Consider the following 164,060-nt stretch of genomic DNA (forward strand, 5'->3'; position numbering starts at 1 on the left):
GAACAACGCCATAAAACAACTCACCAGCCTCGGCTACAACGTCACCATCACACCCGTCACCGCAGCCTGACCCACCCCTACTTTCGTATTAGTTGGGCGGGCCACGATCACAGATGGCGTGCTGCCCCACGTAGGCTTGTGGGCATGAGGTTTTGCAGCTAATGGGTCACGGCCATTCACACGGACACACTGAGCATTTCGAGCCAAGCCCGCAGGCGATCGCGGCACGCAAGCGGGCCAACTGGCTCCTCGTAGCCGTGTTGGCTCCGATTGCCGTGCTCACGATCGTTGCCATGCTGCTCATGTGGCCGTCAGGGAGCAAGGAAGGCATCACCTTCGCGAGCCCGTACGCGGCCGCTCCCGGGGTAACGTTCGATACCGGCAAGATCCAAGCTGTCACCCAAGAGAGCTGCACGCAAGGGACCCAGGCTCCGGGTGCGAACGGAACGAACCAAAGCGGCGGCACACAGCCCCAGGGATCCCAATGCACCTTCGCGTCCACGCAACCGGATAACGGTGGCAGCCCCGTGAAAGTGGTCATCAACCCGGATGTCGCCAAGTCCCACGGCGTCAAAGTGGGGGACAGCATCCGCTACCTGAACCTCTCCCGGGTGCAGGGGGTCGCGGCAGGCAACGGCTCGCCGTCGTACGTCTTCCTGGATTTCGTGCGGAACGTTCCCATGGCCCTTTTGGCGATCCTGTACGCGGTGGTGGTCATTGCCGTCGCGCGCTGGCGCGGCTTCAGGGCGTTGCTTGGACTGGCCGGGGCTTACGTGGTGATGGTCAGCTTCATGCTTCCGGGATTGGTGGAAGGCAAGCCGCCTCTGCTCCTGGCCTTGGTCGGCTCCACGGCCATCATGATGGGGGTGCTCTATTTCGCCCACGGATTCTCGGCCAAGACCTCCACCGCGCTGCTGGGCACGATCTTCGGCCTCGGCATTACGGCGCTGCTGGCGGCGTGGGCCACGGATGCGGCTAATCTGACCGGGATCGGAAGCAGCGAGGGCGCCACGCTGGTGAACATGTCGGACAAGATCTCCCTCTCCGGGATCATCCTCTGCGGGCTGATCATCTCCGGGCTCGGAGTCCTCAACGACGTGACAATCACCCAGTCCGCGGCGGTGTGGGAACTCTACGAACTGGCGCCGGAGACTGGCGCGCGCAAACTGTTCACCTCGGCCATGAGGATCGGCCGGGACCACATCGCCTCCACGGTCTACACCATCGCCTTCGCCTACGCCGGTGCCGCCCTGCCCATCCTGATCATCGTCATGCTGTACGACCGCCCATTGGTTGATGCCCTCACCAGTGCCGAGTTGTCCGAGGAAGTCATCCGCACGCTGGTGGGCTCCATTGGCCTGGTGCTGGCCATCCCGGTGACCACCTTGATCGCCGTGCTGGTGGTCAAGGCGACCGGTCCGAGGCGGCTGGCGGCCGCCGACGCCGCGGAATCGGAAACAGCCCACGACGACGGCGACGTCCGTGAGCTTGAAACCGCCGAGTCCGCCGACGCCTTCGAATCGTTCGACACCGGCGAGCTTGCCGCCGTCGTCATGACCAGGCGGGCACGCAGGGAAGCCGAGCGCGGGCAGTAGCTTGCACGTGACATTTGTCATCCCTCATTGGTGACACACGCTCCCGGCGCAAGGCGCCGATCAACGCTTTGATGGGTAGTGGAGTAAACCAAAGCCAAGGAGAGTCATGACAACAGCGAGTGTGCCGGCCGTCCACGCCGCCGGACTGCACAAGAGCTTCGGGAAGGTCCACGCCGTCCGCGGCCTGGACCTGACCGTGCAGCCGGGGGAGGTGGTGGCGTTCCTCGGCCCCAACGGGGCGGGCAAGACCACCACTATCGACATGATCCTCGGATTGAGCACCCCGGACCAGGGAAGCGTTTCCATCTTCGGCCACACCCCCCGGGGAGCCATCGCCCGCGGCCAGGTGGCAGCCGTGATGCAGACCGGCGGCTTGCTGCGGGACATCACCGTCCGCGAGACCGTGCAGCTCAACGCGGCCATGTTCGATTCCTCCCGCCCCGTGGACGAAGTCCTGGCGCGGGCGGGCATCCTGGAGATCGCCGACCGCAAGGTGGAGAAGTGCTCCGGCGGCCAGCAGCAGCGGCTGCGCTTCGCCATGGCTCTCGTCTCCGATCCTGGATTGCTCATCCTGGACGAGCCCACCACCGGCATGGATGTCGCGGGACGACGCGACTTCTGGACCGCCATCCGGACCGACGCCCAGCGCGGACGGACCGTCATCTTCGCCACCCACTACCTCGAGGAAGCCGACGCCTACGCGGACAGGATTGTCCTGGTCCGGCAAGGAAGCATCGTCGCGGACGGCACCGCCGCCCAGATCAAGAACCTTGCCTCGGGCCGCACCGTCAAGGCATCGCTTCCGGCAACAGAGCGCGGGCTGCTGGCCGGGATGCCGCCGGCGGAAAGCGTCGAGTACGACGGCGGTCGCCTCACCGTCCGCACGGGCGACTCGGACGCGGTCGTGCGCTACTTGCTCAACAACACCGGCGCCCACGACGTCGAGGTGGCGGCCAACAACCTCGAGGAGGCGTTCGTCGCCCTCACCGGAGACGATGCCGTGCCGGAATCCACGAGCATCACTTTTGAAGGAGACCTCGTATGAGCACGGCAACAGTCGTCCAGGACCGGAAACCGTCCGCTGGCGGGGTCAACCGCACGTTCCTCTGGATCGAGATCAAGAGGATGCTCCGGAACCGCCGGACCATCATTTTCACGGTATTCATGCCGGCAGTTTTCTTTTTCATTTTCGGCCTGTCGAACAAGGACAAGCTCCTGCCCAACGGGCACAGCTACGGCCAGTACATCCTCATCAGCCTCACGGTCTATGCCGCGATGACCGCCGCTACGGGTGCTGGCAGCCAAGTGGCAGTGGAACGTGCCCAAGGTTGGAGCCGCCAGCTTCGGCTCACGCCCCTCCTGCCCGGTGCGTATATCGCGGTGAAAGCCATGGCCGCGCTGACGCTGTCCCTCGTTGCCGTCGTGGCCCAGTTCGTCATCGGTGCCTTGGCAGGTGTCACCATGGATGCCCAGACCTGGCTGACGGCGGGGTTGGTCGCTTGGCTGGGCTCCCTCGTCTTCGCGGCTCTCGGCTTGTTCGTCGGATACCTCATGCCGAGCCAGAACGTCATGCAGATCCTCGGCCCGGCCCTGGCCATCCTTGCCATGCTCGGTGGACTGTTCATGCCGATCGAGATCATGGGGGAGACCTTCGGGAACATCGCCAAGTTCACGCCCGCATACGGGATCGGGCAATTGGCCCGGAGCCCCATCACCGGCGAGTTCGACTGGGCATGGATCGTCAACGTGGTCATCTGGCTCGTGATCTTCGTGGCAGGGGCAGCAATGGCGTTCCGCCGCGACACGAAACGTGTCTGAACCGGCCGCTAGGGTAAGCACCATGACCAGCAACCCAGGCGGAACCTCCTTCAGGGATGTGCTCACCGGAAACGTGTTCAGCGGCAATGTGTTAACCCGCAGCATGTTCCGCGGTTCGATGTTCCGCGGTCCCGGGCCACGAGGCTGGTTCATCGGTGCGGGACTCTCCATCCTGCTCTGGGCTTGGCCAACGTGGAACATCGTGTGGTCCGTGGACGAGCCGCTGGCCTGGAAAGTGGCGGCTTCGGCGGCCCTGATCGTGTTCTTCGCTGCCTACGCCCTCCTGCCCCAGATCAGTTGGCGCCTGGGCGTCCGGGCGGGCATCGTGTCCGTCTGTATCCTGCTGGCGCTGAACGGGGTGATCATCCTCCTCATCGGAAGGGAAGCCTTGTGGACCTGGACGTTCCTCGCCTGCGCCATCGCGATGACGTCCCTGCCGCCGCGCACGGATTTCTTCCTTATCGTCACTCTGTCCCTCGCCTCCTTTTCCACCCAGCTGGTGACGGGCAACGGGGAGCAGGCCTTGCTCCAGGCAGGGATCATCTTGTCCCTCGGCCTCATGATGTCCGCCTTCGCGCGGCTGATCCGGCAGACCGCACGCCTCCGGGAAGCGCAGACTGAACTGGCCGACGCAGCCGTCGCCGCCGAGCGCAGCCGCGTGGCCCGGGACATGCACGACATCCTGGGGCACTCCCTGACGGTCATCGCCGTGAAAGCCGAGTTGGCCGGCAGGATGCTCGACACCGTCCCCGGCGACTACCCTGCCCGGGACCGGGCAGCCGCCGAGATCTCCGCGGTGCAGGACCTGGCCCGAGGTGCGCTCGCCGACGTCCGGGCCACGGTGGCCGGTTACCGCGGCGTCAACGTCCTGGCGGAGCTCGCAGTCGCTAGGACGGCATTGGAATCGGCCGGGATCGACGCCGAGTTGCCGGGAACCGTGGAGCAGGTTCCGGCGCGGCACCGGGAGCTCTTCGGCTGGGTGCTGCGCGAAGGCGTCACCAACGTGGTTCGGCACTCCGGTGCCGCGCGCTGCCGCGTCCGGTTGACGGCGTCGAGCGTTTTGGTGGAGGACGACGGCGTCGGCCCGGCCTCCGGGGGCCGCTCCGGGAACGGGCTGGCCGGGATCCGCGAACGCGTGGGTGCCGCCGGGGGAACGGTCAGCATTGGCCCGAGTGACCTGGGAGGGTTCAGATTGGCGGTTGAGGTATGAGCATTCGATTGGTGATCGCAGACGACCAGGCGCTGGTGCGCGGAGCACTCGCGGCTTTGCTGGGGCTGGAGCCGGACATCGAGGTGGTCGCCGAACTGGGCGACGGGACAGGGGTGGCGGCCGCCGTCGTCGAGCACTCCGCCGATGTGGCAATGCTCGACGTCGAGATGCCCGGCCTGGACGGGATCAGCGCGGCAGCGGCCGTGCGGCGGGCCGCGCCGTCGTGCAGGGTCCTCATGGTGACCACTTTCGGGCGGCCCGGCTACCTCAAGCGCGCCATGCTGGCAGGAGCCTCCGGATTCGTCGTCAAGGACACTCCGGCGCGGCAATTGGCCGAAGCGGTGCGTCGCGTCCACCAGGGGCTCAGGGTGGTGGACCCCGTGCTCGCCGCGGAATCCTTGACCGCGGGAGACAGCCCGTTGACCGAACGCGAAGGGGAGGTGCTCAAGGCAGCGTCCGACGGCGGGACGGTGGCCGACATCGCGAAGTCGGCAATGCTTTCCGAAGGGACCGTGCGGAACTACCTGTCCGCCGCGATGGCCAAGACCGGCGGCCGGACCCGTGCCGAGGCTGTGCGGATCGCCGAAGACAACGGCTGGCTGCTCTGAGCCCTTGCGCGAGATCGTGGCGTCCAGTCGATTTGCCCCGCTTTGAGACAATGGACGGGTGACTGTAGTAGCAACACCCCCTTCGCCCAAGCTCGAACTGCCCCCGCTGCGGCTCGGCCGGATCACCGTGGACACCCCCGTGATCCTTGCCCCGATGGCCGGCATCACCAACTCGGCCTTCCGTCGGCTGTGCCGTGAATATGGCGGCGGTCTGTACGTCGCGGAGATGGTGACCTCCCGTGCCCTGGTGGAGCGGACCCCGGAATCGTTGCGCATCATCTCCCACGACGACGACGAAAAGGTCCGTTCCGTGCAGTTGTACGGCGTGGACCCTGTCACGGTGGGCCAGGCCGTGCGCATGCTCGTCGAAGAAGACCGGGCGGACCACATCGACCTCAACTTCGGCTGTCCCGTGCCCAAGGTCACCCGGCGCGGCGGCGGCTCCGCCCTCCCCTGGAAGATCGACCTCTTCACCTCCATCGTCCATACCGCTGTCAAGGAAGCCTCCAAGGGCGATATCCCGCTGACCATCAAGATGCGCAAGGGCATTGACGAGGACCACCTCACGTACCTCGACGCCGGCCGCATCGCCCGCGATTCCGGCGTTGCCGCCGTCGCGCTCCACGGCCGCACGGCCGCGCAGTTCTACTCCGGCCAGGCCGACTGGTCCGCCATCGCGCGCCTGCGTGAGGCCCTCCCGGACATTCCCGTCCTGGGCAACGGCGATATCTGGTCCGCCGAAGACGCAGTCCGCATGGTGCGCGAAACCGGGATCGACGGCGTCGTGGTGGGCCGCGGCTGCCAAGGCCGCCCGTGGCTCTTCGGTGACCTCCAGGCAGCCTTTGAAGGAAGCGATCAGCGCCACCGTCCGGGCCTGCGCGAAGTAGCCGAGGGCGTCTACCGCCACGCCGAGCTCATGATCGAAACCTTCGGCAACGACGAGTACAAGGCGCTGCGCGAGATCCGCAAGCACATGGCTTGGTACTTCAAGGGCTACGTGGTGGGTGGGGACCTGCGCGCCAAACTGGCCACCGTGCCCACCCTCGAGGTCCTGCGCGAGCTGTTGGACCAGCTGGACATGGACCTGCCGTACCCGGGCATCGACTCGGAGGGCCCGCGCGGACGTGCAGGTTCCCCCAAGAAGCCGGCCTTGCCTAAGGACTGGCTGCTCAGCCGGCAGATGGACGCGGACCAGACGCGCGATATCGCCGCAGCCGAACTCGACGTCTCGGGCGGCTAAAGCGGGGCCTGGGTCGTCGCGTGCACGCGCACGGCCCGAGTCGTGGAAAACTGGCTGCATAGGCACCGGCTGAAGAGACGCCGGTGCACGGCAAGCGGAGGAGGCAGATACCCATGGGAACTGAAGCGATGTCTGCAGCACGCCCGGCCGAAAACGCAACGGGGATTCCAGGCTATGTGGAGGCCGACTCGGCACGCTGGGTCCAGGAACCCCGGAAGAATACCTACCGCTCGGACTTCGAGAGGGACCGGGCAAGGGTGCTGCATTCGTCAGCCCTCCGGCGGCTCGGAGCCAAGACCCAAGTGGTGGCCCCGGACACTGACGACTTTGTCCGTACCCGCCTCACGCACAGCCTTGAAGTCGCGCAGGTTGGCCGCGAATTGGGCCGGGCGCTCGGCTGCGATCCGGATGTCGTGGACACGGCGTGCCTGAGCCACGATCTTGGCCACCCGCCTTTCGGCCACAACGGGGAATCCGCGCTCAACGAGGTAGCCCACGGAATCGGTGGTTTCGAAGGCAACGCCCAGACCCTGCGCCTGCTGACCCGGCTTGAACCCAAGGTCCTGACTGCCGACGGCCGGCCCGCGGGCCTGAACCTGACCCGCGCCAGCCTTGACGCGGCGTCCAAATACCCGTGGTCCGCCGTCGACGCCCCCGTCATCCACGGACAGCGGAGCAGTAAATTCGGTGCTTATGAGGACGATCTGCCCGTGTTTGCCTGGCTTCGTGACGGCGCACCGGGCAACCGCTCCTGCATAGAGGCCCAGGTGATGGACCTGGCCGACGATATTTCGTACTCTGTCCACGACGTGGAGGACGCCATTGTTGCCGGCCATTTCCAGCTGAAGTGGCTGGACAATCCTGATCACCGGGCCCGCGTGGTGGGGTACACCAAGCAGTGGTACCTGCCCCACAATGATCCCGCTGAAATCGATGCCGCCCTGGCACGCCTGGAAGCCACGAGCGTGTGGGTCCGCGAGGCCGATGGAAGCCGCAAGTCGATGGCTGCGCTCAAGGACATGACCAGCCAGTTGATCGGCCGGTTCTGCCAGAGCGCCTTGGAGACCACGCGCGCCCGCTTCGGCCCGGACCACCTCACCCGCTACGGCGCTGAACTGATGGTCCCGGAGGAAACGGTCACTGAGATTGCCGCCATGAAGGGCCTTGCCACGACGTTCGTGATCTCCACCGACCATCGGCAGCCCGTCTATGAACGCCAGCGCGAAGTCCTGCACGCCCTGGTTGGCGTGCTCAACGCGAGCGGGGACCGGCATCTGGAACCGATGTTCGCTGCGGACTGGCGGGACGCCCCCGACGACGGTGCCCGGCTTCGCGTCGTCATCGACCAGGTGGCGTCCCTGACGGACGCTTCGGCGCTCGCGATGTACGAACGGCTAGTGGGTAGCCTGCCGTCGCTCTGGTAGACCCCCGTCGAGTTGCCGGCCCGCTCAGGGGCTGCCCGCGCGGAGCGACTAGGATGGTGACGTGGCTGGCCTGATCAAACGTGAAGATATCGACGAAGTACGCCAGCGCACCGATATCAAGGAAGTGGTGGACGGCTACGTCACCCTCAAGGGCGCAGGCCTGGGCACCTTCAAAGGCCTCTGCCCCTTCCACGACGAGCGCTCGCCGTCGTTCACTGTCCGTCCCCAAGTAGGCCGGTACCACTGCTTCGGCTGCGGTGAAGACGGCGATGCCATCTCCTTCGTCCAGAAGATGGACCACAGCTCCTTCCACGAAGCCGTGGAAAAACTTGCAGCCCGGATCGGCTACGAGCTGCGCTATGAGGACGGCGGGACCGGCCCTAACCGCGAGGAAGTCGGCAAGCGCCAACGGCTGCTGGATGCCCACAAGATCGCCGACGAGTTCTTCCGTGCCCAACTACTCACGGCAGGTGCCGCCGAGGGCCGCAACTTCCTGCATGGCCGCGGTTTCGATCGGACCGCAGCCGAACAGTTCGGCGTCGGCTACGCGCCGCAAGGTTGGGACTCACTCCTGAAACACCTGCGCGGACGTGGGTTCACGGACGCTGAGCTTAAGCTCACGGGAATGTTTTCTGAAGGCAATAGGGGTATTTACGACCGCTTCCGCGGCCGGCTCATCTGGCCCATCCGGGACATCGCCGGCGACACTATCGGCTTCGGCGCGCGCAAGCTCTACGAGGACGATCAAGGTCCGAAATACCTGAACACCCCTGAGACCGTGCTCTACAAGAAGTCCCAGGTCCTCTACGGCATCGACCTCGCCAAACGGAACATCGCCAAGGATCGGCAACTCGTGGTGGTGGAGGGGTACACGGACGTCATGGCCTGCCATCTTGCCGGAGTCGGCACCGCTGTGGCCACGTGCGGTACGGCCTTCGGTACGGACCACATCAAGATCGCCCGCCGTTTGCTGTCCGACGACGGCACCGGGGGAGAGGTCATCTTCACTTTCGACGGCGACGCCGCGGGGCAGAAAGCGGCATTGCGCGCCTTTGAAGAAGACCAGCGCTTCGTCGCCCAGACCTACGTGGCCGTGGAACCCACCGGGGCCGACCCCTGCGATTTGCGCCAACTCAAGGGGGACGCGGCCGTCCGGGACTTGATCGGCACCCGCCGGCCCCTCTTCGAATTCGCCATCCGGGCATCCCTCAAACGCCACAACCTGGACACCGTGGAAGGCCGGGTCGCCGCCCTGCGGGAGTCGGCCCCTGTGGTGGCGCAGATCCGTGATTCCGGCATCCGCCCGGCGTATGTCCGGGAGTTGGCAGGCTGGCTCGGCATGCCCATTGAGGAGGTCAGCCGGGCAGTGGGGGTGGCCGCCAAGCGCGCTGCTTCCGGCGCGCCCGCGGCGGGCACGCCAGGAGCTGCCGGATCCGCAGGAGCCCCTGGGGCAGGAAACGGCGCATCGCCGGGCCAGGCCGGACAGCCGGCGGCAGCACCGCCGTCGGACGCTCCCATCGCCTTCATGCGCCCGGATCCCCGGGATCCCATTGCGGCCATGGAGCGGCAGGCCCTTGAAGTGGTCATCCAGAACCCCGCTGTCCTTGGCGGCGAAGCTGCGCTTAGCGGTGGGGCATGGGAACGGTTTGAGGCCTGTCACTTCGTCACTCCGGCCTACTCCGCGGTACACACGGCTGTCAGGGCTGCCGGGCTGGCCCACGCGGGGGACCCTGTTGCCTGGGTGGAAGGGATTCGCCAGGAGGTTCCGGAACCGCTCCAAGGCCTGGTCTCCGAGCTTGCTGTGGTTCCGCTGCCAGCCAGCACGCCCGAAGCGCTTCAGCGGTATTGCCGCGACATATTGGCCCGGCTGTTCGAACTGCAGATCACCAGGGTCAAGGCGGACAAGATGGGCCAGTTGCAGCGCTTGGATGCGTCAGCCCAGCCGGAGGAGTTCCAACGCCTCAACCGCGAACTTATGGAGCTGGAAATGCAGCGCCGCGCTCTCCGCATGGATAGCTGAGGGCCTTCCCCGGCGTCGATTTCGTTTCCCGCCGGGCCTTTGTTAGGCTGGTACACGCTTCATTCCTCCGTAGCTCAATTGGCAGAGCATTCGACTGTTAATCGAAGGGTTACTGGTTCAAGTCCAGTCGGAGGAGCGCTACTCAAAAATCCCCGTCCTCAGTAGAGGGCGGGGATTTTTGGCGTCTGATTCATTTACCCGGTGGTGAGGGTGACGTCGTCGAGGTACATCCAGGTGTCGTCGGCGGGGGTGGAGCCGTCGAGGTGGACGTTGAACCAGAGGGTGATGGTCTGGCCTTTGTAGGCGGTGAGGTCGGCGGTGAGCTGGGTCCAGGTGCCGTTGTCGTTGCAGAGCTTGAACAGGCTGGCCAGGGTGGTGCCGCTGGTGGAGCGCACTTGTGCTTCCATCCAGTCGTACTGGCAGGCAGCGCCGGTGCAGGGGTCTTCTGCGCTGTGGGGTTGGTACCAGAAGGACAGCGTGGTGGTTCCGGTGGCGGGGACGGTGATGGTCTGGGACAGGCTGCTGTCTCCCAGGGGCTCGGCCCCGGAGGCCAGGCCGAGGAGCGCGGAGCCGGTGCCGGTGTGGGCCGTGGTGGAAGCTACGGGTGCCCTGACGCCGCCGGTTGTCCATGCAGTGAGCCCGGATTCGAAGCCGCCGTTGGTGATGGCCGGGGGTGCTGTCGCCGTGGGCGTGACGGGCGCCGAGGCGGCCGACGCCGGTGAGGTGCCGACGGCGTTCGTGGCCGTGACCGTGAAGGTGTAGGCGGTGCCGTTGCTCAGCCCCGTGATGCTCGCCGACGTGGCGGGAGGGTTCCCGGTGACGGTTACCGGGGCCAGGGTGGTGGTGCCGGCGTGCGGTGTGACAGCGTACGAGCTGATCGCCGATCCGCCATTATTTGGCGCGGTCCAGGACACGTTGGCGGAGGCGTTGCCCGCCGTCGCGGTGACACCTGTGGGAGCGGCAGGCGCCGTCGTGGCCGCCGTCGGGGTGACGGGTGCCGACGCCGCCGAGGCCGGTGAAGCGCCGATGGCGTTGGTGGCGGTGACGGTGAAGGTGTAGGCCGTGCCGTTCGTCAGTCCCGTGACGCTCGCCGACGTCGCGGGCGGATTTCCGGTGACGGTGACCGGGGCTAGCGTGGTAGTGCCGGCGTGCGGGGTGACGGCGTAGGAGGTGATCGCCGAGCCGCCGTTATTCGGCGCGGTCCAGGACACGGTTGCGGTGGCGTTGCCCGCCGTCGCGGTCACTCCGGTAGGGGCGGCGGGTGCGGTCGGGGTTGTCTGGCTGTTGGTGAGCACGACGTCGTCGAGGTACATCCAGGTGTCATCCGCCGGGCTGGAGCCGTCGAGGTGGACGTTGAACCATAGGGTGATGGTCTGGCCGTTGTAGGCGGAGAGATTGGCGCTGAGCTGGGTCCAGGTGCCGGAGTTGCTGCTGAGTTTGAACAGGCTGGCCAGTGTGGTGCCGCTGGTGTTGCGGACCTGTGCCTCCATCCAGTCGTAGCGGCAGGTGGTTCCGTTGCAGGTGTCGTCTGCGGTGTGGGGCTGGTACCAGAAGGACAGCGTGGACGTCCCTGTAGCAGGAACAGTAACGGTCTGGGCCAGGCTACTGTCCCCGAGCGGCTCAGCCCCCGAGGCCAGGCCGAGGAGCGCCGAGCCGGTGCCGGTGTGCGCGATGGTGGAGGCCACGGGTGCCCTGACGCCGCCGGTGGTCCAGGAGGTGAGTCCGGATTCGAAGCCGCCGTTGGTGATGCCGGGAACGGGCGCCGTCGGGGTGACGGGTGGTGATGCGGCAGACGGCACGGACGTTCCGACGGCGTTCGTCGCCGTCACGGTGAACGTGTAGGCCGTGCCGTTGTTCAGCCCGGTGACGGTCGCCGTCGTTGAGGGCGGACTTCCGGAAACCGTCACCGGAGCCAAGGCCGTTCCGCCGGACGAAGGCGTCACGGCATACGAAGTAATCGGAGAACCGCCGTTGGCGGGCGCCGTCCACGACACCACCGCGGAAGCATTCCCCGCCGTTGCGGTCACCCCTGTCGGAGCGGCCGGTGCGTTCGTCGCCGTCGGGGTGACGGGTGGTGATGCGGCAGACGGCACGGACGTCCCGACGGCGTTCGTCGCCGTCACGGTGAAGGTGTAGGCCGTGCCGTTGTTCAGCCCGGTGACGGTCGCCGTCGTCGAGGGCGGACTTCCGGAAACCGTCACCGGAGCCAAGGCCGTGCCGCCGGACGAAGGCGTCACGGCATACGAAGTAATCGGAGAACCGCCGTTGGCCGGCGCCGTCCACGACACCACCGCTGAGCCGTTGCCCGCCGTCGCGGTCACCCCTGTTGGAGCGGCCGGGGCCGTCGCCGCGGCAGCCACAGTTACCGCGTGCGTGACTGTCCCCGTGAGGCCGGAGTTATCCGTCACGGTCAGCTTCACTTGGTAAGTTCCCCCCGCGGCGTAGGTGTGCGAAGGCTTCACGCCGGTGCCTGCCGGGGAGCCGTCGCCGAAGTCCCAGCTGTAGGAGGTCACAGTCCCGTTTGGATCGGTCGAGGTTGAACCGTCAAACGTCGCTGTCAGGCCCGCCGTCGAGGACGTGAAGGCGGCTACCGGGGGCTGGGTGGGCACATTGCCCAGGGCCTGGGCGACCGTTTGAACGGACGTGGTTCCGTTGGCCGTTCTCGCTGCCAGCCATGTGACAAAAGTCTTGAAGAGATTGGGATCGATGGTCAACGTGGGATCTGTCCCGACGGCGATGTGGTGGAAGGTCAGCTGGACCCAGCCCCCTCCCGGTTCCGCGTTGGTCACCAGGTCCTCGAGGTTCTGCAGCGTCCAAGTGCTGTCGACTTCATCCGGTGCCGCTGTGTTGTATGGATTGGCCGGGGGGAGGGTTTCCGCGAAGGGGCAGCCGGAGCAACTGGCGGGCGAACGGATGTCCCCCAAATTGCGCGCACTGGCAAAACCGCAATTCTTCACGATTTGCTCGACCGAAGAGTTCTCGGCGGCGAAGGGATAGGCGAAATCGGTGGCGTTGAACCCCCAGCTGGCAAGGGTGGTCCGTCCGCCGCAAACTTCGTTGGTGGCGGCCGAGGTGGACAACGTGGTGAGGTCCGGGTGGGTGATGGTGTGGCCACCGATCTCATTGCCATCCGCAGCGATGCTGTTCAGGTTGGCTCGGGTGAGCCATGACGGATTATCGATCCAGCTGGTCGTAATGAAGAATGTGCCGTGCAATCCGAGCGACTTCAGTAGCTGTTCGGCCGGGAGCTGATCGGCATTGCCGTCGTCGAAGGTCAGGCTGATGATTGTTTTCGGCACTGCCGCCCGCGCAGGGGTCACCAAGTAGACAACGGAGTAGCCAAGCAACAACAGCGCGGACGCGGCCGTGACCCAGCGGAACCACGCGTTGCGGATCCCAGGCGATTTCCCCCGCCCGGCGGAGGAGCGCCAAGGGGAGAAACGCCAAGCGGAAGAGCGCCCCGGGTGCCGCCGGAACAGTATGGTCAGGAGCCGCATCGGCTTCCCCTTTTTCTGAACAGACCGGGTCAGAATCCCCAGGTCCGGAGCCTATTGGCTATGCACGGCACGGGTTAAGAGTGGGGGATACCCGTTTTGGACCGGTTTCCCGCCCTTTCACTCAGGCTCCGATACGCGTACTCGGCCGGAAGGCCGGCCACTCAACCGAAGCCTGGCGACTCAAGCGAAGGGGGAGTACCTGCCGTTAGAGACGAGCTCGATTGTCCCGGTGGGTACGCTCACCACCGGCCCATGGCCCGGCAGGATGGTTTCGGCGCCCAACTGACTGAGTACCCCTACGCTGGCCAAGGTCTCCGCCGGGCGGTGATGGAAGACTGCGGGCAACAACTGCGGCCCGCAGACCGGACTGACCGCGTGGCCGGTGACGAGCGCGTCCCCGGTGACCACGGCCTTGGCTGAAGGGATGAAGAAGGACACATGGCCGCTTGTGTGCCCGCCAGTGGCAATGATCCGGGGAGATCCAGGGAGCACGTCAAGAATGTCCTGGGTCATCGCAGCGACGCCCGGGACCGCGACGTCGGACAAGCCCCCGGATCGGATGGCGTGCAGGGCCCACGCGCCGACCCTGGGGCGGATGATGCGCAAACCGAGATCCTTGACGGTGACCTGTTCGAGGACCTCCCGGCGAATGTTTGGCAACTCCGCATAGGACGCAAATACCGGAATGCCCATTGCGGATATTCTCGCGGCATTGCCGATGTGATCCGAGTGACCATGCGTCAGGAGAACTCCGGCGGCATTTTCCATAGCCAGTCCCAAGAAATTCATGCTCGATTGGAGCAATGGCCAGTTCCCGGGATAGCCCGTGTCGATGAGGGTGAATTCTTTGTCCCGCCTGAGGATCGTCCAGTTGACTGCAGGGCCTTGGACGAAAAAGACGTCCTCGGCAACTTCCTTCACGTTGGCCTCGGCTGACCAGTTCTTCGACATGCTTCCTTCTGTTCCTATGCGCCACGTATGCGGCTCGCACGCGCTTCGTACGCCCCGGATCATCCTATCTTCGGGCAGGGCGTCAGCTCCGTGCCATTCGCGATACCCGGGAGGGGTATTTTGCGGCCCTTCCCACAGTGTCCGAGGCTCGATTTCACTTGAGGCAAAACCTTTGCTAAAGTCATAACCGCTTCATTCCTCCGTAGCTCAATTGGCAGAGCATTCGACTGTTAATCGAAGGGTTACTGGTTCAAGTCCAGTCGGAGGAGCGCGAAGGCCCCGCACCGGTTTTTATCGGTGCGGGGCCTGCTTTTTTGCTGCGGTTTGCCTGATTTTTCGTGCTCATTCGAATGGGCGGAATCCCACCGCAAAGTCTTCAGACGAAGTCCATCTCCACTTGCAGGAACCTCGCTGCTTCGGCCACGGCGGACTGGAAGGCGTCATCCTCGGTGGGCGGCGTCCTCGGCTCCCGGGGGTGCCATTCGTGGGCAGCGGAGTGGACTCGGGTGAATCCGCCGCCAGGGGGTGCGTAGAAGATTCCGAAGCGTTGCACGGGCCATTCAGGAGAGGTCTCCGGAGCCACGAGCAGGGCCGAGCCATTTGTCGGATTGAACCATTGCGCAATCGGCCGGCGTCGGTCCTCCGTGAAGAGTCCGGCCGCGTAGAGGGCCGCGGATTGCGGGCTTGTCACCGTGCATAGACGATCCCACCACAGCGGCAGGATGCCATCATCCCTGCGCTGCCATGGGGCTGGAATGGGTTGCAGTTCCTGCCAACGGGGCACACCTCAACTTTATCGCCGGGCCATGACCGGCAACAGGCCTCGAACCCACGGAAGGCCCGCTTAGTCCCGTTTCCAAGGCCCGGGATTGATCCGGTAGAGGATTGCGGAACCGACGACGGCGCCCAGCAAGGCTCCGAACACGGGGTTTCCGGCGCCGCGGCCCAGCAAGAAGCCGACGACGGCGCCAAGCATCGCTCCGAGGAAAAGGCCCCTCCCGTTGCGGTGCGGTTTGCGCGTCATGGCTTGAGCCTACTTCCCCACGCCGAGGTCCGGACCTCGCGCGTCTGTGGATGGGGCGCATGAGTGGATGGGCGCGTCAGTGGATAGAGGGGACGGATCGAGGCCGCACGACGAGCCAGAGGGCCGCCACGGCTCCTGCGAGACACACGGCCTGGACGGCTCCCATGGGAACGGCAGAGCCGACGCCCAGCCAGCCAACCACGGGCGGGATGATGCCCGCCATCAGGAAGTTCGAGGCCCCCAGCAAGGAAGCCGCTGTTCCGGCCTGTGCGCCATGGTTGGCCAGGGCGATCACCTGGACGCAGGGGAACATGAACCCGGTGGCGAGGATGTAGAACCACAGCGGGACCATGACGCCCCATAGGCCGAAGTGGAGCAGATCGAACACCACGATCAACACCGCCATCAGTAGCATCCAGACCGTGGCAAACGCCATGATCCATTGGGGTGCCACTCGCCTGATGACCCGGGAGCTGATTTGGACGCCGGCGACGATGCCCAGGGAGTTGACACCGAACAGCAGGCCGTATTCCTGCGGGGAGAAGTTGTAGACCTGTTGGAACAGGAAAGTGGACGCGGAAAGGTAAGCGAACAGTCCGCCGAAGTTGAACCCGCCTACGAGCAGCATCCCGACGAAAATCCGGTCGGCGAAGACGGCCTTGTAGCGTTGGCCTGCCGTCGACGTCGTCTGCCGGCGGAGCTCGGCAGGGTACGTTTCCCGGATGAGGAACACGGCGGCAATGATCACGAGGATTCCGTAGCTCGCCAGGAAGTAGAAGATCCCGGGCCAAGGCATCACCAAAAGCAGTTGTGAACCGATGATCGGAGCCAGAATGGGCGCCAGGCCATTCACCAGTGACATACGGGAGAACATCCGCACCATGGCGTAGCCCGCGAAGAGGTCCCGGACCATGGCCATGGCCACCACGCCACCGCCGGCTGCACCGACGCCCATGAGGACGCGGAACAGGGCAAGTGTGCTGATGTCCGTGGACAGTGCGGCGCCCAGGGAGGAACCGATGTGCAAGGCCGTTGCCAGGATCAAGGGCATGCGGCGTCCGAACTTGTCGCTGAAAGGTCCCACCACCAATTGGCCGATGGCGAAGCCCACTGTTGTGCCGGTCAGTGTGAGTTGGATCGCAGCCGCTGAAACGTCGAAATGATGCTCCAGCGCGGGAAACGCCGGCAGATAGAGATCAACCGTAAATGGACCCAAGGCGGTCAATGCGCCGAGTAGCAGGATATAGAGGAGTTTTTCGCGTCGACTGAGGGAATCGCCCGGTACAGGGGGAGTGTTCACGATTATCAATCCTATGTGCGACAGATCATATTTATCAGCGATGGCGGGGGCGCGCCGCGGGACCGTCCGGAAGTTGAGGCTGAAGCTGAATGGTAGTTTTGTGGACAGGTGCGCGTGGACGGTTGTATTCGCCACCGTGCCGGAGCCGGGTAAGAGCAAGAAGGAAGCAGTGAGGCGGAACCTATGAGTGGACGTCACAGCGGCCGGGCTGGCGAACGCCCGGGCATTTCGGCGTTGCCGAACACCCTGAAACTTGCAGCCCGGCTCGCGCCGCGGCAGCTCAACGACGAAATCAGCCTGGCCAAGCTTGAACTTAAGGGCAAAGGCAAACAGTTGGGTATTGCCGGCGCTTTCGTTGGCGTTGCGCTGGTCTTTTTCTCTTTGCTTATCATCGCCTTGGTTGTGGCGGCCATCTTGGGCTTGGCCACTGTCATGCCCCCGTGGCTGGCTGCGCTTGTGGTTGCGGCGGCGTTCCTTTTGATCATTCTCATCGGAGCCCTCGTCGCCTTCCGCGCGTTCAAGGGGGCCATGCCGTTTGTACCTGAGAAGACCGTCCGCGGCATCAAGCACGATCTCGGCATAGTCAAGGAAGGCACGTCCTTCGACGCCAGCGTCCTTGACCCCTCGTCGGAAGCCTACAAGGAAGCGGAAGCAGCGAAAGCCGCCGCAGCTGAGAAGGCCAAAGCCGAAAAAGCCGCCAAGGCAGAAGCACACAAAGCCGAGCAACCCCCCGCCCCGAGCGAAGCCGAGCTGCTCCGCCGTCTGGAGCAGCGCCGCGAGCACCTCGCCGACGTTCGCGATCAGCTCGGCGTCGAGCTCGACGTCAAGACCCAAGGAAAGGTGCTCCTCGACGTTGCCGGGCACAAGCTTGACGACGGACGCCAATTTGCTGCCGACAAGCTCGCAGATTTCAGTGAGAAGGTTCCCGCCGGACTGCCGGAGCGGCTCGCCGCGCGCTGGAAAGAGCTATTGCTCTTCGCCGCTTCCGCCACAGTGGCTGCGGTGGGACTTCGGAAGCTGTTCAAGAAGTAATCGGGACGGCAAGCACCAGCGTCAGCTGCGGACTACGGAAAGGGGGACAGGTGAGGTTCATCGGTGCAGGCGCACGCCCGGGCCAGCCACAGATCGACCACGATCTCATCTTCACCGTCCCCAATTTCCTGACTGTGTTGCGCTTCATGGGCGTCCCGCTGTTCGTGTGGCTGGTTCTGTGGCAAAGGGAATACGGTTTCGCCGTGCTGGTTCTTGCCATCATGGGCGGCACTGACTGGGTGGATGGCTACGTCGCGCGGCGTTTCAACCAAACCTCCAAGCTGGGCCGCATCCTCGATCCCGTCGCGGACCGCCTGGCACTCATCACCGTCGCTGTCACGCTCGCTATCGCCGGGGTGGTGGATTGGTGGTACCTGGCCGCCCTGGTGGTGCCCGACGTCGTCCTTGCCACGGCCTCGTTGTTCTATTTCCATAGCCACCCCGACCTCCCGGTGAGCCGGATCGGCAAGATCCGGACGGCGTTCCTGCTCCTGGGCACGCCTCTTCTGGTCCTCTCCAAGCTCGCGATTCCCTTCACCGGTGTATACTTCGTGATCGCCTGGGTCTGCCTGGGCTTCGGTCTGGTGGGGCACTGGGTAGCGGCATACAACTATTTCTGGGCAATCCTCCGCAAGGGCAAAGAACTCAAAGCCAACGACGGCGGTCGCAGCTGATGTCCTGGTTTGCAGTCCTTCTTGCGGTGCTTGGCGCCTTCTGCCTCGCCATTGGCGCCCAGCGCCAGGGCAGCGCGGTCAAGGCCGATACCGGTGGCCTCGCCCTGAGTTCACAGGGCTTCTTGAGGCTTCTCCGAAATCCGCGGTGGGTGCTCGGCCTGCTGTTGCTTGCCTTGGGCATGTGCATGAACGCCATTGCCTTGGTTTCTGCACCCCTGACGGTGGTGCAGCCCATCGGAGCCATCGCCTTGGTCATCACCACGGTGGTCAACGCCAAGGACCAGGGACTCAGTATCAATCGCGGCACGGTGGTGGCGATCTCTGCTTGCGTGACCGGCTCAGCGATGTTCGTCCTGCTGGCCGTCAATGCCACTCAGGAGAACCATCACGTCAGCGCCGAGGACGAAATAACCATCGTGCTCCTGCTGGCACTCGCAGTCGGGCTTTTTGGAACGTTGGCGGTCATGTTCCGGCACCGCATGAGCGCTTTTGTGTACATCCTGGGTGCCGGGGTGTTGTTCGGGTTTGTCGCGGTCCTGACGCGCATCATCGGCCGGCACCTGCTGGACCCCAACGGGCACTTTCTGCTCAACGTGCAGTGGTACACCGTGGTCGCCATAGCCGCCGCCGGCGGTCTCGGTTCCTGGTTCGTGCAGAGTGCCTATTCGGGCGGGCCGCCGGATCTGGTGATCGCTGGGTTGACTGTGATCGACCCCATTGTCGGCATTGCGATCGGGATCGCAATTTTGGGTGAGCTTCGTCCCGATGTGCACGCCGTGCTGGCAATCGCCATGGCTGTGGCCGCTTCCCTTGCTATCGTGGGGGTTATTGCCCTGAGCCGGCACCATCCCGAGGTCACCAAGCGAAAACGTGACGCGAAGGCGGCAGCAAGCCGGAAGGCCTAGGGCAAAGTTCGACAACCGTGCCCCGCACACCCGCGGCAGGCAACCGGCGAAGACACCGCAGGGCCAGACGTTTTGCGATGTTCGCACCGTGACCATCAGGAGTTCTCCACGTGACCGTTCCCGAAACCAACAAACCCCTCACCATCCTGATTGCGGCGGAGACTTACCGCCCGCAGGTCAACGGTGCTGCTCAGTTCGGGTACCGGCTTGCCAAAGGCATGAAGGCCCGGGGGCACGACGTCCACGTGCTGGCCTGCCGGGCGGACAACGGCAAGAGCTTCACCGAGTTCGGGGATGAAGGCACGGTGCACCGCTTGAAGTCCCACGGAGTCTTTACGCACGAGTACTTTCGCATCTGCTACCCCTGGGAAATCAAGAACGACATTCGGCTGCTCTTCGACAAGGTGCAGCCCGACGTCGTTCATATCCAAAGCCACTACATGATCGGCGAACACGTTCTGTACGAGGCCAAGAAGCGGGGCATCCGGATCATAGCCACCAACCACTTCATGCCTGAGAACCTGAACCCGTTCCTGCCGTTCCCGCAGTGGTTCAAGGACATCATCGGGCGGGTCTCGTGGAAAGACATGGGCAAGGTCATGGGCCTGGCCGACGTCGTCACCACTCCCACGCCGCTTGCCGCGAAGGCCATGCACCAGCACGCTTTCCTTCGCAAGGTCCTGCCTCTGTCCAACGGTATTGACGCGGCCGCTTATGAACTGGGGCCGGGCGAAGAGATCGAGCCGCATGCCAACCCCACCGTTCTCTTTGTCGGCCGCCTTGCTGAAGAAAAGCATGTGGACGTCCTGATCGACGCCGTCTCGAAGACACCGGCCGAACTCAATGTGCATCTTGAAATTGTCGGCGGCGGCGAGGTCCGCGCCGCATTGGAGGCCCAAGCCAAGCGCCTGGGCCTGGGCCTGGGCGAGCGGGTCAGGTTCCTGGGCCTGGCGAGCGATGAGGACCTGAGGACGGCGTACATTCGCGCTGACCTGTTCTGCATGCCCGGAACCGCCGAACTGCAGTCCCTCGTGACGCTCGAGGCGATGTCGGCGTCGACGCCGGTTCTTCTCGCCAATGCGATGGCCCTGCCGCACCTTGTGCGCGAAGGCGAGAACGGGCATCTGTTCACGCCCGGGGACAGCAACGAGCTGGCAGCCCGGATCACCGAGCTCTTCCGTCTGCCGGATGGCGAACTCGAAGCCATGGGCAAGGCGAGCCGCGCCATGGTGGAGCCGCACAGCATCCAAGGCACACTGCAGACGTTCGAGGACCTCTATCGCGGGGCGAGCTATGAGGACAAGGTCATCTAGTCACGTAGACACGGCGTAGTCTCGCGGTTGGCATCGGGAGCCGAATTGTTTTGCTAGAGTGTTTTGGCTGGGAGGACGCTGACAAAGCGGCCGCCTGGCCGACTCGGGGCTATAGCTCAGCTGGTTAGAGCGCGGGACTCATAATCCTAAGGTCCTCGGTTCAAGTCCGAGTAGCCCTACCCGAAAGGCCCCAGCAACCAAGCGGTTGCTGGGGCCTTTGGCGTTTGCCTGGTTCTCGGCTTGGTGGCCTATTTGGTGGCCTGTGCCGGTGCTTCCGGCACAGGCCACGCCGCTCGGCTTCACCACTGCCCTCATGTCCTCGATCGCGGACACCACCATAGACGACCTCATCCGGCATCCAGACCCAACCGGCATTCGGAGCTCGACCGCGTTCGCCGCGATGTGGCGAGCACTCGCCGGCCCCTCGCCAACTGAAACAGGAGCAACCCCATGACTACATCCGCGCCCGCTTGGGTCATCACCGGCCCCGCTTCGGGATTCGGTCACGCGACGGCGTTGGAGCTCGCCCGCCACGGCACCGTCGTGCTCGTCGGTCGAAGCCCCGAAAAGCTCGCCACGGTCGCGGCCGAAATCGCTGGCCGGGGAGGCGCCGCCGTCGTCGTCGTTGCCGACCTTTCCGACGTCGTGAGCTCTCGTCGAGCTGCCGCGGAAATCACCGCTCTCGACCTGCCGATCCGCGGCGTGCTCAACAACGCCGGCGTCATGCTGTCGACGCCCGCGACCAGCAAGCAGGGTTGGGAGCTGTCCTTTGCGACGAACCACTTGGGACCGCTTGCATTCACGGAGGCACTCATTCCCTCCCTCGCGGACGGCACCAACGTCATCTTCATCACATCCGCGGTGGAGGACCCCGCGAGAATTCCGGCGGTGCGAGCCGGGTTCCGCGGCAGCCGCTTCATCTCGGCTCAAGCCGCTGCGCGGGGCGAGTACACACCCGGCGGCTCAAGCCGCCCGGGAATGGACGCATACGCCACCTCGAAGCAGGGCAACCTCGCCGCCGTGTTCAGCCTCGCCCGCGAATTCCCGCGCCTGCGGTTCCGGGCAATCGAACCAGGGGTCAACCCCGGCTCCAACCTCGGCGAACTCCCTGCTGCCGTTCGTCTCATAGCGAAGGCTCTCGCGCCGCTCCTCACGGTCTTCCCGCACTTCACAACCTCGAAGCGCGCGGCGCACGTCATCTCCCGGATCCTCACAGACTCATCCGCTGCGACTGGGACCTACTATGACGAGCAAGGCAAGCCGCTGGCCGCCTCCGCGCAGGTGAGCGACGCCGCTTTCAGCGACCGCTACATCGAGGAGAGCCGAGCGCTGCTGGCCACCGTCACGTCATAACTTTGATCAGTTTGGTGGATCGTTCCCCACGAACGTTCCGGGCGGCATCCAGGCGCCAAACACCGGGCCCGGATCGGGCCGCTTTGCGTGCCGCCCGTCGTCGGAAATTCCTTGTTTGAGACGTTGCAGGACCCATGGGAACAAGTGCTCGCGTGCCCAGATAATGTCGTCGGCCCTTGCTTCGCGCGAAGTGCGCTCGGGTAGGTCTTTCGGCGTCATCGGTTCCAAGGTGTGGGGGACGTTGAGGGTATCGAGCACCATGATGGCGATGGTGTGCTGGCCCAAGGGAGAGAAATGCAGCCGGTCCGGATCCCACATTCGTGGGTGGGTGAGCTGACGCAGAGCCCACAGATCGGCGATTACCGCATCGTGGCGTGCGGCAATGGTGCGCAGGTTCTCGTTGAAGATGGCTACCTGGGCGCGGGTCCGTCCCAGCACGGGCGTAGCGCCCCAGTCCGGGCCGGCAAACAGCACAACCGTTGCGCCGGTAGAGGCCAGGAGTCGCACGCCGGCGTCCATCCGGATGGCGAGTTTGTCGGGATCACTTCTGCGGAAGATCAGGTCATTGCCCCCGGCATTGAGGGTGATCAGATCCGGTTGAAGGGCCATCGCAGGGCCCACCTGCTCATCCAGGATCTGATGGAGCAATCGTCCACGGACCGCCAGGTTCGCGTAAGCGAAATCCTCGTGTCCGGCGCTCAGTTCTTCCGCGACCCGGTCCGCCCAGCCTCGCAGGCCCCCTGGGCTGCGGGGTTCTGGATCTCCTACCCCTTCGGTGAAGGAGTCACCCAAGGCCACATAGCGGCTCCACGGGTGCAGGCCGGCCCCGGAACCAACAGAGCCACCCTGCGCCGGACTATCGGCGCTGGGAGCGTTCATCCCTCCATACTGCCCCTACCGGGCCGAACGCGCCACGGCGGGCTGCGGGCAATACCTACTGAACTCACGAGCCGGATGCGCATCTTAGAGTTATCTTGTGAGCTTCGAATTGCCGTCGCCGATCGATCCTGAATTGTGGTCATTCGTCGATGAGTCCAACGCCTTCTACGCCCGGCGGCCGGCCGGCCGTGGTCCGAGCAGTCGGGAGGAGCTGCACACACTCCGAGCGGGAGCGGCAGCACCTGCAACGTGTGATCCACAGCCAATCGCAGAGCTGGTAAGCGCACTTGGCCGAAGCGTTCCGGTGCGGATCCACGTGCCGGTCAGCAGGCCGGTGGCCGGCGTGTTCCTGGAAATCCACGGCGGCGGCTTCTACATGGGCTCGGCTGCCGGAAGCGACGTTCGCAACAGACGGCTTGCGGACGCGTTGGGTATTGCAGTGGTCAGTGTGGATTACCGGCTCGCTCCCGAGCACCCTTGGCCTTCCGCACCCGACGACTGCGAGACAGTAGCGCTGTGGCTGGTGGAGCACGCTGAAGGCCGCTTTGGCACAGCGAAACTCGCTATCGGTGGCTTCTCTGCCGGTTCGACGTTGGCGGTATCTACGCTTGTGCGCTTGCGCGACCGCGGGGTCACGGCATTCAACGGCGGCGTGCTGCAGTTCGGCACCTACGACCTCGCCGCGAAAACGACAGCCGGACGCCTGATCGCCGACGAGTATTTTCTTGACGCCTATGCGGGGACCGCTCCGGATCGCACCCACCCCGACCTCTCACCCCTCTTCTCCGAGCTCGCGGGCCTACCGCCGATCATGATGGTGATCGGCAGCGAGGACATCCTCCTGGAAGACAATCTCGCCATGGCCGCACGGCTGTCGGACGCCGGCGTCGAGGTCGACCTGCGAATCTACCCTGCCTCCCCTCACGGCTTCACCGGACACTCGACGCCGATGGCACGGGCCGCTCTCGAACACATCGATGCATGGCTTCGAGCTCAGTTGGGCCCGGCAGGCTGAATCGCTCGGCCGGGACGGCTAGCCCTGCACGAAAGGAGCCCCTGACGCGCGGAAGCGCAGTCAGGGGCTCCTTCGAAGGTGACCGTTACTCGGAGCGCTGGCCGTCCTGCGAGTTGTCCTCGGCGCCGCCGGTGAACATCAGGCCCTTGGGCTGGATGGAGGCAAGTTCCTTGATCGGGGCGAGAGCACCCGTGCCCAGGTCCAGGTTTGCCAAGTACGCGGGGCCTGCGTCGGGTACGACGGTGGAGACGGCTTCGCCGGCCCTGAACGGGCCGGTGATGGAGAAGACCTTGTTGTCCTTCGGGTCCGTGACCAGAAGGGTCTGGTTGGAGTGGGCCGCGAACACAGTGTCATCCAGGGGCTGGGAAACCGACAGTACCTGGAGAGCTTGCTCGCCGCTGCCCGGGTTGGAGGCGAAGATCAACTGCTTGTCCGCCTGCGCGTCAAGCATGAAGGATTTCTTGAACCGCGGAGCGGCGGCCGGAACCTGGGTGTTGGAGTCCGGGTCTGTGAGGCCAAGCGTGGTTGACTTTCCAGCCTGGGGACCATTGGCTGCGGTAGCCGTAGCACTGTCGCCGAAGAGAGGCGTCAGTTTGGCAGTGGTGCCTTCCAATGCGACGGAATAGGCGGCGGGACCCGAACTATCGACTGGCGCTGAGGCGCTGACGAGGATCTTGCCGTTCACGACAGATACGGCGTCGGTTCCACCACCGTGGGTGAGGCCCGAATAGGTGTACGTGGTCAGCGGCTTCGCATGGTCCGGGCTGAGGGTTGAGAAGCTCGAGTTGCCGTCCTCGTTGGCGGTGAGGAGGAGGCGGTGGTGTTCCGGATCGGCCGTAAGCCCATCAACCTTGCCCGTGACTTGCCAGGACTTACCGGGCTTTCCGTCGAGGCTGAACTGCTGAACGGTGCTGGCTGTGGCGCCGTTTGCTGAAGCCTCGCCCAAGGGGCCAACGCCATTCTGGAACGATACGTACACGGAATCGCCCATCCGGGTGATGTCGTCGGGCGCTGACTCGGTGCCGACCGGGGAAAAGGTCTTCACGGTGAATCCGGCGGCCGAGGCGTGTGCTTCTCCCTCGTCAGCAGCGGATGCCGGCAGGGCAACGGAGGCAAGAGTGGAAGCAGCAACTGCGGCGCCCACCAATACCATCGAAGTCCGCTTGAGCTTGTTGGGTGTAACAGCCATTGAAAATCGTCCTTAGATTGGGGAAACGATGTCACTGCCAACCTAGGGAAGCGGTCTGGGAGCGAGCCGTGCAAAGGGCAAACACCCGGAGGCCCGGAGGTTAACGGCAACTGTTTCTGCCTCGGACGATGACGCCACGCAAGCAGCCGTCGGCCATTCGTGAGTGCGCCTGGTTGCTTGTGTGGAGGACTGCCATTGCTGTAAGTTACTCATCAGTAACTTATGCGAAGGAGCGCCATGTCCAAGGCAGCAATCGACCTCGAGAATCTTCCATACGCCGACGGCGATTTCTATGGCTTTGAGCAATTGCTCACGGGCAAGGAGCAAGACCGGCTGGCTGAGATCCGGGCCTTCCTTTCCCGTGAGGTCAAGCCGATTGCCGTCGATTGCTGGAACCGTGGGGAGTTCCCCATGGACCTGATTCCCAAGCTGGCTGAGATTGACCTGGTCAGCCCGGTAAGGCGTCAAGGCTATTCCAACGTGTTCGCTGGCCTTGTCCATGCAGAGGCAACCCGCGCCGATGCCTCAATTGCCACGTTCATGGGCGTTCATGACGGCTTGTTCACCGGTTCCATCGAAGCGTTGGCATCTCAAGAACAACAGGATGCCTGGCTGCCGGACATCTACTCCCTCAAGAAGATCGGCGCCTTTGGACTCACTGAGCCCTTGGGCGGCTCGGACGTCGCAGGCGGCACCCGGACCACTGCGCTTCGCGACGGCAACAACTGGATCCTCAACGGGGCCAAGCGCTGGATCGGCAACGCCACCTTCTCGGACTGGGTTGTGGTCTTCGCCCGCGACCTCGGCGACAATCAGGTCAAGGGTTTCCTGGTGGACACCAGCCTCCCCGGATTCAAGGCCAGCAAGATCGAGAACAAGATTTCGCTGCGGACCGTTCAGAATGCCGATATCACCCTCGAAAACGTGGTGGTTCCGGACTTCTTCAAACTGGCGAATGCCAACAGCTTCAGGGACACCAACAAGGTCCTCAAAGTCACACGGCTTTCGGTCGCGTGGCAGGCTGTGGGCCAGCAGCTTGCGGCGTTCGACGTTGCCCGCCGCTACGCGGTCGAACGGATGCAGTTCGGGAGGCCCCTGGCTTCATTCCAATTGGTTCAGCAACAACTCGTGCAGATCCTGGGCAACACGGTCAGCTCCATGGGCATGATGGTCCGTCTCGCGCAGCTTGAGGATGCCGGTGTGGCCAAGGACGAGCAATCCGCGCTGGCGAAAGCCTTCACCACGGCACGCATGCGCGAAAGCGTTGCCCTCGGCCGGGGCATCCTTGGCGGCAACGGCATTGTCACGGACTATGAGATGGCCAAGATCTTCGCCGACGCCGAGGCGATCTACTCCTACGAGGGCACCCACGAAATCAACACCCTTGTCACGGGGCGGGCCATCACGGGGATTTCCGCCATCGTCTAGCGGCAGCAGCACGGAAGGCCGGAGATCCGTGACCAAGGCAAGCGGGTTGACATAGTCCTCCCCGGACCGCAATCCCCAGTGAAGGCACGGGGATCCCGCGCAGTGGCCGGCCACCACGGCGCCGATTGGCTGACCCTTGCCGACCAAGGCGCCCTGTTCGAGTTCGCTGTCTACGGGCTCAAAGCTGCTTCGTAGCCCGCCCCCGTGGTCGATGGTGATCACCGGCCGGTCCACCACGACGCCCACGAAGCTCACCGTGCCGTCGGCGGGGGCGGCGACCGGCGCGCCGTCGTCGGCTGCTTGCAAATCCACGCCGCGGTGCCCGCTCAACCACGGTTTGTCCGGAGGGTCGAAACCGCGCACGACGGCGGGCTTGGGGGAGAGTGGCCACGCCCAGTCCGGGCGGGTGCCGGACGGGGTGGTTGCGCCCGGCGGTGGCGACGCAACGGCCGGCGCCGCGCCCAGGGCAAGGACCAAAAGAACGTAGGCCAGAAGATGTTCAGTTCTCATGGAACAAGCCTTGGTTGGCGGTGTACGTCCCGAAAGCCGCCAGTTCGGCTATGTGGAAAAAGGGGCGGGAAATCTGCCGACGGACGGAGCCTGAACCGGGAGGGTTTACGGTCATGAGGCTGAAGGCGCTGTAGTACACTTGGTGGAGCAGTTTGCTGTGCCCTCAAGCTTGTTCAGAAGCGCTTCTCATTCAGTTGCGCGGGGGTCCCAGGCTGACTACGCGTATCCAACCCTCCAACTGCGAATCCCCGCGGATTCAATGCTGCGGAGGATTGTGCCTCTTGCGGTCCGGCGAGTCATTGGCCGGATGAGAAGCGCAATGGATGCCAGGAGCCAAAGCCCGTTCGGGTCCGGCTAAACAACCGTCAACTATTGGCAGGGTAAGAGCGGCCCGTGTGGCTCTCTCATGAATGACCTGCCGGAAGGAGCGTCGGCATGCCCGTCGTAACTATGCGCCAGCTGCTTGACAGCGGCGTCCACTTTGGACACCAGACCCGTCGTTGGAACCCGAAGATGAAGCGATTTATCTTCACGGAGCGCAACGGCATTTACATCATTGACCTTCAGCAGTCGCTGTCCTACATCGACCGCGCTTTCGAGTTCGTCAAGGCCACTGTCGCCCACGGCGGCACCGTCCTGTTCGTCGGCACCAAGAAGCAGGCTCAGGAAGCAATTGCTGAGCAGGCTACCCGTGTTGGCCAGCCGTACGTCAACCAGCGTTGGTTGGGCGGTATGCTCACCAACTTCCAGACCGTCGCCAAGCGCATCCAGCGCATGAAGGAACTCGAAGAGATCAACTTCGAGGACGTCGCAGGCTCCGGTTACACCAAGAAGGAGCTCCTGCTCCTCAAGCGTGAACTCACCAAGCTGGAAACCAACCTCGGTGGTATCCGCAACCTGACCAAGGCTCCTTCCGTTCTGTGGGTTGTTGACACGAAGAAGGAACACCTGGCTGTTGACGAAGCCAAGAAGCTGAACATCCCGGTTGTTGCCATCCTGGACACCAACTGCGACCCCGACGAAGTTGACTTCCCGATCCCGGGTAACGACGACGCCATCCGCTCCGTAAACCTGCTGACCCGCGTGGTTGCCGACGCCGTTGCTGAGGGCCTCATCGCCCGTAACCAGCGCGCAACCGGTGCTGCAGAGGCCCCGGAAGAGCCGCTGGCTGAGTGGGAGCGCGAGCTCCTCGAAGGCAGCAAGGCCGAAGCGGCTGAAGCTCCGGCAGCCGAAGCCGCTGAAGCTCCGGTTGCGGAAGCTGTCGAAGCCCCGGCCGCCGAGGCCACCGAAGCTGCTGCTGGCGAAGCCGAAGCAGACAAGTAAATCCGGACCTTTCCTGCGCCGGATTTCGGTGCGGGGAGCTACTGACAGGATGGCGGCCCACTTGGTGGGCTGCCGTCCTGTCAGTCCGTAAACACATAAATTTCTAGACAGAGGGGTTCACATGGCGAACTACACTGCTGCTGACATCAAGGCCCTGCGCGAGCGCACCGGCGCCGGCATGATGGACGTCAAGAAGGCTCTTGACGAGGCCAACGGCGACGCCGAGAAGGCCATCGAGATCATCCGCATCAAGGGCCTCAAGGGCGCTACCAAGCGTGAAGGCCGCTCCACCGCCGAAGGCCTGGTTGCAGCCAAGGTCACCGGCGGCGTTGGAGTAATGATCGAGGTCAACTGCGAGACCGACTTCGTCGCCAAGGCTGACAAGTTCATCCAGCTGGCCGACAAGGTCCTGACAGTCGCCGTCGAGTCCGGCGCTGCCGACCTCGAGACCCTGCTGGCCATCGACGTCGACGGCAAGCCCCTTTCCGAGGTTGTCGTCGAAGAAGGCGCCGTTCTCGGCGAAAAGGTTGTTGTCCGCCGTATTGCCCGCATTGAAGGCGGCACGGTTGACGCTTACCTGCACAAGACCTCCAAGGACCTCCCGGCCCAGGTCGGCGTCCTCTTCGCCGTTGAGGGCGAGGGCGACGCCGCTGCTACCGCAGCCCACGACGTCGCTGTCCACGTTGCAGCCATGGCCCCGAACTACCTGAGCCGCGAAGACGTCCCGGCCGAACTGGTCGAGTCCGAGCGCCGCATCGCCGAAGAGACCGCCAAGGCCGAAGGCAAGCCGGAAGCCGCTCTCACCAAGATCGTTGAAGGCCGCGTCACGGGCTTCTACAAGGGCGAAGTTCTCTTGGACCAGGCATTCGCCAAGGACTCCAAGAAGACCGTTGCACAGGTTCTCGAAGAGGCCGGCGTCAAGGCAACTGCAGTTGCCCGTTTCCGCGTCGGAAACTAGTTAGACATACAAAAGGGGTGGTCACTTCGGTGGCCGCCCCTTTTGCATGCAACGGCAGGCCCACACCGGGTGCATCTACAGCCGGCAGCTTTCTGCCCGGCCCCCAGCAAGATAATCTAGCCAGAGTCCACAAACGGGAAGGCACCATGGAAACCGAGAACACTGCAATCCATCCGGAGAAGACCCGTCGTCGTGTGCTGCTGAAGCTGTCCGGCGAGGTCATCGGCGGCGGAAAGCTGGGTGTGGACCCGGAAACCGTCCGCGCTATCGCCAAGCAAATCGCCGCAGCTGTTTCCGAGGTCGAGGTGGCAATCGTCGTCGGCGGCGGTAACTTCTTCCGCGGCGCCGAACTGTCCCAGAGCGGCATGGACCGCTCCCGCGCCGACTACATGGGCATGCTCGGCACAGTCATGAACTGCCTCGCGCTGCAGGACTTCCTGGAGCAAGCGGGCGTCGAGACCCGCGTCCAGAGCGCCATCACCATGGGACAGGTAGCCGAGGCCTACATTCCGCGCCGTGCCATCCGCCACATGGAGAAGGGGCGCGTGGTCATCTTCGGTGCAGGCGCAGGTCTTCCGTACTTCTCCACCGACACCGTGGCCGCCCAGCGGGCGCTCGAAGTGCACGCCGACGTCGTTCTCATGGCAAAGAGCGGTGTGGACGGCGTGTACACCGCGGACCCCAAGAAGGATCCCACAGCCGAGAAGCTCGAAAGGCTCAGCTACGACGAGGCCCTGCGCCGTGACATCCGCGTCATGGACCAGACCGCCATGACCATGTGCAAGGACAACGATTTGTCCATGGTTGTCTTCGGCATGGAAGGCGAAGGGAACGTCACCCGGGCCATCCTCGGCGAAAAGCTGGGCACCCTGGTCACTCCCTAGCAAGGGCTAGGATATTTCTAGGACTCTTCCGCCCGCAGGGGCGGAAATTTATTGTGCATTGCGGCCCGTGGACCGGGGCGCGACTATTTCTGAGGAGAAACCGTGATCGAAGAAACCTTGCTCGAAGCCGGGGAAAAGATGGACAAGGCGGTCGAGGTAGCCAAGGAGGATTTCGCGTCGATCCGTACCGGTCGCGCGAACCCCGGACTCTACAACAAGGTGATCGTGGAATACTACGGCACCCCCACACCGCTGCAGCAGCTGGCTTCCTTCGCTATTCCGGACGCCAGGACCATCCTGATCACGCCCTTTGACAAGACCTCAATGCGCGACATCGAAAGGGCCCTGAGCGATTCCGAGGTAGGCGCCAATCCGTCCAACGACGGCAACGTCATCCGGATCACCATCCCGGAACTCACCCAGGAACGGCGCAAGGAATACGTCAAGATCGTCAAAGGCAAGGGTGAGGACGCCAAGGTCAGCATCCGAAGCATCCGGCGCAAGGCCAAGGACTCCCTGGACAAGCTCGTCAAAGACGGCGAAGCCGGCGAAGACGAGGGTGCCCGCGGCGAAAAGGAACTCGACGCCATCACCAAGGCACACGTCGATGGTATCGACGAGCTCCTCAAGCGCAAGGAAGCCGAGCTGCTCGAGGTCTGATGAGCGAGGCTGAGCCGGCGCCCGCGCAGGGAATTCCCACCCGCGCCAGGCGCCAACGAGGCAACCCGACGCCCAAGGCCGGCCGGAATCTTCCGGCCGCCATCGGCGTCGGGCTCGCCATGCTCTTTGCCGTTCTCGGCGGGCTGCTGTTCCTGCCGCTGGGGTTCGTCCTCCTGACCACCGCGTTCGCGGTTCTCGGTGTATGGGAAATTTTCCGTGCGCTCGAAGGCCAGGGCACCCGGATGCCGATCATCCCTGTGCTGACCGGTACCGTGGCGATGCCGCTGGCCGCCTATTTCGGTGGCACCGAAAGCCTGCTCTTCGCGATGGTGCTTAGCAGCACGGCCGTCCTGCTCTGGCGTTCCCTTGAAAGCGCCGCCGGAGCTCCCCGCAGCGTCTTCTCCGGAATCTTCACCCTTGCCTGGGTGCCTTTCCTGATCAGCTTTGCCATCTTGCCCCTCCATGCCAGCGGGGGCGCGACGACGGCGGGTCCCTGGCCCGCCGGGCAGGTTCCGGCGGGTGCCTGGCAGATCGCCGTGATGCTGTTGCTGGTGGTGTCCAACGATACTTTCGGGTACCTCGTAGGGGCACTGTTCGGCAAGCATCCGATGGCTCCCAAGATCAGCCCCAAAAAGACCTGGGAAGGGTTCGCTGGCTCGGTGGCAGGTGCCATGGTCATCGGGATCCTCGCCAGCATCTTCGTCCTGGATAGGCCGTGGTGGGTCGGCGTGGTGCTTGCCGTAGGCATGGTGGCCGCGGCTACCGCCGGTGACCTTGCGGAGTCCATGGTCAAACGGGAACTTGGCGTCAAGGACATGAGCAGCATCCTGCCCGGACACGGCGGGGTCATGGACCGCCTCGACTCGATCGTCTTCGCGGCTCCGGCAGCATTTATTCTTTTCGCGCTGTTGAGCGGCGCCTGACAACCACCCAGAAGGAAAGCAGTGGCAGTGGACATTCGTCGCCAGATCCCCGCAGCATTTGAGCGCGTGGCGCACAGCAAGTACGGCTACAACGCAAAGCAAGTCGACCAGTTTTTCCAGCGCGCCCGGTTGTCGTTTGAAAACAGGGCCGAATCATCGGAGAAAATCGGCAGCAGCGATGTCCGTGCGGTTTCGTTTGATCCTGTCAAGGGCGGCTACGACGCCACCGCTGTGGACGCCGCATTGGACCGCCTCGAAGATGCCTTCGCCCGACGCGAACGTGACGAGCTGATAGCAGCCGAAGGGGAGGAAGCCTGGTTGCTGAAGATAGGCAAACTTTCCGGAGTGCTGCGCGGCCGTTTGCACCGACCTGATGGCGAACGTTTCCGCCGGCCGGACAAGAACCGTGCGCGCAGCTACAACATCGCCGAGGTAGATGCCTTGTGCGTCTCCCTGATCGGTTATCTGGAAAACGACAAACCGTTGAGCGTCGACAACGTCCGCCGAGCCGCTTTCTCCGAGGCCCGCGGGCACGACGGCTACGAAGAGGCGCAGGTTGATGCCTTCCTGGACCGGGTGGTCGAACTCATGGCGGCCATCGACTAGCAAACTCCCTCAGCGGAGCCGCCGTTCCGTGGCCACCGGCCGTTCCGGGACGTGAAGCCTGGTCATCAGCCGGGTCACGGTCCCGGGGACCCGGTGTTTCGTGGCCCGGGAGACCAGCACCATCACGCCAAACGCGGTTGGCACTGTCCAAGCCGCGGGCTGGGCAAGCCATCCGGGCGCAGCGGAACCGATGATCGTGCTTGATACCAGGGCACCCCCGCAGAGTACGGCACCCGTCAGCATGCCGGCAATCGCGCCTGTGTCGCTCAGGCCACGCCACCAAATGCCCAGCAGCAGGACGGGACAAATGGTGGACGCCGTGAAAGCGAACACCAGCCCTACACTGCCGGCCAGGGCCATCGAATCCGTGGTGAACGCAAAAGCCAAGGGGACGACGGCGGCCAGGAGGGCGGCCGCCCGGAATCCCCGCACGCTCCCGCCAAGAAGGTCCTGGCTGATGACGCCGGCCAGCGAAACCACCAATCCCGACGTCGTCGAGAGGAAAGCAGCAAAGGCACCGGCAACGACCAACGCCGACAGCAGATCGCCGGGCACCCCGCCCAGCAGCTTTCCAGGCAGCAGAAGGACCAGGGCGTCGGGCCGTCCGTTGCGTGCAAGCTCAGGTGCGAAGACCCGACCTAGCAGGCCGGACGCCGTCGGGAATAAATAGAAGACTGATAACAGGCCCAGCACGATAAGGGTGGTCCGGCGTGCCGATTGGCCGTCCGGGTTGGTGTAGAAGCGGACAAGGACGTGGGGGAGTCCCAGCGTTCCGAAAAGCAGCGCCACCAAGAGCGAGACAGTCTGGTAAAGCCCGGCTGCGGGAAGGCCCGTGGGATTGCTGGATGCCTCCGCCAGGACCGGTGAGCCGCCGCCCGTCTGGTTCAGCAGGAGGAACACGACAGGCACGGCCAAAGCCGTTAACTTGAGCCAGTATTGGAAAGCCTGGACGAAGGTGATGGAACGCATCCCGCCGGCCACTACCGTCACGCAGACCACCGCGACCACCGCGATGGAGCCCACCCACGAAGGCAATCCTGTGCTGATCCGGATGGTGAGCCCGGCACCTTGAAGCTGCGGCACGATATAGAGCCACCCGACAGCAACCACCACGAGGCTCGTGACGCGGCGCACGGCTTTCGACTCGAGCCTGGCCTCCGTGAAATCCGGGATCGTGTAGGCACCCGATCGGCGCAAGGGGGCAGCCACGAACAGCAATAGCATCAAGTAGCCGGCCGTGTAGCCCACGGGGAACCAGAGGGCGTCCGTTCCGGTCAGCAGGATCAGCCCCGCGACACCCAGGAAACTCGCTGCTGACAGGTATTCGCCGCCGATCGCCGAGGCATTCCACCACGGCCGGACAGTGCGCGATGCCACATAAAAGTCGCCCGTGGTGCGCGAAATGCGCACGCCGTAGAAGCCGATCGCCGCCGTCGCGAGCGCCACACCCAGGAAAGCCGCGAGCCCTACGGCGGGATTCATTTATCCTCCACAAGATCACGGTAACGGGCTTCGTTCCTTGCCGCCGAGCGGTTGTACAGCCATGCGCTCAGACCGATCACCGGGTATAGCGCCGCTCCGAGGATGATCCAATTTACCGGGATGCCGAATATCCGCATCTTCGCGAGCTCAGGGACCAGCGCCACCATGGAACCGTAGGCGGCCAGCACCAGCAGGAATCCGGAAGCCACCACCACAGCTAGGCGCAATTGCGAACGGATGAGTGACCGGACGAAGACCTGCCCGACGTCGGAGTCCTCGGCAGCCTCGCGCGAATGGTATGGACGCTTCGGAGCTATCCTGGCAGCCGGCTGCGGGGCCGTGACCCTGACCCGGGTCATCCTTGTGGCCGGATCCGGGTGGCCTCGAGCTTGTCCCGCACGGACGGAAGGTGCCTGCGGCTGATCGGCAGTTCGGCTCCGGCCACAGTGACGCTTGGACGTGCCGCGGCGAGCTTCATGTGCCCTACGTGGTTGAGGGACATCAGATAGGAGCGGTGGATGCGGATGAATCCGGCATCTGCCCACTGCTGTTCGAGGTCGCTCAGGGGTACCCGGATCAAGTAGCTAGCCTCCGCGGTGTGGAGCCGGGCGTAGTCTCCCTGGGCCTGGACGTAGCTGACGTCGTCCCTGCGGATCATCCGGGTTGTTCCGCCCAGGTCAACCGTGATCATCTCGGGCACCTTGCTGCCGTCCTTGATGAGCTCACTGATGCGGCTGATGGACCGCGCCAGTCGCTCGGCACGCACCGGCTTGAGCAGATAGTCGACGGCGGCCAGTTCGAACGCCTCGAGCGCACAGTCTTCGTCGGCGGTCACGAAGACGACGGCGGGAGGGCGGGCGCTGCACGAAATGGCACGCGCGATGTCCAGGCCGGAAAGCGCGGGCATGTGGATGTCCAGGAAGACAGCATCCACGGACTCCATTTCGAGGGCGCGGAGGGCTTCGGCGCCCGAGGCTGCGCGGTGGATGGTACCGATACGCTCGTCCCGGCCCAGCAGGAAGGCGAGCTCTTCAACGGCGGGGAGCTCGTCGTCGGCGACGAGTACGTTGATCATGGTTATAGATTAGCCTCAGGCGTCATGGCGTGGCTGGGACTTTGGCACGCGGATGGTGATCAAGGTGCCCTCGCCCGGCGCGGTCTCGATGACCAGGCCGTGTTCATCTCCATAGACTTGCCGGAGGCGGGCATCGACGTTCCGCAGTCCGACATGGTCGCCGTCTGCGTGCCCGGCCAGGACCGACCGCAGGTGTTCAGGATCAATGCCCACGCCGTCGTCCTCAATGGTCACCTCCGCGAAGGCCCCGGAGTCGTTGGCACAAATGCTGATGTGCCCCGGCCCTTCCTTCGCCTCAAGCCCATGGCGCACGGCGTTCTCCACCAGCGGTTGCAGGCTCAGGAAGGGAATCACTGTGCTCAGGACTTCGGGCGCGATCCTGAGGCTCACTTGTACCCGGTCTCCGAAGCGGGCCTTCTCCAACAGCAAGTAGCGGTCGATGCTCCGAAGTTCCTCCGCCAGGGTGGTGAAATCGCCGTGGCGCCGAAAGGAATACCGGGTGAAATCCGCGAACTCGACCACCAACTCCCTGGCCCTGGCGGGATCAGTGTTGATGAACGCGGCAATGGCGTTGAGCGAGTTGTAGATGAAGTGGGGGCTGATTTGCGCGCGCAGGGCCCGGACTTCGGCCTCCATGAGCAAGGTGCGGGAAGCGTCGAGTTCGGCCAATTCCACTTGCACGGCCACCCAGTCGGCCAGCTCGCTTGTCGCCCGGACCAACCCCGCACCGGCGTGCGGCGCGAAGGCCGCCACCGCTCCCACCACGCGGTTTCCGGCCCGGATCGGCGCGACGACGGCGTTCAGTTCGTGCGAAGCCGAGACCACCACGGTCCGTCCGTCGGAGAGAACCCCCGAGGCGAGCTCCATCAGGGCGGCCTTGAGTTCTTCAGCTGCGCCATCCCACGCCAGGACGCACTCGGTGTCCGTGATCGCCAAGGCGTCGCAGCCAAGCAGGGAACGCAACTGCCTGCTCGCCTTGCCCGCTCCCGCCGCGTGGAGCCCGGTGCGCAGGTGCTGTCCCGCGCGCGACGCCGCGTGCAGGGTCTGGTAGGTGGCCCTCTCGGCGTCGGTTCCCAGCTCGCGGAAGGAACGGATCACCTTGAGGCCCACCCCGACGACGACCGCCACGGCGAGCACGATGACCGCAATGGCGGCGGCGGTGACGAGCGGGGAATCCGGCATGGAGCAAGACTAGCGAACCCGCCGTTCGGCGCAGCAACGTGTCCGCTGGGCGACGCCTGTGCCTATTGATCTGGAAGTGGCGCAGCTGCCCGGCGGATAGTGATTCCAGTCACATTGGCCAGGAGTGTGGGGTCGATGTAGACGTCCACAACCAGGAGGAAGCCATGGGTAACGAGGCCCAGACACCGGACGCAGCGGCGTCCGTGGATTTCCAGGAAGTCCAGCAGACGGGGCAGTTTCAGGAGCTCCGCAAGCGCCACCGTAGTTTTGTCTTTCCAATGGCCATCGCGTTCCTGCTTTGGTACTTCGCTTATGTCCTGCTGGCTGACTACGCGGTGGGCTTCATGTCCACCAAGCTGTGGGGCAACATCAACGTCGGCCTGGTCCTGGGCCTGCTGCAGTTCGTCTCAACTTTCGGAATTACGGCCTGGTACGTTCACTACTCCAACCGGAGACTGGACCCGATCGCCGCGGAAATCCGGAATGAGATCGAGGGCCACGAGTTCGACAAGGGCAGCGCCGTGAGAGGGGCAGCAAAATGAGCGCCATGGTCCCGATGGTCAACGTTGCCGCGCTGAAAGACACCACGCTGTTGAACATGGGCATCTTCGCCCTGTTCGTCCTGGTCACCATGGTGATCGTTTTCCGGGCCAGCCGGAACAACAAAACGGCTGCTGACTACTATGCCGCCGGGCGCTCGTTCACCGGCTCGCAGAACGGCACCGCCATCGCCGGCGACTACCTTTCCGCCGCCTCCTTCCTCGGGATCACCGGGGCAATCGCCGTCAACGGCTACGACGGCTTCCTGTACTCCATCGGGTTCCTTGTCGCGTGGCTTGTGGCGTTGCTGCTTGTCGCCGAACTGCTGCGAAACACGGGCAAGTTCACCATGGCCGACGTGCTTTCCTTCCGGCTGCGCCAGCGCCCGGTGCGGATCGCCGCGGCCCTCTCCACTTTGGCCGTCTGCTTCTTCTACCTGCTGGCACAAATGGCCGGCGCCGGAAGCCTCATCTCCTTGCTCCTGGGCATCAGCGACTGGGGCGGACAGGCCCTGGTGATCGTCGTCGTCGGCGCCCTCATGATCATGTATGTGCTGATCGGCGGAATGAAGGGCACCACCTGGGTCCAGATCATCAAAGCCGTGCTGCTCATCTGCGGTGCGGCAGTCATGACGCTCTGGGTGCTGTCCATCTACGGCTTCAACCTGTCGAACCTGTTGGGTGCAGCAGCGGATACCGCAAAGAATCCGAACGTGCTGAATCCCGGCCTGCAGTACGGCAAGACGGAGACTTCCAAGCTCGATTTCCTGTCCCTCGGGATGGCCCTGGTCCTGGGCACGGCCGCCCTGCCGCACGTGCTGATGCGCTTCTACACCGTGCCCACGGCCAAGGAAGCCCGCAAATCGGTGGTCTGGTCCATCTGGCTGATCGGGTTGTTCTACCTGTTTACCCTGGTCCTCGGCTACGGCGCGGCAGCACTGGTCGGAGCCGATACCATCAAGTCGGCCCCCGGCGGGGTGAACTCCGCGGCACCGCTCCTCGCGTTCCACCTAGGCGGACCGTTGCTGCTGGGCTTCATCTCCGCCGTCGCGTTCGCTACCATCCTCGCGGTGGTGGCTGGCTTGACCATCACGGCAGCGGCGTCGTTCGCCCACGATATCTATGCGAACGTTATTTCCAAGGGCAAGGCCGACGCCGGGACGGAGGTCAAAGTGGCCCGGCGGACTGTGGTGGTCATCGGGGTCCTTGCGATCCTTGGCGGTATTTTCGCCAATGGCCAGAACGTAGCCTTCCTCGTGGCGCTCGCCTTCGCGGTGGCGGCGTCAGCCAATTTGCCGACCATCGTCTACTCCTTGTTCTGGAAGAAGTTCACCACCCAGGGCGCCACTTGGAGCATGTACGGCGGCCTCTCGGCGGCCATCATCCTGATTGCCTTGTCGCCGGTTGTTTCCGGGGCCAAGACGTCCATGATCCAGGGTGCCAACTTCGCCGTCTTCCCGTTGAGCAACCCCGGAATCGTGTCGATTCCGCTCGCTTTCCTGCTTGGCTGGCTCGGAACCGTGCTGGACAAGCGGCGCGAAGACACGGCGAAACAGGCCGAGATGGAAGTCCGTTCCCTGACCGGAGTCGGAGCCGAGAAATCCGTGAATCACTAGGCGTTTCCTCCCGGTCCGACGCTCGCTCACATATCGGGCCGTTTGGCCCAACGCTCGCTCACAAACAAGCCCGTTTGGCCCAACGCTCGCTCACAAACAAGGCCGTTTGGCCCAACGCTCGCTCACAAACAAGGCCAAAAAGCGGATCCCTCCTGCAGAAGTTCTGCAGGAGGGATCCGTATTTTTCACCAAAGGGGAGCGAGCATCCGGGCTTAGTGGTTATGGCTACCCGGCAGCGAGTGCTCTCCATGCGGGACGGCGTGCGCTCCGGCCACCGAGGCGGCGAGCCCCGGCGTCGTAATTGCTGCGACGACGACGGCGGCGGCGAAGGCAGCCCCCAAAAGCGCACCGGCCCGCGGGGGACCCGAGGCGGCTCCGCCGTCTTCGTCGCGGAACCTGCGGGCGAGCCAGGCAGAGGATCCCAGCGCCATAAGGACCAGGAAAAGAGCCGCCAGATGCCCGCCGTCGAGCACTCTTTGGGCCATGCCGCCAACCAGGAATCCAACGTGGACAAGCACGGCCGCGAGGAGGCCCATGCTTGTTGGCTTACGGAACCGGAGCCGCCCCCGTTGGAGGCTGGCAATCGAGCTGGCGAGCAGCGCCAGGCCCCAGACCGCGAAGACACCGCCCGCCCACACAAGCGGTCCCCGGCTCGAAATGTAGCTCGATGCGATGGAAAGTTCCACGAGGCCGGCCCCCATTCCCGCGAAACACGAAAACAAGGTGAGGGAGGCCCCAACGGTGGGTCCCACGGACGTCGCTGCTTGAGCTGACACGGACGGCTCCTTCCGGGTTTCGAGGTCTTCTAGGCGTGGGCCCTGGCGGTGTTGGCCGGAACCTTGTCCTGCGAGAGACCGATGCCGAGAAGCACCACTGCGCTGGCCAGGTGCAGGACGTTGTCTGCGCCATTGAGGGCAATGATGTTCAGGGCGGAGCCCACGAGGAACAGGCCGAGGATGCCGACAAGCAGGTAGACGGCGCCGACTGTGGTGTTGACGGTCTTGGACAGCACAGTGCTGTTCATGCCCGAGTAGAGCAGGGCTGCACCGATGGCAAGGTGAATGATGTTGTGCAGGGGGTTTACCGCAAAGATGATCAGATTGGCACCCTCGGTTGCGAAGAATCCAATTCCCGAGGTGACGAAGAATCCAACGACACCCACGAGCAGGTAGACGGCTCCAAAGATGGTGGCGATCAGGCGGTTGGGCGAAGTGCGCATGGTCCAAACCTTCCGGTATGGCCGGGTTTGTATCCGGCCTGTGTTCGAAACCCCGGACGGGGCTCTCAACCAGATATTCGGACCACCCGGCGCTATGGATGGGTGGGATGGGACGAATTTTTTCGATGCTATCCCTGCGGCTGGAGACGGATGGCGTCCATCTTCAAATCATTGCCTTCGAAGCTGTACCTGAGATCAAGGATTTTGCCTTGGCACTGCAGGGTTCCAACAACGTCGGCCGTGTTGGTGCCGTTGACTGAACTGACGTTCACGGAGTCGTAGTGGGGCTTGCAGGTGTTGTCCAGTCCGAGCCCCGCGACGCCGGCGACGAACTCCTCTTTCGTCAAGCTTTGGGTGAGGGAAGGGTGCATGTACTGGTCGTAGGCTTGCGAGCTTTGGCCATTCACGATCAGGCGGGTGAAATCGTCCGAGACCGCCCGGGCCCTGTTCGTGGCACTTCCCACCACGTTCACCAGCACGACGACGCCCACGATGATCATCACCAGGACCGCGCCCGCCGCTGCGAGAATGATCCAGAGGAGTTTTCGGTTCTTCGCGGGCGGAGGGACGGGCATTCCGTAGGGGCCGGGAGGGTACGGCACTTGGCCCGGCGGGCCGTATGGTCCGGAATAGGGGCCGGGATACTGGCCCGGCGGAGGGTACTGGCCCGGCGGGGGATACGCCCCTTGGCCCGGCGCGCCGTAGGGCGGGCGATATTGGGGTGGACCGTCCGGCGGCGTGCTGCCGTACTGCGGCGCTCCAACTCCCGACGCCGGCGGGACGGCCTGGGGGTCCTGGTTCGGCTGTGGCGGTACTTGCGGGGTGCTCACGATGGTTCCCCTTCCCGGGATGGAAATCAGTTGGTGCCGAGTGCTTTCTTTGTGGTCCGATTCAACAACGGCTGCACCCGGAAGGGAATCAATTCGCCCATGGACATGGCGGTGTCGGTTCGTTCCACTCCGTCACACGCAAGGATCTTGCCGTTGATCCGGAACAGATCCTCGGCGTCGAGCGCAACCACGCGCAGCAGCAGGTCAGCCGATCCGGTCAGGCCGTACCCCTCCAGGATTTCCGGTATTTCGGCGAGGTCCAAGGCAAGCTGTCCAAGCTTTTGCTGCTGCACGTGCACCGAGATGAATGCCATGAGGGGGTAGCCAAGGGCGGCCGGGTTGATGCGCCGTTCGAAGGAGAGAAACGCATGCTTCTTTTCCAGCTGGGCCATCCGTGCCTGAACCGTATTCCGCGATAGTCCCAGCTTCTGCGCCAAGGCAACTACGGTGCCGCGGGGGTCTTTCGCCATGGCCGAAAGCAGGCGGGTGTCGGTGCCATCTAAAGCTTGCATAATGCGCAACGTTAGCACGGTGGCAACGGTCCAGATAGGGCAGAATGCGCAGAATTTTCAACGGTGGTTGTACCCAATGAGCATTGTGAGTATGGTCACAATTAATCCAGGCGACGGCGCCCGGATGCTGGCCCGCGGGCGGATCACAAGTCCCTCCAAAGGCCTGCGAGCACGAGCTGAAAGGTGCGATCAACTGTGTTGACGGACGAACCCGGCCAGGACGCCTACAAGTCTTCGAATCCCGGAATCAGTGCAGCAAGCCCGCGTCGGACCGGCGGGGATCTGGTCCAACTGATTTCCCCTGAGGGGGAACGCATCAGCCACCCGGAGTTCGATCTCTGGGTCAGCGATGTCACGGACGAGCAGCTTTGCTCGCTGTATGAGGACATGACGGCCATCCGCCGCATCGACACCGAGGCCACCGCGTTGCAGCGTCAGGGCGAGTTGGCCCTGTGGCCACCACTGCTAGGCCAGGAAGCATCGCAGATCGGTTCGGGCCGGGCCCTCCGGGACGACGACTTTGTCTTCCCCAGCTACCGGGACAACGGCGTTGCCTACTGCCGCGGTGTGGAGCCAACGGACTTGGTCCGTGCGTGGCGCGGCAACGCGTCGTCCGGTTGGGACCCGTACCGCCACAACATTGCCACCCAGCAGATCATCATCGGCTCGCAATCGCTGCACGCAACCGGCTACGCGATGGGCATCCAGCACGACGGAGCAGACTCCGTCGCGGTTGCCTACTTCGGCGATGGCGCCACGAGCGAGGGCGATGTCAACGAGGCAATGGTCTTTGCGGCGAGTTTCCAAGCGCCCGTGGTCTTTATCTGCCAGAACAACCACTGGGCCATCTCCGAACCCGTCCGGATTCAGTCCCATATCCAGATCGCCGACCGCGCCTCGGGCTTCGGAATCCCCAGCATGCGGGTGGACGGGAACGATGTCCTGGCTGTTTTGGCCGTCACGCGCATTGCGTTGGACCGGGCCCGCAAGGGTGGTGGACCTACGTTCATCGAAGCGGTGACGTATCGCATGGGCCCGCACACGACGGCGGATGATCCCACCCGTTACCGCGACGCCAATGAGCTTGAGGACTGGGCGGCCAAGGACCCGATTGCCCGACTCAAGGCGCTGCTTCGCACCAAGGGCCTCCTGACGGAAGAGGTCGAAGCCAGGACCCAGGCCAAAGCGGACGAGGTGGCAAGGAACCTGCGGGCAGGCGTCATCAACATGCCCGATCCCGCGCCGCTTGACCTCTTCAAGAACGTTTACAGCACGCCCAACTCCTGGATCGAACGCCAGAAGGACCACTACTCCCGCTATCTGGAAAGCTTCAGCGGATCAACCCAGGAAGGTGCACTCTGATGAGCAAGCTGACCTTCGCCCGCGCCATCAACGCCGGCCTGCGCAAGTCCCTCGAAAACGATCCCAAAGTTGTCCTCATGGGTGAGGACATCGGGGCGCTCGGTGGCGTTTTCCGGGTCACCGATGGCCTCCAGAAAGACTTCGGCAAACACCGGGTGGTTGACACTCCGTTGGCCGAATCCGCGATTATCGGCACCGCCGTCGGCCTGGCCTACCGCGGCTACCGTCCGGTCTGCGAAATCCAATTCGATGGCTTCATTTACCCGGCATTCGACCAGATCGTCAGCCAGGTAGCCAAGATGCACTACCGGACACAGGGCCGGGTCAAGATGCCCATCACCATCCGCGTTCCTTTCGGCGGCGGAATCGGTTCACCAGAGCATCACTCCGAATCCCCGGAAGCCTACTTCACCCACACCTCGGGCCTCCGTGTCATCAGCGTCTCCAACCCGCAGGATGCCTACACCATGATCCAGCAGGCCATCGCCTCGGACGATCCGGTGCTGTACTTCGAGCCCAAGCGCCGCTACCACGACAAGGGCGAAGTGGATGAGACCGCAGATCTTTCCACCGCGCTGTCCATGGAGAAGGCCAGGGTGGTCACCCCAGGCAGCGACGTCACCTTGGTGACGTACGGCCCGCTCGTGAAAACCGCGAATGACGCCGCAATGGCAGCCGCAGACGAAGGAGTCTCCGTAGAGGTTATCGACCTGCGCTCGCTGGCTCCGATCGACTTCCCTCTAGTTGAGGCGTCCGTCCGCAAGACCGGCAGGCTTGTCATCACCCATGAGGCTGCGCAATCCGGCGGGCTCGGCGCCGAAATCGCCGCCAGCATCACGGAGCGCTGCTTCAACTACCTTGAATCGGCGCCGGTCCGGATCACGGGATTCGACATCCCATACCCGTACTCAAAGCTCGAGATGCACCACCTGCCGGATCTGGACAGGATTCTTGACGGTGTGGACCGCGCACTTGGCCGCGGCAACTCCCTGAGCGGGCTGGAAGGATGAGCGCCACCATGATTAAGGAATTCAGGCTGCCTGACCTGGGCGAGGGACTCACTGAGTCGGAAATTCTTAGCTGGAAGGTTGCGGTGGGAGACACCGTGACCTTGAACCAGGTCATCGCCGAGGTGGAGACGGCCAAAGCCGTGGTTGAGTTGCCTTCGCCCTTCGCCGGAACCGTCGCCGCCTTGCACGAACAGGCCGGTTCGGTTGTGGAGGTCGGCAAGCCGATCGTTTCTTTTGAAGTCGACGACGCCGGGGCCTCACCTTCCGGTGTTGCAGGTTCCGATGCGGGCATTTCCGGCGAGGCGGCCTCCACGGGGAGCCAGGCGGAGGTGGCGGGAAAACGCGAGCCGAACCTCGTAGGCTATGGCGCCGTCGTCGAAAAATCCGGCCGCCCGGCCCGCCGCCAGCGAGCCTTTGACGGGGGCGCCGCTGAGCGCGAGCCCGTCCGGGAACCGGTTCCCGGCGTCGAACCCGTTTCCGCCGTTGGACAGCCGGCACCGCTCGCGGTTCCAAGCGAGACGACGGCGGAACGCGAGCCGACGGCGGAGCAAGAGCGTCCGCGGTCCACCCCTCCGGTCCGCAAGTTCGCGAGGGATCTTGGAATTGACCTTGAGCTGGTCAAGGGAACCGGGCCGGCAGGCCTGATCACCCGTTCGGACGTCCAGAACTTCGCGGCCGGGCCGCAGGTTCAGATTTTGGGCCGCGTCGGCGCTCCGGCCGCCGCGCCCGCCGTCGGGATCTCCGCTGAACGCGAGACACGCACCCCTATTAAGGGAGTCCGGAAGTTCACGGCCGCTGCAATGGTGCAAAGCGCGTTCACGGCGCCGCATGTCACGGAGTTCCTGACCGTTGACGTCACGCCCACCATGGAACTGCTGACGCGGCTCAAGGCCAGTCGCGAATTTGCCGGGTACAAGCTCACACCCTTGACCATCGCGGCCAAGGCAGTGCTGATTGCCCTGCGCAGGAACCCGAGCCTGAACTCCCGCTGGGACGAAGGCGCACAGGAGATCGTGCAGTTCAATTACGTGAACCTGGGCATCGCAGCAGCCACGCCGCGGGGACTGACTGTTCCCAACATCAAAGACGCGGACAAGATGACGCTGCTGGAACTGTCCACGGCTTTGTCCGAACTCACGGACACGGCACGTTCAGGCAAGACCTCCCCGGCGGATCTGACGGGCGGGACCATCTCGATCACGAACATCGGCGTCTTCGGGATCGACGCTGGGACCCCCATCTTGAACCCGGGGGAGGCCGCAATAGTCGCGCTGGGATCGGTGCGCAAAGCTCCGTGGGTGCACAACGACGAACTCGCGGTGCGCCAGGTGATGTCATTGAGCCTGTCCTTCGACCATCGGCTGGTGGACGGCGAACAGGGCTCGAAATTCCTGGCCGACCTGGGCGCGATCCTGTCCGATCCTGCAACAGTCATGACCATGATCTAGCAGCGCGTTCCGGCCCAACTAACTCGCAGTTGTTGTCGTTTTGAGGGCTCATAACGACAACAACTGCGAGTCAGTTGGGGTGCCGGGGCGGGAAGTTAGCGCACCGTCAGAGCGGCCAGGGCCATGCGCTCGAGGATGGGCCGGGCGCTTTTGACCGCCATGCGTCGTCCGTGGTGCCGGACCGAATGGGGAGTCGAGTTGATAAGGCCGAAGGCTGCGTGGGCGCGGACTCGCAGCTCGGCAGGATCCGTGTCGGGATGCAGTTCGCCGAGCACCCCCACCCACAGCTCCACGTAGCTGCGCTGCAGGGTCCGGACTTCGGCTTGGTCGGAGTCGCTGAGGTTGCTGAAGTCGCGGTCCTGGACCCGGATGACATCGGGATTGCTGAGGGCGAAGTCCACATGGAACTCCACCAGTCCGCGCAGTGCAGCTTCGGCGTCGGAGGCTTCGGACGCCACGGTTCGGCCGCCGTCGAGCAGATTCCGGCTCACGCTCAACAGCAGCTCGGCCAGCACGGCCTGTTTTCCTGGGAAATGCCGGTACACCGCCGGGCCGCTGACTCCTGCCGCGGCCCCCAGGTCCTCAAGCGACACGCGGTTGAAACCATTCGCGGCGAACAATCCGGCTGCGGCGGTGAGGAGGGCCTTGCGCCGTGTTTCTTTGGCTTGGCTTCTCTGGGTCGGGCTTTCTTGCCTGGGGCTCCGCTGGGTTGGGCCGTCCTGTTGGGAGCTCCGCTGGAAGGTGACCACAATTCCTCCTTTTGCACGCGTCCAATTCAGCGCCGATACCAGGGCTGGCCCAGTGCGGAGGTGATGGACAACACAGTTAATAGAGACTAACCTAAATTCCAGTTATGCGGTACTAACTGAGATGGCCATTGGCCGGGATGGGACGCAGTCGATGGAGACACTCGCCAGTCAGCTGGATACCAGCAGCGATCAGTTCGCGGCCAACGCGGAAGCGCAGCTCTCCCTGGTGCACGAGCTGAAGAAACGCCTTGCCGTGGCCGCCCTCGGTGGCCCGGAGAAATCGCGCGAGCGGCATATCTCCCGGGGGAAGCTGTTGCCGCGCGAGCGAATCAATTACTTGCTGGACGAGGGAAGCCCGTTCCTGGAGATCGCCCCGTTGGCGGCCAACGGGATGTACAACGATGATTCGCCGGGCGCCGGCGTGATTGCGGGGATCGGCTTGGTCCATGGCCGCCAGGTGATGGTGGTTTCCAACGACGCCACGGTCAAGGGCGGTACCTATTACCCGATGACCGTGAAGAAGCACCTCCGGGCCCAGGAAATCGCCTTGGAGAACAAGCTGCCTTGCGTCTACTTGGTGGATTCCGGGGGAGCGTTCCTGCCCAAGCAGGACGAAGTGTTCCCGGACAAGGAACACTTCGGCCGGATCTTCTTCAACCAGGCGAAGATGTCCGCGGCGAAGATCCCGCAGATTGCCTCGGTCATGGGGTCCTGCACGGCCGGCGGCGCTTACGTCCCCGCCATGAGCGACGAAACCGTCATCGTGCGCAACCAAGGCACCATCTTCCTGGGCGGCCCGCCCCTCGTGAAGGCCGCCATCGGTGAGATTGTCACGGCCGAGGAACTCGGTGGCGGCGACGTCCACTCGCGGATCTCCGGTGTGACGGACCATCTGGCTGAGAACGATGAGCATGCCCTGCAGATCGTCCGCGATATCGTCGCAACCCTGCCCGGGCCCGCAGCCCCGGCGTGGGACGTGGACGCCGTCGTCGAGCCCGTGGTGGATCAGGGCGGGATCTATGGTGCCGTTCCCACGGACGTCAATGCGCAATACGACGTCCGCGAAGTCATCGCCCGTCTGGTGGATGGCTCGAGGTTCCATGAGTTCAAGAAGAATTACGGCTCCACCCTGGTGACGGGTTTCGCGAAGCTGCATGGCCACCCTGTGGGCATCGTGGCGAACAACGGGGTGCTGTTCAGCGAGTCTGCGCTCAAGGGCGCGCACTTCATCGAACTGTGCGACCAGCGCGGCATCCCCTTGGTCTTCCTGCAGAACCTCTCCGGCTTCATGGTGGGCAAGGACTACGAACACGGCGGCATCGCCAAGAACGGCGCGAAGATGGTCACCGCCGTGGCCACTGCCCGCGTGCCGAAGCTGACCGTGGTAATCGGCGGGTCCTTCGGTGCCGGGAACTACTCGATGTGCGGCCGGGCCTACTCGCCGCGCTTCCTGTGGATGTGGCCGGCAAGCAGGATTTCGGTGATGGGCGGCAACCAGGCCTCCAGCGTGCTGGCCACCGTCAAACGGGACCAATACGAGGCCCGCGGCGAGGAATGGTCCGCCGAGGACGAGGAAGCATTCAAGGCCCCCATCAAGCAGCAATACGAGGACCAAGGCAGCCCCTACTACTCCACCGCCCGGCTCTGGGACGACGGCATCATCGACCCCGCCGACACCCGGCGCGTCCTGGGCATGGCCCTCGATACCGTGTCCCGCCAACCCCTGCCGGAAACCTCCTTCGGCCTCTTCCGGATGTGACCCCATGACAATCAACTCCCTAGACACCGTCCTTGTCGCCAACCGCGGCGAGATCGCCTGCCGCGTCATCCGCACCCTCAAAGCCATGGGCATCCGCTCGGTGGCGGTCTACTCAGACGCCGACGCCGGCGCGCGCCACGTGCTCGAAGCAGACACAGCCGTCCGGATCGGCACAGCCGCGGCAGCGGACAGCTACCTGCGGATCGACGCCATCATCGAGGCTTGCCTGCAAAGCGGCGCCCAAGCCGTCCACCCGGGCTACGGGTTCCTGGCCGAAAACGTGGAATTCGCCAAGGCCCTGGACGCGGCAGGCATCGCGTTCATCGGCCCCGGCATTGACGCCATCGAAATCATGGGCGACAAGATCCGCTCCAAGAACCACGTCATGTCCTACGGAGTCCCGTGCGTTCCGGGGATCGCCGAACCAGGCTTGAGCGACGAGGCGCTGATCGAGGCGGCGCCCGGCGTCGGCTTCCCTTTGCTGATCAAACCGTCGGCCGGCGGTGGCGGCAAAGGCATGCACATTGTGGAGCGGCTGGAGGATATGGCGGCCACGCTGCTGACTGCCCGCCGCGTGGCCGCGAGCGCCTTCGGTGACGACACCCTGTTCTTGGAGCGGCTCATCCAGTCGCCCCGGCACATCGAAGTCCAGGTCCTCGCGGACAACCACGGCAACGTGATTCATCTCGGCGAGCGCGAATGTTCGCTCCAGCGCCGCCACCAGAAAGTCATCGAGGAAGCACCGTCCCCCTTGCTGGAGTCCCTGGCGAATGGTGCCGAGGTCCGGGCGCGGATCGGTGAGGCCGCCTGCCAGGCTGCCCGAAGCGTCAGGTACAGCGGTGCGGGCACGGTCGAGTTCCTCGTCTCCGATCAGGATCCGGAGCACTTCTTCTTCATGGAGATGAACACCCGCCTCCAGGTGGAGCACCCCGTCACGGAAATGGTGACGGGCGTCGACCTCGTCGAATGGCAAGTGCGCATCGCCGCCGGTGAGGTCCTCACGGTGGCGCAGTCCGACGTCGTGCTTAACGGCCACGCGGTAGAGGCGCGCGTCTACGCGGAGGTGCCTGAACGCGGCTTCATGCCATCCATCGGCGAGATCGTGACGCTCCGGGAACGGGCAAGCAACGATCCGCACATCCGCGTCGACTCCGCCATGCTCCCGGGACTGTCCGTCACCGGCGACTACGATCCCATGCTCGCAAAGGTCATAGCTTGGGGTCCGGACCGCAAAGCGGCGTTGGACGCCCTTGACCACGCACTGGGGGACTACACGCTGCTGGGTGTCCACACGAACGTTGAGTACCTGCGGCTCCTGATCAACGACGACGACGTCCGCGCCGGCCGCCTCGACACCGGCTTGATCGGGCGCAAGCTGGAGGGGATGGAATTCCGCCAGGTGACCGACGTCGAGTTGATCGCCGCAGCGGTTCTGAGCCGCTCGGAACTGCTGGGCCGCCAGGCCGCGGCTCCGATCGGGGCGGCAGCACCCTGGAACACCGCCGATGGCTGGCGCGTCGGCGCCCCTGCGCCGTGGAAGACCACCATTGGGCTTCCCGACGCCGGCCTGGCCACCGTGGGGCTGACGGTGAACGGGCCGGGCTTCACCGCGCGCGTGGACAACGGCGTCGAGTACTCTGCCGCAATACGGCCCGTTTCCGCGCGAGAAGGACATGCGGTGCTGGTGCTCGACGGCGCCGAGCACCATTTCGCGCACGGGTCACCATCTCCGGGGCGTGAGGCACGCGAATTGTGGCTGGGCAGCGACGGCTGGTCCTGCCGGCTGGAGATCCTGGACCGCGAGGCCCGGCTCCAACGCATCCTCGCGGGCATCCAGCGCGAAGAAGGCGCCGCGGATCCGGAAGTCCGGTCTCCCATGCCGGGGACCGTCGTCTCGGTTTCGGTCCACAACGGCGATCATGTGGAAGCGGGCGACGTCCTCCTTGCCGTGGAGGCAATGAAGATGGAGCACCAATTGGTGGCCTCGGTGTCCGGCACCGTGCACCTCAGCAGCAAGACCGGGGACCTCGTCAAGGCTGACCAAGTCCTCGCCACCATCCACGTGGAAGCAGAACCCACCCCCGAACCCACCCCTGAAGTCACAGCGGAACCGACAGAAAACCAGAAAGACGAGGAAGTCTAGCCATGGCAAGTTTTGAACTCACCGAGGAATACCAGGACCTGAGCGACTCCGTCCGGGAATTCGCCGACGAGGTAGTGGCCCCGGTGTCCACCAAGCACGACGAGGAACACAGCTTCCCGTACGAGGTGGTCAAGCAGATGGGTGAGATGGGTCTTTTCGGCCTGCCTTTCCCTGAAGAATTCGGCGGCATGGGCGGAGACTACTTCGCGCTCGCCCTCGCGCTGGAACAGCTGGGCCGGGTGGACCAGTCCGTGGCCATCACCCTTGAGGCGGGCGTCTCCCTTGGCGCCATGCCGGTGTACCGCTTCGGCACCCAAGAGCAAAAGGAACACTGGCTGCCCCAGCTGACCTCGGCCGAAGCGCTCGCAGGCTTCGGGCTGACTGAGCCGGAAGCCGGTTCGGACGCCGGTGGCACCAAAACGAACGCACACCTCGAGGACGGCCGCTGGGTCATCAACGGCAACAAGGAGTTCATCACCAACTCCGGGACCGACATCACCCGGCTCGTCACCGTCACCGCCGTCACCGGGCAGCACGAACGCAAGGACGGGAGCATCAAGAAGGAAATCTCCACCATCCTGGTTCCCACCGACACTCCCGGTTTCACAGCGGAAAAGGCCTACAACAAGGTGGGTTGGAACGCCTCCGACACCCACCCGCTGACACTGAACAACGTCCGGGTGCCCGAAGAGAACCTGCTCGGTGTGCGGGGACGGGGTTACGCCAACTTCCTGTCCATCCTCGACGAAGGCCGCATCGCCATCGCCGCGCTCGCCACCGGCGCGGCACAGGGCTGCGTTGACTTGTCCGTGAAATACGCCAAGGAACGCGTGGCCTTCGGGCAGAACATCGGCAAGTACCAGGCCATCCAGTTCAAGATCGCCCGCATGCAGGCACGGGCCCACACGGCACGCCTGGCCTACTACGATGCGGCCGCCAGGATGCTTGCCGGCAAGCCGTTCAAGACCGAAGCGGCCATCGCTAAGATGGTCGCAGGCGAGGCAGCCATGGACAACGCGCGGGACGCCACCCAGGTCTTCGGTGGCTATGGCTTCATCAACGAATTCACGGTGGCACGGCACTACCGCGACTCCAAGATCCTTGAAGTCGGGGAAGGCACCACCGAGGTCCAGTTGATGCTCATCGCCCGCGAGCTGGGCCTTTAACCGTCAGGGAAGGTAAACGATGATTGACAAAGTTGTTGCCAGCGCCGCGGAAGCGGTGAAGGACATCCACGACGGCGCCTCTCTCGCCGTCGGCGGGTTCGGCTTGTGCGGTATCCCGGTGGCGCTGATCGATGCGCTGCACGATCAAGGCACCAAGGACCTTGAAACAGTCAGCAACAACTGCGGCGTGGACGACTGGGGCCTGGGCATCCTGCTGAGGGACGGCCGTATCCGCCGGACCATTAGTTCCTATGTGGGTGAGAACAAGGAGTTCGCACGGCAGTACCTTGCCGGCGAGCTTGAGGTGGTTCTCACCCCGCAGGGCACCCTGGCCGAGAAACTGCGCGCCGGCGGCGCCGGCATCCCCGCGTTCTTCACGGCGGCCGGCGTCGGGACACAGGTCTCGGAAGGCGGGCTTCCGCAAAAGTACGACGCCGACGGCAATGTTGCGATCGCGTCCTCACCTAAGGAAGTGCGCACCTTCAACGGGGCGGACTATGTCCTGGAGGAATCCCTGACACCCGACTTCGGACTGGTCCACGCCTGGAAGGGCGACCGACACGGGAACCTCGTCTTCCATGCGACGGCCATGAACTTCAATCCGCTGTGTGCCATGGCGGCCCGGATCACCATTGCCGAGGTCGAGGAACTTGTGGAACCCGGCGAGCTCGATCCGCAGAACATCCACACGCCGGGCATCTTCGTCCAGCGGGTCGTGGTTGCACCGGACACGGAGAAGCGCATCGAAAAGCGGACCGTCGCGTTGACCCCGGCGACCACAGCAGGCACGACCCAGCAGGCAGGAGCGTAGCCATGGAATCGAACATCACCCAGGATGTGCCGCCGCGTCCCGAGACGGTCAGGCACGAGTACCGCCGCGCCAACATTGAGCACCACGAGGGCAAAGGCTGGACGCGGAACGAACTTGCCGCCCGCGTAGCCCGCGAACTCAGCAACGGGCAATACGTCAACCTCGGGATCGGCATGCCCACCCTGATTCCCAACTACATCCCTGACGGGGTCGAGGTGATCCTGCATTCCGAGAACGGGATCCTGGGCGTCGGCCCTTACCCGGCCGAGGACGCTGTGGACCCCGATCTGATCAATGCCGGCAAGGAAACGGTCACCGTCAACGCGGGCGCCGCGTTCTTTGACTCGGCTACCTCGTTCGGCATGATCCGTGGCGGCCATGTGGATGTCGCAGTGCTGGGTGCCATGGAGGTCGCGGCCAATGGGGACCTGGCCAACTGGATGATTCCGGGCAAGATGGTCAAGGGAATGGGAGGCGCCATGGATCTGGTCTTCGGCGCCAAGCGGGTGATCGTGATGATGGAGCACGTGGACCGCAACGGCAAGCCCAAAATCGTCAAGGAATGCTCGTTGCCCGTCACGGGGAAAGGCTGCGTGGACCGGATCATCACCGACCTCGCCGTGATCGACGTCGTCTCCGAGGGCGGGGCATCGAGGCTCGTCCTGCGTGAGTTGGCACCGAACGTCTCCGCCGAGGACGTTGCGGCCGCGACCGGCGTCGAACTTTTCGAAGAAGACCAGGAGCTGACTGTATGACCGCGGAACCCCGCATCCCTGAACCCCGCATCCCTGAACCCCGCATCCCTGAACCCCGAGTGATCGAACAGCGGGGGCTTTACTTCGAGGAACTTGAGGAAGGCGTTGTTTACGCCCACAGGCCCGGGCGGACCGTCACGGAAACGGACAACGTCCTGTTCACCACGCTGACCATGAACACACAGGCCCTCCACCTGGACGCGGCCTGGAGCGCCACGCAGCCCTTCGGGCAGAGGCTCATGAACTCGATGTTCACGTTGTCCACCATGGTGGGGCAGTCCGTCACGCAACTGACCCAGGGCACCATCATTGCCCAGCTAGGCCTTACGGACGTCTCTTTTCCGCACCCGCTCTACCACGGGGACACCCTCTACACGGAGACTGTCGTCACCGGGAAACGGGAGTCGTCGTCGCGTCCCGGGCAGGGCGTGGTGACCATGCAGCACACCGGCCGCAACCAGGACGGCACGGTTGTCGCGCTTGCCACGCGAGCCTGCCTCATGTGGACCCGGACCGCGCATCTGGAGGCGCAACAGGGGACAATCAATACATGACCTTCACCATGGGCCCCGCTTTGCTTTTCTGCCCCGCCGACCGCCCGGAACGGTACCAAAAGGCCGCTGAGCGTTCCGACGCCGTCATCCTGGACCTCGAGGACGCCGTCGCGCCCGCCGACAAAAAGCGGGCCCGGGGCGCCATCCTGGCCCAGCTCGGCTCCCGTGGAGAGACCGCGGAGCTCGACCCCAGCCGCACGATTGTGCGCGTCAATCCAGTGGGCACCCCGGACTTCGAGAAGGACCTGCACTGCCTCGCACACACCCCTTACCGCACCGTCATGCTCGCCAAGGCCGAGACCGGCGAACAGCTGAAAGCCCTCGAGGGTTACCACGTCATCGCACTGTGCGAGACGGCCAAGGGGATCATCAACGCGAGTGAAATCGCCCAGGCTCCCAACGTCGTCGGGCTCATGTGGGGCGCAGAGGATCTGATCGCCTCCATGGGCGGCACCTCAAGCCGCAACGACGACGGCGGCTACCGCGCCGTCGCAACGCACTCCCGGTCTACTGTGCTGCTGGCCGCCAAAGCCGCAGGCAAGGAAGCCATCGATTCGGTCTACGTCGACATTCCCGATCTTGCCGGGCTGGCCGTGGAATCCGCAGATGCCGTGGCCAGCGGATTCGGTGCCAAGGCCTGCATCCACCCGGGCCAGGTTGCCGTTGTCCGCGAAGCCTACGCGCCGTCGCCCGAGGCCGTCGCAGGGGCCCGGGAACTGCTTGAAGCTGCGGCCGCGGCGGGAACCGGTGTGTTCCAGTACAAAGGCAAAATGGTGGACGGCCCCATCCTGAAACACGCCGAATCCACGCTGCGCAGGGCCAGTCTTTCCTGAAGGGTTGCTCCGGCGAGGCCTATTGGCCAGTCCGGGTCTATTGACCGCGCCGTCGTGACTTCGGCAGCGACAACGGGGCGATGACCTCGTAGAGCTCCATCCGGATCCAACGCTGACCCGTTTCGCGGAACTCGGCCCTCGTGGCGAAGCGGTAAAGGAAGCTGCGGGCCCGTACCCAACGGGGCCGTGCGCCGTCGAACGGGTCCTGGCGCAACAAGCGCAAGGTGGGCCGGTCGGCGTCGAGCAGTTTGCCCAAAAACGCGTAGAACCATTCCTCGTGCACCGTGCGCAAGGGCAGGAACCACATCAGCCAGTCGAGGCGCAGGTGGTACGGCGCCCATTGCCGGGGCAGCCGGCGGACATCGCCCGGCTTGCCCTTGAAGCCGTATTCTCGCCAATCGGCCTCATCGACGGGAACGTCGGCCCGGGTGCCTTCCACCACGATTTCCACCCGGTGCCGCGTCACCGTACCGAACGCACCGTAGGTGTTGACCAACTGCCATCGGTTGAAGCTGGCGTTCATGAGCTGCTCCCGCGAGAGCAGGTTGCGGATGGGCCAATAGCTGAGCACCAAGAGGAGCACCGTCACTGCGAGTACGACGGCGAGCCACCACACCGGGGTCTGCGGAACCGCCGCCGCCGGGTTCGGCCGTCGCGGGATGAAAGGCAGCACAGCGTGGGCGACGGGGTCACTCACCGCGGCGAAGGCAAGCACGATCGCGGACCAATTGAGCCACGCGAAGTTTCCGCTCCCCACAAGCCAAAGCTGCGTGAAGACGACAATTCCCGCGGCAATGGTGGCCAGCGGCTGCGGGGCGAACAGGAAGAACGGCACCACCAGCTGGGCGAAGTGGTTTCCGAGCACCTCCATGCGGTGAAGTGGTTTGGGCAAGAGATGTGCCTGGCGGCTGAGCGGTCCAGGCATGGGCTGCGTCTCGTGGTGGTAGTACAGGGCGGTTAAATCACGCCACTCGCTTCCGCCGTGGATCTTGATCATGCCCGCGCCGAATTCCAGCCTGAACAGCAGCCACACGAGCAGGACGAGGATGGTCCTGGGCGGGGGAGTCTGTTCCGAACCGAGGAAGCCGACAGTGAAGCCCATTTCCAGCAGCAGCATCTCCCAGCCGAAGCCGTAGAAGGTCTGGCCGACGTTGACGATCGACATGTAGAGCAACCACAAAACCAGGAACGCGGCCAAGGGAAGCCACGGCGGGCCTAGCTGCGGCAGCCCGCCCACGAGCGCCAAGGAAACGGCAAGTCCGGCGGCGCACACGGCGCGGAGCAACGTGTCCGAATATTTCCAGCGGAACAGGCTGGGCCTGCGCAAGATCCTGTGGCCATCAACGTACTTCGGGACAGGCAGGAGCCCGTGTTCACCAAGGAGCGCGGGAAACTGGTTGAGGCTGGACAAGAACGCGATGAAATAGAGCGCGGCCGTGCCACGCTGGAGCACCTGCCGGGCGAATTCATAGTCCGGCGCCTCGAACCACGAGACCCAGTCCACAAACCAACGCTACGCCTGGGGTGCGGGATACTTAAGCAATGCAGCCGCGCAAGATCATCCTCCTCGGGTCCACTGGTTCCATCGGCACACAAGCGATTGACGTCGTCGACGCCGCCCCCCATCTTTTCGAGGTCGTGGCGCTGAGCGCGGGCGGCGGGAACTTGGAACTCATCGCGCAGCAGGCCGTCCACACCAAGGCCCAGGCAGTCGGCATAGCCTACGGCGATCCACATGAACTCCAGAGACTCATTGGCGCTGCCGCCTCCGCCGCCGGACTCCGGAACTATGACCCCGCGATCATCACGGGGCCGGATGCGTCCACCAAGATTGCTGCGATTGAAGCGGACGTCGTGCTCAATGGCATCACGGGGTCCATCGGTCTGGCGCCGACGCTGGCGGCCCTCAAGTCCGGCGCTATCTTGGCCTTGGCGAACAAGGAATCCCTGATCGTGGGCGGTGCACTGGTGAAGGCCGCGGCCGCCGTTGACCAGATAGTGCCCGTGGACTCCGAGCATTCGGCCATCGCCCAATGCCTCCGCGCGGGAACCGACAAGGAGGTTGAGAAGCTCATCCTGACAGCTTCCGGCGGACCCTTCCGGGGCCGCAGCCGCGAACAACTCCGCGACGTCACCCCGGCTGAGGCCCTTGCCCACCCCACGTGGGATATGGGCCTGATGGTCACCACCAACTCGGCCAGCCTGGTCAACAAAGGCCTGGAGGTCATCGAAGCGCACCTGCTGTTCGACGTCCCCCTGGACAGGATCGACGTCGTGGTCCACCCGCAATCCGTGGTGCACTCCATGGTGGAGTTCGTGGACGGGTCCATCATTGCCCAGGCCTCTCCGCCGGATATGCGGCTGCCCATCGCCCTCGGACTCGGGTGGCCAGACCGCGTGCCCCGCGCTGCCAAGGCCTGCGACTGGAGCCAGGCCACCAGTTGGACGTTCGAGCCGCTTGACTCGGTAGCCTTCCCGGCCGTGGAACTGGCCAAGGACGCCGCGAAGCAGGGAAGTACCTTTCCAGCCGTCTTCAACGCGGCCAATGAGGAAGCGGTGGAAGCCTTCCATGCCGGCAGGATCCGGTTCACCGACATCGTAGACACGGTGGAGTCCGTCCTCAGCGAACATTCAGGATCCTTGGAGCTGACGGTGGACTCGGTGTTGGATGCTGAGAGATGGGCACGCACGCGCACCCACGATCGTTTAGCCAACAGCACCCTTTAGGAAGCAGTACTTAAGGCATGAATCCCGTCATTCTGTTCATTCTCGGAGTCGTCTTCGTCGCGATCGGCGTGGCCGTCTCCATTGCGCTGCACGAGGTGGGGCACTTGCTTCCCGCCAAGCTGTTTAAAGTGCGCGTCACGAAATACATGATCGGTTTCGGCCCTACCCTTTGGTCCACGCGGAAAGGCGAGACCGAATACGGCGTCAAGGCCATCCCGCTGGGCGGCTACGTCGCCATGATCGGCATGTACCCGCCCAACAAGGAAGACGGCAGCGTCAGGCCGTCCAGCACCGGGATGTTCCAGACCCTTGCCACCGAGGCCCGGTCCGCGGCGCATGAGGAAGTTGGCCCCGGCGACGAGAACAGGGTCTTCTACAGGCTGCCGGTCTGGAAAAAGGTCATCATCATGCTGGGTGGGCCTGCCATGAACCTGCTCATCGGCCTGGTGCTGACCGCCGTGCTGCTCATGGGTTTCGGAGTGTCCACCGCCACCACCACCATTGCCGATGTGTCCAAGTGCCAGGTCAAAGCCGGCGAGACCGTCGATCCAAACTCGCCGAACTGCCAACTGACGCCTGCCGCAGTGGCCAAGCTCCAGCCCAACGACGTTGTAACCAGCTTCGACGGCAAGCCCGTGACGAGCTGGGCTGAAATGAGCAGCTGGATCCGGGCATCCGCCGGCAAGGCCGTCCAAATCACGGTGGACCGTGGCGGCAAGAGCGTCACCACGCAAGTAACTCCCGTGCTGTCCGCACGCCCCGTCATTGGGGACAACGGCCAGCAGGCCAAGGGTGCGGATGGAAAACCGCTGTACGAGGAAGTCGGGTTCCTCGGCATCGGTGCCCAGACCGCCATGGTGCTCCAACCGGCGTCGACCGTTCTTCCGATGGCCGGCGAGAACATCAAGCAAATCGCCGGAGTCATCCTCAACCTCCCCGCCAGGGTGGTCGGCGTAGCGCAAGCCGCTTTCGGCTCCGAACCGCGCGATCCCAACGGTCCGATCAGCGTGGTGGGCGTCGGCCGGGTGGCCGGTGAAGTAGCTGCCATGGATCAGGTTCCGCTGCAATCCCGCATCGGCGCCCTCGTGGGACTCCTCGCGGGTCTGAACTTCGCCCTCGCCATCTTCAACCTGGTTCCGCTCTTGCCGCTCGACGGCGGACACGTGGCGGGCGCACTCTACGAGGGAGCCCGGCGTCGAATCGCCAAGCTGTTCGGCAAACCGGATCCAGGCGCTTTCGACATCGCCAAGCTCCTGCCGCTCACCTACGTCGTGGCCAGTGTCCTCATGGCCATGAGCGCATTGCTGATCTATGCGGACATCGTCAAGCCTGTCAACCTCTTCGGCTGATTCGGGTGCGCATGAAGCGGCGGTGGACACCCCTGATTGGGCTTGGGGGATAGGCTATCCACATGACTGTTTTCGCTGTTGAGTACGTGTACGACGCCGAGTCCGCCGAGGTGCGCGACGCGAACCGCCCTGCCCACCGTGCCTGGCTCGCCGGCCTCGCCGAGCAGGGAACCCTGCTGGCGAGTGGCCCTTACACCGACGGCGCGGGCGCCCTGCTGCTGCTCAAGGCCGCCGACGAGTCCGAGTTGAACGCCACGCTGAAGGAGGACCCGTACGCCGCCGCACGAGGGATTGCAGGCATTCGGACGACGGAGTGGAACCCCATTATCGGAGTGCTCTCCGCCCACGCTTCCTAGCAGCATGACCGGCCTGGGTTCGGACCCCGGCCCTACGATCCACCCATTTCAACCCAAGGAGTCCACGTGACCTCGGTCAGCCTGGGAATGCCGTCAGCCCCGCCCCCCGTTCTCGCGCCGCGCCGCAAGACCCGCCAGATCAAGGTGGGTTCGGTCGGCGTCGGCTCCGATTCGCCCATCAGCGTGCAATCGATGACCACCACCCCCACCACGGACATCAATGCCACGCTGCAGCAGATTGCGGAACTGACGGCGTCCGGCTGCGACATCGTCCGTGTCGCTTGCCCTTCGGCTGATGACGCCGAGGCATTGCCGATCATCGCCCGCAAATCCCAGATCCCCGTGATCGCGGACATCCACTTCCAGCCCAAGTATGTTTTCGCCGCGATCGAGGCCGGTTGCGCCGCAGTCCGCGTCAATCCGGGCAACATCCGCAAGTTCGATGACCAGGTGAAGGAAATCGCCAAGGCAGCCAAGGACCACGGCACCTCCATTCGGATCGGCGTCAACGCCGGATCCTTGGAGCCCGGCATCCTGAAGAAGTACGGCAAGGCCACCCCGGAAGCCCTCGTGGAGTCGGCCGTGTGGGAAGCTTCGTTGTTCGAGGAGCACGGCTTCCACGATTTCAAGATCTCGGTCAAGCACAACGACCCCGTCATCATGGTGGCGGCCTACGAAATGCTTGCCGAAAAGGGCGACTGGCCCCTGCACCTTGGCGTGACCGAGGCCGGGCCCGCTTTCCAGGGCACCATCAAGTCCGCTACGGCCTTCGGTGCGCTTCTGTCCCGGGGTATTGGCGACACCATCCGCGTGTCCCTGTCCGCGCCGCCTGTTGAGGAAATCAAGGTCGGCAACCAGATCCTGCAGTCCCTCAACCTGCGCCCCCGCAAGCTCGAAATCGTCTCCTGCCCTTCATGTGGGCGCGCCCAGGTGGACGTCTACACGCTGGCCGAGCAGGTCACCGCCGGGCTTGAAGGAATGGAGATTCCGCTGCGCGTTGCCGTCATGGGTTGCGTGGTGAACGGCCCGGGTGAGGCACGTGAAGCCGATCTCGGTGTGGCCTCCGGAAACGGCAAGGGCCAGATCTTCGTGAAGGGTGAAGTCATCAAGACTGTTCCCGAGAGCCAGATTGTTGAGACACTGATCGAAGAGGCCATGCGTATCGCTGAAGAGATGGGTGAGGCCGATGGCGAAGATGCTGTCAAGGGTAGCCCCGTGGTTAGCGTCTCGTAACGAGACCGTCGCCGATGGGATTTCTGTCCGGGTGCTCGGCGCTGCCGACACCCGGGCCCTTCGCGTGCTCGCGATGGAAGACCCGGTAGCGAACGTCTTCATTCTGGCGCACCTCGATTCGTCGGGGAGCGCCGCGCCCACTTCCGGTGGTGCGAGCGTCTTTGGAGTGTTCGACGGCGACGCCCTGGTGGGTGCCTGCTGGGCCGGCGCCAATCTGGTTCCCGTGCAGCTGGCCCCGGAACTGGCTTCCCGCGTCGCGGCGGCTGCACACCGGGCGGGCCGTCGCTACGCCTCGATCTTCGGGCCCGCGGAGACTGTGCTGGCGCTCCATTCCCGCTTGGAGCAACTGGGTCATTTCGCCCACGAGGTACGCGCCGACCAGCCGCTTCTGGCCATGTCGGGTCCACCCGCCGTCCAGGCCAATCCGCAGCTCGGCTTCGGAAACATCGCGGATTTCGATCGGATCCTGCCCGCATGCGCAGCCATGTTCGAAGAGGAAGTGGGTTACTCGCCCTTTCTCGGGAGCGAGGACTTCTACAGCCGCAGGGTGGCTGGACTGATCCGGCAAGGTCATTCCCTCGTGCACATCGACGCGGACGGGGCCGTGAAGTTCAAGGCCGAGCTCGGGGCGGTCACGGCGCAGGCCACCCAGGTGCAGGGCGTCTGGATGAACCCGGAATTCCGCGGCCAAGGACTCAGCGCCGGATACATGGCGGGAGTGGTTGTCCTGGCCCAGCAGTTCGCGCCGATCACGAGCCTCTACGTCAACGAATACAACACGAGGGCACGCGCCACCTACGAGCGGGTCGGTTTCCAACGCCTCGGAACCTTCGCCACTGTGTTGTACTAGTCCCACCCAACTGACTCGCAGTTGTTGTCGTTTTGAGGGCTCATAACGACATCTAATGCGAGCTACTTGGGAGGAGTGAGCTCGCCGGTGAGGTAGTGCTGGACGTTCGGGGCCACGAGCCGGACCACCTCGTCTTGGGAAGCCGAAGCCAGGGGCTCGAGCCGGACCACATAGCGCATCAGCATGAGCCCCACCACTTGCGTCGCAACAAGGTTGCCGCGCATTCGAGCTTCCTCGGGGGAGCCGGGAAGCCCAGCCGTGATCCTGGAGAGGATGGTCCGGGCCACCATCTCGCGCAGCAAGGCGGTCTTGGCCTTGGACCCGATCGTTCCCCTGACAAACGCGACAAGTCCGTGTTGCGCCGGGCCTTCCCACAGGCGCAACACGGCACGGACGATTGCTTCCGAGCGTTGTTTCGGATCCAGGGATTCGACGCCGGCAAGGACCTCGTCGGGATCCGCCGGGAGTTCGATGCTCTGGGCGAAGAGTTCGTCCTTGCCCTTGAAGAAGTGGTGGACCATGGCCGGGTCCACCTCGGCTTCGCGGGCCACTTGCCGCAGGCTGGTGCCGTCGAAACCGTGTTCGGCGAAGAGCCGGCGGGCTGTGGCCAGGATCAGTTCGCGGGAGTCGCTCCCTCCGCTCCGGCGTCCCCGCCGCAGGGGAGGCAACGCGCCGCTCATGAGGTCCGCCGTCGGAGGGTGAACGAGGCCAGGACCAAAACTCCCACCACGATCGCCGCCATGATCCCGGCATCCTGCCACATGGCCTGGGTCGCCTCGGCGTTGCCGGCGATCTGCTGGAGCGCATCGACCGAAAACGTCAGCGGAAGCACATTGGAAATGCCCTCCAGCAGGCCGTTCATGTGGTCCCGGGCCACGAAGAGTCCGCACAACAGTATCTGCGGTATCACCACTACTGGCATGAACTGCACCGCTTGGAACTCGGTCCGGGCAAAGGCCGAGCACAAAAGGCCAAGCGCGACACCCAGCACTGCGTTGATGACGGCGATCATCACGACGTAACCCGGACCGCCCTTGATGTCCAGATTGAAGATCCAGTAGGCCACGGCCGTTGCGACAAGCGATTGCAGTGCCGCCATGATGGAGAACGCCAACGCGTAGCCGAACAGGAGATCGGCTTTGTGGATGGGCGTCGTCAGGAGCCGTTCCAACGTCCCCGAGGTCCTTTCGCGCAACATCGTGATCGACGTGACCAGGAACATCACCACAAACGGGAAGATGGCCAGCATCATGAGTCCCACACGGTCAAAGGTCCGGGGGAATCCAGGCGGCAGTGTTTCGTTTTCGAAGAGATAGTAGACACCAGTGAGCAGGAGTGCGGGAACCACCATGATGAGCGCGACGCTGCGGTGGTCATGCCGCAGTTGTTCCAAAACCCGTCTGGTGGTGGCAAACATCATCCGCGGATTCATGACGCCACCTGGCTTTCATTGGCACTCCGGCGGTTCGAGGTGGCGCTCGTTTCCTGGATGATGTGCAGGAAGGCCTTCTCCAGGTCGTTGCTGTGTCCCCGCTCGCTGAGTTCCGCCGGACTGAGTTGCGCCAGCAGCAAGCCGTCGCGGAGCAGGAGCAGCGAGGAACAGTGCGAGGCCTCCTCCATGACATGGCTGGACACCAAAAGGGTGGTGCCCGATTCGGCCATGGCGGCGAACCGTTCCCACAGCTCGGCACGCAGTACCGGATCCAAGCCAACCGTCGGTTCGTCGAGGATCAGCAGCTTCGGATGCGAGACGAGCGCACACGCCAGCGAGACCCGGCTGAATTCACCACCGGAAAGGTCTGCGGTCTTTTGCCGTGCCAGTGCTTCGAGCCCGACGGCGGCAATCGCCTCCGCGGTGTCGGCCGCCGAGACGCCGTGCATGGCTCCGAAATACCTGACGTTCGCCTCGACGCTGAGGTCGGTGTAGACGCTCGGTGCCTGGGTCACGTATCCGACGTCGTGCCGCAATGACGGCGTACCGGCTGGACGGCCCAATACTTCGATCGTGCCGTCGGTGAGTCGCTGGACCCCTACGATGCAGCGCATGAGGGTTGTCTTGCCGCTCCCGGAGGGTCCGAGCAGCCCGGTGATACGCCCGGGCTCCATGGCGAAGTCCAAGCCGCGCAGGATCTTCTTGTGGCCGCGCGTGACGTGCAGGCCCACGGCCTTTACCGCCGGAGGTGCAGGGGACATGCCTGGTGCGGGATTTCCCGCTGGACTGTGGGACATCGCGGCCTCCGATTTATTCATCAGGTGATGAATAAAAGGTAAGTCCGACATACCGGCGCGTCAACTGTGAGCCTCGAGGATGGATCTGGCCCTTGGTTCTGCAAACGCGGGGTCACTTACGGCCCATGTCGGACCTCCGGATGGGCGCTAAGTGACCCCGCGTTGTTCGTTGCCAGGGCCAGGGCCAGGGCCAGGGCCTACAAATATTGATAAGTCCAAGCCCTTGTAAAAGGTGTTCATCGTCACATATGTTCGGACCAGCCGTGTCAATGAGGCGCGGATGGTTTCAGAGATGAAACGCAGGCTGGTTGCCCTGGGGAAGGTTGACTGAAGCCTTCAGGACAGCGCGTGCGGCCCGTCGGCCGCTGAGCCACGCCATGGCAGGATGACCAGCCGCTTGCGGCCAGGGGCTTCCAATAACCATGGCGTGGCTCATCTGCGTTTCGGTTCCGCGTTAACGAAGGTTGTCGGGCGAGGGGTCTGGCTGTAAGCCGGTAGATTGGTACACAGTAGTTTTTGCCAGCTCTTGCCATAGAAACGGATTCTGACCCGTGGTCCTTCGCCTCTCCCAGCTGTTCCTGCGCACCTTGCGTGAAGATCCCGTCGACGCCGAAGTCGCCAGCCACAGACTCCTGGTCCGCGCGGGCTACATCCGCCGTGCCGCACCGGGCATTTATACGTGGCTGCCTTTGGGATTGAGCGTCCTGCGCAAGGTCGAGCAGATCATCCGCGAGGAAATGGCCGCCATCGGCGCCCAGGAAGTCCATTTCCCGGCACTGCTGCCCAGAGAACCCTACGAGGCCACCAACCGCTGGACCGAATACGGCGAGGGGCTGTTCCGCCTCCAGGACCGCAAGGGCGCCGATTACCTTCTTGCCCCCACGCACGAGGAAATGTTCACCCTCCTGGTCAAGGACCTGTACTCCTCGTATAAGGACCTGCCGCTGAGCCTGTACCAGATCCAGAACAAGTACCGCGACGAAGCACGCCCCCGGGCAGGCCTCCTCCGCGGCCGCGAATTCATCATGAAGGATTCCTACTCCTTCGACGTTGACGATGCCGGCTTGGACGCGAGCTATGCGGCCCACCGCGCCGCGTACCTGAAAATCTTCGAGCGACTTGGCCTTGAGGTCATCCCCGTGGCCGCCACGGCAGGTGCCATGGGTGGATCTAAGAGCGAGGAATTCCTGCACCCCACCGAGATCGGCGAGGACACCTTCGTCCGCTCAGCCGGCGGCTACGCGGCCAACGTCGAAGCCGTGACCACGGTGGCCCCGGCCGAGATCGACTTCAGCAACGCGCCTCCTGCACGCGTCCTGGACACCCCGGACACGCCCACCATCGAAACCCTCGTGACGGCTGCCAACCAGCTCGCCCCGCGCAGCGATTCCGACGGCGGCGCCTGGACTGGCGCCGATACCCTCAAGAATGTGGTCCTCGCCGTCACGCTGCCCACTGGCGAGCGTCAGATTGTGGTCATCGGCGTGCCCGGTGACCGCGCAGTGGACCTCAAGCGCGTTGAAGCCAACATCGGTTCATTCCTGCCCATCGCCGGGGAGATTGGCTTGGAAGCGGCCAACGAGGACGACCTCAAGAAGATCCCGGAACTCGTCAAGGGCTACATCGGTCCGGGACTGGTCCTCGGCGAGGCCGTTCTCGGGCTCGAAGGCACGTCCAAGTTGCTTTTCCTTGTTGACCCCCGGGTTGTCTCGGGTACCAGCTGGGTCACCGGAGCGAACGAAGACGGCAAGCACGTTTTCGGTCTCGTAGCCGGGCGCGACTTCGCCTGGGATGGCGTCATTGAATGCACCGAGGTCCGCGCGGGAGACGAAGCCCCGGATGGCTCCGGTCCCTTGGAGACTGCCCGCGGCATCGAAATGGGCCACATCTTCCAGCTCGGCCGCAAGTATGCCGAGGCCCTCGACCTGAAGGTCCTTGACCAGAACGGCAAGCAGGTTGTGGTCACTATGGGCTCGTACGGTGTCGGCGTGACCCGTGCCGTGGCCGCCCTGGCCGAGGCCAACAACGACGACCGTGGCTTGATATGGCCGCGCTCCGTGGCCCCCGCGGACGTCCACGTGGTCGCCGTCGGACGTGGCGAGGAAATCTTCGCGGCGGCCGAGAAGCTCTCGGCCGATCTCGAGGCCGCCGGCCTCGACGTGATTTACGACGACCGCCCCAAGGTTTCCCCGGGCGTGAAGTTCGGTGACGCCGAGCTCTTGGGCGTTCCCACCATCGTGGCGGTCGGCCGTGGCTTGGTAGACGGTGTTGTGGAGATCAAGGACCGTCGTACCGGCGAGGCCGAAAACGTGGCAGTCGAGAAGGCTGCCGACTACGTGGTCAACGCCGTACGCCAGAAGTGATCTCCGGCTTCGAGTCGGTCCAGCTCACCACGCTCATCATGATCGTGGTGGCTGGATTCGCAGCCGGTTGGATAGATGCAGTGGTGGGCGGCGGGGGACTGATCCAGCTCCCTGCCTTGCTCCTGGTTCCGGGGATCACCCCGGTCCAGGCGCTGGCCACCAACAAAATGGGCTCCATCTTCGGGACAACAACCAGTGCCGTTACCTACTACCGTCGGGTTGGCCCTGACCTCAAGACGGCCATACCCATGGCGGTGATTGCCCTCGCCGGCAGTTTCGGCGGAGCCGTGTTGGCCGCCAACCTTCCCGCCAGCGTCTTCAAACCCATCATCGTAGTGGCGCTGATCGCCGTCGCGCTCTTCACCGCGTTGCGGCCCAACGCGGGAGAGCTGACCGCGCTGCGTCACGACGGCCACACGCACTACGTCGTGGCCTGCGCCATAGGTGCCGTGATCGGTTTCTACGACGGCCTGATAGGTCCCGGAACAGGCTCGTTCCTGGTGATCGCCCTCGTCTCCGCCATGGGCTATGCCTTCCTTGAGGCCAGCGCCAAGGCCAAGATCGTCAACATGGCCACGAACGCCGGTGCCTTGTTGTTCTTCCTGCCGCATGGATCACTGCTGTGGGGCGTCGGCGCGGTGCTGGGCCTGTCCAACATGGCCGGCGGCTACCTGGGCGCGCGGACAGCCGTGAAACAGGGCAGCGGCTTTGTGCGGATTGTGTTCCTGATCGTGGTTGGCGCGTTGATCATCAAACTCGGCATGGACGTTTGGAACGACTACTTCGCCAAGTAGCGTTCTGGATTCCACCAGCGAGCGATAGCCGGAGGGAAGCCGCGGGCGTAGCATGCACTCATGTGGGTCGATTCCGGCGACTATGAGCAGGCACTCGAACGTGCGTGGGAACATACCCGGGAGTGGCTGAGGGCCTTGCCTGGGCGACCGGTACGGCCAAGCACCGCGGCTGATGACGTCACTGCGGTCTTCGGCGGACCCTTGCCGGCCAGCGGACTGGAACCGGCCGCGGTCATTGATTTCCTCGCCGAACACGCCGAGCCCGGGCTGATGGCCATGCAATCAGGGCGCTTCTTCGGTTGGGTCATCGGCGGTACGGTGCCGGCCGGCATGGCCGCGGACTGGATGGTTTCCGCATGGGACCAGAACTCCGGGCTGCGTTTCGCCACACCCGCCACTGCCGGGATCGAAGAGGCGGCCGGGCAATGGCTCCTTGAACTGCTCGGCCTTCCCGAAGGCTCCGACGTCGGGTTCGCGACCGGTGCCAGCATGGCCAACTTCACGGCCCTGGCGGCGGCCCGATGGCGCCAGCTGGCCGGCATCGGCTGGGACGTCAACGCCGAGGGACTCCAAGGCGCACCGAAACTGCGTGTCCTCGTGGGAGCCGAGCGGCATGAGAGCCTGGACATGGCACTGCGTTTCCTGGGGTTCGGGGCACCCGAAGTTGTCGGGGCGGACAAACAGGGCAGGATCGATCCCGCCGAGCTTCGGGCCGCGTTGGAAGCCGGTTCCGGTCCGGCAATCGTGTGTCTGCAGGCCGGGAACCTGCATTCCGGAGCCTTCGATCCTTTCCTCGAGGCGATTTCGGCTGCCAAGGACCACGGCGCGTGGGTCCACGTTGACGGGGCTTTCGGCCTATGGGCAGCAGCTGTGCCGGGACTTCGACATCTGGTCGAGGGCGTCGAGTTGGCCGATTCGTGGGGAACCGATGCCCACAAGACCCTCAACGTGCCTTACGACGCCGGAATCGTGGTGGTACGTGACGTTGTTGCCCTGCGGTCCGCCATCGGCATGCACGCCGAATACCTTATGCAGGATGACCACGGACCTGGCGACCCGATGGAGAAAGTGCCCGAGTTGTCCCGACGGGCCAGGGGAGTGCCCGTGTGGGCGGCCTTGCGCTCCTTGGGTGGCGACGGCGTGCGGCAGCTTGTCGCGGGACGTGCGGAGTGTGCCGCGGAATTGGCCCGGCGGCTTGCCGAAGTGCCCGGCGTCGAAGTCCTCAACGATGTGGTGTTCACTCAGTTGTCCCTGGCCTTTGGTTCAGACGAGAGGACCCGTGCCGTGACGGACTACATCATGGCCGACGGGCGGGTCTGGATGTCCGGTTCACGCTGGCAGGGTAGGGATATCCTGCGTGTTTCGGTGACGAACTGGTCAACGGATTCGGCAGACCTGGATATCGCGGTGCAGGCTATCAGAGATGCGCTGGAGGCCACCGCCTGAACAGGGCGTCCGGACGACAGGGCGTCCGGACGACAGGGCGTCCGCACGTCTTGAAGCTAATTCGATGCGGCCAGTCCCGGTTCGGGCAGATCGTGCGCGGCCGGCAGCCCGTCCAGGGGCCGTCCCGCGAGGGTGCTGGCCACCCACAACGAGCGCGCCAGATCGCCTTCATGACGTGGTTTTCCTGCATACCACAGGGCGTTTTCAACCTCGCGGACCAGGCTCCATTCCCGGGCCGCTTCGCCGTCCAGGCCAGCCGCGCTGCTGAAATCCGCGCAGCGCTCCAGGAGCGCAAGTTCCGGTGCCGTGGTGGAGAGATCGCGGATACGGTTCCACAAAATCGGGGCGACGGCGAATTCTGCCTCCCCGATCTTCGGCTGCGGATCGATCGCCACGTATGCGCGTTTTTCGATGGCCCCGGCGCCGTCGAGATGGGGGAGGATGTTCATGAAATGCAGATCGCAATGCACCAGGACGTCCCTGCCCGCCCGGCGTCCAACAGCGCCCCGCGTTTGGCACACCTCCAATGCGGCTTCGAGGAGCCACCGGGGGAAGGGCTGGCCAAGTTGCTCCCAGTCCGCGGGCAACTCATCGCTCCAGCGCTCGGCACTTGCCGCAATGTGCTCAAACGCTTTCCACTCGGGCCGGTCGTCCGGTTCGATGCTGAGTTCCCTCACGAGTGTTCCCCAGACGTCGCGGGCTTCGTCCATCGGGGCGCCCTGCAGCCAACTGACGGCGTCGAGCCGCTCCAGGAGCATCGCGCAGGAGCCGGCGTCGGCGTCGAGCAGCCTTACGGCTCCGGTTCCGCCCCACAGGGCCAGCGCGTGCCGTTCAACGAGGGCTTCCTCGTGCGGGAAGGCTATCTTGAGCACCGAACGGGCGCCGTTGTAGAGGACCGGAATGACGATGCCGCCGTGGCCGTTCCATGGTTCCACGCCGGGTTCCAGGTCAACGGACAGCTGCCAGCGTTCCAAGCTGGAATTGATCAGTCCGGGCAGCCCTGAGAGCCACGCCCGCCCCTCCGCTGTGCGGGAGTAGCGTGCCTGGAGATCGCCAGGGATGGAAACGAAGGTAGTCATCACTGTCAGCCTACCCAAGCCGGTCCGGGAGCGGCTTAGACCACTCCGGTGGAGCCCAGGAGGCTTCCGATGAGGAACGTCGCGGCAAGCGCAAGGGCTCCGCCGATGACAACGCGCACCGCGGCGCGGGTCTTCGAGCTGCCGCCGATCCACGCTCCTATCGCTCCGGTGATTGCCAGCGCGAGCAGCACGGAAATGAAGGTCAGCGGTACGCGCAGCCCCGGGGGCGGGAGCAGAATCGCGAGCATGGGCAGCACCGCGCCGAGGGTGAAGGCAATGGCGGAGGCGAAGGCCGCATGCCACGGGCTGACGATGTCGTCCTCGTCGATGTTCAATTCGGCGGAAAGGTGAGCGGCCAAGGCGTCGTGTTCCGTCAATTCCGCGGCCACTTTCCGCGCGGTTTCAGGCCGCAGGCCCTTGGCCTCGTAGATCGCAGTCAGTTCGGCCAGCTCTTCTTCGGGTTGCTCGGCCAGCTCCCGGCGTTCCTTCTCGATGAGTGCCTTCTGGCTGTCGCTTTGACTGCTGACGGATACGTACTCGCCGAGTGCCATGGACACCGCGCCACCCACGAGTCCGGCTGCTCCAGCGGTGAGGATGGCGCCGGTGCTCGTGGTGGCGCCGGCGACGCCCACCACGATGGCGGCGACGGAGACGATTCCGTCGTTGGCGCCAAGGACACCGGCCCGAAGCCAGTTGAGCCGGTGGGCGAGGTCGTTGGCGTGGGGTTCGTTCTCGTGCAGGGCTGCAGTTTCGATGGAAGCCATGGTACAAGCCAAGCACTCGTGGACCGCTGTCGCCAGCAAAGAAAGGCTTTCCTATCCAGACGGAGTGGCGGAAGGCAGCGGCGGCAGTGCGGCGTTGTCGATCGAAAGTCCGGCGAAGGGGCCAAGCGGAGTTCCCCAGGCTTGGCTGCGTTTGGCTGCGTCGACAAGCCCGTCGATGGCCCATTGGCGCGTCTCGCCCTCAGACAAAGCCACGAGGTCGGCGTAGGCAGTCAGCGAGCTGGCCTCCATGCTTCCCAGAGCTAGTCCGGGCTTGGCGGCGAAAGTGGCAGGCAGGCGATAGCCGGCTTCCCGCGGAGGGGTGGCGATGCAGTGCAGCCGACCCTGGGCCTCCGCTCCCCGGAGCAGCTCCTGATGGCGGGCCAACCAGGTGGCCGCCGTCGCGGATGCCTTCGCGTCCAGCTTGGTCAGGGCCACCTGGTACGCATAGATCGCCTCCTGTTCGGAGCTGACGACGGCGGCAAGGGCTGCGGGCAGATCGGCCTTGGTGGGCGTCGTTCCGGGTGTCGGTGCCGTCGTCGACGTACTCGGCGAGGCAGGGCAGCTAGGCGGCGGCGTCGGGGCGGTACTCGCCTCGGCCTGGGTTGCCGGTACCGGCAACCCCCACATTGCGGCCAGCCGTGATGACTCAAGCAGCTGGGCGGTCCCGACGGCGGCAAGCAGCCGAGCCATGCCGCCGTCGGCATTCGCGGCGTCCGCCAAGCGACGGGAACCGCTCGAGGAGAGCCCGGAGACAAAGCCGGCCCGCGTTGGGCGGTCCTGGGTGGCACTGGGGCTTGGGGAAGCCGTCGACGTTTTCGATGCCCAAGAGCTGGAAGGCGAGAGCAGCGCCTGCGCCTGGCTTGTCAGCAACATCACAGTGTCCGAGACGCCGTTGTCGCCGGACGTTTCGCCCGCTGCGGCGCCGCCCGGCCTCGAGCTCTCCAATTGCGATGCGCTGCCCAAGAGCGTCTCGGTCGAAGAGAGGGCTTCGGAACGGGCAGTTTCGGAAAAAGGCACCGCTTGCGGCCTTCCGGCGTCTCGCGGGACAAGCACGGCGCCGACTCCGAGGACGAGGACTGCGAGGAAAGCCAGAAGAAGGGCCTTCATCCAGCCAGGGCTCCGTGGTTTCTCAACAGTCTCGTGGTTCACAACAGACTATGGTGTCACGCCCACGGGCAACTTGCGTCTCCCGCGGAGGAGCCCCGTGCACCACGCCGCCGTAAATGTCGTTAAGCTAGTAGTCACAACATCATCTATCGGGAGGCGGCTGGCCAGTGAGTCATTCGGAAGCCACGACTTCAACAGACCAGGCTGGAACGGATCCGACGAGTCCAGCACAACACGAGGTCCGCAACCCCGAGGAGAGCAGGCTGAAGGCGCTCCTGGAGCCTGCCGTCCTGGCGAGCCGGCTCTATCTTGAGGATGTTGCCATCCAGGTTGCCGGTTCGCACCGGGTAGTCCACGTGGTCATCGATCTGCCCCAGGAGGAAACCGGCGGCGTCAGCCTGGACGTCATCGCGGAAATCTCCAGGGCCCTTTCGGACATCCTGGACAACGATCCCCGCACTGACGGCCGCCCCTACGACCTCGAGGTCTCCTCGCCCGGCGTCGGCCGGCCCCTCACGGAGCCGCGCCACTGGCACCGGGCCCGCGGACGCATGGTCAAGGTCAACGTGATCCAGGGAGAGAACCTGACGGGCCGCATCCAGTCCGTCGACGACGCCGGCGTCACACTGGTTCCCGAACAAGAGGTCAAGAAGGGCATGAAGCCCAAGCAGGGCGAACCCGTGAAGATTCCTTTCGACAGGATCCGCCAAGGAAAAGTCGAGATAGAGTTCAGCCACCTCAACGAGGCCGTGCTGGAAGACGAGTACAACGGACCTTCCGAGGAGGCCTAATGGATATTGACATGAGTGCGCTGAGACTCCTGGAGCGTGAGCGTGAAATCCCGCTGGACCTCCTGATTCCCACCATCGAGCAGGCGCTCCTGGTGGCATACCACAAGACGCCGGGCGCCTTCGAAAAGGCCCGCGCGGAGCTGGACCGCAAGAGCGGTCACGTGACCATTTGGGCCACGGAGATCGACGACGACGGCGAAGCCATCGGCGAGTTCGAGGACACTCCTGCGGGATTCGGCCGCATTGCAGCGAGCACCGCGCGGCAGATCATCCTGCAGCGGCTGCGCGACGTTGAGGACGACAATGTCCTCGGCGAATTCAAGGGCCGGGAAGGTGAACTCGTCGCTGGCCTGATCCAGCAGGGCAACAACCCGCACATGATCCAGGTGAACCTCGGTTCTGTGGAAGCCCTGCTGCCGCCGCCCGAGCAGGTGCCGGGGGAGAAGTACACCCACGGCAACCGCCTGCGCGCATTCGTGGTGGACGTCCACCGCGGCGCCAAGGGACCCTCCATCACGCTTTCGCGTTCGCACCCGGGCCTCGTCCGGAAGCTTTTCGAACTGGAGGTCCCGGAGATCGCGGACCGTTCCGTCGAGATCGTGGCACTGGCACGCGAGGCCGGACACCGGACCAAGATGGCCGTCAAAGCCAACACCCCCGGCATCAATGCCAAGGGTGCCTGCATTGGTGAAATGGGCTCGCGCGTGCGCGCCGTCATGACCGAACTCAACGACGAAAAGATCGACATTGTCGACTTCAGCGAAGATCCTGCGACCTTCATCGCCAACTCCCTTTCGCCGTCGCGCGTGAATTCCGTCACTATCACCGACGAAGCGACGCGGTCCGCCCGAGTAGTTGTTCCCGACTACCAGCTGTCCCTCGCCATCGGCAAGGAAGGCCAGAACGCCCGCCTTGCAGCCAAGCTGACCGGCTGGCGGATCGACATCGTCTCTGACGCCATTCCGGCCAAGGGCAACTAAACACGCCAAATGGTGCCCAGCCCCGGATCCCCGCACCTTGTGGATTCGGTGGCCGGGCCCTCGGGGGCTTAGAATAGATGGAACCGGGCCTATGCCCGGTATCCGTGCGCTTTGGCGTGCTCGCGACTTGTGGGGAAACAATCTCAACAAGGCAAGGGCGGGCGCCGAGGAAAGCAGAACCGCAGAGACAGGTAAAGACACTGAGGCAGGTTGATACACCCAGTGACTGAACTGCTTCACACCAGGCACCAGCCTGTGCGCACCTGCATCGGATGCCGGAAACAAGGCAAGCGGAGCGAGTTGATCCGGCTTGTCGCCGAAGGCGGCGGGTCACCCGTCGTCCTGGTGGATGAACGACGCCGGATGGCTGGCCGGGGTGCGTGGCTGCACCCCAGCAACACATGCCTGACGCTGGCAAGCAAACGGCGTGCTTTCGCAAGGGCCCTCGCGGGCGCAAGTGAAGTCACCGCCGTCGAAAGCTACCTGGCGGCAGTCATACTCCCTGCGGACACCCCGTGAAAGCAGGAAAACCGTCCAAACCTGAAAGCGGGTCAGAAAACTGATGGAAACCCGATGAGTTCCCAGCGATGAGTGCGCAACGATGACAACTTTGTTGCGCTCTGCACAGGGCCTATCCGCCGCGTTCGCGGCAGGGGCCCGCAGTAAGAAGTAGACGGTTCGTACCTGGCTCGGTGCGGACCGAGACAGGAGAAATGTGGCCAAGGTCCGCGTACATGAGCTCGCCAAAGAGCTCGGTATTACTTCCAAAGATGCAGTGACAAAACTGCAGGAATTGGGCGAATTCGTTCGCTCCGCCTCGTCAACAATTGAGGCCCCCGTCGTGAAGAAGCTTCGCGACGCCTACCCGGGTGCCGGCGCTGCAAAGGCCGCTGCCCCGGCAGCACCTCGCGTTGCAGCCCCCGCGGCACCCGCTGCCCCTGCTGCGCCCGCAGCATCCCGCCCGGCTCCGGGCCCCGCAGCGCCCAAGGCTCCGGTTCCCGCCCCCAAGGCTGAGACCCCCGCCCCGGCAGCGCCTGCGGCTCCCGCAGCTACCGCAAGTCCTTTTTCCGCCAAGCCGGGCGCCCGTCCGGCGCCCAAGGCCGAGGCGCCTGCCCCGGCACGTCCGGGCAGCCAGGCACCGCGTCCCGGCGGCCCCCGTCCGGGCAACAACCCGTTCGCGACCTCGCAGGGCATGCCCCGCGGCCGTGGCGACGGCGAGCGTCCTCCGCGTCCGGGTAACAACCCCTTTGCAACATCCCAGGGCATGCCCCGTTCCGGTGGCCGCACTGACGGTGAACGTCCCGGCGGTCCGCGTCCCGCGGCCGGTGCAGGCGGTCCCCGCCCCGCAGCCGGTTCCGGTGGACCCCGTCCGGGTGCACCGCGCCCCGGGGCTCCCCGTCCGGGCGCTCCGCGTCCCGCAGGTGGCCCCGCAGGAAACCGTCCTAGCCCGGGCATGATGCCAAACCGCACCGAGCGTCCCGCTCCCGGTGGCGCAGGCCGTCCGGGTGGCGCAGGCCGTCCCGGTGGTGGCGGCCCCGGCCGTCCGGGTGGCGCTCCTGGCGCAGGCACCGGTGGCGGAGCTCCCGCCGGCGGTGGCTTCGGCAAGGGCGGCCGCGGACGCGGCGGTACCCAGGGTGCCTTCGGCAAGGGTGGCGCAGGACGCGGCAAGCAGCGCAAGTCGAAGCGTGCAAAGCGTCAGGAACTGGAGCAGATGAGTGCTCCGTCGCTGGGTGGCGTATCCGTACCCCGCGGCGACGGCAACACCGTGGTCCGGCTCCGTCGTGGCTCGTCCATCACGGACTTCGCCGACAAGATCGAGGCGAACCCCGCCGCGCTGGTGACCGTGCTGTTCCACCTTGGTGAAATGGCAACGGCTACGCAGTCGCTGGACGAAGACACCTTCGGCCTGCTCGGCGCTGAACTCGGCTACAAGGTACAGGTTGTCTCTCCGGAAGACGAAGAGCGCGAGCTCCTCGACTCCTTCGACATCGATCTCGATGCCGAACTGGAAGCCGAAGGCGACGACGTCCTCGAACCGCGTCCCCCGGTTGTCACCGTCATGGGTCACGTTGACCACGGTAAGACCCGACTGCTCGACGCCATCCGGAAGACCAACGTGGTTGCCGGTGAACACGGCGGCATCACCCAGCACATCGGTGCCTACCAGATCAGCCACCTCCACGAAGGCACTCCGCGCGACATCACCTTCATTGACACCCCGGGTCACGAGGCGTTCACCGCCATGCGTGCACGTGGTGCCAAGGTCACCGACATCGCCATCCTGGTTGTCGCAGCCGACGACGGCGTCATGCCGCAGACGGTGGAAGCACTCAACCACGCACAAGCGGCCAACGTGCCGATCGTCGTCGCGGTGAACAAGATCGACAAGGAAGGGGCGAACCCGGACAAGGTCAAGGGCCAGCTCACCGAGTACGGTCTGGTTCCCGAAGAATACGGTGGCGACACCATGTTCGTTGAGGTCTCTGCCCGCCAGAACATCAACATCGATGAACTGATCGACGCCGTCCTGCTGACCGCAGACGCCGCCCTGGACCTGCGCGCCAACCCGGACAAGGACGCTCGAGGCATTGCCATCGAAGCGAACCTGGACAAGGGCCGCGGTTCCGTTGCCACCGTCCTGGTCCAGTCCGGTACCCTGGCCGTCGGTGACACGATCGTGGCCGGTACGGCCCACGGCCGCGTCCGTGCCATGTTCGACGAAGACGGCAACGCCCTCGACATCGCGCTTCCGTCCCGTCCGGTCCAGGTCCTGGGCCTGTCCAACGTACCGCGTGCAGGTGACACCTTCCTGGTGACCTCCGACGAGCGTACGGCCCGCCAGATCGCTGAAAAGCGTGAAGCAGCCGACCGCAACGCGGCACTGGCCAAGCGCCGCAAGCGCATCAGCCTCGAGGACTTCGACAAGGCTGTGGCCGAAGGCAAGATCGACACCCTCAACCTCATCCTCAAGGGTGACGTGTCCGGTGCCGTCGAAGCCCTCGAAGACGCCCTGCTCAAGATCGACGTCGGCGACGACGACGTTCAGCTGCGCGTCATCCACCGCGGTGTGGGTGCCATCACGCAGAACGACGTCAACCTCGCCACGGTGGACAACGCCATCATCATCGGCTTCAACGTCAAGCCCGCCGAGCGCGTGGCCGACCTCGCCGATCGTGAAGGCGTGGACATGCGCTTCTACTCCGTCATCTACTCGGCAATCGATGACATCGAGCTGGCCCTCAAGGGCATGCTCAAGCCGGAGTACGAGGAAGTCCAGCTCGGTACCGCCGAGGTCCGCGAAGTCTTCCGTTCTTCCAAGTTCGGAAACATCGCCGGTTCCATCGTCCGCTCGGGCATCATCCGCCGTAACACGAAGGCACGCGTCAGCCGCGACGGCAAGGTCATCGGCGACAACCTCACCGTTGAGACGCTCAAGCGCTTCAAGGACGACGCCACCGAGGTCCGCACGGACTTCGAGTGTGGTATCGGTCTTGGCTCGTACAATGACATCAACGAAGGTGACATCATCGAGACCTTCGAGATGCGCGAAAAGCCGCGCGTCTAAGCGTTCGGTTTGGGTGGGGCCGTTGGATTTTTCCGGCGGCCCCGGCCCGTTCCGCCGATATGGGGGCCGTCCGGCCCGTTCCGCCGACATGGGGGCCCCGCCCCTTCGCTGGGCGGCTGACGTCTGACGACGTCAGCCGTCCAGCTTCGGCAGGCCCGATGCCACTCCCGGGCCCCCATATCGGCTCCACGGGCCTCAGCGGGAAGCTCGCGGTCTGCTTCTTCTCGCCGCGTCGCACGATACAGAACTTAAGTACGCAAGTTGCTAACGCGCCGTCGTACGCAAAATTTAGGAGTTGAAATGGCTGATCCGGCACGCGCTGCCAAGTTGGCGCAGCGGATTAAGGTTGTTGTTGCTGAGGCTTTGGGCCGGCGGATCAAGGATCCTCGGGTTGAGGGCATCACTATTACCGATGCCCGCGTCACCAACGATCTTCAGCACGCCACCGTGTACTACACCGTCTTCGGTGACGAGGTTGCCCAGGCCGATGCTGCCAGGGCCTTGGAGAAGGCCAAGGGTGTTTTGCGCCAGGAAGTGGGCCGCAACATCACCGTTCGGTTGACTCCTACCTTGGAATTCGTTGCCGACCTTATTCCGGTCAACGCCTCGAACCTTGAGGAGCTCTTGCGCACCGCCAAGCAGCGCGACGCCGAGGTAGCCGCGTTGGCCGCCGGCGCCAAGCACGCAGGCGACGCAGACCCGTACAAGAGCGATGCCCCGCAAGATGCGGACATCGACGAAGACGATTTTGATGAAGAAGACATCGACGTCCGCGCCGATGAAGACATCGACGAAGACGACGGCAAATAGTCCAGCGCTTCCCCGGATAGGGCCGGATCCGCAGTTCTTACGACTGCTGGATCCGGTCCTGCTTGTTTAAGCGTGAAAAGCCGGGCCAAATTGATGGGCCGTCGCTAAGATCGGAGCATGGCGGCGCACGATGCAGCTCAGAGTCCCGAAGACTACCTTGAACACGCCCTGCGGCTCGCGGTGCAAAACGTGGCCGACGGCGGCGGCCCTTTCGGCGCCGTCGTGGTCACCCCGGACGGGCGGCTCCACGACGGCGTCAACCGGGTCACTCGCGACAACGACCCCACAGCGCATGCCGAAGTGGTGGCGATCAGGCGGGCTGCGTCGGAACTGGGCAGCTTCGATCTCAGCGGCTCGGTCCTCTATTCAAGCTGCGAACCGTGCCCTTTGTGCCTCTCGGCTGCCCTATGGGGCCGGGTGAGCCGCGTCTACTTTGCCGCGGATCGGCACGGGGCCGCAGCCGCTGGCTTTGACGATGCGGTGTTCTACGAATATTTCGACGGCAACAGGCCTGAACTGCTGCCCGTCCAACATACGGAGGTCGCCGCATCGGAGGCTCCTTTCGATGCTTGGCGTGGGCACAAAAACCGGACCGCATACTGACTCTAAACTCCGCCAAGAGCCGGGCCGCCGCCAAGCAAACACCTGGCCTCAAACACGCTCCGGAAGCCGCCCGACGCCGTCGAGCAGCTGCTGGTGATCACCGCACAAAGCGATCCTGATCCACCCCTCGCCGATGGAACCGAACGCGGTGCCCGGCGCCACGGCCACTCCAGAGTCCGCCAAGAAGGTGCGCACCCAAGCGCGCACGTTCCCGCCGCTCACATGCGAGACGTCCGCCCAAAGATAAAAAGCCCCCTGGGCGCCCAGGTAGGGAATGCCCTTCTCGGCAAGCACTGCTGAGGCGGCGTCGCGGTTGGAACGGTAATGCTCCCGCGCGGTATCTACATAGTCTTGCAGGCCAGTCAGCGCCGCGACGGCAGCGTACTGGGAAGGCGAAGCCACGCAGGAAACGATCGCTTCCATGACGTTGTTCATCTTCCGTTCCAGGCCCGGCGGGCAAATGAGCGCGCCGATCCGCAGTCCGGTCAGCCCGTAGGTTTTGGACAAGGTCAGGGACGTGAAGACCCGCGCCTCCCCGGGAACAGTGCTGTCGAAGCGGGCGGGACTCGTGTGCGGAACGTCGAAGGTGAAGGCTTCGTAGCATTCATCCGAAATGATCCACAGATCGTGTTTGACGGCCAATTCCACGAGCTGGCGCGTCGTTTCCCCGCCGATCACCGCACCCAGGGGATTGGACGGCGAATTCAGGACCAACACCTTGGTGCGGGGCGTGATCAGCGCCTCGATGTCCTCGATGCGGGGTTGGAACTCGTGCTCCGGGTAGAGCGGATACTGCACCGGGATGGCGTGCAGTAGATGGCTCGTCATGGCAAAAGTGGGATAGCCCGGATTGGGAATCAGGATCTCGTCGCCGGGGGAGAGGAGCAGGCTCATGGCGAAATGCAGCCCCTGCTGGGCTCCGTCCACGACGTACACGCGCTCTGCCCCGACGTCCACCTTGTTGTGGGCACGGAACCGATCGGCAAAGGCCTCACGCAGGGCCGGGATCCCGGCATTGGGGGTGTAGTTGGTCTCGTCCCTGTCCAGGCACGCGATCCCCGCGTCCAGGATGTGCCGGGGCAGCGCGAAGCCGGGCTCGCCGATGCTGAGGACAATCGCCCCCGGGGTGCTCCAAGCTGCCTCGGTGATCTCGCGGATCTGGTTCACGGGCACTTCGCGGACGTGTGCGGCAAGCTCAGGCATGGGAGCCATCTTAGCCGCGGTGGCCGGACGGTCCGCCGGGAGGGGCCGCCGCGGGCCGCAGGATGCATGCCCCGGCGCGGATATACTGGGAGGCGTGCTTTCTGGACTGGTAATCGTTGACAAGCCGCAAGGATGGACCAGCCACGATGTGGTTGGACGGATGCGGCGACTGGCCGGTACCCGGAAAGTGGGCCATGCAGGGACCCTGGACCCCATGGCAACCGGGGTGCTTGTGCTTGGCATCAACAAGGCCACGCGACTATTGACGTACATCGTTGGCACCTCCAAGACGTACTCCGCCACCATCCGGCTCGGCGAATCAACCATCACGGACGATGCCGAAGGCGACATCACCGAAAGCCGCAGCGCCGCCGGAGTCACTGAGGAAGCCATCCGTGCAGGCGTCGCGCAGCTCAGCGGCGAGATCCAGCAGGTTCCCAGCAGCGTCAGCGCCATCAAGGTCAACGGCGAACGGTCTTACGCCCGCGTCCGTTCGGGGCAAGAGGTCAAGCTCGCCGCCCGGCCGGTGACCATCCACCGTTTCGAGATCCACGCCATCCGCAGGGTCGACGACGGCAGGGTAGTAGACATCGATGTGACCGTCGAATGCTCCTCGGGCACCTACATCCGTGCGCTGGCGCGCGACCTTGGCGAGGCTCTCGGCGTCGGCGGCCACCTCACTGCGTTGCGCCGCACCCAGGTGGGGCCATACTCCCTGGAGCAAGCCCGCACCCTCGAACAGCTTGCCGAGGAACTGGAAATCCTCGACATGTCCGCCGCCGCCCGCGCGCTCATGCCCAACCGGGAGTTGAGCGACGCCGAAACCACCGAAATCTCCTTTGGCCGCAGGATCGCCGCGGGACCCGCTGCCGGCACGGCCGAAGCGGCCACCGCCGAGAACCCGGCTGCCGCGTTCTCTCCGTCAGGGGAGCTGGTGGCGTTGTTGGCCGATGCGGGGAGTTTCGCCAAGCCCGTCCTGGTGTTCGCACCTGACAACGAAAAGCAGGCACACTAGCCATGGACGGATACTTTTACGCTGTCTTGGTAGTGGGCCTGCTGTCCACCATCATTTGCGTCGTGGCGGGGATCATGAAGAAGGTCCCCAACGACGTCACCATACTGTCCGTTGCCGCCGTCGAACTCGTCTTGCTGGTCTATCTGGTGGGATCGATCATCCGCGTCGCGATGGGCGAAAAGATCGCAGGGGAGCCCTGGGAATTCTGGGGCTACATCATCACGGCACTCATACTCCCCGTTGTCGCGGTGTACTGGTCCATCCTGGAACGGACCCGTTGGAGCAATTTCGTCATGGGCGCCGTGGGCGTCACCGCATTGGTCATGGCGGCCCGCATGAACCAGATCTGGTACTGACATTGGAAGAAGCACACGAAGTGACTGTTGAAACCACCGAGAAGAAGAACCGGGACACCCGCAATACCGGGCCCGGGAGGCTGTTGATTGCGGTCTACGCGGTTTTCGCGATCTCGGCCACTGCCCGTGCCGGCTACCAGATCCTGACCAAGTTCTCGGATGCTCCCTTGGCCCACATCCTCTCGGCCTTCGCCGCCGTGGTGTACATCGTGGCCACGGTCTCCCTCGCGAAGCCGGGCCGCACGTGGTTCAAGGTATCGCTGGCGGCCGTCCTCGTGGAGATGGTCGGAGTGGTGGTGGTTGGTGCCATCAGCCTTTTCGATCCAGTGGCTTTCCCGCACGACACCGTGTGGTCCTTGTTCGGACGCGGATACGGCTTTGTGCCGTTGATCCTGCCGGTCCTGGGCCTGCTGTGGCTCTACCGTAGACGCCCGGCACGGCTCCCGCAGTAGGAATCGGGGCTCCGCCACCCGGGCATGCTAGCCCTGGGATAGCGGGTAACCTTAGAGAATTCCGGCGCCGGACCAGGCGCCGGGCATAGTGAATATCAGCAGTAAAAGGCGAGGTTGATGGTCCACATCTGGAACGATCCCACCGAGGTCCCCGAGGATTTCGGTCCCAGCGTCGTTACCATCGGCAACTTTGACGGCGTCCATCGCGGACACCAGCAGGTGCTGACGCAGCTGTTGCACACAGCAGGGCAGCATGGTGCGCGCTCCGTCGTCGTGACTTTCGATCCCCACCCGGCCCTGGTCCACCGGCCCGACTCCGCACCGGAGCTCCTCATGGGCTTGCAGGACAAACTCGATGCCCTCGCCGACACGGGCGTGGACGCTGTCCTCGTCATGAAATACAACCTCACGCTTGCCGCCATGACGCCCGAAGAATTCGTCGTCAACGTCCTGCTGGACGGGCTTCACGCGGCTCACGTTGTTGTGGGCCACGATCTTCGTTTCGGTGTGGGAAATTCCGGCGACGTCGGCACCATGCAGGAATTGGGCAAGGACCTGGGATTCGGCGTCCACGTGGTCAATGAATTCGGCGCGGAAGGCTTTCCAGTGCACGACGACGGCGGCACGGACCGCCGCTGTTCGTCCACTTGGGTGCGCGAGGCCCTTGCCGAGGGCGACGTCGAGACCGCGGCCGCCGTCCTCGGCCGGCCGCACAGGATGCGCGGCGAAGTGGTCCACGGTGCTGCGCGCGGACGCGCCTTGGGCTTTCCCACGGCAAACCTGGACCACGGCGCTACGGGCTACGTCCCCGCAGATGGAATCTACGCCGGCTGGCTGGTGGACCAGTCCGGAACCCGTTGGCCCGCCGCGATTTCGGTGGGTTCCAACCCCACGTTCGACGGCGTGAGCCGCCAGGTGGAAGCCCACGTAATCGACCGCCCGGAGGAGGCGGTGGAGGACTTCAACCTCTACGGCCAGACCGTCGTGGTGGAATTTACCGCGCGGCTGCGAGGCATGGTGGCCTACCGTGGACCGGAAGCGCTTGTAGAGCAGATGCGGTTGGACGTCATCCAGGCACACGATCTCCTGCTGGACAAGTAGCCCCGCACCGTGAGCGTTGAAAAGAACACCCGGCCACTCGACGAAGGCATCGTCAAGGATTTCAGCTCACGCATGAGCTACGGCTCCTACCTGCAGCTGCCCTTGCTGCTCAGCGCCCAGCAACCTGTCAGCCAGCCGGAGCACCATGATGAGCTCTTGTTCATCATCCAGCACCAAACCACCGAGCTTTGGCTGAAGCTGGTCCTGCACGAGCTCCGCAGCGCGGCCGCGTGGCTGCGCCAGGACGACCTTGGCTCCGCGCTCAAGGGCATCGCACGGGTCAAGCACATCCAGAAGACGCTCACCGAGCAATGGTCGGTGCTCGCCACCCTCACCCCCACCGAGTACTCCCAGTTCCGCGGCTTCCTGGGCAATGCCTCCGGATTCCAGTCGAGCCAGTACCGCGCCGTGGAGTTCATCCTCGGCAACAAGAACGCCAAGATGTTGCCGGTGTTTGACTCCGATCCGGAGTCCAGGACTGTGTTGGAGGAGCTCTTGCAGGCTCCGAGCATCTACGACGAATTCCTGGCCTACCTGGACCGGCACGGCTATGACGTCCCGCAGTCCGTCCTAGACCGGGACGTCACCCGGGCCCACGAGTTCGCCCCTGAGCTCTTGCCCCTTTTCAAGCACATCTACGAACACGCCGCAGACAACTGGGCCGCCTACGAAGCCTGCGAGGAACTGGTGGACCTGGAAGACAACTTCCAATTGTGGCGCTTCCGGCACCTGCGCACGGTGCAGCGGACCATCGGCATGAAGACGGGAACCGGAGGCTCGAGCGGTGTTTCCTTCCTGAAGAAGGCGCTTGACTTGACGTTCTTCCCGGAGCTTTTCGCCGTCCGGACCGAGATCGGGCAGTGAGCGGCGCCCGGCTTTGATGAGGGTCACACGGCAGCTTTCGACAACATTGCCGGGCTGCCGGTAAACTGAGAGATGGATCCGGCTGCAGTCCGTGGCGGCTGGACCTGTTTTGTGTGCGGTCATCGGCACTAACAACCCGGCAGCGAGGCGCTGAATCGGGACGCACGGCACAACTCTAGGAGTTCACGTGGCACTTGAAGCCGCTGTTAAGCAGTCCATCATCGAGGCCTACGCAACGTCCAAGGGCGACACTGGTTCGCCGGAGGTCCAGATTGCAGTCCTGACTCAGCGGATCAAGGATCTGACTGAGCACATGAAGGAGCACAAGCACGACTTCCACACCCAGCGCGGTCTGCTGGGCATGGTTGGTCGTCGTAAGCGCATGCTGGGCTACCTCAAGAAGACTGACATTGCCCGCTACCGTGCGCTCATCGAGCGCCTCGGCCTGCGCCGCTAGTTTGACTTCGGGCGGCCCGATCCTCCGCGGACCGGGCCGCCTTTTCTCCATAACTAAATCCAACACTTATCAGGAGTTCAACCGCATCGCGCATTCGCGGTCCTCGGTAGTGATCCCCGGGAGCAGCCTTCTGTGATGAAGGCGCAGCCCGTGGGTCTCGATCGATGACCGGGTGTCGTACAGGCCAGGAACAGACGCTGGCCTGGGTCGATGCGGAAGGACTTCCGCTAAACAAGAAACGGAGGTGACTCTCAATGGAGGGTCCCGAAATCCAGTTCTCAGAAGCCATCATCGACAACGGCCGCTTCGGCAAGCGTGTTATCCGCTTCGAAACCGGCCGCCTCGCCAAGCAGGCAGCCGGCGCCGCGATGGTTTACATCGACGAAGACACCGCATTGCTGTCCGCAACCACCGCAGGCAAGTCCCCGCGTGAAGGCTTCGACTTCTTCCCGCTGACCGTCGACGTCGAAGAGCGCATGTACGCCGCCGGCCGCATCCCGGGCTCGTTCTTCCGCCGTGAAGGCCGCCCGTCCACCGAAGCCATCCTGGCTTGCCGCCTCATGGACCGCCCCCTGCGCCCCGCGTTCGTCAAGGGCCTGCGCAACGAGGTCCAGATCGTCGTCACCGTACTCGCGATCAACCCGGACGAGCTCTACGACGTCGTGGCCATCAACGCCTCGTCCATGTCCACCCAGCTCTCCGGACTCCCGTTCTCCGGCCCGATCGGTGGCGTCCGCGTTGCCCTCATCGCCGACGAACAGGGCACCGAATGGGTTGCTTTCCCGAAGCACTCCCAGCTCGAGAACGCCGTCTTCAACATGGTTGTCGCCGGCCGCATCGCCGGTGACGACGTCGCCATCATGATGGTTGAAGCCGAAGCCACGGACAACTCCTGGAACCTCATCAAGGAACAGGGCGCCACCGCTCCCACCGAAGAGGTTGTTTCCGAGGGCCTCGAGGCCGCCAAGCCGTTCATCAAGGCCCTGTGCGAGGCCCAGGCTGACCTGGCCGCCCGCGCTGCCAAGCCGACGGTCGAGTTCCCGGTCTTCCTGGACTACCAGGATGACGCCTACGCCGCTGTTGAAGCTGCCGCTGCCGAGAAGCTTGCTGCTGTCTTCCAGATCGCCGACAAGCAGGACCGTGACAACGCCTCCGACGAACTCAAGGACGAAGTCCTTGGCGCCCTCGCCGGCGAGTTCGAGGGCCGCGAGAAGGAACTCTCCGCAGCCTTCCGCTCCTTGACCAAGCAGGTTGTCCGCCAGCGCATCCTCAAGGACCAGATCCGCATCGACGGCCGCGGCCTGACGGACATCCGCCAGCTGACTGCCGAGGTAGAGGTCCTGCCGCGCGTTCACGGCTCCGCCATCTTCGAACGCGGCGAAACCCAGATCATGGGTGTCACCACGCTGAACATGCTCAAGATGGAACAGCAGATCGACTCGCTGTCTCCCGTCACGCGCAAGCGCTACATGCACAACTACAACTTCCCGCCGTACTCCACCGGCGAGACCGGCCGCGTCGGTTCCCCGAAGCGTCGCGAAATCGGCCACGGTGCACTCGCCGAGCGCGCCTTGGTTCCGGTTCTGCCGTCCCGCGAGGAATTCCCGTACGCCATCCGCCAGGTGTCCGAGGCCCTCAGCTCCAACGGTTCGACGTCGATGGGTTCCGTTTGTGCCTCCACGCTGTCCCTGCTCAACGCAGGTGTGCCGCTGAAGGCCGCTGTTGCCGGTATCGCCATGGGCCTGGTTTCCGACCAGGTTGATGGTCAGACCCGCTACGCTGCCCTGACCGACATTCTCGGCGCCGAAGACGCTTTCGGCGACATGGACTTCAAGGTTGCCGGTACTTCCGAGTTCGTCACGGCCATCCAGCTGGACACCAAGCTCGACGGCATCCCGGCATCGGTCTTGGCTGCAGCCCTGAAGCAGGCCCGCGAAGCCCGCCTGCACATCCTGGACGTCATCAACGCCGCCATCGACACTCCGGACGAGCTCTCCGAGTTCGCACCGCGCGTGATCGCCGTCAACATCCCCGTTGACAAGATCGGTGAGGTCATTGGCCCCAAGGGCAAGATGATCAACCAGATCCAGGAAGACACCGGCGCCGACATCTCCATCGAGGACGACGGCACGGTCTACATCGGCGCTACCAACGGTCCGTCTGCAGAAGCAGCCCGCGCCGCGATCAACGCCATCGCCAACCCGCAGATCCCGGAAATCGGTGAGCGTTACCTGGGCACGGTCGTCAAGACCACCACCTTCGGCGCGTTCGTTTCCCTGACCCCGGGCAAGGATGGCCTGCTGCACATCTCCGAGCTGCGCAAGCTGGCCAGCGGCAAGCGCGTGGACAACGTCGACGACGTCGTCTCCGTGGGCCAGAAGATCCAGGTCGAGATCACCAAGATCGACGACCGCGGCAAGCTCTCCCTCTCCCCGGTTGTGGCCGAGGAAGAAGGCGCCTCCTCTGAAGAAGCTCCCGCCGAAGAGGCTGAAGTTTCCGCCGAGTAGCCTGAACCGGCAAACACGCGGCAGGACCGGTGGACATGTCCACCGGTCCTGCCCGGCTTTAACAACGAATTCCAATCCCAAGGGCGGTGTGCCCGCTGGTACGATTGCAGCCAGATTTGGCACCCATGATTTCCCGCAGAACTGAAAGGTCTTGATGACTGTCGTACCCCTCCCATTGGCGCAGACCGTGCCCGGCGGCGAATTGATCCATGGCGCCGAAGGCGGCTCCATTGTCCGGCGTTCAGTGCTTCCGGGAGGCGTCCGGGTGCTCACCGAGGCGATGCCCGGGCAGCGTTCGGCGACCATCGGATTCTGGGTGGGGGTCGGCTCCCGGGACGAGGCGGACGGCCAGCACGGCTCCACCCACTTCCTGGAGCACCTCCTGTTCAAAGGCACCAGGAAGCGCACCGCCCTCGAGATCGCTTCTGCTTTCGACGAGGTCGGCGGTGAGTCGAATGCCGCCACCGCGAAGGAAAGTACGTGCTACTTTGCGCGCGTGCTGGACACGGACCTGCCCATGGCCATCGACGTCATTGCCGACATGATCACCGGCGCCGTGCTGGATCCTTCGGAACTTGAACAGGAACGCGACGTCATCCTTGAGGAAATCGCCATGGACAGCGATGACCCCACCGACGTCGCACATGAAAACTTCGTGGCCGCCGTACTCGGCGTGCATCCGCTGGGACGCCCGATCGGGGGCACCCCTGCCGCCATCAAGGCCGTGTCCCGCGATTCCGTGTGGGCGCATTACCAGCGCTACTACCGGCCGGACGAAATCGTCATCACCGCCGCCGGCGGCCTGGACCACGACGTCGTTTGCCGCCTCGTGCTCGATGCCTTGCGGACGGCCGGTTGGGAGCTCAAGGACACCGCGGCCCCCGTTGAGCGCCGCTCCACCGAGCGGGCGGACATCACGGGTACCGCAGGCCTCCACGTGATCAAGCGCCCCGTGGAGCAGGCCAACATCATCATGGGCTGCCCTTCGATCGTGGCTACTGACGACCGGCGCTTCGTGATGAGCGTTCTGAACGCAGTCCTTGGCGGTGGCATGTCTTCCCGGCTCTTCCAGGAGATCCGCGAAAAGCGCGGCCTCGTCTATTCCACCTATTCCTTTGCCTCCGCCTATGCGGACGCAGGCTACTTCGGCATGTACGCCGGCTGCACGCCGTCGAAGGTGAAGCAGGTTCTGGAACTCCTGGGCGCCGAACTGGACAAGCTGGCTTCCGACGGAATCACGGACGAGGAGTTGCGCAAGGCCGTAGGCCAATTGTGCGGCGGAATCGTCCTGGCCCTTGAAGACACTGGTTCCCGGATGTCCCGCCTTGGCCGCGCCGAACTCGTCTCCGGCGAATTCCAGGACATCGACGAAACGCTGGACCGCATCAAGGCCGTCACAGCCGAGCAAGTCCAGGAACTCGCCCGGGTGCTCGCCGAAGCCCCCCGCACGGTGACCGTCGTCGGGCCGTTCGACGAAACTGAGACGTTCGGCCTCTAAGGGACATGCCCTCCGTTGGAGCTTAGGAGTGGACATAACCCTGATATGTCCATTCTTGGTTTCGAACAGGGGGCATGTCCGGTGGGGAAGGCTGGACGCGCCTGCTCGATCGGGAACATGATGGTGACGTATCCATCGTCTTGCGCAGGAGTCGCCATGAACGAGCCGTTGAAGAGTCATGCAAACACTGCGCTGGAGGCGTTCCTGGGGCATTGGCGGGGGAGTACCGAGCTTGCCGCGTCGCCGTGGGGACCTGCCCGGACCGCCGACGCCGAGGTGACTTTCTCGCGCGCGGCAGGTGGTTACGCCTTGGTGCAGAGCTACCGGCACATCGAGCCCGACGGCACCCATTTCGAGGGGCACGGTGTCTTTACCGTTGACCCGGACCACGGGGACACCCTGTGGTACTACGTGGACAGCATGGGCCGGCCACCGGAAGCTCCGGCTCGGGGGCATTGGCAAGACGGCACACTCAGGCTTGAGCGGCGTAGCCCTCGGGGGACCGCGCGTCACACTTTCAATGTGGACGGCGGCGTGCTGACCCACATGGCGGAACTGAGGCTCGGAGATGCCGCGACGTTCAGCCCGTTCATGGTCTCTGTCTGCAGGCGCGTCTAAGGTTCACGTCCAGCAGGCACAACATTCAGAAGATCCTGGCCTCGACCGACTCAACGATCCGCGCATCCGGCGAGCCGTCGAGCGAGGCCGGCCTTCCCGGTCCGCTCCACACCCTTGTCCGCAAGGTGTCCAGCATTGATTCAGCTTGCTCCCGCTCGGCGAAATCAAGCTCGATCAAGACGCGCTGCGAATCGTCCACGGGCCGAAAGACCCTGTAGGAAACAACGCCGGAGCCGGCGCGATCCGCAGGGTCCGAGTCGAACGACCGCTTCCATGCGCCGAAGTCGTTCACAGCGTGTTCGATCAGGAGGGTGTACATGGCTGTTCCTTTGCTGTCGCGCGGATAGGCACAGCGTAGGCTCCTTGGACCTGGGGAACCACCCTTCGCGCTGGGTGCTGACGTCGACTCAGCCCCCGGCAAACGGCGGGAGGACGTCGACGACGTCGTCCGCACCGAGGGCGGCCGAACGGTCGCGAACTGCTACCTCATTGCGCAGGAAGCTGCTGCGCGAAACGATCCGGGCGAGGGGTGGCGTGCCAGCCGGTGGTTCCGGACGTTCGACGGCGAGCACAGCCGCGATCAGCCCGTCTAGGCTGGTTCCTTTCGGAAGGTTGTGGTGTTCCTCTTCGACGCCTGCCGCGGCGCGCGCGGCAGCGAAGTATCTTACGAGCAAAGCCTCAGCCTCCGATTGCGCTCATGCTGCGGTCCGGCTGGACAAAGTCGGGTGCGCCGAGGCCGGTGTGGTCCATGCCGTGCGCCTTGGGTTTGATCCACATCGCGTCCTGCCAGCGTTGGGCGAGCTCCTCGTCGCTGGCGCCTTGCCGGAGCAAGCCGAGGAGGTCGAACTCCTCGCGGGAGAACAAGCAGCTCATGATCTTGCCTTCGGCGGTAATCCTGGTGCGCCGGCAATCGGAACAGAACGGTTCGGTGACGGAGGCGATGATGCCGACGGTGCCCAGAACCGGACCGGTGGCTTCAGCGGACGAGGAGTTCCGGCGTCGTACTTCGAATCGTTCAGCCGGTGCCCCGTCGCGTTCACGCGGATCCGGGCTCAGCGCGAAGTCGCGCGAAAGCAGTTCGCGGATCTCGGCTGCGGTGATCATGTCCCGCCGGGTCCAACCGTGATCTGCGTCCAGCGGCATTTGCTCGATGAAGCGCAGTTCATAGCCGCGGTCCAAAGCCCAGGCCAGGAGGTCTGGGGACTCGGCGTCGTTGATTCCCCGCATGAGGACGGCATTGATCTTGACCGGACCCAAGCCTGCAGCCCAGGCGGCATCGACGCCGGCAAGCACTTTGTCGAGGAAGGGTCGCCTGGTCAGTTTGGCGAACGTTTCTTCGTGGAGGGAGTCAAGGGACACGTTGATGCGCGTGAGTCCGGCTTCCTTGAGCGCCGCCGCTTTCTTGTCGAGTCCGACGCCGTTGGTGGTCATGGAGATCGGCAGATCGGGGTGCGCCTCGCGGAGGGCCGAGATGATATCCACCAGGTCGGCGCGGACCAAGGGCTCGCCCCCTGTGAGGCGCAGCTCGCGGACCTCGAGTTGCTCGACGCCGATCCGCACCAACCGGACAATCTCGGCGGCGGTCATGACGGCCTGTTTGGACAACCATTCAAGGCCCTCGGCGGGCATGCAATAAGTGCACCGGAGATTGCATTTGTCCGTCAGGGACAAGCGCATATCGGTGGCCCTGCGTCCGTAACGGTCGAACAGGCCAGGGGGAGTTCCTGCAGGGCGCTGCGGGGGCGCAGACACGCTGCTTCCCGTCCCATCGCCCGTAGGGGGCAACGGCATGCCTAGCTGAACACTCATGGGTTCAGGCTACGCCAGGCTGGGCCCGAGCGTGATATCGCCCACTGGTCATGTTCGTCGTCCGCTCCCGTGGAAGGCAAGGCAAGGCCTGACTTCTTACGGAATACATACAGTTGCCCCGGGGTCGCCTGGAACACGTACCGCGGGCACCATGCGAATCTATGCTGAAGGTGTGAACATGCAGCCCGCCCCGCACGCTGCCGAACTCGGCAATCGCCGCATTCTTCTGGTCGAAGACGAGCAGACCATCGCCGACGTCGTCCGGGACTACCTGGTCCAAGCAGGCTTCCAGGTCGATCTCGCGGGCGACGGCTTCACCGCGCTGAGCGTCGCGGCCGCCAGGCGGCCAGACCTCGTCATCCTGGACCGGATGCTGCCCGGACTCGACGGCGTGGAAGTGTGCCGCAGGCTGCGCCTGGCCATGAGCGTTCCCATCATCATGGTCACTGCCCTTGGCACGGAAGACGACCGGATCCTGGGCCTGGAAACCGGTGCGGACGACTATGTCACCAAGCCCTTCTCACCCCGCGAGCTGGTCCTCCGGGTGAAGTCCGTGTTGCGCCGGAGCATCCGGGAATTCAGCCCGGAACCTCCCGTGGAGCTCGCCGGCTTCGCACTGGATCCGGCCTCGCGCACTGTGCTCCGTGACGGCAAACCCCTGATGCTTACGGTGCGTGAGTTCGATCTGCTGGCGTTCCTGCTCCGTCGGCCCAACCAAGTATTCAGCCGCGAGGATCTCATCAAGGCAGTGTGGGGTTGGGACTTCGGGGATTTGTCCACAGTGACGGTCCACGTCCGTCGCTTGCGAGAAAAGATCGAGGACAATCCCACCACACCGGTGCTGCTCAAGACGGTCTGGGGAGTCGGCTACCGCTTTGACGCGAAGGAAGGTGGACATGCAGCCAGCTGAAATGTTCACTATCCTGGGCTGGATGCTGCTGTGGGCTGTCCTCATCGGCGCCTTGACCCTTGCCTTGCTGCGTTTCCTGCGGGGCGCTTCGATCCTGGTGCAGATATGCCTCGTGGTGGTGGCCACCGTTGCGGTTCTCGTGGCCGGGATGGTGAGCGCCTTCAACGCCATGTTTATTTCCGCCCTGGACCTCGAAGTCATGTGGTACATCCTCGGGGTGGCCTCGGCCGTGGCCATTGCGATTTCCATGGTCCTCGGCGCCGGGGTGTCCCGCAACGCCATCCGGCTCGTGGCAGCGACGCGACGCCTCGGCAGCGGAGAAGCCCTCGACGGCTCGTTCCTGCCACAATCAGCATCGCGGCGAACCGGACCGGCCATGAACTCCGAGCTTGCCCAGCTCGCCCAGGAACTCGAAGCGAGCAGCATCAAACTGGAGGAATCCCGGCGACGGGAAGCCGCCGTCGAAACCGCCCGCCGCGAACTGGTCTCCTGGATCTCGCACGACCTCCGGACCCCTTTGGCCAGCATGCGGGCCATGGCCGAAGCGCTGGAAGACGGCATGGCGTCCGACGTCCCCGCGTACTATCGCAAGATCATCGCCCAGACGGACCAGATGGCAGTAATGGTCAACGACCTCCTGGAACTGTCCAAAATCCAGGCGGGAACCCTAAGGCTGAGCGCAGAATCCTTGGACCTCTACGACCTGGTGAGCGACGCCATCGCCGATCTCGCGCCGCTCGCCGCCCAGCGCGGCATCCGGCTCGACGGCGGCGGCGACCGCGAGTGCATGGCCGTCGCGGACGGGCCAAGCCTGGGAAGGGCCGTCCGGAACGTGCTGCTCAACGCAATTATCTACAGCCGGCCCGACGGCGGGGTCTTGGTCCGTGTCGGACGTGACGGAAGCGACGCCGTCGTCGACGTCGTGGACAGCTGCGGCGGGATCGACGACGAGGACCTCGCCCACGTTTTCGAGACCGGCTGGCAAAAGGACCGTTCCCGGGGAGCAGGAACGCCGGTCGGAGGGGGTCCACCGCGATATAGCGGGGCCGGAGTAGGGCTCAGCATGGTGGCGGGCATTGTGAAGGCGCATGGCGGCACTGTCATGGTGGCGAACACGGGGGAGGGCTGCCGCTTCACGCTCCGCCTTCCATCGGGCGCACAGGCAAGCGCGTCCCGCACCGAGGCTTTTCCGATACAGACAGTTCCCGCGGACACCATTCCGGCAGAGGGCACCAAACAGGCAGGCACATCATGAGCAGGACCACTTCGAAGAAAGCCAGTATCAGGACGGCTGCCCGATGGGCGGCGGCGTGCGGCGTGGTGGCCATCGGGCTCGGCGTGGCGGCCGGCGAGTTGCTGGCCGGGTTCCTGAGCCCGTCCGTCTCGCCGGTCACCGCACTGGGCGGTGTGGTGATCGACGCCGTACCGGGTTGGGCCAAGGAACTGGCCGTCAACCTTTTCGGCACCAATGACAAAATTGCCCTGATCGTCAGCATCGCCCTGGTGACCTTGGTCCTCGCCGCGGTCGCTGGCCTCCTGGAGTACCGGCGAAAAGGAGCGGGGCTGGCGCTTGCCTTGCTCGCAGGAGCGGCGGGGCTGGCTGCCGTGCTGACCCGTGCCCAAGCGGCACCTTCCGCGGCCGTAGCCCCCGTCGTGGCCACAGTGGTCACCATGCTTTTCCTCAGGCTCCTGATCCAGAGGCTCGAAACCTGGCGTCCCGTGCCCGAAGCGGCCGACATGCCATTGGCCCGCCGAAGCTTTATGCAATTGCTGGGTGGAAGCGCGATCGCAGCCGTCGCCGTAGGGATCGTGACGACGGTGGTGCGCAGGGCAGGAACGGTGGCATCGGATTTCCGCAGTGGGTTGGCCCTTCCCACCCCGGTGACGCCTCCGCAGAAGGTTCCCGACGGCGCCGCACTCACCTTGGCGGGTCTGCAGCCGCTCGTCACGCCGAACCCCGACTTTTACCGGATCGACACTGCGCTGATCCCCCCAGCCGTGAATCCGCCGGACTGGACCCTCAAGGTGACCGGCTTGGTGGAACGCGAAGTCCAATTGGATTTCGCCACGCTGCTGGCCAAGCCGATGATCGAGCGCTACGTGACCATCGCTTGCGTGTCCAACGAAGTCGGTGGAGACCTTATCGGCAACGCCCTCTGGCTGGGCTGGCCGGTCCGCGAACTCCTGGCCATGGCTGGGCCCAAGTCCGGGGCGGACATGGTGCTGTCCCGCAGCACTGACGGCTGGACTGCCGGGACCCCCCTCGAAGCGCTCACCGACAGTCGCGACGCGATCCTTGCCGTCGGAATGAACGGCGAACCCTTGCCGCTGGAGCACGGCTTCCCCGTCCGGATGATCGTCCCGGGCCTCTATGGATATGTTTCGGCCACCAAATGGCTGACGGAACTGAAGGTCACGCGTTTCGCTGACGACCAGGGTTACTGGGTTCCGCGCGGTTGGAGCGACCACGGCCCCATCAAGACGCAGTCCCGCATCGATGTGCCCCGGGACGGCCGCTCGGTCAAGGCCGGAACAGTCCAGTTCGGCGGTGTCGCCTGGGCTCAACACCGCGGGGTTTCCCGGGTGGAGGTGCGCGTCGACCGGGGCAATTGGCAGGAAGCCAAGCTCGCACCGGGGATCTCCTCGGACACGTGGTACCAATGGCAGCTGGGCCTTGAGTTGGGCCCCGGGAACCATGAAGTCCAGGTCCGGGCCACCGATACCACCGGTACGGCGCAGACCGAAGCCCAAACTCCCGTAGCCCCGGACGGCGCCACGGGATTCCACACCATCCACGTCACCGCCAACTGACATTAGGCTGTGTAGGTCTGAGCGAAACAACCCGGGAGGAACACTCGTGGCAAGATCCGTCGCTGCCCACCGCCAAGCCGTCCAGGAGCTGCTGTCCGGCCTTGCACACAAGGAGGGCACCGAAGAGCTGCCATTGATGGCGGCGCTCGGCCGGGTGCTTGCCGCCGATGTCCTTGCCCCGCTCAGCCTGCCGCCGTTTGCCAACTCCCAGATGGACGGTTTTGCCGTCCGCTCAGCGGATCTGGCCCCCCATGCAGCGAGCGACGCCGGTGCGGAGCTGACTGTAGTGGATCCCGTCCCGGCAGGCGCGGCACCGGTGCGACTCATGCCCGGCACCGCAGCCCCGATCATGACCGGCGCCATGATGCCTGAGGGTGCCGACGCCGTCGTGCCTATCGAACAGGCGGTGCCTGATGTCTTTCCCGCCCCAGGTGTGGCAACAACCGTCCGTCTTCCCACAACCGAGCCGGGGACATTCGTCCGCGACGCCGGGAGCGACATCACCGCGGGCACCGTTGCGTTGCGCGCCGGAACGGCTCTCGGGCCCGGGCAACTGGGTCTGCTTGCCGCCTTGGGGATGACCGCCGTCGAGGTCCGCACGCCGGTGCGCGTGCTTCTGGTGACCACCGGCGATGAAGTCGTGGAACCCGGTATGTCGCTGCCGGAAGGCAAGATCTACGATTCCAACGGAACCCTGCTTGAAGCCGCCATGCTGCAGTCCGGCCTCCACGTCACGCGGACGGGAATCAGCGGCGACGATCCCACCGAGCTGCTGGCGCTCCTCCGCAGCCGGAGTGGAACCATCGATCTCATCGTCAGCACCGGGGGCGTCAGCAAGGGCGCCTACGAAGTGGTCCGGCAGGCCATGGAGGGCCAGCCGGTCGAGTTCGTGTCGGTGGCCATGCAACCCGGCGGCCCCCAAGGGATCGGGACGTTCGACGGCGTTCCCTTCCTCGGTTTTCCCGGCAATCCGGTGAGCTGTCTCGTGTCCTTCGAAATGTTCCTTCGACCGGCGCTCGCCGCCGTCGTGGGAAGCCCCGCATTGCGTCCGAGCCTCCAGGCCCGCCTTACGGAGTCTTTGACCTCGCCCGCCGGTAAGCACCAGGTCCGCAGAGGCACGCTGCTTCCGGGTGGAACGGTAAGGCTTGAGGGAGGCGCCGGCTCCCATCTCATCCATGCGCTCGCCAACTCGAACGCCCTGGTCCAGGTGCCTGCAGCCGTCACGGAACTCGACGCCGGAGCGGAAGTGGAAGTATGGATGTTGTGAATGACACTTCAGACCCCGCAGGCATCGTCGGCGGCCTCACCCACTTGCGCCAGGACGTCGGCGGCCTTACCGAGCTGCGCCATGACGTCGGCGGCCTCACCCACTTGCGCCAGGATGGAACGGCCCAAATGGTCGACGTCTCCGAGAAGGCAGTGACCACGCGGGAGGCCACCGCCACCGCCACCGTCCACAGCACGTCCGAGGTGCTTACCCTGCTCGGAGCCGGTGAGCTTCCGAAAGGCGACGCCCTTGCCGTAGCGCGTGTTGCCGGCATCATGGCAGCCAAGAAGACGCCCGAACTCATCCCGCTGTGCCACCCGCTGCCGATTTCCAAGGTCACGGTGGACTTCGAACTCGGCCCGGACACGGTAGTTGTCCTGGCAACGGTGAAGACCAAGGGCGTCACGGGCGTGGAGATGGAAGCTTTGACTGCCGCCTCGGTGGCTGCCTTGAGCGTCTACGACATGATCAAGGCAGTGGACAAGCACGCCGTTATCAGCGGCATCCAGGTGCTGGCCAAGAGCGGCGGGAAAAGCGGCGACTGGGCCCTTCCAGCCTCGTCCGGCGCGGCCAGCTCGTCCGGCGAAGGAGAACGCGCATGAACGCCTGCGAACCCGTCCGTGGTCCGCGGAAGGCCGGCGTGGTCATCGCGTCCAACCGCGCCGCGGCAGGAATCTACGAGGACAAGAGCGGCCCCGTGATCCTGGACTGGTTGGTCGAACACGGCTACGAGACCTTCCCCGTCATGGTGGTGCCGGACGGCGAGCCGGTCGGTGCCGCCATCCGGGCGCTGTTGACCCTGGAACCCTCCGTCGTCATTACGAGCGGCGGCACCGGGCTGAGCCCTGATGACCGCACTCCGGAAGTCACATTGCCTTTGCTGGATCGCGAAATACCAGGGCTCATGGAAGGCATCCGCCGCGCCGGAGCCGCCAAGACGCCTATGGCGATGCTGAGCCGGGGCCACGCGGGTACTGCCGGCAAGACGTTCATCGTGAATCTGCCGGGTTCGCCGAAGGGTGTGATGGACGGCCTTGCCGTTCTTGATCCCGTCATCGCCCACCTATGCGATCAGTTGGAAGGAAGTCATGAGCACTGAAACCGACTTCGAAGTCATCAGCGCGATCCTCAGCGCAGAGCCGATTTCCGTGGACCAGGCCATAGCAGCCGTGGAATCGGACACGGCGGGAGCGGTGGTGAGCTTCAGCGGTGTGGTCCGGAACCACGACGGCGGCAAGCCTGTCGACAAGCTCAGCTACAGTGCCCACCCCACTGCCCACCAGGTCATGGCCGACGTCGTGGCGAAGCTCGTGACGGAGCACTCGGGGGAAGCTGCCCAGCCTGTCCGTATTTGGGCAGCACACAGGATCGGTCTGCTGGAGATTGGCGAACCTGCGCTCGTCTGCGCTGTTGCCGCTGCCCACCGCGGACAAGCCTTCGCTGTGTGCTCGGAGCTTGTGGACAGAATCAAAGCGCAAGTGCCCATCTGGAAGGAACAGTTCTTCAGCGACGGCACCGTCGAGTGGGTCGGGGCAGGGGAGTAGCTGAGCGCTTCCCGTCGAAATCGCCGGAACGGTGCCGGTTCGCCGGAGCGTTCGGGCGAACCGGCACAGTTCCGGCGACCCCACGTTGGGGCAATCCCGGTGTGCTGCGCCCGGTAGGGTTAAGGGCATGACCGAACAACTTGCTGTCGCCGTGCTGGGCGCCCAGGGGCGCATGGGTATCGAAGCCGTCAAAGCCGTGGAGGCAGCCGCCGACATGAAGCTCGTCGCGGCGCTCGGCCGCGGCGATTCCCTTGATACCCTGCTCGACGCCGGCGCCAAGTATGTCGTCGACCTGACCGTTCCGGACAGCACTGAAGCTAACGTCCGTTTCGCCGTCGAACACGGCATGCATGCCGTTGTGGGCACCACCGGCTGGGACGCCGCGCGGCTTGCGGCGTTGCGCGGGTTGCTTGCGGCTAACCCGGAGTCAGGCGTCCTTATCGCCCCCAACTTCGCCCTCGGATCCGTCCTCGCCTCGGCTTTCGCCGCCAAGGCCTCCAAGTATTTCGAATCGGTGGAAATCATCGAGCTGCATCACCCGAACAAGGTGGACGCGCCCTCGGGCACGGCCGTCCGCACGGCCCAGCTCATTGCCGCCGCCCGCGAAGAAGCGGGCGTCCCGGCAAGCCCGGATGCGACGAACACCGCCCTTGACGGTGCCCGCGGTTGCGACGTAAACGGTGTCCGTGTCCACAGCGTCCGCCTGCGCGGACTCGTGGCACATCAGGAAGTGCTACTCGGCGGGCCAGGAGAGCAACTGACCATCCGCCACGATTCCTTCGACCGGGCGTCTTTCATGCCCGGCGTGTTGCTGGGACTGCGCAATGTGGCGTCCCACCCCGGGCTGACAGTCGGCCTGGACGGCTATCTGGATCTGGGGCTGTAGGCGCATGGGCTCGCTCTGGAACGCATTCAAGGAGAACCGCACCAAGATCTGGGTGGGTGCCGTCACCCTGTTGTTGGTTCTCTACCTCGTGGTCACCTTCGAACGCTCGATCCTGCTGCTCAGTGACGCGAACCTGGTCGCCAAGGGAATCGGCGCTGCCTACCTCGTGCTTCCCATCATCGGGGCGTGGGCATTGATCCGCGAGCTTGTGTTCGGTGCACGCACGGAGAAGATGGCCAAGGTGCTCGAAGCTGAAGGCGGGCTGCCTGTGGACAACTTGCCCCGCACACCGGGAGGCCGCATCGTGCGTGCCGCCGCCGACGCCGAGTTTGAGAAGTACCGCGTGGAGGCCGAGGCCGCCCCCGAGGACTGGCGCTCCTGGTTCCGGCTCAGCTGCGCCTATGATGCCGCTGGCGACCGCAAGCGTGCGAGGGAATCCATGCGCGACGCCGTGCGCCTCTTCCGTGCCGAACCAACAGTAGCTGAGCGGTAGCCGCAACTTGCGGAGTAGCTTTTGAACGAATAGCCCGCCGAAATCGAAGGTCAGCGGTTCCCACCACGAGCAGCTGGCAGCTTTACTCGGCGGTTTCGTCCGCCCGGTCTTCGCTGGTAAGCGCGACTATTCGAGGAGGGTCTTCCGGAACTGCGTGAGCCGAGTCCACCGAGGGCGGTGGGCTGTCGATCTTGCGGGCCATATCCGGCTCAAGATCCGAGCGAAGCCATACCCGGAGGGAGTCGTTTCGGTACAACACACTCCCGGGTGCCGGAAACTGGCTCTGGACGGTCGAGTTACGGCGCCACGCGAGCTCATTGATCGGAGGCCCATCCGGATCTGGATTCGCCAAGGTCAGGCCAGCCGCTTGTGCTATCTCCCGCGCTTTGAGGAAGCGTTCCCCAACAACATCGGGGACAAGGACGAAGTCCGCGGCCCGTTGGTCGTCGTCAGGCATGGCATTTAACCTCCTACCGGTATTCTCCGGCCCGTCCAACACGCAGACAACACGTCACCGACAGCAGTCGCAACACCGTGCTCAATTCCGGCAGTTCATCGCCCCGCCGCTTATTGACAGCCGGATAGCGGACGGTTGCACTTAGCGTATGGCGTCTAAAGAAACCGACGCGATGCTTCGGATCGCGGGTGGCATGGTGATCATCGCTCTGGCCGCCACATCGCTGTTCTTGTTTTGGTATCCAGCGATTGGCTACAAGGACCCGAACCTCGGAATCCTTTCGGTCCTCGTGGCCGTAGGGCAGCTTGCTTTGGCCATCGTAGTCATGGTCGGGAGGGCCAGAACGGGGCGCCTTGTGCTGACCCACCAGCGGTGGAAGTACCTCACACTGGGTGGGGTCGTCTTAGTGTCCATCATCCTGATCATGGTCACGCAACCCAGTCTTGACCGTCCGGGGGGCAGCTCGGATCTGGCGTTTTACCCAATCCTGATTAGTGGGTTCGTGGCCTCGCTGTATGAACCGGAACGCACTGCTCAATTCAAGCTATCGAGCCTCAACGATAGTGATGCTAGGACCTGGCAGAGAAGGTCCCTTGTGCTGGCCCTCATCGGAGTCGTTGTTGGGGCCATCGCTGGAGTCGCCGGAGCGGCTGGAGACATTATGACGCTTTCGTTGCTCTGGCCGATTGCATTCGTTTCCTTGGTCTTCGCCGCTGGCATCTGGATGAGGCTCAGGACGAGGAATCGGTAGCTGAAGGCGAGCCATATTCCGGTTCCCGGTGTGGATCCCGTATCAGATGCAACATGGCGGAGCGGTAGCGGCTGTCCCTCGAAGGAAACACCTTGTATTCGAATATATGTTCGAATACCATGGCTGCATGAACGATCCTTCGAAGCGGCCGAACGCGTACCCCCAAGGCCTGGACGGGCCCATGAAGGCGATGAGCCCGGGCGTCGTCGATTTCCTCTTCCGGCAGCTTGTGGCGGGGGAACCGCCTGAAGATGTGCAGTGGCGGCGCGAGGGTACCGTTCTGGGCGAACAGCAGCCGGGCGCCGAACTCGCCAGGCGGCTCGCGGAGACTGACCTTGAATCGTTGACCCCCGTCGAATTGTTCGACTATGTGCGGGCTGCCCAGCGGCTGGGGGCGTGGGCGGACCGCTTGCGGGAGTCGGCGGTTGCCCGGTATTGCTCGCCGGAGACACGGCCTAGGATGGCTGGGTGACTTCTGCCCTGACTGTTGCCGCCATTCAATACGAAGCGCTCGACGGCGGTGTTCTCGCCAACGTGCCGGAGCATGTGCGCCATATCGAGGATGCCCATTCGCGGGGTGCCCGCCTCGTCGTCTTCCCGGAGTTGTCGCTGACGGGCTATGACCTCGAACTGTACGCCGACGAGGAAGCCTGGGTGGCTCCGGGGGATCCGAGACTTGAGCGTATCCGTGAAATCGCCAGGCGAACGGGCGTCACGGTGATTGTGGGCGCCGGATTCCGGGAAGGCGACGGCACGCCACGCCTGGCTTCCCTCGTCATTCGGCCTCCAGGGGATGCTGCCCCAGCGTTCAAGACCCACGTGCACGGGGCCGAGCGGGAGCTGTTCGTGCCGGGAGAGGGTCCGGCCCTCCTTGAACTCGACGGGTGGCGGATTGCCCTGGCCATTTGTTTCGACGCGGCCGTCCCGTCCCACGCGTCTTCGGCGGCCGAGGCGGGAGCCGACCTCTATGCCGTCTCCGCCGTCTACGTTCAAGGCGAAGAACACCGGCTGGGCCTCCATCTCGGGGCCCGGTCCATGGACAACCGCATGTTCGGTGTGTTGGCCAATATGGGCGGTTCCGGCGCCATTGGTGATTCGTGTGGACTCAGCGGCGCTTGGGGGCCGGACGGCCGCGTCCTCGCCCAGCTCGACGTCAGCGGTTCGGCAATTGCCATAGCGACGCTTCAGCCTGAGGCCTTGCTCCCATTTCGCTGAATTTGACGACAATCACGCGGGCCCCATTCTCCTAACCCGCAGCTGACAGGGTAACGTTTTTCATATGTCTGACTCTCGTGCGAACGTTCCTGCTCTCGGTACCCTTCTGACCGCCATGGTCACCCCGTTCACCAAGGACGGCGAAGTTGACTACAAGCAGGCAGCGGAACTGGCAGTCAAGCTTGTTGACGATGGCTGCGATGGCCTGGTCGTCACCGGAACAACCGGCGAGACGTCCACGCTCACCGATGAGGAAAACCTCGGCATGTTCCGCGCCGTGAAGGAAGCTGTGGGCGGTCGCGCAGCAATCATCGCCGGAACTGGAACCAATGACACCGCGCACTCGGTGCATCTCTCCCAGGAAGCCGCGAAGCTCGGCGTCGACGGACTCTTGATCGTCACCCCGTACTACAACAAGCCGAGCCAAGCCGGCGTCCGGGCCCACTTCGAGACCATTGCGTCCGCCACTGAGCTCCCCGTCATGCTGTATGACATTCCCGGGCGCTCCTCCATCCAGATCGCCCCGGAGACGATGATCGGCCTTGCCTCCCACCCCAACATCGTTGCGGTCAAGGATGCCAAAGCCGACTTCGCTGCGGCCACCCGGGTCATGGCGGAAACCGACCTCGTTTTCTACTCGGGCGACGACGGCCTGACCCTCCAGTGGATGGCAATGGGTGCGGTGGGCCTGATAGGCGTCACCACCCACGTCGTCACCCGCCGTTTCCGTGAGCTCATCGACGCAATCAACGCGAACGACCTCGGCACGGCACGCAAGATCAACTTCGAACTCGAGCCCGTGATCCGTGCAACCATGACGCGGGTCCAAGGCGCCGTCGCAGCCAAACAAATTCTTAAATGGCAGGGAGTCCTGCCCAACTCGGTTGTCCGTTTGCCCCTCGTGGAGCCGGACGCCGCCGAGATCGCAATCATCCGCGAGGACTTGGCGGAAGCTGGAATGGACTTCACTGTCTAGAAGGATTCCGCCGGAAAGTAGCGCATTATGACCCAAACCGCCCTTCCCGGACTTGTCACCCCGCCCAAACTTCCGCAGGGAACACTCCGGATTGTGCCCCTTGGCGGGCTGGGGGAGATCGGCCGCAACATGGCCGTTTTCGAAATCAACGGCAAGCTGCTGGTGGTTGACTGCGGCGTGCTCTTCCCTGAAGAGACCCAGCCGGGTGTTGACCTGATCCTGCCCGATTTCTCGTACATCGAGGACAGGCTGGACGACGTAGTTGCCATCGTCCTGACGCACGGCCACGAAGACCACATCGGCGCTGTGCCGTACCTTCTCCGCCTGCGTCCGGACCTGCCGTTGGTCGGTTCCCAGCTGACGCTTGCCCTCGTTGAGGCCAAGCTACAGGAACACCGGATCAAGCCGTACACGCTCACGGTCGCCGAAGGACAGGTGGAGCAGTTCGGCCCCTTCGAATGCGAATTCGTTGCCGTCAACCACTCCATTCCGGATGCCTTGGCCGTCTTCATCCGCACCGCCGGCGGCAACGTGCTGCACACGGGCGACTTCAAGATGGACCAGCTACCCCTGGATGGCCGGATCACGGACCTGCGCCACTTTGCCCGCCTGGGCGAAGAAGGAGTGGACCTGTTCATGGCCGACTCCACCAACGCGGATGTGCCCGGCTTCACCACGGCGGAAAAGGAAATCGGTCCCACCCTGGACCGTTTGTTCGGGCAGGCCAAGAAGCGCATCATCGTTGCGTCCTTCTCCTCGCACGTGCACCGGGTGCAGCAAGTGCTCGACGCCGCCGCCAAGCATGGCCGCAATGTCGCCTTCGTGGGCCGTTCGATGGTGCGCAACATGGCTATCGCCGCGAAACTGGGCTACCTTGACGTCCCGCCAGGAATCCTCGTGGACATCAAGAACATCGACAACCTGCCGGACCACCGCGTGGTCCTGATGTCCACGGGTTCACAAGGCGAACCCATGGCGGCACTGTCCCGGATGGCCAACGGTGACCACCGCGTGGTCGTCGGCCAGGGGGATACCGTCATTTTGGCCTCGAGCCTCATCCCGGGTAACGAGAATGCGGTCTACCGGATCATCAACGGCCTGCTCAAGCTCGGCGCCGACGTCGTCCACAAGGGCAACGCCAAAGTGCACGTCTCCGGCCACGCTGCTGCCGGCGAACTGCTCTACTGCTACAACATCCTCAAGCCCCTGAACGCGATGCCTGTGCACGGCGAAACCCGGCACCTCATCGCCAATGGCAACCTGGCGGTGGACTCCGGCGTGCCCTCGGACCGCGTCATCCTCAGCGACAACGGCACGGTCATTGACGTCAGGGACCACAAAGCCAATGTGGTGGGCCAGGTGGAAGTGGGCTTCGTCTACGTGGACGGCTCCAGCGTGGGTGAAATCACCGACGCTGACCTCAAGGACCGCAGGATCCTCGGCGACGAGGGCTTCATCTCGGTTATCACCGTGATCAACCGGACCACCGGCAAGATCGTTTCGGGCCCGGAAATCCACGCCCGCGGCGTGGCCGAGGACGATTCCGTGTTCGATGAGATCATCCCCAAGATCAACGCGGCCCTTGAAGACGCAGTGCTTCACCACGCTGACCACACCAACCACCAGCTCCAGCAAGTGGTGCGTCGTGTGATCGGCACGTGGGTCAACCGCAAGCTTCGCCGGCGCCCCATGATCATCCCGTTGGTTTTGGAAGCCTAGTCCTGGAGGTATGACTCCTGCAGGCGGTGCCGGCACGGGTGCCCCAGTGTCAGGCTCCGAACGGCCCGGTTCAAGCGAACCGGGCCGTTCGTATTTCAGGCCCAGCCCGCGGTGAAACCAGGTCTGCAGATTGTTCAACAGGGGCAACATGGTTCCTCCGCGCCCCTGAAATCCGCGGTTTTCCGGACGGGTTGGGGTAGCGTGGCCGATATGGCGACTCGTACTACCTCCGCGCCTAGAGGCAGCTCCAATAGCAAATCCGGCGGCTCGGGCAGCGGCCGGACCCCGGCTAAGACCGGCCGGAGCGGCACAGGCACGGCCCGCGGCAAGCAGGCCGCCGTCGTCGAACCCCAACAGCCGTGGATCCTGCGCGCGCTTGCCGGTGTCTGGCTGGGAATCGGGCACGTGGTCGGTGCGGGAATCCGCCGGATCGGTCACGACGTCAGTGACCTTGATCCCGCGGACCGCCGGGACGGCGCCGCGCTTTTCAACCTGGCGCTCGGTGTCTTCATAGCAACCTTCGCCTGGTGGGGCTTCAAAGGCTGGTTCCCGGACGTTGTCTACAGCATCGTGAACGGAACCTTCGGCTGGGTATCCCTGCTTCTGCCGCTCATGCTTTTCGTCTGCGCTTTCCGGCTTTTCCGGCAACCGTGGGACAGCCGTGGCAACAACCGCGTTGGCATCGGCTTCCTGATCATGACGTTCGCCGGCACAGGCTTGGCCCACATTATCGGGGGCCAGCCGACTGTCGCCGATGGCTTCGAGGGGCTCCGGCGCGCGGGCGGGATGCTCGGCTTCCTCGCGGCGTCGCCCCTTGCCGCCATCCACCCCGCCGTCCCCGTCATGGTCTACGGTGCCTTGGCGTTCGTCTCCCTCCTGATTGTCACGGCCACGCCCTTCGGTGCTATTCCCCGGCGTATCCGTGGCGCCTACGAGCACCTCATGGGCGTCGACCTGGTGGATGCCGACGCGCAACACGGCGATTCCCACGACCGCAGCTACCTGTACGAAAACGATGCCGTAGAAGCGCCGAAGAAGAAGCGCCGCAAGCGCCTCTTCGGCAAGGACCACGACGACGATGCCAGGCTCGAGGGCTATGTTGGCGACGAGGCGTTTGAGCACGCAATAGTCGACGACGACGAGGCCACCGCCGCGAGGGCCGAGCCGTCCGTACCGCCGGGGGTGCGCCGGCCGACCCAGGCCGAAATCGCCGTCGAAAAGATCAAAGCGGCCCAGGGACTTGGAAAGACGCAACCGGACCAGAACGCTACCGAGGCGATCCCCTTGGTCGCGCCGGCCGCCGTCGTCCCCCCGGTCATTGTTCCTTCGGCCCCGGTCAGTCCGCCGCCGCCCCCGACGCCGATCCCGCAGCGCACCGAACAACTTTCGCTCGCGGGGGACGTCACCTACACGCTGCCGTCCTCGGACAACCTGACTCCAGGTTCCATCCCGAAGGAGCGCACGGAAGCGAACGACGCCATCGTGGCCGCCCTGACGGACACGATGCAGCAGTTCAACGTGGACGCTACCGTTACCGGCTTCAGCCGCGGCCCCACCGTGACCCGCTACGAGATTGAGCTTGCTCCCGGCACCAAGGTGGAGCGCGTCACGGCCTTGTCCAAGAACATCTCCTACGCCGTGGCGTCCAGTGATGTCCGTATCCTCAGCCCCATCCCGGGCAAGTCGGCCATCGGCATCGAGATCCCCAACACGGACCGCGAGACCGTGTCCCTCGGCGATGTCCTGCGCAGCCAGAACGCGCGGCGGACAGACCACCCGATGGTGATGGGCGTCGGCAAGGACGTCGAAGGCGGCTACGTCGTCGCGAACCTCGCCAAGATGCCGCACTTGCTCGTGGCCGGTGCTACGGGTGCCGGTAAGTCGTCGTTCGTGAACTCCATGATCACGTCGATCCTGATGCGCGCCACACCGGATGAGGTCCGCATGGTCATGGTGGACCCGAAGCGCGTGGAACTGACCGCGTATGAGGGTGTTCCGCACCTCATCACGCCCATCATCACCAACCCCAAGAAGGCTGCCGAGGCACTTCAGTGGGTAGTGCGTGAAATGGACGCCCGCTACGACGACCTCGCCAACTATGGCTTCAAGCACATCGACGACTTCAACAAGGCTGTCCGTGCCGGCAAGGTTGTTCCGCCGGTCGACTCCAAGCGCGTCGTCAAGCCGTACCCTTATCTGCTGGTGATCGTGGACGAGCTCGCCGACCTGATGATGGTTGCCCCACGCGACGTCGAAGACTCGATTGTCCGGATCACCCAGCTCGCCCGTGCTGCCGGCATCCACTTGGTCCTGGCCACCCAGCGTCCGTCCGTTGACGTCGTCACAGGCCTGATCAAGGCGAACGTCCCCTCGCGTATGGCCTTCGCGACGTCCTCTGTCACCGACTCCCGTGTGGTCCTGGACCAACCGGGCGCGGAGAAACTCATTGGCCAGGGTGACGCGCTCTTCCTGCCCATGGGCGCCTCCAAGGCGATGCGCGTGCAGGGCGCCTGGGTCACCGAGTCCGAAATCCACCGCGTGGTGGAACACGTCAAGGGCCAACTCAAGGCCGTCTACCGCGACGACGTCGCACCCGAGGCGCAGAAGAAGCAGATTGACGACGACATCGGAGACGATCTCGAGGTCCTGCTTCAGGCCACCGAACTCGTGGTCACCACCCAGTTCGGCTCCACGTCGATGCTGCAGCGCAAGCTCCGCGTCGGCTTCGCGAAGGCCGGCCGCCTCATGGACCTGCTGGAATCGCGGGGCGTCGTGGGTCCGTCCGAAGGTTCCAAGGCCCGCGATGTGCTGGTCAAGCCCGACGACCTCGCTCCCGTGCTGGCGGCCATGAAGGGCCAGGACGCACCGGCTACCCCGGACGCGCACACGGCCGCCCTGAGCGAGAACGCGAACGCGAACATCGCCGTCGGCGGATACGCAGAGGACCTCGTGGCCGCCGATCTCGAGCGCCGCAAGCAGGTCACGGAATACCACGACGGAGCAGATGGCCTCGATGACGAGGACGAGGGCGGCGAAGACGCCTGGTCATTGACCGGACGGTAGCCTAGAGGGGTGACTACATCCGAGGGCAGCAAAGCCGGTTCCAGCAGCTCCGATATCTGGAACCTGCCCAACATCCTGACGATGCTCCGAATTGTCCTGGTCCCGTTCTTTGTGTGGTTCCTCCTGGAGGACAACAGCCAGCACGGCATCTGGCGCTGGGCCGCCGTGGTGGCCTTCGCCGTGGCGATCTATACAGACAAGCTCGACGGCGACATCGCCCGGAGCCGCAACCTCGTCACCAACTTCGGCAAGATCGCGGACCCCATTGCCGACAAGTTGCTCATCGGATCGGCACTGGTTCTCCTGTCGGCGCTGGGGGAGCTGCCTTGGTGGATCACCATCCTCATCCTCGTTCGCGAATGGGGAATCACCGCCCTGCGTTTCTTCGTCATCCGCTATGGCGTGATGCCGGCCTCGCGTGGCGGCAAGCTCAAGACTGTCATCCAGACTGTCGCCATCTTCCTTTACATCTTGCCGCTGAATTCTTTCGCGCCGTGGCTCCTCAGCGTGGCCTTCTGGGTCATGATCGCCGCCCTCGCCATCACGGTGTGGACCGGAGTCGAATACGTGATCGAAGCCGCAAAGCTTCGCGCGGCAGGCAAGCGCGCATGAGCCGTGCCGCTGATGAGGTGGCCGCGTCCGCCGTCGCCCTCGCCATCGAGCGGGGCATCACCGTGGCTACCGCGGAATCCCTGACGGCCGGGCTGGTTGCCGCCACCCTCGCCGATACTCCAGGGGCGTCGGGCATGCTCCAGGGCGGGGTGGTCGCCTATCAGAATGCGGTCAAGGCCGGAATCCTGGGGGTGTCCGAGAAGCTGCTTTCCGCCGTCGGATCCGTCGACGCCGAGGTGGCCATGGCAATGGCCGAGGGCGCCAGGCTCGCGTGCGCGGCCGACGTCGGGGTGTCCACTACGGGGGTTGCGGGGCCTCTGCCGCACGACGGGAGATCGGTTGGCACCGTCTTCATTGGCGTCGCCACATCGAGCGGAGCCGAGGCTCATGCCTACTCCTTTCTTGGGGATCGGGCAGGTATCCGTTCGCAGGCAACGGTGGCCGCGCTGGAGCGCTTGTTGGAGTGCCTTGTCCGTGCCGACCTACCACCCGTAAAGTAGCCGGGAACAAAAACAGTGGCCCAATAGTTGTTACATTGTGTCGCCTCGGAATGGCCGGGGCGCCTAGGATGTAGAAAACAACCGGTGCACCTGCAAGGTGAACCGGACTCACGAGGGAGCAAGGCGATACAGATGGTTAAGCAGCCCGTATCCATAAACGGCGTTGTCCGCTGGAAGGATGTGGGCTTGGCCGAGAAGGCACCGAGCGAACAGAAGGAGCGCAAAATGGTTGTACTGCGTCACGAAATTGGTGATGTCCTGCGCGATGTCCGCCAGCGTCAGGGCCGTACGCTCCGCGAAGTCTCGCACAGCGCCCGCGTTTCCCTTGGCTACCTGAGCGAAGTTGAGCGTGGTCAGAAGGAAGCATCCTCAGAGCTACTGTCCTCGATCTGCTCGGCCCTGGACGTTCCGTTGTCAGGTATGCTCCGCGAGGTCAGTGACCGGGTTGCCGTCGCCGAAGGCGTCGCTGTTCCGGATACCGTCCCGCAGGAATTCGCCCAGCGCTACGGCCGCGATCTCGACCGCGAGCTCAGCGCCGAACTAAACGACGATTTCACCCAGGGCATGCTCTCCGGAGCCCGCTAGACGGACCTGAAGTAAAGAAGGAGGGCCACCAGCTGGTGGCCCTCCTTCTTGGGTCTTTGTGGCTTGGTGGTCAGTCCTTGCCGATTCCTTCGCCGTAAGCAGCGTTGAGCCGCTCAATGTAGTCCGCCAGGGTCTGGATTTCGTCCAGCGGCCACTCACCCAGGCGTTCCCGGAATACCTGCCGGCGCGCGTCCTGGACCTGGTGCATCTTTTCCTCGCCCTTGGGGGTGAGCCGGATCGATTGTGCCCGGCCATCCTGGGGGTCGGCTTCTTTGTAGACCATGCCGATGCTCTCGAGGAACGCGATCTGGCGGCTCACCGACGGCTTCCCGACGCCGATGCATGACGCGAGCTCCGTCAGGCGGATGGGACCCTCCGTCCGGATGATCGACAGCAGTCCATAAGCGGCTGGTTCCATGTCGGGGTGGACCTGGCGGGATAACTGATGGGACAGGGATCGTGCGCGTCGCCAGAACATGCTCAGCTGGTGTTCCACCTGCTGGAGGGCGGCGTCGACGCTGTCGCCTGCCTCCACCATCTCTGGCGCGTCGTCGGGAGTGTTGCTCATGACAACCATTCTAGAGTCCGCTCCCGTGAGAGACTCTATTGGTGCGTATCAGTGACTTCTGGCGGCTGATGGACGATGAATTCGGGGCTGGCTACTCCAGGGTCCTCAGCAGCTCCCTTGTATTGGCCGGCGTCGGCAGCCGTACGGCAAACGACGCCTTGGCAGCGGGCTACAGCCCCCGCGACGTCTGGCTTGCCCTGTGCGACGTCCAGGACGTTCCTACGGAGCGGCGGCTCGGCAGGGATATCAAGCCAGCCGACAAGGGTTCCGGGACGTTCTGAGTTCCAGTTCCTGGCGGACACGCCCGCAAATTTGTTCGAATATCTGTTCGGATGAGGCTATGCTCCTATCAGAGGAAAATTGATCCTGGCGGAGCGGTTTCCGTGTCATTCGAAGCCCGTAGTTGTCCACATAGGCGAGTTCGCACACAAAATTGTCAGCGGCTCATACTAGCGTCGGATGAGACAGGAAAGCGGCCGTTCAGGCCAGTCCACAGCGAGAAAGCATCAGAGGTGTGAACCATGGCGGCAAACCAGGATCGTGAGAAGGCGCTCGAGGCAGCGCTTGCCCAGATCGACAAGCAATTCGGCAAGGGCTCCATCATGCGCTTGGGTGACGACATCCGTGCGCCCATCGAAGTCATTCCCACCGGTTCCATCGCCCTGGACGTCGCGCTTGGGATTGGCGGCCTGCCGCGCGGCCGTATCGTGGAAATCTACGGCCCGGAATCCTCAGGTAAGACCACCGTCGCGCTTCACGCTGTGGCCAACGCCCAGCGCCAGGGCGGCATCGCAGCCTTCATCGACGCCGAGCACGCCCTCGATCCCGAGTACGCCGCGAAACTGGGCGTCGACACCGACGCGCTGCTGGTTTCGCAGCCGGATACGGGTGAGCAGGCTTTGGAAATCATGGACATGCTGATCGGCTCCGGCTCCTTGGATGTCGTCGTGATTGACTCCGTCGCCGCCTTGGTTCCCCGCGCTGAAATCGAAGGCGAAATGGGCGACTCCCACGTCGGCCTCCAAGCCCGTCTCATGAGCCAGGCACTGCGTAAGATCACCGGCCGGCTGAGCCAGACCAAGACCACCGCTATCTTCATCAACCAGCTCCGTGAGAAGATCGGCGTTTTCTTCGGTTCCCCGGAAACCACCACCGGTGGTAAAGCCCTGAAGTTCTATGCTTCCATCCGCATCGACGTCCGCCGCATCCAGACGCTGAAGGAAGGTGCGGATTCGGTAGGTAACCGCACCAAGGCCAAGATCGTCAAGAACAAGATGGCTCCGCCCTTCAAGATCGCTGAGTTCGACATCATCTATGGCCAGGGCATTTCCCGTGAGGGCGGCATCATCGACATGGGCGTCGAGCACGGCATCATCAAGAAATCCGGTTCATGGTTCACCTATGACGGTGACCAGCTGGGGCAGGGTATGGAGAACTCCCGCCGCTTCCTGCGGGACAACCCGGAGCTGGCCGCGGACCTTGAGCGGCTCATCAAGGAAAAGCTTGGTGTCGGAGTCAAGCCTGCCGAAACCGAGGCCTCGCCGAAGCTGAAGGCCGTTGACGGCTAAGCGCCAGGGCTACTCCCGGTCTTCAAGTTCTTCCCGGTCCTGGGGTCCGTCTGCGGATTCGTCCGTGGCAGCGGACCCTGAAGCCAATCCGGAAGCGGTTGCCCGGGCCATTGTTCTCCGGCAACTGACCAACTCGCCCAAGAGCAGGCTTCAGCTTGCGCGGAAACTGGCTGAGCGGAATGTGCCGGAAGATGTGGCCGAAGCCGTGTTGGACCGCTTCGAGGAAGTCCGGCTCATTGATGACGCCGACTTCGCCGAGATGTGGGTCCGCAGCCGTGCCCAGTCGAGGAAACTCGCCCGGGGTGCCTTGAGGCGTGAATTGGCGGACAAGGGCATCGCCGTTGAAACGGCGGAGCAGGCGCTGGCGCAAGTGAGCGATGACGACGAGCGAAACGCGGCCAGGGACTTGGTCGCGCGGCGTTTGAGGGCCGGCGCCGACCTTTCCGACAGGGTTGAGCGCGACAAACAGACCCGGCGGCTCGCGTCCATGCTTGCCCGCAAGGGCTACCAGCCATCAGCGGCGTTCCGGATTGTTGGCGAGGTCTTGGACGAAGCCTTGGCGGGGGAGTCGGAGTCCCGCAGTACGGGGGCCCACGGTAGTCCTGAAGGAGGTGACATCGGCTAGGCAGGGTCGCCCGGGAAACTGAGAGCTGCCTGTGAGTATTGTCCCGGGCGGCGGGGTTAGCTGGGTTCTTGGTGGGGGTCGGCTAAGGTTCTGGACTAGTGTTCCGAGTCGGGAAGCAGGTCAGATCCAATGAATCCGTTGTCGTTACGGCTTTCGGCAATCATTGTGCCCTTACTTGTCGCGTCGCTACTCCAGGCAGGCCCGGCCTCAGCGGACGACGATGCTCCGCCGTCGGGCTATCCCAGTTGGGCTGAGGTGCAACAGGCCCAGGGAAATGAAGCAGCCGCAAGCGCCGAAGTTGACCGCATCAACCAGTTAATGGTTGGCCTTCAGCAGAAGTCCGGCGAGCTCGGCGCGGCAGCCATCAAGGCGGGCACTGAGTACGCGAAAGCCCATGATGCCCTGCAACATCAGCAGGCAGTGACCCAGAAACTGGCCGAGGCGTCCCAGCAGGCCAAGGCAAAAGCGGATTCCCTGAAGAAGGCCACTTCTTCCCTGGTGGTCAAGGCATATGAGTCGGGCGGCTTCGATCCCGGTCCTTGGTCCGTTGCGAATGCCGCCATCGAACCAGACAACATTCAAAGTTTCGCCTTGCTGAACCGGGTTATGGATCGTACGGCGAAACTGCACGATGATGCCCTGAGCGCGTCCCAGGCATCTGCGGCCGCAACTGCCCAGGAACAAGCTGCCCGCGATGTCTTGGCCCAGTTGGACAGTGACGCCGCGGCAAAGGCACAGGCCGCAGAGTCTGCCAGACGCGCCGCCGAAGACAGCGTTGCCGCAACGGACGGCCAGCGAAAGACCATGGTCGCCCAGCTCGCGTCCCTGACATCCACTTCTGCCGCAGTTGCGCAAAAATACCAAGAGGGCCAGGTGGCGCTTGCCGCCTATCAGGCTGCCCAGGAAGCCAAGAGGGAGGCGGCGCAGCGAGCAGCAGATGCCGCAGCCGCAGCCGCAGCGGCAGCCGCTGCCAGTAACCAACCGGCCCAGCAAGCCGCTCCGCCGCCCATTAGCAGCGGAGGCGGCGGCAGCAGCGGCGGAGGCAGCTTCGGTGGCGGGGGAGGCGGTGGCGGGGGAAACGTCGTCGATGATCCATCAGGTGCACGGCAATATGCTTCGTCCCGGCTCGGCGCCTACGGCTGGGGCCAGGACCAAATGCAGTGCCTGTCGTTGCTATGGACCCAGGAATCAAGCTGGATGACGGATGCCACCAATCCCAGCAGCGGCGCCTACGGTGTTGCGCAGGCGCTGCCGGCGGACAAATACTATTCGGCAGGCAGCGACTGGCTCAGCAACTACCGGACCCAGATCGATTGGGGCCTGGGCTATATCCGCGACCGTTACGGTTCCCCCTGCAACGCTTGGCAGCATGAGATGGGCTTCAACTGGTACTAGTCCGAGGGGCTACCCTAGATTGGTGAGTTCCCCTTCCGCAGCACCAGCACCAGCCTCCCTTCAGCAGCCCACTCCGGCCCCTGTCAGCGACTCGGCACCCGTCAGCGACTCGGCACCCGACGGCGCGAAGCGCACCTACCAGGTCCGCACCTTCGGTTGCCAAATGAATGTCCATGACTCCGAGCGCATGGCAGGACTCTTGGAGGACGCAGGATACGTGCCCTTCGACGGCGGCGTGGCCGACGTCGTTGTCTTCAATACCTGCGCTGTCCGTGAGAACGCCGACAACAAGCTTTACGGCAACCTCGGGGAACTCAAGCAGGTCAAGGCCGCCCATCCGGGCATGCAGATCGCCGTGGGCGGATGCCTGGCGCAGAAGGACCGCGAAACGATCGTGCGCAAGGCGCCTTGGGTGGATGCCGTGTTCGGGACCCACAATGTGGGGGCGTTGCCGGCGTTGTTGGACAGGGCCCGCCACAACAATGAGGCACAGCTGGAGATCCTGGAATCGTTGGACGTTTTCCCGTCCACCTTGCCCACCAAGCGTGACTCCGTGTACTCGGGCTGGGTTTCCATTTCCGTCGGTTGCAACAACACCTGCACCTTCTGCATCGTGCCGTCGCTCCGCGGGAAGGAGAAGGACCGCCGTCCCGGCGAGATTCTGGCCGAAATCCAGGCGTTGGTGGACGACGGCGCCGTCGAGGTCACCCTGCTCGGCCAGAACGTGAACTCCTACGGCGTGGAATTCGGGGACCGCCTGGCTTTCTCCAAGCTGCTGCGCGCCTGCGGTGACATCGAGGGCCTCGAGCGTGTCCGCTTCACGAGCCCGCACCCGGCCGCCTTCACCGACGACGTCATCGACGCGATGGCCGAGACCGCCAATGTCATGCCGCAGTTGCACATGCCCCTCCAGTCCGGCTCGGACAAGGTACTCAAGGACATGCGCCGCTCCTACCGATCCACCAAGTTCCTTGGCATCCTGGACAAGGTCCGTGACAAGATTCCCCACGCCGCGATCACTACCGATATCATCGTGGGCTTTCCCGGCGAGACGGAAGAGGACTTCCAGGCCACGCTCGACGTCGTCGAGAAGTCACGCTTCGCCTCAGCCTTCACCTTCCAGTACTCCAAGCGCCCGGGCACCCCGGCCGCGGACCTTCCGGAGCAACTGCCCAAAGCCGTTGTCCAGGAACGCTACGAGCGGCTGACCGCCCTCCAGGACCGCATCGCGGCCGAGGAGAACGCGAAACAGCTCGGACGCCGGGTTGAACTCCTTGTCACGGCCCAGTCCGGCCGCAAGGCCGAGGAAACGCATCGCCTGTCCGGTCGCTCCCAGGACCAGCGGCTGGTCCACTTCTCCGTGCCCGAAGGCGCAGAGACCCCTCGGCCTGGCGACTTCGTCACCGTGACCATCACGGAGGCTGCTGCCTTCCACCTCGTCTCCGATCCGGCGACGCAGGCGGACTACAGCCTGAGGCGCTCCCGTGCCGGCGACGCCTGGGACCGCTCGCAGGCCGATTCCTGTGGCGCTCCGGCATCGAGTGCGGCGGGCGCCGGGTCCGGCAGCCTAAGGGGCGTCTCTCTCGGAATGCCGTCGCTTCCCGTGCGACGCGGCTAGCTCGGCATGACAGCAGTTCCGGCCGGATCAGCTGATCCGAATCCGCCCGTGATCGCCGTCGTCGGCCCCACCGGTTCCGGCAAGTCCGATCTCGCCGTCCACCTTGCCCTCGCGCTGGAGGGAGAGATCATCAACGCCGATGCCATGCAGTTTTACCGTGGCATGGATATCGGCACCGCCAAGATCAGCGTCGCTGAACGCAGGGGAGTGCCCCACCACCTCCTGGACACCATGGATGTCACCGAAGAAGCCAGTGTCTCCGCGTTCCAGGCCGACTGCCGGGCCGCCATCCGCGATATTCATGGCCGCGGCAAGCGTGCAATCCTGGTGGGCGGCTCCGGCCTTTACGTCCGGGCAGCGTTGGATGTCCTGGAATTTCCCGGCACGGACCCTGGCGTACGGCAACGGCTTGAGCAGGAGCACGAAACCTCCGGTCTTCCAGGCCTCCAGGAACGCCTGCAACGCGTCGACCCCGTTTCCGCGGGCAGGCTAGGTGACGCCCGCCGCGTCATCCGCGCGCTGGAAGTCTTCGAGCTCACCGGGCGCCCGTTCAGCTCCTTCATGCCGAAGCGCGAGTACTTCCAGCCGGCCGTGCAGATAGGCCTCGACGTCGACCGCGGAGTACTGCGCGAGCGTTTGGCCCAGCGCGTCCTGGGGATGGTCGACGCAGGACTTCTTGAAGAGGTGGAGCGGTTGGACGCCGCCGGACTACGACAAGGCAAGACGGCATCGCGGGCGCTGGGATACGCCCAGTTCCTGAGGGTCCTCGATGGCGAATCCGATACGGAAACCGCGGCCGAAGAAACCATCGTGGCCACCCGGCAATTCGCCCGGCGCCAGCTCACCTGGTTCCGGGCCGACCCGCGGATCCACTGGCTTGACTGGCAGGACCCGGATTTGGTGGCCAAAGCGGCAGAAATCTGTGCAAGCCCGGCGTCGGTGATTTAGGCGCAACCCCTAGTGCAGGTAGCCTTGAGCCATGGATGAAACCCTTGCATTTTCCGCCCCGCAGCCTGCCGCTGCCGGCGGTGCCGTACCCGCCTCCGGTCTTCACGGGCTGGCCTTCTCCAAGGGGCACGGTACGGGCAACGACTTCGTCCTCATTGCGGACCCCGAAGACGCGCACCAGATCTCTCCGGAGCAGGTCGCAGCGCTTTGTGACCGCCACTTGGGCATCGGCGGGGACGGTCTCATCCGAGCCGTCCCTTCACGGTTCCTGCCCGAAGGCCTCCAGCTTCTCGAAGCGGACTCCGACGCCGAATGGTTCATGGATTACCGCAACGGCGACGGCTCGCTGTCCGAGATGTGCGGCAACGGCGTCCGAGTCTTCGTCCATTTCCTGATCGAGCAGGGTCTTGTCACGCTCGACGTCGGTGAATCCCTGACCATCGGGACGCGCGGCGGCATCAAGAAGATTGTCCGGACCACTGACGGCTATGCGGTGGACATGGGCCCTTGGGAGTTCATTTTCCCCAAAGATGCCACCAGCAAGGCGATGGACTCCCTCGTCAGCGCCGACGGACTGGAAGTCGCCCGGCCTGCCCTCTCTGTCAGCATGGGCAATCCGCACACTGTGGTCGCATTAGCCGAGCTTTCAGAGCTCAAATCCACGCAGCTCTTCAAGGCGCCCGTCGTGGATCCCAAGCCAGCCAACGGCACCAACGTCGAATTCGTGGTTCCCGCGGAGCCCCTCGTTCACGAAGGCGTAGGCAACATCACGATGCGCGTCCACGAACGCGGCGTTGGCGAGACCCAATCGTGCGGCACGGGTGCCTGCGCGGCCGCCGTCGCCATCCGCCACTGGGCCGGGGAAGGCGCTCCCGACTCGTGGCGCGTCAAGGTGCCGGGCGGCGTCGTCGGTGTGCGGTTCTTCCCGGGCGAGAGCGGCCGTGAACACGTGGAGCTCAGCGGCCCCGCCGTGATTGTTGCTAGCGGGACCCTTTCCTGATCCGCAGGACGCGGAAGGATTTCGACGTACTTTCCCGGGATACCGAGAAGGAACCGTCGAGGGTATCGGCCAGCCAGCGCTGAAGCGAGTCCGCCCCGAGGTTTTTCTGCACCACAAGCCAGGCGTTTCCACCCGGAGCGAGCCTCGGCAGCCACGTGAGCAGCAGATTGTGGAGTTCATCCTTGCCGATGCGGATGGGCGGGTTTGACCAGATAGTGTCGAACGTCACGGCGGGGTCGACGTCGTCGGGCAGGCTCGCCGTGACATTCCCGAGCTCCAGCAGGGCGGCGTTCTCGTTGGTCAAAGTGACGCAGCGCTCGTTGACATCAACGGCGTGGACCCGCGCGTGCGGAGCCATGAGCCCCATCGTCAACGCTATGGGACCCCAGCCGCAGCCGATGTCCAGCAGGTTTCCCTGCGGGGCCGGCGGTGGAACCTCGGAGAGCAGGATCGCTGTTCCCTTGTCGATCCCGTCGGGGCTGAAGATGCCGCCCGATGTCTGGAGCCGGCGGGTCGCGCCGGCCAGTTCCACCGTGAGGGGCTTGCGGGTGAACGGCCCCGCGGGTTGTGCGCTGAAATAGTGAGCAGACTCCATAGCTTGCCAGATTAGTGGCCAGCGGCGGGCAAAGGAAACCGCACACTGCTCCATACCGGCTCAACCCGGGCTTGACGGGGTCTGATAATCTGGTGCGCATGTTCTTGATCTTTGAGTAGCCGGCACCGCCCGCGACGCAGGCCTGCTTCATTTGCAGCGCCATTCCGCCTTGGCATGTCCGTTCCAGACGCTGCTTTTTGACGCCTGGACACTCAGCAGATCGTCCCCCTCCCGTCCCGGGATCTGTGCACGCAATCCGCGCAGCCGCCCCGGAGGGAGATCCCAGACCATCGGCAGAGCCTTGCCAGGCATCAGCCCTGCGCGAATTCCGCGCCACAAGACCCAAATCGGCACTATTCTGGAAATGCCGAACCCCTAAAGGAGACCATGACCACGCAGAAGAACACCGGACCCGATTCCGACGCCCAGGACATGAGTCCTGAAGAAATCCAGGCTGTCATCGACCGGATTCTCTCCAAGGACGCACCTGCCATAATTCAGGACCGCGACGAACCCAAGGGCGTGTTTGGCAAGGCCCAGGCAATTTCCCGCCTCGACGAAGAACACAGCATCTACGACGGCGATCAAGAGGATCTGGCCGAGCGCCGGGCCCTGCGCCGCACTGCGGGCCTGTCCACGGAACTTGAAGATGTCACCGAGGTCGAATACCGGCAGTTGCGCCTAGAGCGCGTCGTGCTGGCAGGCCTTTGGACTGAAGGCACCCTGGCCGACGCCGAGAATTCCCTGAGGGAACTTGCCGCGCTGGCCGAAACAGCCGGCTCGGAGGTCCTGGATGGCATCGTCCAGCGCCGCATGAAACCGGACCCCGGCACATTCCTTGGCTCAGGCAAAGCCATGGAGCTCAAGGACATCGTGATGTCCACCGGCGCCGACACCGTGGTGGTCGACGCCGAACTGGCGCCGTCCCAGCGGCGCGGCCTCGAGGACATCGTCAAGGTCAAGGTGGTGGACCGCACCACGTTGATCCTCGACATCTTCGCGCAGCATGCCAAGAGCCGCGAGGGCAAGGCCCAGGTTGAGCTGGCACAGCTGGAATACCTGTTGCCGCGCCTGCGTGGTTGGGGCGATTCAATGTCCCGCCAGGCCGGTGGCCAGGTGGGTGGTGCCGGCGCAGGCATGGGTTCCCGTGGTCCTGGTGAAACCAAGATCGAACTGGACCGCCGTCGAATCCGCACGCGCATGGCAAAGCTTCGGCGTGAAATCGCCGCGATGAAGCCATCGCGCGAGACCAAGCGGGCCAACCGCCGTCGTAATGCAGTTCCTTCGGTCGCCATCGCCGGTTACACGAACGCCGGAAAGTCGTCACTGCTCAATCGCCTGACGGATGCCGGTGTCCTCGTGGAGAACGCGTTGTTCGCCACCCTGGATCCCACGGTCCGGAAGGCCCAGACTCCTGACGGGATCGGCTACACGCTCTCGGACACGGTCGGTTTCGTGCGTTCGATGCCCACCCAGCTCGTTGAGGCTTTCCGCTCAACGCTGGAAGAGGTGGCCGACGCCGATCTGATCCTCCATGTGGTGGACGTTTCGCATCCCGATCCGGAAGGCCAGATCGCGGCCGTCCGCGCGGTGTTCAGCGAAGTGGATGCCCGGAAGATCCCGGAAATCATTGTCCTGAACAAGGCGGACGCCGCGGATCCGTTTGTCGTGGAGCGCCTCAAGCAGAAAGAGCCCCGCCACGTCGTCGTGTCCACCCGCACAGGACAGGGTATTGCCGAGCTCCTCGGAGCCATCAGCGAGGCTATTCCGCGTCCTGGTGTGCGCCTTGAGGTGCTGATTCCGTACAACCGGGGCGAGCTCATCAACAAACTGCACAACACTGACGCCGAAATCCTCAGCCTTGAACACGAGGAGGAGGGCACCCGCGTGGTGGCCATGGTCCATGAGAACCTGGCAGCCGAGTTGGAGTCGTTCGTCAGCAATGGGTGATCCAGAGGCGGGGGAGCGCGGCGGAACCGTGGGGGAACGGACCGCCCTCGAACTCCTGGACAAAGCCGTTTCCGGTATGGGCGGCCAAAACCGAATGGGCCAACACCAGATGGCCAGGCAGGTGGCACGGGCGATCGAGACCGGAGAACACCTCCTGGTCCAGGCAGGCACGGGCACGGGCAAGTCCCTCGCGTACTTGATTCCGCTGATTGCGCACGCGATGGAGAGCAACAAGCCTACGCTCGTGTCCACGGCCACGCTCGCCCTGCAGACTCAGATCGTGAGCCGCGATTTACCCCGGCTCCTGGAAACCATCAATCCGGAGCTGGAGCGCCCGGTCAGCATCGCGCTGGTCAAGGGCCGGGCCAACTATGTGTGCCGGCACAAGCTGGAGGGCGGTTTCCCCAGCGAGGAGCCTGCTGAGGGGCAGTTGTTCTCCCTCGGCGAGGACACCAGCGTTCCGCATCTCGCCGCAGCTATCGGCGGGCCGGCCTCGCAGCTCGGCAAGGAAGTCGTGCGGCTGCGTGAGTGGGCCGGGAAGACCGCGACGGGAGACCGGGACGAACTCATGCCGGGCGTGACGGACCGGGCCTGGCGCCAGGTATCCGTCACGTCAATGGAGTGCCTCGGGGCGCAGAAGTGTCCGATGGCGGAGGAATGCTTCAGCGAGCTGGCCCGCCACCGTGCCGCCGAGTCCGACGTCGTGGTCACCAACCACGCGATGCTCGCGGTCAGCGCCTTCGAAGGCCTGGCAGTGCTGCCCGAATACGACGTCGTCGTGGTAGATGAGGCCCACGAGCTCCAGGACCGCGTGACCGGTGCTGTGTCCGGGCAGCTGTCCGTGGCGATGATCCATGCCGCGGCCTCCAGCGCCCGCAAACACACGGCCATCACCGTGGACGCACTAAACGGCGCCGCGGACCGCTTGGAACTCGCGATCATCGGTGCGCCTTCCGGCCTCCTGCCTAACGGGCTCAATGATGAACAACTTGATTGCGTGGACCAGCTCCGCGAAGCCTGCCGGGCGGCGCTTTCCGATTCGAAGGGGGATTCGTCCAACGCGGTCGACGGCGGACGCCAGCTCGCGCGCTCACGGCTGATGTTGATCCTTGAGCTGTGCGAACGGCTGCTCTCGGCCCGGGAAAACCGGGAAGTCGTGTGGCTCTCCCGGAACAGTACCTTTGATCCGCAGCAGGGCTACACGGCGCCTGACGAGGATTCGCCTGCGCTCATCAATATCGCGCCGCTCAGCGTTGCCGGACGGCTCCGGGAAGGGCTCTTCGCGGGCCATACCGTGGTGTTGACCTCTGCAACGTTGGCTATTGGCTCTGCATTCGATGCCACGGCCGGAGGGTTGGGCCTGACTGGCCAAGGCGCCCCCAGCTGGACTGGCGTGGATGTGGGCTCGCCCTTCGACTACCCGAAGCAGGGCATGCTGTACGTCGCGAAGCACCTGCCCAAGCCGGGGCGCGGCACCTCGCCCGAAGCGCTTGACGAACTTGAAGAGCTCATCAAGGCCTCCCATGGCGGAGCCTTGTGCCTCTTTTCTTCCCGACGTGCAGCGGAGGACGCCGCGGAAGCGATGCGCTCACGCTTGGACGTGGACATCCTGTGCCAGGGCGAATCGACCATGTCCGCGTTGGTCAGGCAGTTTGCCGAGGAGGAAGACACGTGCCTGTTCGGCACCATGTCCCTCTGGCAGGGCGTTGACGTTCCGGGTGGTTCATGCCGGCTTGTAGTGATTGATCGGATCCCGTTCCCTCGTCCGGACGATCCTTTGATGACGGCACGGTCCCGCGCGGTGGCGCAGGCCGGAGGCAACGGTTTCATGGCAGTTTCGGCCACGCACGCGGCCATCCGCCTAGCCCAAGGGGCCGGCCGTCTCATCCGCTCAACGGGAGACAAGGGCGTCGTGGCAGTGCTGGATTCAAGGCTATCGACGGAGCGCTACGGCAACTTCCTCCGGGCAGCGTTGCCGCCATTCTGGCCTACCACGGACCGTTCAGTGGTGCGCGGTGCGCTCGAACGGCTTTACGCCGAATCAGCCAAGGCTTGAAGCGAGCTTGTCCTAAAGCGAGCGCGTCCTAAAGTGAGCGGTTCTTAAAGCGAGCGCAGGACCGAGACGACCTTGCCCATGATGGTGGCATGGTCGCCCAGGATGGGCTCGTACTGGGTGTTCTGGGGGAGCAGCCACGTGTGTCCGTCACGCTGCCTGAAGGTCTTGACGGTGGCTTCGTCGTCCAGGAGTGCGGCCACGATGTCGCCGTTGAGTGCGTCGTTTTGCCGCCGTACCACCACCCAGTCTCCATCGCAGATTGCGGCGTCGATCATGGAATCACCGGCGACCTTCAGCATGAAGAGCTCGCCATGGCCTACCAACTGGCGGGGCAGCGGCAGGACGTCTTCAACCGTCTGGTCCGCCAGGATGGGTCCACCGGCAGCAATCCGCCCTACGAGGGGAACCATGGCCGTGTCACTGGCACTCGCGAGCTCCGTGACGGCCAGGCCGCCGGCGCTGCGGAGTTTCCCCGGCGCTTCAACGCCGGGGATGACGGAGCCGCCGTCCAGGGTCAATGGCATGAGGACTTCCATTGCACGCGGGCGCTTGGGATCGCGGCGAAGGTAGCCGAGCTTCTCGAGCTGTGACAACTGGTGCGTGACGCTGGACAGGCTGGCCAGGCCAACGGTGTCCCCGATTTCGCGCATCGACGGCGGATAGCCATGATCGTTCACTGAACGTTGGATGGTCTCCAGGATTTTCTTCTGGCGGACGGTCAGGCTCTTGGGGGCCTTCTGCGGCTGCTGGCTCCGCGATGAGGCCGACCCACTGCCAGTGGCTTTCGCTGCCATGTTCGCCAACGCCCTTCCGTTCCGCCCGTGCTGCCCTGAGGCTCTTGCCGGGACTGTCGGCCTGAAATGTCAGACCCTCCTGTTGCACTGATTCAGTGCTCGTTCCTTCACTCAAACGTAGGGCAGGCGCAGGCGTTTATCAAACATTTGTTCTAGCGAGTCTCGACATCGTTCGTTGATAAGTGCTAAAAATGTCATAGCAAGGTTCGAATATGTGTTCTATAAAAATACTGCGGGGTCCGGATGTTCGTTCGAATCATTCGAACAGATCGACGAATAGCCGCCCCGCAAGCACTGACTGAAGGCAAGAATTGGCAGCCGCACCCAGAGATTCCGGACCGCGGCATTGTTCAGAAGGGCTCAGCTCATGTCCGCAATCACCATCACCCACACGCCCGGCCGCACTGTGGCACCGGGCCGGCTTCGCCTGACCCGCAGGGGCCGCATGGTCTTCTTCGGCGTTCCAGCAATGCTCTTGGTTGCAGCGCTGCTCAGCCTGGCGGGCTTCCTGAATTCGCCAGCCAAGGCTGCTGATTCCGCCGCCGAGCTGCAGCCCACCTCCAGTACGAGCGTCACCGTCCAAACGGGCCAGTCATTGTGGGGGATTGCGGGAATTGCTGCACCTTCCCGGGATCCACGCGACGTCGTTGCCGAGATTATCCAGCTGAACAACCTCCAGGACGGCCACATCGTGCCGGGCCAGCAACTGTTCATTCCTGCCACCTGACCGCAACTCTGACCGGGCTGGCAGGTCCCCTGATCGAGCGCCGGGCCGTCACAGTTTCAGGGCATCCACCGCTGCACCTTAAACTGTCATGGTGAGTGACCAGCTTGAGCGACTTGACCGACTTCCCCTCCGGACCAACCTCCGCGGCCTGAGCCCGTATGGCGCGCCGCAGCTTGATGTTCCGATCTTGCTCAACGTCAACGAAAACACGCATGGCGTACCAGCCGACGTCCAGGCGGCCATCACCGAAGCGGTAGCGGCCGCCGCCACCGGACTGAACCGCTATCCGGACCGAGAGTTCACCGAACTGCGCGAGGCCCTTGCGGAATACCTCGGCCACGGCCTTGCGGCCGAGAACATCTGGGCAGCCAACGGCTCCAATGAAGTGCTGCAGCAGATCCTCCAGGTTTTCGGTGGCCCGGGCCGGACCGCGCTCGGTTTCCCGCCCACGTACTCCATGTACCCTCTGCTGGCCAGCGGAACGGACACTGCATACGTCGCGGGAGTTCGCGCTGAGGACTATGGACTCGATGCAGTCTCGGCCGCCGCGCAGGTTCGTGAACTCAAGCCGAATGTCGTATTCCTCTGCTCCCCGAACAACCCCACCGGCACGGGACTTGGCCTGGACGTTGTCGAAGCCGTTTACGAGGCCGGCGAGGCGAGCCAGACGGTGGTGATCGTGGACGAGGCATACCACGAGTTCGCCCACGACAACACGCCAAGTGCGTTGACGCTCCTCCCTGGCCGGGAACGCCTTATTGTCTCCAGGACCATGAGCAAGGCCTTCGCCCTCGCCGGTGCGCGCATCGGCTATATGGCAGCTGCCCCCGAGGTCGCCGATGCGATCCGTCTGGTCCGCCTTCCGTACCACCTCTCCGCCATCACCCAGGCAACCGCGTTGGCCGCCCTCCGGCACCGCGAGGCCCTCATGGCCGACGTCGAAGACATCAAGGTCCAGCGCGATCGCATTGTCAGCGAGTTGACCCGCATGGGGCTCAAGCCGTCAGCCTCCGATTCCAACTATGTGTTCTTCGGCGGCATTGAAAACCCCCACGCCTTGTGGCAAGGCCTGCTGGAGCGCGGAGTCCTGATCCGCGACGTCGGCATACCGGGCCACCTCCGCGTCACCGCCGGCACAGAGCCGGAGACCACGGCCTTCCTTGAGGCGCTTGAAGCCTTGCTGGACGGCCAGGCCTCCGCACCGGCCTAGACTTGAACAAGTCCCAACACTCCTTCCTCCTAAGGACATATCAATGAGCGAAAACGGCGCCAGCACGGCGGCCGCCCGGACAGCACGCATGGAACGCACCACCAGCGAGTCCTCCGTCCTGGTTGAAATCAACCTCGACGGCTCGGGAGTCTCGGATATCAGCACTTCGGTGCCGTTCTATGACCACATGCTGACGGCGCTCTGCAAGCATTCGCTCATCGACATGACCGTCAAGGCGACCGGAGACACCCACATCGACGCCCACCACACCGTGGAGGACGTTGCCATCACCTTCGGCGAGGTCCTGCGCATCGCCTTGGGTAACAAGGCGGGTATCCGTCGCTTCGGTGAGGCCACCGTTCCTTTGGATGAAGCGTTGGCCCACGCTGTCGTCGACGTTTCCGGGCGCCCTTACCTGGTCCACGGCGGTGAGCCCGCTGGCCAGGAGTACCACCTGATCGGTGGACACTTCACCGGTTCGCTGACCCGCCACGTCTTCGAGGCGATTACCCTGCATGCCGGCATCTGCCTCCACATGAATGTCCTGGCTGGCCGGGATCCGCACCACATCGTGGAGGCCCAGTTCAAGGCCTTCGCCCGTGCGCTCCGTTCCGCTGTCGAGTCAGACCCCCGTGTCGAAGGCATCCCTTCCACCAAGGGTGCCTTGTGAGTACGCACATCCTCAAAGATGGCGCCGTGGTGGATCCAAATGCTGCCAGCCGTATTGTCTCGCCTGAAGGCAAGCCGACCGTAACGGTCCTGGACTACGGCTCGGGCAATGTCCGCTCGGCGGTCCGGGCGCTTGAGCGTGCCGGAGCGGCAGTCACGTTGAGCGCCAAGCCTGAAGACGTCCTGAACGCTGATGGCCTCCTGGTCCCTGGCGTTGGCGCCTTCGAAACAGTGATGCGCGAACTCAAGGCAGTCGACGCCATCCGGATGATCGGCCGTCGTGTTGCCGGGGGCCGGCCCGTCCTGGGCATTTGCGTTGGGCTCCAGGTGTTGTTCGAGGCCGGAGTGGAACACGGAACCGAGGCCGAAGGCATGGGCGAGTGGCCCGGCAAGGTGGAACTCCTCCCTGCATCGGTTGTCCCGCACATGGGCTGGAACACCGTGGACGTGCCGGAAGGCTCAAAGCTGTTCGCCGGCGTCGAGCACGAACGCTTCTACTTTGTGCACTCGTACGGCGTGCAGAAGTGGGAATTCGACGTCGTCCAGCCCCGCATGGCCCCGCCGAAGGTGACCTGGTCCGAGCACGGTGCTCCCTTCATCGCCGCCGTGGAGAACGGTCCGTTGTGCGCCACGCAATTCCACCCCGAGAAGTCGGGCGACGCCGGAGCGCGGCTCTTGCGCAACTGGGTTGAAAGCCTGCGTCCGCAGTCAAAACCCCAGTCGCAGGCGACCGAGGCCGGAGGCGCTGCCTAATATGTGGTCCGTTATCTTCATGGGCGCGGCCGGGTTGCTAGTTGGCGGCGGAATCTCCTTCCACCAGCAGAAGCGTCCCGCCTGGGTCTCCATTTCGTTCTACGTACTGGCTGGCCTGGCACTGCTGGCTGCCTACCTCTTCACTTTGCCTGCCAAATAACTTGCCGGGCAACTGACGCCCGTCCCCACAACACCGAGGACTTCAATGACCACCGCCTCCGAACTGCCCGTTCTGGAACTCCTGCCCGCCGTCGACATCGTGGACGGGCAGGCCGTCCGCCTCCTTCAGGGAGAAGCCGGCTCCGAGACCAGTTACGGCACCCCGCTGGAAGCAGCACTGAACTGGCAGAACGCGGGAGCCGAGTGGGTGCACATGGTAGACCTCGACGCTGCTTTCGGCCGCGGCAACAACGCCGGCCTGATCAGCGAGGTCGTCTCGCAGCTGAACGTCAAGGTTGAGCTGTCCGGCGGACTGCGCGACGACGAATCCCTCGAGCGCGCACTTGAGCTCGGCGTCGCCCGCGTGAACCTCGGGACCGCCGCCTTGGAGAACCCGGAATGGACCCGCCGGGCCATCGACCGCTTCGGTGACAAGATCGCCGTCGGGCTCGACGTCCGCGGCACAACGCTCGCGGGCCGGGGCTGGACCAAGGAGGGCGGGGACCTCTGGGAGGTACTGGCTCGCCTTGAGGACGCCGGCTGCGCCCGTTACGTGGTCACAGACGTCACGAAGGACGGAACGCTACAAGGTCCCAACGTCGAGCTGTTGCGCCAGATGGTGGAAAAGACCGGCAAACCGGTAGTTGCGTCGGGCGGCATCTCCAGCCTCGAGGACCTGCGCGTGCTGCGGGAACTCGTACCGCTCGGGGTCGAAGGAGCGATCGTCGGCAAGGCTCTGTACGCCGGCGCCTTCACGCTTCCGGAAGCCCTGGACGTCGCCGGCCGCCGCTGATGTCGCAGGATCCACAGTCCCTGGCTGCTGACAAAGCTTCAACTCCTGCCCCCCGGCAGTTGCCCGGGCACATCGCTGCGGCCCTGGCGGGTGCCGGGGGCGCAGGCGATTCTGCCGGCCAGCCCTGGGCGGGCCGCGACCTGAGCGGAGACGCCGCCAAGATCCATAATTTCGAGGACGACGACGGAACGGCCGACGCCGGGTACCTCGCCGCCGTCGCGGCCCTGCTCGCCGGTACTGGGAGCGAGGCCGGGGTGGTGGCTTCGCTGGCAACGGCCAGGGTCTTTGTCCCGGTGGTGGCCCAGCTCGCCGAGGAAGCCGAAGGTGTGGATGGCCTCCATGCCGACAAGCAGGCCGACATGGCGCTCGTGACACTGAAAGCGCCGGATGGCCGTACGGCCATGCCTGTGTTCACCTCGGCTGCCGCCCTGGAAGCCTGGCATCCGCAGGCTCGTCCCGTAGCCGTTTATGCGGCACGGGCGGCGCTGTCTGCCGTTTCGGAGGGAGCCCAGTTGCTCGTCCTGGATCCCGGTTCGGATGTCACCTTCGTTGTGCGCCGGCCTGCCATGTGGTCACTGGCACAGCAGCGCGACTGGACGCCGTCGTACCTTGATGATGAACTGGAGTCTGCTCTCAATTCCTTGGCAGGGATGTACCCGGCCGTGCGGCGCCTGGAGGTGCGGCCAGGATCGGGGATGGCTTCGCGCACGGCTGACGGATCGGCCATGGCCGGCGGGGGACCCGGGCCTGAACTGCGCGTCGTGCTGTACCTCGAAGACGGCCTGGACGCCGCCGCGGTGCAGGATCTCGTCTCCGGGCTGAACGGACATTGGGCGCAGAACGAATTGTTCGCCGAGCGGGTTGACTCGATCGAAGTCAGCCTGCAGCGGGCGGCACAGTAGCCGAAGGCACAGGGGGAACGTCCTTGTCCTGCCCTCGGCAGAACAGAGGATGTAGCTCGTGAATTTCTCTCTCTACCGGGAGACGCTGTCCATTACGTCCGCGCGGCGTCTCTTGCTGGTGGGCATGGTGGCCCGCATACCGCACTCGGCAGCGGGAGTCCTGCTCACCTTGCATATCGTCCTGACCTTGGGCAAGGGATATGCCGCCGCCGGTGCTGCCGCCGCGGTATTCACCATCGGCATCGCGATTGGCGCTCCGTGGCGAGGGCGGCGCGTGGACACTGTCGGCCTGCGCAAGGCGCTTATTCCTTCGGTGGTGTCGGAACTGGTGATCTGGTCTGTGGTGCCGCACGTCAGCTACGAATGGATCCTTCCGCTCGTCTTCGTCGGGGGCCTTCTGACGCTGCCGATCTTCAGCGTCATCCGGCAATCCCTCGGTGTGCTGGTCGATGGCGAGCAACGGCGTTCGGCCTATGCTTTGGACTCCATTGGCACCGAAGTGGTCTTCATGATCGGCCCCGCGGTGGGCGCAGTCGTGGCTACCAGCGGGTTCACGGTCCTGGGCCTGACCATCGTGGGTGTGTGCACTTCGGCCGCCGGGCTCTTCCTTCTGTGGTTCAACCCGCCCACCCGCAGCGAAGGCGTCCTGGATGCCGGCCAGACGGCCGAACGGGATGCCGATGAGCTCCATGCGGCCGAAGCCGCGGTGGTGGCATCGGCGCCAGCCCATCTCCAGGAAGCCGCTTCAGAGATGGCTCCGACGGTTTCGCAAGCTTCCGGGCTGCGCGGAAAGATGGCCAGGAACTTCACTTGGTTCACTGCGGCGGTAGCCGCCGTGTTCGCCGTCGCCGCAGGATCCGGCATGGTGTTGAGCGGTACCGACGTCGGAATCGTCGCGGTGTTGCAGCGCGGCGGGCACGAGAGCGAGATCGGGATTGTCTTCTTCTTCTGGTGCGCCTCTTCGGTAGTTGGCGGGCTCATCTACGGCGCCATGCACCGGCCCGTCTCACCCATCCTGCTCCTGCTGGGCATGGCGGCCCTGACCATCCCGATGGGCTTCGCCGGGGACACCTGGACCCTTGCCTTGTTGTCCCTGCTTCCCGGTCTGCTTTGCGCGCCAGTGTTGTCCGCGGCTACGGAAAAAGTCGCCAACATCGTGGAGGAGGACCGGCGCGGCGAGGCAATGGGCTGGTATGGCTCGGCCCTCACGGCAGGCGTGGCCTTCGGTTCGCCGGTCGCGGGGCTCTTTATCGACGGCGTGGGGCCATGGGCCGGCTTCGTCGCCATTGGGACGGCGGGAGTGGTGCTGTGCCTTGCCGGGCTGTTCCTCCAGCTGCGTCGGCGCCGGATCATGACCATCACCCAGGCCGGCGCGGGGGATCCCGCTAACTGAATTGCGCCTAAGTCGCCAGAGTACGACGACGGCGGGCTGGCCAGGAGGCCAACCCGCCGTCGCGGTCGAACAGGTGGGTCCGGGTCAGTTGACCGGGCCGGTGAACTTTTCGCCCGGGCCCTTGCCCGGCTCGTCCGGGATCAGGGAAGCTTCGCGGAACGCAAGCTGCAGGGAGCGGAGGCCATCGCGCAAGGGGCCGGCGTGCTGCGAACCGATTTCCGGTGCTGCGGCGGTGACCAGCCCGGCCAAAGCGGTGATCAGTTTGCGGGCTTCGTCCAGGTCCTTGAGCTCCTCGGCCTGGGGGTCGTCGGCCAAGCCCACCTTGACGGCCGCTGCGCTCATGAGGTGAACGGCGCCGGTGGTGATGACCTCAACAGCCGGAACTTCCGAAATGTCGCGGATCTGCTGGCTTACTCCGGCGTCAGTGCCGGTGGGCTCGTGGTCGAGGGAATTGCTGTCTGAAGTGCTCATGCTGGTAAGCTTGTCACAGACCGACTGGAAGTTGCCATTTTCCATGGCATACGCAGCGCTCGGCCACCCATCGTTAATGTGCGGTTGGTTGCCGATTTCTGTAGAATTGATTTTCAGTTTGCAAGCGGAGTTCTCTCCCACCCGCGTCAGCCGTTTCCCTTCGGGGATGTAAGTTGCCGGGTACCTGGTCGGACACCGTTCAAGGTCAGCCTTGGATGGTGCGAACGCCCCCATCGAGGGGCCGTTTCCGATCTTTCGAGGCCTTCGATTGCGCCAGCAATTGGGGGCCTTCTCTATTTGCCGGTGGAATACTCATCACAACAACAGGAGCTTTGACATTAGCGAGCCAAGAATCAATGAGCGTATCCGCGTCCCCGAGGTGCGTTTGGTCGGCCCTGCCGGCGAACAGGTTGGAATCGTCCGTATTGAGGACGCCCTGCGTCTGGCTGCCGAGGCTGACCTGGATCTCGTTGAAGTTGCACCGCAGGCGAAGCCTCCGGTGTGCAAGCTGATGGACTTCGGCAAGTACAAGTACGAAGCCGCTGTTAAAGCCCGTGAGGCCCGCAAGAACCAGACCAACACGGTTCTGAAGGAAATCCGCTTCCGCCTGAAGATCGATACCCACGACTACGAGACCAAGCGCGGCCACGCGCTTCGCTTCCTGGGTGCCGGTGACAAGGTAAAGGCCATGATCCAGTTCCGTGGACGTGAGCAGCAGCGCCCTGAAATGGGCATCCGCCTGTTGCAGCGCTTCGCTGAGGACGTTGCCGAAGTTGGCGTGATTGAGTCCAGCCCGCGTATTGATGGCCGCAACATGGTCATGGTGATTGGTCCGTTGAAGAACAAGGCTGAGGCCAAGGCCGAAGCCCGCCGTGCGGCGCAGCGTGCAGAAGCCAAAGCCCAGAATGAAGCCAAGGCTGCAGGCCGGATTGACGTTTCAGGCGAGGATGCTCCCTTGACCCAGTCACTCGCGGACTTGCTCCCGGCGGATCTCTTCACCCAAGTTGAGGAAACCCAGGCTGAGGAAACCACGCCGGAGACCGTTGAGGCGGAGGCTGCTGAAACCGAAGAGGCTCCGGTCGCTGAGGAAACGGTTGCCGTCGAAGAGGCTCCTGTGGTTGAAGCGGCTCCGGTTGTCGAAGAGGCTCCTGTGGTTGAAGCAGCTCCGGTTGTCGAAAAGGCTCCTGTGGTTGAAGCAGCTCCGGTTGTCGAAAAGGCTCCCGTGGTTGAAGCAGCTCCGGTTGCCGCGCCGGCGCCGGCAAAGGTTCCGGTGCAGGCAGCTCCGAAGCCTGTTGTACCGGCTGTCCCCAAGCCTGCTGCTACACCAGTACCGAAACCGATGGCGAAGCCCGCGGTTCCGAAGCCTGCAGCTCGGCCGGCAGCCCCCAAGGCCGCTCCGAAGCCAGCGGCACGCAAGACCAACTAGTCACGCCGCAGGAGGCATCCCCTCCGCCCGGCACGAAAGCAGCAGCCGCCCCCTATGGGGTGGCTGCACGAAAGAACTGCAGACCTAGTCTGCGGACACGTAAGGAGATCGGTTCCCATGCCGAAGATGAAGACCCACAGTGGTGCTAAGAAGCGCTTCAAGCTGACCGGTACCGGCAAGCTGAAGCGTCAGCAGGCCAACCGCCGCCACTACCTGGAGCACAAGTCCTCCACCCTGACCCGTCGCCTTGCCGGCGACAAGATCGTCTTCAAGGGCGATGCCAAGGTCATCAAGAAGATGCTCGGCGTCTAAGTTCCAAGTTTTCTGGTTGCTGCCATCCGGTAGCCGCCGACTACACCAAAGCCTTCTCAGGCCGGCCGGGTTTCCGGCAGTAGCAGCTTGGGATAAGAATTTTGAAGGAGTACGCACGTGGCACGTGTGAAGCGGGCGGTAAACGCCCACAAGAAGCGTCGGGTTGTCCTTGAACGGGCCAAGGGTTACCGCGGTCAGCGGTCTCGCCTGTACCGCAAGGCAAAAGAGCAGCTGCTGCACTCGTTTGTGTACAGCTACGGCGACCGCCGCAAGAAGAAGGGTGACTTCCGTCGCCTCTGGATCCAGCGCATCAACGCTGCATCCCGCGCCAACGGCTTGACCTACAACCGCCTGATCCAGGGCCTGAAGGCCGCTGAGGTCGAGGTTGACCGCCGCATGCTGGCAGAGCTGGCCGTTTCCGACGCCAACGCTTTCGCCGCTCTGGTCAAGGTTGCCAAGGATTCCCTGCCTGCTGACACCTCCGCTCCGGCCGCCAAGGCCGAGGCCGCTCCGAAGGCTGCTGCAAAGACTTCTGCTGCTGCAAAGGCTGCTCCGGCTGTCAAGGCCTCTGTTTCCGAGGAAGAGCCCGCTGCCAAGGCCCCCAAGGCCAAGGCTGCGAAGAAGCCGGCCGCAGAAGCTGCTGAGTAGCACGCGTAGCCTCAGTTCATGGGACAGTGGCAACTGCCACTAAAGTTCTGTATATGAACGAAACCGGGCGCCCGCAAGAACTTCCGATGTCCAACCCCCGAGCCGATCGGGTCAGGGATGTCGCAAGGCTTGCAGGGCGCCCGGCCCGTTTAAAGCGCGGCCGGTTCCTCGCGGAAGGCCCCCAAGCCGTTCGCGAGGCTCTGGTCCTGCACCGGGAGCGGACCACGGCGGGGGAGCCCGGCGTCGTACACGAAGTCTTCGCGAGCGAAAGCTGCCTGGACCGGCTCCCTGAACTGGCCGAGCTCGCCGACGGCGTCGCCTTGCGGCTCGCGAATGACGATGTCCTGGCCGCCATGGCGGACACCGTCAATCCCCAGGGGATTGTGGCTGTCTGCAGTTTTGTGGACGTCAGCCTTGAATCAGTGCTCGACGCCGGGCCGCGGCTAATCGCCGTCATGTGCCAAGTGCGGGACCCCGGCAACGCTGGGACAGTGCTTCGGGCCGCTGATGCGGCCGGGGCGGATGCGGTGGTCTTGACGGCCTCCAGTGTTGATATTTACAACCCGAAGGCTGTGCGCTCCACGGCAGGTTCACTCTTCCACCTGCCGGTTGTGCTGGGTGCGGACATCGAGGAACTCGTGGCCCTCTGCAAGGAGCGGGGCATCGGGATCCTCGCAGCGGACGGTTACGGCACCCTCAATCTGGACAAGCTTCAGGACGAGAACGCGGCTCGCCGCCTGGGTGCGTCGGCAGCGCCTTCCGACTACGCACTCGAAGCCCCGACGGCCTGGCTGTTCGGTAACGAGGCGCAAGGACTTTCAGACTCCGAACTGGCCCTTGCCGACCATCGTGTCGCAGTGCCCGTTTACGGCTCGGCGGAAAGCTTGAACCTCGGCACAGCCGCCACTGTCTGCCTTTACGCCAGTGCACGCTCCCAGCAGGCTTCCTGACGTGGCTGCAAATGGCGGTACCAAGGCAATCGTGGCGGCATTGGGTGCCAACCTGGCGATCGCTGCACTCAAGTTTGTCGCATTCGTCCTCACGATGTCGTCGTCCATGTTGGCCGAGGCAATCCACTCCGTAGCCGACTCGGGCAACCAGTTGCTCCTGCTGCTTGGCGGGAAGCGGGCGCAGCGGGCCGCAAGTCCGGAACACCCATTTGGCTATGGCCGTGAGCGCTACATTTACGCCTTCATCGTCTCGATCGTGCTGTTCAGCGTTGGCGGCCTTTTCGCGCTCTTCGAATCTTGGGAGAAATTCCAGCACCCCCATGCCATTGAAGGCGATTTCTGGTGGGCGCCGCTGGCCGTGCTGCTCGGCGCCGTTGTGGCGGAATCCTTCTCGTTCCGGACAGCCATCCACGAGTCAAATCCCTTGCGCGGCAAGCAGAGTTGGATCAAGTTCATCCGCAACGCCAAGCAACCGGAATTGCCCGTGATCCTCCTGGAGGACTTCGGAGCTCTCCTGGGCCTCGTTTTCGCCCTGTTCGGCGTGAGCCTGACCCTCATCACGGGCAACGGCTTGTGGGACGCCGCGGGCACAGGAATGATTGGCCTGCTTCTTGTGGGAATCGCCGTGGTGCTCGCGGTGGAAACCAAGTCCTTGCTGCTCGGCGAATCAGCCACCAAAGAGGACAACGCACGCATCACGGAAGCCATTGAGTCCGATGGCACGCGCATCATCCACCTCAAGACCATGCACCTGGGTCCGGAAGAGTTGCTTGTCGCTGCGAAGATCAGTGTGGGCGCTGCAGATACCGGTCAGGCGATTGCTAAAGCGATCGACGACGCCGAACTCAGGATCCGCACCGCAGTACCGATCGCCCGGGTCATCTACCTAGAGCCCGACGTCGAGCGGGTCCAGGTATAACCAGCCCCGCAGCAACAGCAGAGAGCTATGCCGCCAGTGGCCGCTTGCGTTCCAACCAGCCACTGATGCCCGCGACGCCGAGTCCCAGGACTGCCAGGACAGCCCCGACGAGGGCTGGTGCAACGTAGCCCCAGCCCCAAGCGATGACCACTCCGCCGAGGAACGCGCCAAGGGCGTTGGCTATGTTGAGGGCGGAATGGTTGAGCGAAGAAGCCAAGGATGGGGCGTCCGGCGATGCGTCGAGGAGGCGCGTCTGCAAGGGCGGAACAAGCATGGAGCCGATACCGCCCACGATGAAGACCATGATGAATGCGGACCACGCCCAGTGGGCTGCGACGGCGTAGGCCACCAGCGCCAACGCGATGAGGGGAAGGACCCGGTAGATAGTTCCCATGACCGACTTGTCGGCGATGCGGCCCCCGAGGATATTGCCTGCCACCATACCGAGTCCATAAAGGGCAACTACCACGGGTATCAGCGCCTCCGGGATGCCGGCCACGGACGTCATGGTGTGGGAGATGTACGTGTAGGTGGCGAAGAAACCGCCAAAACCGATGATTCCGATCAGCAATGCCAGCCACACCTGTATGCGTTTGAGCGCACCAAGTTCCCGGCGGATGCTTGCCTCGGGGTGGGCGGGCTCAAAGGGGACAAACTTCCACAGCAACACGCTGGTGACGAGGCCGATGACGCCGACGACTACGAAGAGCAGGCGCCACCCGAATGTTTGGCCGAGCCAAGTAGCCACGGGAACGCCGATGACGTTTGAGATGGTGAGCCCGCCCATGACCATGGAAATCGCCCAACCGCGCTTGGTGGGAGCGACCAGGCTCGCTGCGATGACCGCGGCGATCCCGAAGAAGGCGCCATGGGGCAGTCCTGAGGCAAACCTCGTGATCAACATGGTTCCGTAGTCCGGTGCAATGAAGGACGTCAGGTTCGCGATGGACAGGAACAGCATGAGTCCCAAGGCAAGTTGCTTGCGGGGGAGACGGGCGCCAAGTGCCGCGAAGATCGGCGCGCCCACCACTACACCCAGGGCGTAGGCGGAAATCAGGTTCCCGGCCTCGGGAGTGCTGATGTTGAGCCCCTGCTCGATCTCCTTGAGCAGGCCCATCATGGTGAACTCCGTTGTCCCGATGGCAAATCCACCCATGGCAAGGGCGAAGATCGCCAGCGCCACGTGACGGCTTCCGGTCTTTTGGGAGGTTTTGCTGACAGCGGTAGTGGTCATCGTCCTGTTTCTTGGGGGCGAGCGGGAGGCCACTCGAAGGGAATAAAGCCGACTTTCAAGCTTAGTGCGAGACTCCGGCGAATGTCCCTGAATGTGACAACTTCCATAGACAGGGTCATGGCCGGACGGCCAATAGACTGTTGCGGTGACTGGACTGATAAGCGTGGCGGGCGCCGCCGTCGTCGATTCCCTTGAAAATCCGAAACGGCTGCTAGCCGCAAGGCGCAGCGCCCCACCGCAATTCGCAGGAATGTGGGAGTTCCCCGGCGGCAAGCTGGAGGCCGGGGAATCCTTCGAAGACGCGCTGCACCGCGAACTGCTCGAGGAACTGGGGATCACTGTCCGGCTCGGGGCCGAAGTGGAACCGGATGCAGGCGCCGCGTGGCCGCTGAACGAGCGGGCCGTCATGAGGGTATGGTTCGCCGAACTGCTCGACGGCGAACCGCGTCCGCTCCAGGACCACGACGAACTCCGGTGGGTTCCGCTCGGCAATGGAGACGAGGCGTTCACGTTGCCGTGGATTCCTGCTGACCTGCCGATTGTCCGGGCGCTGCTGGAGCGGGTGGCCTCCGGCCTGCTTGGCTAGAAAAGCCTTGGCTAGAAAAGCCTTGGCTAGAAAAGAGTGGACTGGCCCGTTGTTGGAAAGGAAGCCGATGGAAGGGAAACCGGCGTTTCCTTGCCCGCAGCGGCGTTCCTGTGGCTGAAACCGCTGCTCCCGGAGAAACCGTGACGGGCCTTGAAGTACTTGATGCGGCCAATCAACCAGGTCCTGTATTCCTTCGAGGCGTACGAGCCTTGGCCGTAGAGACGCCGGTATTTGCCAACGAGGCCGGGGTGATTTGCCGCCAGCCACTGCATGAACCATTCCCGGGTGCCCGGTTTCAGGTACAACGCCCCGGCCGTGACGCCAGTGGCACCGGCCTCGGCCAGGGCGGTAAAGAGCGACTCCAGGGCGTCATCGCTGTCCGTTAGCCACGGCAGGATGGGCATGGCCATGACACCGCAAGGCAGCCCGGCCTCGCGCAGCCGGCGGATGAGCTTGAGCCTGGCGCGTGGTGCGGGCGTGCCCGGTTCCACTGCCGAGGCCAGAGCTTCGTCAGTCATGGCCAGCGAGATGCCCAGATCCACGGGCACTTGGCTGGAGGCGTGCTTGAGGATGGGAATGTCGCGGCCCAGGAGGGTTCCCTTGGTGAGGATGGAGAACGGCGTACCGGAATCGGCCAGGGCCCGGATGATCCCCGGCATCAGCTGGTAGCGGCCCTCTGCCCGCTGGTACGGATCCGTGTTTGTGCCGAGGGCCACATGATGGTGGCCCCACGACGGTTTGGACAGTTCCTTGCGCAAGACCTCTGCCGCGTTGATCTTCACTATCACTTGGGAATCGAAATCGTGTCCGGCGTCGAACTCCAGATAGGTGTGGCTCTTGCGCGCAAAGCAGTAGACACAGGCATGGCTGCATCCGCGGTATGGGTTGACCGTCCATTCGAAAGGCATCTGGGAACCGGACGCCACCTTGTTGAGCACCGATTTGGCGGTGACCTCATGAAAGGTGACTCCGGAGAATTCGGGGGTTGAGACGGAACGCACAAGCCCGGCCAGCGGCAGCAGTGCATCCGTTGCTGGGGCGGCTCCGGACGGAACGCTGTTGCTGTTGTCTCCGGGTGCCGGACCACGTTGTGGTGAAAGTGCCTGTGCGTCCCATCTCATGCCCTCCATTCGAATATATGTTCGAACGCTTGTCAAGGCCTGGTGGAAGAAGGCCGGTGAAAGTTCGAACGAAGAACCTTGGAGCCGGGCTGGCACTTGCTAGGGTGGGTTCATGATTCTGCTGACGGGATTCGAGCCTTTTGGTGGCGATTCCAGCAACCCCTCGTGGGCTGCCGTCCTCAAGGCGCAGGAAATTTTGCGCGCCGAAGGGCATGGGGTGGAAGCGCTTGAGCTACCGTGCGTTTTCGGTGAATCCGCCGCGGTCCTGCGCGAGGCCATGGGGAGGCTGCGCCCGGAGTTGGTCATCTGCGTCGGGCTCGCCGGAGGCCGGGACCGGCTCTCCTTGGAGCGCGTGGCCATTAACTGCGATGACGCCAGAATTCCGGACAACGCTGGAAACAGGCCTGTCGACGAGCCGGTGGTCCCGGATGGGCCCGCGGCGTACTTCAGCGCGCTGCCAGTGAAGTCCGCCCTGCGGGCGCTGCAGATCGCCGGAATCCGCGCCGAAGTCTCGCAGACTGCCGGGACGTACGTATGCAACCACGTGTTTTATGCCCTGATGCACGAGCTCGCCGGAACTTCTGCGCCCCGCGCGCGGGGTGGCTTCATCCACGTGCCCTATGACGAGGCCCACCTGCCGCAGGGTAGTGCCGCACCTGGCATGGCGACCCGGGACATGGGCCGGGGAATCGCCGTCGTCGTGCGCACAGCGCTTGAGACTCAAGTGGACGCGAAGCTGTCCGCAGGAGCTGTTCACTAGGCTGGCGCCGGCGAGTCCAGCTCCCACTGCACTACCACGCTGGCGGAAACCGCCACTGATCCCGCTTCGATGGCCACGCCTTCGCTCGCAAAGGCCCGCTTCATGTCGCCCATCATCGGCACCGGCGATCCATGCTCCGGCCGCTGATCGATGGATAGCACTTGCCCCAACCGGGCGCCGGCAAGTGCGGCAAACCGGGCCGCCTTCGCCTCGGCCTCCCGCCACGCTGCCTCCTGGGCCCGCGCTGCGACGGCGGAGGAATCCTTGAATCCCTGTTCGATCCCATTGATGCGCAGGCTGTCGCCGCCTGCAGCCACCGCCGCAGATATGGCCGCGGGGGCCGCCGATGGCGGGCCGACCCGGGCAACCAAGGTGGTTGATGCAACATAGCCAGTGACCTTTTGCCCCTGGTTTTCGGCCCAGACGAGTTCGGCACGCAGATTGAGGCCGCTGGTCCGCAGGTCAAGACCGGCCACACCATGCCCGCGCAAGGCTTCAGTCACGGCCGAGGCGATCTCCCCGGCCTCGTCATAGGCCGCTTCGGCGGCGTCACGCCTGACCTCGACGGCGAGCATGAGCGTGAGCAGATCGGGAACGGCTTCGGCGGTTCCCTCTCCAGTGACGGTGATGGTGCGGATCGGCGTCATGAGGCCATGCTAGCTGCGCCGTCGGCAAACGATGCCCCGGTGTCACGGGTTAAATCCCGGCCGGAGCCTTCTACTAGACTGGGGTTAGTGCCCGCCGGACGCGTTCAGCGAGCATCGCTCCTGCTTTTGCCATGGCCCTGCCTGGTGAAGACCATTTCCGACTCGTAGCTAAGAACAGTAGATGACTGACACTTTGCCGGGCGCTGCCATCCCGAACCCTCTGGATGAAGCCGCCATCACCGCTGCCGTTGAGGAAGCCGTCGCCGCGATTGCCGCTGCATCCTCCCTCGAAGAACTCAAAGCCGTCCGCTTGGCGCACACCGGCGAGAAGTCGCCCTTGAGCCTTGCCAACCGTGAAATCGGTGGCCTGCCCAAGGAACAGAAGGCTGCCGCAGGCAAGCTCATGGGTTCCTCCCGTGGCCGCGTCAACCAGGCGCTCGCAGCACGGACCGCTGTGCTCGAAGCCGAAAACGACGCCCGCATCCTTGTCGAGGAAACCGTCGACGTCACGGCAGCACCGCGGCGACGCCGTGCCGGTGCCCGCCACCCGCTGTCCACGCTGCAGGACCGCGTGGCTGACATCTTCGTCGGCATGGGCTGGGAAATCGCCGAAGGACCCGAGGTCGAGTCCGAGTGGTTCAACTTCGACGCCCTCAACTTCAAGCCCGACCACCCGGCCCGCGAAATGCAGGACACCTTCTTCGTGGAACCTCCCGAGGCGCACCTGCTCATGCGCACGCACACTTCCCCGGTGCAGGTCCGTTCCATGCTTGAGCGCGAAGTGCCCATCTACGTGTTGTGCCCGGGCAAGGTATTCCGCACCGATGAACTCGATGCCACCCACACACCCGTGTTCCACCAGTTCGAGGGCCTGGCCATCGACAAGAAGCTGAGCATGGCTGACCTGCGCGGCACCTTGGAGCACTTCGCCCGGCAGATGTTCGGTGACGAGGCACAGATCCGCCTGCGTCCCAACTACTTCCCGTTCACCGAGCCTTCGGCGGAACTGGACATTTGGCACCCCGGCGCCAAGGGCGGCCCTCGCTGGATCGAATGGGGCGGCTGCGGCATGGTCAATCCCAACGTCCTGCGCGCTGCCGGCATCGACCCGGACGAATATTCAGGTTTTGCCTTCGGCATGGGCATTGAGCGCACGCTCATGTTCCGCAACGAGGTCGGCGACATGCGCGACATGATCGAAGGCGATGTACGTTTCAGCGAGCACTTCGGGATGGAGATCTAACAGTGCGTATCCCACTTTCATGGCTGCGTGAATTCGCGCAGGTTCCGGCCGACGCCACGGCCGAAGACGTCATGGCGGAACTCGTCAAGGTCGGCTTTGAAGAAGAAGCTGTCCACCGCCCCACGGACGAACTCAAGGGTCCCATCGTGGTGGGCCAGGTCCTGAGCCTCGTCAAGGAACCACAGTCCAATGGCAAGACCATCAACTGGTGCCAGGTCCGCGTGGTCCCTGAAGGCCAGGAGCAGACCCTGACCGGCAAGGGCATCGACCCCTCCGGCGTGCAGGGCATCATTTGCGGTGCCCACAACTTCGTCGAGGGAGACAAGGTTGTGGTGACCCTCCCGGGTGCCGTGCTGCCGGGTGACTTCCACATTTCCGCGCGCAAGACTTACGGGCACCTGTCCGCAGGCATGATCGCCTCCGTACGTGAACTCGGCATCGGCGAGGACCACGACGGTATCCTGGTGCTTTCCCGCATTGGCCTGGATCCCGAAATCGGCACCGACGCCATGTCCCTCCTTGGCCTCTACGACGAAGCCGCCGAAATCAACGTCACTCCGGACCGCGGCTACGCGTTCTCGATCCGTGGTGTCGCCCGCGAATATGCCCACGCGACCGGAACCGTCTTCACTGACCCGGCTGCCAAGGTCAACGCCCCCGTGGCACTCTCCGGCGGCTATGGCGTCAAACTCAACGACGACGCCCCCATCTACGGCAAGCCCGGTTGCGACCGCTTTGTGGCCCGCACGGTCCGCGGCGTGGACGCCACCCGCCCCACCCCGCTGTGGATGGTCTCCCGGTTGCGCCTGGCCGGCATCCGCTCCATTTCGCTGCCTGTCGACATTTCCAACTACGTGATGCTCGAACTCGGCCAGCCGAACCACTGCTACGACCTCGACAAGCTTTCGGGCGATATCGTGGTCCGCCGCGCCGTCGCGGGGGAGAAGATCACCACCCTCGACGACAAAGTGCGTGCGCTCGACGTCGAAGACCTCCTGATCACCGACGACTCCGGGGCAATCGGCATCGCCGGCGTCATGGGCGGAGCCAACACCGAGGTCTCCGATTCGACCACCAACATCCTGGTCGAGGCTGCGCACTTTGACGAGGTCTCGATCGGGCGCTCGCGCCGCAGGCACAAGCTGCCGTCAGAGGCGTCCAAGCGCTTCGAACGCGGGGTGGATTGGCAGGTTGCCAACGTTGCTGCCCAACGCGTCGTCGACCTCCTGGTTGAACTGGCCGGCGGGACGGCAGACGAAGCCGGTACCGACGTCGGGACAGCACCCGACGCCGTGACCATCGAGCTGCCGGCCAACTACGCGGCCTCCCGGATCGGCATCGACTTCACGGAAGAACAGATCACGGGTTCCCTTAAGGATCTGGGCGCCATCGTTCTGAAGGGCGGGGTGAGCGGCTCCTATGTGGTCACGGCACCGAGCTGGCGCAACGACCTGGAGACCAAGGAAGACCTGTCCGAGGAAATCGCAAGGCTGGTTGGCTACGACAACATCCCGGCGACCCTGCCCGTGGCCCCTCCAGGCCGCGGCTTGACCCGGACCCAGCAGCAAAAACGCCGCGTGGTCCAGGCCCTGGCCGACGCCGGGCTCACCGAGGTCCTCTCTTACCCGTTCGTTTCCAAGGCAGCCAACGACACCTTCGGCGTGGCGGAGGAAGGCGCGGCACGCACCGCCCTCAAATTGGCCAACCCGATCAGCGAGGAACACGGTTACCTGCGTACCTCCGTGCTTCCCGGACTGATCGAGGTTGCCCGCCGCAACCACTCCCGCGGGTTCCGCGACCTCGCCCTCTTCGAGGCAGGCTCGGTGTTCCTTCCCGACGGGCAGCTGGGCACAGCGTCCATCCCGCCGTTGGGTGTCAAGCCTTCCGCCGAGGTACTTGACGGACTGTACGACGGCGTCCCGGACCAGCCTCTGCACATCGCCGCTGTTTTGACCGGCCATGATTCCCCGGCCGCCGCGGCCCACACTCCGCGTGCGTGGGACTGGGCCGACGCCCTGGATGTTGCCCGGCTCGTCGGCGACGTCCTCGGCGTGGAGCTCGTGGTCAGCCAAGGCAGCCACCAGGCGTTCCACCCGGGCCGTGCCGCCCAGTTGGCGCTCCGCTCCGGCGACATCGTGGGCTACGCCGGCGAATTGCACCCCAAGCTGCTCGCAGCCCACGACATGCCGGCACGCTCCGTGGCCCTCGAACTCAACGCGGACGCCCTCTTCGACGCCGCTGCGGACGTCATTGTTGCCAAGCACATCTCTGGTTTCCCGGTGGCCACCCAGGACGTCGCCCTCGTGGTGCCGCAAGACGTTCCGGCGGACGCCGTGCTGGCTGCCCTGCGGGAAGGCGCCGGCGAACTTCTCGAAGACGTCGCCCTGTTCGATGTCTACGCGGGCCAGGGCATCGAAGACGGCAAGAAGTCGCTCGCCTTCGGGCTGCGATTCCGTGCCACGGACCGCACCTTGACCGCCGACGAGGCATCGGAGGCACGCGAGGCCGCCGTCGCCGTCGCCGCAGAGCGATTCGGAGCAGTCCAGCGCTGACGAGTATCAACCCGGGGATCCAGGGGCTGGCTGTTCACATCCAGTCCTTGGATCCTGCTGATTCCGCCGCCGTCAAGAAGATGGCGGCGGAATTGCTGTCTCCGGCCGAGACCCTTCGGGGAGACGCCATGGCACCGATCCTGAGACTGGAATTCCTGGCGTCCAGGCTGGCCCAGCAAAACTTTGCCGCAACCCTGCTGGGTGTTCCACCTTCGAAGCTCCAAGCGGCCTATGGGTGCCCGGAATGCGGTGCTGGTCCGGACATCGCGCATGGCCGGCCTGGATACCTGCTCGACGGCGGCCCCGCACCCCTGGTGCTCAGCGCCTCACGGTCGTCGGGCTGGGTGCTGTTTGCCGCCGTCGTGCACCCGGAGCCCGGGCTCCGGGTGGGCGTCGATCTGGAAAATGCGGTCGGCACGGAGTTCGCCGGCTTCGACGACGTTGCCCTGACCGCACGCGAGCACCGCCAGCTCAACGCGCTTGAACCCGGGGGTCGGGCTCAGGAGCGCGCACGATTGTGGGCGCGCAAGGAAGCCTGGTTGAAGATGACAGGTGAAGGGCTCAGGGTGGCGCCGGATTCCCTCGATGTTCTTGAAAGGCCCGGGCTGTGGGACCTTGAGCTCCCGGCAAGCGCTGACGGTCGGGATCTTCCGCTCGGACTGGTTGCCGCCCTCGCGGTATCGTCCCGCTGAACCCATGGATCATCTGGTTTCGGGGATTAGCTGAAGCCGGGGATCAGCCGAAGGCGGGCAGCCTTGCTTGGTACAGCCACGGTTCCAGGACACTGGCCGCGTCGAGCCCAGGGACGTAGGTGTTGGCCGCGGCGATGAATTCCGCCGTGGACACCGAGCTGTGGCGCTTGGCCTCAGTCCAATGCCGCAGCAATCCGAAGAACGCTTCGTCTCCGCACGCACGACGGACGGCGTGGAGGGCAAGAGCCCCGCGCTTGTAGACGCGGTCATCGAACATGTGCTCTGGTCCGGGGTCGCCGATCACCAGGTCCTGGGCGCCCATGTCGAGCTTGCGCCATGCGGCCCTTGCACGGTTGGCGAGGGACATGACCCCGGCCTCCTCGGACCAGATCCACTCGGCGTAGCAGGCGAAGCCCTCATGCAGCCAGATGTCCCTCCAACTGCTCACAGTGAGCGAGTTGCCGAACCATTGGTGGGACAGCTCGTGGGCGATGAGGCGCTGCGCATCCCACGATTGCTCCATGTGGTTCCGGCCGAAGATCGAGAGGGTCTGGGCCTCAAGGGGGATTTCCAGTTCGTCCTCGGTCACTACGGCCGTGTATTCCGCAAAGGGATACGGACCGAAACACTCCACAAAGGTGCGCATCATGTCGGCCTGCCGTGCCAGGCCTTCGCGGGCCTCGGTCAACAAACCGGGGGAGACGGCAACGAACTGGGGCACCGGAGCCTGCCGCAGGGCCTCGGCATGGTGGGCGGTCCCGGTGCGGACCCTGCCGAGGGAGGGGCTGAGTTGGTGAAGCCGGTAGCGTCCGATTTGCACAGTGGCGAGATAGCTTGCCATCGGCTCGCCCTGTTCGTAGACCCAGGTTTCGCGGCTTGATTTCCTGCTGTGGGAGACGAGGCGGCCGTTGCAGATGGCGCGGTAGTTGTCGTCGGTGGTGATACTGATCAAGTAGCTGGACTTGTGCCGCGGATGGTCGTTGCACGGGAACCAGGACGCGGCGCCGTTCGGCTGCCCGGCTACCAGCACGCCGTCGTCGAGTTCCTCCCAACCGACTTCGCCCCACAGGCCCCGGCGCGGCTTCGGGTTGCCGTCGTAGCGGAGCTCAACCGTGAAGTGCTGGCCTGCCCGCAACCGCTCCTTGGCGGTGATCACAAGGTGCTCGCCGCGCGTGCTGAACTTCGGCACTTTCTTGCCGTCCATCAGGATTTTGGAAGCCTTCAAGCCCACCAGGTCCAGGATCACGGAGTCCGTGTCTTCGAGCGCTACGCAACGAAGCATCGCGCGGCCGTTGAGCCGGTTGCTGCCCAGGCTATAGTCCAGGTCCAGCTCATACCTCAGCACCTGGAATGCCGTGCTCCCGTGGTGCAGGGTGTAGGGATCGACGGCACTTGTGGTTGTTCCTGGTTCGCTGCGGCTCATGTGCGCTGGCTGCCTCCGTGTAGCTTGCTGTGCTGCTGTGGTGGGCTGGTGGTTTTCACCGGTCCTCTTGCCAATCTACGCTACGGCCCGGACCAGGGGCTGACGGGGTTGCCCATCCAGTATGTGCCCGCGGGAACAGTCTCGCCGCGCATGACCAGCGACGCCGGTCCCACCGTTCCGCCGGCCCCGATGCTGGCCCGCGGCAGGATGACGCCGTGCGGGCCCATCGTGGCGCCGTCCCCCAGGACCACGGTGTCTATGCTCATGATGCGGTCGTGGAAGAGGTGTGTCTGGACCACGCAGCCACGGTTGACCGTGGAGCTTTCGCCGAGCGTGACCAGGTCGGCTTCGGGTAGCCAGTAGCTCTCGCACCACGTACCCCGGCCGATTTTCGCACCGAGCGCCCGGAGCCACCACACCAACGCCGGCGTGCCGGATGCCGAACGCGCAAACCAGGGAGCGCTGACCATCTCGATGAAGGTGTCCACCACTTCGTTGCGCCAGATGAACGAGCTCCACAGGGGATGCTCGCCCTCTTTGATGCGTCCCACCAAAATCCACTTCGCGGCGACAGAACTTGCCGCGGCCACGGCACCTGCGGCGAGGACCACGACGCCCCCAAGGACCGCTGCGAGCCAGTAGGAGGACTCAGTGGCGATCCAGTCGAGGACCAGCATGATACCGACGGCGATCCCCACCGTCAGGATCACGGGCACCAGCCGGCACAGTTCCCACAGGGCCCGTTTGGTCTTCAGGGCCAGCGGCGGGTTGAAGGTGAGGCTCTGATCTGCATTGACGGCTGTCCGTCGCAGCCTGACAGGCGGACTGCCCAGCCAGGAGGTGCCCGATTTTGCCTTGGCCGGCGTGGCGGACAGCACCGCGACCAGTGAGTTCTTGGGAACGCTTCGGCCCGCGGCAGTCATGCCGGAATTACCCAGGAACGAGCGTTTGCCGATCTTGGCCGGAGCAATCTTCATCCAGCCGCCGCCGAGCTCGTAGGAAGCCACCATGGTGTCGTCGGCGAGGAACGCGCCTTCGCCGATGGTCGTCATGCGTGGCAGCAGCAGCACCGTGGACGCCTCCACGTTACGGCCTACTTTGGCACCTAGCAGCCGCAGCCACACAGGGGTAAAAAGGCTTGCGTAGATGGGGAAGAGCAGGTCGCGTGCCATGTCCAGCACCCGTTCAGTGGCCCAAACCTGCCAGCCGACGCGGCTGCGGACGCGATAGTACCCCTCCTTGAGGCCGACGCCGAGCATCCGGGTGGTCGCCAGGATCAGCAGGAGATTACACAGGAACCAGGCCAGAGCCGCCAAGGGGATGGCAAGCAGGAGTTCCGGGAAGGCATCCTGCAGGGAATTCCTGCCTTGGATGAAGGCCAGGAGGACGCTGGCGGCGACGAATGCAGAGATATAAGGGATCAAGGCAAGCAGCGCCGAAGCCGCAGCGAACGCCGCAAACCAGAGCCGGCCGATCAGATGGTGTGAGGACGGGGTCTCGGGCCATCCATTCTTGGCTTTGCCACGGCGTTCGGCGGGGGAGCCGGCAACAAGGTGCCCGGCCTTGACCTTGCCCAACACTGCGGAACCGGGCTCCACACGCGCACCAGCGCCGATGCTGGTTCCAGGCATAAGCGTGCTCCGGGAGCCCACCGTGGCGCCGGCACCTACATGGATGGCGCCGATGTGGACGTAGTCACCGTCGATCCACCAGGCGGAGAGATCCACTTCGGGCTCGATGTTGCAGCCGCTGCCCAACGACAGCAGTCCTGTGACCGGAGGCAAGGAGTGCAAATGGACGTTGTTCCCGATCTTCGCCCCCAGCGCCCTCGCGTAGTAGGGAACCCACGGTGCGCTGGCGAGGCTGATGGCGCCCGAAAGATCCTGGATCTGTTCGGCCAGCCACAGCTTCAAGTGGACTTTGCCCGAGCGCGGGTAGGTTCCGGGCTGGACACCACGCAAGAGGGTTCGCGCGGCCAGGATCGAGATTGCCATGCGTCCCGGCGGGCTGACGAACACCAGCCAGGACGCAAGGATCCACCACCAGGACACCACGGGAGCGGCTGTGAAACCGGCGAAGTCGGCCAGCAAATGGTTCGCGGCCATGAGATAGGTGAGCCAACGCATGCCCACCAGGATGTTGAGGAAAATCCCCATCAGGGTCTGGAAGATCTGCGATTTCCGGGAGGTGGGGCGAACCGTGCGCTCGGCCGCTGGCCCTTGGATGCCGCCTTCCGGCAGTGACTGCCGCGCGGCGTCGATCAGGGCGCCGACGCGAGGTGTTGCGTAGATTTCGGCCACAGTGATGGTGGGGTAGCGCACGCGCAGCGCCGAGACGAGCTGGGCCGCGGCGAGGGAGCCACCACCATAGGCGAAGAAGTCGGCGTCGAGCGAGGTGACGCTGGAGCCGAGTACGCTTTCCCATTGTTCAACCACCCATTGGGCGTCATCGGGCAGGTTGAGTGGTGCCTTGTCGGCATCCGCGGCGCCCGCGCCCGCCAACGGCCAGGGAAGGGAATGCCGGTCCACTTTGCCGCTGGTCTTCGTCGGAAGCGAATCCACCACCGTCAGCAGGGGAATCAGCGCAGCGGGCAGGCTTTCCGTGAGCAACTCGCGCGAAGCTCCGAGGTCGATGTCCTCGGGTCCGGCCGGAGCCAGGTAACCGACCAGTATCTGGTTCCCTGCCGCCGTCGTGCGGACTGCAGCCGCGGCACCTGCGACTCCCGGGAGGGCCTGCAGGGCGGCGTCGATCTCGCCGAGTTCGATGCGCCGGCCGCCAAGCTTGACCTGTTCATCCGCGCGGCCTTGGAAGATGAGGCCGGCTTCCTCATAGCGGACGAGGTCGCCGGAGCGGTATGCACGTTCCCACCCCAAGGACGGCATGGGGGCGTACTTTTCCGCGTCTTTGGCCGGATCGAGGTAGCGGGCCAGTCCGACGCCGCCGATGATCAGTTCGCCCGTCTCGCCTTCCGCGACTGGAGCCCCAGCGGCGTCGACGACGGCGAGGTCCCAGCCGTCCAGGGGCAATCCGATCCGGACGGGGCCGTCCCCGCCCAGGGGAGCCGCGCAGGCCACGACGGTTGCTTCGGTGGGGCCATAGGTGTTCCACACTTCGCGGCCGTCCACCGCGAGGCGCTCGGCGAGTTCGGGAGGGCAGGCCTCGCCACCGAAAATGAGCAGGCGCACGTTCTCGAGGGCTTCCGCCGGCCACAGGGCAGCGAGCGTAGGAACGGTGGACACCACTGTGATGCCGTGGTTGATAAGCCACGGGCCAAGGTCCATGCCGGAACGCACCAAGGCGCGCGGGGCCGGGACGAGGCAGGCACCGTGCCGCCAAGCCAGCCACATCTCTTCGCACGAAGCGTCGAAGGCCACGGAAAGGCCGGCGAGGACCCTGTCCTGCGGCCCGATCGGATCTTGCTGGAGGAAGAGCCGGGCTTCGGCGTCAACAAAGGCAGCGGACGAACGGTGCTGCACCGCCACACCCTTGGGCGTGCCGGTGGACCCTGAGGTGAAGATGACCCAGGAATCGTCATCCAGCCCTGGTGCACGCGGAGCCGGGTGCGGTGCCGGGCGCTCCCCGGACACCTCGATCCTGCGGCCCTTGGTGATGACGGCAGACACTTTGGCTTCTCCAAAGACCAGCCGTGCCCGCTCCTCTGGATCGTCCGCGTCCACCGGCACATAGGCGGCCGCAATCGAGAGGATCGCGAGGATGGCGATGTAGAGATCGTTGGATCCGGAGGGAATCCGCACGCCGATCTTGTCTCCGGATCCCAGCCCGGCTGTATTGAGCGTGGCAGCAAAACCACGCACCTGTGCCATGAGCTCGGAGTAGCTTAGCGACTTGTGCCCGTCATCGAGGGCAGAGGCCTCCGGGAATGTCAGGGCGGTGTCGTGGAGGATATCAATGAGCGTGCGCTCTGGCGGCGCAGCTGTGGCGCCTTGCAGCTGGGGCAGATGCACCACTTGGAGTTCCAGGCTGTCCGCCGGGATTTCATGTTCCTGGGTCACGTTCGAAGCTTCTCGGATTGAGGTGAACAAAAAGTGTCAGCGGTCCCGTGACCGTTGCTATGCCTTAGCCCAATGTTAATTGGGAAGCCAAGGTGCCGTTGCTTCGATTATGGGACCAACACTAGCTTGCCCGTGGTCTTGCGTGCTTCCAGGTCGCGATGCGCCTGGGCGGCTTCGGCGAGCGGGTACGTTCCGCCAATCCGGACTTTGAGCGCGCCGCTGGCGGCAGCGCCGAAGACTTCGGCCGAGCGCCAGCGCCGTTCCTGCGGGTTCTGGAGGAAGTGGCCAAGCGTCGGGCGTGTCAGGGACAACGATCCGCCCGCGTTCAGTCGCTGCGGGTCAAAGGGAGGCACCGGTCCGGATGCCGCTCCGAACAGGACCAGCGAGCCGCGGATTCGCAGGCTCGCAAGGGAACCGTCAAAGGTATCCTTGCCGACGCCGTCGTACACCACGTTGACGCCTTCGCCGTCTGTGAGTTCGCGGACCTTGTCCGCAAATCCGGTGTAGCGCAGGACTTCGTCCGCGCCGGCTTCCCGGGCAAGGGCTTCCTTCTCGTCTGAGGAGACAGTGGTGATGACCCGGGCGCCCCGGGCCTTGAGCAACTGCGTCAGGATGAGTCCAACGCCGCCGGCGCCGGCATGGGTCAAGACGGTGTGGCCCGGTTCCACGCGGAAAGAAGAGTTGATCAGGTAGTGCGCGGTCATTCCCTGCAGCGGTAGGGCTGCCGCTGTGTGGTCGTCAACGCCGTCTGGTACCGGAAGCGCTTTGTCGGCGTCCACCAGGGTGTACCCCGCGTAGCTGCGTGATCCTTCAGCGGTGGCGACCCTGTCCCCGACGGCGAAGTCTTCGACGCCTGCGCCGATGGCCTCCACGGTGCCTGCCGACTCGGAACCGGGGGTGAACGGATATTCAACCCTGTAGATGCCACTGCGCTGATAAGTGTCAATGAAGTTCACTCCAGCGGCTGCAACCTTGACGAGGAGCTGGCGCGGGCCCGGGGCCGGAACCTCTGCCTCGGTGAGTTCGAGGACTTCGGGTCCTCCGGCTTGCCGGGCAATGATCGCGTGCGTCATAGGTCTCCTTCTCCGTCGAGGCACTTTCGTGCCCGCATTCACACAACCATCCTAGGGAGCGGAGTCCATAGAGTGTCCAGTCAGCGGCTTAGTGGAGTGGTTCGCCGTAATGTGCCTCTGCAGTGTCAGCCTCTGCCGTGCGCGGATGCAACGGGGCAGTCAAAGCCGCGGCCCGCGGCAAGTCCAACCTCGTTGAGGTACCGCACGACGATGGCGTACGACTGCATCAACGTGGTTTCGGTGTAGGGAATGGAGTGCTTTTCGCAGTAGCTTCGAACGATCTCCGAGGCGCGGCGCAAATGGGGGCGGGCCATGTCCGGGAACAGGTGGTGTTCCGCCTGGTGGTTGAGGCCGCCCAAGAGGATGTTCATGAAGGGTCCGCCGGAGATGTTCCTGGCAGTCAGAATCTGGCGACGCAGGAAATCGACGCGCGAGTCTGCCGGGAGGACCGGCATGCCCTTGTGGTTCGGGGCGAAGGAAGCACCCATGTAGAAGCCGAACACCATGATCTGGACGCCCAGGAAGGCAAATGCCATGCCAAGCGGCAGGAAGGTGAAGGCGAGGACCGGCAGTGCCAGAAGCCGTGCCAGAAGGATGGGGGTCTCCACCCAGCGGTGCTTGATGGCTCCGGGCCGGAGGATGTACATCAGGGACTCCCACTGCAGGCTGATGCCCAGCAGCAAGAGGAGCGGGAAGAAGAACCAGCCTTGCCTGCGCGTGAGGAACGCGAACCGTCCCTGCCTGCCTGCAGCGGCTTCAACGTGGAAAGCAAGGGCTCCGGTCTTGATGTCCGGGTCCTTGGAAATGACATTCGGGTTGTTGTGGTGTGCGCCGTGCTTATGTTCCCACCAGGAGTAGCTGATGCCGGCAACCGAAGTGGCCAGGATGCGGGCGGACCAGTCATTGGCCCTGCGGGAGGCAAAAATCTGGCGGTGGCCGGCTTCATGTGCCAGGAAGCTCAACTGGGTACAAAGGATGCCCAGGGCTGCGGCGATGAGAAGCTGGTACCAGCTGGGGCCAATCAACGCGAAGCCAAACCAGGTCCCGGTCAGCAAGAGGACCAAGGACGCAAAAACGCTGATATAGAAGCCAACGCGGCGCTTCAAAAGCCCTTCCGCGCGGACCGTCTTGAGGAGTTCGGAATAGCTGAGGACGACCGCGTTAGGAGGCCGGACGCTCTTAGTAGGACGTTCGGTAGTGGAGGTCTGTGACATATGCAGTTGCCCCGTAATAAATAACGGGCAACGCTGCAACCGACGATCGGCTGCACGGTCTAGATCACCCTCTATTCAGCATACGCCCCCAATCGGATGTGCCATCCCGATCGGGCCTCGATGGGGGCTTCGAAAAAGTCGTGCATAAATATCGGCAACCATGAATAGTTTTGCTGTATAGTCTTGCCATGACTATTTCTGTTGCCGTCTCCGGTGCCAGTGGCTATGCCGGGGGAGAGGTGCTGCGCCTCCTGGCAGGCCATCCGGACGTCACCATCGGTGCCATCACTGCGCACAGCAATGCCGGTTCCAGACTAGGGGAGTTGCAGCCACATCTCCATGGTTTGGCCAGCCGGATTCTCGAGGACACCAGCGTGGAGAACCTCGCTGGCCACGATGTGGTGTTCCTGGCGCTCCCGCATGGAGCTTCCGCCGGGATCGCGGCACAGTTGCCGGAAGGCACTCTGGTGATCGACGCCGGCGCGGACCATCGGCTCGAAGACCCCGCGGCGTGGGAAAAGTTCTATGGCTCGGCCCATGCAGGCACCTGGCCTTACGGGCTGCCTGAACTCCCCGGCCAGCGGGACGCCCTGAAGGGGGCGAAGCGGATTGCGGTGCCTGGCTGCTACCCGACGTCGGCCCTCCTCGCCCTTACGCCCGGCTTCGCCAACAAGCTTCTCCAACCGGACGACGTCGTGATTGTTTCCGCCTCCGGCACCTCGGGTGCCGGCAAGGCGGCCAAGGTCAACCTCATCGGTTCCGAGGTCATGGGCTCCATGAGTCCCTATGGCGTGGGCGGCGGCCACCGCCACACCCCCGAGATCGAACAGGGACTTTCCAACGCCGCCGGTGAACAGGTCACGGTGTCCTTCACTCCCACCCTCGCACCCATGAGCCGCGGCATCCTGAGCACCGCAACGGCAAAGGTCAAGGCCGGCGTCACCGCCGCCGAACTCCGCAGTGCCTGGGCTGAAGCGTACGACGACGAACCGTTCGTCCACCTGTTGCCCGAAGGTCAGTGGCCCACCACTAAATCGGTGCAGGGTTCCAACCACGCCGTCATGCAGTTGGCTTTCGACGAGCATTCCGGCCGTGTGATTGTCACGTGCGCCATCGATAACCTGACCAAAGGGACCGCCGGCGGCGCTGTGCAGTCCATGAATATTGCCCTCGGCCTGGGCGAATCCGCCGGCCTCAACGTCCAAGGAGTTGCCCCGTGACCATCACCGCCCCCCAAGGATTCCGGGCCGCCGGCGTCAAAGCCGGCATCAAGGCATCGGGTAACCCCGACCTCGCCCTGGTTGTCAACGACGGCCCCCTGAAAGCCGCAGCAGCCGTTTTCACCTCCAACCGCGTCGCCGCGGCTCCCGTCCACTGGTCCCGCCAGGTTCTCTCCGACGGGCGCGTTGACGCAGTAGTGCTGAATTCCGGCGGCGCCAACGCCTGCACTGGTCCGCAGGGATTCCAAAATACGCACGCAACCGCCGAGAAAGTGGCGGCCATCCTCGGGATCTCTGCCTCCGACGTCGTGGTCTGCTCCACCGGACTCATCGGTGAGCAACTGCCGATGGACAAGATCATCCCGGGCATCGACGCGGCTTTCGCGGAACTCTCCGAGAACGGCGGTCCCGCCGCGGCTACGGCGATCATGACCACGGACAGCGTGGCGAAGGAAGCAGTCTTCACCGGCACCGATGCCGAAGGCAACACATTCACGGTCGGGGGAATCGCGAAGGGGGCCGGCATGCTGGCACCGGGCCTTGCAACCATGCTGGTGGTGCTCACCACGGATGCCCAGGTCCCGGCGGAAGAGCTCGACGTCGTGCTCCGCGACGCCACGCGCGTCACCTTCGACCGCACGGACTCGGACGGCTGCATGTCCACCAACGACACTGTTGTCCTGTTGGCCTCAGGGGCCTCCGAGGCAATCCCGTCCGCCGAACAGCTTGGTGCCGGAATCACCCAGGTGTGCGCCGAGCTTGCCCGCAAGCTGATCGGTGACGCCGAGGGTGCCAGCCACGACATCGCCATCCGTACCTTCAACGCGGCGAGCGAGCGCGACGCCGAAATCGTCAGCCGTGCCGTAGCCCGCTCCAACCTCTTCAAGACCGCCATCTTCGGCAAGGACCCCAACTGGGGCCGCGTCCTGTCCTCGGTGGGCACCACGGACGCCGTCTTCGAACCGGACCAGCTCAACGTCTCCATGAACGGCATCCAGATCTGCCGCAACGGCAGCATCGGCGACGACCGCAACCTGGTTGATCTTGAGCCCCGCGAGGTGCTCGTGGAAATCGATCTGCAGGCCGGCGACGCCGAGGCCACCATCTGGACCAACGACCTCACGCACGAGTACGTGCATGAGAACAGCGCCTACTCGAGCTAGACGGGGATGACCATGACTGCGCACACTCGCGAAAATACGTCGATCGGCGCCGATTCGGCAAAAACAGCCCAGGACAAGGCCGCGACCCTGATCGAGGCGCTGCCGTGGATCCAGCGCTTCGCCGGCACCACCATGGTGATCAAGTACGGCGGCAATGCCATGGTCAACGAGGAACTCCGACGCGCCTTCGCGGAGGACATCGTCTTCCTGCACCATGTGGGTATCCACCCCGTCGTAGTGCACGGGGGTGGCCCGCAGATCAACTCGATGCTGGGCCGGCTAGGCATCGAATCCGAGTTCAAGGGCGGCCTGCGCGTCACCACCCCCGAGGCCATGGACGTGGTCCGCATGGTGCTCACCGGACAAGTGGGCCGCGAACTGGTGGGCCTCATCAACTCCCACGGTCCTTACGCAGTGGGGATGTCCGGTGAAGATGGCGGACTCCTGCGCGCCGTGCGCACCGGCACCGTGGTGGACGGGCAGGAAGTGGACCTCGGCCTGGTGGGCGAAGTCGTAGGCGTTGATCCCACGGGTATCGAGGACATCCTCGGTGCCGGCCGGATCCCGGTGATTTCCACGGTTGCTCCCGAGATCCTTGACGAAGGGGATGGCACGGGCTCCACTACGGGGCAGGTCCTCAACGTCAACGCGGACACCGCTGCGGCGGCGGTCGCCTCCGCGCTGGGCGCATCCAAGCTGGTCATCCTGACCGACGTCGAGGGCCTCTACGCCAACTGGCCGGACAAGTCCTCGCTCATCTCCTCTCTGACGGCCACGGAGTTGCGGGAGATGTTGCCGCGCCTGGAGTCCGGCATGATCCCGAAAATGGCGGCCTGTTTGAAGGCCATCGATGAAGGAGTGGAGCGGGCGCACATCGTGGATGGTCGCTTGCCACACTCCATGCTCCTGGAAACTTTTACGACCGCGGGCATCGGAACCCAGGTTGTCCCCGACGAGGAAGTGAACTCATGACCGCCAACGAAGCAGAACTGGTCGAAACGCCATCAATAGCAGGGCCCACTGCAGCCGGGGTCCCCGTCCGAGCTGGCGAGGAGGGGGAGCTGCTGGGGACTGGGCACAGCACGGGAGCCGACTGGTTGGCCCGCTATTCTTCTTCGCTCACGGGCGTCTTCGGCACCCCGCAGCGGGTCTTGGTCCGTGGTGCAGGGGCCCTCGTGTGGGACGCCGACGGCAAGGAATACCTGGACCTCCTGGGTGGCATTGCCGTGAACGCCCTGGGCCATGCCCACCCGTTCGTGACCTCGGTCATCGCCAGCCAGCTGGCCACACTCGGGCACGTCTCCAATTTCTTCACGAGCCCTACACAGATCGCCCTCGCCGAGAAGCTGCTGGCCATCACCAAGGCTCCTGCCGGATCCAAGGTGTTCTTCGCGAACTCCGGCACCGAGGCCAACGAAGCCGCGTTCAAGCTGGCGCGGCGCAACAGTGAAGCGCCTGCCGGCGCAAAGTCAGCCAAGCGCACCAAGATCATCGCCCTTGAAGGTGCCTTCCACGGCCGCACGATGGGCGCGCTCGCCTTGACCGCCAAGGAAGCCTACAGGGCACCTTTCGAACCGCTGCCCGGCGGCGTCGTCCACATTCCATTCGGCGACATCGAGGCGCTCCGTACCGCCGTCGATGAAACCACGGCCGCAGTGTTCCTCGAGCCCATCCAGGGCGAAGCCGGTGTCCGCCCGCTCAGTGTCGAGTACCTGCAAGCGGCCCGCGAAGCCACCACCGCTGCCGGAGCGCTGCTGATCCTGGACGAGGTCCAGACCGGAATCGGCCGGACCGGCAAATGGTTGGCCAGCGAAGATGCCGGAATCGTCCCGGACGCCGTGACCCTCGCGAAAGGCCTGGGCGGCGGCTTCCCGGTCGGCGCGCTCATCACCTTCGGCGAGCCGTCGTCGTCGCTCCTGACCGCGGGCCAGCACGGCACCACGTTCGGCGGGAACCCGGTGGCCACGGCCGCCGCCCTCGCCACCCTGCATGCCATCGAAAGCCAGGGAGTGCTGGCGAACGTGCTCGCCGTCGGCGCGCGGCTGCGGGCTGGACTGTCCGACGTCGACGCCGTCACCGAAGTGCGGGGTGAAGGCCTCCTGATCGGTTTCGACCTTGACGCCGACATCGCGCCCGCCATGGTGACTGCCGCGCTCGACGCGGGCTTCATCATCAACAGCCCCGGCCCGCGCACCATCCGGCTTGCTCCGCCGCTCATCCTGACCGTCGAGCAAGCCGACCGTTTCCTCGACGCGCTGCCCGGCATCATCGAGGCGGCATCCGCCCAGACCGCTGCACCCCTGAACGCTGCACCCCTGAATGCTAAGGACGCACAGTGAACACCACCACCCGTCATTTCCTCAAGGACACGGACCTCACACCGGCCGAGCAAGCCGAAGTGCTCGAGCTCGCCGTGCGAATGAAGGCCGCCCCGTACAGCGTCCAACCATTCGCAGCTGACGGCAACGGACGCAAGACGGTCGCCGTCATATTCGACAAGACCTCCACCCGTACCCGTGTCTCCTTCGCCACAGGCGTCGCGGACATGGGTGGCAACGCGCTCATCATCAATCCGGGCGAGGCGCAGATCGGCCATAAGGAATCCGTGGAGGACACGGCAAAGGTCCTCGAGCGGATGGTCTCCACCATCGTGTGGCGTACCGGCGCGCACTCCGGCCTCGTAGCCATGGCCGAAAACTCCAAGGTTCCCGTCATCAACGCCCTGTGCGATGACTATCACCCCTGCCAGCTCCTCGCAGACCTCCTGGCGGTCAAGGAGCACAAGGGCGAACTCAAGGGCCTCACCATGGCCTACCTGGGCGATGCCGCGAACAACATGGCCAACTCCTATTTGTTGGCAGGTGTCACGGCGGGCATGCACGTCCGGATCTCGGGTCCGGAAGGCTACCTGCCGGCCGCTGACATCGTTGCCGCCGCGGAGGACCGCGCTGCCGAGACCGGCGGTTCCGTGCTCATCACCACGGACGCCACGGAAGCCCTCCATGGTGCCGACGTCGTCGCTACCGACACTTGGGTGTCCATGGGCCAGGAAGCCGAAAAAGAAGCGCGGATGCAGCTCTTCCGCGAGTACTCCGTGGACGAGGCTGCCATGGCGCTGGCCGCGCCGGACGCCGTCGTTCTCCACTGCCTGCCCGCCTACCGAGGCTACGAGATCTCCGCCGGTGTTATCGACGGGCCCCAGTCCATCGTCTGGGACGAAGCCGAGAACCGCCTGCACGCCCAGAAGGCGCTCATGGCCTGGCTGATGCACCAGTCCGGTCTTGCCGTTGTGGAAGGCCTCGCCCCAGTGGGTGCGTCCGTGGCGGCCGCGGAGGGCGGCAACTAGTGTCCACCCACCCGGCGTCGCAAGGCGCCAGCCCCGCCACCAAGACTGCCCGGCAGGCGCGGATCACCTCGATCCTGACCGGTCAGTCGGTGCGCTCGCAGGCAGAGCTCGCGGCCCTGCTGGCGGACGACGGCGTGCAGGTCACCCAGGCGACCCTCTCCAGGGACCTGGTGGAACTGGGGGCGGTTCGCGTGCGCGGCAAGGAGGGTGCACTGGTCTACGCGGTGCCCGGCGAGGGTGGTGACCGCAATGCCAAAAGCGGCGTCACCCAGGAAATCCTGGACGCGCGACTGTCGCGCCTCTGCGGCGAGCTACTGGTCACCGCCGAGGCTTCGGGCAATATTGTGGTGCTGCGGACGCCGCCGGGTGCCGCCAACTTCCTCGCCCTGGCCATCGACCACTCGGTGATGCCGTCTGTATTGGGTACGATCGCAGGCGACGACACCTTGCTTTTGGTTGCCAGGGATCCCGACGGCGGGGCCCAACTGGCGGCCCGATTCCTCCAGTTGGCCCAGGAAGCCGGACCGGGGAACTAGTCCAGACCGGCAACTGAACCATTCCGGCACCTGTTCCACCCGGGCCTTCGGCCCGACCCAAGCATTGACTCAAAAGAACCAAGCAACAACAAAGGAGCACTCTCGTGACTGAGCGCATTGTTCTGGCCTACTCCGGTGGCCTTGATACATCCGTAGCCATCGGCTGGATCGGTGAAGCCACCGGTGCCGAGGTCATCGCTGTGGCCGTCGACGTCGGACAGGGCGGCGAGTCGCTGGAGACCATCCGCCAGCGCGCCCTCGGCTGCGGCGCCGTCGAGGCCTACGTGGCCGACGCCCGCGACGAATTCGCAAACGAATACGCCATGCCCACGCTGAAGGCGAACGCCCTCTACCAGGGCCACTACCCGCTGGTTTCGGCGATTTCACGCCCCGTGATCGTCAAGCACCTCGTCAAGGCCGCCCGCGAATTCGGTGCCACCACCGTTGCGCATGGCTGCACGGGCAAGGGCAACGACCAGGTCCGCTTCGAGGTCGGCATCCAGACCCTGGGCCCGGACTTGAAGTGCATCGCACCCGTCCGCGACCTCGCCCTGACCCGTGACAAGGCCATTGCCTTCGCCGAGGAAAAGGGACTGCCGATCGAGACCACCAAGAAGAACCCGTACTCGATCGACCAGAACGTCTGGGGACGCGCCGTCGAAACCGGCTACCTCGAGGACATCTGGAACGCTCCCACCAAGGACATCTACGACTACACGGCCACCCCGGAATTCCCGCCGGCACCGGACGAAGTCACCATCACCTTCGAAGCCGGCGTCCCGGTGGCCATCGACGGTGTCAAGCGCACTCCGCTCCAGGTCATCCAGGAACTGAACCGCCGCGCCGGTGCCCAGGGCGTTGGCCGCATCGACGTCGTCGAGGACCGCCTGGTCGGCATCAAGTCCCGCGAAATCTACGAAGCTCCGGGCGCGATGGCCCTCATCACGGCCCACAAGCACCTCGAGGACGTCACCATCGAGCGCGAGCAGGCCCGCTTCAAGGCCACGGTCGGCCAGCGTTGGTCCGAGCTGGTCTACGACGGCCAGTGGTTCTCCCCGCTCAAGCGCTCCCTGGATGCTTTCATCGAGGACACCCAGAAGTACGTCTCCGGCGACATCCGCATGGTCCTGCACGGCGGCCAGGCCATCGTCAACGGCCGCCGCTCCGACACCTCGCTCTACGACTTCGACCTCGCCACCTACGACACCGGCGATACCTTCGACCAGTCGCAGGCCAAGGGCTTCATCGAGCTGTGGGGCATGTCCTCCAAGGTTGCCGCAGGCCGCGACCTGCGGGTTGCAGGAGAGTAGCCCCTGTGGCTGAGCAAAAATCGGAAGCAACAAATACTGGTGCACTGTGGGGCGGCCGGTTCGCCGGCGGCCCGGCAGATGCGCTTGCCGCGCTGAGCAAGTCCACGCATTTCGACTGGCGGCTGGCCCGCTACGACATCGCCGGTTCCAAGGCGCATGCCCGCGTGCTGCACAAGGCGGGGCTGCTGGACGACGGCGAACTCGAAGGCATGCTCGCGGCGCTCACCCTGCTGGATGACGACGTCGCGAGCGGCGCCTACCAGCCCGCCGAGAGCGATGAGGACGTCCACGGTTCCCTCGAACGCGGGCTCATTGAGCGCGCGGGAACCCATTTGGGCGGCAAGCTCCGGGCAGGCCGTTCCCGCAACGACCAGGTGGCCACGTTGGGCCGCATGTTCCTGCGCGACCACGCCCGCATCATCGCCCGCGGTGTGCTCGCCACGATCGACGCCCTCGTTGAGCAGGCCAAAGCCCACCAGGGCGTTGCCATGCCCGGCCGGACCCACCTGCAGCATGCCCAACCAGTCCTGCTGAGCCACCACCTTCTGGCCCACGCCTGGGCACTGTTGCGCGACGTGCAGCGGTTCCAGGACTGGGACAAGCGCGCCGGCGTCTCGCCGTACGGTTCCGGTGCCTTGGCTGGTTCCTCGCTCGGCCTGGATCCTGAGGCCGTCGCTGCGGATCTCGGCTTCTTCTCGGCGGTCCACAACTCGATCGACGGCACTGCCTCGCGCGATGTCTTCGCCGAGTTCGCGTGGATCTGCTCGATGATCGGAATCGACCTATCGCGGGTCTCCGAGGAAATCATCCTGTGGGCCACCAAGGAGTTCTCCTTCGTCACGCTCCATGATTCGTACTCCACGGGGTCTTCGATCATGCCGCAGAAGAAGAACCCGGATGTCGCTGAACTCGCTCGCGGCAAGGCCGGGCGCCTCATTGGCAACCTGGCCGGCCTGTTGGCAACGCTCAAGGGCCTGCCGCTCGCGTACAACCGCGATCTGCAGGAAGACAAGGAACCGGTTTTCGACGCCGCGGACACCTTGGAGGTGCTGCTCCCGGCGGTCTCCGGCATGATCGCCACGCTCACCTTCAATACCGAGCGCATGGCATCCCTGGCACCGCAAGGCTTCGCACTTGCCACGGACATCGCCGAGTGGCTTGTCCGCCAGGGCGTGCCGTTCCGGGAGGCGCACGAGCTCTCCGGTGCCGCGGTGAAGCTGGCTGAGGGACGCAGCGTTGAACTGTGGGATCTGACGGATGAAGAGTACGCGGGCATTTCGGAGCACCTGACGCCCGAGGTCCGCACCGTGCTCAGCACCGAAGGTTCGCTCAACAGCCGCAACTCCCAGGGCGGAACGGCGCCGGCCGCCGTCGAGCGCCAACTGCTTGCGCTCGAAGCGGAACTCGCAGCGGTTCGGGGCTACGCAGGCTAAGCAAAAGGGGCCATTCCAGCAATCGAGAGGGCAGTTCGCGGCAGTGTTTATTGAAAACATTGCCGCGAACTACCTTCTCGTTGTCAGTTAATCCTCGTTAAGCGCCGTTAACTCTGTCGGATATTATGGCGCTATGACCGAGATCACTACCTCAGCGCTTCTTGCCGAGCTCCACAAAGCAGCCGGCACTGTCACCGACGTTGTCGCCAAACTCGACGACGCCGATGTCGCAGCTCCCTCCGAGCTGCCCGGGTGGACCCGCGGCCACGTGCTGGCTCACATTGCCGGCATCGCGAACGCCATGGCCAGGCAGCTGGAATACGCCGCGCGCGGCGAGACCATCGACATCTACGACGGCGGCTACGAGGGCCGTACGAAGGCCATCGAGCTGGCGGCGAGCCACAGCCTCGCTGAACACCGTGCCGCCACGGAAGCTGCCCTCGCCCGGGCCCTGAGGGCCTTCGACGGACTCGTGGAGTCCGGCTGGAACACCCGGATCAGCTTCCGGAATGGAACAGTGCTCGACGGTGGCCTGGCGCTCTGGCGCGAACTGGTCATCCACGTCACGGATCTGGGAGTCGGTCGCGGCCCCGAGGCCTGGAGCCGGCAATTCTGCGAGCATCTCTTCGATTTCCTCTCGGCCCGTGTGCCGGTCGACCAGAAATTCGTGCTTCAGCCCCTGGGCCTCCCGCAGTTGGTCATCGGCTCGGGGCGGCAGTCCGTTGCCATCAACGGCATGATCACTGATATCGCCGCCTGGCTCGCCGGGCGCACGCCTACCCTGGGGAGCCTGCGGGCCTCTGCCGACGCGGACGGCGTTGACTTGCCGGAACTTCTCCCGTGGCCATCAAGCGTTCCCGCGGCGCACTAGCGCTTCCCCGTTTGCGTGCCGCTGCCCTCCACAGGTGCATCGTTGCGTAGGAACGCCACGGGCTCACGTTGCGGAAGTCGGCAGGCAGGCCTTCCGCGGCCGCTAGATTCTTGAGGCCGTTCCGAACCGCGGCATCGTTGGCAAGGAAAACGTCCGGATCGCCGATGACCCTCATCGCCACATAGCCCACGGTCCATGGTCCGACGCCGGGCAGCGGCAAGAGCTTGTCCGCCAGCGTGTGGGGGTCGTCGCCGTAGTCGAAGTCGAGCTCGCCGCTGGCCATGGCCCCCGCCGCGGCCAGCACGGAATCTATGCGGCGCTGCGGACCCTTCAACAGTTCCCGGCCCGAGCGCGCGATCTCCTCGGCCGTAGGAAACAAGCGATCCAGGCCTAGTGCATGTCCTGCGTGCCCTTCCGGCAGGCGGGTTCCGGCGTCGGAAAGTTGGGTCAAAGCCGTGCGAGCCGCGGCTACTGTGATTTGCTGGCCGATCATCGCCCGGATCAGCAGCTCCTTGGGATCCACGGCGCCCGGGACCCTGATCCCGGGCGTGTCACGGACCGACGGGCCGAGCCTGGCATCGGAGGCCAACGCCTCGTCCACGGCCACGGGATCGGCATCGAGATCGAACAATCGCCGCACCCGGCTTAGGAGCACGGGAAGATCGTGGAGGTCCAAGGTGCTGACGGCGAGGGTCAGCGCGCCGCCGCGCGCCCCGGCGTCGTACTCCACCGTGAACGCCGCATTGCCGCGGGGCAAGCGGAGGGTTCGCGTATAGGTGGTTGGACTGGCCAGCTCGACGCCGGGAACCGCGCGGGCCGCAAGGAAATCGAAAATCCCCGTGTCGAAAGGCTCCCGGTACGGGAGGTTGAGGGTCAGGGAGGTAGCCTCGCCCTGCTTGCCTTGATGGCCAGAGGGCTTCGCTGTGGCCCGGAGTGCTGTAGGAGTCAGGGCGAAGACTTCGTTGATGGTGTCGTTGAACTGGCGGACACTGTTGAACCCGGCGGCGAACGCCACGTCCGAGAGTTTCATCGAGGTCGAGACCAAGAGCGTCCTGGCCGTCTGTGCGCGGCTGGCCCGCGCCAAGGACAACGGCCCGGCACCGAGTTCATGGCTGAGGATCCTATTGAGCTGGCGGGAGGAGTAACCCAGCCTGGTGGCGAGCCCTTCGACGCCGACCCGGGATATCGCGCCGTCGTTGATGAGCCGCATCGCCCTGCCGGCGAGGTCCGAGCGCAGGTTCCACGCGGGCGTGCCCGGAACCGCCTCCGGAAGGCAGCGTTTGCACGCCCTGTACCCGGCCTCGTGCGCCGCGGCCGAGGTCTCGTAGAACGTCACGTTTTCGGCCTTGGGTGTCCGTGCCGGGCACGACGGCCGGCAGTAGATGCCCGTCGAGCGGACGGCGATGAAGAACTGTCCGTCGAACCGGGGATCCCGCGCATCGATGGCACGGTAGCGTTGCCAAAAGTCCATGACTTCATCCTTTCAGCATCGGCAGGCCCTTCCTAGCGGAAATCGGACGTCGCCGCTGGGGGCTTTAGCCCTCGGATTCTTGCTAGGGTCTGGGCATGACAATGCAGGGCGCATCCCCGGAGGCCATCCGGGCGCTCCTTTCCGGAGATCCGCGGGACGTTGCCCCTTTGCTCCTGGGCGCAGTGCTGAGCCACCAGACTCCTCAGGGCACGGTATCCGTCCGGCTCAGCGAGGTGGAGGCGTATCTGGGTCCGCGGGACTCAGCCCAACCCGATCCTGGATCCCATACCTTTGGCGGCCCCACCGCCCGGAACGCTCCTATGTTCGGTCCGGCCGGCCACCTCTACGTCTACTTCACGTATGGCATGCACTATTGCGCCAACATTGTCTGCGGTCCCGACGGCGTTGCATCCGCCCTGCTGTTGCGGGCAGGGGAGGTGGTGGCCGGGCAAGCCCTCGCGCAGTCCCGCCGTCCGGCGTCGAGATCGCTGACCGACCTGGCAAGCGGGCCCGCCCGGCTTGCCTCCGCTTTGGGCCTGACCACGGCGGACAGCGGCCGCGATGCCCTGGCTGAGCCGTTCGGCCTCGAACTTCCGGTCACCCCGGCGGCGCAATCAGCAGTCGCGAGCGGTCTCCGGGTAGGAGTATCCGGCGACGGCGGTTCCGCCGACTACCCGTGGCGGTTTTGGCTCTCCGGGGACCCCACGGTGTCCCGCTACAAGCCGGGCCGGAGCCGCGCCGTCTAGGAGCCTTTCTAGGGGGCCCAGGAGGAATCCTTCAAGCAGCGTGTTCGTTCCGGGTCGGTTCGGCGACATACGCACAGTGGTTGTCGGGCAATTCGAAGGGCGCCAGGCGGCCAAGCAACGACTCACGTACTTGGGGCCATTCTTCCTGCAGGATCGAGAAAACGGCCGTGTCGCAGCGGGTGCCGTCGGGGGCGAAGCGGTGTCCGCGCAGCGTGCCTTCGTAGCTGGCGCCCAGCCGCTGAATGGCCGAGGCGCTGCGCGTGTTGCGCGCATCGCAACGGAAGCCAACCCGGTGGACGTCCAGTACATCGAAGGAATGGGCCAGCAGTAGTTGTTTCGCGGCCGGATTGACGTGGCTGCCCCAAAACGGGCGCCCGTAGAAGGTGCCGCCGATTTCAAGGCGTTGCTGGCGTGGACTGTACTCACACAGGGAGGTGGTCCCGAGCAGGGCTCCCGTCCGCTGCTCGACGACGGCGAACGGTATGGTTGCCGGATCTTCGAGGCGGGCTGCGAAGAGTTCGGCCAGTTCCGCAGCGCTTAAAGGCTGCTCAGCGGCCATGCCGGACCACATCCCGGAGTCCACAAAATCGAAGAGCGGACCGGCATGTGCGGGGGAGAGTGGGACCAGGCTGATGCCGTGTCGCGTCAGGGCAACGTCGTGCTGCATTGCAGCATTTAAGCACCACTGGGTGCCGATCGAAAAGCTCAGGAGGTTAGCGCCGGGTGAACATTGTGTGACGCACCGGCGTGCGGGCAGTTTCACGCGCGTCAAGCAAAACCGCTGTAGAATGGACGGTCCGTCTTTTTCGATAGGGGAACGTTTCGATGCACGACGCTGATTTGATCCACGAGCGGGAGTACGTGGCCGGTCTCTACTCGCGCCTGGATGAGCTGCGGGAGGAAAAGCGCCAACAGCTGGCGCAGGTCCGGCGCGCCGGAGCGGTGGGCACCATGCAGAACGTTTCCGAAAGGGACGCCTTCGCGGCACTGTACGAGGACCGCCTCGCCCAGCTCGACGCCGTCGACGACCGTCTCGTGTTCGGGCGCCTTGACCTGGACACCGGCGAGGCGCAGTACATCGGGCGCATCGGACTGTCCACGGCGGACCTCCAGCGGCTTATGGTCGACTGGCGCGCCCCGGAAGCCGGCCACTTCTACCAGGCGACCGCCTTCGACCGGCAGGGCGTCCGCCGTCGTCGTCACCTGATCCTGCAAGGCCGCGAGGTCAAGGCGATCGAAGACGATGTCCTGGATGCCAGCATGCTGGCGGACAACGCCTCCCTCCAAGGCGAAGGCGCACTCCTTGCCGCCCTGAATTCCAAGCGCACCGGCCGCATGTCGGACATCGTCGGCACCATCCAGTCCGAGCAGGACCGGATCATCCGTTCGTCCATGTCGGGGGCCTTGGTTGTCCAAGGCGGTCCCGGTACCGGCAAGACGGCCGTCGCGCTCCACCGCGCCGCCTACCTGCTGTACACCCACCGTGACCGCCTGAAGTCCGCGGGGGTGCTGCTTGTTGGACCTTCCTCGTCGTTCATGCACTACATCGAGCGGGTTCTGCCTTCCCTCGGCGAGACCGGCGTCGTCATGGCGAGCCTGGGCCGCCTCATGCCCGGTATCCATGCCGTCCCGGAAGCGGATCCCGACGTCGCAGCGCTCAAGGGCAAGCTGAACATGGCGGAGGTCATTGCCAATGCCGTGGCCAACCGGCAGCGGACTCCCGCCGGGGACCGCATCCTCGAGGTCGATTCCCGCAAGCTCACGCTGTCCGTGCGGCAAGTCCGCCGCGCCCGGGACAGGGCCCGCGCCACCGGCAAGCCGCACAACGAAGCACGCGTGACGTTCGTGAAGATCCTGCTGCGCGAACTCACGGAGCAGTTGACAGAGATCGTCGAAGAATCGAACATCGGCAACAATGCCGACCGTTCCTACCTCGCCGAAGACGTCCGCTCGGCACGCGATGTCAGGATCGTCCTGAACCTGTGCTGGATGCCCATGACGCCCGAGAAGCTCGTTTCCGAGCTCTTCAGCAAGCCTGCCATCCTGGAAGCCTGCACACCGCACCTCACGCCGTCCCAGCGTGCCCTCTTGCTTCGCCCCGCGGATGCGCCGTGGACGGAAGCCGATGTTCCGCTGCTCGACGAGGCCGCTGAGCTCCTGGGCGAGCTGGATGCTGCCGCCGGCAGGGGACTGGCGCAGCAAGAGCACGACCGTGCCCGCGACATCGCCAACGCCAAGCAGACCCTGGTCAACATGGAGGCCATGGGCGTCGACGTGTTGATGACGGCCGAGGAACTGGCGGACCAGAACCAGGAACGCGAAACGCGACTGACCGCGGCAGAACGAGCCACGAGCGACCGTTCGTGGGCGTTCGGGCACATCGTGGTGGACGAAGCCCAGGAACTTTCGCCCATGCAGTGGCGGCTTTTGGTCCGCCGCTGCCCCTTGAAGTCCTTCACGATCGTCGGCGACATCGCCCAGACGAGTTCCTCGGCCGGCGCGAATTCCTGGCATAGTGCCCTCGCGCCGTCGTTCGGGGACCGCTGGCAGCTCGAAGAACTCACCGTCAACTACCGCACCCCTTCGCAGATCGCCGAAGCGGCAGTCCGCATGGCGAACCGCGCAGGCCTGGTTGTCTCGGCTCCCAAGGCCGTCCGTGAAGGCAAATGGTCGCCCATCGTGGACCGCGTGGACGAAACCGGGATGGTGGACCGTCTCGTCGAAATCCTTCCGGAAGAACTGGAAGCGATCGACGGCGGCCTTCTCGCCGTGATTGCCGACGGCGCCCTCCTGCCTCGGGCCGCTGCCGCGCTCCGTGGGGTGTATGGCCACCGTGTGGGCACCGGAGCGGGCAGCTACTCCCAGGACATCGTGGTCATCAGCCCCAGGGAAGCCAAGGGCCTCGAGTTCGATGGCGTGGTGGTTCTTGAGCCGGCTGCCATGCTGAACCACGAACACGGGAAGGTGGGCGATCTCTACGTCGCCATGACCCGTCCGACCCAGCGGCTGCGCCTCATTACCGCCGCTCCGTTGCCTGCGGGTATCGAGCGCTGAGCCATGCAAGCAAGCTGAACGGCAATCCTGCTAACTTAGAACTCGTGTCACACGTAAACAACCTCGAGTCCCAGCACAACGACCCGGGCTTTGCCAATATCTGGCAAGAGCTCAAATGGCGCGGCCTTATCCACGTTTCCACTGATGAAACGGAATTGGAAAAGCTGCTCGCCGGGGACCCGATCACGTATTACTGTGGCTTCGACCCCACGGCGCCGTCCCTGCACCTTGGCAACCTCGTCCAGCTCCTTCTCATGCGCCGCCTGCAGTTGGCCGGGCACAAGCCGCTCGGTCTGGTGGGCGGCTCCACCGGCCTGATCGGCGATCCGCGCCCGACGGCGGAACGCACCTTGAACACCAAGGACACCGTTTCGGAGTGGGTTGGCTACCTTCAGGCCCAGGTCCGCCGCTTCCTCAGCTTCGAGGGAGACAACGCCGCGCGCATGGTGAACAACCTTGACTGGACCGCACCCCTGAGTGCCATCGATTTCCTGCGTGAAATCGGCAAGCACTTCCGTGTGGGTACCATGCTCCGCAAGGATGCTGTTGCCTCCCGCCTCAGCTCCGATGAGGGCATCAGCTACACCGAGTTCAGCTACCAGATCCTGCAGGGCATGGATTACCTCCAGCTCAACCGCGACTACGGTTGCGTGTTGCAGACCGGTGGCTCGGACCAGTGGGGCAACCTCACGAGTGGCACGGAGCTGATCCGCAAGGTCGATGGGAAGACCGTCCACGCCTTGGGCACGCCCCTCATCACCAACTCGGACGGCACCAAGTTCGGTAAGAGCGAAGGCAACGCCATTTGGCTCGACGCCCGCATGTGCAGCCCCTACGCGTTCTACCAGTTCTGGCTCAACACCGCGGATGCCGACGTCGTTGACCGCCTCAAGGTCTTCACTTTCCTGAGCCGCGCCGAGATTGAGGAACTTGGAGCCGCTGTTGCCGAACGTCCGTTCGCACGCGAGGGCCAGCGCAGGCTTGCCTACGAAGTCACTTCGCTGGTTCACGGAGTGGACGCGACGGAGAAGGTGATCGCCGCTTCGGCTGCCCTGTTCGGCAACGGCGATCTCTCGGTTCTGGACGAGGTGACCTTGGCGTCCGCAACTGCCGAGCTGCCGTCTGCCTCGATCGGCGCTGATGGCCTGGGCATCGTGGACCTCCTGGTTGCGTCCGGACTGTCCGAGAGCAAGTCCGCTGCTCGGCGCACGGTGGGGGAGGGTGGCGCCTACGTGAACAACAGCAAGGTAACCGACCCCGATGCCGTCATCGACCAGGCGGAACTGCTTCACGGCCGGTACCTGTTGTTGCGCCGTGGGAAGAAGAATCTGGCGACTGTCGAAGTGACCGTCTGACGCTTACTTGACTCCATGGCGTGTTCCACCTGTTCCGCTGTGTGGGCGCGCCAAGTCTGAATATGTACGCTCTACTGCACGCTCCTCCGGTCCGACTTGCGCGGCTCCGGGGGAGCGTGTATCGTTTTCTGAGTCGCTGCCGCTGAAGCGGATAAATTGCGACAAAATCCCATCGAATGTGAATGATCCGGTTTAGACGAAAGTCTGGGAATCGGATAATTTATCGACTCTGTGGGGAAATTCGATTCGCTTGGGTGAATTTCCGGAGAAATCCTGGATTTGCAAAGTGGAAATGAATGAAATAAAGTAGAAACATCGCAGCGAGGAAATGCGGAACGAATTCAATTGAATTGTTCCGAGAAGTAATCGGATTGTGTCTGTTGTTTGAGAACTCAATAGTGTGCCAAGTTTGTTGATACCGATTTGTTTTTATGAATTGGTTGATTTTG

General features: G+C 64.4%; 154 protein-coding genes, 3 tRNA genes and 1 pseudogene. 116 read left to right on the top strand and 42 right to left on the bottom strand.

Translation table 11 applies throughout. The annotated features are described in order from the left end of the window. The first annotated feature begins 161 nt into the window (after positions 1–161). From NFJ07_RS11545 to NFJ07_RS11585, 9 genes are all read left to right on the top strand, one after another. Entirely contained in the window at positions 162–1,595 is a 1,434-nt protein-coding gene (locus NFJ07_RS11545; RefSeq protein ID WP_269994484.1) for a YibE/F family protein, read from the top strand. A 106-nt stretch (positions 1,596–1,701) separates the two neighbouring features. Beyond that, the gene (locus NFJ07_RS11550; protein ID WP_269994485.1) at positions 1,702–2,640 is read left to right on the top strand and encodes an ABC transporter ATP-binding protein; all 939 of its coding nucleotides are present in this window, start codon (positions 1,702–1,704) and stop codon (positions 2,638–2,640) included. After that, complete coding sequence (locus NFJ07_RS11555) at positions 2,637–3,413, top strand: ABC transporter permease (protein WP_269994486.1); 777 nt, start codon at positions 2,637–2,639, stop codon at positions 3,411–3,413. Before NFJ07_RS11550 ends, NFJ07_RS11555 begins: the two co-directional genes overlap by 4 nt. Positions 3,414–3,435: 22 nt before the next feature. Further along, positions 3,436–4,623 carry a sensor histidine kinase gene (locus NFJ07_RS11560; protein ID WP_269994487.1) on the top strand — a complete coding sequence of 396 codons (1,188 nt, stop codon included), beginning with the start codon at positions 3,436–3,438 and terminating at the stop codon, positions 4,621–4,623. After that, positions 4,620–5,231 (top strand): response regulator transcription factor, encoded by a 612-nt coding sequence (locus tag NFJ07_RS11565; RefSeq protein ID WP_269994488.1) that lies wholly within the window; start codon positions 4,620–4,622, stop codon positions 5,229–5,231. The genes NFJ07_RS11560 and NFJ07_RS11565 overlap by 4 nt, the downstream gene beginning before the upstream one ends. Positions 5,232–5,289: 58 nt before the next feature. Further along, complete coding sequence (gene dusB / locus NFJ07_RS11570) at positions 5,290–6,471, top strand: tRNA dihydrouridine synthase DusB (protein ID WP_269994489.1); 1,182 nt, start codon at positions 5,290–5,292, stop codon at positions 6,469–6,471. Between the two features lie 113 nt (positions 6,472–6,584). Continuing rightward, positions 6,585–7,895 (top strand): deoxyguanosinetriphosphate triphosphohydrolase, encoded by a 1,311-nt coding sequence (locus NFJ07_RS11575; protein WP_442865346.1) that lies wholly within the window; start codon positions 6,585–6,587, stop codon positions 7,893–7,895. Between the two features lie 61 nt (positions 7,896–7,956). Then, positions 7,957–9,915: a DNA primase gene (dnaG, locus tag NFJ07_RS11580; protein WP_269994490.1), complete on the top strand. Its 1,959-nt coding sequence runs from the start codon at positions 7,957–7,959 to the stop codon at positions 9,913–9,915. Positions 9,916–9,978: 63 nt separating this feature from the next. Continuing rightward, positions 9,979–10,051 (top strand) — tRNA-Asn (locus NFJ07_RS11585). Positions 10,052–10,109: 58 nt separating this feature from the next. Here the strand turns inward: NFJ07_RS11585 and NFJ07_RS11590 are convergent. Together NFJ07_RS11590 and NFJ07_RS11595 are read right to left on the bottom strand one after the other, a co-directional pair. Next, entirely contained in the window at positions 10,110–13,412 is a 3,303-nt protein-coding gene (locus NFJ07_RS11590; RefSeq protein ID WP_269994491.1) for a fibronectin type III domain-containing protein, read from the bottom strand. A gap of 180 nt (positions 13,413–13,592) precedes the next feature. After that, complete coding sequence (locus tag NFJ07_RS11595; RefSeq protein WP_269994492.1) at positions 13,593–14,363, bottom strand: MBL fold metallo-hydrolase; 771 nt, start codon at positions 14,361–14,363, stop codon at positions 13,593–13,595. Between the two features lie 196 nt (positions 14,364–14,559). On the opposite strand from NFJ07_RS11595, the gene NFJ07_RS11600 reads away from it, so the two are divergent. Next, positions 14,560–14,632, top strand: a tRNA-Asn gene (locus tag NFJ07_RS11600). Positions 14,633–14,739: 107 nt separating this feature from the next. Here NFJ07_RS11600 and NFJ07_RS11605 read toward each other — a convergent pair. The 3 genes from NFJ07_RS11605 to NFJ07_RS11615 form a co-directional block, all read right to left on the bottom strand. Continuing rightward, complete coding sequence (locus NFJ07_RS11605; protein ID WP_269994493.1) at positions 14,740–15,147, bottom strand: hypothetical protein; 408 nt, start codon at positions 15,145–15,147, stop codon at positions 14,740–14,742. Between the two features lie 60 nt (positions 15,148–15,207). After that, positions 15,208–15,387 (bottom strand): glycine zipper domain-containing protein, encoded by a 180-nt coding sequence (locus tag NFJ07_RS11610; protein WP_236816563.1) that lies wholly within the window; start codon positions 15,385–15,387, stop codon positions 15,208–15,210. Between the two features lie 76 nt (positions 15,388–15,463). Beyond that, positions 15,464–16,693 (bottom strand): multidrug effflux MFS transporter, encoded by a 1,230-nt coding sequence (locus tag NFJ07_RS11615; RefSeq protein WP_269994700.1) that lies wholly within the window; start codon positions 16,691–16,693, stop codon positions 15,464–15,466. A 177-nt stretch (positions 16,694–16,870) separates the two neighbouring features. Here NFJ07_RS11615 and NFJ07_RS11620 point away from each other — a divergent pair, with 177 nt between their 5' ends. The 6 genes from NFJ07_RS11620 (at position 16,871) to NFJ07_RS11645 (ending at position 21,964) form a co-directional block, all read left to right on the top strand. Next, on the top strand, positions 16,871–17,719 hold the full coding sequence (locus NFJ07_RS11620; protein ID WP_269994497.1) for a phage holin family protein: 849 nt from the start codon (positions 16,871–16,873) through the stop codon (positions 17,717–17,719). 50 nt (positions 17,720–17,769) lie between these two features. After that, positions 17,770–18,393 carry a CDP-alcohol phosphatidyltransferase family protein gene (locus NFJ07_RS11625; RefSeq protein ID WP_269994499.1) on the top strand — a complete coding sequence of 208 codons (624 nt, stop codon included), beginning with the start codon at positions 17,770–17,772 and terminating at the stop codon, positions 18,391–18,393. After that, entirely contained in the window at positions 18,393–19,298 is a 906-nt protein-coding gene (locus tag NFJ07_RS11630) for a DMT family transporter (protein ID WP_269994501.1), read from the top strand. The genes NFJ07_RS11625 and NFJ07_RS11630 overlap by 1 nt, the downstream gene beginning before the upstream one ends. A 110-nt stretch (positions 19,299–19,408) precedes the next feature. Beyond that, on the top strand, positions 19,409–20,611 hold the full coding sequence (locus NFJ07_RS11635) for a glycosyltransferase (RefSeq protein ID WP_269994503.1): 1,203 nt from the start codon (positions 19,409–19,411) through the stop codon (positions 20,609–20,611). A gap of 105 nt (positions 20,612–20,716) precedes the next feature. After that, positions 20,717–20,790: transfer RNA gene (locus NFJ07_RS11640), tRNA-Ile, on the top strand. Positions 20,791–21,061: 271 nt separating this feature from the next. Next, the gene (locus NFJ07_RS11645) at positions 21,062–21,964 is read left to right on the top strand and encodes an SDR family NAD(P)-dependent oxidoreductase (protein ID WP_269994504.1); all 903 of its coding nucleotides are present in this window, start codon (positions 21,062–21,064) and stop codon (positions 21,962–21,964) included. A gap of 6 nt (positions 21,965–21,970) precedes the next feature. On the opposite strand, the gene NFJ07_RS11650 is transcribed toward NFJ07_RS11645, so the two are convergent. After that, on the bottom strand, positions 21,971–22,843 hold the full coding sequence (locus NFJ07_RS11650) for an SGNH/GDSL hydrolase family protein (RefSeq protein WP_269994506.1): 873 nt from the start codon (positions 22,841–22,843) through the stop codon (positions 21,971–21,973). Between the two features lie 97 nt (positions 22,844–22,940). Between NFJ07_RS11650 and NFJ07_RS11655 the strand changes: the two genes are divergently transcribed. Beyond that, complete coding sequence (locus NFJ07_RS11655) at positions 22,941–23,858, top strand: alpha/beta hydrolase (RefSeq protein ID WP_269994507.1); 918 nt, start codon at positions 22,941–22,943, stop codon at positions 23,856–23,858. A gap of 85 nt (positions 23,859–23,943) precedes the next feature. Here NFJ07_RS11655 and NFJ07_RS11660 read toward each other — a convergent pair whose 3' ends face one another. After that, positions 23,944–25,047: a hypothetical protein gene (locus tag NFJ07_RS11660; protein WP_269994508.1), complete on the bottom strand. Its 1,104-nt coding sequence runs from the start codon at positions 25,045–25,047 to the stop codon at positions 23,944–23,946. A 237-nt stretch (positions 25,048–25,284) separates the two neighbouring features. Between NFJ07_RS11660 and NFJ07_RS11665 the strand changes: the two genes are divergently transcribed. Continuing rightward, entirely contained in the window at positions 25,285–26,475 is a 1,191-nt protein-coding gene (locus NFJ07_RS11665) for an acyl-CoA dehydrogenase family protein (protein WP_269994510.1), read from the top strand. Here NFJ07_RS11665 and NFJ07_RS11670 read toward each other — a convergent pair. Beyond that, positions 26,473–26,985 (bottom strand): annotated as a pseudogene (locus tag NFJ07_RS11670) (M23 family metallopeptidase); the annotation flags it as partial. The gene NFJ07_RS11665 and the pseudogene NFJ07_RS11670 sit on opposite strands and share 3 nt — an antisense overlap. Positions 26,986–27,420: 435 nt before the next feature. On the opposite strand from NFJ07_RS11670, the gene rpsB reads away from it, so the two are divergent. The 6 genes from rpsB (at position 27,421) to NFJ07_RS11700 (ending at position 32,339) form a co-directional block, all read left to right on the top strand. After that, positions 27,421–28,308: a 30S ribosomal protein S2 gene (gene rpsB, locus NFJ07_RS11675; RefSeq protein ID WP_269994511.1), complete on the top strand. Its 888-nt coding sequence runs from the start codon at positions 27,421–27,423 to the stop codon at positions 28,306–28,308. Positions 28,309–28,429: 121 nt separating this feature from the next. Next, positions 28,430–29,266, top strand: coding sequence for a translation elongation factor Ts (gene tsf / locus NFJ07_RS11680; protein ID WP_268023217.1), 837 nt, complete (start codon positions 28,430–28,432; stop codon positions 29,264–29,266). A 146-nt stretch (positions 29,267–29,412) separates the two neighbouring features. Further along, on the top strand, positions 29,413–30,150 hold the full coding sequence (pyrH, locus tag NFJ07_RS11685) for a UMP kinase (RefSeq protein ID WP_269994512.1): 738 nt from the start codon (positions 29,413–29,415) through the stop codon (positions 30,148–30,150). Positions 30,151–30,252: 102 nt separating this feature from the next. Next, entirely contained in the window at positions 30,253–30,810 is a 558-nt protein-coding gene (gene frr / locus NFJ07_RS11690) for a ribosome recycling factor (protein ID WP_269994514.1), read from the top strand. Beyond that, positions 30,810–31,733, top strand: a complete 924-nt coding sequence (locus tag NFJ07_RS11695; RefSeq protein ID WP_269994516.1) for a phosphatidate cytidylyltransferase — start codon at positions 30,810–30,812, stop codon at positions 31,731–31,733. Before frr ends, NFJ07_RS11695 begins: the two co-directional genes overlap by 1 nt. 21 nt (positions 31,734–31,754) lie before the next feature. After that, complete coding sequence (locus NFJ07_RS11700) at positions 31,755–32,339, top strand: DivIVA domain-containing protein (protein ID WP_269994518.1); 585 nt, start codon at positions 31,755–31,757, stop codon at positions 32,337–32,339. A 9-nt stretch (positions 32,340–32,348) separates the two neighbouring features. Here NFJ07_RS11700 and NFJ07_RS11705 read toward each other — a convergent pair whose 3' ends face one another. The 4 genes from NFJ07_RS11705 to NFJ07_RS11720 are packed head-to-tail and all read right to left on the bottom strand — an operon-like array spanning position 32,349 to position 36,078. Continuing rightward, on the bottom strand, positions 32,349–33,821 hold the full coding sequence (locus NFJ07_RS11705; protein ID WP_269994520.1) for a sodium/solute symporter: 1,473 nt from the start codon (positions 33,819–33,821) through the stop codon (positions 32,349–32,351). Further along, entirely contained in the window at positions 33,818–34,180 is a 363-nt protein-coding gene (locus tag NFJ07_RS11710) for a hypothetical protein (RefSeq protein ID WP_269994521.1), read from the bottom strand. The genes NFJ07_RS11705 and NFJ07_RS11710 overlap by 4 nt, the downstream gene beginning before the upstream one ends. Next, positions 34,177–34,896: a LytR/AlgR family response regulator transcription factor gene (locus NFJ07_RS11715; RefSeq protein ID WP_269994522.1), complete on the bottom strand. Its 720-nt coding sequence runs from the start codon at positions 34,894–34,896 to the stop codon at positions 34,177–34,179. The genes NFJ07_RS11710 and NFJ07_RS11715 overlap by 4 nt, the downstream gene beginning before the upstream one ends. 15 nt (positions 34,897–34,911) lie before the next feature. Next, positions 34,912–36,078 (bottom strand): histidine kinase, encoded by a 1,167-nt coding sequence (locus NFJ07_RS11720; protein WP_269994524.1) that lies wholly within the window; start codon positions 36,076–36,078, stop codon positions 34,912–34,914. A gap of 164 nt (positions 36,079–36,242) precedes the next feature. On the opposite strand from NFJ07_RS11720, the gene NFJ07_RS11725 reads away from it, so the two are divergent. After that, on the top strand, positions 36,243–36,620 hold the full coding sequence (locus NFJ07_RS11725; RefSeq protein ID WP_269994525.1) for a DUF485 domain-containing protein: 378 nt from the start codon (positions 36,243–36,245) through the stop codon (positions 36,618–36,620). Continuing rightward, positions 36,617–38,233 carry a solute symporter family protein gene (locus tag NFJ07_RS11730; protein WP_269994526.1) on the top strand — a complete coding sequence of 539 codons (1,617 nt, stop codon included), beginning with the start codon at positions 36,617–36,619 and terminating at the stop codon, positions 38,231–38,233. Before NFJ07_RS11725 ends, NFJ07_RS11730 begins: the two co-directional genes overlap by 4 nt. Positions 38,234–38,445: 212 nt before the next feature. Here the strand turns inward: NFJ07_RS11730 and NFJ07_RS11735 are convergent, their stop codons facing one another. From NFJ07_RS11735 to NFJ07_RS11750, 4 genes are all read right to left on the bottom strand, one after another. Next, positions 38,446–39,009: a hypothetical protein gene (locus NFJ07_RS11735; RefSeq protein WP_269994528.1), complete on the bottom strand. Its 564-nt coding sequence runs from the start codon at positions 39,007–39,009 to the stop codon at positions 38,446–38,448. A 29-nt stretch (positions 39,010–39,038) separates the two neighbouring features. Beyond that, positions 39,039–39,452, bottom strand: a complete 414-nt coding sequence (locus NFJ07_RS11740; RefSeq protein WP_269994530.1) for a DUF4383 domain-containing protein — start codon at positions 39,450–39,452, stop codon at positions 39,039–39,041. A 128-nt stretch (positions 39,453–39,580) separates the two neighbouring features. Beyond that, positions 39,581–40,282 carry a hypothetical protein gene (locus tag NFJ07_RS11745; RefSeq protein WP_269994532.1) on the bottom strand — a complete coding sequence of 234 codons (702 nt, stop codon included), beginning with the start codon at positions 40,280–40,282 and terminating at the stop codon, positions 39,581–39,583. Positions 40,283–40,308: 26 nt separating this feature from the next. Further along, positions 40,309–40,794, bottom strand: a complete 486-nt coding sequence (locus tag NFJ07_RS11750; protein ID WP_269994533.1) for an Lrp/AsnC family transcriptional regulator — start codon at positions 40,792–40,794, stop codon at positions 40,309–40,311. Between the two features lie 195 nt (positions 40,795–40,989). Here NFJ07_RS11750 and pdhA point away from each other — a divergent pair, with 195 nt between their 5' ends. The 3 genes from pdhA to NFJ07_RS11765 are packed head-to-tail and all read left to right on the top strand — an operon-like array spanning position 40,990 to position 44,614. Continuing rightward, on the top strand, positions 40,990–42,156 hold the full coding sequence (pdhA, locus tag NFJ07_RS11755) for a pyruvate dehydrogenase (acetyl-transferring) E1 component subunit alpha (RefSeq protein WP_442865347.1): 1,167 nt from the start codon (positions 40,990–40,992) through the stop codon (positions 42,154–42,156). Next, entirely contained in the window at positions 42,156–43,166 is a 1,011-nt protein-coding gene (locus NFJ07_RS11760) for an alpha-ketoacid dehydrogenase subunit beta (protein ID WP_269994535.1), read from the top strand. The genes pdhA and NFJ07_RS11760 overlap by 1 nt, the downstream gene beginning before the upstream one ends. Beyond that, a complete protein-coding gene (locus NFJ07_RS11765; protein ID WP_269994536.1) occupies positions 43,163–44,614 on the top strand; it encodes a dihydrolipoamide acetyltransferase family protein in 1,452 nt (483 codons plus the stop codon). The genes NFJ07_RS11760 and NFJ07_RS11765 overlap by 4 nt, the downstream gene beginning before the upstream one ends. Positions 44,615–44,709: 95 nt before the next feature. Here the strand turns inward: NFJ07_RS11765 and NFJ07_RS11770 are convergent, their stop codons facing one another. Then, positions 44,710–45,363 (bottom strand): SACE_7040 family transcriptional regulator, encoded by a 654-nt coding sequence (locus NFJ07_RS11770; protein ID WP_269994537.1) that lies wholly within the window; start codon positions 45,361–45,363, stop codon positions 44,710–44,712. A gap of 151 nt (positions 45,364–45,514) precedes the next feature. Here NFJ07_RS11770 and NFJ07_RS11775 point away from each other — a divergent pair, with 151 nt between their 5' ends. Genes NFJ07_RS11775 through NFJ07_RS11805 form a run of 7 tightly spaced genes read left to right on the top strand, consistent with a single transcriptional unit; the run spans position 45,515 to position 53,384 of the window. Then, a complete protein-coding gene (locus NFJ07_RS11775) occupies positions 45,515–47,122 on the top strand; it encodes a carboxyl transferase domain-containing protein (protein ID WP_269994538.1) in 1,608 nt (535 codons plus the stop codon). Between the two features lie 4 nt (positions 47,123–47,126). Beyond that, positions 47,127–49,265: an acetyl/propionyl/methylcrotonyl-CoA carboxylase subunit alpha gene (locus NFJ07_RS11780; protein ID WP_269994539.1), complete on the top strand. Its 2,139-nt coding sequence runs from the start codon at positions 47,127–47,129 to the stop codon at positions 49,263–49,265. A 2-nt stretch (positions 49,266–49,267) separates the two neighbouring features. Continuing rightward, the gene (locus NFJ07_RS11785) at positions 49,268–50,431 is read left to right on the top strand and encodes an acyl-CoA dehydrogenase family protein (protein WP_234753077.1); all 1,164 of its coding nucleotides are present in this window, start codon (positions 49,268–49,270) and stop codon (positions 50,429–50,431) included. A gap of 19 nt (positions 50,432–50,450) precedes the next feature. Then, the gene (locus NFJ07_RS11790; protein WP_269994542.1) at positions 50,451–51,242 is read left to right on the top strand and encodes a CoA transferase subunit A; all 792 of its coding nucleotides are present in this window, start codon (positions 50,451–50,453) and stop codon (positions 51,240–51,242) included. 2 nt (positions 51,243–51,244) lie between these two features. Beyond that, positions 51,245–51,997, top strand: coding sequence for a CoA transferase subunit B (locus NFJ07_RS11795; RefSeq protein WP_269994543.1), 753 nt, complete (start codon positions 51,245–51,247; stop codon positions 51,995–51,997). Beyond that, positions 51,994–52,551 (top strand): MaoC family dehydratase, encoded by a 558-nt coding sequence (locus tag NFJ07_RS11800; protein ID WP_269994545.1) that lies wholly within the window; start codon positions 51,994–51,996, stop codon positions 52,549–52,551. Before NFJ07_RS11795 ends, NFJ07_RS11800 begins: the two co-directional genes overlap by 4 nt. Continuing rightward, entirely contained in the window at positions 52,548–53,384 is an 837-nt protein-coding gene (locus NFJ07_RS11805; protein WP_269994547.1) for an HpcH/HpaI aldolase/citrate lyase family protein, read from the top strand. The genes NFJ07_RS11800 and NFJ07_RS11805 overlap by 4 nt, the downstream gene beginning before the upstream one ends. Positions 53,385–53,421: 37 nt before the next feature. Here the strand turns inward: NFJ07_RS11805 and NFJ07_RS11810 are convergent, their stop codons facing one another. Continuing rightward, entirely contained in the window at positions 53,422–54,888 is a 1,467-nt protein-coding gene (locus NFJ07_RS11810) for a lipase maturation factor family protein (RefSeq protein ID WP_269994548.1), read from the bottom strand. Between the two features lie 38 nt (positions 54,889–54,926). On the opposite strand from NFJ07_RS11810, the gene dxr reads away from it, so the two are divergent. The 5 genes from dxr (at position 54,927) to NFJ07_RS11835 (ending at position 59,899) form a co-directional block, all read left to right on the top strand. After that, entirely contained in the window at positions 54,927–56,111 is a 1,185-nt protein-coding gene (gene dxr / locus NFJ07_RS11815) for a 1-deoxy-D-xylulose-5-phosphate reductoisomerase (RefSeq protein WP_269994550.1), read from the top strand. A gap of 17 nt (positions 56,112–56,128) precedes the next feature. After that, complete coding sequence (locus NFJ07_RS11820) at positions 56,129–57,460, top strand: M50 family metallopeptidase (protein ID WP_269994552.1); 1,332 nt, start codon at positions 56,129–56,131, stop codon at positions 57,458–57,460. Between the two features lie 62 nt (positions 57,461–57,522). Further along, on the top strand, positions 57,523–57,816 hold the full coding sequence (locus NFJ07_RS11825) for a YciI family protein (RefSeq protein ID WP_269994554.1): 294 nt from the start codon (positions 57,523–57,525) through the stop codon (positions 57,814–57,816). 66 nt (positions 57,817–57,882) lie between these two features. Further along, a complete protein-coding gene (gene ispG, locus NFJ07_RS11830) occupies positions 57,883–59,049 on the top strand; it encodes a flavodoxin-dependent (E)-4-hydroxy-3-methylbut-2-enyl-diphosphate synthase (protein WP_078105708.1) in 1,167 nt (388 codons plus the stop codon). Continuing rightward, entirely contained in the window at positions 59,012–59,899 is an 888-nt protein-coding gene (locus NFJ07_RS11835) for a GNAT family N-acetyltransferase (RefSeq protein ID WP_269994702.1), read from the top strand. The genes ispG and NFJ07_RS11835 overlap by 38 nt, the downstream gene beginning before the upstream one ends. 62 nt (positions 59,900–59,961) lie before the next feature. Here NFJ07_RS11835 and NFJ07_RS11840 read toward each other — a convergent pair whose 3' ends face one another. From NFJ07_RS11840 to NFJ07_RS11850, 3 genes are read right to left on the bottom strand one after another with little or no spacing between them, the layout of a single operon-like run. Beyond that, on the bottom strand, positions 59,962–60,579 hold the full coding sequence (locus NFJ07_RS11840) for a TetR/AcrR family transcriptional regulator (protein ID WP_269994556.1): 618 nt from the start codon (positions 60,577–60,579) through the stop codon (positions 59,962–59,964). Then, positions 60,576–61,319 (bottom strand): ABC transporter permease, encoded by a 744-nt coding sequence (locus NFJ07_RS11845; RefSeq protein ID WP_269994703.1) that lies wholly within the window; start codon positions 61,317–61,319, stop codon positions 60,576–60,578. The genes NFJ07_RS11840 and NFJ07_RS11845 overlap by 4 nt, the downstream gene beginning before the upstream one ends. Positions 61,320–61,327: 8 nt before the next feature. Beyond that, positions 61,328–62,092, bottom strand: a complete 765-nt coding sequence (locus NFJ07_RS11850) for an ABC transporter ATP-binding protein (RefSeq protein WP_269994704.1) — start codon at positions 62,090–62,092, stop codon at positions 61,328–61,330. A gap of 587 nt (positions 62,093–62,679) precedes the next feature. On the opposite strand from NFJ07_RS11850, the gene NFJ07_RS11855 reads away from it, so the two are divergent. The 3 genes from NFJ07_RS11855 to NFJ07_RS11865 are packed head-to-tail and all read left to right on the top strand — an operon-like array spanning position 62,680 to position 66,731. Further along, the gene (locus tag NFJ07_RS11855; RefSeq protein ID WP_269994557.1) at positions 62,680–64,491 is read left to right on the top strand and encodes a proline--tRNA ligase; all 1,812 of its coding nucleotides are present in this window, start codon (positions 62,680–62,682) and stop codon (positions 64,489–64,491) included. Next, positions 64,488–65,285 carry a sulfite exporter TauE/SafE family protein gene (locus tag NFJ07_RS11860; RefSeq protein ID WP_269994558.1) on the top strand — a complete coding sequence of 266 codons (798 nt, stop codon included), beginning with the start codon at positions 64,488–64,490 and terminating at the stop codon, positions 65,283–65,285. The genes NFJ07_RS11855 and NFJ07_RS11860 overlap by 4 nt, the downstream gene beginning before the upstream one ends. Before the next feature lie 60 nt (positions 65,286–65,345). Next, positions 65,346–66,731: a pyridoxal phosphate-dependent decarboxylase family protein gene (locus tag NFJ07_RS11865; RefSeq protein WP_269994559.1), complete on the top strand. Its 1,386-nt coding sequence runs from the start codon at positions 65,346–65,348 to the stop codon at positions 66,729–66,731. Between the two features lie 56 nt (positions 66,732–66,787). Here the strand turns inward: NFJ07_RS11865 and NFJ07_RS11870 are convergent, their stop codons facing one another. Genes NFJ07_RS11870 through NFJ07_RS11880 form a run of 3 tightly spaced genes read right to left on the bottom strand, consistent with a single transcriptional unit; the run spans position 66,788 to position 69,681 of the window. After that, a complete protein-coding gene (locus tag NFJ07_RS11870; protein WP_269994560.1) occupies positions 66,788–67,810 on the bottom strand; it encodes an aminoglycoside phosphotransferase family protein in 1,023 nt (340 codons plus the stop codon). Between the two features lie 35 nt (positions 67,811–67,845). Beyond that, complete coding sequence (locus NFJ07_RS11875; protein ID WP_269994561.1) at positions 67,846–68,574, bottom strand: VIT1/CCC1 transporter family protein; 729 nt, start codon at positions 68,572–68,574, stop codon at positions 67,846–67,848. A gap of 51 nt (positions 68,575–68,625) precedes the next feature. Further along, positions 68,626–69,681 carry a DUF4439 domain-containing protein gene (locus tag NFJ07_RS11880; RefSeq protein WP_269994563.1) on the bottom strand — a complete coding sequence of 352 codons (1,056 nt, stop codon included), beginning with the start codon at positions 69,679–69,681 and terminating at the stop codon, positions 68,626–68,628. 167 nt (positions 69,682–69,848) lie between these two features. Between NFJ07_RS11880 and rimP the strand changes: the two genes are divergently transcribed. The 6 genes from rimP to NFJ07_RS11910 all read left to right on the top strand — a co-directional run bounded on the left by rimP (position 69,849) and on the right by NFJ07_RS11910 (position 76,430). Next, on the top strand, positions 69,849–70,472 hold the full coding sequence (rimP, locus tag NFJ07_RS11885) for a ribosome maturation factor RimP (protein WP_269994564.1): 624 nt from the start codon (positions 69,849–69,851) through the stop codon (positions 70,470–70,472). Then, a complete protein-coding gene (nusA, locus tag NFJ07_RS11890; protein ID WP_269994566.1) occupies positions 70,472–71,452 on the top strand; it encodes a transcription termination factor NusA in 981 nt (326 codons plus the stop codon). The genes rimP and nusA overlap by 1 nt, the downstream gene beginning before the upstream one ends. A gap of 222 nt (positions 71,453–71,674) precedes the next feature. After that, positions 71,675–71,971 carry a YlxR family protein gene (locus NFJ07_RS11895; RefSeq protein ID WP_269994568.1) on the top strand — a complete coding sequence of 99 codons (297 nt, stop codon included), beginning with the start codon at positions 71,675–71,677 and terminating at the stop codon, positions 71,969–71,971. Between the two features lie 196 nt (positions 71,972–72,167). Then, positions 72,168–75,017 carry a translation initiation factor IF-2 gene (infB, locus tag NFJ07_RS11900; protein WP_269994569.1) on the top strand — a complete coding sequence of 950 codons (2,850 nt, stop codon included), beginning with the start codon at positions 72,168–72,170 and terminating at the stop codon, positions 75,015–75,017. 300 nt (positions 75,018–75,317) lie between these two features. Further along, positions 75,318–75,827 carry a 30S ribosome-binding factor RbfA gene (gene rbfA / locus NFJ07_RS11905; RefSeq protein WP_269994570.1) on the top strand — a complete coding sequence of 170 codons (510 nt, stop codon included), beginning with the start codon at positions 75,318–75,320 and terminating at the stop codon, positions 75,825–75,827. A 117-nt stretch (positions 75,828–75,944) separates the two neighbouring features. After that, positions 75,945–76,430, top strand: a complete 486-nt coding sequence (locus tag NFJ07_RS11910) for a nucleoside deaminase (protein WP_269994572.1) — start codon at positions 75,945–75,947, stop codon at positions 76,428–76,430. A gap of 48 nt (positions 76,431–76,478) precedes the next feature. Here NFJ07_RS11910 and NFJ07_RS11915 read toward each other — a convergent pair whose 3' ends face one another. Next, positions 76,479–77,633: a pyridoxal phosphate-dependent aminotransferase gene (locus NFJ07_RS11915; protein ID WP_269994574.1), complete on the bottom strand. Its 1,155-nt coding sequence runs from the start codon at positions 77,631–77,633 to the stop codon at positions 76,479–76,481. Between the two features lie 94 nt (positions 77,634–77,727). On the opposite strand from NFJ07_RS11915, the gene truB reads away from it, so the two are divergent. The 9 genes from truB to NFJ07_RS11960 all read left to right on the top strand — a co-directional run bounded on the left by truB (position 77,728) and on the right by NFJ07_RS11960 (position 86,501). Beyond that, positions 77,728–78,648: a tRNA pseudouridine(55) synthase TruB gene (gene truB / locus NFJ07_RS11920; RefSeq protein WP_269994575.1), complete on the top strand. Its 921-nt coding sequence runs from the start codon at positions 77,728–77,730 to the stop codon at positions 78,646–78,648. Positions 78,649–78,650: 2 nt separating this feature from the next. Further along, complete coding sequence (locus NFJ07_RS11925; protein ID WP_269994577.1) at positions 78,651–79,004, top strand: hypothetical protein; 354 nt, start codon at positions 78,651–78,653, stop codon at positions 79,002–79,004. A 2-nt stretch (positions 79,005–79,006) separates the two neighbouring features. Then, positions 79,007–79,456, top strand: coding sequence for a hypothetical protein (locus tag NFJ07_RS11930; RefSeq protein ID WP_442865349.1), 450 nt, complete (start codon positions 79,007–79,009; stop codon positions 79,454–79,456). A gap of 117 nt (positions 79,457–79,573) precedes the next feature. Further along, positions 79,574–80,557 carry a bifunctional riboflavin kinase/FAD synthetase gene (locus tag NFJ07_RS11935; protein WP_269994580.1) on the top strand — a complete coding sequence of 328 codons (984 nt, stop codon included), beginning with the start codon at positions 79,574–79,576 and terminating at the stop codon, positions 80,555–80,557. Between the two features lie 9 nt (positions 80,558–80,566). Then, positions 80,567–81,421, top strand: coding sequence for a tryptophan 2,3-dioxygenase (gene kynA / locus NFJ07_RS11940; protein WP_269994581.1), 855 nt, complete (start codon positions 80,567–80,569; stop codon positions 81,419–81,421). A gap of 187 nt (positions 81,422–81,608) precedes the next feature. Continuing rightward, the gene (gene rpsO, locus NFJ07_RS11945; RefSeq protein WP_269994582.1) at positions 81,609–81,878 is read left to right on the top strand and encodes a 30S ribosomal protein S15; all 270 of its coding nucleotides are present in this window, start codon (positions 81,609–81,611) and stop codon (positions 81,876–81,878) included. A gap of 254 nt (positions 81,879–82,132) precedes the next feature. Then, on the top strand, positions 82,133–84,385 hold the full coding sequence (locus NFJ07_RS11950) for a polyribonucleotide nucleotidyltransferase (RefSeq protein ID WP_269994583.1): 2,253 nt from the start codon (positions 82,133–82,135) through the stop codon (positions 84,383–84,385). Positions 84,386–84,539: 154 nt separating this feature from the next. After that, on the top strand, positions 84,540–85,883 hold the full coding sequence (locus NFJ07_RS11955) for a M16 family metallopeptidase (RefSeq protein WP_269994584.1): 1,344 nt from the start codon (positions 84,540–84,542) through the stop codon (positions 85,881–85,883). A gap of 156 nt (positions 85,884–86,039) precedes the next feature. After that, positions 86,040–86,501, top strand: a complete 462-nt coding sequence (locus NFJ07_RS11960) for a DUF1579 family protein (RefSeq protein WP_269994586.1) — start codon at positions 86,040–86,042, stop codon at positions 86,499–86,501. Between the two features lie 25 nt (positions 86,502–86,526). Here NFJ07_RS11960 and NFJ07_RS11965 read toward each other — a convergent pair whose 3' ends face one another. The 3 genes from NFJ07_RS11965 to moaA all read right to left on the bottom strand — a co-directional run bounded on the left by NFJ07_RS11965 (position 86,527) and on the right by moaA (position 88,310). Continuing rightward, positions 86,527–86,820, bottom strand: coding sequence for a hypothetical protein (locus NFJ07_RS11965; RefSeq protein WP_269994588.1), 294 nt, complete (start codon positions 86,818–86,820; stop codon positions 86,527–86,529). An 88-nt stretch (positions 86,821–86,908) separates the two neighbouring features. Next, positions 86,909–87,175: a MoaD/ThiS family protein gene (locus NFJ07_RS11970; RefSeq protein WP_269994590.1), complete on the bottom strand. Its 267-nt coding sequence runs from the start codon at positions 87,173–87,175 to the stop codon at positions 86,909–86,911. Between the two features lie 4 nt (positions 87,176–87,179). Next, the gene (moaA, locus tag NFJ07_RS11975) at positions 87,180–88,310 is read right to left on the bottom strand and encodes a GTP 3',8-cyclase MoaA (RefSeq protein WP_269994591.1); all 1,131 of its coding nucleotides are present in this window, start codon (positions 88,308–88,310) and stop codon (positions 87,180–87,182) included. A gap of 178 nt (positions 88,311–88,488) precedes the next feature. Here moaA and NFJ07_RS11980 point away from each other — a divergent pair, with 178 nt between their 5' ends. From NFJ07_RS11980 to NFJ07_RS12020, 9 genes are all read left to right on the top strand, one after another. Continuing rightward, positions 88,489–89,220 carry a response regulator transcription factor gene (locus NFJ07_RS11980; RefSeq protein WP_269994705.1) on the top strand — a complete coding sequence of 244 codons (732 nt, stop codon included), beginning with the start codon at positions 88,489–88,491 and terminating at the stop codon, positions 89,218–89,220. Continuing rightward, positions 89,207–90,475: a sensor histidine kinase gene (locus NFJ07_RS11985; protein WP_269994593.1), complete on the top strand. Its 1,269-nt coding sequence runs from the start codon at positions 89,207–89,209 to the stop codon at positions 90,473–90,475. Before NFJ07_RS11980 ends, NFJ07_RS11985 begins: the two co-directional genes overlap by 14 nt. Next, a complete protein-coding gene (locus NFJ07_RS11990) occupies positions 90,472–92,031 on the top strand; it encodes a molybdopterin-dependent oxidoreductase (RefSeq protein WP_269994596.1) in 1,560 nt (519 codons plus the stop codon). The genes NFJ07_RS11985 and NFJ07_RS11990 overlap by 4 nt, the downstream gene beginning before the upstream one ends. A gap of 46 nt (positions 92,032–92,077) precedes the next feature. After that, entirely contained in the window at positions 92,078–93,298 is a 1,221-nt protein-coding gene (locus tag NFJ07_RS11995) for a molybdopterin molybdotransferase MoeA (protein WP_269994598.1), read from the top strand. 74 nt (positions 93,299–93,372) lie between these two features. Then, on the top strand, positions 93,373–93,900 hold the full coding sequence (gene moaC, locus NFJ07_RS12000) for a cyclic pyranopterin monophosphate synthase MoaC (RefSeq protein ID WP_269994706.1): 528 nt from the start codon (positions 93,373–93,375) through the stop codon (positions 93,898–93,900). Then, positions 93,897–94,397, top strand: a complete 501-nt coding sequence (locus NFJ07_RS12005) for a MogA/MoaB family molybdenum cofactor biosynthesis protein (protein ID WP_269994600.1) — start codon at positions 93,897–93,899, stop codon at positions 94,395–94,397. Before moaC ends, NFJ07_RS12005 begins: the two co-directional genes overlap by 4 nt. Continuing rightward, positions 94,387–94,842, top strand: a complete 456-nt coding sequence (locus tag NFJ07_RS12010) for a molybdenum cofactor biosynthesis protein MoaE (RefSeq protein ID WP_269994602.1) — start codon at positions 94,387–94,389, stop codon at positions 94,840–94,842. The genes NFJ07_RS12005 and NFJ07_RS12010 overlap by 11 nt, the downstream gene beginning before the upstream one ends. Before the next feature lie 127 nt (positions 94,843–94,969). Then, positions 94,970–95,728 carry a 4-hydroxy-tetrahydrodipicolinate reductase gene (dapB, locus tag NFJ07_RS12015; RefSeq protein WP_269994604.1) on the top strand — a complete coding sequence of 253 codons (759 nt, stop codon included), beginning with the start codon at positions 94,970–94,972 and terminating at the stop codon, positions 95,726–95,728. A 4-nt stretch (positions 95,729–95,732) separates the two neighbouring features. Continuing rightward, on the top strand, positions 95,733–96,221 hold the full coding sequence (locus NFJ07_RS12020) for a hypothetical protein (RefSeq protein ID WP_269994605.1): 489 nt from the start codon (positions 95,733–95,735) through the stop codon (positions 96,219–96,221). 82 nt (positions 96,222–96,303) lie between these two features. Here NFJ07_RS12020 and NFJ07_RS12025 read toward each other — a convergent pair whose 3' ends face one another. Next, positions 96,304–96,678, bottom strand: a complete 375-nt coding sequence (locus NFJ07_RS12025) for a PASTA domain-containing protein (RefSeq protein ID WP_269994606.1) — start codon at positions 96,676–96,678, stop codon at positions 96,304–96,306. A gap of 193 nt (positions 96,679–96,871) precedes the next feature. On the opposite strand from NFJ07_RS12025, the gene NFJ07_RS12030 reads away from it, so the two are divergent. The 9 genes from NFJ07_RS12030 (at position 96,872) to NFJ07_RS12070 (ending at position 106,099) form a co-directional block, all read left to right on the top strand. Next, complete coding sequence (locus NFJ07_RS12030; RefSeq protein WP_269994608.1) at positions 96,872–97,429, top strand: hypothetical protein; 558 nt, start codon at positions 96,872–96,874, stop codon at positions 97,427–97,429. 127 nt (positions 97,430–97,556) lie between these two features. Then, positions 97,557–97,901, top strand: coding sequence for a hypothetical protein (locus tag NFJ07_RS12035; protein WP_269994609.1), 345 nt, complete (start codon positions 97,557–97,559; stop codon positions 97,899–97,901). After that, positions 97,898–98,644 (top strand): carbon-nitrogen hydrolase family protein, encoded by a 747-nt coding sequence (locus NFJ07_RS12040; RefSeq protein WP_269994610.1) that lies wholly within the window; start codon positions 97,898–97,900, stop codon positions 98,642–98,644. The genes NFJ07_RS12035 and NFJ07_RS12040 overlap by 4 nt, the downstream gene beginning before the upstream one ends. 64 nt (positions 98,645–98,708) lie before the next feature. Next, the gene (gene dapA, locus NFJ07_RS12045; RefSeq protein WP_269994611.1) at positions 98,709–99,620 is read left to right on the top strand and encodes a 4-hydroxy-tetrahydrodipicolinate synthase; all 912 of its coding nucleotides are present in this window, start codon (positions 98,709–98,711) and stop codon (positions 99,618–99,620) included. A 27-nt stretch (positions 99,621–99,647) separates the two neighbouring features. Then, a complete protein-coding gene (locus tag NFJ07_RS12050) occupies positions 99,648–101,339 on the top strand; it encodes a ribonuclease J (RefSeq protein ID WP_269994613.1) in 1,692 nt (563 codons plus the stop codon). A gap of 210 nt (positions 101,340–101,549) precedes the next feature. Then, the gene (locus tag NFJ07_RS12055) at positions 101,550–104,402 is read left to right on the top strand and encodes a DNA translocase FtsK (RefSeq protein ID WP_269994615.1); all 2,853 of its coding nucleotides are present in this window, start codon (positions 101,550–101,552) and stop codon (positions 104,400–104,402) included. 9 nt (positions 104,403–104,411) lie between these two features. Continuing rightward, positions 104,412–105,014, top strand: a complete 603-nt coding sequence (gene pgsA / locus NFJ07_RS12060) for a CDP-diacylglycerol--glycerol-3-phosphate 3-phosphatidyltransferase (RefSeq protein WP_269994617.1) — start codon at positions 104,412–104,414, stop codon at positions 105,012–105,014. After that, complete coding sequence (locus NFJ07_RS12065) at positions 105,011–105,514, top strand: CinA family protein (RefSeq protein WP_269994619.1); 504 nt, start codon at positions 105,011–105,013, stop codon at positions 105,512–105,514. Before pgsA ends, NFJ07_RS12065 begins: the two co-directional genes overlap by 4 nt. A 132-nt stretch (positions 105,515–105,646) precedes the next feature. Further along, on the top strand, positions 105,647–106,099 hold the full coding sequence (locus NFJ07_RS12070; protein ID WP_059387810.1) for a helix-turn-helix domain-containing protein: 453 nt from the start codon (positions 105,647–105,649) through the stop codon (positions 106,097–106,099). A gap of 70 nt (positions 106,100–106,169) precedes the next feature. On the opposite strand, the gene NFJ07_RS12075 is transcribed toward NFJ07_RS12070, so the two are convergent. Beyond that, a complete protein-coding gene (locus NFJ07_RS12075) occupies positions 106,170–106,667 on the bottom strand; it encodes a MarR family winged helix-turn-helix transcriptional regulator (protein ID WP_269994622.1) in 498 nt (165 codons plus the stop codon). A 41-nt stretch (positions 106,668–106,708) separates the two neighbouring features. Between NFJ07_RS12075 and NFJ07_RS12080 the strand changes: the two genes are divergently transcribed. The 7 genes from NFJ07_RS12080 (at position 106,709) to dapF (ending at position 113,821) form a co-directional block, all read left to right on the top strand. Continuing rightward, on the top strand, positions 106,709–106,948 hold the full coding sequence (locus NFJ07_RS12080) for a DUF3046 domain-containing protein (RefSeq protein ID WP_269994624.1): 240 nt from the start codon (positions 106,709–106,711) through the stop codon (positions 106,946–106,948). A 240-nt stretch (positions 106,949–107,188) separates the two neighbouring features. After that, complete coding sequence (recA, locus tag NFJ07_RS12085; RefSeq protein WP_269994626.1) at positions 107,189–108,235, top strand: recombinase RecA; 1,047 nt, start codon at positions 107,189–107,191, stop codon at positions 108,233–108,235. Positions 108,236–108,299: 64 nt separating this feature from the next. Continuing rightward, a complete protein-coding gene (locus NFJ07_RS12090) occupies positions 108,300–108,860 on the top strand; it encodes a regulatory protein RecX (protein ID WP_269994628.1) in 561 nt (186 codons plus the stop codon). Positions 108,861–108,989: 129 nt separating this feature from the next. Beyond that, entirely contained in the window at positions 108,990–110,255 is a 1,266-nt protein-coding gene (locus tag NFJ07_RS12095; RefSeq protein ID WP_269994629.1) for a lytic transglycosylase domain-containing protein, read from the top strand. A gap of 22 nt (positions 110,256–110,277) precedes the next feature. Further along, positions 110,278–111,873 carry a tRNA (N6-isopentenyl adenosine(37)-C2)-methylthiotransferase MiaB gene (miaB, locus tag NFJ07_RS12100; protein ID WP_269994630.1) on the top strand — a complete coding sequence of 532 codons (1,596 nt, stop codon included), beginning with the start codon at positions 110,278–110,280 and terminating at the stop codon, positions 111,871–111,873. 6 nt (positions 111,874–111,879) lie between these two features. Then, the gene (miaA, locus tag NFJ07_RS12105; RefSeq protein ID WP_269994631.1) at positions 111,880–112,821 is read left to right on the top strand and encodes a tRNA (adenosine(37)-N6)-dimethylallyltransferase MiaA; all 942 of its coding nucleotides are present in this window, start codon (positions 111,880–111,882) and stop codon (positions 112,819–112,821) included. A gap of 31 nt (positions 112,822–112,852) precedes the next feature. Beyond that, positions 112,853–113,821, top strand: a complete 969-nt coding sequence (dapF, locus tag NFJ07_RS12110) for a diaminopimelate epimerase (RefSeq protein ID WP_269994632.1) — start codon at positions 112,853–112,855, stop codon at positions 113,819–113,821. Here the strand turns inward: dapF and NFJ07_RS12115 are convergent. Next, positions 113,802–114,416, bottom strand: coding sequence for a class I SAM-dependent methyltransferase (locus NFJ07_RS12115; RefSeq protein ID WP_269994633.1), 615 nt, complete (start codon positions 114,414–114,416; stop codon positions 113,802–113,804). The two genes, dapF and NFJ07_RS12115, sit on opposite strands and share 20 nt — an antisense overlap. Before the next feature lie 387 nt (positions 114,417–114,803). Here NFJ07_RS12115 and hflX point away from each other — a divergent pair, with 387 nt between their 5' ends. Beyond that, positions 114,804–116,366 (top strand): GTPase HflX, encoded by a 1,563-nt coding sequence (gene hflX, locus NFJ07_RS12120; RefSeq protein ID WP_269994634.1) that lies wholly within the window; start codon positions 114,804–114,806, stop codon positions 116,364–116,366. Continuing rightward, on the top strand, positions 116,359–118,422 hold the full coding sequence (locus NFJ07_RS12125) for an ATP-dependent DNA helicase (protein WP_269994635.1): 2,064 nt from the start codon (positions 116,359–116,361) through the stop codon (positions 118,420–118,422). The genes hflX and NFJ07_RS12125 overlap by 8 nt, the downstream gene beginning before the upstream one ends. A gap of 44 nt (positions 118,423–118,466) precedes the next feature. Here NFJ07_RS12125 and lexA read toward each other — a convergent pair whose 3' ends face one another. Next, on the bottom strand, positions 118,467–119,216 hold the full coding sequence (gene lexA, locus NFJ07_RS12130; RefSeq protein WP_269994636.1) for a transcriptional repressor LexA: 750 nt from the start codon (positions 119,214–119,216) through the stop codon (positions 118,467–118,469). Positions 119,217–119,583: 367 nt separating this feature from the next. On the opposite strand from lexA, the gene NFJ07_RS12135 reads away from it, so the two are divergent. The 8 genes from NFJ07_RS12135 to NFJ07_RS12170 all read left to right on the top strand — a co-directional run bounded on the left by NFJ07_RS12135 (position 119,584) and on the right by NFJ07_RS12170 (position 125,822). Then, the gene (locus NFJ07_RS12135; RefSeq protein WP_269994638.1) at positions 119,584–119,943 is read left to right on the top strand and encodes a LysM peptidoglycan-binding domain-containing protein; all 360 of its coding nucleotides are present in this window, start codon (positions 119,584–119,586) and stop codon (positions 119,941–119,943) included. Positions 119,944–120,034: 91 nt separating this feature from the next. After that, the gene (locus NFJ07_RS12140; RefSeq protein WP_269994640.1) at positions 120,035–121,153 is read left to right on the top strand and encodes a histidinol-phosphate transaminase; all 1,119 of its coding nucleotides are present in this window, start codon (positions 120,035–120,037) and stop codon (positions 121,151–121,153) included. A 43-nt stretch (positions 121,154–121,196) separates the two neighbouring features. Beyond that, positions 121,197–121,823, top strand: coding sequence for an imidazoleglycerol-phosphate dehydratase HisB (hisB, locus tag NFJ07_RS12145; RefSeq protein ID WP_269994641.1), 627 nt, complete (start codon positions 121,197–121,199; stop codon positions 121,821–121,823). After that, positions 121,820–122,575: an imidazole glycerol phosphate synthase subunit HisH gene (gene hisH, locus NFJ07_RS12150; protein ID WP_269994642.1), complete on the top strand. Its 756-nt coding sequence runs from the start codon at positions 121,820–121,822 to the stop codon at positions 122,573–122,575. The genes hisB and hisH overlap by 4 nt, the downstream gene beginning before the upstream one ends. Before the next feature lies 1 nt (position 122,576). Next, a complete protein-coding gene (locus NFJ07_RS12155; RefSeq protein WP_172465499.1) occupies positions 122,577–122,735 on the top strand; it encodes a hypothetical protein in 159 nt (52 codons plus the stop codon). 45 nt (positions 122,736–122,780) lie between these two features. Continuing rightward, positions 122,781–123,527: a bifunctional 1-(5-phosphoribosyl)-5-((5-phosphoribosylamino)methylideneamino)imidazole-4-carboxamide isomerase/phosphoribosylanthranilate isomerase PriA gene (priA, locus tag NFJ07_RS12160; protein ID WP_059387797.1), complete on the top strand. Its 747-nt coding sequence runs from the start codon at positions 122,781–122,783 to the stop codon at positions 123,525–123,527. After that, the gene (locus NFJ07_RS12165) at positions 123,527–124,429 is read left to right on the top strand and encodes an SseB family protein (protein ID WP_269994647.1); all 903 of its coding nucleotides are present in this window, start codon (positions 123,527–123,529) and stop codon (positions 124,427–124,429) included. The genes priA and NFJ07_RS12165 overlap by 1 nt, the downstream gene beginning before the upstream one ends. 58 nt (positions 124,430–124,487) lie before the next feature. After that, a complete protein-coding gene (locus tag NFJ07_RS12170) occupies positions 124,488–125,822 on the top strand; it encodes an MFS transporter (RefSeq protein ID WP_269994649.1) in 1,335 nt (444 codons plus the stop codon). A gap of 84 nt (positions 125,823–125,906) precedes the next feature. On the opposite strand, the gene NFJ07_RS12175 is transcribed toward NFJ07_RS12170, so the two are convergent. Next, positions 125,907–126,293: a DUF1844 domain-containing protein gene (locus NFJ07_RS12175; RefSeq protein ID WP_269994650.1), complete on the bottom strand. Its 387-nt coding sequence runs from the start codon at positions 126,291–126,293 to the stop codon at positions 125,907–125,909. A 379-nt stretch (positions 126,294–126,672) separates the two neighbouring features. On the opposite strand from NFJ07_RS12175, the gene infC reads away from it, so the two are divergent. The 5 genes from infC to NFJ07_RS12200 all read left to right on the top strand — a co-directional run bounded on the left by infC (position 126,673) and on the right by NFJ07_RS12200 (position 130,548). Then, the gene (gene infC / locus NFJ07_RS12180; protein WP_442865350.1) at positions 126,673–127,719 is read left to right on the top strand and encodes a translation initiation factor IF-3; all 1,047 of its coding nucleotides are present in this window, start codon (positions 126,673–126,675) and stop codon (positions 127,717–127,719) included. A 117-nt stretch (positions 127,720–127,836) separates the two neighbouring features. After that, on the top strand, positions 127,837–128,031 hold the full coding sequence (gene rpmI / locus NFJ07_RS12185; protein WP_059387794.1) for a 50S ribosomal protein L35: 195 nt from the start codon (positions 127,837–127,839) through the stop codon (positions 128,029–128,031). Between the two features lie 117 nt (positions 128,032–128,148). Next, entirely contained in the window at positions 128,149–128,679 is a 531-nt protein-coding gene (gene rplT / locus NFJ07_RS12190) for a 50S ribosomal protein L20 (protein ID WP_269994655.1), read from the top strand. 53 nt (positions 128,680–128,732) lie between these two features. Next, entirely contained in the window at positions 128,733–129,629 is an 897-nt protein-coding gene (locus NFJ07_RS12195; protein WP_269994657.1) for a TrmH family RNA methyltransferase, read from the top strand. Position 129,630: 1 nt separating this feature from the next. Further along, positions 129,631–130,548 (top strand): cation diffusion facilitator family transporter, encoded by a 918-nt coding sequence (locus NFJ07_RS12200; RefSeq protein ID WP_269994658.1) that lies wholly within the window; start codon positions 129,631–129,633, stop codon positions 130,546–130,548. A 25-nt stretch (positions 130,549–130,573) separates the two neighbouring features. Here NFJ07_RS12200 and NFJ07_RS12205 read toward each other — a convergent pair whose 3' ends face one another. Further along, positions 130,574–131,782 (bottom strand): MFS transporter, encoded by a 1,209-nt coding sequence (locus tag NFJ07_RS12205; protein ID WP_269994660.1) that lies wholly within the window; start codon positions 131,780–131,782, stop codon positions 130,574–130,576. Positions 131,783–131,927: 145 nt separating this feature from the next. Between NFJ07_RS12205 and NFJ07_RS12210 the strand changes: the two genes are divergently transcribed. Next, a complete protein-coding gene (locus NFJ07_RS12210) occupies positions 131,928–132,368 on the top strand; it encodes a (deoxy)nucleoside triphosphate pyrophosphohydrolase (RefSeq protein ID WP_269994661.1) in 441 nt (146 codons plus the stop codon). Positions 132,369–132,394: 26 nt separating this feature from the next. Here the strand turns inward: NFJ07_RS12210 and NFJ07_RS12215 are convergent, their stop codons facing one another. After that, positions 132,395–133,489, bottom strand: coding sequence for an Rv2578c family radical SAM protein (locus NFJ07_RS12215; protein ID WP_269994663.1), 1,095 nt, complete (start codon positions 133,487–133,489; stop codon positions 132,395–132,397). A gap of 112 nt (positions 133,490–133,601) precedes the next feature. Between NFJ07_RS12215 and pcp the strand changes: the two genes are divergently transcribed. After that, on the top strand, positions 133,602–134,249 hold the full coding sequence (gene pcp / locus NFJ07_RS12220; RefSeq protein ID WP_269994665.1) for a pyroglutamyl-peptidase I: 648 nt from the start codon (positions 133,602–133,604) through the stop codon (positions 134,247–134,249). On the opposite strand, the gene NFJ07_RS12225 is transcribed toward pcp, so the two are convergent. Next, on the bottom strand, positions 134,246–134,896 hold the full coding sequence (locus NFJ07_RS12225; protein WP_269994667.1) for an SIMPL domain-containing protein: 651 nt from the start codon (positions 134,894–134,896) through the stop codon (positions 134,246–134,248). The two genes, pcp and NFJ07_RS12225, sit on opposite strands and share 4 nt — an antisense overlap. 181 nt (positions 134,897–135,077) lie before the next feature. Here NFJ07_RS12225 and pheS point away from each other — a divergent pair, with 181 nt between their 5' ends. From pheS to NFJ07_RS12240, 3 genes are read left to right on the top strand one after another with little or no spacing between them, the layout of a single operon-like run. Next, positions 135,078–136,139 carry a phenylalanine--tRNA ligase subunit alpha gene (gene pheS, locus NFJ07_RS12230; RefSeq protein WP_078105647.1) on the top strand — a complete coding sequence of 354 codons (1,062 nt, stop codon included), beginning with the start codon at positions 135,078–135,080 and terminating at the stop codon, positions 136,137–136,139. 2 nt (positions 136,140–136,141) lie between these two features. Further along, positions 136,142–138,691: a phenylalanine--tRNA ligase subunit beta gene (gene pheT / locus NFJ07_RS12235; RefSeq protein WP_269994668.1), complete on the top strand. Its 2,550-nt coding sequence runs from the start codon at positions 136,142–136,144 to the stop codon at positions 138,689–138,691. 47 nt (positions 138,692–138,738) lie between these two features. Further along, positions 138,739–139,383: a 4'-phosphopantetheinyl transferase family protein gene (locus tag NFJ07_RS12240; RefSeq protein WP_269994670.1), complete on the top strand. Its 645-nt coding sequence runs from the start codon at positions 138,739–138,741 to the stop codon at positions 139,381–139,383. 43 nt (positions 139,384–139,426) lie between these two features. Here NFJ07_RS12240 and NFJ07_RS12245 read toward each other — a convergent pair whose 3' ends face one another. From NFJ07_RS12245 to NFJ07_RS12260, 4 genes are all read right to left on the bottom strand, one after another. After that, a complete protein-coding gene (locus NFJ07_RS12245) occupies positions 139,427–140,806 on the bottom strand; it encodes a M1 family metallopeptidase (protein ID WP_269994672.1) in 1,380 nt (459 codons plus the stop codon). 80 nt (positions 140,807–140,886) lie between these two features. Next, a complete protein-coding gene (locus NFJ07_RS12250) occupies positions 140,887–144,774 on the bottom strand; it encodes a Pls/PosA family non-ribosomal peptide synthetase (protein ID WP_442865351.1) in 3,888 nt (1,295 codons plus the stop codon). A 152-nt stretch (positions 144,775–144,926) separates the two neighbouring features. Continuing rightward, complete coding sequence (locus NFJ07_RS12255) at positions 144,927–145,892, bottom strand: quinone oxidoreductase family protein (protein ID WP_269994676.1); 966 nt, start codon at positions 145,890–145,892, stop codon at positions 144,927–144,929. 125 nt (positions 145,893–146,017) lie between these two features. Continuing rightward, positions 146,018–147,106, bottom strand: a complete 1,089-nt coding sequence (locus NFJ07_RS12260) for a fatty acid desaturase family protein (RefSeq protein ID WP_269994678.1) — start codon at positions 147,104–147,106, stop codon at positions 146,018–146,020. Positions 147,107–147,294: 188 nt separating this feature from the next. Here NFJ07_RS12260 and argC point away from each other — a divergent pair, with 188 nt between their 5' ends. From argC to NFJ07_RS12305, 9 genes are all read left to right on the top strand, one after another. Next, positions 147,295–148,326, top strand: coding sequence for an N-acetyl-gamma-glutamyl-phosphate reductase (gene argC, locus NFJ07_RS12265; RefSeq protein ID WP_269994680.1), 1,032 nt, complete (start codon positions 147,295–147,297; stop codon positions 148,324–148,326). Beyond that, a complete protein-coding gene (gene argJ / locus NFJ07_RS12270) occupies positions 148,323–149,489 on the top strand; it encodes a bifunctional glutamate N-acetyltransferase/amino-acid acetyltransferase ArgJ (RefSeq protein ID WP_269994681.1) in 1,167 nt (388 codons plus the stop codon). Before argC ends, argJ begins: the two co-directional genes overlap by 4 nt. Positions 149,490–149,501: 12 nt before the next feature. Beyond that, positions 149,502–150,461, top strand: a complete 960-nt coding sequence (argB, locus tag NFJ07_RS12275) for an acetylglutamate kinase (RefSeq protein ID WP_269994683.1) — start codon at positions 149,502–149,504, stop codon at positions 150,459–150,461. Further along, positions 150,458–151,828, top strand: a complete 1,371-nt coding sequence (locus NFJ07_RS12280) for an acetylornithine transaminase (RefSeq protein WP_269994685.1) — start codon at positions 150,458–150,460, stop codon at positions 151,826–151,828. The genes argB and NFJ07_RS12280 overlap by 4 nt, the downstream gene beginning before the upstream one ends. After that, positions 151,825–152,835: an ornithine carbamoyltransferase gene (argF, locus tag NFJ07_RS12285; RefSeq protein WP_269994686.1), complete on the top strand. Its 1,011-nt coding sequence runs from the start codon at positions 151,825–151,827 to the stop codon at positions 152,833–152,835. The genes NFJ07_RS12280 and argF overlap by 4 nt, the downstream gene beginning before the upstream one ends. After that, complete coding sequence (locus tag NFJ07_RS12290; protein ID WP_269994687.1) at positions 152,835–153,371, top strand: arginine repressor; 537 nt, start codon at positions 152,835–152,837, stop codon at positions 153,369–153,371. The genes argF and NFJ07_RS12290 overlap by 1 nt, the downstream gene beginning before the upstream one ends. Positions 153,372–153,475: 104 nt before the next feature. Then, a complete protein-coding gene (locus NFJ07_RS12295; RefSeq protein WP_269994689.1) occupies positions 153,476–154,681 on the top strand; it encodes an argininosuccinate synthase in 1,206 nt (401 codons plus the stop codon). 5 nt (positions 154,682–154,686) lie between these two features. Next, positions 154,687–156,114 carry an argininosuccinate lyase gene (gene argH, locus NFJ07_RS12300; protein ID WP_269994690.1) on the top strand — a complete coding sequence of 476 codons (1,428 nt, stop codon included), beginning with the start codon at positions 154,687–154,689 and terminating at the stop codon, positions 156,112–156,114. Between the two features lie 133 nt (positions 156,115–156,247). Then, positions 156,248–156,985 (top strand): maleylpyruvate isomerase family mycothiol-dependent enzyme, encoded by a 738-nt coding sequence (locus tag NFJ07_RS12305; protein ID WP_269994691.1) that lies wholly within the window; start codon positions 156,248–156,250, stop codon positions 156,983–156,985. Here NFJ07_RS12305 and NFJ07_RS12310 read toward each other — a convergent pair. Beyond that, complete coding sequence (locus NFJ07_RS12310; RefSeq protein ID WP_269994692.1) at positions 156,891–158,456, bottom strand: AlkA N-terminal domain-containing protein; 1,566 nt, start codon at positions 158,454–158,456, stop codon at positions 156,891–156,893. The genes NFJ07_RS12305 and NFJ07_RS12310 overlap by 95 nt on opposite strands. Positions 158,457–158,551: 95 nt before the next feature. Here NFJ07_RS12310 and NFJ07_RS12315 point away from each other — a divergent pair, with 95 nt between their 5' ends. Beyond that, the gene (locus tag NFJ07_RS12315; RefSeq protein WP_269994693.1) at positions 158,552–159,202 is read left to right on the top strand and encodes a DNA-3-methyladenine glycosylase; all 651 of its coding nucleotides are present in this window, start codon (positions 158,552–158,554) and stop codon (positions 159,200–159,202) included. 31 nt (positions 159,203–159,233) lie between these two features. On the opposite strand, the gene NFJ07_RS12320 is transcribed toward NFJ07_RS12315, so the two are convergent. Next, positions 159,234–159,869 carry a GNAT family N-acetyltransferase gene (locus NFJ07_RS12320; RefSeq protein ID WP_269994694.1) on the bottom strand — a complete coding sequence of 212 codons (636 nt, stop codon included), beginning with the start codon at positions 159,867–159,869 and terminating at the stop codon, positions 159,234–159,236. Between the two features lie 158 nt (positions 159,870–160,027). Here NFJ07_RS12320 and NFJ07_RS12325 point away from each other — a divergent pair, with 158 nt between their 5' ends. Further along, positions 160,028–162,256 carry an AAA family ATPase gene (locus tag NFJ07_RS12325; RefSeq protein ID WP_269994695.1) on the top strand — a complete coding sequence of 743 codons (2,229 nt, stop codon included), beginning with the start codon at positions 160,028–160,030 and terminating at the stop codon, positions 162,254–162,256. 44 nt (positions 162,257–162,300) lie between these two features. Beyond that, complete coding sequence (gene tyrS, locus NFJ07_RS12330) at positions 162,301–163,611, top strand: tyrosine--tRNA ligase (RefSeq protein ID WP_269994697.1); 1,311 nt, start codon at positions 162,301–162,303, stop codon at positions 163,609–163,611. Positions 163,612–164,060: the final 449 nt, after the last annotated feature.

Origin of the sequence: Arthrobacter sp. B2a2-09 (genome assembly GCF_027587375.1) — a bacterium.
Lineage (GTDB): Bacteria > Actinomycetota > Actinomycetes > Actinomycetales > Micrococcaceae > Arthrobacter.

Coding starts and splice junctions, on each gene's coding strand:
- NFJ07_RS11545 (WP_269994484.1), top strand. CDS start 162: ATGGGTCACGGCCATTCACACGGACACACTGAGCATTTCGAGCCAAGC.
- NFJ07_RS11550 (WP_269994485.1), top strand. CDS start 1,702: ATGACAACAGCGAGTGTGCCGGCCGTCCACGCCGCCGGACTGCACAAG.
- NFJ07_RS11555 (WP_269994486.1), top strand. CDS start 2,637: ATGAGCACGGCAACAGTCGTCCAGGACCGGAAACCGTCCGCTGGCGGG.
- NFJ07_RS11560 (WP_269994487.1), top strand. CDS start 3,436: ATGACCAGCAACCCAGGCGGAACCTCCTTCAGGGATGTGCTCACCGGA.
- NFJ07_RS11565 (WP_269994488.1), top strand. CDS start 4,620: ATGAGCATTCGATTGGTGATCGCAGACGACCAGGCGCTGGTGCGCGGA.
- NFJ07_RS11575 (WP_442865346.1), top strand. CDS start 6,585: ATGGGAACTGAAGCGATGTCTGCAGCACGCCCGGCCGAAAACGCAACG.
- NFJ07_RS11590 (WP_269994491.1), bottom strand. CDS start 13,412: ATGCGGCTCCTGACCATACTGTTCCGGCGGCACCCGGGGCGCTCTTCC.
- NFJ07_RS11595 (WP_269994492.1), bottom strand. CDS start 14,363: ATGTCGAAGAACTGGTCAGCCGAGGCCAACGTGAAGGAAGTTGCCGAG.
- NFJ07_RS11610 (WP_236816563.1), bottom strand. CDS start 15,387: ATGACGCGCAAACCGCACCGCAACGGGAGGGGCCTTTTCCTCGGAGCG.
- NFJ07_RS11620 (WP_269994497.1), top strand. CDS start 16,871: ATGAGTGGACGTCACAGCGGCCGGGCTGGCGAACGCCCGGGCATTTCG.
- NFJ07_RS11630 (WP_269994501.1), top strand. CDS start 18,393: ATGTCCTGGTTTGCAGTCCTTCTTGCGGTGCTTGGCGCCTTCTGCCTC.
- NFJ07_RS11645 (WP_269994504.1), top strand. CDS start 21,062: ATGACTACATCCGCGCCCGCTTGGGTCATCACCGGCCCCGCTTCGGGA.
- NFJ07_RS11650 (WP_269994506.1), bottom strand. CDS start 22,843: ATGAACGCTCCCAGCGCCGATAGTCCGGCGCAGGGTGGCTCTGTTGGT.
- NFJ07_RS11660 (WP_269994508.1), bottom strand. CDS start 25,047: ATGGCTGTTACACCCAACAAGCTCAAGCGGACTTCGATGGTATTGGTG.
- NFJ07_RS11665 (WP_269994510.1), top strand. CDS start 25,285: ATGTCCAAGGCAGCAATCGACCTCGAGAATCTTCCATACGCCGACGGC.
- rpsB (WP_269994511.1), top strand. CDS start 27,421: ATGCCCGTCGTAACTATGCGCCAGCTGCTTGACAGCGGCGTCCACTTT.
- tsf (WP_268023217.1), top strand. CDS start 28,430: ATGGCGAACTACACTGCTGCTGACATCAAGGCCCTGCGCGAGCGCACC.
- pyrH (WP_269994512.1), top strand. CDS start 29,413: ATGGAAACCGAGAACACTGCAATCCATCCGGAGAAGACCCGTCGTCGT.
- NFJ07_RS11695 (WP_269994516.1), top strand. CDS start 30,810: ATGAGCGAGGCTGAGCCGGCGCCCGCGCAGGGAATTCCCACCCGCGCC.
- NFJ07_RS11705 (WP_269994520.1), bottom strand. CDS start 33,821: ATGAATCCCGCCGTAGGGCTCGCGGCTTTCCTGGGTGTGGCGCTCGCG.
- NFJ07_RS11710 (WP_269994521.1), bottom strand. CDS start 34,180: ATGACCCGGGTCAGGGTCACGGCCCCGCAGCCGGCTGCCAGGATAGCT.
- NFJ07_RS11715 (WP_269994522.1), bottom strand. CDS start 34,896: ATGATCAACGTACTCGTCGCCGACGACGAGCTCCCCGCCGTTGAAGAG.
- NFJ07_RS11720 (WP_269994524.1), bottom strand. CDS start 36,078: ATGCCGGATTCCCCGCTCGTCACCGCCGCCGCCATTGCGGTCATCGTG.
- NFJ07_RS11725 (WP_269994525.1), top strand. CDS start 36,243: ATGGGTAACGAGGCCCAGACACCGGACGCAGCGGCGTCCGTGGATTTC.
- NFJ07_RS11730 (WP_269994526.1), top strand. CDS start 36,617: ATGAGCGCCATGGTCCCGATGGTCAACGTTGCCGCGCTGAAAGACACC.
- NFJ07_RS11740 (WP_269994530.1), bottom strand. CDS start 39,452: ATGCGCACTTCGCCCAACCGCCTGATCGCCACCATCTTTGGAGCCGTC.
- NFJ07_RS11750 (WP_269994533.1), bottom strand. CDS start 40,794: ATGCAAGCTTTAGATGGCACCGACACCCGCCTGCTTTCGGCCATGGCG.
- NFJ07_RS11760 (WP_269994535.1), top strand. CDS start 42,156: ATGAGCAAGCTGACCTTCGCCCGCGCCATCAACGCCGGCCTGCGCAAG.
- NFJ07_RS11765 (WP_269994536.1), top strand. CDS start 43,163: ATGAGCGCCACCATGATTAAGGAATTCAGGCTGCCTGACCTGGGCGAG.
- NFJ07_RS11775 (WP_269994538.1), top strand. CDS start 45,515: ATGGAGACACTCGCCAGTCAGCTGGATACCAGCAGCGATCAGTTCGCG.
- NFJ07_RS11780 (WP_269994539.1), top strand. CDS start 47,127: ATGACAATCAACTCCCTAGACACCGTCCTTGTCGCCAACCGCGGCGAG.
- NFJ07_RS11785 (WP_234753077.1), top strand. CDS start 49,268: ATGGCAAGTTTTGAACTCACCGAGGAATACCAGGACCTGAGCGACTCC.
- NFJ07_RS11790 (WP_269994542.1), top strand. CDS start 50,451: ATGATTGACAAAGTTGTTGCCAGCGCCGCGGAAGCGGTGAAGGACATC.
- NFJ07_RS11795 (WP_269994543.1), top strand. CDS start 51,245: ATGGAATCGAACATCACCCAGGATGTGCCGCCGCGTCCCGAGACGGTC.
- NFJ07_RS11800 (WP_269994545.1), top strand. CDS start 51,994: ATGACCGCGGAACCCCGCATCCCTGAACCCCGCATCCCTGAACCCCGC.
- NFJ07_RS11805 (WP_269994547.1), top strand. CDS start 52,548: ATGACCTTCACCATGGGCCCCGCTTTGCTTTTCTGCCCCGCCGACCGC.
- dxr (WP_269994550.1), top strand. CDS start 54,927: ATGCAGCCGCGCAAGATCATCCTCCTCGGGTCCACTGGTTCCATCGGC.
- NFJ07_RS11820 (WP_269994552.1), top strand. CDS start 56,129: ATGAATCCCGTCATTCTGTTCATTCTCGGAGTCGTCTTCGTCGCGATC.
- NFJ07_RS11825 (WP_269994554.1), top strand. CDS start 57,523: ATGACTGTTTTCGCTGTTGAGTACGTGTACGACGCCGAGTCCGCCGAG.
- NFJ07_RS11835 (WP_269994702.1), top strand. CDS start 59,012: ATGCTGTCAAGGGTAGCCCCGTGGTTAGCGTCTCGTAACGAGACCGTC.
- NFJ07_RS11840 (WP_269994556.1), bottom strand. CDS start 60,579: ATGAGCGGCGCGTTGCCTCCCCTGCGGCGGGGACGCCGGAGCGGAGGG.
- NFJ07_RS11845 (WP_269994703.1), bottom strand. CDS start 61,319: ATGATGTTTGCCACCACCAGACGGGTTTTGGAACAACTGCGGCATGAC.
- NFJ07_RS11850 (WP_269994704.1), bottom strand. CDS start 62,092: ATGTCCCCTGCACCTCCGGCGGTAAAGGCCGTGGGCCTGCACGTCACG.
- NFJ07_RS11865 (WP_269994559.1), top strand. CDS start 65,346: ATGTGGGTCGATTCCGGCGACTATGAGCAGGCACTCGAACGTGCGTGG.
- NFJ07_RS11870 (WP_269994560.1), bottom strand. CDS start 67,810: ATGACTACCTTCGTTTCCATCCCTGGCGATCTCCAGGCACGCTACTCC.
- NFJ07_RS11875 (WP_269994561.1), bottom strand. CDS start 68,574: ATGGCTTCCATCGAAACTGCAGCCCTGCACGAGAACGAACCCCACGCC.
- NFJ07_RS11880 (WP_269994563.1), bottom strand. CDS start 69,681: ATGAAGGCCCTTCTTCTGGCTTTCCTCGCAGTCCTCGTCCTCGGAGTC.
- nusA (WP_269994566.1), top strand. CDS start 70,472: ATGGATATTGACATGAGTGCGCTGAGACTCCTGGAGCGTGAGCGTGAA.
- rbfA (WP_269994570.1), top strand. CDS start 75,318: ATGGCTGATCCGGCACGCGCTGCCAAGTTGGCGCAGCGGATTAAGGTT.
- NFJ07_RS11910 (WP_269994572.1), top strand. CDS start 75,945: ATGGCGGCGCACGATGCAGCTCAGAGTCCCGAAGACTACCTTGAACAC.
- NFJ07_RS11915 (WP_269994574.1), bottom strand. CDS start 77,633: ATGCCTGAGCTTGCCGCACACGTCCGCGAAGTGCCCGTGAACCAGATC.
- NFJ07_RS11925 (WP_269994577.1), top strand. CDS start 78,651: ATGGACGGATACTTTTACGCTGTCTTGGTAGTGGGCCTGCTGTCCACC.
- NFJ07_RS11935 (WP_269994580.1), top strand. CDS start 79,574: ATGGTCCACATCTGGAACGATCCCACCGAGGTCCCCGAGGATTTCGGT.
- NFJ07_RS11950 (WP_269994583.1), top strand. CDS start 82,133: ATGGAGGGTCCCGAAATCCAGTTCTCAGAAGCCATCATCGACAACGGC.
- NFJ07_RS11955 (WP_269994584.1), top strand. CDS start 84,540: ATGACTGTCGTACCCCTCCCATTGGCGCAGACCGTGCCCGGCGGCGAA.
- NFJ07_RS11960 (WP_269994586.1), top strand. CDS start 86,040: ATGAACGAGCCGTTGAAGAGTCATGCAAACACTGCGCTGGAGGCGTTC.
- NFJ07_RS11965 (WP_269994588.1), bottom strand. CDS start 86,820: ATGTACACCCTCCTGATCGAACACGCTGTGAACGACTTCGGCGCATGG.
- moaA (WP_269994591.1), bottom strand. CDS start 88,310: ATGAGTGTTCAGCTAGGCATGCCGTTGCCCCCTACGGGCGATGGGACG.
- NFJ07_RS11980 (WP_269994705.1), top strand. CDS start 88,489: ATGCAGCCCGCCCCGCACGCTGCCGAACTCGGCAATCGCCGCATTCTT.
- NFJ07_RS11985 (WP_269994593.1), top strand. CDS start 89,207: ATGCAGCCAGCTGAAATGTTCACTATCCTGGGCTGGATGCTGCTGTGG.
- NFJ07_RS11990 (WP_269994596.1), top strand. CDS start 90,472: ATGAGCAGGACCACTTCGAAGAAAGCCAGTATCAGGACGGCTGCCCGA.
- NFJ07_RS12005 (WP_269994600.1), top strand. CDS start 93,897: ATGAACGCCTGCGAACCCGTCCGTGGTCCGCGGAAGGCCGGCGTGGTC.
- NFJ07_RS12010 (WP_269994602.1), top strand. CDS start 94,387: ATGAGCACTGAAACCGACTTCGAAGTCATCAGCGCGATCCTCAGCGCA.
- dapB (WP_269994604.1), top strand. CDS start 94,970: ATGACCGAACAACTTGCTGTCGCCGTGCTGGGCGCCCAGGGGCGCATG.
- NFJ07_RS12020 (WP_269994605.1), top strand. CDS start 95,733: ATGGGCTCGCTCTGGAACGCATTCAAGGAGAACCGCACCAAGATCTGG.
- NFJ07_RS12025 (WP_269994606.1), bottom strand. CDS start 96,678: ATGCCTGACGACGACCAACGGGCCGCGGACTTCGTCCTTGTCCCCGAT.
- NFJ07_RS12030 (WP_269994608.1), top strand. CDS start 96,872: ATGGTGATCATCGCTCTGGCCGCCACATCGCTGTTCTTGTTTTGGTAT.
- NFJ07_RS12035 (WP_269994609.1), top strand. CDS start 97,557: ATGAACGATCCTTCGAAGCGGCCGAACGCGTACCCCCAAGGCCTGGAC.
- dapA (WP_269994611.1), top strand. CDS start 98,709: ATGTCTGACTCTCGTGCGAACGTTCCTGCTCTCGGTACCCTTCTGACC.
- NFJ07_RS12050 (WP_269994613.1), top strand. CDS start 99,648: ATGACCCAAACCGCCCTTCCCGGACTTGTCACCCCGCCCAAACTTCCG.
- NFJ07_RS12055 (WP_269994615.1), top strand. CDS start 101,550: ATGGCGACTCGTACTACCTCCGCGCCTAGAGGCAGCTCCAATAGCAAA.
- NFJ07_RS12065 (WP_269994619.1), top strand. CDS start 105,011: ATGAGCCGTGCCGCTGATGAGGTGGCCGCGTCCGCCGTCGCCCTCGCC.
- NFJ07_RS12070 (WP_059387810.1), top strand. CDS start 105,647: ATGGTTAAGCAGCCCGTATCCATAAACGGCGTTGTCCGCTGGAAGGAT.
- NFJ07_RS12075 (WP_269994622.1), bottom strand. CDS start 106,667: ATGAGCAACACTCCCGACGACGCGCCAGAGATGGTGGAGGCAGGCGAC.
- recA (WP_269994626.1), top strand. CDS start 107,189: ATGGCGGCAAACCAGGATCGTGAGAAGGCGCTCGAGGCAGCGCTTGCC.
- NFJ07_RS12095 (WP_269994629.1), top strand. CDS start 108,990: ATGAATCCGTTGTCGTTACGGCTTTCGGCAATCATTGTGCCCTTACTT.
- miaA (WP_269994631.1), top strand. CDS start 111,880: ATGACAGCAGTTCCGGCCGGATCAGCTGATCCGAATCCGCCCGTGATC.
- dapF (WP_269994632.1), top strand. CDS start 112,853: ATGGATGAAACCCTTGCATTTTCCGCCCCGCAGCCTGCCGCTGCCGGC.
- NFJ07_RS12115 (WP_269994633.1), bottom strand. CDS start 114,416: ATGGAGTCTGCTCACTATTTCAGCGCACAACCCGCGGGGCCGTTCACC.
- hflX (WP_269994634.1), top strand. CDS start 114,804: ATGACCACGCAGAAGAACACCGGACCCGATTCCGACGCCCAGGACATG.
- NFJ07_RS12125 (WP_269994635.1), top strand. CDS start 116,359: ATGGGTGATCCAGAGGCGGGGGAGCGCGGCGGAACCGTGGGGGAACGG.
- lexA (WP_269994636.1), bottom strand. CDS start 119,216: ATGGCAGCGAAAGCCACTGGCAGTGGGTCGGCCTCATCGCGGAGCCAG.
- NFJ07_RS12135 (WP_269994638.1), top strand. CDS start 119,584: ATGTCCGCAATCACCATCACCCACACGCCCGGCCGCACTGTGGCACCG.
- hisB (WP_269994641.1), top strand. CDS start 121,197: ATGAGCGAAAACGGCGCCAGCACGGCGGCCGCCCGGACAGCACGCATG.
- NFJ07_RS12155 (WP_172465499.1), top strand. CDS start 122,577: ATGTGGTCCGTTATCTTCATGGGCGCGGCCGGGTTGCTAGTTGGCGGC.
- priA (WP_059387797.1), top strand. CDS start 122,781: ATGACCACCGCCTCCGAACTGCCCGTTCTGGAACTCCTGCCCGCCGTC.
- NFJ07_RS12165 (WP_269994647.1), top strand. CDS start 123,527: ATGTCGCAGGATCCACAGTCCCTGGCTGCTGACAAAGCTTCAACTCCT.
- NFJ07_RS12175 (WP_269994650.1), bottom strand. CDS start 126,293: ATGAGCACTTCAGACAGCAATTCCCTCGACCACGAGCCCACCGGCACT.
- rpmI (WP_059387794.1), top strand. CDS start 127,837: ATGCCGAAGATGAAGACCCACAGTGGTGCTAAGAAGCGCTTCAAGCTG.
- NFJ07_RS12195 (WP_269994657.1), top strand. CDS start 128,733: ATGAACGAAACCGGGCGCCCGCAAGAACTTCCGATGTCCAACCCCCGA.
- NFJ07_RS12205 (WP_269994660.1), bottom strand. CDS start 131,782: ATGACCACTACCGCTGTCAGCAAAACCTCCCAAAAGACCGGAAGCCGT.
- NFJ07_RS12215 (WP_269994663.1), bottom strand. CDS start 133,489: ATGAGATGGGACGCACAGGCACTTTCACCACAACGTGGTCCGGCACCC.
- pcp (WP_269994665.1), top strand. CDS start 133,602: ATGATTCTGCTGACGGGATTCGAGCCTTTTGGTGGCGATTCCAGCAAC.
- NFJ07_RS12225 (WP_269994667.1), bottom strand. CDS start 134,896: ATGACGCCGATCCGCACCATCACCGTCACTGGAGAGGGAACCGCCGAA.
- pheS (WP_078105647.1), top strand. CDS start 135,078: ATGACTGACACTTTGCCGGGCGCTGCCATCCCGAACCCTCTGGATGAA.
- NFJ07_RS12245 (WP_269994672.1), bottom strand. CDS start 140,806: ATGAGCCGCAGCGAACCAGGAACAACCACAAGTGCCGTCGATCCCTAC.
- NFJ07_RS12255 (WP_269994676.1), bottom strand. CDS start 145,892: ATGACGCACGCGATCATTGCCCGGCAAGCCGGAGGACCCGAAGTCCTC.
- NFJ07_RS12260 (WP_269994678.1), bottom strand. CDS start 147,106: ATGTCACAGACCTCCACTACCGAACGTCCTACTAAGAGCGTCCGGCCT.
- argC (WP_269994680.1), top strand. CDS start 147,295: ATGACTATTTCTGTTGCCGTCTCCGGTGCCAGTGGCTATGCCGGGGGA.
- argB (WP_269994683.1), top strand. CDS start 149,502: ATGACTGCGCACACTCGCGAAAATACGTCGATCGGCGCCGATTCGGCA.
- NFJ07_RS12280 (WP_269994685.1), top strand. CDS start 150,458: ATGACCGCCAACGAAGCAGAACTGGTCGAAACGCCATCAATAGCAGGG.
- NFJ07_RS12305 (WP_269994691.1), top strand. CDS start 156,248: ATGACCGAGATCACTACCTCAGCGCTTCTTGCCGAGCTCCACAAAGCA.
- NFJ07_RS12310 (WP_269994692.1), bottom strand. CDS start 158,456: ATGGACTTTTGGCAACGCTACCGTGCCATCGATGCGCGGGATCCCCGG.
- NFJ07_RS12315 (WP_269994693.1), top strand. CDS start 158,552: ATGACAATGCAGGGCGCATCCCCGGAGGCCATCCGGGCGCTCCTTTCC.
- NFJ07_RS12320 (WP_269994694.1), bottom strand. CDS start 159,869: ATGCAGCACGACGTTGCCCTGACGCGACACGGCATCAGCCTGGTCCCA.
- NFJ07_RS12325 (WP_269994695.1), top strand. CDS start 160,028: ATGCACGACGCTGATTTGATCCACGAGCGGGAGTACGTGGCCGGTCTC.